This window comes from Streptomyces sp. AK08-02, assembly GCF_033795085.1.
In the GTDB taxonomy this organism is placed as follows: Bacteria; Actinomycetota; Actinomycetes; order Streptomycetales; family Streptomycetaceae; genus Streptomyces; species Streptomyces echiniscabiei.
This window is the reverse complement of sequence record NZ_JARAZV010000001.1, coordinates 287,387-518,072: the sequence shown is the minus strand read 5'-3', so window position 1 is coordinate 518,072 and position 230,686 is coordinate 287,387. Positions and strand designations below refer to the sequence as shown.

Annotated in this window: 193 protein-coding genes, 9 pseudogenes and 1 riboswitch (1 of these 203 only partly in view); of the genes and pseudogenes, 95 read left to right on the top strand and 107 right to left on the bottom strand. The window is 70.8% G+C overall.

What is annotated here, in order from left to right; translation table 11 throughout:
- Positions 1–246, bottom strand: the 5' portion of a protein-coding gene (locus tag PV734_RS02250; protein ID WP_319288617.1) for a hypothetical protein. It extends 1,260 nt beyond the left edge of the window; the window shows 246 of its 1,506 coding nt (coding positions 1–246); the start codon lies at positions 244–246; its stop codon lies off the left edge, out of view.
- 245 nt (positions 247–491) lie between these two features.
- On the opposite strand from PV734_RS02250, the gene PV734_RS02245 reads away from it, so the two are divergent.
- The gene (locus tag PV734_RS02245; protein WP_319091768.1) at positions 492–1,637 is read left to right on the top strand and encodes an aminoglycoside phosphotransferase family protein; all 1,146 of its coding nucleotides are present in this window, start codon (positions 492–494) and stop codon (positions 1,635–1,637) included.
- A 222-nt stretch (positions 1,638–1,859) separates the two neighbouring features.
- Complete coding sequence (locus tag PV734_RS02240) at positions 1,860–3,845, top strand: N-acetylmuramoyl-L-alanine amidase (RefSeq protein WP_319288616.1); 1,986 nt, start codon at positions 1,860–1,862, stop codon at positions 3,843–3,845.
- 74 nt (positions 3,846–3,919) lie between these two features.
- Here the strand turns inward: PV734_RS02240 and PV734_RS02235 are convergent, their stop codons facing one another.
- From PV734_RS02235 to PV734_RS02205, 7 genes are all read right to left on the bottom strand, one after another.
- The gene (locus PV734_RS02235; RefSeq protein ID WP_319091766.1) at positions 3,920–4,417 is read right to left on the bottom strand and encodes a hypothetical protein; all 498 of its coding nucleotides are present in this window, start codon (positions 4,415–4,417) and stop codon (positions 3,920–3,922) included.
- A 44-nt stretch (positions 4,418–4,461) separates the two neighbouring features.
- Entirely contained in the window at positions 4,462–5,106 is a 645-nt protein-coding gene (locus PV734_RS02230) for a CGNR zinc finger domain-containing protein (RefSeq protein WP_319091765.1), read from the bottom strand.
- Positions 5,107–5,208: 102 nt separating this feature from the next.
- Positions 5,209–5,451, bottom strand: a complete 243-nt coding sequence (locus PV734_RS02225; protein ID WP_319091764.1) for a DUF397 domain-containing protein — start codon at positions 5,449–5,451, stop codon at positions 5,209–5,211.
- Between the two features lie 84 nt (positions 5,452–5,535).
- Positions 5,536–6,702, bottom strand: a complete 1,167-nt coding sequence (locus tag PV734_RS02220; protein WP_319288615.1) for a thiolase domain-containing protein — start codon at positions 6,700–6,702, stop codon at positions 5,536–5,538.
- Entirely contained in the window at positions 6,692–7,750 is a 1,059-nt protein-coding gene (locus PV734_RS02215) for a thiolase domain-containing protein (RefSeq protein ID WP_319091762.1), read from the bottom strand. Before PV734_RS02215 ends, PV734_RS02220 begins: the two co-directional genes overlap by 11 nt.
- Entirely contained in the window at positions 7,747–8,718 is a 972-nt protein-coding gene (locus PV734_RS02210) for a Zn-ribbon domain-containing OB-fold protein (protein ID WP_319288614.1), read from the bottom strand. The genes PV734_RS02215 and PV734_RS02210 overlap by 4 nt, the downstream gene beginning before the upstream one ends.
- A 205-nt stretch (positions 8,719–8,923) precedes the next feature.
- Entirely contained in the window at positions 8,924–9,724 is an 801-nt protein-coding gene (locus tag PV734_RS02205; protein ID WP_319091760.1) for a crotonase/enoyl-CoA hydratase family protein, read from the bottom strand.
- A 191-nt stretch (positions 9,725–9,915) separates the two neighbouring features.
- Here PV734_RS02205 and PV734_RS02200 point away from each other — a divergent pair, with 191 nt between their 5' ends.
- From PV734_RS02200 to PV734_RS02190, 3 genes are all read left to right on the top strand, one after another.
- Positions 9,916–11,535 (top strand): acyl-CoA synthetase, encoded by a 1,620-nt coding sequence (locus tag PV734_RS02200; protein ID WP_319091759.1) that lies wholly within the window; start codon positions 9,916–9,918, stop codon positions 11,533–11,535.
- Positions 11,536–11,712: 177 nt separating this feature from the next.
- Entirely contained in the window at positions 11,713–13,731 is a 2,019-nt protein-coding gene (locus PV734_RS02195) for a sulfatase (protein ID WP_319091758.1), read from the top strand.
- Positions 13,732–13,935: 204 nt separating this feature from the next.
- Positions 13,936–14,505, top strand: a complete 570-nt coding sequence (locus tag PV734_RS02190) for a cysteine hydrolase family protein (RefSeq protein ID WP_319091757.1) — start codon at positions 13,936–13,938, stop codon at positions 14,503–14,505.
- 3 nt (positions 14,506–14,508) lie between these two features.
- Here the strand turns inward: PV734_RS02190 and PV734_RS02185 are convergent, their stop codons facing one another.
- Entirely contained in the window at positions 14,509–16,008 is a 1,500-nt protein-coding gene (locus tag PV734_RS02185) for an acyl-CoA synthetase (protein WP_319091756.1), read from the bottom strand.
- Positions 16,009–16,119: 111 nt separating this feature from the next.
- Here PV734_RS02185 and PV734_RS02180 point away from each other — a divergent pair, with 111 nt between their 5' ends.
- Positions 16,120–18,564 (top strand): penicillin acylase family protein, encoded by a 2,445-nt coding sequence (locus tag PV734_RS02180; protein WP_319288613.1) that lies wholly within the window; start codon positions 16,120–16,122, stop codon positions 18,562–18,564.
- A gap of 95 nt (positions 18,565–18,659) precedes the next feature.
- Here PV734_RS02180 and PV734_RS02175 read toward each other — a convergent pair whose 3' ends face one another.
- On the bottom strand, positions 18,660–20,246 hold the full coding sequence (locus tag PV734_RS02175) for an acyl-CoA synthetase (RefSeq protein WP_319288612.1): 1,587 nt from the start codon (positions 20,244–20,246) through the stop codon (positions 18,660–18,662).
- Entirely contained in the window at positions 20,243–21,370 is a 1,128-nt protein-coding gene (locus PV734_RS02170; protein WP_319091753.1) for a nitronate monooxygenase family protein, read from the bottom strand. Before PV734_RS02170 ends, PV734_RS02175 begins: the two co-directional genes overlap by 4 nt.
- Positions 21,371–21,553: 183 nt before the next feature.
- Between PV734_RS02170 and PV734_RS02165 the strand changes: the two genes are divergently transcribed.
- Positions 21,554–23,332, top strand: coding sequence for a serine hydrolase (locus PV734_RS02165; RefSeq protein ID WP_319288611.1), 1,779 nt, complete (start codon positions 21,554–21,556; stop codon positions 23,330–23,332).
- Between the two features lie 48 nt (positions 23,333–23,380).
- Here PV734_RS02165 and PV734_RS02160 read toward each other — a convergent pair whose 3' ends face one another.
- The 4 genes from PV734_RS02160 to PV734_RS02145 all read right to left on the bottom strand — a co-directional run bounded on the left by PV734_RS02160 (position 23,381) and on the right by PV734_RS02145 (position 29,263).
- Positions 23,381–24,994 (bottom strand): phytoene desaturase family protein, encoded by a 1,614-nt coding sequence (locus PV734_RS02160; protein WP_415924138.1) that lies wholly within the window; start codon positions 24,992–24,994, stop codon positions 23,381–23,383.
- Positions 24,995–25,157: 163 nt separating this feature from the next.
- Positions 25,158–27,392 (bottom strand): serine/threonine-protein kinase, encoded by a 2,235-nt coding sequence (locus PV734_RS02155; RefSeq protein WP_319091751.1) that lies wholly within the window; start codon positions 27,390–27,392, stop codon positions 25,158–25,160.
- A 57-nt stretch (positions 27,393–27,449) separates the two neighbouring features.
- Positions 27,450–28,307 carry an oxygenase MpaB family protein gene (locus PV734_RS02150; protein ID WP_319091750.1) on the bottom strand — a complete coding sequence of 286 codons (858 nt, stop codon included), beginning with the start codon at positions 28,305–28,307 and terminating at the stop codon, positions 27,450–27,452.
- A gap of 224 nt (positions 28,308–28,531) precedes the next feature.
- A complete protein-coding gene (locus PV734_RS02145; protein WP_319091749.1) occupies positions 28,532–29,263 on the bottom strand; it encodes a spermidine synthase in 732 nt (243 codons plus the stop codon).
- A 380-nt stretch (positions 29,264–29,643) separates the two neighbouring features.
- Here PV734_RS02145 and PV734_RS02140 point away from each other — a divergent pair, with 380 nt between their 5' ends.
- Positions 29,644–30,057 (top strand): pyridoxamine 5'-phosphate oxidase family protein, encoded by a 414-nt coding sequence (locus PV734_RS02140; RefSeq protein WP_319091748.1) that lies wholly within the window; start codon positions 29,644–29,646, stop codon positions 30,055–30,057.
- Between the two features lie 154 nt (positions 30,058–30,211).
- Here the strand turns inward: PV734_RS02140 and PV734_RS02135 are convergent, their stop codons facing one another.
- From PV734_RS02135 to PV734_RS02115, 5 genes are all read right to left on the bottom strand, one after another.
- Positions 30,212–30,700 (bottom strand): hypothetical protein, encoded by a 489-nt coding sequence (locus PV734_RS02135; protein WP_319288610.1) that lies wholly within the window; start codon positions 30,698–30,700, stop codon positions 30,212–30,214.
- 40 nt (positions 30,701–30,740) lie between these two features.
- On the bottom strand, positions 30,741–30,941 hold the full coding sequence (locus PV734_RS02130; protein WP_319288609.1) for an SDR family NAD(P)-dependent oxidoreductase: 201 nt from the start codon (positions 30,939–30,941) through the stop codon (positions 30,741–30,743).
- A gap of 50 nt (positions 30,942–30,991) precedes the next feature.
- Positions 30,992–31,837 carry an SDR family oxidoreductase gene (locus tag PV734_RS02125; RefSeq protein WP_319288608.1) on the bottom strand — a complete coding sequence of 282 codons (846 nt, stop codon included), beginning with the start codon at positions 31,835–31,837 and terminating at the stop codon, positions 30,992–30,994.
- Between the two features lie 120 nt (positions 31,838–31,957).
- A complete protein-coding gene (locus PV734_RS02120) occupies positions 31,958–32,725 on the bottom strand; it encodes an SDR family NAD(P)-dependent oxidoreductase (RefSeq protein WP_319288607.1) in 768 nt (255 codons plus the stop codon).
- Positions 32,726–32,841: 116 nt separating this feature from the next.
- Entirely contained in the window at positions 32,842–33,411 is a 570-nt protein-coding gene (locus PV734_RS02115) for an ester cyclase (protein ID WP_319288606.1), read from the bottom strand.
- A 214-nt stretch (positions 33,412–33,625) separates the two neighbouring features.
- Between PV734_RS02115 and PV734_RS02110 the strand changes: the two genes are divergently transcribed.
- Positions 33,626–34,594 (top strand): helix-turn-helix transcriptional regulator, encoded by a 969-nt coding sequence (locus PV734_RS02110; RefSeq protein ID WP_319288605.1) that lies wholly within the window; start codon positions 33,626–33,628, stop codon positions 34,592–34,594.
- Between the two features lie 709 nt (positions 34,595–35,303).
- On the opposite strand, the gene PV734_RS02105 is transcribed toward PV734_RS02110, so the two are convergent.
- A complete protein-coding gene (locus PV734_RS02105; protein WP_319288604.1) occupies positions 35,304–36,233 on the bottom strand; it encodes a helix-turn-helix transcriptional regulator in 930 nt (309 codons plus the stop codon).
- 276 nt (positions 36,234–36,509) lie between these two features.
- Here PV734_RS02105 and PV734_RS02100 point away from each other — a divergent pair, with 276 nt between their 5' ends.
- The gene (locus PV734_RS02100) at positions 36,510–37,487 is read left to right on the top strand and encodes an aldo/keto reductase (protein WP_319288603.1); all 978 of its coding nucleotides are present in this window, start codon (positions 36,510–36,512) and stop codon (positions 37,485–37,487) included.
- A 109-nt stretch (positions 37,488–37,596) separates the two neighbouring features.
- Positions 37,597–38,436: an MFS transporter gene (locus tag PV734_RS02095; RefSeq protein ID WP_319288602.1), complete on the top strand. Its 840-nt coding sequence runs from the start codon at positions 37,597–37,599 to the stop codon at positions 38,434–38,436.
- A 270-nt stretch (positions 38,437–38,706) separates the two neighbouring features.
- On the opposite strand, the gene PV734_RS02090 is transcribed toward PV734_RS02095, so the two are convergent.
- The 6 genes from PV734_RS02090 to PV734_RS02065 all read right to left on the bottom strand — a co-directional run bounded on the left by PV734_RS02090 (position 38,707) and on the right by PV734_RS02065 (position 48,173).
- Entirely contained in the window at positions 38,707–41,901 is a 3,195-nt protein-coding gene (locus PV734_RS02090; RefSeq protein ID WP_319288601.1) for an RICIN domain-containing protein, read from the bottom strand.
- Between the two features lie 84 nt (positions 41,902–41,985).
- Complete coding sequence (locus tag PV734_RS02085) at positions 41,986–43,755, bottom strand: amylo-alpha-1,6-glucosidase (RefSeq protein WP_319288600.1); 1,770 nt, start codon at positions 43,753–43,755, stop codon at positions 41,986–41,988.
- A 99-nt stretch (positions 43,756–43,854) separates the two neighbouring features.
- Positions 43,855–44,700: a carbohydrate ABC transporter permease gene (locus tag PV734_RS02080; RefSeq protein ID WP_319288599.1), complete on the bottom strand. Its 846-nt coding sequence runs from the start codon at positions 44,698–44,700 to the stop codon at positions 43,855–43,857.
- A complete protein-coding gene (locus PV734_RS02075; protein ID WP_319091742.1) occupies positions 44,697–45,680 on the bottom strand; it encodes a sugar ABC transporter permease in 984 nt (327 codons plus the stop codon). The genes PV734_RS02080 and PV734_RS02075 overlap by 4 nt, the downstream gene beginning before the upstream one ends.
- A gap of 29 nt (positions 45,681–45,709) precedes the next feature.
- Complete coding sequence (locus PV734_RS02070; protein ID WP_319288598.1) at positions 45,710–46,954, bottom strand: extracellular solute-binding protein; 1,245 nt, start codon at positions 46,952–46,954, stop codon at positions 45,710–45,712.
- 163 nt (positions 46,955–47,117) lie between these two features.
- Complete coding sequence (locus PV734_RS02065; protein WP_319288597.1) at positions 47,118–48,173, bottom strand: LacI family DNA-binding transcriptional regulator; 1,056 nt, start codon at positions 48,171–48,173, stop codon at positions 47,118–47,120.
- Positions 48,174–49,250: 1,077 nt separating this feature from the next.
- Here PV734_RS02065 and PV734_RS02060 point away from each other — a divergent pair.
- Together PV734_RS02060 and PV734_RS02055 are read left to right on the top strand one after the other, a co-directional pair.
- A complete protein-coding gene (locus PV734_RS02060) occupies positions 49,251–49,790 on the top strand; it encodes a winged helix-turn-helix domain-containing protein (protein ID WP_319091739.1) in 540 nt (179 codons plus the stop codon).
- Positions 49,787–50,167, top strand: a pseudogene (locus tag PV734_RS02055) (DDE endonuclease); the annotation flags it as partial. The gene PV734_RS02060 and the pseudogene PV734_RS02055, both read left to right, overlap by 4 nt.
- On the opposite strand, the pseudogene PV734_RS45760 reads toward PV734_RS02055, so the two are convergent.
- A pseudogene (locus PV734_RS45760) lies at positions 50,110–50,277 on the bottom strand (MFS transporter); the annotation flags it as partial. The pseudogenes PV734_RS02055 and PV734_RS45760 sit on opposite strands and share 58 nt — an antisense overlap.
- 87 nt (positions 50,278–50,364) lie before the next feature.
- Positions 50,365–51,027, bottom strand: coding sequence for a helix-turn-helix domain-containing protein (locus PV734_RS02045; RefSeq protein WP_319288596.1), 663 nt, complete (start codon positions 51,025–51,027; stop codon positions 50,365–50,367).
- A 396-nt stretch (positions 51,028–51,423) separates the two neighbouring features.
- Here PV734_RS02045 and PV734_RS02040 point away from each other — a divergent pair, with 396 nt between their 5' ends.
- Complete coding sequence (locus PV734_RS02040; RefSeq protein WP_319288595.1) at positions 51,424–52,278, top strand: alpha/beta fold hydrolase; 855 nt, start codon at positions 51,424–51,426, stop codon at positions 52,276–52,278.
- Between the two features lie 464 nt (positions 52,279–52,742).
- On the top strand, positions 52,743–53,699 hold the full coding sequence (locus PV734_RS02035; protein ID WP_319288594.1) for an alpha/beta hydrolase: 957 nt from the start codon (positions 52,743–52,745) through the stop codon (positions 53,697–53,699).
- A gap of 168 nt (positions 53,700–53,867) precedes the next feature.
- Here PV734_RS02035 and PV734_RS02030 read toward each other — a convergent pair whose 3' ends face one another.
- Positions 53,868–54,092, bottom strand: coding sequence for a hypothetical protein (locus PV734_RS02030; protein WP_319091735.1), 225 nt, complete (start codon positions 54,090–54,092; stop codon positions 53,868–53,870).
- Between the two features lie 35 nt (positions 54,093–54,127).
- On the opposite strand from PV734_RS02030, the gene PV734_RS02025 reads away from it, so the two are divergent.
- Entirely contained in the window at positions 54,128–54,550 is a 423-nt protein-coding gene (locus PV734_RS02025; RefSeq protein WP_319288593.1) for a hypothetical protein, read from the top strand.
- Positions 54,551–54,555: 5 nt separating this feature from the next.
- Here PV734_RS02025 and PV734_RS02020 read toward each other — a convergent pair whose 3' ends face one another.
- The gene (locus tag PV734_RS02020) at positions 54,556–55,758 is read right to left on the bottom strand and encodes an IS110 family transposase (protein ID WP_319288592.1); all 1,203 of its coding nucleotides are present in this window, start codon (positions 55,756–55,758) and stop codon (positions 54,556–54,558) included.
- A 212-nt stretch (positions 55,759–55,970) separates the two neighbouring features.
- Here PV734_RS02020 and PV734_RS02015 point away from each other — a divergent pair, with 212 nt between their 5' ends.
- Positions 55,971–57,188, top strand: a complete 1,218-nt coding sequence (locus PV734_RS02015; protein ID WP_319288591.1) for an amidohydrolase family protein — start codon at positions 55,971–55,973, stop codon at positions 57,186–57,188.
- 856 nt (positions 57,189–58,044) lie between these two features.
- On the opposite strand, the gene PV734_RS02010 is transcribed toward PV734_RS02015, so the two are convergent.
- Positions 58,045–60,591, bottom strand: a complete 2,547-nt coding sequence (locus tag PV734_RS02010) for an alpha-L-rhamnosidase (protein WP_319288590.1) — start codon at positions 60,589–60,591, stop codon at positions 58,045–58,047.
- Between the two features lie 378 nt (positions 60,592–60,969).
- On the opposite strand from PV734_RS02010, the gene PV734_RS02005 reads away from it, so the two are divergent.
- The 9 genes and pseudogenes from PV734_RS02005 to PV734_RS01965 all read left to right on the top strand — a co-directional run.
- Positions 60,970–61,257: a putative quinol monooxygenase gene (locus tag PV734_RS02005; protein WP_266587514.1), complete on the top strand. Its 288-nt coding sequence runs from the start codon at positions 60,970–60,972 to the stop codon at positions 61,255–61,257.
- 33 nt (positions 61,258–61,290) lie between these two features.
- Positions 61,291–62,529, top strand: coding sequence for an NAD(P)/FAD-dependent oxidoreductase (locus PV734_RS02000; RefSeq protein ID WP_319288589.1), 1,239 nt, complete (start codon positions 61,291–61,293; stop codon positions 62,527–62,529).
- A pseudogene (locus PV734_RS01995) lies at positions 62,529–63,432 on the top strand (cyclase family protein). The gene PV734_RS02000 and the pseudogene PV734_RS01995 overlap by 1 nt, the downstream one beginning before the upstream one ends.
- A 31-nt stretch (positions 63,433–63,463) precedes the next feature.
- A complete protein-coding gene (locus PV734_RS01990; protein WP_319288588.1) occupies positions 63,464–64,402 on the top strand; it encodes a VOC family protein in 939 nt (312 codons plus the stop codon).
- Positions 64,403–64,409: 7 nt separating this feature from the next.
- The gene (locus tag PV734_RS01985) at positions 64,410–65,378 is read left to right on the top strand and encodes a fumarylacetoacetate hydrolase family protein (protein ID WP_319288587.1); all 969 of its coding nucleotides are present in this window, start codon (positions 64,410–64,412) and stop codon (positions 65,376–65,378) included.
- On the top strand, positions 65,375–66,136 hold the full coding sequence (locus PV734_RS01980; protein ID WP_319288586.1) for an SDR family NAD(P)-dependent oxidoreductase: 762 nt from the start codon (positions 65,375–65,377) through the stop codon (positions 66,134–66,136). Before PV734_RS01985 ends, PV734_RS01980 begins: the two co-directional genes overlap by 4 nt.
- Positions 66,133–66,912 (top strand): SDR family NAD(P)-dependent oxidoreductase, encoded by a 780-nt coding sequence (locus PV734_RS01975; RefSeq protein ID WP_319091726.1) that lies wholly within the window; start codon positions 66,133–66,135, stop codon positions 66,910–66,912. The genes PV734_RS01980 and PV734_RS01975 overlap by 4 nt, the downstream gene beginning before the upstream one ends.
- 22 nt (positions 66,913–66,934) lie before the next feature.
- Positions 66,935–67,243, top strand: coding sequence for a hypothetical protein (locus PV734_RS01970; RefSeq protein ID WP_319091725.1), 309 nt, complete (start codon positions 66,935–66,937; stop codon positions 67,241–67,243).
- Between the two features lie 610 nt (positions 67,244–67,853).
- A pseudogene (locus PV734_RS01965) lies at positions 67,854–68,166 on the top strand (IS5/IS1182 family transposase); the annotation flags it as partial.
- A 159-nt stretch (positions 68,167–68,325) separates the two neighbouring features.
- Here the strand turns inward: PV734_RS01965 and PV734_RS01960 are convergent.
- The 3 genes from PV734_RS01960 to PV734_RS01950 form a co-directional block, all read right to left on the bottom strand.
- Positions 68,326–69,516: an acyl-CoA dehydrogenase family protein gene (locus PV734_RS01960; protein ID WP_319091724.1), complete on the bottom strand. Its 1,191-nt coding sequence runs from the start codon at positions 69,514–69,516 to the stop codon at positions 68,326–68,328.
- Positions 69,517–69,673: 157 nt separating this feature from the next.
- A complete protein-coding gene (locus tag PV734_RS01955; protein ID WP_319091723.1) occupies positions 69,674–70,453 on the bottom strand; it encodes a CbtA family protein in 780 nt (259 codons plus the stop codon).
- A gap of 25 nt (positions 70,454–70,478) precedes the next feature.
- On the bottom strand, positions 70,479–70,700 hold the full coding sequence (locus tag PV734_RS01950; RefSeq protein ID WP_319091722.1) for a CbtB domain-containing protein: 222 nt from the start codon (positions 70,698–70,700) through the stop codon (positions 70,479–70,481).
- Between the two features lie 39 nt (positions 70,701–70,739).
- A riboswitch (cobalamin riboswitch) is annotated at positions 70,740–70,896 on the bottom strand.
- Positions 70,897–70,999: 103 nt separating this feature from the next.
- On the opposite strand from PV734_RS01950, the gene PV734_RS01945 reads away from it, so the two are divergent.
- On the top strand, positions 71,000–71,584 hold the full coding sequence (locus tag PV734_RS01945) for a histidine phosphatase family protein (protein WP_319288585.1): 585 nt from the start codon (positions 71,000–71,002) through the stop codon (positions 71,582–71,584).
- Between the two features lie 122 nt (positions 71,585–71,706).
- Here PV734_RS01945 and PV734_RS01940 read toward each other — a convergent pair whose 3' ends face one another.
- The 7 genes from PV734_RS01940 to PV734_RS01910 form a co-directional block, all read right to left on the bottom strand.
- Entirely contained in the window at positions 71,707–72,117 is a 411-nt protein-coding gene (locus tag PV734_RS01940; protein WP_319091720.1) for a ferredoxin, read from the bottom strand.
- A 42-nt stretch (positions 72,118–72,159) separates the two neighbouring features.
- Entirely contained in the window at positions 72,160–73,260 is a 1,101-nt protein-coding gene (gene paaE, locus PV734_RS01935; RefSeq protein ID WP_319091719.1) for a 1,2-phenylacetyl-CoA epoxidase subunit PaaE, read from the bottom strand.
- Positions 73,260–73,778: a 1,2-phenylacetyl-CoA epoxidase subunit PaaD gene (gene paaD / locus PV734_RS01930; RefSeq protein ID WP_319091718.1), complete on the bottom strand. Its 519-nt coding sequence runs from the start codon at positions 73,776–73,778 to the stop codon at positions 73,260–73,262. The genes paaE and paaD overlap by 1 nt, the downstream gene beginning before the upstream one ends.
- Positions 73,772–74,662: a 1,2-phenylacetyl-CoA epoxidase subunit PaaC gene (paaC, locus tag PV734_RS01925; RefSeq protein ID WP_319288584.1), complete on the bottom strand. Its 891-nt coding sequence runs from the start codon at positions 74,660–74,662 to the stop codon at positions 73,772–73,774. The genes paaD and paaC overlap by 7 nt, the downstream gene beginning before the upstream one ends.
- Before the next feature lie 20 nt (positions 74,663–74,682).
- On the bottom strand, positions 74,683–75,000 hold the full coding sequence (gene paaB, locus PV734_RS01920; protein ID WP_319091716.1) for a 1,2-phenylacetyl-CoA epoxidase subunit PaaB: 318 nt from the start codon (positions 74,998–75,000) through the stop codon (positions 74,683–74,685).
- Complete coding sequence (gene paaA, locus PV734_RS01915) at positions 74,997–75,995, bottom strand: 1,2-phenylacetyl-CoA epoxidase subunit PaaA (protein ID WP_319091715.1); 999 nt, start codon at positions 75,993–75,995, stop codon at positions 74,997–74,999. The genes paaB and paaA overlap by 4 nt, the downstream gene beginning before the upstream one ends.
- A 319-nt stretch (positions 75,996–76,314) precedes the next feature.
- Positions 76,315–78,027: an IlvD/Edd family dehydratase gene (locus PV734_RS01910; protein WP_319091714.1), complete on the bottom strand. Its 1,713-nt coding sequence runs from the start codon at positions 78,025–78,027 to the stop codon at positions 76,315–76,317.
- 49 nt (positions 78,028–78,076) lie between these two features.
- On the opposite strand from PV734_RS01910, the gene PV734_RS01905 reads away from it, so the two are divergent.
- The 3 genes from PV734_RS01905 to PV734_RS01895 all read left to right on the top strand — a co-directional run bounded on the left by PV734_RS01905 (position 78,077) and on the right by PV734_RS01895 (position 80,868).
- Positions 78,077–78,907 carry an IclR family transcriptional regulator gene (locus tag PV734_RS01905; RefSeq protein WP_319091713.1) on the top strand — a complete coding sequence of 277 codons (831 nt, stop codon included), beginning with the start codon at positions 78,077–78,079 and terminating at the stop codon, positions 78,905–78,907.
- A gap of 69 nt (positions 78,908–78,976) precedes the next feature.
- On the top strand, positions 78,977–79,837 hold the full coding sequence (locus PV734_RS01900; RefSeq protein WP_319288583.1) for a fumarylacetoacetate hydrolase family protein: 861 nt from the start codon (positions 78,977–78,979) through the stop codon (positions 79,835–79,837).
- On the top strand, positions 79,834–80,868 hold the full coding sequence (locus PV734_RS01895; protein ID WP_319288582.1) for a zinc-dependent alcohol dehydrogenase: 1,035 nt from the start codon (positions 79,834–79,836) through the stop codon (positions 80,866–80,868). Before PV734_RS01900 ends, PV734_RS01895 begins: the two co-directional genes overlap by 4 nt.
- Positions 80,869–80,874: 6 nt before the next feature.
- On the opposite strand, the pseudogene PV734_RS01890 reads toward PV734_RS01895, so the two are convergent.
- From PV734_RS01890 to PV734_RS01880, 3 genes and pseudogenes are all read right to left on the bottom strand, one after another.
- Positions 80,875–81,843 (bottom strand): annotated as a pseudogene (locus tag PV734_RS01890) (dihydrolipoamide acetyltransferase family protein); the annotation flags it as partial.
- Positions 81,844–81,978: 135 nt separating this feature from the next.
- Positions 81,979–82,941, bottom strand: a pseudogene (locus PV734_RS01885) (alpha-ketoacid dehydrogenase subunit beta); the annotation flags it as partial.
- Between the two features lies 1 nt (position 82,942).
- A complete protein-coding gene (locus PV734_RS01880) occupies positions 82,943–84,088 on the bottom strand; it encodes a thiamine pyrophosphate-dependent dehydrogenase E1 component subunit alpha (protein ID WP_415924146.1) in 1,146 nt (381 codons plus the stop codon).
- Between the two features lie 280 nt (positions 84,089–84,368).
- Here PV734_RS01880 and PV734_RS01875 point away from each other — a divergent pair, with 280 nt between their 5' ends.
- The 8 genes from PV734_RS01875 to PV734_RS01840 all read left to right on the top strand — a co-directional run bounded on the left by PV734_RS01875 (position 84,369) and on the right by PV734_RS01840 (position 108,344).
- Positions 84,369–85,691, top strand: coding sequence for a cysteate synthase (locus tag PV734_RS01875; protein WP_319288581.1), 1,323 nt, complete (start codon positions 84,369–84,371; stop codon positions 85,689–85,691).
- Between the two features lie 109 nt (positions 85,692–85,800).
- Positions 85,801–93,450: a non-ribosomal peptide synthetase gene (locus tag PV734_RS01870; RefSeq protein ID WP_319288580.1), complete on the top strand. Its 7,650-nt coding sequence runs from the start codon at positions 85,801–85,803 to the stop codon at positions 93,448–93,450.
- Between the two features lie 6 nt (positions 93,451–93,456).
- Positions 93,457–99,753: a non-ribosomal peptide synthetase gene (locus PV734_RS01865; protein WP_319288579.1), complete on the top strand. Its 6,297-nt coding sequence runs from the start codon at positions 93,457–93,459 to the stop codon at positions 99,751–99,753.
- 51 nt (positions 99,754–99,804) lie between these two features.
- Positions 99,805–103,767: an amino acid adenylation domain-containing protein gene (locus PV734_RS01860; protein ID WP_319091707.1), complete on the top strand. Its 3,963-nt coding sequence runs from the start codon at positions 99,805–99,807 to the stop codon at positions 103,765–103,767.
- Positions 103,764–103,976 (top strand): MbtH family protein, encoded by a 213-nt coding sequence (locus PV734_RS01855; RefSeq protein WP_319288578.1) that lies wholly within the window; start codon positions 103,764–103,766, stop codon positions 103,974–103,976. The genes PV734_RS01860 and PV734_RS01855 overlap by 4 nt, the downstream gene beginning before the upstream one ends.
- A gap of 69 nt (positions 103,977–104,045) precedes the next feature.
- The gene (locus PV734_RS01850; protein WP_319091705.1) at positions 104,046–104,753 is read left to right on the top strand and encodes a thioesterase II family protein; all 708 of its coding nucleotides are present in this window, start codon (positions 104,046–104,048) and stop codon (positions 104,751–104,753) included.
- Between the two features lie 35 nt (positions 104,754–104,788).
- Positions 104,789–105,613, top strand: a complete 825-nt coding sequence (locus tag PV734_RS01845) for an SDR family oxidoreductase (RefSeq protein ID WP_319288577.1) — start codon at positions 104,789–104,791, stop codon at positions 105,611–105,613.
- Positions 105,614–105,656: 43 nt separating this feature from the next.
- Complete coding sequence (locus PV734_RS01840) at positions 105,657–108,344, top strand: amino acid adenylation domain-containing protein (RefSeq protein ID WP_415924137.1); 2,688 nt, start codon at positions 105,657–105,659, stop codon at positions 108,342–108,344.
- On the opposite strand, the gene PV734_RS45755 is transcribed toward PV734_RS01840, so the two are convergent.
- The gene (locus tag PV734_RS45755; RefSeq protein ID WP_415924136.1) at positions 108,337–108,864 is read right to left on the bottom strand and encodes a LacI family DNA-binding transcriptional regulator; all 528 of its coding nucleotides are present in this window, start codon (positions 108,862–108,864) and stop codon (positions 108,337–108,339) included. The genes PV734_RS01840 and PV734_RS45755 overlap by 8 nt on opposite strands.
- A 329-nt stretch (positions 108,865–109,193) precedes the next feature.
- On the opposite strand from PV734_RS45755, the gene PV734_RS01830 reads away from it, so the two are divergent.
- Positions 109,194–110,231: a LacI family DNA-binding transcriptional regulator gene (locus PV734_RS01830; RefSeq protein WP_319091702.1), complete on the top strand. Its 1,038-nt coding sequence runs from the start codon at positions 109,194–109,196 to the stop codon at positions 110,229–110,231.
- Between the two features lie 54 nt (positions 110,232–110,285).
- Here PV734_RS01830 and PV734_RS01825 read toward each other — a convergent pair whose 3' ends face one another.
- From PV734_RS01825 to PV734_RS01795, 7 genes are all read right to left on the bottom strand, one after another.
- Complete coding sequence (locus tag PV734_RS01825; protein ID WP_319092020.1) at positions 110,286–111,398, bottom strand: HAMP domain-containing sensor histidine kinase; 1,113 nt, start codon at positions 111,396–111,398, stop codon at positions 110,286–110,288.
- Positions 111,399–111,400: 2 nt separating this feature from the next.
- Positions 111,401–112,090: a response regulator transcription factor gene (locus PV734_RS01820; RefSeq protein ID WP_319091701.1), complete on the bottom strand. Its 690-nt coding sequence runs from the start codon at positions 112,088–112,090 to the stop codon at positions 111,401–111,403.
- Positions 112,091–112,269: 179 nt separating this feature from the next.
- Positions 112,270–113,664, bottom strand: a complete 1,395-nt coding sequence (locus PV734_RS01815) for a hypothetical protein (RefSeq protein WP_319288576.1) — start codon at positions 113,662–113,664, stop codon at positions 112,270–112,272.
- The gene (locus PV734_RS01810; protein ID WP_319288575.1) at positions 113,661–114,488 is read right to left on the bottom strand and encodes a class I SAM-dependent methyltransferase; all 828 of its coding nucleotides are present in this window, start codon (positions 114,486–114,488) and stop codon (positions 113,661–113,663) included. The genes PV734_RS01815 and PV734_RS01810 overlap by 4 nt, the downstream gene beginning before the upstream one ends.
- Entirely contained in the window at positions 114,485–115,102 is a 618-nt protein-coding gene (locus tag PV734_RS01805) for a DUF2064 domain-containing protein (RefSeq protein WP_319091698.1), read from the bottom strand. The genes PV734_RS01810 and PV734_RS01805 overlap by 4 nt, the downstream gene beginning before the upstream one ends.
- Positions 115,103–115,110: 8 nt before the next feature.
- Positions 115,111–115,896 (bottom strand): glycosyltransferase family 2 protein, encoded by a 786-nt coding sequence (locus PV734_RS01800; RefSeq protein ID WP_319288767.1) that lies wholly within the window; start codon positions 115,894–115,896, stop codon positions 115,111–115,113.
- A gap of 127 nt (positions 115,897–116,023) precedes the next feature.
- Positions 116,024–117,019, bottom strand: coding sequence for an NAD-dependent epimerase/dehydratase family protein (locus PV734_RS01795; RefSeq protein WP_319288574.1), 996 nt, complete (start codon positions 117,017–117,019; stop codon positions 116,024–116,026).
- 412 nt (positions 117,020–117,431) lie between these two features.
- Between PV734_RS01795 and dhaK the strand changes: the two genes are divergently transcribed.
- The 3 genes from dhaK (at position 117,432) to PV734_RS01780 (ending at position 119,556) form a co-directional block, all read left to right on the top strand.
- Entirely contained in the window at positions 117,432–118,424 is a 993-nt protein-coding gene (gene dhaK, locus PV734_RS01790) for a dihydroxyacetone kinase subunit DhaK (protein ID WP_319288573.1), read from the top strand.
- 102 nt (positions 118,425–118,526) lie between these two features.
- A complete protein-coding gene (dhaL, locus tag PV734_RS01785; RefSeq protein ID WP_319091694.1) occupies positions 118,527–119,126 on the top strand; it encodes a dihydroxyacetone kinase subunit DhaL in 600 nt (199 codons plus the stop codon).
- Positions 119,119–119,556: a PTS fructose transporter subunit IIA gene (locus PV734_RS01780; protein ID WP_319091693.1), complete on the top strand. Its 438-nt coding sequence runs from the start codon at positions 119,119–119,121 to the stop codon at positions 119,554–119,556. The genes dhaL and PV734_RS01780 overlap by 8 nt, the downstream gene beginning before the upstream one ends.
- A gap of 108 nt (positions 119,557–119,664) precedes the next feature.
- Here the strand turns inward: PV734_RS01780 and PV734_RS01775 are convergent, their stop codons facing one another.
- The gene (locus PV734_RS01775; protein WP_319091692.1) at positions 119,665–120,426 is read right to left on the bottom strand and encodes a glycoside hydrolase family 75 protein; all 762 of its coding nucleotides are present in this window, start codon (positions 120,424–120,426) and stop codon (positions 119,665–119,667) included.
- 258 nt (positions 120,427–120,684) lie between these two features.
- Between PV734_RS01775 and PV734_RS01770 the strand changes: the two genes are divergently transcribed.
- Both PV734_RS01770 and PV734_RS01765 read left to right on the top strand, forming a co-directional pair.
- Positions 120,685–121,665 carry a fibronectin type III domain-containing protein gene (locus tag PV734_RS01770; protein ID WP_319288572.1) on the top strand — a complete coding sequence of 327 codons (981 nt, stop codon included), beginning with the start codon at positions 120,685–120,687 and terminating at the stop codon, positions 121,663–121,665.
- Between the two features lie 205 nt (positions 121,666–121,870).
- Positions 121,871–122,404, top strand: a complete 534-nt coding sequence (locus tag PV734_RS01765) for a hypothetical protein (protein WP_319091690.1) — start codon at positions 121,871–121,873, stop codon at positions 122,402–122,404.
- Positions 122,405–122,493: 89 nt separating this feature from the next.
- Here the strand turns inward: PV734_RS01765 and PV734_RS01760 are convergent, their stop codons facing one another.
- From PV734_RS01760 to PV734_RS01750, 3 genes are all read right to left on the bottom strand, one after another.
- On the bottom strand, positions 122,494–123,315 hold the full coding sequence (locus PV734_RS01760; RefSeq protein WP_319091689.1) for a putative protein N(5)-glutamine methyltransferase: 822 nt from the start codon (positions 123,313–123,315) through the stop codon (positions 122,494–122,496).
- A 209-nt stretch (positions 123,316–123,524) separates the two neighbouring features.
- Positions 123,525–124,244: a GNAT family N-acetyltransferase gene (locus PV734_RS01755; RefSeq protein ID WP_319091688.1), complete on the bottom strand. Its 720-nt coding sequence runs from the start codon at positions 124,242–124,244 to the stop codon at positions 123,525–123,527.
- Entirely contained in the window at positions 124,241–125,164 is a 924-nt protein-coding gene (locus PV734_RS01750; protein ID WP_319091687.1) for an NADP-dependent oxidoreductase, read from the bottom strand. The genes PV734_RS01755 and PV734_RS01750 overlap by 4 nt, the downstream gene beginning before the upstream one ends.
- Before the next feature lie 238 nt (positions 125,165–125,402).
- On the opposite strand from PV734_RS01750, the gene PV734_RS01745 reads away from it, so the two are divergent.
- The 3 genes from PV734_RS01745 (at position 125,403) to PV734_RS01735 (ending at position 127,498) form a co-directional block, all read left to right on the top strand.
- Positions 125,403–126,008, top strand: coding sequence for a sulfite oxidase-like oxidoreductase (locus PV734_RS01745; protein WP_319091686.1), 606 nt, complete (start codon positions 125,403–125,405; stop codon positions 126,006–126,008).
- A complete protein-coding gene (locus tag PV734_RS01740; protein WP_319091685.1) occupies positions 126,001–126,786 on the top strand; it encodes a ferredoxin reductase in 786 nt (261 codons plus the stop codon). Before PV734_RS01745 ends, PV734_RS01740 begins: the two co-directional genes overlap by 8 nt.
- 115 nt (positions 126,787–126,901) lie before the next feature.
- Positions 126,902–127,498 carry a hypothetical protein gene (locus tag PV734_RS01735; protein ID WP_319091684.1) on the top strand — a complete coding sequence of 199 codons (597 nt, stop codon included), beginning with the start codon at positions 126,902–126,904 and terminating at the stop codon, positions 127,496–127,498.
- Between the two features lie 16 nt (positions 127,499–127,514).
- Here PV734_RS01735 and PV734_RS01730 read toward each other — a convergent pair whose 3' ends face one another.
- Positions 127,515–128,873, bottom strand: a complete 1,359-nt coding sequence (locus PV734_RS01730; protein ID WP_319288571.1) for an 8-oxoguanine deaminase — start codon at positions 128,871–128,873, stop codon at positions 127,515–127,517.
- Between the two features lie 134 nt (positions 128,874–129,007).
- Here PV734_RS01730 and PV734_RS01725 point away from each other — a divergent pair, with 134 nt between their 5' ends.
- From PV734_RS01725 to PV734_RS01715, 3 genes are all read left to right on the top strand, one after another.
- Complete coding sequence (locus tag PV734_RS01725; RefSeq protein ID WP_319091682.1) at positions 129,008–129,976, top strand: acetylxylan esterase; 969 nt, start codon at positions 129,008–129,010, stop codon at positions 129,974–129,976.
- A 121-nt stretch (positions 129,977–130,097) separates the two neighbouring features.
- Positions 130,098–131,264 carry a serine hydrolase domain-containing protein gene (locus PV734_RS01720; protein WP_319288570.1) on the top strand — a complete coding sequence of 389 codons (1,167 nt, stop codon included), beginning with the start codon at positions 130,098–130,100 and terminating at the stop codon, positions 131,262–131,264.
- A 168-nt stretch (positions 131,265–131,432) separates the two neighbouring features.
- Complete coding sequence (locus PV734_RS01715; protein ID WP_319288569.1) at positions 131,433–132,254, top strand: alpha/beta hydrolase; 822 nt, start codon at positions 131,433–131,435, stop codon at positions 132,252–132,254.
- Here the strand turns inward: PV734_RS01715 and PV734_RS01710 are convergent.
- Positions 132,241–133,026 (bottom strand): class I SAM-dependent methyltransferase, encoded by a 786-nt coding sequence (locus tag PV734_RS01710; RefSeq protein ID WP_319288766.1) that lies wholly within the window; start codon positions 133,024–133,026, stop codon positions 132,241–132,243. The genes PV734_RS01715 and PV734_RS01710 overlap by 14 nt on opposite strands.
- 756 nt (positions 133,027–133,782) lie before the next feature.
- Positions 133,783–133,954: pseudogene (locus PV734_RS01705) on the bottom strand (GNAT family N-acetyltransferase); the annotation flags it as partial.
- Positions 133,955–134,126: 172 nt separating this feature from the next.
- Between PV734_RS01705 and PV734_RS01700 the strand changes: the two are divergent.
- The 3 genes from PV734_RS01700 to PV734_RS01690 all read left to right on the top strand — a co-directional run bounded on the left by PV734_RS01700 (position 134,127) and on the right by PV734_RS01690 (position 137,910).
- Positions 134,127–134,729 carry a helix-turn-helix domain-containing protein gene (locus tag PV734_RS01700; protein WP_319288568.1) on the top strand — a complete coding sequence of 201 codons (603 nt, stop codon included), beginning with the start codon at positions 134,127–134,129 and terminating at the stop codon, positions 134,727–134,729.
- Complete coding sequence (locus PV734_RS01695; RefSeq protein ID WP_319288567.1) at positions 134,726–135,997, top strand: MFS transporter; 1,272 nt, start codon at positions 134,726–134,728, stop codon at positions 135,995–135,997. Before PV734_RS01700 ends, PV734_RS01695 begins: the two co-directional genes overlap by 4 nt.
- A gap of 287 nt (positions 135,998–136,284) precedes the next feature.
- Positions 136,285–137,910: an ISL3 family transposase gene (locus PV734_RS01690; RefSeq protein WP_319288566.1), complete on the top strand. Its 1,626-nt coding sequence runs from the start codon at positions 136,285–136,287 to the stop codon at positions 137,908–137,910.
- A 173-nt stretch (positions 137,911–138,083) separates the two neighbouring features.
- On the opposite strand, the gene PV734_RS01685 is transcribed toward PV734_RS01690, so the two are convergent.
- Both PV734_RS01685 and PV734_RS01680 read right to left on the bottom strand, forming a co-directional pair.
- Positions 138,084–138,644, bottom strand: coding sequence for a PIN domain-containing protein (locus PV734_RS01685; RefSeq protein WP_319288565.1), 561 nt, complete (start codon positions 138,642–138,644; stop codon positions 138,084–138,086).
- A 69-nt stretch (positions 138,645–138,713) separates the two neighbouring features.
- Positions 138,714–139,184, bottom strand: coding sequence for a helix-turn-helix domain-containing protein (locus tag PV734_RS01680; protein WP_319288564.1), 471 nt, complete (start codon positions 139,182–139,184; stop codon positions 138,714–138,716).
- Positions 139,185–139,536: 352 nt separating this feature from the next.
- Here PV734_RS01680 and PV734_RS01675 point away from each other — a divergent pair, with 352 nt between their 5' ends.
- A complete protein-coding gene (locus tag PV734_RS01675) occupies positions 139,537–140,076 on the top strand; it encodes a GNAT family N-acetyltransferase (RefSeq protein WP_319288563.1) in 540 nt (179 codons plus the stop codon).
- 110 nt (positions 140,077–140,186) lie between these two features.
- Here PV734_RS01675 and PV734_RS01670 read toward each other — a convergent pair whose 3' ends face one another.
- The 4 genes from PV734_RS01670 to PV734_RS01655 are packed head-to-tail and all read right to left on the bottom strand — an operon-like array spanning position 140,187 to position 145,280.
- Positions 140,187–140,603, bottom strand: a complete 417-nt coding sequence (locus PV734_RS01670; RefSeq protein WP_319288562.1) for a hypothetical protein — start codon at positions 140,601–140,603, stop codon at positions 140,187–140,189.
- Positions 140,600–142,741 carry an integrase gene (locus tag PV734_RS01665; protein WP_319288561.1) on the bottom strand — a complete coding sequence of 714 codons (2,142 nt, stop codon included), beginning with the start codon at positions 142,739–142,741 and terminating at the stop codon, positions 140,600–140,602. Before PV734_RS01665 ends, PV734_RS01670 begins: the two co-directional genes overlap by 4 nt.
- Positions 142,738–144,474, bottom strand: a complete 1,737-nt coding sequence (locus PV734_RS01660; protein ID WP_319288560.1) for a hypothetical protein — start codon at positions 144,472–144,474, stop codon at positions 142,738–142,740. Before PV734_RS01660 ends, PV734_RS01665 begins: the two co-directional genes overlap by 4 nt.
- Positions 144,471–145,280, bottom strand: a complete 810-nt coding sequence (locus PV734_RS01655; protein WP_319288559.1) for a hypothetical protein — start codon at positions 145,278–145,280, stop codon at positions 144,471–144,473. The genes PV734_RS01660 and PV734_RS01655 overlap by 4 nt, the downstream gene beginning before the upstream one ends.
- A gap of 49 nt (positions 145,281–145,329) precedes the next feature.
- Here PV734_RS01655 and PV734_RS01650 point away from each other — a divergent pair, with 49 nt between their 5' ends.
- The 5 genes and pseudogenes from PV734_RS01650 to PV734_RS01630 form a co-directional block, all read left to right on the top strand.
- Positions 145,330–145,695 carry a hypothetical protein gene (locus tag PV734_RS01650; protein ID WP_319288558.1) on the top strand — a complete coding sequence of 122 codons (366 nt, stop codon included), beginning with the start codon at positions 145,330–145,332 and terminating at the stop codon, positions 145,693–145,695.
- Positions 145,696–146,137: 442 nt separating this feature from the next.
- Entirely contained in the window at positions 146,138–146,539 is a 402-nt protein-coding gene (locus PV734_RS01645) for a nuclear transport factor 2 family protein (RefSeq protein WP_319091678.1), read from the top strand.
- Between the two features lie 151 nt (positions 146,540–146,690).
- Complete coding sequence (locus PV734_RS01640; RefSeq protein WP_319091677.1) at positions 146,691–147,518, top strand: class I SAM-dependent methyltransferase; 828 nt, start codon at positions 146,691–146,693, stop codon at positions 147,516–147,518.
- Between the two features lie 309 nt (positions 147,519–147,827).
- On the top strand, positions 147,828–148,973 hold the full coding sequence (rho, locus tag PV734_RS01635; protein WP_319091676.1) for a transcription termination factor Rho: 1,146 nt from the start codon (positions 147,828–147,830) through the stop codon (positions 148,971–148,973).
- A gap of 115 nt (positions 148,974–149,088) precedes the next feature.
- Positions 149,089–150,060: pseudogene (locus PV734_RS01630) on the top strand (D-alanyl-D-alanine carboxypeptidase family protein); the annotation flags it as partial.
- Positions 150,061–150,095: 35 nt separating this feature from the next.
- On the opposite strand, the gene PV734_RS01625 reads toward PV734_RS01630, so the two are convergent.
- The 14 genes from PV734_RS01625 to PV734_RS01560 form a co-directional block, all read right to left on the bottom strand.
- Positions 150,096–151,493 (bottom strand): glycosyltransferase 87 family protein, encoded by a 1,398-nt coding sequence (locus PV734_RS01625; protein WP_319092019.1) that lies wholly within the window; start codon positions 151,491–151,493, stop codon positions 150,096–150,098.
- Between the two features lie 5 nt (positions 151,494–151,498).
- On the bottom strand, positions 151,499–152,905 hold the full coding sequence (gene mptB / locus PV734_RS01620) for a polyprenol phosphomannose-dependent alpha 1,6 mannosyltransferase MptB (RefSeq protein ID WP_319288557.1): 1,407 nt from the start codon (positions 152,903–152,905) through the stop codon (positions 151,499–151,501).
- A 173-nt stretch (positions 152,906–153,078) separates the two neighbouring features.
- Entirely contained in the window at positions 153,079–154,032 is a 954-nt protein-coding gene (locus PV734_RS01615; RefSeq protein WP_319288556.1) for a glutaminase, read from the bottom strand.
- A gap of 50 nt (positions 154,033–154,082) precedes the next feature.
- Entirely contained in the window at positions 154,083–155,492 is a 1,410-nt protein-coding gene (gene aspA, locus PV734_RS01610; RefSeq protein ID WP_319091673.1) for an aspartate ammonia-lyase, read from the bottom strand.
- A 164-nt stretch (positions 155,493–155,656) separates the two neighbouring features.
- Positions 155,657–156,664: an asparaginase gene (locus PV734_RS01605; protein ID WP_319092018.1), complete on the bottom strand. Its 1,008-nt coding sequence runs from the start codon at positions 156,662–156,664 to the stop codon at positions 155,657–155,659.
- Positions 156,665–156,714: 50 nt separating this feature from the next.
- Positions 156,715–158,214 (bottom strand): amino acid permease, encoded by a 1,500-nt coding sequence (locus PV734_RS01600; protein WP_319288555.1) that lies wholly within the window; start codon positions 158,212–158,214, stop codon positions 156,715–156,717.
- On the bottom strand, positions 158,211–158,900 hold the full coding sequence (locus PV734_RS01595; RefSeq protein WP_319092017.1) for a FadR/GntR family transcriptional regulator: 690 nt from the start codon (positions 158,898–158,900) through the stop codon (positions 158,211–158,213). The genes PV734_RS01600 and PV734_RS01595 overlap by 4 nt, the downstream gene beginning before the upstream one ends.
- Before the next feature lie 131 nt (positions 158,901–159,031).
- On the bottom strand, positions 159,032–159,865 hold the full coding sequence (locus PV734_RS01590; protein WP_319091671.1) for an undecaprenyl-diphosphate phosphatase: 834 nt from the start codon (positions 159,863–159,865) through the stop codon (positions 159,032–159,034).
- A gap of 81 nt (positions 159,866–159,946) precedes the next feature.
- Positions 159,947–160,303 (bottom strand): fluoride efflux transporter CrcB, encoded by a 357-nt coding sequence (gene crcB, locus PV734_RS01585; RefSeq protein WP_319091670.1) that lies wholly within the window; start codon positions 160,301–160,303, stop codon positions 159,947–159,949.
- Entirely contained in the window at positions 160,300–160,683 is a 384-nt protein-coding gene (locus PV734_RS01580; RefSeq protein WP_319091669.1) for a DUF190 domain-containing protein, read from the bottom strand. The genes crcB (PV734_RS01585) and PV734_RS01580 overlap by 4 nt, the downstream gene beginning before the upstream one ends.
- The gene (crcB, locus tag PV734_RS01575; RefSeq protein WP_319091668.1) at positions 160,680–161,138 is read right to left on the bottom strand and encodes a fluoride efflux transporter CrcB; all 459 of its coding nucleotides are present in this window, start codon (positions 161,136–161,138) and stop codon (positions 160,680–160,682) included. Before crcB (PV734_RS01575) ends, PV734_RS01580 begins: the two co-directional genes overlap by 4 nt.
- Positions 161,139–161,543: 405 nt before the next feature.
- Positions 161,544–161,831, bottom strand: coding sequence for a helix-turn-helix domain-containing protein (locus PV734_RS01570; RefSeq protein WP_319091667.1), 288 nt, complete (start codon positions 161,829–161,831; stop codon positions 161,544–161,546).
- A 198-nt stretch (positions 161,832–162,029) separates the two neighbouring features.
- Positions 162,030–163,613: a glycosyl hydrolase 53 family protein gene (locus tag PV734_RS01565; protein ID WP_319091666.1), complete on the bottom strand. Its 1,584-nt coding sequence runs from the start codon at positions 163,611–163,613 to the stop codon at positions 162,030–162,032.
- Positions 163,614–163,741: 128 nt separating this feature from the next.
- Positions 163,742–165,763 carry a beta-galactosidase gene (locus PV734_RS01560; protein WP_319288554.1) on the bottom strand — a complete coding sequence of 674 codons (2,022 nt, stop codon included), beginning with the start codon at positions 165,761–165,763 and terminating at the stop codon, positions 163,742–163,744.
- A gap of 200 nt (positions 165,764–165,963) precedes the next feature.
- On the opposite strand from PV734_RS01560, the gene PV734_RS01555 reads away from it, so the two are divergent.
- The 5 genes from PV734_RS01555 (at position 165,964) to PV734_RS01535 (ending at position 170,671) form a co-directional block, all read left to right on the top strand.
- Complete coding sequence (locus PV734_RS01555; protein WP_319288553.1) at positions 165,964–167,280, top strand: ABC transporter substrate-binding protein; 1,317 nt, start codon at positions 165,964–165,966, stop codon at positions 167,278–167,280.
- Positions 167,277–168,251 carry a sugar ABC transporter permease gene (locus PV734_RS01550; RefSeq protein ID WP_319091662.1) on the top strand — a complete coding sequence of 325 codons (975 nt, stop codon included), beginning with the start codon at positions 167,277–167,279 and terminating at the stop codon, positions 168,249–168,251. Before PV734_RS01555 ends, PV734_RS01550 begins: the two co-directional genes overlap by 4 nt.
- Positions 168,248–169,153, top strand: a complete 906-nt coding sequence (locus PV734_RS01545; protein ID WP_319288552.1) for a carbohydrate ABC transporter permease — start codon at positions 168,248–168,250, stop codon at positions 169,151–169,153. The genes PV734_RS01550 and PV734_RS01545 overlap by 4 nt, the downstream gene beginning before the upstream one ends.
- Complete coding sequence (locus tag PV734_RS01540; RefSeq protein WP_319091659.1) at positions 169,150–170,181, top strand: LacI family DNA-binding transcriptional regulator; 1,032 nt, start codon at positions 169,150–169,152, stop codon at positions 170,179–170,181. Before PV734_RS01545 ends, PV734_RS01540 begins: the two co-directional genes overlap by 4 nt.
- A gap of 82 nt (positions 170,182–170,263) precedes the next feature.
- On the top strand, positions 170,264–170,671 hold the full coding sequence (locus PV734_RS01535) for a MarR family transcriptional regulator (RefSeq protein ID WP_319288551.1): 408 nt from the start codon (positions 170,264–170,266) through the stop codon (positions 170,669–170,671).
- Positions 170,672–170,766: 95 nt separating this feature from the next.
- On the opposite strand, the gene PV734_RS01530 is transcribed toward PV734_RS01535, so the two are convergent.
- Positions 170,767–171,615, bottom strand: coding sequence for a LysR family transcriptional regulator (locus PV734_RS01530; RefSeq protein ID WP_319091657.1), 849 nt, complete (start codon positions 171,613–171,615; stop codon positions 170,767–170,769).
- A gap of 366 nt (positions 171,616–171,981) precedes the next feature.
- Here PV734_RS01530 and PV734_RS01525 point away from each other — a divergent pair, with 366 nt between their 5' ends.
- The 9 genes from PV734_RS01525 to PV734_RS01485 are packed head-to-tail and all read left to right on the top strand — an operon-like array spanning position 171,982 to position 180,881.
- Entirely contained in the window at positions 171,982–172,707 is a 726-nt protein-coding gene (locus tag PV734_RS01525) for a lysophospholipase (protein WP_319288550.1), read from the top strand.
- A complete protein-coding gene (locus PV734_RS01520; protein ID WP_319091655.1) occupies positions 172,704–173,555 on the top strand; it encodes a sulfurtransferase in 852 nt (283 codons plus the stop codon). Before PV734_RS01525 ends, PV734_RS01520 begins: the two co-directional genes overlap by 4 nt.
- Positions 173,556–173,600: 45 nt before the next feature.
- A complete protein-coding gene (locus PV734_RS01515; protein WP_319091654.1) occupies positions 173,601–174,479 on the top strand; it encodes an ABC transporter permease in 879 nt (292 codons plus the stop codon).
- A 5-nt stretch (positions 174,480–174,484) separates the two neighbouring features.
- Positions 174,485–175,204 carry an ABC transporter ATP-binding protein gene (locus tag PV734_RS01510; RefSeq protein WP_319091653.1) on the top strand — a complete coding sequence of 240 codons (720 nt, stop codon included), beginning with the start codon at positions 174,485–174,487 and terminating at the stop codon, positions 175,202–175,204.
- A complete protein-coding gene (locus PV734_RS01505) occupies positions 175,201–176,172 on the top strand; it encodes an ABC transporter substrate-binding protein (protein ID WP_319091651.1) in 972 nt (323 codons plus the stop codon). The genes PV734_RS01510 and PV734_RS01505 overlap by 4 nt, the downstream gene beginning before the upstream one ends.
- Before the next feature lie 23 nt (positions 176,173–176,195).
- Complete coding sequence (locus tag PV734_RS01500) at positions 176,196–177,302, top strand: LLM class flavin-dependent oxidoreductase (RefSeq protein WP_319091650.1); 1,107 nt, start codon at positions 176,196–176,198, stop codon at positions 177,300–177,302.
- Positions 177,303–177,358: 56 nt separating this feature from the next.
- The gene (locus PV734_RS01495) at positions 177,359–178,375 is read left to right on the top strand and encodes an ABC transporter substrate-binding protein (RefSeq protein ID WP_319091649.1); all 1,017 of its coding nucleotides are present in this window, start codon (positions 177,359–177,361) and stop codon (positions 178,373–178,375) included.
- Complete coding sequence (locus tag PV734_RS01490; RefSeq protein ID WP_319288549.1) at positions 178,372–179,508, top strand: acyl-CoA dehydrogenase family protein; 1,137 nt, start codon at positions 178,372–178,374, stop codon at positions 179,506–179,508. The genes PV734_RS01495 and PV734_RS01490 overlap by 4 nt, the downstream gene beginning before the upstream one ends.
- Entirely contained in the window at positions 179,505–180,881 is a 1,377-nt protein-coding gene (locus PV734_RS01485; RefSeq protein WP_319091647.1) for an FAD-binding oxidoreductase, read from the top strand. The genes PV734_RS01490 and PV734_RS01485 overlap by 4 nt, the downstream gene beginning before the upstream one ends.
- A gap of 30 nt (positions 180,882–180,911) precedes the next feature.
- Here PV734_RS01485 and PV734_RS01480 read toward each other — a convergent pair whose 3' ends face one another.
- Positions 180,912–181,322, bottom strand: a complete 411-nt coding sequence (locus PV734_RS01480) for an SseB family protein (protein WP_319091646.1) — start codon at positions 181,320–181,322, stop codon at positions 180,912–180,914.
- Positions 181,323–181,676: 354 nt separating this feature from the next.
- Here PV734_RS01480 and PV734_RS01475 point away from each other — a divergent pair, with 354 nt between their 5' ends.
- Positions 181,677–182,942, top strand: coding sequence for an alpha-L-fucosidase (locus tag PV734_RS01475; RefSeq protein WP_319288548.1), 1,266 nt, complete (start codon positions 181,677–181,679; stop codon positions 182,940–182,942).
- Positions 182,943–183,045: 103 nt separating this feature from the next.
- Here PV734_RS01475 and PV734_RS01470 read toward each other — a convergent pair whose 3' ends face one another.
- Both PV734_RS01470 and lnt read right to left on the bottom strand, forming a co-directional pair.
- A complete protein-coding gene (locus tag PV734_RS01470; RefSeq protein WP_319288547.1) occupies positions 183,046–183,540 on the bottom strand; it encodes an NUDIX domain-containing protein in 495 nt (164 codons plus the stop codon).
- 66 nt (positions 183,541–183,606) lie between these two features.
- Positions 183,607–185,226, bottom strand: coding sequence for an apolipoprotein N-acyltransferase (gene lnt / locus PV734_RS01465; RefSeq protein WP_319288546.1), 1,620 nt, complete (start codon positions 185,224–185,226; stop codon positions 183,607–183,609).
- A gap of 219 nt (positions 185,227–185,445) precedes the next feature.
- Between lnt and PV734_RS01460 the strand changes: the two genes are divergently transcribed.
- Entirely contained in the window at positions 185,446–186,510 is a 1,065-nt protein-coding gene (locus PV734_RS01460; protein ID WP_319288545.1) for an O-antigen ligase family protein, read from the top strand.
- Between the two features lie 24 nt (positions 186,511–186,534).
- Here the strand turns inward: PV734_RS01460 and PV734_RS01455 are convergent, their stop codons facing one another.
- Positions 186,535–187,074 (bottom strand): hypothetical protein, encoded by a 540-nt coding sequence (locus PV734_RS01455; protein WP_319091641.1) that lies wholly within the window; start codon positions 187,072–187,074, stop codon positions 186,535–186,537.
- 84 nt (positions 187,075–187,158) lie between these two features.
- Positions 187,159–187,944 (bottom strand): glutamate racemase, encoded by a 786-nt coding sequence (locus PV734_RS01450; RefSeq protein ID WP_319091640.1) that lies wholly within the window; start codon positions 187,942–187,944, stop codon positions 187,159–187,161.
- Positions 187,945–188,002: 58 nt separating this feature from the next.
- Between PV734_RS01450 and PV734_RS01445 the strand changes: the two genes are divergently transcribed.
- On the top strand, positions 188,003–189,181 hold the full coding sequence (locus tag PV734_RS01445) for a glycosyltransferase (protein ID WP_319288544.1): 1,179 nt from the start codon (positions 188,003–188,005) through the stop codon (positions 189,179–189,181).
- Between the two features lie 10 nt (positions 189,182–189,191).
- Here PV734_RS01445 and PV734_RS01440 read toward each other — a convergent pair whose 3' ends face one another.
- Positions 189,192–190,475: a TerD family protein gene (locus tag PV734_RS01440; RefSeq protein WP_319288765.1), complete on the bottom strand. Its 1,284-nt coding sequence runs from the start codon at positions 190,473–190,475 to the stop codon at positions 189,192–189,194.
- A 273-nt stretch (positions 190,476–190,748) separates the two neighbouring features.
- Here PV734_RS01440 and PV734_RS01435 point away from each other — a divergent pair, with 273 nt between their 5' ends.
- The 4 genes from PV734_RS01435 (at position 190,749) to PV734_RS01420 (ending at position 195,400) form a co-directional block, all read left to right on the top strand.
- On the top strand, positions 190,749–191,180 hold the full coding sequence (locus PV734_RS01435) for a DUF6643 family protein (protein ID WP_319091638.1): 432 nt from the start codon (positions 190,749–190,751) through the stop codon (positions 191,178–191,180).
- A gap of 43 nt (positions 191,181–191,223) precedes the next feature.
- Complete coding sequence (locus PV734_RS01430; RefSeq protein WP_319091637.1) at positions 191,224–192,048, top strand: MOSC domain-containing protein; 825 nt, start codon at positions 191,224–191,226, stop codon at positions 192,046–192,048.
- Between the two features lie 190 nt (positions 192,049–192,238).
- Complete coding sequence (locus PV734_RS01425; RefSeq protein ID WP_319091636.1) at positions 192,239–192,844, top strand: hypothetical protein; 606 nt, start codon at positions 192,239–192,241, stop codon at positions 192,842–192,844.
- 117 nt (positions 192,845–192,961) lie between these two features.
- Positions 192,962–195,400 carry a right-handed parallel beta-helix repeat-containing protein gene (locus tag PV734_RS01420; protein WP_319091635.1) on the top strand — a complete coding sequence of 813 codons (2,439 nt, stop codon included), beginning with the start codon at positions 192,962–192,964 and terminating at the stop codon, positions 195,398–195,400.
- Here PV734_RS01420 and PV734_RS01415 read toward each other — a convergent pair.
- A complete protein-coding gene (locus PV734_RS01415; RefSeq protein ID WP_319288543.1) occupies positions 195,397–197,790 on the bottom strand; it encodes a hypothetical protein in 2,394 nt (797 codons plus the stop codon). The two genes, PV734_RS01420 and PV734_RS01415, sit on opposite strands and share 4 nt — an antisense overlap.
- 379 nt (positions 197,791–198,169) lie before the next feature.
- On the opposite strand from PV734_RS01415, the gene PV734_RS01410 reads away from it, so the two are divergent.
- On the top strand, positions 198,170–198,985 hold the full coding sequence (locus tag PV734_RS01410; RefSeq protein ID WP_319091633.1) for a DeoR/GlpR family DNA-binding transcription regulator: 816 nt from the start codon (positions 198,170–198,172) through the stop codon (positions 198,983–198,985).
- A gap of 75 nt (positions 198,986–199,060) precedes the next feature.
- Here PV734_RS01410 and PV734_RS01405 read toward each other — a convergent pair whose 3' ends face one another.
- On the bottom strand, positions 199,061–200,194 hold the full coding sequence (locus PV734_RS01405; protein WP_415924135.1) for a PLP-dependent cysteine synthase family protein: 1,134 nt from the start codon (positions 200,192–200,194) through the stop codon (positions 199,061–199,063).
- A gap of 334 nt (positions 200,195–200,528) precedes the next feature.
- On the opposite strand from PV734_RS01405, the gene PV734_RS01400 reads away from it, so the two are divergent.
- Entirely contained in the window at positions 200,529–200,852 is a 324-nt protein-coding gene (locus PV734_RS01400) for a hypothetical protein (protein WP_006381496.1), read from the top strand.
- 239 nt (positions 200,853–201,091) lie between these two features.
- Positions 201,092–201,667, top strand: coding sequence for an ATP-binding protein (locus tag PV734_RS01395; RefSeq protein ID WP_319091632.1), 576 nt, complete (start codon positions 201,092–201,094; stop codon positions 201,665–201,667).
- A gap of 51 nt (positions 201,668–201,718) precedes the next feature.
- Here the strand turns inward: PV734_RS01395 and PV734_RS01390 are convergent, their stop codons facing one another.
- The 5 genes from PV734_RS01390 to PV734_RS01370 all read right to left on the bottom strand — a co-directional run bounded on the left by PV734_RS01390 (position 201,719) and on the right by PV734_RS01370 (position 207,512).
- Positions 201,719–204,301: an ABC transporter permease gene (locus tag PV734_RS01390; protein WP_415924134.1), complete on the bottom strand. Its 2,583-nt coding sequence runs from the start codon at positions 204,299–204,301 to the stop codon at positions 201,719–201,721.
- Entirely contained in the window at positions 204,298–205,047 is a 750-nt protein-coding gene (locus PV734_RS01385; protein ID WP_319288542.1) for an ABC transporter ATP-binding protein, read from the bottom strand. The genes PV734_RS01390 and PV734_RS01385 overlap by 4 nt, the downstream gene beginning before the upstream one ends.
- On the bottom strand, positions 205,044–205,361 hold the full coding sequence (locus tag PV734_RS01380) for an SHOCT domain-containing protein (protein ID WP_319288541.1): 318 nt from the start codon (positions 205,359–205,361) through the stop codon (positions 205,044–205,046). The genes PV734_RS01385 and PV734_RS01380 overlap by 4 nt, the downstream gene beginning before the upstream one ends.
- A 216-nt stretch (positions 205,362–205,577) precedes the next feature.
- Entirely contained in the window at positions 205,578–206,822 is a 1,245-nt protein-coding gene (locus tag PV734_RS01375) for an ROK family protein (protein ID WP_319091629.1), read from the bottom strand.
- Between the two features lie 48 nt (positions 206,823–206,870).
- Positions 206,871–207,512 carry an alpha-ketoglutarate-dependent dioxygenase AlkB gene (locus tag PV734_RS01370; protein WP_319288540.1) on the bottom strand — a complete coding sequence of 214 codons (642 nt, stop codon included), beginning with the start codon at positions 207,510–207,512 and terminating at the stop codon, positions 206,871–206,873.
- A gap of 76 nt (positions 207,513–207,588) precedes the next feature.
- Here PV734_RS01370 and PV734_RS01365 point away from each other — a divergent pair, with 76 nt between their 5' ends.
- Positions 207,589–208,737, top strand: coding sequence for a methyltransferase (locus PV734_RS01365; protein WP_319288539.1), 1,149 nt, complete (start codon positions 207,589–207,591; stop codon positions 208,735–208,737).
- A gap of 108 nt (positions 208,738–208,845) precedes the next feature.
- On the opposite strand, the gene PV734_RS01360 is transcribed toward PV734_RS01365, so the two are convergent.
- The 4 genes from PV734_RS01360 to PV734_RS01345 form a co-directional block, all read right to left on the bottom strand.
- A complete protein-coding gene (locus tag PV734_RS01360; RefSeq protein WP_319091626.1) occupies positions 208,846–209,634 on the bottom strand; it encodes an AraC family transcriptional regulator in 789 nt (262 codons plus the stop codon).
- A gap of 16 nt (positions 209,635–209,650) precedes the next feature.
- Positions 209,651–210,511 carry a class II fructose-bisphosphate aldolase gene (locus PV734_RS01355; RefSeq protein ID WP_319091625.1) on the bottom strand — a complete coding sequence of 287 codons (861 nt, stop codon included), beginning with the start codon at positions 210,509–210,511 and terminating at the stop codon, positions 209,651–209,653.
- Positions 210,512–210,628: 117 nt separating this feature from the next.
- On the bottom strand, positions 210,629–211,522 hold the full coding sequence (locus PV734_RS01350; RefSeq protein WP_319091624.1) for an SIS domain-containing protein: 894 nt from the start codon (positions 211,520–211,522) through the stop codon (positions 210,629–210,631).
- Positions 211,523–211,689: 167 nt separating this feature from the next.
- Positions 211,690–212,145: an RpiB/LacA/LacB family sugar-phosphate isomerase gene (locus PV734_RS01345; protein ID WP_319091623.1), complete on the bottom strand. Its 456-nt coding sequence runs from the start codon at positions 212,143–212,145 to the stop codon at positions 211,690–211,692.
- Between the two features lie 216 nt (positions 212,146–212,361).
- On the opposite strand from PV734_RS01345, the gene PV734_RS01340 reads away from it, so the two are divergent.
- Both PV734_RS01340 and PV734_RS01335 read left to right on the top strand, forming a co-directional pair.
- Positions 212,362–212,871: an ATP-binding cassette domain-containing protein gene (locus PV734_RS01340; RefSeq protein WP_319091622.1), complete on the top strand. Its 510-nt coding sequence runs from the start codon at positions 212,362–212,364 to the stop codon at positions 212,869–212,871.
- Between the two features lie 37 nt (positions 212,872–212,908).
- Positions 212,909–213,787, top strand: a pseudogene (locus PV734_RS01335) (ABC transporter substrate-binding protein); the annotation flags it as partial.
- Positions 213,788–213,972: 185 nt separating this feature from the next.
- On the opposite strand, the gene PV734_RS01330 reads toward PV734_RS01335, so the two are convergent.
- The 3 genes from PV734_RS01330 to PV734_RS01320 all read right to left on the bottom strand — a co-directional run bounded on the left by PV734_RS01330 (position 213,973) and on the right by PV734_RS01320 (position 216,698).
- Positions 213,973–214,173 carry a YbdD/YjiX family protein gene (locus PV734_RS01330; protein WP_319288538.1) on the bottom strand — a complete coding sequence of 67 codons (201 nt, stop codon included), beginning with the start codon at positions 214,171–214,173 and terminating at the stop codon, positions 213,973–213,975.
- On the bottom strand, positions 214,170–216,359 hold the full coding sequence (locus PV734_RS01325) for a carbon starvation CstA family protein (protein ID WP_319288537.1): 2,190 nt from the start codon (positions 216,357–216,359) through the stop codon (positions 214,170–214,172). Before PV734_RS01325 ends, PV734_RS01330 begins: the two co-directional genes overlap by 4 nt.
- 105 nt (positions 216,360–216,464) lie before the next feature.
- Positions 216,465–216,698 (bottom strand): DUF3311 domain-containing protein, encoded by a 234-nt coding sequence (locus tag PV734_RS01320; RefSeq protein ID WP_319288536.1) that lies wholly within the window; start codon positions 216,696–216,698, stop codon positions 216,465–216,467.
- 169 nt (positions 216,699–216,867) lie between these two features.
- Between PV734_RS01320 and PV734_RS01315 the strand changes: the two genes are divergently transcribed.
- The 7 genes from PV734_RS01315 to PV734_RS01285 all read left to right on the top strand — a co-directional run bounded on the left by PV734_RS01315 (position 216,868) and on the right by PV734_RS01285 (position 223,139).
- Positions 216,868–218,430, top strand: a complete 1,563-nt coding sequence (locus tag PV734_RS01315) for a sodium:solute symporter family transporter (RefSeq protein WP_319288535.1) — start codon at positions 216,868–216,870, stop codon at positions 218,428–218,430.
- Positions 218,427–219,065 carry a sigma-70 family RNA polymerase sigma factor gene (locus tag PV734_RS01310; protein WP_319091617.1) on the top strand — a complete coding sequence of 213 codons (639 nt, stop codon included), beginning with the start codon at positions 218,427–218,429 and terminating at the stop codon, positions 219,063–219,065. Before PV734_RS01315 ends, PV734_RS01310 begins: the two co-directional genes overlap by 4 nt.
- On the top strand, positions 219,062–219,388 hold the full coding sequence (locus tag PV734_RS01305; protein ID WP_319091616.1) for a hypothetical protein: 327 nt from the start codon (positions 219,062–219,064) through the stop codon (positions 219,386–219,388). Before PV734_RS01310 ends, PV734_RS01305 begins: the two co-directional genes overlap by 4 nt.
- Before the next feature lie 121 nt (positions 219,389–219,509).
- On the top strand, positions 219,510–220,349 hold the full coding sequence (locus tag PV734_RS01300) for an alpha/beta hydrolase (RefSeq protein WP_319091615.1): 840 nt from the start codon (positions 219,510–219,512) through the stop codon (positions 220,347–220,349).
- Positions 220,350–220,414: 65 nt separating this feature from the next.
- Positions 220,415–221,164: a maleylpyruvate isomerase family mycothiol-dependent enzyme gene (locus PV734_RS01295; RefSeq protein ID WP_319091614.1), complete on the top strand. Its 750-nt coding sequence runs from the start codon at positions 220,415–220,417 to the stop codon at positions 221,162–221,164.
- Between the two features lie 91 nt (positions 221,165–221,255).
- Positions 221,256–222,743, top strand: coding sequence for an MFS transporter (locus PV734_RS01290; RefSeq protein ID WP_319091613.1), 1,488 nt, complete (start codon positions 221,256–221,258; stop codon positions 222,741–222,743).
- Between the two features lie 72 nt (positions 222,744–222,815).
- Positions 222,816–223,139, top strand: a complete 324-nt coding sequence (locus tag PV734_RS01285; RefSeq protein ID WP_319288534.1) for a DUF6332 family protein — start codon at positions 222,816–222,818, stop codon at positions 223,137–223,139.
- On the opposite strand, the gene PV734_RS01280 is transcribed toward PV734_RS01285, so the two are convergent.
- The 3 genes from PV734_RS01280 to PV734_RS01270 form a co-directional block, all read right to left on the bottom strand.
- Positions 223,100–223,765, bottom strand: coding sequence for a response regulator transcription factor (locus tag PV734_RS01280; protein ID WP_319288533.1), 666 nt, complete (start codon positions 223,763–223,765; stop codon positions 223,100–223,102). The genes PV734_RS01285 and PV734_RS01280 overlap by 40 nt on opposite strands.
- Complete coding sequence (locus PV734_RS01275; RefSeq protein ID WP_319288532.1) at positions 223,762–224,997, bottom strand: sensor histidine kinase; 1,236 nt, start codon at positions 224,995–224,997, stop codon at positions 223,762–223,764. Before PV734_RS01275 ends, PV734_RS01280 begins: the two co-directional genes overlap by 4 nt.
- Positions 224,998–225,128: 131 nt before the next feature.
- Positions 225,129–225,836: a TetR/AcrR family transcriptional regulator gene (locus PV734_RS01270; protein WP_319091610.1), complete on the bottom strand. Its 708-nt coding sequence runs from the start codon at positions 225,834–225,836 to the stop codon at positions 225,129–225,131.
- A 175-nt stretch (positions 225,837–226,011) separates the two neighbouring features.
- Between PV734_RS01270 and PV734_RS01265 the strand changes: the two genes are divergently transcribed.
- A complete protein-coding gene (locus tag PV734_RS01265; protein WP_319288531.1) occupies positions 226,012–226,467 on the top strand; it encodes a nitroreductase family deazaflavin-dependent oxidoreductase in 456 nt (151 codons plus the stop codon).
- 39 nt (positions 226,468–226,506) lie between these two features.
- Here PV734_RS01265 and PV734_RS01260 read toward each other — a convergent pair whose 3' ends face one another.
- On the bottom strand, positions 226,507–227,715 hold the full coding sequence (locus PV734_RS01260; RefSeq protein ID WP_319092012.1) for a geranylgeranyl reductase family protein: 1,209 nt from the start codon (positions 227,713–227,715) through the stop codon (positions 226,507–226,509).
- A gap of 135 nt (positions 227,716–227,850) precedes the next feature.
- On the opposite strand from PV734_RS01260, the gene PV734_RS01255 reads away from it, so the two are divergent.
- Complete coding sequence (locus tag PV734_RS01255; RefSeq protein ID WP_319091608.1) at positions 227,851–229,206, top strand: dipeptidase; 1,356 nt, start codon at positions 227,851–227,853, stop codon at positions 229,204–229,206.
- Between the two features lie 28 nt (positions 229,207–229,234).
- Here PV734_RS01255 and PV734_RS01250 read toward each other — a convergent pair whose 3' ends face one another.
- Positions 229,235–230,293 carry an NUDIX hydrolase gene (locus PV734_RS01250; RefSeq protein ID WP_319091607.1) on the bottom strand — a complete coding sequence of 353 codons (1,059 nt, stop codon included), beginning with the start codon at positions 230,291–230,293 and terminating at the stop codon, positions 229,235–229,237.
- A 142-nt stretch (positions 230,294–230,435) separates the two neighbouring features.
- Positions 230,436–230,639: a hypothetical protein gene (locus PV734_RS01245; RefSeq protein WP_006381451.1), complete on the bottom strand. Its 204-nt coding sequence runs from the start codon at positions 230,637–230,639 to the stop codon at positions 230,436–230,438.
- Between the last annotated feature and the right edge of the window lie 47 nt (positions 230,640–230,686).

The following is a 230,686-nucleotide window of genomic DNA, read 5'->3' as shown; positions in this document are numbered from 1 at the left end:
ACCTAAGTCCTCTATGGTCACGACACGGCCGAGACGCTCGGTGAACAGGGCAGCCAGTACGCGCGGCACCGGATCGCGCGGGATCTCTCCCGTGTCGATCCACCGCCGCACCCGCGAGGTGTCGGTCGCCAGCTGGGGGTGGCCCATGGCCGCCGCCTGCCGGTTGACCAGCCGCGCGAGTTCGCCCTTGGACCAGCCGGCCAGGCCGAACAGGTCCGTCAGACGAGTGTTGGGTTGTCCGCTCACGTCAAGCCCCCAGGTTCTCGGCTGAGTTGACAGTAACCGTCTGTCAGTTGCTGAGCGACTATTCGCCAGGGTTCGCCAGGGTTCGCCAGATGGTGTGCCACTGGCCAACGGGTGTCAGGTAGGAATGCGCCACCCCGACCCGGTCGCCATCCCTTTACAGCAGGTGCACTCCCCAGGGTGTACCAGGGAGACCGGGCCGGGTAGCGCATGACCGTCGCAGGCACACGAAGGGATCTGTTTCTCCCATGTACGCAGCATCGTCCTCCGTGTCCGCCCCTCCGCGGCTGCTGCACCCCCGCCCGGGTGGCAGCGGCCCCTACCTCGACCCCGCGCGTCAGACGGCCCCGGCCCTGGGCGCCGGCGCCGGCCGGACACGCCGACTGCCGGGGATCGGCACCCAGCCGCTCAGCGGCAGACTCGACCTGTCCGGGCCCCAGGGCGCCCAACTGCGCACGGCCATCGCCTCGGTGCACCGGATCTGCCCGGAGTTCGCACCCGTGCAGGTGCTGCGCCGCAGCGGACGCTCCGTACTCCTGGTCGGGACGACAGGGCGCAGCACGGCCGTCGCGAAGTGTTTACTGGATCAGTCCCCGGCCTGGGCCGAACGCATCCGGCACGAAATAGCGGCGTACCGCTCGTTCGTCCGGCACCGCCCGCCGGTGCGGGTGCCCCGGCTGATCGCGGCGGACCCGGACAACTGCACCCTGGTCATCGAGCGGATGCCGGGCCGGGTCGCGGCCCTGCAGAGGCATCCGGCCGAGGCACCGCCGCGTGCGGACATCAGGGCGGCACTCAGCGCCATCTGCCGGCTGAACGCCTGGCGTCCGCCGGCCGGCACGTTCGACGCCCCGCTCGACTACGCGGCACGTATCTCCCGGTACCACGAGCTGGGGCTGCTCACCGACCGGGACATGGGCGATCTCCAGAAGCTGGTGCACGGCATCGCGCACTCGGCGGGCCGCCAGGGAATGGGCCAGTTCTGCCACGGCGACGCACTCCTGTCCAACATCCTCCTCTCACCGGCCGGTCCAGTGCTGGTGGACTGGGAGCACGCGGGCTGGTATCTGCCGGGGTACGACCTGGCGACGCTGTGGGCGGTCCTGGGTGACGCGCCGGTCGCCCGGCGGCAGATCAGCCAGCTCGCGCAGTCGGCGGGACCGGCGGCACGGGACGCCTTCCTGGTGAACCTGATGCTGGTACTGACGCGCGAGATCCGTACGTACGAGCTGGCCGTGCAGCGTTCGATGCACGAGACGACCCCGGCGGCACCGGGACCGGCCCACCAGGGTGCTGCGCCGTCCGGCGAGGAACAGCGGCTGCTGCTGAGGCGGCTGCACGACGACTGCCAGCTGGCCCGACGGGCCGTGCGCGCGGCGGTCGGGACTCGCTGACGGGGGACGTGGGCCCGCGATGCGCCTGGACAGCGGCGCGTCGCGGGCCTTCGCCATGCCCGCACACGGGTCGCCACGAAAGTTCCCCCACCCCTCTTGACATGGGAAGTCTCCGATCTGTGGGCATGATTGACGAACCGTCGGGTGTTCGAGCCACTAAGGTGCTTACCGGCCCCGCACGTCCGCCGCTCCCCCCACATCCGCCCGACCCGGAGGCCGCAAATGCGAGGACACGCCACCGAACCAACCCTCCCCACCGATCCCGGGCTCAGACGCCCCCGCCTGCGCAGAGCCGCCGGAGCAGTCGCCTCGGCGGCTCTTCTGCTGCCGTTGCTGGGCGCGGCCCCGGCCGACAGCGACGACTCCGCCACCCGGATGCAGCGCGACTTCACCGCGGCGGCGGACCGCTACCACGTGCCGCGTGGCCTTCTGCTCGCCGTCTCCTACCTCCAGTCCCGGTGGGACACGCACGCCGGGGCGCCCAGTGTCACCGGCGGCTACGGCCCGATGCACCTCACGGACGCCCGCACCGCCCTCGCCGGCGCCCCGCACCACAGCGAGGGCGCGGAGGACGCGCGCGGCGACAGCGCCCGGCCGGCCCTGCACCCGACCACCGAGGTACCGGCGCCGACCGAACTGCCGCCCCGTCTCCGGACGTTGACGAAGGCGGCCGAGCTCACCGGCCTGCCCGCGGAGCGGCTCCGTACCGATCCCGCCGCCAACCTGGCCGGCGGCGCCGCGCTGCTGGCCGCCGCCCAGCGGGACCTGGCCGAGCCGCTGAGCGCCGACCCGGCGGACTGGTACGGAGCGGTGGCCCGCTTCTCCGGCGCCGACGACACCGCGACAGCGGCGGCGTACGCCGACGACGTGTACGACGTACTGCGCACCGGCGAGCGGCGCACGACCGACGAGGGCCAGCGGGTCGCCCTCGCCGCTCGTCCCGAACTGGCCCCGGACACAGCCCAGTTGCGGCGGACCGGGCTACGGAAGGGGTCCGCGGCGGGCACCGAGTGCCCGTCGACGGTGTCCTGCGAGTGGATCCCGGCGCCGTACGAGCAGTTCGGCGAAGGCGACTACGGCAACCACGACCTGGGCGACCGGCCGGCCTCCCAGAGCATCCGGTACATCGTCGTCCATGACACCGAGGGCGCCTGGGACGGCGTACTGAACATGGTCCAGGACCCGACATACGTGTCCTGGAACTACACACTGCGCTCGACGGACGGGCACATCGCGCAGCACGTGAAGGCGAAGGACGTGGCCTGGCACGCGGGCAACTGGTACATCAACGCCAAGTCGATCGGGCTGGAGCACGAGGGGTTCCTGGCGAATCCGGACGCCTGGTACACCGAGTCGATGTACCGGGCGTCGGCGCGGCTGGTGACCTATCTGGCGGCCAAGTACGGCATCCCGCTGGACCGGCAGCACATCCTCGGCCACGACACCGTGCCCGGTCCGACCACCTCGACCGTCTCGGGTATGCACACCGACCCGGGCCCGTACTGGGACTGGCGGCACTACTTCACGCTGCTGGGCCGCCCCTTCGAGCGCACGGCACATCTGCGGGGCGACAGCGCGGTGGTGACGATCCGGCCGGACTACGCGTCGAACCGGCCCACGTACACGGGCTGTGCCACGTCGGGTCAGGCGTGCGCGGCCCACGGGTCGAGCGAGGTGCGGCTGTACTCGCGCCCGGACACGTCTTCGGCGCTCGTCAAGGACATCGGGACCAATCCGCCGGACGGCACCTCGACGACCGACGTCAACGACGTCGGGGCGCGTGCCTCCACCGGCCAGCAGTACGCGGTCGCGGAGCGCAAGGGTGACTGGACGGCGATCTGGTACCTGGGCCAGAAGGCATGGTTCCAGAATCCCGCCGCGAATCCGACGGCGGTGAGTGCCGTCGGCGCTCTCGTGACGCCGAAGGACGGCCTGTCGGAGATCCCGGTCTACGGGAGGGCGTACCCGGAGGCTTCGGCGTATCCGGCGGGCGTGCCTGTCCAGGCGGTCTCGCCGCTGTCGTACAAGCTGCCCGCGGGCCAGAAGTACGTGGCCGGGGAGAAGGTGCCGGGCGAGTACGACTACGCCGTCACCTTCGACACCGCCTCGCACCGGGTCGTGGTCGGCAAGGACCAGTACTACGAGATCCAGTTCGGCCACCGGGTGGCGTTCGTCCGGGCGGCGGACGTACGGCTCACACTCTCCTGAGCCACCGACGACAGAGGTGAGGGCCGGTGTCCGCCGTGCGACGGAAACCGGCCCTCACCTCTGCGCGCTTCGCTTCAGGCCGTCTGGAAGAGCTCCGCGGGCAGGGGCTTCAGCAGGGCGTACAGGTCGTCGGTGATGGGTCGGTCCCACGCCGCGATGGTCACCAGGACGTTGTCGCTGCGGTCGAACTGCACGCAGGCGATCCGGCCCTCGGACAGCTTGAGGCGGCGCACGATCAGGAGGTTGTCGCCCTGCATCACCGGGACGTCCTCGGTGCCGACGACGGTGACCTCCTCCTCGTTCTCCAGGGCCAGCAGCAGCTGGGCCACCTCGAACGGGACCTCGTCCTCGGCGACGTCACGGGCCGGGGAGCCCTCCGGCAGGTTGCCGATGACCATCGCGGGGCCTCGGCCGCCGAACAGGTCGTAGCGCAGGAACACGCCCTGGCAGCTGCCGTCGGGGGCGGGCAGCAGGCCCGCGCCGAGGTTGCCGGGCCAGTCGCCCGGATCCATGGCGAGCACATCGAATTCGGGGCCGGCGGGAGTGGCACTGCGGCGGCGGAGGAACGACATACAGCCATGGTACGTGTCCCGCAGAACCTCATGTCCCACGGGCGCTATCCCTGGGTGCCGTACTGCTGACCGGTCTGCTTGTGCCGCTGGTGATGACGGGCGACGCGGGCCCGGTTGCCGCAGGAGGGTCTGCACCATTCCTGGCGTGGATGCTCCTTGAGGAAGTAGCGCACGCAGCGCGGCGCGTGGCAGGCCCGCAGCCGTTTCCGGTCCGCGCCGGCGAGAAAGGCGACGGCCGCCTGCGCGAGCACGGCCACGATCTCCGCCTCACCGCGCACGCCCTGGTGGCGTACGACGGGTTCGGCGTCGTCGGCCCAGTCGAGCACGGGGACCGTGGGGGTGCGGGCGGCTGCCGCGTTGAGCAGTCTCAGCGCCTCGGCCGGGGGCAGCAGCCGTGCCGCGTCCGCCGGGCTCGGTTGCCCGGGGCGTACCGCGCGGGCGAAGAGGGTCCGCACGGCGGCACGCAGTTCTCGTACGGCGCTCAGCGCGGTCTCGTCGGCGACGAAGCCGTCGGCTTCGGGCAGGCGGTCGCGGTGGGCGCGCACCCAGGTGGTGAGGCCGGCGGTGTCGGTGAGGTCGTCCGCGATGCCGCCGTCACCGTCGTGGCGGACAGTGAGGACGAGGTCGAGGGCGAGCCGCGCGTCGTTGCCGGTGTCGCCGCTGATGTCGCTCGTGTTCAGGTCCCGCATGCCGCTAATGCTAATCCCCGAGGCATCCATTAGCACCGCAGGGGCGGCCCCGTCGTGCGCGGGCCGCCCCCTGCCACGGCATTGCTCGAGGTCAGTGCGGTCTCAGGTCAGGTCGAACTCCCCTTCCCGTGCCCCCAACACGAACGCGCCCCATTCCGCGGGCGTGAAAATCAGGGAAGGGCTGTGCGGGCGGCCACTGTTGCGCATCGCGATGAACCCCTCGACAAAGGCGATCTGGACATCCCCTCGTCCACCGCTGCCCGACTGCCAGTCGGCGTTGCTGAGGTCCAGCTCCGGCTTGTCCCAGCCCGCGAGCGGGTGCTCCTGGATCGTGCTCTCGGCCACGTCCGTGCTCCTCCCGGTTACCGTCGTCCGCGGCCAGCCTAGCCATCGGCTCCTGCCGCCGACAGGCCACGTGAGCGGGACGCTTCAGGAGGTGGGCGGTTCGCTGCCGACGAGCCACATGGAAAAGAACTGGGAGCCGCCTCCGTAGGCGTGCCCGAGGACCCTGCGGGCGCCGTCCACCTGGTGTTCTCCGGCCAGCCCACGCACCTGAAGGGCTGCCTCCGCGAAGCGGATCATGCCCGAGGCGCCGATCGGATTGGTCGACAGGACGCCGCCCGACATGTTGACCGGCAGGTCCCCGTCGAGCTCGGTGACCCCGGCCTCGGTGAGCTTCCAGCCCTCGCCCTCGGCGGCGAAGCCGAGGTTCTCCAGCCACATGGGTTCGTACCAGGAGAACGGTACGTACATCTCGACGGCGTCGATGTCCCGGCGCGGGTCGGCGATCCCGGCCTGCCGGTACACGTCGGCCGCGCAGTCCCGGCCCGCTTTCGGGGACACGGCGTCCTTGCCCGCGAAGAGGGTGGGTTCGCTGCGCATCGCGCCACCGTGCAGCCAGGCGGGCCGACGCGGTGAACGGGCGGCTCCGGCGCGGTCGGTGAGGATCATCGCGACGGCGCCGTCCGAGGAGGGGCAGGTCTCGGAGTAGCGGATCGGGTCCCACAGCATGGGCGAGGCCTGGACCTTCTCCAGGGTGATGTCGTGCTCGTGCAGATGTGCGTACGGGTTCTTCAGCGCGTTGCGCCGGTCCTTGTACGCGACCAGCGAGCCGACGGTGTCGGGGGCGCCGCTGCGTCGCATGTACGCGCGGACGTGCGGGGCGAAGAAGCCGCCGGCACCGGCCAGCAGCGGCTGCTGGAACGGGATCGGCAGGGACAGCCCCCACATGGCGTTCGACTCGGACTGTTTCTCGTAGGCCAGGGTGAGGACGGTGGCGTGGACCCGGGAGCGGACGAGGTTCGTGGCGACGAGGGCCGTGGACCCGCCCACCGAGCCGGCCGTGTGCACGCGCAGCATCGGTTTGCCGACCGCGCCGAGCGCGTCGGCGAGATACAGCTCGGGCATCATGACGCCCTCGAAGAAGTCGGGCGCCTTGCCGATGACCACGGCGTCGATGTCGGCCCACGTCAACTCGGCGTCAGCGAGAGCCCGCCCCGCCGCCTCCCGCACCAACCCGGCCATGGAAACGTCCTGGCGGGCGGCGACATGCCTGGTCTGGCCGATCCCGACGACCGCCACTGGCTCACTGGACATGACGGGGCTCCCCTTCGAGTACGGCGACCAGGTTCTGCTGGAGACAGGGCCCGGAGGTGGCGTGGGCGAGGGCCCGGTCGGACTCGCCCCGGTGGATACGAGCGGCGGCCTCGCCGATGCGGACGAGACCGGCGGCCATGATCGGGTTGGCGGCGAGGGCGCCGCCGGAGGGGTTCACGCGGACGTCGTCGCCGAGGCGGAGCGCTTTCCTCAGCACCACCTCCTGGGAGGTGAAGGGCGCGTGCAACTCGGCGGTGTCCACGGGGCGTTCGAAGGCGCCGGCCCGCTCCGCGGCGAGCCGTGCCGACGGTGAGTCGGTCAGCTCGCGGACGCCGAGCGAGTGGGCCTCGATGCGGTGGTCGATGCCCCTGATCCAGGCGGGCCGCTCGCACAGTTCCCGGGCGCGGTCACCGGCCGCGAGGATCACGGCGGCGGCCCCGTCACCGATCGGCGGACAGTCGCCGGTACGCAACGGGTGCACGACGTACTCCCCGTGCGGCACCGAACCCCGCAGCTGGGCATGGGAGTTGCCCTCCGCGTCCGCCCGGCTCCGGGCGGCGACGGCGGCGAGCGCGGGCTCGTCGGTGAAGCCCTCGTCGATGAGCGCCCGCGCCTGGAGCGCGGCGAGCGCGACCGAGTCCGGCCACAGGGGGGCCACGTAGTACGGGTCGAGCTGCCGGGTCAGCACATCCCGCACCGAGCCCGGCGAGGACTTGCCGTACGAGTACACGAGTGCCGTGTCGACGTCGCCGGTGAGCAGCTTGGTCCAGGCCTCGTACAGCGCCCATGCCCCGTCCATCTCCACGTGCGACTCGGAGATCGGCGGCCAGGCGCCCACCCCGTCGAGGGCCAGGGTGAAGGAGAAGGCGCGGCCGGCGAGGTAGTCGGAGGAGCCTGAGCAGGTGAAGCCGATGTCGCTGGTCTTCAGCCCGGTCGCGTCGAGCACCTCGTGCAGCACGGGCATGAGCATCTCGACTTCGGAGAGTTCGTCACTGGTGCGCCGGTGATCGGTCTGCGCGAAGGCGACGACGGCGATCTCGCGTGTCACAGCGACTCCTTGTAGGTCTCGTAGTCCGCGTCGGGTTCGCCGGTGGGCCGGTAGTGGTCGGGATAGCGGCCCCCTTCCGTCCACACCGGTTCGACGCGCAGCCCCATCCGGACCTGGTCGTAGGGGATGCCGCCGATCCGGCCGTGCAGGGCGAGGTCGGCGCCGTCGAGGGCGATGTGCGCGTAGACGTAGGGCACTTCGATGTCGAGGTTGCGGGCCTTGATGTTGACGATGCAGTACGTGGTGACCGTGCCGCCGGGTCCCACCTCGACCTGCTCGGCGGTGCCGACACCGCAGGTGGGACACGCCCCCCGGGGCGGGACGTACACCTTCCGGCAGGAGGGGCAGCGTTCGCCGACGATCCGCTGCCCGGCGAGGGCGTTGATGTAGGCGGTCTGGGCGCGGCCGGGCGAGTAGGTGTAGTCGAGGCGGGCCTGGGCGACGATGCCGGTGACCATGTCGTCGAACTGCCCGTCGTGGTCGCCCGGTTGGGCTTCGGCGTCGTTGTCGCGGTCGCTGTCGCTGTCGCTGTCGGACGGCTCGAAGCAGGCGATGTCCGTGATCGCGCCCGAGCGCCGCTCCGCCCAGCGGACGCGGACACGCATTCCGGTGTGGACGGCGTCGGGGCCGGGCGCGTCGAGGGCGTGCAGCAGGGCCGTGTCGGCGCCGTCGAGCCGGACCAGGACCCAGGCGAAGGGCGTGTCCAGGGGCTGGTCCCGGCGCGGATCGGGGTTCCAGGCCCAGGTGGTGACGGTGCCCGTGGGGGCGACCTGCACGAGGTCGCGTATCTCGTCGGCGGTCACCGGGTCGTACTCGACGGGCGGGACGAGGACGCGGCCGTCCGTTGTGCGTACGCCGAGGACGACCTGTTCGCGCAGGCCGGTCAGGAAGGCGCTCTGGACGGGGCCCAGCGAGCGGGTGAAGGGGAACTCGACGATCAGGGGCGCTTTGAGGACTTCGGTGGTCATCCCGGGGTGCTCCTTCGCGGGTCAGGGCCTGTCCGGCGGATCAGGCCGCAGGAAATCAACTGTGCGCAATCGACGCCGGTGAGCGGGGCGAATGGGGGTCCCCCCGGTCGAGCGCAGCCGAGACTGGGGGAGTCGGCAACCGACGACAACGCCGCAGACGGGCGTGCCAAGCCCCGCGTCTGCGGCATGATCCGCCGGACAGGCCCTAGGCCCGCCGGTAGACGGGTGGGCGCTTCTCGGCGAAGGCACGGGTGCCTTCCTTGGCGTCGGCGGTGTCGAAGATCGGCCAGCCGCGTTTCAGCTCGGCGGCGAGGCCCTCGGTCTCGGTCAGCTCGGCGGTCTCGTAGACGGAGGCCTTGACGGCCTCCACGGCGAGCGGGCCGCAGGCGTTGATGCGCTCGGCGATCTCCAGGGCCTTGTCCAGGGCGGTTCCGTCGGGGACGACGTGTCCGATCAGGCCGATGCCGGCGGCCTCCTGGGCGCTGTAAGGGCGTGCGGTGAGCAGCATCTCCAGGGCGTGGGTGCGCGGGATCTGCCGTTGGAGGCGGACCGTGGAGCCGCCGATCGGGAAGAGACCCCGCTTGACCTCGAAGAGTCCGAAGGTCGCCGACTCGCCCGCGACCCGGATGTCGGTGCCCTGGATGATCTCGGTTCCGCCGGCGACGCAGTAGCCCTCGATCGCGGCGATCACCGGTTTGCGGGGGCGGTGGTGGCGCAGCATCGCCTTCCAGTGCAGATCCGGGTCGGCCTTGAGCCGGTGGCGGTACTGCTCCCCCTCCAGACCGCTTCCGGCCAGGGCCTTCAGGTCCATTCCGGCGCAGAAGGCACCTCCCGCGCCGGTGAGCACGATCGAGCGGACGGCGTCGTCCTCGTCCGCCTCGACCCAGCCGTCGTACAGCCCGACGAGCATCGGCAGCGAGAGCGCGTTCCTGGCTTCCGGCCGGTTGAGCGTGAGGACCATCGTGGCGTTCTCGCGCCGCACGGTGAGGTGTTCGGTCCCACCCATCGCCCATCTCCCCTCTGAAAACGAGAACAGGTGAAAGAACGAGAACAGGTTGCAGGAGCGGAGGAAGCACTTCAAGGGTTTTCTGACAGGTAGTCAGATTTCTTCGTGCGGCCCCTTCACAGTTGCCGCGCCCTTTGCTCTGATGACGGCGAGCCGACAACCGCCAGGGATGCCCGGGGTCAGGAGGAGCGGTGGAGTACAACCTTGCCGACCTGTTCGAGTCGGTCGTGGACGTGGTGCCGGACCGTGCGGCGCTCGTGTATCTCGACCATCCCGGTACCGGCGCGGAACGCCGCCTGAGCTACGCGGAGTTGGACGCCGCGGCCAACCGGGTCGCCCATCATCTGATCGACAGCGGGATTCGCCCCGGCGAGCATCTGGGCCTGCATCTCTACAACGGGGTCGAGTACCTCCAGACCGTGCTGGGGTGCCTGAAGGCGCGGATCGTGCCGGTCAACGTCAACTACCGCTATGTCGAAGAGGAGTTGGTGTACCTCTACCGGGACGCCGACCTCGCCGCCCTGGTGTTCGACGCCGAGTTCACCGAGCGGGTGGCGGCGGCACGACCCCGGGCCACTTCGTTGCGGCACCTGATCCGGGTGGGCGAACCGGCGCCGGGGGCAACCGAGTTGGAGGCAGTTCCCTTCGCCGAGGCCGAGGCCGCCGGGTCCTCGGGACGGGGCTTCGCGGCCCGCTCGGGCGACGACCAGTTCATCATCTACACCGGTGGCACCACCGGCATGCCCAAGGGCGTGATGTGGCGTCAGGAGGACCTGTTCTTCGCCGGGCTGGGAGGTGGCGCCCCCACCGGCGAGCCGGTCAAGTCCCCGCGGGAACTCGCCGAGCGGGTCGCGGCCGGGGGCGAGGGAATCACCTTCTTCCCCACTCCCCCGCTGATGCACGGCACCTCGACCCTCACCGCGTTCATCGGCTTCAACTTCGGCCAACGCGTGGTGATCCACCGCAAGTTCACGGCCGAGGACGTGCTGCGCACGATAGAGAGGGAGAAGGTCACCAGCGTGTCCCTGGTGGGCGACGCGATGCTGCGCCCTCTGATCGACGCCCTGAACGGGCCCATGAAGGGCACGGACTGTTCAGCCCTGTTCAGCGTCTCGTCCTCCGGCGCGATCATGTCGGAGACGGTACGCGCCGAGTTCCAGGCGCTGGTGCCGAACGTCATGCTGCTCAACAACTTCGGGTCGTCGGAGTCCGGCTTCAACGGAACGGCGACCGAGGACTCCGGCCCCGAGCGCGGCTTCCGCATCCGCGTCAACCTCCGGACCCAGGTGGTGGATCCGGCCACCCACGAGCCGGTGCCCGCGGGCGAGGTGGGCCGGATCGCCCAGTGCGGCCACGTACCGCTCGGTTACTTCAACGACCCCCGCAAGACCGCGGAGACGTTCTTCGAGCGGGACGGCGAGCGATGGGTGCTGCTCGGCGACATGGCGACGGTCGACGAGGAGGGCGTCGTCACCGTCCTGGGCCGGGGCTCGCAGTGCATCAACACCGGGGGCGAGAAGGTGTATCCGGAGGAGGTCGAGCAGGCGCTCAAGTCCCATCCGGACGTGTACGACGCACTGGTGGCCGGCGTGCCGGACGCGAGGTGGGGCAACCATGTGGCCGCGGTGGTGCAGTTGCGGGAGGGAGCGGCGCGGCCGAGCCTGGCGGACGTACAGCAGCACTGCCGTACCCACCTGGCGGGCTACAAGGTCCCCCGGCAGCTGGTGATCACCGAGACGATACGGCGGTCACCCAGCGGCAAGGCGGACTACCGCTGGGCCAAGGAGATGGCGGTGGGGGCGGACCGGTAGGCGGGAGGCCCACGACTCGCCGGTGGGCCGAACGGGGACGACGGGCGTACTCTGTGCGCGCGGTTGACCCGGGTGTTTGAACGGAGGGTGACGCAGGGCCGTACGCGAGGTCGGCGGCCCTGCCCTGCGAGCCCGGTCCGCCGTGCCATCAGCGAATTCGCACGGAAGGACCCACGGGTGTCGCACCACACGCCCCCTCGTCAACTGCCCGAGACGGACGCGGACGCGCCGGACGGGACCACAGCCGAGGAGGCCTCGCGCGCTCCCGCGGTGAACGACACCGACCCCGGCGCCTCGACGGACACGGAACCGACGGGCAGGGAAACGACCGGGTCGACCACAGCCGCGGAGGCGGACGAGACGGACGCGCGCCCCGAACCGGAGGAGAAGTCGGCCGACGGCGCGGAGGACGGGAAGGCGCCCGACGAGACCCTCACCTCCCGCCCGGTTTCCGCCACCGACGAATCCCCCGACGCCGCCGCCTCCGACCCCTCGTCCACCGACGAACCCGGCCCGAGCAGCGCCGCCTCCTCGTCCGCCCGCCCCGGCTGGTTCGGCTGGCGCAGTCGTTTCCCCCGCGCCGCACGCGCCGTACGGGTGGGCACGAGCGTCCTGGCCGGTGTGTTCGTGCTCGCCGTGCTGCTCATACCCAACCGCCTCGACCGGATGAGCGCCGGTTCGTTCCTCCGTCTGCCTGTCGAGGCGATCTTCCTCGCGGCCGTCCTGCTCGTACTGCCGTCGAAGGCACGGCGGATCACGGCCGTCGTCCTGGGCGCGTTCCTGGGGTTGTCCACCGTCCTGAAGTGTCTCGACATGGGCTTCTACCAGACCCTGGCCCGGCCGTTCGATCTGGTCTTCGACTGGGTGCTGCTGAACGACGCGGCGGACTTCCTGAAGGACTCGCTCGGCCGCTCGGGTGAGGTGCTCGCGGTGATCGGCGTGATCGTCCTGCTGATAGCGGTTCTCGCGGTGAGCGCGCTCGCGGTGGTGCGGCTGGCGGACGTGATGGCCCGGCACCGTCCCGCGGCCGTGCGCGGCACGCTGGTCCTCGGCACCGCGTGGGTCGTCTGCTTCACCATGGGCGTGCAGACAGGTGGCGTGACGATCGCGACCAAGGGCTACTCCCAGTACCTCTCCAACAAGGTGCAGTACGTCCGCGAGGGCCTCGGGGACGCCGAGGTCTTCGACAAGCAGCTCAGGGTCGACGCCTTCGCCGACACGCCGTCCGACCAGCTGCTGACCGGACTGCGTGGCAAGGACGTGCTGTTCACGTTCGTCGAGAGCTACGGCCGGGTGGCGATCGACGATCCGTCGATGGCACCGGAGATGGACGCGACGCTCAAGCAGGGCGACGCCAGGCTCAAGTCGGCCGGGTTCGCGGCGCGCAGCGGCTGGCTCACGTCACCCGTGACGGGCGCCGGCAGCTGGCTCGCCCACACGACGTTCCTCTCGGGTCTGTGGATCAAGAACCAGCAGCGGTACCGGACCGTGACCACCAGCGACCGCGCCACGCTCACCAGCTACTTCCAGAAGACCGGCGCCTGGCGCACGGTCGGTATCGTCCCGGGCGTCCGGAAGTCCTGGCCCGAGGGCAAGTACTTCGGCCTCGACCACATCTACGACTCCACGCACCTGGGTTACCAGGGCCCGTACTTCAGCTGGACACCGGTGCCGGACCAGTTCAGCCTGGAGGCCTTCCAGAAGCTGGAGCACGGCAAGAAGGATCGCGACCCGATCATGGCGGAGATCATCCTGGCCTCCAGCCACAACCCCTGGTCTCCCATCGCCCACACCATCGACTGGAACGACCTCGGGGACGGTTCGATCTTCAACAAGATCAAGAAGGAGGGCACGAACCCCACGGAGGTCTGGAAGAGCGCGAAGAGCGTGCGGACCGAGTACCGCAAGGCCGTCCAGTACTCCGTGGACAGCCTGACCCAGTGGGTCCAGCGCTACGGCGACGACAACACCGTCCTCGTCTTCCTCGGCGACCACCAGCCCGTCCCTCTGGTCACGGCGGGCAGCACCAGCAGGGACGTGCCGGTCACGATCGTCGCCCGCGACCCGAAGGTGCTGGACCGCGTCGCCGACTGGGGCTGGACGGAGGGGCTCAAGCCCGCTGCCAACGCCCCGGAGTGGAGCATGGACAAGTTCCGGGACCGCTTCATGACGGCGTACGGGCCGGGGAAGAAGTAGCGCCGTCCGCGCCGAGGCCCGCCCCGGTGCCACGCCCGAGGTCCGGGACACGGCTGCCCTGGCCATCGCGACCGCGGTGAAGGCCGGCAGGAGGGCCGACCGGCGAACTCTCGGCGGAACCGCCGGTTCAGGGGCGATTGTCAGTGGTCGGTTCTAGTGTGGTCGGCGAGATCGGATTCGCGCCGAGGAGACGAAGAGGTTCCCATGACGACCCTGACCGACCGCCCGAACAGCGCGCTGCTCATCATCGACGTGCAGAACCAGGTGGTGGACGGCGCCCACAACCGCGAGGAGGTGCTCGCGAACATCAACACCCTCGTCGACAGGGCTCGCGCGCAGGGCGCGCCCGTGGTGTGGGTGCAGCACTCCAGCGACGAGCTGAAGGCGGGCAGCGAGAACTGGGAGTACGTTCCGGAACTGGTCCGCCGCGACACCGAGCCCCTCGTCCACAAGAAGTACGGCGACTCGTTCGAGGCCACCGAGCTGGAGGACGTTCTCGCCGAGCACGCGGTCGGGCGGCTGGTCGTCACGGGCGCCCAGACCGACGCGTGTGTCCGCTCCACCCTGCACGGCGGCATGGTGCGCGGGTACGACGTGACGCTCGTCGGCGACGCCCACACCACGCAGGACCTCACGAAGTACGGCGCTCCGAAGCCGGCCGAGGTGATCGCCCACACCAACCTCTACTGGCAGTACCAGACCGCCCCCGGCCGCACTGCCGGGACCGTCAGCACCGCGGAGGCGACGTTCACCGCCGCGGGTGACGAGGGCTGACGGTCAGGAACCGGCGAACCGGTCCCTCAGTTCCCGCTTCAGGATCTTCCCGCTCGCGTTGCGCGGCAGCTCGTCCACGAACACGACCCGCTTCGGTGCCTTGAAGTGGGCGAGCCGCTCGCGGGCGTGGGTGATGAGTTCGGCCTCCGTCACCTCGCCCCGGGGGACGACGACCGCCGTGACCGCCTCGATCCAGCGCTCGTCGGACAGGCCGACGACTGCCACCTCGGCGACCGCCTCATGGGTGTACAGGGCGTCCTCGACCTGGCGTGAGGCGATCAGTACGCCACCGGAGTTGATGACGTCCTTCACCCGGTCGACGACGGTGTAGTAGCCGTCGGCGTCCCGGACGACCAGGTCACCGGAGCGGAACCAGCCGTCCCGGAAGGCGGCGGCCGTCTCCTCGGGCTTGTCCCAGTAGCCGTCGCACAACTGCGGGGACCGGTACACGACTTCACCGGCCGTGCCGTCGGGCACGTCCTCGCCGTTCTCGTCGACCACCCGCGCGTCCACGAACAGTACGGGGCGTCCGCAGGAGTCCGGTCTGCCCTTGTGCTCGAAGGGCCCGAGCACCATGGAGAGGGGGCCGATCTCGCTCTGCCCGAAGCAGTTGTAGAAGGCGAGTTTCGGAAGTCGCTCGCGCAGTCGCTCCAGCACGGGCACCGGCATGATCGACGCCCCGTAGTACGCCTTGCGCAGTCCGCTCAGGTCACGGGTGGCGAAGTCGGGGCGGCCGGCGAGGCCGATCCACACGGTCGGCGGCGCGAACAGGCTGTCCGCGCGGCCGGACTCGACGAGGTCGAGGATCACGTCGCCGTCCGGTGCGTCGACAATGATGTTCGGGGCGCCCACCGCGAGATACGGCAGCAGGAACACATGCATCTGCGCCGAGTGGTAGAGAGGCAGCGAGTGCACGGGCCGGTCACCGGGGCTCAGGTCCAGGGCGGCGATCGCGCTGAGGTACTCGTGCACCAGGGAGCGGTGGGTCATCATCGCGCCCTTGGGCAGCGCGGTGGTCCCGGACGTGTACAGCAGCTGCACCAGGTCCTCGGTGCGTGTCTCGGCGCCGTCGTGGGGCGCGGTGTCTGCCAGCCGTGCCAGCAGGGAGTCGTCGGCGTCGCGCAGCGGCAGGGTCCGTACGCCGTCCGGGAGCCGGTCGGCCAGGTCCGGGTCGGTCAGGACCAGGGTGCTGCCGGACTGCTCGACGATGTAGGTGAGGTCGTCGCCGGTCAGGTTCTGATTGACCGGGACGTGCACGAACCCGGCACGGGCGCAGGCGAGGAAGGCGATCAGATAGGCGTCCGAGTTGTGGCCGTAGGCGCCGACCCGGTCGCCGGGCGCCAGTCCCTCGGCCAACAGCACGCCCGCCGCGCGGGAGACGGCCTCGTCGAGTTCCCCGTACGTCCAGGCACGCTCGCGGTACTCGACCGCCAGCCGCGCCGGAACCCGCTGGGCGCTGCGCCGCAGCACCCCGTCAACCGTGCTCCCGTATTGCTGCGTCATAGCTCATGATCCTCGTTCCGTCACCGAACGAGGTCAAGCACCGACGGGGTCAGGGAACATACCCGTTGGTACGCTCAACCGCCCCTTCCCTCAACGACGTTGGGAGGCACGATGCGCACCCGTCTCAGACGGCTGGTCGTCACGGCCGCCGCATTACTCACCGCCACGACAGCACTGCCCGCCGCCACGGCGCAGAGCGGGCCGTCACAGGCACCACAGCTGTCACAGCGACATCCCTCCGGCGGCGGGCTCTCCGCCGTGATCCGCTACACCGAGTACGGCATCCCGCACATCGTCGCGAAGGACTACGCGAACCTCGGCTTCGGCAGTGGCTGGGCGCAGGCCGCCGACCAGGTGTGTGTGCTCGCGGACGGTTTCGTGACACTGCGCGGCGACCGCTCGCGCTGGTTCGGACCTGACGCAACGACCGACTTCTCGCTCTCCGACGCCTCCGACAACCTCTCCAGCGACCTGTACTTCCGGGGCGTGCGGGATGCCGGGACGGTCGAGCGGCTCCTCGCCCGACCCGCGCCGCAGGGGCCGAGCCGGGCCGTCAAGGACCTGATGAACGGCTGGGCCGCCGGCTACAACGCCTGGTTGAAGCAGAACCGGGTCAAGGACCCGGCGTGTGCGGGCGCCGCCTGGGTCAGGCCGGTGACCGGGGTCGACGTGGCCACCCGGGCGTACGCCCTCGCGGTGCTCGGCGGACAGGGCGGCCTCGCGGACGCGATCACCGCGGCTCAGCCGCCGCCCGCGTCGCCCTCCGCGTCCTCCACCACGGCCGCCGCCGACTCCTCCCTGCCGACCGCTTCCGCCGCCGCCAAGGGTGCGCGCGAGCTGTTCGACATCTCGGACATGGGTTCCAACGCCGTGGCGTTCAACGGCAGCACGACGGCCAACGGCCGTGGCCTGCTGCTCGGCAACCCGCACTACCCGTGGCAGGGCGGGCGCCGGTTCTGGCAGTCCCAGCAGACGATCCCCGGTGAACTGAACGTCGCGGGCGGGTCGTTGCTCGGCTCGCCCACGATCTCCATCGGGTACAACGCGAACGTGGCGTGGAGCCATACCGTGTCCACCGGTGTGCCGCTCAGCCTGCACCAGTTGAAGCTGGACCCCGCCGACCCGACGACGTATCTGGTCGACGGCAAGCCGGAGCGGATGACACGCCGGTCGGTGACCGTCCCGGTGAGGGACGGCGCGCCGGTGACCCGCACCCAGTGGTGGACCCGCTACGGCCCCGTCGTCCTCTCCCCCGGCGGCGAGCTCCCGCTGCCCTGGACCACGACGACGGCCTTCGCGCTGAACGATCCGAACTCGGCGAACCTGCGTTTCTACGACACCTCGCTCGGCTTCAGCAAGGCGCGCGGCACGGACGACATCCTCGACTCCCTCGACCGGCACCAGGGCATCCCCTGGGTGAACACCGTCGCCGCCGACCGTGCGGGCCACTCCCTGTTCGCCCAGTCGCAGGTGCTCCCCAGGATCACCGACGAGTTGGCCGCCGCCTGTTCGACGCCGCTCGGCAAGGTCCTCTATCCGGCGGCGGGCGTCGCGGTCCTTGACGGCTCCCGCACCGACTGCGCCGTCGGCGACGACCCGGACGCCGTGGCGCCCGGCATCTTCGGTCCCTCACGGATGCCGACGCTGAGGAACACGCCGTACGTCGAGAACTCCAACGACAGCGCGTGGCTGACCAACCTGGACCAGCCGATCACCGGCTACGAGCGGATCTTCGGCTCGGTGCGCGCGACCGCCTCACCGCGTACCCGTGGTGCCGTCGCCGATGTGGCGGCGATGGCGGCAAAGGGCAGGCTGACGGTCGCGGATCTCCAGCGGCAGCAGTTCGCGAACCGTTCGACGTCCGGCGCGCTGGCCGCCGGCGACGCGGCCCGCGCCTGCGCGGCACTTCCGGGCGGTACGGCAACCGGCAGCGCCGGTACGGCGGTTGACGTCAGTCAGGCGTGCGGTGTGCTGACGTCCTGGGACCGCACCATGAACAGCGACAGCCGTGGCGCCCTGCTCTTCGACCGGTTCTGGCGCAAGCTGCTGGGCGCCGTGCCGTCCGCGCAGCGCTGGAAGGTGCCGTTCTCGGCGGCGGACCCGGTAGGTACCCCCAACACGCTCAACACGGACGCGCCCGGCTTCACCAAGGCCCTCGCGGACGCGGTGACGGAGCTGCGCGCGGCGGGCATCCCGCTCGACGCGCGGCTCGGGGACCACCAGTACGTCGTACGGAAGGGTCAGCGGCTGCCTGTCGGCGGCGGGACCGAGTCCCTGGGCGTCTGGAACAAGATCGAGCCGGTGTGGGACACGGCGAACGGTGGCTACCGCGACAACGCCTTCGGTTCCAGCCACATCCAGGCCGTGGGATGGGACGGCAGCCGCTGCCCGGTGGCCCGCACCCTGCTGACGTACTCCCAGTCGTCGAACCCGAACTCGCCGCACTTCGCGGACCAGACGCGGCTGTTCTCGGCCGAGAAGTGGGTCAGCGCGAGGTTCTGCGAGAAGGACATCCTGTCGTCGCCCGCGCTGCGGGTGATCCGGGTGCGCGGCTGATGAGCTGATGGACTGACGGGCTGACTTACGTACGCCCTCACCGTGTGGTCCCGTCCCCTGTGGGGCGGGACCACACTGTCGTTCGCACCCTCCGCTCACACAGACCGTGTACGACCCTCCCAGTACGGGTCGCGCAACCGCCGCTTGTACAGCTTGCCGTTGGGGTCGCGCGGCATGCTCTCGATGAAGTCGACGGTCTTGGGCCGCTTGTACCCGGCGAGTTGGCGCGCGCAGTGGCCGAGGATCTCGTTGGCGAGGTCGGGTCCTGGCACATGTCCCGGAGCCGCTTCCACGACCGCCTTGACCTCCTCGCCCCAGTCGTCGTGCGGGATGCCGAAGGCGGCGGCGTCGGCGACGGCGGGGTGGGCCAGGAGGGCACCCTCGATCTCGGCGGGGTAGATGTTGACCCCGCCCGAGATGATCATGTCGATCTTGCGGTCCCGGAGGAAGAGGTAGCCGTCCTCGTCCAGGACGCCCAGGTCACCGACGGTGAAGAAGTCACCGATGCGGTTCTTGCGCGTCTTGCTCTCGTCCTTGTGGTAGGCGAAGCCCCCGGTGCTCATCTTCATGTAGACGGTGCCGAGTTCGCCGGGCGGCAGCCTGTTGCCGTCGTCGTCGAAGATCGCGAGTTCACTGATCGGCCAGGCCTTGCCGACCGTGCCGGGCTTCTTCAGCCAGTCCTCTGCGGTCGCGAACGCCCCGCCGCCCTCGCTGGCCGCGTAGTACTCCTCCACACAGTCGCCCCACCAGTCGATCATGGCCCGTTTCACATGGTCGGGGCAGGGCGCGGCGCCATGGATGGCGTGCCGCATGGACGACACGTCGTACGCCCCCCGCACCCGCTCGGGCAGCGCCAGCAGCCGGTGGAACTGGGTGGGAACCATGTGGGTGTGCGTGCAGCTGTGGGCGTCGATGACGCGGAGCATCTCCTCCGGCGTCCACTTGTCCATCAGCACCAGACGGTGACCGATGTGCAGGGACGCGCCCGCGAACTGGAGTACGGCCGTGTGGTAGAGCGGCGAGCAGACGAGGTGCACGTTGCCGCCGAACGGCCTGATGCCGAAGATGCCGAGGAACCCGCCGAGGTACGCCTCCTCGGGCGGCTTGCCCTGCAGCGGGCGCCGGATGCCGCGCGGGCGGCCCGTGGTGCCCGAGGTGTAGTTCATGACCCAGCCGAGGGTGCGCTCGTCGGGCGGCGACTCGGGCTGTCCGTCGAAGAGCTGGGCGTACGGCCGGAATCCGTCGACCTCGCCGACCGCGTACCGCTGCTCCGCCGGGAGCTGCGCCTCGTCTGCGGCGGCGCGTGCCGCGTCGGCGAACCGCTCGTGCGCGATCAGCACCTTGGCACCCGAGTCGGAGACGATCCAGGCGATCTCGGGCCCGACGAGATGGTGGTTGACGGGGACGAGATAGAAACCGGCCTGGGAAGCGGCCAGATACGCCACGAGGAACTCGACACCGTTCGGCAGGACCACGGCGAAGGCGTCACCTCGTCCGAGTCCGGCGGCGCGCAGCCCGTGGACCAGCTGGTTGGTGGCGTTGTGCAGCCGGCCGGCGGTCCACTGCTCACCGTCGGGCGCGATGAGGACCGTGCGCTCCGGATCGGCCGCGGCCTGCGCCCAGAAACCGTTGAGGGACTCGCTCGCTGTCCCGTTCGCCGTCCCGTTCGCTGTCCCGCTCACGACTGGTCGCCCCCTTCGTCGGTGTTCCGTCCCGCGATCCGGTTGACTCGGTTCACAGCCTGCTCGAAGCCGCTGGTCAGGTCGTCGAAGACGGCCTGGACGCTCCGTTCACTGTTCATCCGGCCGACGATCTGGCCGACCGGCGTACCGAGGAGCGGGTCGACCTCGTACTTCTGGATGCGCGAGACGGCCTCGGCGACGAGGAGACCCTGCAGGGGCATGGGGAGGGTGCCGGGTCCGTCGGAGGAGTCCCAGGCGTCGGTCCATTCGGTGCGGAGCTGACGTGCGGGCTTGCCGGTCAGGGCGCGGGAGCGGACGGTGTCGCCCGAGCCGGCCGCGAGCAGTTTCCGGGTGAGCGCGGTCGAGTGCATGTCGGCCTCGGTGACGGTCAGCCACATGGAGCCCAGCCAGACCCCCTGGGCGCCGAGGGCCAGCGCGGCGGCCACCTGCCGTCCGCTGCCGATACCGCCGGCGGCGAGCACCGGCAACGGGCCGACCGCGTCGACGACTTCGGGGGTCAGCACCATGGAGGCGATCTCGCCGGTGTGGCCGCCCGCCTCGTAGCCCTGTGCGACGACGATGTCGATGCCGCCCTCGGCGTGCTTGCGCGCGTGCCGTGCGCTGCCCGCGAGGGCCGCGACCAGGACACCCTGGTCGTGCGCACGGGCCACGACATCGGCGGGCGGCGAGCCCAGGGCGTTGGCCAGCAGTTTGATCGGGTAGTCGAAGGCCACATCCAGCTGGTTGCGGGCGACCTGCTCCATCCACCCGGTGATGCGCCACCCGGACGCCTCGCCCTCGGCCAGTTCGGGCACGCCGTACTTGGCCAGGGTGTCCCGGACGAACTGGCGGTGCCCCTCGGGGATCATCGCCTCGACCTCGGCCTCGGTCACCCCCTCGACCTTCCGGGCGGGCATGACGACATCCAGCCCGTAGGGCCGGCCCTCCACATGCGCCTCGATCCAGTCCAGGTCGCGCTTGAGGTCGTCCGGCGCCGTGTAGCGGACCGCGCCGAGCACCCCGAAGCCGCCGGCCCGGCTGATGGCCGCGGCGACGGCGGGGAACGGCGTGAAGCCGAAGACGGCGTGCTCGATTCCCAGTTTCTTGCTCAGCTCCGTCTGCATGGCCGCAGGATGCCGCAGTCCTCCGGACGAGGGAAGACCTTTTCTGATACACCGTCAGATTCTTGGCCACGGAGAGCCGTACGGCTGACACGCGGTTGACACACACCTCGGGTGACACAAAGGTTTCACCCCACAGGGCGGTCCCGGAAAATACCTTCAGGCAGTGTGGTGGGAGGCTCCTCGATGACGGACGACGCGGCACGCGACGGACTGACGCGACGTCAGCTGGGAAGACGCACACTGGCGTTGAGTGGCGCCCTGACCTTCGCCTCCTTTCCCGCGGGCCCGGCCGAGGCCACGCCCAGGACGACGGGCCGTCATCCGGTCCTGCGTCACGGCTCGCCCGAACGGGCGGGTCTCCTCCCCCGGCATCTGGACCAACTGGTGGCGGACGCCGAGGCGTTCCTCGCACCCTCTCCCAAACACCCCTGGTACGCGGGCGCGGTCCTGCTCGCCGGGCGTGGCTCCACTGTGGCGCTGCACCAGCCGATCGGTATGGCGGTGCGCTATGCGGCGTACGACGAGAAGACGGACACCGGGGTCGAGTTCCCCACCGCCGAGCAGATCCCGATGGCCGAGGACACGGTGTTCGACCTCGCGTCGGTGTCCAAGCTGTTCACCTCGATCCTGGCCGTGCAGCAACTGGAGCGGGGCGCTCTGGAACTGGAGGGGAAGGTCGCCGCGTATCTGCCGGAGTTCGCCCGGGCCGGCAAGCAGGATGTGACGATCCGTCAACTGCTCACCCACACCTCGGGATTCCGCGCCTGGATCCCGCTCTACAACGCACCGACCCACGCCCAGAAGCTCGAACTCATCTGGAACCAGGCGCCCCTGAACCCACCCGGCACCACCTACCTCTACTCGGACCTCAATCTGATCTCGCTCCAGCTGGTCCTGGAGAGGATCACCGGTCTTCCGCTGGACACCCAGCTCCGCGACGAGATCACCGCTCCGCTCGGCATGCACCGCACGCGCTACAACCCGCCCGCCTCCTGGAAACCGGCGATCGCCGCCACCGAGGACGCGCGAGCACCCTGGTCCGGACTCGACCGGGGCCTGGTGTGGGGAGAGGTGCACGACGAGAACGCGTTCGGTCTCGGCGGAGTGGCGGGCCACGCCGGTGTCTTCTCGTCGGCCTGGGACCTCGCCGTGCTCGGCCGTACGCTGCTCAACGGCGGCGCCTACGGCCGGGCGCGCATCCTGTCGCCCGCCTCGGTCGAGCTGATGTTCACCGACTTCAACGCCGCTTTTCCCGGGGACGAGCACGGGCTCGGCTTCGAGCTCTACCAGCACTGGTACATGGGCGCGATGGCCACGCCCCGCACCGCCGGGCACACCGGCTTCACCGGCACCTCGATCGTCCTCGACCCGACGACCGACTCCTTTCTCGTCGTCCTCGGCAACTCCGTCCATCCCGTGCGTGGTTGGCGCTCCGGCTCGGCGCCTCGCGTCGCCGCCGCGAACAACCTGGCCCGCGCGGTGCCGGTCCGTCCACGCCAGGGACGTACGGCCTGGTTCTCCGGCATGACGACCGCGACCACCGCGACGCTCACCCTCCCGCCCCTCGCCAGCACTGGCGGCTCACGGCTGCGCTGCGCCCTGTGGTGGGACACCGAGCCGCAGGCGGACGCGCTGTTCCTGGAGTCCTCGGCCGACGGCGGCACGACCTGGCAGCCGGTCCCGTTCACGACCGTCGGCGCCGGAGGCACCCCGCAGGAGCATCCGGCGGGTTCGGTCACCGGCTGGTCGGGGCGCGTCTGGCACCGTCTCTCGGCGGCCCTTCCCGTCTCCCCGGCCCTCGTCCTGCGCTGGCGGTACACGACCGACAGGCTGTACGTGGGCCGTGGAGCGTACGTCGACGGCCTGGCCGTACGCGGCGACGACGGGACCGTCTTCGACGAGACGCGCCCGGCGGACGCGGCGCGTGTCGAGGCGGTGGGCTGGACGGCGTCCGTGAACTGACCCGGACACAACTGCCAGACCCCCTCCAGGACCTGCCGGAACCCGAACTCAGCCCTCGTCCGCCTCCAGCACGGCCATGGCGGCGTTGTGCCCCGGTACCCCGCTCACCCCGCCACCGCGCACCGCGCCCGCCCCGCACAGCAGGACGTTCGGCCGCCGGGTCTCCACGCCCCAGCGCCCGCTGTCGTCCTGGGCGTACGGCCAGCTCAGGTCCCGGTGGAAGATGTTGCCGCCGGGCAGACGCAGGTCGCGTTCCAGGTCGAGGGGCGTCTTCGCCTCGATGCAGGGGCGCCCGTCGCCGTCGGTGGCCAGGCAGTCCGCGAGAGGTTCGGCGAGGTGGGCGTCGAGCTGGGCGAGGGTGGACTTCAGCAGCTCGTCCCGGACGGCGTCGTTGTCGCGTGCGAACAGCCGTGCGGGCGTGTGCAGGCCGAAGAGAGTCAGCGTCTGGTAGCCCTGCTCGACGAGGTCCGGTCCGAGGATCGTCGGGTCGGTGAGCGAGTGGCAGTAGATCTCGGACGGCGGCGCGGCGGGCAGTCCACCGGCCGCCGCCTGGGCATGGGCGGCGGCCAACTGCTCGTACCCCTCGGCGATGTGGAAGGTCCCGGCGAACGCCTCGCGCGGGTCGACGGATGCGTCCTTGAGCCTCGGCAGTCGCCTGAGCAGCATGTTCACCTTGAGCTGGGCGCCTTCGGCGGGGTGCGGCGCCATGTCACCCGTCAGCGCGGCCAGCTCCTGCGGCGAGGCGTTCACCAGGACGTGCCGGGCGCCGACCGTGCCCTCCCCGTCGGCCGTCCGGTAGGTCACCTCGGCGGCGCGGCCGTCGGTGTCCACCCGTACGGCCTCGTGGCCGGTGGCGAGCACGGCGCCGGCGTCGCGGGCGGCGCCGGCCAGGGCGTCGGTCAGGGCGCCCATGCCGCCCACGGGCACGTCCCAGGCGCCGGTGCCGCCGCCGATGACGTGGTAGAGGAAGCAGCGGTTCTGCCGCAGGGAGGGATCGTGGGCGTCGGCGAAGGTGCCGATCAGCGCGTCGGTGAGGACGACACCCCGTACGAGGTCGTCCGTGAAGTTGGCCTCGACGGCGGCGCCGATCGGCTCCTCGAAGAGGGTGCGCCAGGCCTCCTCGTCGTCGATGCGGCGGCGGAGTTCGTCGCGGGTGGGCAGGGGCTCGGTGAGGGTGGGGAACACCTTTTCGGCGACGCGGCCGGTCATGGCGTAGAAACGCCGCCAGGACTCGTACTCGCGTTCCCCTCCGGTGAGCCGAGCGAAGGCCTCTCGGGTACGGCGCTCACCGCCGCCGACGAGCAGTCCGGTGGGCCGCCCGTCCCGCTCCACGGGGGTGTACGAGGAGACCGTGCGCCCGCGTACCCGGAAGTCCAGCCCGAGATCGCGCACGATCTTCCGGGGCAGCAGGCTGACCAGGTAGGAGTAGCGCGACAGCCGGGCGTCGACACCGGCGAACGGGCGGGTCGACACGGCGGCGCCGCCGGTGGCGGCCAACCGTTCCAGGACCAGCACGGACTTCCCCGCGCGGGCCAGGTACGCGGCGGCGACGAGGCCGTTGTGGCCACCGCCGACGATCACCACGTCGTATCGGTCGTGACGGCCGGGCCGCACAGGTCGGTCGGATCGGCCGGATCGGTCGGGGCGCTCGGGTGCGGGCATGGTTCTTCGTAACACGTGATGATCCACCCCGGCCAGAGGTGCAGGGCCGAGGGGTTGCGAAGTCCACCGACGGTTCGGCAGCGCCCATGAGGGGCGCGGGGAACCGCGCGACCAGCCACGACGGCGCCGCAGCGAACCGGCCACACCGCGAGGCACGTCCGGCTCAGTGGCCGGAGGCCCGCTGCTGCCGCAGCACCGCCACCTTTCGGTACAGCTCGACGGCCTCGGCACCCCGGCCGAGCTGCTCCAGGCAGTGGGCCTCGTCGTTGCGGCTGGCGAGGGTGTCGGGGTGGTCGGCGCCCAGAATCTGCTCGCGTGAGGTGGCGACTCGACGGTACTCGGCCAGGGCGTCGGGCCAGCGGCCGAGCCAGCCCAGGCCGACGGCCACCTCCCGGCGGCTGACCAGGGTGTCCGGGTGGTCGGCGCCCAGAACGCGCTCGCGGATCGCGCACACGTCACGGGACTCGGCGAGGGCCTCCTCCCAGCGGTCGAGCCGGCCGAGGTTGACGCCGAGACCGTGCCGGGCGCGCAGGGTCTCGGGGTGCGCGGGGCCTCCCACCCGGGTGCGGTCGTCGATCAGGTCCCGGTACAGCTTGAGCGCCTCCACACTGCGGCCGAGCCGCCCGAGGCTGATGCCGACCTCGTAGCGGGCGGCGAGCGTGTCGGGGTGATCGGGGCCGAGCGCCTCGGCGCGCGCCCCCGCGACCTCCTGGTACATCTGCAGGGCCTCGGGCCAGCGCCCCAACTGACCGAGCGCGTAGGCGACTTCGTACTGCGTGACCAGTGTGTCGGGATGGGCGGCACCGAGCACCCGGGCACGGGCGGCCGCCACCTCGCAGGCCATGCGGTACGAGTCCTCCAGACGGCCCAGCCGACTCAGGTTGAAGGCGAGGTTGTGGCGGCAGCGCAGGGTGTCCGGATGGTCGGGGCCCATCGTGCGCCCACGGGCGGCCAGAACGGCCGCGTAGGTCTGGTGTGCCTCGAAGTGACGGCCCAACTGCCCCAGGACATACGCCATTTCCTGCCGGGCTGCCAGCGTGTCCGGGTGGTCGGCGCCAAGGACGCGCTCCCGTTCCCGGGCCACGTGGGTGTACTCGCGCAGCGCGTCGGCGGCGCGGCCGGTGCGGCTCAGGGTGAAGCCGACCTCGTAGCGGCTGGCCAGGGTCTCGGGGTGGGCGGGGCCGAGGACGTGCTCCCGTTCGACGGCGACCGCCCGGTGCACCTCGCCCGCCTCCGCCCAGCGGCCGAGGCGTCCCAGGCTCAGGCCCGCGTTGTGCCGGCCGGCCAGCGCGTGGAGCGTCTGGGGCTCGGGAGCGGGCGGCAGCTGCGGCGGAAGCACCTCGGGGCGGCCGGTGACCGGGCGGGCGATCCAGTCACCGGTGAGGCCGGCCGACGGGTCCGGCGGAGGGGCACTCGTCCCGGCGCCGGTCGCCTTGTGGCCGCCTGTCATGCCCCGGGTCCACGACGGCAGCCGGGGTTGGCGGGCGGCGGGCTCGGGCGGCCGTACCTGGGGCTGGGGGGAGACGACGGTCGGCACGTACAGCGGGGTGGCCCGGCCCGCGCTGATCCGGCGGGCCAGCTCCCGTGCGTCACCAGGACGTTCGTCGGGGTGTTTGGCGAGGAGGTCAAGGATGACCCGCTCCAGGAACTCGGGCACCTCGGAGCGGTGGCTGCGCGGCGGCTCGGGCGGGGTGTCGCGGTGCCCTATGAGCACCGCCCAGGCGTCGTCGAGGTCGAACGGCGGTACCCCGGTGGCCAGTTCGTACAGCACGCAACCGAAGGAGTACAGGTCGCTGCGCTGGTCGACCTCTCCGCCGCTGATCTGTTCCGGCGACATGTAGTGCGGGGTGCCCATCGCGATTCCGGTGCCGGTGAGCCGGGAGGTGAAGCCGATGTCGTGACCGAGGCGAGCTATTCCGAAGTCACAGATCTTCACCGTACCGTCGGTCAACCGCATGATGTTCGCGGGCTTCAAGTCACGGTGGACGATGCCCTGTTGATGGGTGTAGGCGAGAGCGGCGGCGACCTGGTCCGCGATGTCGACGACGTCAGGGACGGGCAGCGGATGATGCTTGTTGTCCTCCAGGAGCTGACTCAGATTGCGCCCGTCCAGCAACTCCATGACGAGATGGAGCACGCCGTCGGACTCCCCGAAGTCGTGCACCACGGTCACTCCGCGATGCTGCAACGCGGCGGCCACCCGCGCCTCGCGCCGAAACCGTTCCCGCAGGACACGGGTGAAGGACTGGTCGTGGTGCGGCCCGAGCGGCTTCAGGCACTTCACGGCGACCTGCCGCCCGAGCGACTCGTCACGCGCACGCCACACTTCCCCCATACCGCCGCGCCCGATCAGATCGATCAGCCGGTACCGGCCCTGGATCAGTCTGGTGTCCGCCATGTCCCGCTGCCGCCCCCGGTTCCGTTCGCCCTCCTCTGGCCCGTCCAGTATGGCGAGCTATCGTCCGAGTCTGTACGGCGCGGGCCGCGAGCCGGGGCCGAGCCGTGACATGGCCCGCGGAATGTCTTTGTTCGGGAGTTGCCAGTAGACACGTGCGGGAACGCGGCGCAACAGGGTACCGGTGGCACGCAACTGCCGGGTGACGGTGGCCGGTTCGGCTGCGGCGCGGCCGTACAGCTCGTGGGCGTACGGCGGCAGAGAGGCGTACGCCAGCCGCGCCACGCGCCGCCACATCACCTCACGCGCCGGGACGAGCAGCGGATGTGTCGGTGGACGGAGCAGAAAGTCGTCCACCTCCCGTGCCTCGGCTCCAGCGGCCAGTTCGGGCCGGACCTTCTCGAAGTACGCACGCATCTGGGCCTGGTTCGCCGGTACGGCGTCGGGGTCGAGGCCCACCAGACGGGCGCTGACCTGGTGTTCGCGGATGTACCGGTCGGCGTGGGTGTCGGTGATCGGGTAACCGGAGCGGCGCAGGACATGCAGGTAGGAGTCGATCTCGGCGCAGTGCACCCACAGCAGCAGTTCGGGTTCGTCGACGCCGTACCGCTCCCCCGTCCCCGGGTCGACGGCGGACAGCATGCTGTGGATCTTCCGGACCCGGGCGCCCGCCTTCTCGGCCGCGTCCTCGGTTCCGTAGGTCGTCGTGCTGACGAAGCTCGCGATGCGCATCAGCCTGCTCCAGGCTTCCGCCCGGAAGTTCGAGTTCTGCATGACCCCACGTACCGCACGCGGATGCAGGGCCTGGAAATAGAGCGCGCGGACTCCGGCGACCCACATCATGGGGTCGCTGTGCAACTGCCAGGTCACGGACCTGGGACCGAACAGTCCCGGGTCACCCGCGTGTGCGACTTCCACCTGACGCCTCCCTGGTCGGGCTGCCTGACAGGGCGCGGCTGCCACCACGACGCCACCCCCGGCCCTCTTCGCAGCACCCCTGGGTCATTCCCCGAGGAAGGGCCGCGATGCCACCCCGAGCCGACTTCGGCCGCTCGCATTCCTGCGCTGACGGTCTTCCGGGCATGTACGAGTCCGTTGTTGGCCCAGGCAGGCGCCGGGTCGGCTTTCAGACGGGCCGGGCGTCACGCCTTCGGGTTCAGCGGCTTCCTCGCCACGTAGACGGTGTTGGTCGCCGTCTGTCCCTGCAGTGGGTTGTCGAACTCGACGACGTGGGCCTCTGCTTCATCGAAGACCTGCGCGAGCGCCGAGTTGAACCGTTCGTCCGGCGCGTCGTTGGACCACAGGGCGAAGACCCCGCCGGGGTGGAGGCGTTCGGCGAGCGTGCGCAGTCCCGCGGGCTCGTACAGCACCGCGTGGCGGGGGTGCAGCACATGACGGGGTGAGTGGTCGACGTCCAGGAGGACGGCGTGGAAGCGACGGCCCGGCGTTCGGGGATCCAGACCCTGCGGGTCGAGGGCCATCGCGAAGAAGTCGCCATGGACCAGCCGACAGCGGGAGTCCGACGCCAACGAGGCGCCCAGCGGCACCAACCCGCGCTCGTGCCACCCGATCACCTCGGCCAGCGCGTCGACCACGATCAGCGACCGCACTCGCGGGTCGTCCAGCGCCGCCTGAGCGGTGTACCCGAGACCGAGTCCGCCCACCGCGACGTCCAGTTCGGCGCCCTCCAGTTTCGCCAGGCCCAGTTGGGTGAGCGCGATCTCGCCGGCCGTGAAGAGGCTGGACATCAGGAACTCGTCGCCGAGCTTCACCTCGTACACGTCGTCACCCGACGCCGGGTCCCGACGACGCCGCAGGCTGATGTCACCCATCGGCGTCGGACGCCAGTCGATCTCCTCGAAACGCAGGCTCATCCGTTCACCTTTCTGGTCACCGGTGCCGGTGGGTCGCACGGCCGGGCATCCCGGCTCGCGGTGACGATCGTCGTGCCTCGGCGAACGAGGCACGCCGTAGCCTATGCCCGCCGAGCGCGACGGCGTCCGCTGGACCACCGGCACGGCGTTCGTGGGTGGCATCGGGCCGGCCCCGGCCGGACCGCCGCGCCCACCTGCGGCCTCCGCACCGAACGGGCCGCCGGCCGACCAGCCTCAGGTTCGGGTCTCGTGGACGCCGCCTGCTGACGACAGCCTGCCTGCTTCGCCCAGTACCATCCGCTACTTGTCCCGGGCCGCACGCTCACGGACGAGAACACCGGCATCCAGGCAGCGTTCACCCTGCTCCACGAAGGACAACCATGACAGTCGACGCACGTCCGCCCGAGGCGGAAGACGACCTTTTCTGGCAGGAACGCCGGATCTGCTTCCTCGTCACCCACCGCCCGGACGGCACCCCCCACCTCGTACCGGTGGGCGTCACCTTCGACCCCCAGGCAGGGGTCGCCCGCGTCATCAGCAGCTCCGGAAGCAAGAAGGTCCGCAACATCCGGGCGGCCGGACCCGGCGCGAAAGTCGCGGTCAGTCAGGTCGAGGGGCGCCGTTGGTGCACCTTCGAAGGCACCGCGCTGATCAAGGACGACCTCGAGTCCGTCGCCGAGGCCGAACGGCGCTACGCCGAGCGCTACCGGCCACCCCGCCCCAACCCCGAGCGTGTGGTCATCGAGATCACCGTGACCCGCGTGATGGGCACGGTTCGGCCGCCTGGTTGGTGACGCGGCCGCGGCCTCCTCCTGGTCGCCCAGCTCACCGAGGGAAAATCCATCTGGTCGGAGCAGACCCTCCCCGTGAGCTCGTAGAGGCGCGCACTGACAATGAGCGAGCCCCGGCGGCTGCTCGGCCACACGCGAAAGAGCACCGGACCGCGGCTCATACGGGTTGTGCCGCTGATGCCCGTACTGAGCCGTTGACGAGCGGCGAACCAGGTGACAAGTGCCCCTCGGGGGCGCCGTGAGCGCGTCCTCTCGCGGTTGCGCTGCTCAGCCGCAGCAGCTCGGTCCTCTCGACGGGGAGGCACGTGGCCGACTCCCGCAGGTAGTCGCCGTCCCAGAAACGCAGGACCGCGAGCCGGCCGTTGTCGCGGATCGGCGGCGTGATCCGCTCGTGCAGCATGGCGCTGTCCGCGACGGCGTCGACTCCGCCGGGCACGGCGTCCAGCACGCGCTGTGCGATGTCGTCGCCGCGAGCGACGAAGGTGTCGGCGCCACGGGAGCGCGGCCAATCCTCGTCCTGCTCGGAGGCCACCGCGACGACGCGCAGGCCCTCCGCGGCGGCAAGCTCGACGGCGTGCAACACCTCCGGGCCGCCATAGGTTCGGACGCCGATCGCCTGCATGGATGAGGGCTGCTGTGCGCGCATGAACAGGGTGTTCCTTGCGTTGTCGGTGCCGACGGCCGGCTCAGACCCGCCCGCGGAGGGCCGCGGCGTGAGGAACGCCGGTGAGTTCCTCGGCCGCGCTCTTCACGGCCTCCTTGCCGACGTCCGTCAGCACAACGGCGGCTCCGGCCTCGACGAAGGCGCGGGTCGCCGTGAGTCCCGTTCCGGACGCCGCACCCGCAACGAGCGCCACCTTGTTCTCGAAGTCGCAGGTCGGGTTCATGGTGTGCGTCGCTCCGATCATCGGCCGGTCGAAGACCAGGTCCGGACGGGTCAGGCGCTGGTGTCGTCGTAGCCCAGGTCGCCGCCCAGCTCGCGGGAGCCTTCGGCCTGGGCGAGGAGTTCCTGGGCCTTGGCCGTGACGCCTTGGATGGCGTCGGCTCCGGCGACGAAGCGCTGCAGGGGCTTGTCCTGGCCGGCGATGGTGAGCAGGGCGCGGGCGAGTTTGGCGGGGTCGCCGCTCTGCTGGCCGTTCATGCTCTTCCAGGCCGTGATGGTGGCGGTGGTGCGTTCGGCGTAGTCGTCGATGGTCGGCTCGGGCCAGGTGGTGGAGGCGTCCACGAGGAGTTCGGTGCGGAAGAAGCCGGGTTCCACGACCGTGGTGTGGATGCCGTACGGCTCGACGTCGTAGCGCAGGGACTCCATCCAGCCCTCCACCGCGAACTTGGAGGCGGCGTAGGCGACGCAGAACTCCTGGCCGATGATGCCGGCGGACGAGGAGAGGGTGATGACGTGCCCGGCGCGCTGGTCGCGCAGGACGGGCAGGACGGCGCGGGTGACGTTCATCGGGCCGAAGAGGTTGGTCTCGAACTGCTGGCGCATCTGCGCGGGCGTGATCTCCTCGAAGTAGCCGGCGAAGAAATTGCCGGCGTTGTTGATCAGGACGTCGATGCCGTGGAAGCGGTCGACGGCGGCCTGCACGGCGGCCTCGGCGTCCTCGATGCTGGTGACGTCGAGCTTGGTGACCAGCAGGTTGGGCTGGGGTCCGCCGAGGGTCTTCTCCACCTCTTCGGGGCGGCGGCCGGTGGCGACGACCTGATGGCCGGCGGCGAGGGCCTCACGGACGATGTCCGTGCCCAGACCACGTCCGGCACCGGTGACGAGAATGACCTTGCTCATGAGGTGTTTCCTTCTTTGAGGCGCCTAGTCCGGCGCGCTGTGGGGTGTGGTGATGACGTGCGGCTGCGGCTGCGGCGTCGCCGGAGGCCCGGAGGGTCGGACGGTCGGCGGCGGCCGGGGTCAGGCCTGGTCGGTGGGCATGATCCACAGTTCGCCGACGGAGGCGTGGCGGGGGCGGGTGACCATGTAGGCGACACCGTCGGCGATGTCGTCGGGGGCGAGAACCTCGGTCTGTTCGTTGAAGGCGCCGATCGCGTCGCGGACCTCGGGCTTGTGGTCGTTGTGCGAGCCCAACTCGGTGTCCACGCCACCGGGTTCGAGGACGCCGACGCGGACGTGCCGCTGGGTTACCTCCTGGCGCAGGGACTCGGTGAAGCCGTTCACGCCGAACTTGGTGAGGTTGTAGACGCCGTAGCCGTTCCAGGCGACGCGGCCCGCGATGGAGCTGATGTTGACGATGTCGGCGACCTTGCGCGGCCCGTCCTCGGCGGCCTTGAGCAGGTGCGGGAGAGCGGCGCGGGTGGTGTAGAGCAGTCCCTGGAGGTTGACGGCGATCATGCGGTCCCACTCGTCGACCTCCGCACCGACTACGGGACCCAGGAGCATCAGGCCGGCGTTGTTGACGAGGGTGTCCAGGCGTCCGAAGTGCTCGACGGTCCGCTGTACGGCGGCCTCGGCCTGGGCGCGGTCGGTGATGTCCGCCGCCACGACCAGGGCGGTGCCGCCCTCCTTCTCGATCTCAGCGGCCAGGTCGGTCAGACGGTCCTTGCGGCGGGCCACGAGGGCGACAAAGGCGCCCTCCTCGGCGAGCCGGCGGGCGGTGGCAGCGCCGATACCGCTGCTCGCGCCGGTGACGAGCGCGACGGTGCCGGTGAGTTTCGGTGCCATGGGAGGAGTCCTGTTCCTTGGATTCTTCGGTTCTCTGGATGCCTTGGTTCTCTGGAATGTGCTGCGCAGGGGCGGGTGCAGCGGAGTCGGGTGACGTACAGAACTCCGCTCCGCTGCTACGCGGCGGGGATCGCGCCCATCTGCGTGAGGATGCCGAGCATGTCGAGCTGGGCGCGCTCCTCGACGATCTTGCTGTGGGACAGGCGGTAGAACGCGAAGCTCTCCGCGTGGATCTTCTTGCCCGTGCCCTCGACTCCGGCGAAGGGTCCCTCGTGCGTGCCGGTCATGGTGTAACGGATGGCCACGGTGTCGCCTTCGGCCCGCATGTCCTCCACCGTCCACTTGAGGTCGGGGAAGGCCCTCATGTTGGCGGCGACGATGCCGAGGTAGGTGTCCCGGCCCTGCTGTGTCGTTCCGCCGAAGTGCATGACGATGTTCGGGCTGATGAACTTCCTCGCCAGCGCGGGATCGCCGGTGAGCAGGAACTCGCTGGTGAAGCGCTGCATGACGCGCTTGTTCACCTGCGCGGTTCCGTGGTCCCACGAGACGGACTCCGCCGTGACGCGAGGCGACGAGCCGAAGCCGGCGTCGCCGCCGGCCGCGTCCGCGGCGCCCGATCCGAAGGCCGCGAGGCCGAGCGCCCCCAGCGCGGTGACGACGACGGCCGGCTTGGTGTATCGACGCATGACTCATCCTTCTGATTCCAGGGATCGCAGCGCCGACGGCGCCGCGGAAGGGCTGGTTACGACTGCCGAAGCGCCGCCGTATCCGGGCCGTTCACACCGCCGTGGACGGTGCACCACCAACAGAACCGTCTGTCACAGGAGTGTGGGAGTCCCTGATGAGGGGGTCACCGACAGGGACCCCCAGCCTGAGAAAAGCGCTCGTAGAGTGGAGCACATGACAGGCAGAACCGACCCCTATGACACCAATCGCGATATGCGTGATGATTTCCGTGCAGAGATCCGGGAATTTCTGGGCACGCGACGGGCACGGGTCACCCCTGAGCAGGCCGGACTGCCCTCGTACGGGGGCGACCGTCGGCGGGTCAACGGGCTGCGCCGGGAGGAGGTCGCCCTGCTCGCGGGCATCTCCAGCGAGTACTACACCCGGCTGGAGCGCGGCAACGCCACCGGCGTCTCCGAGAGCGTCATCGACGGCATCGCGCAGGCGCTGCGACTCGACGAGGCCGAACGCATCCACCTGCTCGACCTCCTGCGCGGCGCCGGCACGACCCGTCCCCCGCGCCGCAAGCCCGCCCAGCAGCGCGTCCGGCCCGCCGTGCAGCGCGTCCTGGACTCGATGGCCGGAACGCCCGCGCTCGTCCTCAATGGACGCCTGGACATCCTGGCCGCCAACGCCCTCGGACGCGCGCTGTTCTCCCCGGTCTACGCCGACCCGGCACGGCCACCGAACAACGCCCGGTTCGTCTTCCTCGACCCGCACGCACCCGAGTTCTTCCGTGACTGGGACCAGGTCGCCAACGACGTCGTCGCCATGCTGCGCGCCGAGGCCGGCCGTGACCCCTATGACCGGCGCCTGACGGACCTGATCGGGGAACTGTCCACCCGCAGCGAGGAGTTCCGTCGCCGCTGGGCCGCCCACAACGTCCGCATCCACACCACCGGCCAGAAGCGCCTCCACCACCCGGTCGTCGGCGACCTCGACCTGCCCTTCGAGACCTTCCCTCTCGGGGGCGACGCCAGCCAGAGCCTCCTCACCTACACCGCCGAGCCCGCGTCACGTTCGCAGGACGCCCTCAACCTGCTGGCCAGCTGGGCCGCAACCAACGACGACATCGACGAGTCCGAGCCGGTCAACAACTCCGAGCAGGCCGAGTCGGCCGGGTCTGCCGAGACCTCCGACTGACCGACAAGCCCCGCGTCTCGATCCTCGGGAGTCGTCAACATCTGCGGCCCAGCGACACGATCCGCCACCGAGGCATCGGCTGTCGCGGAGGCCCTGACCACGGCTGCGCCATGGCCTTCACTGCACAGGCGTCATGTCCCTGGCCGCACCGGTCGATATCGCGGCGTCAAGTCAGCCCCCGGCGAACCCGAGAAACCAACTCTCTGCCGGGGAGCCGCGCTGCCGTCGAGTGCGCGATGTAACCCATGTGGGATTCCTGACGCTCGGTAGAAGAACGGTCATCGACATCACAACGGGTACGGCCAGGAGATCTCTCGGGCATGGCAGCACCGTCCGGCGGTCGGAACCGTCCGTCCGACGGCGGTGCAACACGTACCCGTCGGCCCTCCGGCAGAAGAAGGCGTGGACACCGGCCCGGCGCCCGGGTCGCGGAGATCACCGGCATGCCCGACCCGACTTCCTGACCGAAGGACGTGCGGCTGATCGTCCCAGGGGTGGCGATCACGCCGGGCTGTTGGAGTTGATCCGAGCATTCCGCTCGCCCCAGGAGGCGCTGGCGGCCTGGACGCTCAGCCGGTTGCCGCACGTGGCCAGCGGATAGGCACTCCGTCCCGCGACCTGCGGGTCGGTGAAGGGCAGGTCCAGCAGATCGTGTCAAGTCAGATCCTGCGATGCGCGGCGGATCTCCGATTCCGCCCGTCGGCCGCAGTCAGGGCGAAGATGTCGGTGCCTCACCCGGAGCGGTTGCCGAAAGGCTGCCGCTGCGGGGCGAAGCCTTCGCGGAGTGCTCTTGCCCGGTCATGTCGAGAAGGACGATCGCGTCGTGCTCGGGAGTGCCGGGTTCGGCGTAGTACGTGACCAGGCGCTGGCCGGGGGTGCCCTCCAGTTGCATGGACTGGTAGCCCAGGGTGAGGGTGCCGACCTCCGGGTGGTGGTAGGTCTTGTGGCCGTAAGCGCGTCCTCGGACGTCGTAGCGTTCCCAGAGGTGGGCGAACTCCGGGCTCTTGAGGAGGAGTTCGCCGACGAGCCGGACGAGGTCGGGGGCATCGGGGTCGGTGCCGGCCACGGCGCGCAGGCGGGCCACGCAGCCGCGCAGTGAGTTCTTCCAGTCGTCGAACACCTCGCGGGCCGCGGGGTGGAGGAATGAGTAGCGCGCGGTGTTGCGTTGCCTGGCCGGCCAGTCCTCGATGCCGGGGAGGAGCCGCAGCCCGGCCGGATTGTGGGCGAGCAGGTCGAAAGTGCGGCTGACCACGTAGGCGGGGTTCGGCCGCAGGCTCTCCAGCAGCAGTTTCACGCCGGGACGTACAGTGCGGCTGGGAGCCGCCGGTGGCTCCGATGCGGTGCGTGCGGCGAGGGCGGCCAGGCTGCGCAGGTGCTCGTGCTCCTCTTCCTCCAGCAGGAGGGCGCGGGCCAGGGCGTCGACGACCGAGGGACTGGGACGGTTCTCCTTGCCGCGTTCCAGCCGCACGTAGTAGTCGACACTGATCCCGGCCAGGGTGGCCAGCTCCTCACGGCGCAGCCCGGGCGTGCGACGCCGACCGGTGCCGGCGATCAGACCGGCCTCGGCAGGGGTCACCTGAGCCCGGCGGGCGCGCAGGAAGCGCCCCAGTTCGGTGCCATGTTCCTGCTGACTCGTCATGACGTCAGTGTCGCACTGCTGTGACCTGCGAGGCAGTCGCGTGGGGGGACCTGCCACACCCCCGAACCGCGCTCCCTGGCTCAACAGGGACTCCCTTGTGGCGGCCGATGCGGGCAGGGTCGATGTTGTTCAGAGACAGGATCGACACGCACCGCAGCGTCTCGGGGAGCACGACAACCGCTGCTCCTTCTCGTACGAGTTTCCCCGTACGAGCGGCATCCAGCGGGTGGTGCGGATGCGTCCGCAGGCAATCGAGAGACATACGGAGCAGTAGCCATGAAGCACATCAAGCTGGGGAGCCTGGACGTTTCCCGCATCGGTCTGGGCACGATGGGCATGAACGCCTTCTACACCGGACACAGCCAGGACGACGCCGAGTCGATCCGCACCATCCACCGGGCGTTCGATCTGGGCGTCACCCTCATCGACACCGCCGAGGTCTACGGGCCGTTCACCAACGAGGAACTCGTGGGCCGGGCCGTCAAGGGCCGTCGTGACAAGGTCGTCGTGGCGACGAAGTTCGGTTTCCTCTCGCACTCGGGCCGCGCCGCCGGCTCCCTGGACAGCAGCCCCGCAAGCATCCGCACCGCCGTCGAGGGATCCCTGAAGCGGCTCGACACCGACTACATCGACCTCTGCTACCAGCACCGGGTCGACCCGGACACGGCCATCGAGGACACCGTCGGAGCGCTGGCGGAACTGGTCTCGGAGGGCAAGATCCGTCACATCGGCCTGTCCGAGGCCGGGGTCGGGACGATCCGCCGTGCTCACGCCGTCCACCCGGTCACCGCCGTGCAGTCGGAGTACTCCCTGTGGACCCGCGACCCGGAGACGGAGGTGCTGACGGTGCTGCGCGAGCTGGGCATCGGCTTCGTTCCGTATTCCCCGCTGGGCCACGGATTCCTCACCGGTCAGATCCGCTCGACGGACGACCTCGCCGACGACGACTGGCGCAAGACCAACCCGCGTTTCATGGGCGAGAACTTCCAGCGCAACCTGCGCGTCGCCGACGAGGTCAAGGCCGTCGCCGACGAGGTCGGAGCCACCCCGGCGCAGGTGGCTCTGGCCTGGCTGCTGGCCCAGGGCGACGACATCGCCCCGATCCCCGGCACCAAGCGCGTCGAACGCGTCGAGGAGAACACCGCCGCCAACAGCATCGAACTGAGCGCCGACCAGATCGCCAAGCTCGACAACCTCACCCCGGCCGCCGGCGACAGCCACAACGAGGCGGGCAAGCGGCTCCTGGAGCGCTGACCCGGCTTGCCCTGTGGCCCGCGCCGCCCCGTCCGCACCGTGCGGACGGGGGACGCACCCGTATTCCGGCGCAGACCCGCCGTGCGCCGAGGGCTACAACACCCTGTGGATGCGGCACCCGGTAGTGGGTGGCCCCGAAGCAGTGCTTCCCCGTACAGATCGGCCTGCTGCGCGGCGCGCGCGACCCACGGGCTGGTCGCCGGTCGAAGAGCTCTTCCGTCCTTTCGTTCCCAGGAGTCCTACTCGTGTCCACATCCTTCGCGTCTTCCGAGAGCTCTGCCAGCACTGGCTGTTGTCGCAGGCACGCGGGAAGCACCCGATGGTCCCCCTGGAACTGCACCATGCCCGGACGATGGCCGTTTCGGTGGGAGTGGGCTTCGCCGTCAACGTCGGCTTCTACGGCATGGTCTTCCTGCTCAGCCTCTACCTCCAGCAGACGCGGAACCTGTCCGCTCTGGAGACCGGCATGGCCTTCCTGCCGATGACCGCGCTGACGGCCGTTCTCAGCCCAGCGGCCGCCTGGCTCACCCAGCGGTTCGGCCCGCGGATGCCGATCATCGGCGGGCAGCTCATGATGTCCGTGGGGCTGGCGCTGCTCTGCCTGCCTGCGGCGTCGGCGCCCAGCTGGTTGCTGGTCCTGCTGATGATTCCGGTCGGCACCGGCGGCGTGATCGCCGTACCGGCGCTGACCGCGCTGCTCATGGACCACGTCCCCGCCGAACGTGCCGGCACGGCCAGCGGTGTGTTCAACGCTTCCCACCAGGTCGGCGGCGCCCTGGCGGTGGCCGTCTTCGGTGCCCTGGTCGCGGACCGGGCGGCCTTCCTTCCCGGTCTGCGCACCAGCCTGCTGATCGCGGCACTTCTGGCGCTCGCTACCGCCGCCACCGGCCTGCTGCTGAAGCACAGCCCGGCACACTCATCCAGGTCAGGCAAGGAGTCACGCTCATGACGACATGGATCAGCGATGAGCTCGACAGCATCGAGCACGCGGAGTTTTGAACTGGTGCTCTGCTCCCCGCCAACCTGTTCGCGAGGAAGCCGCAGAAGGCATGCACGCATTCCGCGAATGCCACCCGCCACGCTGGGCACTCTCCCGCTGAGCCGATCGCGGCCGTCCCTCGATGCCCCGCGGCTTACGAGGCATCGGGTACGTGTCGGGCCCGACCTGACCTGTGGGGCCCGCCGGAGCCAGCCGGAAGACCCCACTGGACGCCGGGCGTCAGCTCTTGCCGAGCAGGCGCCAGATCTGGTTCTTCTTGGTGGTCAGGGTGCTGCCGGTGTCGCATGTCCATTGGTGGACGAGGGCGCCGGGTGCGGTGGAGATGGTGCTGACGTCGACGCACTTGCCGCTGTTGACGGCGACCAGTTGGTAGTCGTGACTGTTGCCGAGTGCGGTGACGGGCCTGAGGGTGAACCGCTGGTTGGCGGCGCCGAGGCAGGTCCACTGCTGGACGGCGGCCCCGTTGACGGTGGAGAGAGCGGAGATGTCGAGGCACTTGCCGCTGGAGTGGTTGACGACGGTGTAGGTGTCCGTGGCGCCGCTGACGGGGTGGAAGTCGAAGACCTGTTCCTGGCCGCTTCCGCAGGTGTTCTGCTGGTACTGGGTGCCGTCGGTGGTGGACTGGGCGGGGTCTTCGAGGCAGAGCGAGCTGTGCTGGGCGACGGCTGTCGAGGAGAAGCCGGTCGAGGCGCCGATGTGGAGGCTCTGCGGCGCGAAGGAGACCTGGTCGAGGTGGGGCGCGGCGCTGGAGCGCATGGGCTGTCCGATGTCGGTGCCGCCGCCGGAGTAGACCAGTCCGATGGTCGTGCCGTCGTAGTCGTACAGCTGTGAGGCTGTGAACTTGACGGCGTTGGCGCCCTTGGTGAGGGTGACGGGCACGGTGTAGTCGTTGAACTGGTTCCAGTGCAGGGTGCTGGCGAAGTTGACGCGCTTGGCGCTGCCGCCGTTGACGCTGACGTCGGCGTGCAGGGCGTACAGGTCGGGGTTGTAGTGGTTGGAGGGCAGTTCGTCGCCGTTGGCGTAGCGCATCGTCATGGCGTACGTGCCGGCCTCGGGCGCGTTGACGTTGAGGGTGAGGGAGTTGGCGGTTCCGTTGCCGATACCGGTGACGACTCCGCCGTTGGCCTGGCTGTAGGTGGTGTCGGCGGCAGCGGTGCCGGTGAGGGTGCCGTTCTCCGCCTGGTAGGTGACGACGTTGCTGGTGGTGACGGCGTCGGTGGCGCTGAACGGGGTGACGGCCAGGTCGTCCAGGGCGAGGGTGCCGCTGGTGCCGGTCACCTTGACCTTGTTGATGCCGGCGCTCAGGTAGACCCGGTTGGCGGAGGTGGACCAGGCGCCGGTCGTCGCGCCGGAAACGGTCTGGTCGTCGGCGGCCGTGCCGTTGACGGTGAGGGCGGCCTGGCCGGTGTTGCGATAACGGGCCGTCAGGTCCGCGTATCCGTCCCTCGCGGAGTAGACCCAGAACGTCGCGGAGTTGCCGGAGGTGAGGTTCACCGCACCCGCGCCGGACTGGCCCTGGGAGGTGTACGTGGCGGTGGCGCTGTCGGAGAGGTTGGCCTGCTCGGCCTCGTAGAGGGTGGTGCCCTGGACGGCGGCGTCCTGGTACTGGAGGTCGATCTTGTCGATGATGGCGTCGCCGGCGGTCGCCGCGCCGTTGTCGCCGGTGGTGGCCAGGGTGATGGTGTGGCTGCCTGAGGTGAGGTGCACGGTGGTGTCGCTGTGGCCCCACACCACCCACTGGAAGCCCACCGGTATGTCGACCCTCTTGGACGCGCCGCCGTCGACGCGCATGTACACGTTGGTCGGGCCCTTGACGTCGGGATCCTTGGCGTAGCTGTTGCCGAACACCGACAGGTTGTAGTCGCCGGTGGTGGGGACGGTGACGGGGAAGGAGATCACCGTGGTGGAGCCGGTGCGCAGGCCGCCGACGTCCTTGGTGCCGGAGGTGGCGAACTTGTCGAGTCTGCTGGGGGTGCCCTCAGTGTTGATGTTGTATCCGCTGCCGCTGAGGGTGGCGTTCTCGGCCTCGTAGGAGGCCGACCAGGTGCTGTCGGAGGCGGTGCTGCTGCCGGTGCCGCCCGGGGAGACGATCACCTCGTACGCGGACATCGCGTCGAGGGTGATGGGCAGGGTGATCGAGCCGTCCGAGCCGACGGCGACGTCGGCATCGGAGAGCCGGGTCGGAGTGGCAGCCGCGCCGATGTAGCCGCTGTAGCGGTCCTGGAGCACGCTCACGTGCACGGTGCTGCCGAAGACTACGGGGTCGATGTTCTTGATGACCGTGCTGGAGGCGCCGCTGGTGCCGCCTCCGGCGAGGATGACGCGGGCCTGCTTCTTGGCCGTGTCCAGGCTCGCGAGGCCCTGGAGGGTGTACGCGTCGTTGTTGGCGGCGCCGGTGACCTTGACGGTGTTGCCGGTCATGGAGGTGTACCAGTTGTACAGCCACCACTGGGCGTTGGGGGTGTTCTGGGCGGCGGCGGAGTCGCCGAGGTTGCCGCTGATGTTCCAGTACGGCAGGTTGCCGTCGATCTTCTCGTCCTCGATGGCCGCGATCCACTGCACCATCTGGCCGGGGTCGGTGAGGTGGTAGCGGAAGGCGTACTCGTTGAGGTTGATCGGCAGATGCGAGCCGATCCCCACCGAGGTCTCGGCCGCACGGTAGTTGTCGACGGTGCTGCGCACGTCCGCCGGGCTGCCCAGGGTGTGCCAGGTCGCGATGCCGGGCAGGCAGTTGTTCGCCTTGCAGTAGGTGAGGAAGCCCTTGAGGGCGGACTCCGTGTAGCTGGAGACGTTGGGGTTCGCGATTCGTGCCGTGGGCCAGAGGCCCTTGATGAAGTTGTAGGTCTGGAGCCACTCGGCGTTGAAGGCGGCCAGCGGCCCTGCCTGGGTGCGCATGCCCTGATACCACATGCCGTCGGGCTCGTTGTAGGGGACGAGGACGATCCGGTCCTTGTAGGGGCTGGCCAGTATCTGTTGGATCTGGGTCTTCATCGCGGCCTGGTAGGCGGCGTAGTTGGTCCGTTCGTAGCTGAACGTGCGGTACACGTCCGTCATGTAGATCATGATGTCTTTGCCGCCGCTGTCCACGAAGGGCTTGGCGATCTCCAGGGCGTCCGAGCCGGGGTGCTGCTGTCCGTCCTGGGCCTTGGTGTTGGTGGTCTGGAGGCCCATGCCCTCGATGAGGTTGTTGGTCGGGACGTCCGGCCCGTACAGGCCGTAGAGCGCTCCGGAGGCGCCGTAGTGGAGGGCTCCGGTGGTGGTGCCCAGGTCGACGGTGAGGGTGGGGGTGGCGGCGGAGGCCGGCGTCGCCGTCGCGGTGGTGACGCCGGCTATGACGGTCAGTGGAATCAGTGTGCTGGTGATGCCGTGGAGCAGGCGTCTCGTGGTCGAGCGCCTTTGCCCGATTCTTGGCATGTGCTTACGTCCCTTCAGGGGTACGGCTGTTGTTGCTGCGCCGGCCCCCGTGCCGGACGTGTGGGTGGGTTGTCGCTTCGCTGGTCAGGCGACGGTGGTGGCAGTGGCTCCGGTCCCGGCAGCCGCGCGGCGCTGGTGGGCGTCGCGGGCGAGGAGGAGGTAGCTGCTGGCGGTCCACGTGTAGGCGCGGTCGCGCAGTCCCTCGCCGGTCAGGGCGTCGAAGTTCTCGGCGAAGCCGTAGGTCTCGCACAGGGTTCGGAAGCGGGTGCTGATCTCGTCCGCGAGGCGTTCGTGCCCGGCCCGGCGCAGGCCGTCCTCGATGAGGACGGTGGCGGGGGCCCAGATCGGGCCGCGCCAGTAGCCGTCGGAGAGGTAGTGCGGCGAGGTGGGAAGTTCGGTGGCCAGGCCGTGCGTGGTCAGGTGGGCCTCGACGCGGTCGGCCAGCACGCCGCTGACGTCCTCCGGCAGGTGCTCGCCCAGCGCGATGGGCATCAGGTCGAGCAGGCTGGAGCTGGTCCAGGTGTCGTCGCTTTCCACACCGCGGGTGACGAACCGTTCGCCGGTCCAGAGCTGGTCGAGCATCGCGGCCTGGGTCGCGTCAGCCGTACGCGTCCAGGTGTGGGCGTCGTCGGGCCGGTCCAGTTCGGCGGCCAGGTCGGCCAGTTCACGCAGTTGGAGGATGAGGAAGGCGGCCAGATCTGCGGTGACGGCCACGCGTTCGGGGTCGAAGGTGGTGGCGTTGTCCCAGCCGCTGTCGTTGCCGTGCTGGTAGTGGGGCAGGGCCGCGCCGGGTGCGCGTCGCGCGGTGAGCCAGAAGTCCGTCCAGCGGGTCAGTCTGTCGTACGCCTCGGTCAGCTGCGCGGGGGTGAGTGGCTCGGGAAGCCGACGGCGCAGGTGGCCGAAGGTCCAGCCGTGGATGGGTGGTTTGACGAAGTTGTGGAGGACCTCGGAGTGGGTGACGGAGTCGGGCAGCGCGCCGCTGTCGTCCTGGTGGTCGAAGGGGAGGGAGAACTGGTCCCAGGCGAGGCCGGGGCAACCGGGTGCCAGGGCAAGGGCGTTGAAGCAGTGGTCCCAGCTCCACACCTTGTCCATCCAGTGCTTGGACATCAGCACGGCGGGCCGGGTGATCAGACCTGCCGGGCGCACGGTCGCCGACCACACCACATAGGCGGCGAGTTCGGCGGCCGGGGTGTCGGCCGAGCGCCATGGGGCGACCGTGTCGACGAACCCCGCGAACGACTGCCGCGCGGCCTCCATGACCTCGCCGAACGCCGCCGCCGAGCGGAAGGGCGCTCGCGCGCTGTCGAGTTCCTCGACAGCGACCTCCCACGAGCCGTCGGCCCCGCCGGTGACCGTCAGACCACGCTCCCCGGCGCCCAGGGACTGGGAGCCGGTCACGTCGGCGAGCGTGCCGGACAGCACGGTGACCCGGTAGCGGCGGCCGGTCTCGTAGGAGGTGAACACGTGCGCGCCGTCCACCGGATCGCGGTAGAAGTAGGTGCCGCTGAACGGGGTGAGGGCGTGAGCCGCCGCGCTGATGCCGAACCCGAGACCGGTGCCGTGTACACGTACGGTGTCCGACGACTCGTAGGCGAGGTCGATACGCCCGTCCGCACCGGTCCAGCTGAGCAGGCCCGGTGTTGCCTCGACGCGGGTCTCTGCCCGCTCCCCCGTCGCCGCGTCGAGGGGGACGAGGCGCAGGACGGCGTGCATGCCGTTCTGGTGCGAGACGAGGTGAAGGTCCTCGGCGCGCGTCTTCTCCGCCAGCACGGGAGAGATGCCGAACCAGGAGCCGTGCGTGCTGAAGGGTATGTCGTGGACGGAGAAGGCCGGGCCGGACGGAACGGCGGTCATGAAGGCGGCACTCATTTCTTGAGCAGGGGGGATCGGCGGTCGGCCGGGCGGGGCGACGGCCCGTGGACGGCGCGGCTGTGTGCGGGCGCTTGTCCGGGGTCAGTCCTTGACGGCGCCGGCGGTCACGCCTGCGGCGACGTAGCGCTGGGCGAGGACGAGGATCACCGTGGCGGGCAGTGAGGCCACGACGGCGGTCGCCATGATGGCGTTCCACTGCTGGTTGTTGTTGCCGATGTAGTGGTAGATGCCGAGGGTGATCGGCTCGTGGGCGCCGCCGTTGGCGAGGGTGCTGGCGAAGATGAAGTCGGACCAGGACCACAGGAACGCGAACAGGGACACCGTGACGATCGAGTTGCGGCTCATCGGCAGGACGATCGACCAGAACGTCCGCAGGGCCCTCGCTCCGTCCATCTGCGCGGCCTGGATCAGCTCGCCGGGGATGCCGGACATGAACGCGGTGAAGATCAGCACCGCGAAGGGCACGGCCAGGGTGGAGTCGGCGACGATCAGGCCGGGGACGGACTGGAGCAGGCCGAGGCTGAGGTAGATGGCGTAGAAGCCCATCGCCATGATGATGCCGGGGACCATCTGGGCGACCAGAAGGAGGAAGCTGAGCGCGCCCCCGCCGCGTGGGCGGAGTTTCGCCAGCGCGTAGCCGGCGGGCGCGGCCAGTGCCACGGTCAGTACGACGGTGCCCAGGCCGATGACCAGGCTCGTGCCGAGGTAGGGCAACTGCTGGTCGAACACCGCGCGGTAGCCCTCCAGCGTGCCGTGGACGGGGAACAGGTCCGGCGGGGACTTGCGCATGTCCTGGTCACGGGTGAAGGACACGTTCACCATCCAGTACACCGGGAAGAGCATGACCGCGGTGAGGAGGGCTCCGACGGTCGTCCTGACCCACGTGCGGTCGCGGCGCTTGAGGGTGTCAACGGCGGTTGCGGTCATGACAGCGCCTGCTTTCGCTGGACCTTCAGGTAGACCAGGCCGAAGACCAGTGCGGCGACGACGAGCAGGTTACCGACGGCCGCTCCGGGGCCGAAGGCCGGCAGCAGGTTGCCGAAGCCGAGCTGGTAGGACCAGGTGGCGAAGGTGGTTGAGGAGTCGGCCGGGCCGCCCTTGGTCATGATCCAGATGATGTCGAAGACCTTGAGCGTGTAGACCAGCCCCAGCAGCAGAGTGATCGCGGACACTGGGCGCAGCAGCGGGAAGGTGATGCTCCAGAAGCGCCGCCAGGGGCCCGCCCCGTCGAGGGCGGCGGCCTCGTAGAGGCTGGTGGGGATGGACTGCAGGCCGCTGTAGAGGACGACCAGGTTGAAGGGGACGCCGATCCAGACGTTCGCGATGATCACCGAGGCGAGCGCCCAGGACGGCGAGGTCAGCCAGTTCACCGGGCCGATGCCGACGGCGTGCAGGATGGCGTTGACGATGCCGGAGTCGCTGTTGAGCATCCACGACCAGGTCGACGCCGACACGATCAGCGGCAGCAGCCACGGTACGAGGAACAGGGCGCGCAGGGTGGCAGACAGCCGGAAGTGCTGGTTGAAGAAGACCGCGAGGGCCAGGCCGATCGCGTACTGGAAGACCAGGCACACGGCCGTGAACACCACGGTGTGCAGCAGCGCCGGAGCGAACGTCGGGTCGTCGAAGACGGTCCGGTAGTTCGCCAGGCCCGTGAACGGCGCGTCACCCTGGACGAAGGAACGGACCGTGTAGTTGCGCAGACTCAGATCGAGGTTGCGGTACAGGGGATAGGCATAGAAGAGGACGAGATAGAGGGTGACCGGGGCGAGGAACGCCCAGGCGGCCCACTGCGAGGAGGCGGGACGCCGTCGCGTGGTGGCGCGGGCCGGGGGCGGGGCGGCGGTCGCCGCCCCGTTCCGGCCGCGGGCCGGCAGCGCATCCGGTACTTGTCTCGTGCGGTTCATCAACGGGCCTCTGGCATCGGCGACTTGGGCTACTTGACGGCGGACTGGGCGGCCGTGAGCGCGTCCCTCGGCGACGCCGATCCGCTGAGTGCGGACTGGACCGCCTTCCACAACTGCTCGGAGATCTTGGGGTACTTGGTGCCCAGGTCGTCACTGGTACGGCCCTTGGCCGCCTTGACCGCGTCGACCCACGGCTTCAGCTCGGCGTTCGCCGCGACCTGCTTGTCCTGCACCTCGGTGGTGGGGGCCACGTAGGACAGGGTCGTGTCGGTGGCGAGGAGGTTGTCGGTGCTGGTCAGGCAGGTCACGAGCTTCTGCGAGGTGGCGTAGCGGCCGGTCTCGCCCTGGACCGGGACAGTGACGAACTCGCCGCCCGTCGGGGCCGCCGCGTTGCCTCCGGTGGAGGCGGGGACGGGGATCACGCCGTACTCGAAGCCGGCCTTCTGCGCGTTGGCGAGCTGCCAGGTGCCGTTCTCGGCGAAGGCGTAGTCCCCGCTGGCGAACTCCTGCCAGCTGGTCGTCTGGGTGTTGTTGATGACCGAGTTGGGGGCGTAGCCCTTGTCCAGCCAGTTCTTCCACAGCGACAGCGCGGAGACCGCCTGGGAAGAGGCGACGTCGGTGAGCTGCGCGCCCGAGCCCCAGAACCAGGGCAGGAACTGGAAGCTGCCCTCCTCCGTGCCGATCGCCGAGAAGGTGATGCCCTTCTTCCCTGCCTTCTCGACCTTCGCCAGCGCCGCCGTCAGCGACGCCCAGTCCTTCACCGACGCGATGTCCACGCCGGCGTCCTTCAGCACCGCCTTGTTGTAGTAGAGGGCGAGGGTGTTGGCGCCGACCGGCGTGCCGTACGTCTTCCCGCCCGACCGACCGGCCCCGAGCAGGTTGGCGTCGACGGCCGAGGTGTCGATCTTGTTGTCGTCGGTCGTGGTCAGCAACCCAGCCTCGGCCAGAGTGGAGACGACCGGGTTGTCGACGATGAGGACGTCCGCGGAGTTGTCCTGCTGCGCCGCCAGCAGCGCCTTGTTCGTCAGGTCGCTGGTGTCGAACGCGGTCCGCTTGATCTTCACTCCGGCCTCGGTTCCGCAGCCGTCCAGGAGCTTCGCCCAGGCGGAGCTCTTGTCGAACTGCGGGTACGGGTCCCAGATCGTGTAGGTCCCGCCGTCCGCGGCCTTCGTGGAGGTGTTGCCCGAGCCGGAGGAACAGGACGTGGCGCCGACGGTGACGGCGACGACGGTCACAACTGCGGCGGTGAGACGCCGTCTGGCAGATCGGTTCATTGCGGATTCCTCATGGTTTTTGGCACAGGCGTGCCCTGGGATCGGCACAGGTGTGCCGTAGATGGGGTGATCGAGGCCTGTCGGCCTCGCCGCCCCGGGAGGGTGGCTCGCGTAGTCGGCCGGTACGGGGTGCGGAGGTGAAGGGGAGTGTGCGGGGTGATGGTCAGGGGTGCGTCTGGGCGCCGAGATCCGGAGCCGGGTCGGCCGGCCTGGCGCCGACGGGCCCGGTGCTGGCGCGCAACGAGATCGGCGGCGCGAGCAGATGATGCCGGGCCGGTGTGTCGGGGTGGTCGAGACGCTCGACAAGCAGCTCGACGGCGAGACGGCCCATCTGTTCCGCCGGTACGTCGGCGGCGGTGAGCTGCGGGGTCACCGTCTCCGCCCACCTGCTGGCCACCACGCCGGTGACGGAGAAGTCACGTGGCACATGGAGACCGGCCTCGGCCAGCCCCCGGTACAGCCCGCCCAGCGCCGCCTCGTTCAGCGTGACCAGGGCAGTGGTGGCGGGATCGTCGTGCAGGATCCGCTCCAGACAGGACAGCCCGGAGGCGGCGTCGTCCCCGCAGCAGTACGTCCGGACGGTCAGCCCACGTTCCGCCGCGGCCTTGGTGAACCCGTCCAGCCCGCGCCGGGCCGACTCGTACCCGGCCCGCAGCAGTTGCTCGGGCCGGTTGACGAAGGCGACCCGGCGGTGGCCCAGGTCGGCGAGGTGGTGGACGCAGGCCGCCGCCAGCGCCGTGTGGTCCAGGCCCACCCACCAGGTGCCCTCCGGGTGGGCGGTGCGGCCGATGGCGACGGAGGGGAAGTCCACCGCGGTGAGATGGTCGAGCCGGTCGTCCTGCAGCCTGATCTCCATCAGGATCGCGCCGTCGACCCGCCGCTCCCCCAGCAGCCGCTGGAACGAACGGTCGCTGTCCACCCCGCTCGGGGAGAGCAGCACGTCGTAGTCGTACGCCGCCGCGGCCTCGGTGACGCTGCCGATGAAGTCCAGCTGCATGCCGGTGTAGTGGTTGCCCGCGGGCGGGAAGACCAGACCGATGGTGTTGGTCCGGCCGTTGGCCAGGGCTCGCGCACTCGCGTTGGGCTGGTAGCCCAGCTCGTCGATGACCCGCTGGATCCTCTGGCGGGTGTCCTCGGACACGGGCCGTTTCCCGCTCAGGGCATAGGACACGGTGCTCCGCGAGACACCGGCCCGCTGGGCGATCTCACCGATGTTCACGGAGACTCCTTGCCGAGACGGTTCGAACCGGTTCGATGATTCCAGGGAACGAAATCGGCCAGGTGCCGATCGTCGAACCGGTTCGCGTGAAGTGAAGGTAGGAGCAACTCGGACGAGTGTCAACGTCTCGCGTCGAATTTCCCGTAACGGCCTGGAAACCTAGCCACGCGGAGGCTTGGCGCCTGTTCGGCCTGGGTTCACACGCCCTCACCGGCAGGCCGGGCGCCACATCCGGCGGCACGGGACACCCGGACCCGCCAGGGACGCCGGGCCGCACACGGCCGAGGAGATCCGTGTCAGGGGTATTGCTGGCTGGTTTCCTCGATGCTAGCTTCCTCGAACCGGTTCGACGCATCATCGAGAGGTCATGACGAGTGTCGAAGCGCCGCTCACACGTCGCAGCGTCGCAGGGGCCCTCAACCCCCTGACGCATCCGCCGCCCGGGGCTCCCCCTCCGGGCGGCGGATGGCACCGAGTGACCGTCGTGCTCGTACGTGGCGGCGGCGCCTCGCCGACTCTGCGCTCCGGCCGCAACGGCGTGCGGTTCGCTTCCCGAAGGCCGGCCGATGCGTCCGCGACCCGGAACCTGAGCGCCGGCGAACCGGGAGCCTCCTGTCCCGCGGCCCATGTCGAGCCGGCTCACCCCCTGGCTGAACGTGACCGGACATTCGCCCTGACCGGCCTCGCCCCGAACGAAACGCATCCGATCCAGCGTCCGAGATGCCACGAATCCACGGAAACTTCAGTGAGACAACGACAAAGAACGACGGGAGCCGGCGTCATCATGGCCTCAGTCCGCGTCACCGTGCTCGCCGTCCCCTTAGCGAGCACGGCCCAGACAGCCGATACCAAGACACAGGACGGCCCACAGGGCCCGGGTGCGGACGCGGCGGAGATCCTTCCACAGTTCGTGGAATCCGGCGGCAGGCACGTCTACGTTGGTCGCCCGAGTCAGGACGACGGGCGGCTACGTCCGTGGTCACAAGGCTCAGGTGTGTGACCAGGATTCTTACTGAGCTTCAAAGCGTAGTGTCGGCAAGGGCTGACGGCTCATGATCCCTGCGGTATGCCGACTGCATGAGGTATGCGCAAGGGGGTGGGCTGACCGACGAGCGGCGGGCCTTCCGCGAGAAGTTGAGGATCGAGGCGGCCGAGCGGTTCACCCAGGGCGACGAGAACGCGGTCATCGCGCACGACCTGCGGGTCAGCGTCCGGTCGGTGCAGCGCTGGCGCAAGGCCTGGTCCCAGGACGGGCCGAGAGCCCTGGCCTCCAGAGGGCCGGCGTCGTTGCCGCTGCTCAGTGACGAGTTGTTCGCCATGCTGGAGCAGGAGCTGGCCAAGGGGCCGGTGGCGCACGGCTGGCCGGACCAGACCTGGACCCTGTCACGGATCAAGACCCTCATCGGGCGCCGGTTCCATAAGAGCTACAACGTGCAGGGTGTTGCCGCGCTACTCAAACGGCACGGCTGGAGCTGCCAGATGCCGGCCCGCCGGGCGGTGGAGCGCGACGAGGCGGCGGTGGCCGGCTGGGCGAAGGAGACCTGGCCGAGCGTGGAAGGACCGTGGCGGCGCTCGATGCCTGGCTCGTCTTCGAGGACGAGGCAGGCTTCTCGATGACGCCGCCGACCGCCCGCACCTGGGCCCGCCGCGGCCGCACTCCCGTCGTACGCGTGCGGGGCCGCTCACGCCGCCGCCTATCCGTCGCCGTCCTGGCCTGCTACAAAGCCGGCGAACGTTCGCGGCTGATCTACCGGCCCTGCCCGGACGCTCGACCTGACGGACGCAAGAGCTTCTCCTGGAAGGACTACCGTGACCTGATCCAGACCGACCACCAGCAGCTCGGCGGCCCGGTTGTGCTGGTGTGGGACAACTTGAACACCCACAGTGAGTCGCCGAGGGCGGCGATGACCGAGCCGGCCACCAGCACGACCAGGCTGACCAGAAGCATGCGGCGCTTGCCGACCATGTCTCCCGGTCGGCCCATCACGGGGGTGGCAACGGCGGCCGCGAGCAGTGTGGCGGTGATGACCCAGGAAGTGTTCGACGGCGAGGGCCCCAGGCGCTTCGGAAGGTCCGGGACGATCGGGATGACCAGGGACTGCATCAGCAAGAACACGATGCCGCGCACGCGCCGCTGCATCTCCGCGGTGACCCCGCGAACGTGCGCTCTGCATCGGTGACGGCGGCAGCTCTACGACCGCAGCAGGTAACGGCACGCCATGTCGCTCAGGGAAACGAGGAAAGCGTCGTCGTCGGCCTCGGCGTCGGCGATGGCCGGACCGTACGCCACGCGGACGACGAGTGTGGAGAAGACGGTGGTGTACGCGGCCCGCACGGCCGACTCCGGGTCATCGTGGTCCATGTGCTCGCCGACCTCGAGCAGGACGCCGGTGAAGAGCCGGCCGAGCTCTGTGCTGTAGGCAGCACCGCGCCGGTGGATCTCCGGGTGCGCTCCGGAGATGAGGATCACCGCTCGCAGCAACGCGGCATGCCGGCCGAAGATGTCGGCGACCGCGCACACCGCCCGTTCCACGAGCTGGTCCGGCGACAGGCCCCGCCAGTGCCCAGCATCGGCGAAGACCGAGTGGTCGGCCCGGACACGGGCCAGCCCATGCTCGTAGACGGCGAGGAACAGAGCCTCCTTACTGTCGGTCCGGGCATAGATCGCGCGCGGCGCCACCTGGGCACGGTCGCACACCGCCGCGATCGTGAATGCCTCGTACCCGCCCTCCTCCAGCAGTGCCACCCCGGCGTCGAGCACCCGCGCCCACGCCTCCCGGCTGCGCTTCTGCAACGGCGGCCTGATCGCGAGGGGCTCGACAGCGGCGTTGTCAGCCGATGTGGACGACGTCACCGATGGGTTCCCTCCGATGCGCGGCAACCGCCGCCGAACAGTTACTTGACAGAACCGTAGCAGGCGCTACTCTCTTGATTTAACCGTAGCGCCCACTACGCTTTGGTTATTTCTACTGTCGGAGGACCTTCATGCTGATCGCGTTCGGCAGTGTCCACGCCCTTCCCTGACCTAAGACCAGGCCGTCCACGCCCCCAACCGCGGCCTGCGGATCTCCACCCCCAACGAGGGCACCACACCGAGCACATCGGGCTAGATCCACCTCGCGCACGTCAGCACCTTGATCACCGACTGGATCGGACACCTTCGCCGTGGCGACGACGTGACCGCACTCGGCAGAGGGACGACAGCCAGATCCCTTGCCGCATCGCGCACCACTATCTTCCAAGGAATCTCATGTTCGCCAAAATCAACGGTGTTGATCTCTTCTTCGATGTCGTCGGATCGGGTCTCTCCGTAATGGAGAAGAGTCTCGAATCGAAGCCGGTGATGTTCGTGCACCACGGGGGCCCGGGAGGCGACCACAGCCAATTCCGACCATGGCTCGACGGCCTGCAGGACACGGCGCAGATCGTCTACTTCGACCACCGGGGCACAGGACGATCCGGCCGCGCGGACGTCAGCACCTACACGTTGGAGCAGATGGCCGACGACATCGAGGCACTGAGGCTCTACCTCGGGAGCGAGGCGCCTGTGCTGCTTGGCTCCTCATTCGGCGGCATGGTCGCTCTGCATTACGCCGTCCGCTATCCTGATTCGCTGTCAAAGCTGATCCTGGCCGACACGGCACCGAGCAACGAATATTACGCGCTCTCGATGAAACAAGTTGCCAAGGTGGCCAGCGCAGAGCAGATGGAGATGCTGACAGATCTATTCGCGGGGACCATCACCCCTGAGAAGTACGCCAGGTGGGCCGAAGTCGTCGGACCCCTCTACTACCGTACGGTCCCGCCCCTGACCGAAAGGGAAGCTGTGGACGCACGCGTAATAGCCGGACCCGAGGTGGCTGAACACGTCTTGAAGTACGAACTGCCTTCTTATGACGTCCGCCCACAGCTGGGCGCCATCCACATTCCAACCCTTGTTGTCACGGGTAGGCATGACTGGGTCACACCGCCATCGCAGTCGGAAGAAATCGTGAAGGGGATTCCCCACGCGAACTTGCACATCTTTGAGAACTCCGGTCACAACCCTTTGGTGGAAGAGACTCAGGAATTCCTCCAGACCATCTCTCGATTCATTCAGTCATGAGACAAGAGAATCAGATGAACACGGTTCCCTGATCACAAACACCGATCTCGTCGATAACCTTGAGGGCGTTCCCAAAGCCCGGCACCAGCGCTGTTGGACGCAGGCCGCGTCGCCTGGATCGGCCAGGGCAAGAACTCCCCCTCCATCGGCGAAAAACCCGCAATCGACGGCAATGTCGCTCGCTGATTCCCGGCCTCATCAACTCTCATGTCCACTTGGCGAATGATGGCCCCGTCGGCCTCTTCGAGCAGGTTGTTAACGCATGCACCGTCACCACCGTGCGTGACGACGGTGGTGCGAACGGAATCGCTACCGAGTTGGGCAAAGCGGAGGAGGCTGGTCCCTCGTCGAAGGTCCCCGAATCGTGGCAGCCGACCGGGTCGTCACCATGACGGGCGGTCCGGTCACTTCATGGGAGCACTCGCAGCCTCGAGAGCTCGCACCGAACGCAAAGGAGCAACGCTATGACTCGAGTTCCGTATGATTCCGAGCTTCAACCCACAGCCGAGCAGTTCATGGCCACCTACGGTCCGACCATGCCCGCGCACGTTGTCCCATTTGCGCGGTCCCTTTTCGAACAGCAGGTGCCAGGGCTGGACGAGCTCGTCGCCGGTCGCCAGGTCTCCGCACGCACCATCGAAGTCCCAGGTGATGAAACTGGTCCCGCATCCGCCATGACGATCTTTTCGCCGGAGTCGACCGCTGCTGGTTGCGGAGTGTTCCACATCCATGGCGGAGGGATGGTGATGGGGCATCGGCTAGGCGGCGCGGACGACCTCGTCACCTTGGCGGAGCAGTTGCAGGTGCCGGTTTTTACCATCGATTACCGGCTTGCACCGGAGGACCCATATCCAGCGGCCGCGAACGATGTACGACGTACCTGGCTCTGGGTGGTTGAACATGCAGCTGAGCTCGGCGTTGACCCAAGCAGCCTGATCCTCATGGGCGGCAGCGCCGGCGGAGGATTGGCGGCCGGACTGGCTCTGCGTCTACGGGACGAAAAATTGCAGACGCCTCTGGCGGTCTGCCTACTTTCACCCATGCTCGACGATCGGAACGACTCCGTTTCCAGTCACGACTACGATGGCACCTCGTTGTGGGACCGCGGCTCCAACCTGATGGCATGGGAAGCCCTCCTGGGTGCGGAGCGATCAACGGTTTCCGCGTACGCGGCACCAGCACGCGCCACAGATCTCTCCGGGCTGCCATCCACATATCTTGAAGTTGGTTCGTCCGAGGTATTCCGCGATGAGGTCACTGCATTCGCATCGCGACTGTGGGCTGCCGGCAACCTGGCCGAACTGCACGTGTGGGCCGGCGGTTTCCACGGGTTCGCCACCTTCGCACCACAAGCGCGGGTGAGCGTTGCATCCCTCACGACTCGTAACGATTGGCTGCGCAGGACGCTCCTGTCCCGATGAACCCCACTCACGCATCGGAACTTCTGAAGAGGCAGGAGAATCGGCAGGACTGCCACCCTGATCGCCATTTCGTCGTGCCGTCGTTCGACGACGGCTGGCGGATCGGCAGTTCGTCACCGCGCTGCCGATCGTCATGCTGCTGTGGTGGCGGTCGGTCGCTGTGTACTCCTACAGGCCTGAGGTCTTCCCGACCTGGATCCACGCCAGCGGCACCGGCCTGTCCAGCGCGCTCGGCCGGGTCGGCAGCATCCTCGCGCCGACGATCAACGGGCTGTCCTCGGCGAGCCTCGGGTTCGCCGGCGTCTTCGGCCTGAGACGGCCGTCCTGGCGGCGGACGTGCTCGTCTTCGGCCTGTCCACCGCAGGCCGGTCCCTGGAGGAACTGACCGAACACGGCGCGCCGAAGTCCGCCGCGAAGGAGATGAGGAAGTGAGTCTGTCCTCTGTGGAGGAACGTGTGCGCGACGCGATCGGCATGCGGATGTTCACGGTGCTCGCGTGGGTGCCGGAGCGCCGAGCGTTGCGGCGGGTGCACAGCCGCCACCCGGTGGGCGGGAAGAAAACCGTCGTGGTGGCCGTCGGCCGGCTCGAGGAGTGCATCGCCGCGCAGCAGCCCAACTTCGGGCCGGACCGCGCGGAGGTGCGGGAGATCTTCGCCGACCACGACCTGATCGAACTGCTCGGCTGCGGCTCGATCAGCAACGTCCCCGTACTCGCCGACGGCCGGACGCTCGGGGTGCTCAGCATCCCCGACACGGAAGGCACCTACGACGACGATGCGGCGGTGGCGGCCGAATCGCTCGCGCCGCCGGCCGTGTCCGCCCTGCTCAACCTGGAGAAGGAGTCTCAATGACGAAGTCAAGCCGCTTGCGTGACCGGTGGGGCGGGGGTGAAGAGCCGTCCGTCACGCAACAGGGCCCACAGCACGCTCGCTCGTCGACGGGCCAGAGCGATGACGGCCTGGACGTGTTTGCAGCCCTCGCCGCGTTTCTTGAGGTAGAAGTCCCGGTTCGGTCCCTCGCGCATCATGCTGGTCTGCGCGGACGTGTAGAACACCCGTCGCAGACGGCGGCTGTAGCGCTTGGGCCGGTGGAAGCTGCCCGTGCGGCGTCCGGAGTCACGCGGAACGGGCACCAGTCCGGCCGCGGAGGCAAGGTGGCCGGCATCGGTGTAGGCCGACAGGTCTCCAGCCTCGACGACGAACTCGGCTCCGAGTATCGGGCCCATGCCGGGCAGAGACTCGATGATCTGCGCCTGCGGGTGGCTGCGGAACGTCTCATGGATCTGCTTGTCGATCCGCTTGAGGCGATCGTCCAGGGCCAGGATCTGAGCTGCCAGGTCGGCGACGATCTGCGCGGCGACATCTTCGCCGGGCAGTGCGGTCGGCTGGGCCTGAGCAGCCTCCACGGCAGTCACAGCGACCGTGTCTGCGCCCCTAACGCTGCGGTTGGCCAGCCAAGCCGTCAGCCGGGCCCGCCCACGGCGGCGGATGGCTGCCGGGGTCTGGTAGCCGGTCAGCAGGACCAGGGCGCTTTTGTGATGCGAGTAGTCGAAGGCCCGCTCCAGAGCGGGGAAGACCCCGGTCAGCACGTCACGCAGCCGGTTGATCATCCGAACCCGGTCGGCCACCAGGTCCGATCGGTGGGCGGTCAGCAGAGCCAGATCGGCGGCCAGCTGGGCGGGCACGTCGATCGTGGCGAAGTCGCTGCGGTGACGGGAGGTCTCGGCGATGACGTAGGCGTCACGGGCGTCGGTCTTCGCCTCACCCCGGTAGGCGCCCGACATGCGGTTGACCGTGCGTCCGGGCACGTAGACGGCCCGCTGGCCGTGGGCTGCGAGCAAGGCCAGCAGCAGCGCGGAGGACGTCCCGGAGATGTCCACCGCCCAGCAGACCTCGTCCGCCAGGTCCAGGATTTCGCCAAGCGCGGCAAGGATCGCCGACTCGTCGTTGTCGATCTTCCTCGACCACAGCGTGGTACCGGTCTCGTCGACCACCGCCGCCCAGTGATGGCCCTTGCCGGCGTCCACGCCTGCCCAGACCTGGTGCCTTCGATCGCTCACTCGCCCCTCCTCAAGCCGAACAGCCTGCCGTCGGCCCAAGGAACACCCCGCTGTCATCTCCGTAATCAGCGACCGCACGAAGCGCGCACATCTCAATCAGCAGCCAGGGCGCCCCGGAGAGCCGGACGGCCACTCCTTCGGAGCCACAACTGGCAAGAACCGGTCAGCCACATCCGGCCCTCCCGGGCCGCCTAACAACTTACGGAGAACCGGTGACCGGATCCCTGGTGCCGCGCAATGCCCGCCTGCTCGACCCGCTGTCCGGGGAGTACACCGAAGGCGACCTGCGGTGTGATTCCGGCCGGATCGTGGAGGCGGGGCCCGGCCCCGCCGCGGCCGACGTGCGTTCGATCGACGTGCGGGGCGCGGTCGTGCTGCCGGGGCTGGTCGACGCGCACGTGCACGTCACGGCGTCGACCGCGGATCTGGGCTCGCTGCCGTCGTTGTCACCGTCCTATGTGGCCGCTCATGCCGCGCGCACGATGAGCCGGATGCTCAACCGCGGATTCACCACGGTCCGTGACGCGTCGGGTGCCGACTACGGCCTCGCCGACGCCCAGGCGGAGGGGCTGTTCCGCGGCCCGCGACTGCTGTTCTGCGGGCGCGCGCTGAGCCAGACCGGCGGGCACGGCGACAGCCGCACCCGCGGCACGCACGTGAAGGACGACCACCCGTGCTGCGCGGGCCTGGGCCGGGTGGCCGACGGCGTCGACGCGGTCCGCGCGGCCGCCCGTGACGAGCTGCGCAAGGGCGCACACCACATCAAGGTGATGGCGTCGGGCGGCATCGCGTCCCCGACCGACCGCATCGACTCGACGCAGTACTCGGCTGAGGAGCTGAGCGCGATCGTCGAGGAAGCGTCAGCGGCGAACCGCTATGTGGCGGCGCACGCGTACACCGCCCGAGCTGTCAACCGCGCTTTGGAACTGGGCGTCCGTTCGATCGAACACGGCAACCTGCTGGACGACCGGAGCGTTTCGCTGTTCCTCGCCCACGAGGCGTTCTTGGTGCCGACGCTGGTGACGTACTGGGCGCTGAAAGAGGAGGGCCGCGACCACGGGCTGCCGGAGTCGAGCTGGCGCAAGGTCGACGAGGTCCTGGGCGCAGGCATGGCGGCCCTGGAGCGTGCGACTCGTGGCGGCGTGAAGCTGGTGTACGGGACGGACCTGCTGGGCGGGATGCACCGCCACCAGAACCACGAGTTCCGCCTGCGCGGCGAGGTCCAGACCCCGCTGGAGGTGATCCGCTCGGCAACGTCGACGGCGGCGGAGTTGCTGAACCTGACGGGGGAGATCGGGACATTGGCCGTGGGCGCGCACGCGGACCTGCTGGTGGTGGACGGCGATCCGTTGGCCGACCTCGGGGTTCTGGCGGACCCGAAGCACTTCCGCCACATCATCCAGGGCGGTGCGGTGGTTTCCGGAACCTGACACCCAAGGCATCCCGGACGGGTGTGCAGCTGTCGGGTAATCCACGTGCGGGCCCATTGATGACCTTTTGGTGCTCACCCTGCAGAGAGGTGGCTTCCGGATACGTCAGGGGCGCCGCCGCTGTGCCGCGGTCCTTCTGTCGCACTCGCGCCTGCACGACGGCAGGCGGAAAGTCGAAGTGATGGGCCCGCATCTCGAATACCGTCGCTCCGGTGGTCACGCAGGACCTCAACCACATGTACGGCTCGGAACACCGGCAACCAGCCTGCCTTCTTCCTCACCCAGTTCTTTGTGTTGACTCCCGGCGGGAAGCAGTTCGACGAACGCGTCGGGAACACGAAGGCCTCCTACATCGAACGGACCTACAGCCAGCTGAAGGGTTCGATGTTGAGCTCCGAGAGCAACCTGGGAGAGGCGAGCTAGGAATGGAGGGTCTTCGAGGTTCCGAGCGGACTGCCCACGCGTCCGGGATGCTTACGGGATCGCGTATCCCGGCAGCACGGGCGTCATTCCGCCGATCCGGGCGAGTTGCCGCCGTGGGTGCGGGTGCCGTGCCGTTCCAGCGACAGCTGACCCTTGAGGGTGTCGAAGACCACCTCGATCCATGGGTGACAGGGCCGGATCGTTCAGCGGGGTGCCGTTGGCGTGCAGGCGGGCCGCCCCGCCGAGGTAGTAGCGGCTCAGCATCGGTGGGACGGTGGCGCAATGCCCCGCCGCGAGTACCCGGATGCGTATCGGCTCAGGCAATCGTGGCAGAACCTCGACGAGGCGTCCTCCGAAGCGGACGGGGAGGCTGTCGGCCGGCGACCTGCCCACCGGGACCAGACCGCCGCCCACGGTCCTGGCGGGACGGCTTTCAGCCCTGGCCTCTCTTCTCGGCGCGGGGCCAGACCACCGTGTGTGTACCGCTACTGAACTCCTGCGGGGGCTCGCCGCTGCCGGTGTGCACGCGCGCGGTGCTGCCTGGAGGAACTGTGACCTCCAGAGTCACCTGGCTCCCGTCTGCGACCCAGCTGCTGGAGGCGGCGCCGTAGGGCGTCTGCACCTCGGCGCGGGCGGAGGTCAGTCCGCCGCCCACCAGTGGACGGACGTCGAACACGCGGTAGCCCGGTTCAGTCGGCGACAGCCCGGCGACGTATTCGGTGAGGAAGCCGACCACCGCGCCGAGGGCGTAGTGGTTGTGGCTCTCTTTTGCCTCCCCCTTCGTGTTGTACCCGTTCCAGGTCTCCCAGACGGTGGTCGCCCCCTGTTCGACCTGGTACAGCCAGGACGGCGTGGTGGTCTGCAACAGCAGACGCCACGCAACGTCGGGACGGTTCGCGTCGACGAGGACCGGCAACAGCATCGGCGTGGAAAGGAAGCCGGTGGCCAGGTGGTCATCGGCTTCCTCGATGAGCGCGACCAGCCGGTCGACGGCCGCGGGCCGTTCTTCATGTTCCAGCAGGCCGAAGGCGAGGGCGCGGACGTAGTCGTCCTGGCGGTCGGTTCCGACACGGCCGTCGTTGTGCAGGAAGGCCGCCCGCCATGCGCTGCGCGTGTGGTCCGCGAGTTCCCGGTAGCGGGTGGCATCGGCGTCGCGGCCGAGGACAGTCGCGATGTCGGACAGAGTGCGCGCCGAGTGCTCGAAGTAGGCGGTGGCCGTCACCGGGCTGTGCCGCATGCTGTCGAGAATCGACGCGGCGAAGCCCTGCCCCGGACGCAGCCACTCGCCGAAGTGGAAGCCGGTGTCCAGCAGGAAGGGGTCGACGTCAGGGTTCGCGCTGCCGCGCAGGCGCCGGTTGATGCGCCGCTTCTCGCGAGCCCGGCGGGTCAGTTGATCGACCCATGCGGTCATGCTCGGGTACTGCCTCTCCAGGACGGACCGGTCGCCGTAGTAGCGGTACAGCGTCCAGGGCAGCAGTACGGCGGCGTCTCCCCAGCCGGCCGACTGCGCCACCATGCGCATCAGTTTGGCCATTCCTCCGGAGAAGGACGAGGCCTCAGCGGGAACGAAGACCGGCACTCTACCGTCGGGCAGCTGCTCTGCGGCCAGATTGCGCAGGTAGCGGCGCAAGTAGGCCTGGACGTCGACGAACGTGGTGGCCGTCGGGGCGAAGACCTGGATGTCCCCGGTCCAGCCGGAGCGTTCCCGGCTTGGACAGTCCGTTGCGGTGTCGGTGAAGTTCGACCGAAGTGACCAGGAGACGTTGCGACGAAGGCGGACGAGCCGCTGGTCGGAGCAGTCGAAGCCTCCGGTGCCCGGCAACGTCGAGGACAGAACGATGCCCTCGATGTCTTGGGCACTCAGGTCGCCGGGCAGGCCGTCGACCTCGACGTAGCGGAATCCGTGGATGGTGAACCAGGGGGACCACCAGGTTGCCTCGTCCCCGAGGATGACCTCGTCGCGCTGGTACCAGCGGTTCACGGGAAGTCCGTGGATGTAGTCGATGTCCAGCTCGCCGTCCTTGCGCAGGACCTCGCTGTGCGTCAGGCGGACGGTGCTCCCGGGTCCTGCGGGAAGACGGATCCGCACCACGCCGGCGAAGTTCTGCCCGAAGTCGACGAGCTGCTTACCCGAAGACGCCCGGCTGACGGTGCGAGGAGAGAGCCGCTCGATCTCGCAGACCGCGGGAACGTCCTCGGCGATCAGCGTGCGCCGGTCGTCGAGTACCTCGGCGGGCCCGAAGCGGGCTGGCGGTTCGTGTGAGGTCAGCCAGTCCTCATCGGGTACGCGCAGGTCGACCCGCTCCCCGAACATCGGGTCGGCAGCGCCGATGCGCCCGGTCCCGGCCTGCCAGGATCCGTCGCTGACGACCGTGACCGTGCTGCCGTCCGCCAGATCGAGCTCCACCTGGACGAGGCCCGCGGTCCGGTCGCCGTAGACGGCCTGCTTCGCGGTGAGCCCGTTGGCCCCGCGGAACCTGCCGTCCCCGACCGCCATCGACACAACGTTGCCGCCGGCACGGAAGGCTTCCGTCACGTCATAAGCCTGGTATTCCACGTACTGGTCGAGCGGAGTCCAGCGCGGAACCAGTGCCGGGCCCGTGAGGTCACGTCCGTTGACGAAGAAGCGGTACCAGCCCAGCGCGGAGACGTAGGCCCGGCCCCGAAGCACGGGTGCGGGAAGGTCGACCGTGGTACGCAGGTACAGCACGCGATAGTCGGTCTTCGCCGCGGGGGCGGGCCCACTCACCCAGCGTGCGGCCCAGCGCTCCGGGTCCAGTACGCCCGTCTCGAACGATGCGTACTCGCTCCAAGGGCCGGGTTCCTGCTCCGTCCCGGACCAGACGCGCACCCGCCATCCGTAGCGCCGGCACGACATCAGCGACGTGCCCTCGTACGTGACACCGAAGGGCTCCGTGCCGGTCACCCGCCCGCTGTCCCAAGCCGGCTCACCTGCGGCGGAACCGTCCCCAGTGGTCACCTGTACCTGGTACGCGGCTTGGTCCACGGCCCCGGCAGGCAGTCGCCACGCGAACTCCGGACTTCGACTGCCGATGCACAACGGACTGTCCAGCGTGTCGGTCCGCAGATCTACAGGGGCGCACAGCATGCAAGTCTCCTTCATCGCGCCGAGGAACGTCCTTGTCCCGGCCACGGGCGACACATCGGTAAACGAATCCAGTGACAGAGCGTCCTTGCTGTCGTCCGGGCATGGATCGCCCGCGTGCGACCTGGGCACGGTCGATACAGCCGCGATCGTGAAGGCATCGTCTTGACAGAACCGTAGCAGGCGCTACTCTTTCGATTCAACCGTAGTGTTCACTACCATTTAACCATCTTCCACCGTCGGAGGATCTTCGTGCTGATCGTGATCGGCAGTGCCCGTGCGCTTCCCGGACGCCGGGCTGACCTGGTGTCGGCCGCTCGTGCCGTCGCCACGCAGTCCCGTGCAGACGAGGGCTGCGAGTCCTACGGCTTCTACGCCGACCTCACCGACGACGAGACGATCCTGAGCGTCGAGATCTGGCGCGACCAGGCCGCCCTCGACGCGCACATGGAGCACCCGCACACGCAGGAGTTCCTCGCCGCAGCCGGCTCGCTGGTCGACGGCACGCCGACGATGCGTTTCCACACCGTCGCCGACTGACACTTTTCGTCACCCCTATCTCCAGGGAGCACCATGAGCGTCCCCGCAACGAAGCGAGGCCGAGTCGCCGTCATCGGCGCCGGACCGGCCGGCATGGCCACCGCCCTCTCGGTCCACCAGGCCGGCCACGACGTCGTCCTCCTGGAGCGCTACCCGCAGGCCCGGCCGGCCGGCAACATCCTCAACCTGTGGCCGCCGCCGATCAAAGCGCTCAGTCTGCTCGGCGTCGACATCACCGACCTGGGTGCCCCCTGCTATTCGGAGTTCCGCTCCGCGAAGGGCCGCACCCGGGCCCGCGTCAACCTGCCCGAGCACATCGTCGCCGACTACGGGGGTGGCTTCATCGGGCTGCTGCGCCCGGAGCTCTACCAACGGCTGCTCGCTGCGATGCCGCCCGGTGTCCTGCAGCTCAACCGCACGGTGGAGAGCTTCGACCAGGACGAGACCGGTGTCCGGCTGAAGATGGCCGACGGCGAGACCATCGAGGTCGACGTGCTCGTCGGCGCCGACGGCATCGACTCTCTGGTCCGCCGGACGCTGTGGGGCGACTCGCCCAAGCGGGAGCACAACCTGCACATCTTCGGCGGATTCACCTTCGACGAGGACGTCGTCGCGAACCCGGGGCTGTGCATCGTCTCCCACAACCGGACAGTGCAGGGCAGCTGGACCTCGATCCGGCACAAGGGCCGCCACGGGTTCCAGTGGTGGGTGCTGGGCGCACACGACGCCGCCACCACCTTCGACGGCGACCTGCACGCCACCGCGACGGCGATGGGCGCGGGGTTCCCCGCCCCGCTGCCGCAGCTGATCGCCGCGACCGAGCCGGGCAACGTGCAGCGCTGGGTGCTGCGCGACCGCAAGCCGCTCAAGCAGTGGTCCAAGGGCCGGGCGACCCTCGTCGGGGACGCCGCGCACCCGACATCCCCCTACGCCGCCTACGGCGCTGGGATGGCGACCGAGGACGGGTACTACCTGGGCCGCCGACTGGCCGGGCTCGACCTGAGCGACCACGCCGCCGTCCGGGCCGCGCTCGACGCCTTCGAGGCACCGCGCAAACCGCACACCTCGCGCCAAGTGCAGCAGGCCTACATCCTGGGCAAGGTCTTCCATCACGCCCCGGGTCCCCTCCAGGGGGTGCGGGACGCGATCCTGGACCGGACCCCCTTCCTGCAGAAGGTGGTCGGCGAGTCCTCTCCCGGCGAGATCCTGGCCCAGATCGCCGCGATCGACGAGGCGGAGAAGCGATTCGTTGCCGTGCGCGGTGGGGCGTGATGACGCCGGGCGGGCTCGACCGCACCGATCCCGAAGGTGCCGTCGCCGCGGCGGCGAAGCGCAACTCCAACTGGGGCCGCTGGGGCGCCGACGACGTCCTGGGCACACTGAACTTCCTCGACGAGGCCAAACGCCGCGAAGGTGCCGCCCTGGTGCGTCGCGGCGCGAGCTTCTCCCTCGCCCAGAGTTTCGACGGCGACGGTCCTCAGAAGGGCTGGCGGCGCCGGACCAACCCGGTGCACACCATGCTCGACACCGGGCTGGAGGCCGAACGCGGCACCCAGGGTTTTCCGCACGGCATCGGCGGGGCCGATGACGTGGTGTTCATGCCTCTGCAGGCCTCGACCCAGTGGGACGGTCTCGGGCACATCTTCGACCACGGCCGGGCTGATCGCCGGCCGGGGCGTGCTGCTCGATGTCGGCAGGGGCGCGGGTGACGCCGCGGGCGAGCTGCCCGACGGCTTCGCCATCACCATCGGGCACCTCGAGGCCGCCATCGCCGCGCACGGCGACTCGGCACGGGTCGGCCGCGGCGACCTCCTGCTGGTGCGCACGGGCCAGATCGCCCGGGCGCGGCTCGAGGGCTGGGGCGACTACGCGGGCGGCCCGTCGGCCGGGCTGTCGTTCAGCACCGCCGACTGGCTGCACGACACCGAGATCGCCGGCATCGCCACCGACACCTGGGGCTTCGAGGTGCGGCCCAACGAGTTCGACGAGGCCTTCCAGCCGCTGCACCAGGTGGCCATTCCGCACATCGGGCTGTTCCTCGGCGAGATGTGGGACCTCGAGGCCCTCGCCGCGGACTGCGCCGCCGACGGCGTGCACGACTTCTGGCTCACCGCGGCGCCGATCCCGGTGACCGGTGCCGTCGGCGCCCCGGTCGCTCCCGTCGCCGTCAAGTAGCCCGCAGCCCACGACGACAAGGAGGACGGCGATGACCGACCGTCTGATCACTCACCTGCGCCACCTGGACCTGGCGGTGCCCGACCACAAGACGCAGCTCGATTTCTACGTCAACGCCTGGGGCCTGAAGGCAGAGCACTCCGAGCCCGGGCTGACGTTCCTGGCCGCGGAGGGCTCCCCGGAGCAGTACGTGGTGCGGCTGCGCCAGGCGCCGGAGAAGCGCATCGACCTGATCGCGTTCGGCGCCGCGACCGCGGCCGACGTCGACACCCTGGCCGGACGCCTGGCCGCCGCCGGCGTCACCCTCGTCACGGAGCCGGGGGGACTGCAGACCCCCGGCGGCGGGTACGGGTTCCGGTTCTTCGACAACGAGGGCCGCACCGTCGAGGTCAGCTCCGACGTGGCCGTGCGGGTCCACCGCGCGGTCGAGGAGGGCGAGTCGATCCCCGTAAGGCTCTCCCACGTCGTGCTCAACTCCGCCGACCCCGAGGGCACCCGCGCCTTTTACGAGAAGCACCTCGCATTCGCCCTGACCGACACCCTGATGCACCCGCGCATGGGCAACATGATGTGGTTCATGCGGATCAACAGCTGGCACCACAGCATCGCGATCGCGCGTGGCCCACACTCCGCGCTGCACCATGCGTCGTTCGAGCTGCGCGGGCTCGACGAGTACATGCGCGGCACCGGGCGGCTGCTGCGTGCCGAGGTGGAGAAGGTCTGGGGGCCGGGGCGCCACCAGGCCGGCAACAACACCTTCAGCTACTTCCTCGATCCCAGCGGGAACACGATGGAGTACACGACCGAGCTGGAGAGGATCGACGAGGACACCTGGCATCCGCACATCTACGACTTCACCCAGCCCGAGGTCGCCGACCAGTGGGGCACGGCGAACGCGATGAACGAATTCGTCGCGGCGAAGTCGTTCAACGACCCGGACAAGGGCCTGTTCGTGGCCCCGCCGGTCTGAGCCGGCCATGCGGTTCGCCACCTATGAGTACGAGAGCACAGGTGCCTGCGGAGTGGTCGACGGTGCGCGTGTGCACCCCTTCCCCGCCGGCACGACGGTGCTCGACCTGGTCCGCGCCGGGCTGCCGGCCTCACTCGACGCCGGCGCGGCAGCCCTGGCCGGGCCTGCCGTGGCGCTGGACACCGTGCGGCTCCTGCCGCCGCTGGCCGCTCCGACGGTACGCGATTTCGTCACCTTCGAGGAGCACGTCGAGGGCGTCGTCGCCTCGGTCTCCGACGGCGGGGGCGTCGTCGCGGAGTGGTACGAGGCGCCGACGTTCTACTTCACCAACCCCTATTCGCTGATCGGTGCGCACGACGACGTGCCGACCCCTCCCGGGTCGCGGCTGTTCGACTTCGAGTGCGAGGTCGCCGTCGTCATCGGCCGCGACGGCGCCTCGCTGACCCCGGAGCAGGCCCGCGACCACATCTTCGGCTACACCGTGCTCAACGACTGGTCGGCCCGCGACCTGCAACGCCGCGAGATGAAGGTCAGCCTCGGACCGGCCAAGGGCAAGGACTCCGCCACCACCCTCGGACCGTGGCTCGTGACGGCCGACGAACTGGAGCCCTACCGCGACGCCGACGGCTTCCTCGCCCTCGACATGCGGGTCTCGGTGAACGACGTCGAGATCGGCCAGGACCTGCTGTCGAACATGGGCTGGCCGTTCGAGGAGCTGATCTCCTACGCCTCCCGAGGGACATGGGTGCGTGCCGGCGACGTCCTGGGTTCCGGCACCTGCGGCAACGGCGGCTGCCTGGCCGAGCTGTGGGGCCGCCGCGGGGAGCAGACCCCGCCGCCGCTGCGCCCCGGCGACGTCGTCGAGATGACCGTCGAGGGCATCGGCACCCTCCGCAACACCGTCGTCGAGGGCCCTGACCTGCCCCCCGTCCGGGCGGCGCGGCCTCGCTCACGCGCCAGGAAGCGCACCCCATGAGCATCCGCGTCGCCGGCAAGGTCGTCGTCGTCACCGGTGCCGGCCAGGGACAGGGGGCGGCCGAGGCGCGCCTGCTCGCCGCCGAGGGCGCGACGGTCGTGGCGCTCGATCTCGGCGACACGCCGGTCGAGGAACTTCCCGGCGTCGAGTACGGGCGCCTGGACGTCACCAACGCCGTGGGCTGGCGGAACCTCGCCGCCGACCTCGGCACGCGCTTCGGCCGGGTCGACGGGCTGGTCGCGAACGCCGGCGTCACCTGGCGCGCCCGCCTGGAAGAGCTGGCCCCGGCCGACCTGGCCCGGGTGTCGGAAGTCAACGTCACCGGCACCCTGCTGGGCATCCAGGCGCTCACTCCGCTGATGACCGGCGGCGGGTCGATCGTCGTGGTCGGGTCGGTGGCCGCCCTGACCGGGCACTTCCCGCTCGCCTACACCGCGAGCAAGTGGGCGCTGCGGGGCCTGGCCAAGGCCGCCTGCCTCGAGCTGGGCCCGCGCAACATCCGGGTCAACACCGTGCACCCGGGATACATCGACACCCCGATGACCGCGTCGGCTTCGCCGGCGTTCCTCGCCGCCAACGTGGCCGCGACCCCGCTGGGACGTCCCGGCACCGTCGACGAGGTCGCCCCGCTGGTCGCGTTCCTGCTCGGCGACGACGCCTCGTTCATCACCGGCGCCGAGATCCCCGTCGACGGTGGGATGACCGCGCACGGCGGCGTGAAGTCGATCAGCGACGCGGTGCGGGCGGCCCCGCGATGAACCGGGTCGCGGGCAAGGTCGCGCTGATCACCGGCACTGCCGGCGGTCAGGGCCGGGCCGCGGCGCTGCTGTTCGCCGCCGAGGGCGCGGTCGTCATCGGCACCGATCTCGATCCCGACGGCGCGGCCGCGACCGCGGACCTCGTCCAGGCGGCCGGCGGCCGGATGTCCAGCACCCACCCGCTGGACCTCGGCGACGAGGACGGTGTGCGCGCCTGGGTGGAGGACGCCGCCACCACGCATGGCGGTATCGACATCGTCTACAACAACGCCGGCGCCACCCGCTTCGCCCCGGTCGCCGAGACCAGCTACGCCGACTGGACCTTCACGGTACGCAACGAGCTCGACATCGTCTTCCTCGTCACCAAGCACGCGTGGCCGCACCTCGTCGCCCGGGGCGGAGGCGCGGTCCTGCTCGTCGGCTCGGCCGCCGGCATCTCCGGCTCGCTCACCAACACCCGCATCGCGCACACCGCCACCAAGGGCGGCGTGGTCGCGATGACCCGGCAGTTCGCGGCCGAGGGCGCAGCGCACGGGATCCGGGCCAACTGCATCAGCCTGGGAATGATCCGCACCCCCGCCACCGAGGCCGACCTGCTGGCCGCCGACCACCCGATGCGCGACATCGGCCGGCACATCCCGCTCGGCCGCGTCGGCACCCCTGAGGAGATCGCCCGCTGCGCGCTCTTCCTGGCCTCCGACGAGGCCTCCTACGTCACCGGCGCCGACCTCGCCGTCGACGGCGGCTGGTCCGCCGTCCTCCCCGGCGCCTGCTGAACCACCCACGAGAGGAACGATCGTGTTCGAGTACTTCCCGGGCAACTACGTCTGGAACCTCGGCGTCGTCGCCGCGCTGAACAGCGGCGGCCTGATCGACGAGGTCGACCGCGCCTGCCGCCCGATCCGCGACGCCGCCACCCGCGGCGAGGACGCCGGCACCGCCGAGTTCCTGCGGGCCTGGACCGCCCTGACCGACCAGCTCGTGGCGCAGGCGGAGGAGGCCGAGAAGTCCGGCCGTACCCGCACCGCCGGGCAGCTCTACGCCCGCGCCACGAACTACCTTTGTCAGGCCGAGCGCATGCTCTCACCACCCCATGTGCGCGCATAGCACTCCACCAGCCGGAGCACGTCCGCACGCCAGTCCCCTCCCGAACACACCAGCGTCACAGCACGCGGCGGCCTGACACTGCGCTGCACCAGCCGATAGCCCAACCCGGCGTTCGCCTCGGCCATCCCCGCCCCCTGTATCTCCTCGTGTGGCTGCGTCGCACCGCCGCAGATACCGCTACGCGACGGTGGCACGTCCAGACTCACGGTCACCAGAAATATGCAAATCTAACGCATCGTCAGTAATTCCGTGTCTCTGCAGCTGAGCCAGCGTGCGACAGTCCCTCCGACCGGGCGCGCAGGCCCACCGGTTCCGGTGGGCCGTCTCAAGGTGCGGGTCCGGGCGGCACTTTTCACGAAGCCAGCCCGTCTTCCCCAATCCCGCCTACCGAGGCTGGAAGCGTCCGCCTTCAAAGGTGGACGCGCTGTTGCCGGAGGAGTCGCTTCGGACCACTCGCCATGTAGGTCTCTGGCCTCGCTCTCGCCCACGGCCAGCGGGGCCAGTTTTGCCGTGCTCAGGTAGAACGGCGCCCGGATGGAGAGAAGGGAAGGGCTTCGGGGAACACTCCGTCGCGCTCGCGGAGTTCCACCCCCGCAGCCCGCCCGAGCGTCCGACCGACCGCAGGAAGAAACGGTCGAAGATTCGCCTCGCCGTCGACCGCGACGGCCTGCCGCTGTCGATCGGCATCTCCACCGCGAACCTCCACAACAGCCGAGCCCTCATTCCACTGGCCACGGCGTCCCGCCTGTCCGCTCCCGCCGTGGCCCTCAAGCCGACGGCCCGGCAAGCTGCATGGAGACAAGGGGTACGACTACCGGTACCCGCGACGCCAGCTGTCCTCCTGCGGCATTCGGCACCGCCTCGCCCGCAACGGCATCGAGTCATCCCGGTGGCTGGGCCAGCCCCGCTGGGTCGTGGACCGACAGCGGCATGAACCTCGGCGCCCCGTACCCCCGTGACCGATCAACAGCCGCCCGCGCGGCATGCATTGAAGTAATGCGCCGTCACCTCTGAGAAGGGGAGGTGATCTTGATGCCAACTATCCCTCTTTTGTGTCAACTAGAAATCCTCGTCACAAGGTCTCAGCGCCGCACCCTCGGCATCCCCAGCCCGATCCACGAGATGATCTCCCGCTGGATCTCGTTGTTGCCGCCTCCGAAGGTGAAGATCACCGCTGACCGGTAGCCGCGTTCCAGTTCGCCGTGGAGTATCTCGCCGGCCGAGCCCTCCTTCAGCGCGCCCGGGGCGGCGACGATCTCCAGGAGCCAGGCGTAGGCCTCGCGGCGGGCCTCGGAGCCGTAGACCTTGACCGCGGAGGCGTCCTGGGGGGTGAGGGTGCCTTCCTGGACGGCGTTCACCATCTGCCAGTTGAGGAGTTTCATCGCGTCGAGCTTGGTGTGGATCTGCGCCAGTCGGCGGCGGACCCACGGCAGGTCGACGACCCGGCGGCCGTCGGCGAGCTTGGTCTCCATCGCCCAGCGCTGGACCTCGTGCAGGGAGCGGATGGCCATCGTGCCGTGGGCGGCGAGGGTGACGCGCTCGTGATTGAGCTGGTTGGTGATCAGCCGCCAGCCCTGGTTCTCCTCGCCGACCCGGTGGGCGACGGGGACGCGGACGTTCTCGTAGTAGCTGGCGGTGGTGTCGTGCGAGGCGAGGGTACGGATGAGGGTGCAGGAGTAGCCGGGGTCGGTGGTCGGCACGAGGAGCATGGTGATGCCCTTGTGCGGCGGGGCGTCCGGGTCGGTGCGTACGGCCAGCCACACCCAGTCCGCCGTGTCACCGTTCGTCGTCCAGATCTTCTGGCCGTTGACCGTGTAGTGGCCGGTGGCCTCGTCGCCGTCCCGCACGGCCCGCGTCTTGAGTGCGGCCAGGTCGGTGCCCGCCTCCGGCTCGCTGTAGCCGATCGCGAAGTCGATCTCGCCGGCGAGGATCTTCGGGAGGAAGTACGTCTTCTGCTCGTCGCTGCCGTACCGCATGATCGTCGGGCCGACGGTGTTGAGCGCCATGAGCGGCAGCGGTACGCCCGCCTGGGCGGCCTCGTCGAAGAAGATGAACTGCTCCATCGGGCTCAGCCCGCGCCCCCCGTACTCCTGCGGCCAGCCGACGCCGAGCCAGCGGTCGGCGCCGAGCCGACGGATGGTCTCGCGGTAGAAGCGCTTCTGGGCGACGTGGTCGTTGAAGCGCGAGTAGGCGCGGTCCGGCACCAACTCGGCGAAGTAGGCGCGCAGTTCGGTGCGCAGCTGCTGCTGCTCGGGCGTGTATTCGAGATGCACGGCGCCTCCTGCTGGCTCCCCAATGCCGGACCTGTCGGCGCACACGGTAGAACGTGTTCCAGAAATTGGGAATGGCGGTGCGTGCACGGGTCCGCACAAGCCCGAGGGGGTCCCGGACGTCCGGGACCCCCTCGGGGCGGTCGGTGCGGCCGACCGCTCAGTGCGTGACGGGCGTCGCCTGCGGCTCGGTGCCACTCGCGCCGACGGCCGCCGCCGTCCTCGGAACGAGCAGTCGTTCCGCCATCAGTCCGAAGACCAGGCCGAAGGCGGTCCACATCGTCACCTGGATGCCGAGCGTGGCCACCCTGTAGCGCCACAGGAGGCTCGCGGAGAAGCCCTCCGGGACCTCGTTGGTGAACGACGGCAGGAACGCGTACGCGAGTCCCACGACCAGGACGAAGAAGGCGCTCGCGGCGAGGGAGGCGTTCCAGTTGCCCAGGCGCGGCGCGAGGCGCTTGCCGAGGATGACCGCGCCGACGGCCAGCAGCACGCTCAGGGCGACCATCAGGAAGAACAGCGCGGTGCGCTGGTTGAGGGTGCCGGGGTCGCCGACGGCGGGCGGGTTGGCCGGGTATTTGAGGAAGGGGACGACGTACACGGCGAGCAGGCCGGCCCCCGCGAGGAGCAGCGCGGTCGCGCGCGGCCCGAAGCGGCCGATCCGGCCGAGCGCGAAGCAGTAGGCGAGGGCCGCGATGCCGCCGAACGCGACGCCGTACACGAGGACACCGGTCCCCAGGCCCAGGGTGGACTGCAACGCACGCGAGACGAGGGCCTGTTCGGCGTGCCCGTGGTGGGCCTCGTGCATCTCCTCGAAGGCGATCGCGTCGTCGACGAGCGGCTCGGCGAAGAGGTACGCGACACCCCAGACGAGGACACCCGCGACCAGGCCCGCGAGCATGCCGCGGGCCAGGAGGTTTCTTACGGTGGTGGAGTTCATGAGCTTGCGCGTTTCCCTGTCCTCGTCAGTGGCAGGGGAAGCCGAGCAGGTGGCGGGCGTCGTGCACCCATTCGTGCACGCCCTCGCCGGAGACGACGGAGGTCGCGCCCTGTTCGGCGCCGACGAAGTAGAGCAGCACCAGCATCAGCACGCCGAAGAAGACCGCCCAGGGGGCGATCGCGCCGATCGGCAGTTTCTCGGGTACGGCGGTGGGTGCGGCGGTCGGCTGAATCGCGGACTGTGCCATGACAGACCTCCTGGGGGAACTCGCGTCCCGTATCGGTGGTGCGGAGGACGACAGTCACGGGTCTGACTTGCCCCCGGGCCGCACCAGGCGGGTGCGTACGGGGTTTACAGTGGCGCGACCGTGCCGGATTCCCACCGGCTTCCGTCGAACCGTCGTCAATATCGACGAGAAGGTACCGCGAAGCGGGGGTTCGGCCAAGGGCGCGTGGGACGGCGTACGGCGCGACGGTGCGCCGTACGGTGCCTCAAGTTCCGTACATGACAACGATATTGGGGCGGCATGAGCGCGGGAGCGACCGGATGACGAGCCGAGTGATGTTGATCTCACCGGCGATCAGCGCGGCCCTCCGGGAGGCCCGTTTCGACGACGGCTGTCCCCTGGACGAGTCGGGCCTGCGGCTCTCCCGGGCGGCGGCAGGGACGCTGCCGGCGGTGTCCACGGTCTGGGTCTCCCCCACCACGCGTTGCCTCGAGACGGCCCTGGCACTGGGCCTGGACGCCGGTTCGGTACCGGGGCCGGCCGCTCTGGACGCGGGCCGCTGGCGCGGCTCGACGCTCACCGAGGTGACGGAGAAGGAGCCGGAAGCGCTGGCCCAGTGGCTGACCGACCCCCAATCGGCCCCGCACGGCGGGGAGTCGGTCCGCGCGCTCTGCGACCGGATCGCCCACTGGCTGGACGAGACGGCGGCGCTGGTCACGGGGCGGGCCGTGGCGGTCGTCGAGCCCGAGGTCGTACGGGCGGCGACGGTACGAGCGCTGGGGGCGCCGGAGTCGGCGTTCTGGCGGATCGACGTTCCGCCGTTGACGGCAACGGAGTTGAGCGGCCGGGCGGGACGCTGGAACGTGCGCCTTGGCCATCGACTCGGGGCGCCGCACGACACGTAGGGGCGTTCGGTCGTGAACCTGGGGTTCACGGAGCGGGTCGGCACGGCTCACTCGCCGTCGGCCCACGGGCGAGGGGCCTGACGTGAACCGGCGGATTCATTCACGAAGCGGATCGGCGCGGCTCACCCCTCGTCGGCCCCTCGGCGCGGCGTGTCCAGCGTCCGGGCGAAGTCCGTGCACGCCTGTGCGCACTCGCGGCATACCTTCGCCGTGTCCGCGCCGCCGGGGTGGTCGTCGAAGACCTGGGCCGCTTCCAGGCAGACCGTGGCGCACCACTCCAGTTGGACCCGGAGGGCGGCCTCGTCCTGGCCCGCCTGTTCGGAGAGCAGGCGGCACGTCGCGTCGCACACCTCTGCGCACAGGATGCCCTTGCGGCGCGCGAGGGCCTCCTCGGGAGGCCCGTCCGGGTCCGCGAGACCGGCGCGCAGCGCACATGAGCGCGCGCACTCGGTGCACGCCTGGGCACAGACGAAGCGGTCCTCCAGGAACTGGAAGAGTTCCTGCTGCGTAGTTGCGGTGGTTGTAGGGGTCACGCCGGTCGAGTTGCCGTGGCGGGGCCGGTCAAACCCCTTGGTTCAGCTGTCGTAGTCGACCGTCAGGGTCTCCGACACCGGGAACGACTGACAGGTCAGGACGTAGCCCGCGTCGACCTCGGCGGGTTCGAGGGCGTAGTTGCGGCGCATGTCCACCTCTCCCGAGGTGACCAGCGCCCGGCAAGTGCCGCAGACGCCGCCCTTGCAGGCGAACGGCAGGTCCGGGCGGGTGCGCGCGGCGCCGTCCAGGACGGTCGCGTCCCGGGACAGCGCGGTGGTGGTGGAGCGGCCGTCGAGGGTGACCGTGACCCGGCTCACCGGGCCCTCCGCGACCGCGTCCGTGTGCTGGACCTGGCGGACCGGCTGGTCGTCGGCGTAGAAGAGTTCCTGGTGGACCCGGTCCGCGGGCACGCCCAGCTTCGCCAGCAACCGCTGGGCGTCGCGGACCATGCCGTGCGGTCCGCACAGCCACCAGTGGTCGGTGCCCGGGACGTCGACGAGGCCCGCGAGGAGCGCGGCGAGCCGTTCGGCGTCCAGCCGCCCCGACAGCAGCTCGGCCTCGCGCGGTTCACGTGAGAGTACGTGCCCCAGTTGGAAGCGCGTACGGTACAGGTCCTTCAGGTCCGCCAGCTCGTCGGCGAACATCACGGTGTCCGTACGCCGGTTGCCGTACAGGAGGGTGACCTGTGAGCGGTCGTCGGCGGCCAGGACCGACTCGGCGATCGACATCATCGGGGTGATGCCGGAGCCCGCGGCGATCAGGACATGGCTGCCGGACGCGGTGAGGTCGGGGGTGAAGGCACCGGTCGGCGTCATCACGTCGAGCATGTCACCGGGGCGTACCCCGTCGACCAGCCAGGACGAGAACAGGCCGCCGGGCACCACCCGTACGCCGATGCGGGGTCGTTCGCCGGCCGGGGCGCAGATCGAGTACGACCGGCGCTCCTCACGCCCCTCGAACTCCCGGCGCAGGGTGAGGGACTGTCCCGGGGTGAAGGCGTACTCGGCGGCCAGGTCCGGCGGCACCTCGAAGGCGACGGCGACGGCGTCCGCGCACAGTCGCCGTACGTCGGCGACCTTCAGGGCGTGGAAGACCGGGCGACGGCGTACCGGAACCGTGGTCGGGGCGGTGGGCGCGGCCATCAGATCTCCTTGACGTACTCGAACGGCTCGCGGCAGGCGTGGCAGCGCCACAGGGCCTTGCAGGAGGTGGCGGCGAAGCGGGAGGTCTCCTCGGTGTCCGCCGAGCCGCAGCGTGGGCAGGGCACCGTACGGCGGGTCGGCAGCAGCGAGAGGGCGACCGGGCCGCGCGGGGCCGCGCCGGGCGGGGCGATGCCGTGCTCGGTGAGCTTGCGGCGGCCCGCCGGGGTGATCCAGTCGCTGGTCCAGGGCGGATCGAGGACCGTACGGATCCGCACGCGAGCGTATCCCGCCGCCCGCAGCCGGGCGGAGACGGCGGCGCGCATCTCGGCCATCGCCGGGCAGCCCGAGTAGGTCGGGGTCAGGCTCGCGACCACCGTTCCGTCCCCGGTCAGCTCCACGTCTCGCAGGACGCCGAGGTCGGCCAGGGTCAGCATGGGCAGCTCGGGGTCCGGCACCCGCTCGGCGATGCGGCGGGCGCGCCGGACGTCCTCGATCCCGGTCGCGGTCCCGGTCACCATGTCGCCTCCGGGTGGGCGCGGGCCACGCTCTGCAACTCGGCGAGCAGCGGCGCGAGATGCTGGGTGTGCTGTCCGTCGCGGCCGGCGCCGTGCGCCGGTGCGACGTGCGGCATGGGCAGCCCGGCGGCCGCCGTGACCTGCCGCAGCACCTCCATCACTTCGTCCCGGACGTCGTACGCCGTGAACAACTCCTCGAGATGGGGCGCGACTTCGTCCAGGGCGGTGCGCGTCCGCCGGTGGGACTCGTCGGTGCCGTCGCCGAGCCGGACGGCCCACTCGGCCGCGTACTGGCGGTGGTACGTGAGCTCCTTGACCCCCTTCGCGGTGATCGCGGCGAGCACCGGATCGCGGTGGGAGGTGAGCCGTTCGAAGTGCGCGAGCCGCCAGCTGGACAGCACCAGCAGCCGCACGATCGAGAACGCGAAGTCCCCGATGGGCAGTTCGGCCAGCCGCACACTGCGGAAGTCGTCGGCGTCCCTGAGATAGGCGTACGCGTCCTCGTCGCGCCCGGTGCCGTCGACCTGGCCCGCGCGCGCGTACAGCAGACGGGCCTGGCCGAGCAGGTCGAGACCGATGTTGGCGAGCGCGACCTCCTCCTCCAGCTCGGGGGCGCGGGTGCACCACTCGGCCAGCCGCTGGGCCGACACCAGGGCGTCGTCGGCGAGTTCGACGCAGGTCACAGCCAGTTCGACGGCGTCGACGCCGTCGGGCACGGTGGTGTCGACGCCGTACAGGGGGTCCTCGAACCCGGTGCCGAAGGCCCAGCGGGCGTCGCTGCCGTCGTCGTGGCCCTCGGCGAGGGAGAGATAGACGTGCTCGTCGTCGTGGCCGTGATCGATGAGGTTGTCGCTGTGGTCGTCGCCGGCGCTGTGGTTGTCGCTCATGTCCGCTGCTCCTCTCCCGGTCAGATGTGGGGGACGTCGTCGGGGATGTCGTAGAAGGTCGGGTGGCGGTAGACCTTGTCCGCGCTGGGTGCGAAGAACGGGTCCTTCTCGTCGCGCGAGGAGGCGGCGATGTGCTCGGAGCGCACCACCCAGATGCTCACGCCTTCGTTGCGCCGCGTGTACAGGTCGCGCGCGTGGGTGAGTGCCATCCGGTCGTCGGCCGCGTGCAACGAGCCCACATGCACGTGGTTCAGGCCGCGCTTGCCGCGTACGAACACCTCGTACAGCGGCCACTCGTTCGAGGACGAACCCTCGTTACCGGCCAGGTCGTCACTCATGCCACTGCCTCCTTCGCGGCCCGCGCGCGCTGCTTGGCGGCGTGCGCGGTGGCCGCCTCGCGCACCCAGGCGCCCTCTTCATGTGCGGTCCGGCGGCGCGCCAGCCGTTCGGTGTTGCAGGGGCCGCCGCCCTTGATGACTCGCGTGAGCTCGTCCCAGTCGGGGGTGCCGAAGTCGTGGTGCCCGCGCTCCTCGTTCCAGCGCAGTTCCGGGTCGGGCAGGGTCACGCCGAGCTTGTCGGCCTGCGGGACGGTCATGTCGACGAAGCGTTGGCGCAGTTCGTCGTTGGTGTGCCGCTTGATCTTCCAGGCCATGGACTGGGCGGAGTTGGGCGACGCGTCGTCGGGCGGCCCGAACATCATCAGGGAGGGCCACCACCAGCGGTCGACGGCGTCCTGGACCATGGCGCGCTGCTCCTCCGTACCGCGCGTCATCGTCATCAGCAGCTCGTACCCCTGCCGTTGGTGGAAGGACTCCTCCTTGCAGATCCGCACCATCGCGCGCGCGTACGGCCCGTAGGAACTCCGGCACAGGGGCACCTGGTTGCAGATCGCCGCGCCGTCCACGAACCAGCCGATCACGCCGACGTCGGCGAAGCTCGGTGTCGGGTAGTTGAAGATCGACGAGTACTTCTGACGGCCCTCGATGAGCCGCTCGGTCAGGTCCGCGCGGTCGGCGCCGAGGGTCTCGGCGGCCGAGTACAGATACAGCCCGTGCCCCGCCTCGTCCTGGACCTTCGCGAAGAGGATCGCCTTGCGGCGCAGCGAGGGCGCACGCGTGATCCACTCGCCCTCCGGCTGCATGCCGATGATCTCGGAGTGCGCGTGCTGGGCGATCTGCCGGATCAGCGTCTTCCGGTAGCCCTCGGGCATCCAGTCGCGTGGCTCGATCCGGCGGTCGCGCGCGATCGTCGCCTCGAAGTGCTCGCCGAGCAGCCGTTCGCCGGTCTGCTCGGCGCCGCTCGTGTCCGAGGCGGCGGAGTGTGTCGTCGTCATCGAAACCCGCTCCCCAACCGACCATTCGTTCGGTGCCAGTGTGACGACTTTTCCCCGCCCGCACAAGGTTGTCAAGACCGTCAGCAGGTGGCGCGCCCGACCGTCGGCAGGTGGCGCGCCCGCCGCTGCTGCCGTACACCGCAACGGTGGAGATGCCGAGCCGGCCGGAGGCCCAGGAGGGCGACCGGTTCCGCCACCCCCCTCCGGGTCGACCGGGCTCATCTCGGCGGCAGCCCCGCGCGTAGCCGCGCCGGGTCTGCCCGTGCCCCCGGTGACTAGGGACGATCCGACCGACGCCCGGCCCTTCGCGAGAGGCGCGTCAGTGCGATTCGCGGCTCACCTCGGAGCCGCTGGAACCGATGAGGAAGTCCAGGTCGGCGCCCGTGTCGGCCTGCTGGACGTGGTCGACGTACAGGCGTTCCCAGCCGCGCCGGGGGTTGGCGAAGCCGGTGACCGTGGCCTCGTTGGGGGTCCTGCGGGCCAGTTCGTCGGCGGGTACGTCGACGTCGAGGCGCCGGGCCTCGACGTCCAGGACGATGACGTCACCGGTGCGGACGAGGGCGAGGGGGCCGCCGGCCGCCGCCTCCGGGGCCACATGGAGGACGACGGTGCCGTAGGCGGTGCCACTCATCCGCCCGTCGCAGACCCGGACCATGTCACGGACGCCCTGTTCCAGCAGCTTCTTCGGCAGCGGCATGTTGGACACCTCGGGCATGCCCGGGTAGCCCCTGGGCCCGCAGCCGCGCAGCACGAGCACGGAGTCGGCGTCCACGTCGAGGTCCGGGTCGTCGATACGGGCATGGAAGTCCTCGATGGAGTCGAAGACGACCGCGCGGCCCCGGTGGCGCAGCAGGTGCGGGGAGGCCGCCGCCGGTTTGACGAGCGCTCCGTCGGGGGCGAGGTTGCCGCGCAGGACCGCGATACCGCCCTCCGCGACCAGCGGTTTCTCGCGGGTGCGGATCACCTCCGGGTCCCAGATCGGCGCGTCGTCGAGATGGTTCACCAGCGGCTCGCCCGTGACGGTGAGGGCGTCCGGGTCGAGCAGGTCGCGCACCTCGCGCAGGACGGCGGACAGGCCTCCGGCACGGTGGAAGTCCTCCATGAGGAAGCGGCCGGCCGGCTGAAGGTCCACGAGGACCGGGACGCGCGAACCGATCCGGTCGAAGTCGTCGAGCGACAGGGGGATGCCCAGGCGTCCGGCGATGGCCAGCAGATGGACCACCGCGTTCGTCGAACCGCCGATCGCGGCCAGCGCCACGATCGCGTTGTGGAAGGACGCCCGGGTCAGGAAGGTGGCGGGGCGGCGGTCGGCGGCGACCATGTCCACCGCCAGCCTGCCGGTGCCGTGGGCCGCTTCCAGCAGTCGGCTGTCGGGCGCCGGAATACCGGCCACCCCGGGCACGATCGTGCCCAGCGCCTCGGCCACCAGGGCCATCGTCGAGGCGGTGCCCATGGTGTTGCAGTGGCCGCGGCTGCGGATCATCGCCGACTCGGAGCGGGTGAACTGCTCCTCGGAGAGCGTGCCGGCCCGTACCTCCTCCGACAGCCGCCAGACGTCGGTGCCGCAGCCCAGCGGTGTCCCCCGGAAGGTCCCGGTCAGCATCGGCCCTCCGGGTACGACGACCGCGGGCAGGTCCACCGAGGCGGCGGCCATGAGCAGCGACGGGATCGTCTTGTCGCAGCCGCCCAGCAGGACGACTCCGTCGATGGGATTGGCCCGCAGCATCTCCTCCGTGGCCATCGCCGCCATGTTCCGCCAGAGCATGGCGGTGGGCCGCACCTGTGTCTCGCCCAGGGACACCACCGGCAGGTCCAGGGGGATGCCCCCGGCCTCGTACACCCCGTTGCGGACCGCGGCCGCCACCTCGTTCAGATGCGCGTTGCAGGGGGTCAGGTCCGAGGCGGTGTTGGCGATGGCGATCTGCGGCCGGCCGGTGAAGGCGTCGTCCGGTGCGCCCCTGCGCATCCAGGCCCGGTGGATGTAGGCGTTGCGCCCCTGTCCCTCGTACCACTGTGCGCTGCGAAGCCTCACCGTCGACCCTTTCCAATAATTGGCATCGTGGTCTAATCTTCGGAACCTCATGGAGCATAGGCAGATGAACGAGGGCACGTCAGCCCCTGTGGGTGACGAAGTCGCCGGGGGCGACGGTGACGTCTCGCGTCTGGTGGGTTCCGACCGCGTGCTCGCCGTCCTCAAGGAACTGGCGCGGTATCCCGACGGTGTGGGCCTGGAGGAGCTGACCCGGGTGATCGGCAGCCCCAAGCCCACCGTGCACCGGGCCCTGGTGGCCCTGCGCCGGGCCGGACTCGCCGACCAGGGGGCCCGCGGTCGCTACGTTCTGGGCGACGAGTTCCTGCGGATGGCCTTCGCCCACCACGAGGACCGGCCCGAGCACGTCCGGGTACGTCCCGTACTGGAAGCGCTGGCCCACCGGTTCGGCGAGACGGCCCACTACGCGGTCCTCGACGGCCGGGAGGTCGTCTACCGCGCGAAGGTCGACCCGCCCACCGGCGGCGTACGGCTGACGTCGACGGTGGGCGGCCGCAATCCCGCCCACGCCACCGGCGTCGGAAAGACACTGCTCGCCCACCGGTTGGACACTGTGGCAGCGGTCGAGGCGTGGATCGGCGACTCGCCCCTGGAACACCGCACTGCCCGGACCCTGCGCACGGCCGCCGACCTCTACGACGATCTGCGGGTCACCCGCGACCGGGGGTACGCCGTGGACGACCAGGAGAACGAGGCGGGCGTCAACTGCCTCTCCCTGCCGGTGTACCTGACCTCGCCGACGGCTCCCTCCGGCGCCGTGAGCGTCAGCGCGCTCACCTACCGGACGCCGCTGCACACCCTGGTCGACGCGGTCGACGAGATCCGAGCCCTGCTCGGCCCCTTGGCGGAGCCGCGCCGCTGATGAACCGCATGCCGACCCTCAACCACCACCGCCCCCGCCGCCCCGCCGGTCGAACTGGAGACTGACCCCGTGTACCTCATGCGTATCGGTGCCGCAGGCGCCGAAAAGCCTGTCGCCCGCGTCGACGACGAGACCTATGTCGACCTCTCCGACCTCGTCCCGGACTTCGACGAGGCGTTCTTCGGATCGGGCGGCCTCGACCGTGTCCGCCCCGTCGTGGCCGAACGGACGGCCGCCGGACGGGTGTCCCGTTTCGCCGGGGAACGTGTCGGCGCCCCGATCGCCCGCCCGCACCAGCTGCTGTGCATCGGGCTCAACTACCGTGACCACGCGGCCGAGAGCGGCATGGCCGTGCCGGACGAGCCGATCCTGTTCACCAAGTCGCCCAACACCCTCGTCGGCCCGAACGACGAGGTTCGCATTCCGCGCGGGTCGACAAGGACGGACTGGGAAGTGGAGCTCGGGATCGTGATCGGCCGCCGCACCAGCTACCTCGACTCGGTCGAGGAGGCGCGGGACGCCATCGCCGGGTACGTCGTCGTCAACGACGTCAGCGAGCGCGCCTTCCAGCTGGAACGGGGCGGTCAGTGGGCGAAGGGCAAGTCCGCCGAGACGTTCAATCCGGCGGGCCCCTGGCTCGCCACCACCGACGAGATCGACGACGTCCTCGACCTCGGCATGTGGCTGGACGTGAACGGAGTGCGCCGGCAGACCGGCAGCACCAAGACGATGATCTTCGACCCGTACTTCATCGTGCACTACCTCAGCCAGTTCCTCGTCCTGGAACCCGGCGACCTGATCAACACCGGCACCCCGCCCGGCGTCGGCATGGGCTTCAATCCGCCCGTGTATCTCCGGCCCGGTGATGTGATGGAGCTCGGCATCACCGGCCTCGGCGGCCAGCGTCAGCACGTGCTCGGCCCACGGTGACCGCTCGGCGCCTCATCCGCGCGTTCGTCCTGACGGCGCCCGGAAAGTACGGGGTCCAGGAGGTCCCCGCCCCGGTGCCGGCCCCCGGCGAGGTCGTCGTCGACGTCGAGCGGGTCGGCGTGTGCGGCACCGACATGGAGTTCTTCACCGGCGCGATGGCCTACCTCCACCAGGGCCACTCCGCCTATCCGATGCGCCTCGGCCACGAGTGGGCGGGGCGGGTGGCGGCGGTCGGCGACGGAGTCGATCCCGGGTGGATCGACCGCCGGGTCATGGGTGACACCATGCTCGGCTGCGGCACCTGCCGCCGCTGCCGCCGGGGCAGTCAGCACGTGTGCGAGAAGCGTCAGGAGGTCGGAATCCGCGGGGAGCGGGCCGGCGCTCTGGCCGAGCAACTCGCGGTACCGGTCTCCTCGTTGCACGTCCTGCCGGATTCGGTCGACGCGGTACTGGGCGCGCTGGTGGAGCCCGGGGGCAACGCCCTGCGTGCCGCCCGGGCGGCCGAACTGCGGCCCGGTGACCGCGCGTTGGTCCTGGGCCCGGGGACGATCGGCCTCCTGGTCGCGATGTTCGCCCGTGCCGCCGGTGCGGAGGTCCATCTGATGGGCGCCACCGACAACTCGCTCGCCTTCGCCCGCGAGCTGGGCTTCGAGCACACCTGGAGACAGGACACCGTCCCTGATCTGCCGTACGACGCCGTCGTGGACGCCTCCAACGCTGTCCATCTCCCTGACCTGGCGCTTCAGTTGGTCGAACCGGCGGGCCATGTCGTCTACATAGGCCTGGCCGGCGAACCGAGCCGCGTCGACACTCGCACGCTCGTCCTGGGGGATGTCACCGCGGTCGGTGTCCTGTCGGCGTCCCCCGGTCTCGACGCCACCATCCGGGCGTACGCCGAGGGTTCGGTCGATCCGAGGCCTCTCGTGGCGGCGACAGTGGGCCTGGACCAGGTCGGAGCCGTCCTCGCGGGTGAGCGGCCGGTGGGCGCGGGTCCCGGGCCGAAGTTCCATGTCGACCCGCGCCTGGGGTGAGCCGGTTCAGAGTGAGTCGGCTCCAAGTGCGGTGATGTGGTCGATGACGTGGCGGAGGAAACCGGCCGCGGTGCCGCCGTCGCAGACGCGGTGGTCGAAGGTCAGCGACAGGTGGACGACCTCGCGCACCTCGACCCGGCCGTCCACCGCCCAGGGGCGTTCGACGATCCGTCCGACGCCGAGCATGGCCGTCTGGGGGTGGTTGAGGATCGGGGTGGCGCCGTCGACGCCGAGCACGCCGTAGTTGTTGAGGGTGAACGTACCGCCGGTCCGGTGCGCGGCGGTGAGTGCGCCGCGTCGGGCGAGGCCGGTGAGGCGGCGCAGTTCGGCGGCGAGGTCGGCCGGCGGCAACCGGTCGGCGTCCCTCACGACGGGGACGACCAGCCCATCGTCGGTCTGCGCTGCGAAGCCGAGGTGCACCTGCGACAACCGGACGATCTCCGAACGGGCTTCATCCACACGGGAGTTGAGCTGCGGAAAGGCGACGAGTCCACTGAGACAGGCCCCGGCGAGCAGCGGCAGCAGACCCGTGCCGAGCGCGTCATGGGCGGCGAGCAGGGCGGTGGCGTCGACGTCCGCCCAGATCGTGACGGCGGGCGTGTCACGGTGGCCGCGAACGAACTTCTCGGCGGCGGCGTCCAGCGGGATCCGCTGTCCGGGCCGCAGCGCGGCCGTGGCCGTACCACTCCCCCGGCTTCCTCTTCTCCCCCGGCTCCCCTGCTCCACGGTGGCGGCCGACGCACCGTCGCTCGTGGCCCGCCGTGCCCCGCCCGTGCCGTATCCGGTGAGTACCGCGCCCGAGTCGCCCTCGGGCGCCGCCACCGACAGCAGGGGTGCTCCGACCTTCACCATCTCGCCGGCCGGGCAGTGCAGGGCGGTCACGGTGCCGGCGAAGGGGCTCGGGAGGGTGATGACGGACTTGGCCGTCTCGACCTCGACGACGGTCTGATCGTGCGTGACGCTGTCGCCCACGGCGACCGTCCACTCCAGCACCTCGGCCTCCACCAGACCCTCCCCCAGGTCCGGCAGCAGGAAGGTCCGGCTGCCCGCCGTCGGCTCGACGGGCGCCTGCGGCATCGGCTGTCGTACGCCCCGGCCGCCGTCCGGCAGCAGACGGCGCAGTCCGGCCAACACCCGCCGCACACCCGGGAGATGGGCGCTTTCGAGCAACGGCGGCGGATAGGGGATGTCGAGGCCCGTGACCCGCAGCACCGGCGCGCACAGCGCGTCGAAGCAGCGCTCCTGCACCCGGGCCGCGATCTCGGCGCCGACGCCGGCGAAACCCTGCGCCTCGTGCACCACCAGGCATCGGCCGGTGCGCCGTACGGACGCGGTGAGCGCGTGGTCGTCGAGCGGGACCAGGGTGCGCAGGTCGAGCACCTCCACGTCGAGTCCCTCGGCCGCGGCCTGCGACGCCGCCGCCAGGGCCACGGCGACCGACGGACCGTAGGCGACGATTGTGGCGTCGGTGCCGGGTCGGCGCACGGCCGCCGTACCGAACGGCTCCCTGCGCAACGGAAGTTGTATGTCCTCCTTGGTCCAGTAGTGGCGCTTGGGTTCGAGGAACACCACCGGGTCCGGGTCCTCGATCGCCTCCCGCAGGAGGGAGTAGGCGTCGGCGACCGTGGCGGGCGTGACGACCTTCAGACCCGCCGTGTGCGTGTAGTACGCCTCGCTGGAGTCGCTGTGGTGCTCGACTCCGCCGATTCCGCCGCCGTACGGGATGCGGACGACCAGGGGCAGGGCCAGGGCGCCGCGGGTGCGGTTGCGGAACTTGGCCATGTGGGAGGCGATCTGTTCGAACGCCGGGTAGGCGAAGGCGTCGAACTGCATCTCCACCACCGGTCGGAAACCGGCCATCGCCATACCGACGGCGAGGCCGGCGATGCCCGCCTCCGCGACCGGCGTGTCGAAGCAACGGCGGTCGCCGAACGCGTCCGTGAGTCCGTCGGTGATCCGGAAGACGCCGCCGAGCCGGCCGACGTCCTCGCCGAAGACGACGACGCGTTCGTCCGCGTCGAGGGCGTCCCGCAGGGCGGTGTTGAGGGCTTGGGCCATCGCGGTGGCAGTCATCTCAGTTGTCCTCCAACTCGGCCCGCAGGTAGGCGTGTTGCTCGATCAGTTGCGGGGTCGGGGCACTGAACACGTGGGAGAACAACGAGAGGGGGTCGAGTGCGGGGTCCTCGGCGAGCCGGATGCGCACATCGGACGCGTACGCCTCGGCCTCCGCCGCGGTCGCCGCGATGTCGTCCTCGGTGAGCAGACCGTGCTCACGCAGCCAGTTCGCCAGCCGGTCGATCGGGTCCCGTCCGCGCCAGTGCTCCGTCTCCTCCGCCGGGCGGTAGCGGGAGGGGTCGTCGGCGCTGGTGTGCGGGGCCATCCGATAGGTGTGCGCCTCGACCAGCCACGGCCCGCCACCCGAGCGCGCGTCCTCAACCGCCTTGCCCAGTACGGCGAGTACCGCCGCGACGTCGTTGCCGTCCACCTGCTCGGAGCGGACCCCGTAGCCGACTCCCTTGTACGCCAGGCTCGGTGCGGCGCTCTGCGCGGAGAGCGGAACGGAGATGGCGTAACGGTTGTTCTGCACCAGGAAGACCACGGGGGCCCGCAGTACGCCCGCGATCCCCAGCGCCTCGTGGAAGTCCCCCTCGCTGGTGGCGCCGTCGCCGACGAGCGCGAGGGCGACCGTGTCCGTGCCCTTGAGCCGTTCGCCGTGGGCCAGCCCGGTGGCGTGTGCCGCGTGGGTGGCCAGCGGAGTGCACTGGGGTGCGGTGCGGTGACGTACGGGGTCGTAGCCGCAGTGGCCGTCGCCGCGCAGGAGGGTCAGCGTCTCGACGGGGTCGATGCCTCGGCTGACCAGCGCCACGCAGTCGCGGTAGGTGGGAAACAACCAGTCGGTCGGGCGCAGCGCGAGCGCCGCACCCACCTGACACGCCTCCTGGCCGAGGCTGGACGGGTGGACCGCGAGCCGGCCCTGGCGGGCGAGCGCGGTCGCCTGTTCGTCGAAGCGGCGCCCCACCACCATCTTCCGGTACGCGTCGAGCAACTGCCCGGACTCCGGCAGGTCATAGGCACGGAATCCGCCGGTCGAGTCGACCGGTTCGACCGGATCACCTTCCGGCTCTTTTCCGTTCCATGGGAAAAATCGAACCGGAACTTGAGAAGGGAGCCATTGCGAAGGCGAAAGCGAGGGAACGGACGAGGAATCTGCCCGCTCCACCACCGTTCCATGCGTCGGTTTGTTGCTCAATTCCCCGCCGTCCTCTTCATCAGGACGCCCATGCGCCCGGCTTCCTTATCAGACCTAACACGGCCTCAGCTCACCTTTCGAGAAGGGAAGATGAAGCGGAACTGAACAGTCCACAGGTGTGCGCCGACCGACTCCGGCGAACGGAACGTCAACCTACCGTTGGGGCAACGGTAATTCCCGGGTCGCCCGTCCTTTGCAGATCTCCGGATGCAATTGATCCGCGAAGCACGGCCCTGCGGAAGGCAATGGAATGTCCCCCGTACGCCCCCAAGTACGCCCGGGAAATCGTCACTACACACTGGTCTGTACCTCCTGCGGCACCCGCTACGAGGACGACGGCCTGATTCTCGACTGCCCCCGACCACACGATCCGGCGTTCCTGCGTACCGAGTACACCGCGCACAGCGGGCCTGAGCGCTCCGCCGGACTCCTCGGCACCGGGTTGTTCCGTCACGCCCCGCTGCTACCGGTGACGCGGACCTTTCCCGACGTTCCCGGCCCGGTCGTCCACCACGCGGACCGGCTCGGTCGCCGCATCGGCCTCGATCAGCTGTGGGTCGCCTTCAACGGGTACTGGCCGGAGCGCGGCGCGCAGCTGCCTACCTGCACGTTCAAGGACCTTGAGGCGTACACGGTGCTCGGCCGGCTGCCCGTCGACCCACCTGTCCTGGTGATCCCCTCGGCGGGCAACACCGCCGCCGCCTTCGCGTGGGCCGCGACCCGCCATCAGGTGCCCTGCCTGCTCGTGGTGCCCGAGCCCGCCATGGCCGGCATGCGGTTTCCCGGGCCGCTCGACCCCTGCGTACGCATCGTCGTCCTCGACGGGGGCGCCGCCTACAGCGATGCCATCGCCGCCGCCGACCTGCTGGCCCGGCTCCCCGGCCACCAGGCGGAGGGCGGCTGCCGCAACGTCGGGCGCCGCGACGGCCTGGGCACCGTGATGCTGGCGGCGGCCGAGGCGATCGGGCGTCTTCCGCAGACGTACGTACAGGCGGTCGGCAGCGGAACGGGGGCCATCGGCGCCCATGAGGCGGCGCGCCGGATCCGGTCGGGTGGCGAGCGGCTGCCACGTCTGCTCATGTGTCAGAACGCGCCGTTCACCCCGCTGTACGAGGCTTGGCGGTTCGGCGGCACAGCTCCAGCCGACCGGGAACACGAGCCGCTGGCCCGTGAACTGACCAACAGGCGACCGCCGTTCGCCGTCCACGGCGGAGTGCGCGACGTGCTCACCGAGAGCGGTGGCGACGTCCTGCGTGTCGACAACGTTGCCGCCGTCGCGGCGATGGACCTGTTCGCGGAGACCGAGGGCATCGACATCGAGCCGGGTGCGGGAGTCGCGCTGGCCGCCCTCGCCGACGCCGTGAGCGCCGGACGCGTCGACCGCGACGAGGTGGTCCTCCTCAACATCACGGGCGGCGGCCGGGCCCGGCAGGCCCGTGACCTCCGGCTGATCCCCGCCGAGCCCTGGCTGCGCGTCCCCTGGACAACCGGTGTCGACGGCCCGCGCCTGGCCGCCGAGCAGGTCGGTCGGCGTCTGTCGTACGCCTCCACGCCTGCGGGAGCGGCCAGTTGAGTCCTCACTGTCCACGCCCCTGGGTCCCTCTGGGCGGCGCCGGACGACCCGCCACCGCACCGACGACAGCACACCGACACTCCCCCCACACCCCCACCGGAGCCCGCCGATGACCGTTAGCCGTGGCCTGGAGCCGTCCGCCGCCCAGAGCTCGATGTGGTTCGGCCAACGACTCGACGGCGCCGGTGCCGCCTACAACGTGGGCGAGTACACCGAGATCCACGGGCGCGTCGAGCCCGAGCTGTTCCGGGCAGCCGTACGACTGGTGGTGGAGGCGACCGAGACTCTGCGGTCGCGGTTCGTGGCGGACGACGACGGCGTACGGCTGCTGCCGGACGCCGGTCACGGGTGGACGATGCCCGTCGTCGACACGGCGGGGGCCGAGGCCGCGCGGAACTGGATGGCGGACGACTTCGGCACGCCGTTCGACCTCGATCGGGGCCCGCTGTTCCGGTACGCGCTGCTGGGCCTCGCGGACGACCACTGGATCTGGTACCAGGCGTACCATCACATCGCAGTCGACGGCTTCAGTTGTTCCCTGATCGCCCGGCGGGTGGCCGACGCGTACACCGCGCTCGCCGCGGGCACCCCGCACACCCCGCCGGCCGCCCCCCTCGCCCCGCTGATCGCCGCAGACAGGGCCTACCGCGTCGAGGAGCGGTACGAACGCGATCGTGCTCACTGGGCGGGCGTCCTCGCCGACCTGCCCGAGCCGGTGAGCCTGTCCGCCCGCCCGCCCCGGGTCGGCGACCGCTTCCTGCGCCGCACCGGCCATCTCCCCGCTCCCGCCGGGGACTTGGTCCACTCGGCCGCGGGCAGCGCCGGGACCCGCTGGTCCCGCGTCGTGCTCGCTGCGACCGCCGCCTATCTGCACCGGCTCACCGGCTCCCATGACATCGTCCTCGGCCTCGCGGTCACCGCCCGCGAGAGCGAGACGGAACTCGCGACCCCGGGCATGGCGTCCAACGTGCTCCCGCTGCGGCTGTCCGTACGGCCGGACGCACCCGCCGTCGAGCTGGTTCGGCAGGCGGCCCGAGCCACTCGCGACCTGCTCGGCCACCAACGCCACCGGGGCGAAGAACTGCGCCGCGAGGTGAACCGGCCGCAGGACGGTCCCCGTTACTTCGGTCCGGTCGTCAACATCATGGCCTTCGGAGCGGAGTTGCGCTTCGCCGGGCACCCGACCACTCGGCACAACCTGTCCACGGGCCCGGTCGAGGATCTCGCGGTCAACGTCTACGACCGCGCCGACGGCCAGGGGATCCGGGTCGACCTCGACGCGAGTCCCGAGCACTACACGGATGCCGAACTCAGCGCCCACCACCGGCGTTTCCTCCACTTCCTGGAGCGGTTCGCGGCGGCGGCGGCCCTGCCCGGCACAGTGGTGGGACGGGTCGGGACGACGCTCCCCGGCGAGGATTCGCGGCTGGACGGTCCGCTTCCCGCGCCCGCCGTACACGGCAGCACTGTTTCCGCGCTCTTCGCGGCCCGCGTGGCCGCCGACCCCGACGGCATCGCCGTCGTCCACGGCGAGCAGGCGATCACGGGCCGCGAGCTCGACTCCCGCGCGAACCGGCTCGCCCACCGTCTGCTCGGGCTCGGTGTCCGGCCCGAGGACCGGGTCGCGGTCCTGATGCGCCGATCGGACGAGCTGATCGTGGCCTTGCTGGCCGTCCTCAAGGCGGGCGGCGCCTATGTCGGGCTCGATCCCAGGGCCCCGGCCGCCCGCACCCGGCGGATCCTCGCGGAGACCGGCGCGTCGGTCCTGCTGGCGGACGGCGCCGAGATCTCGTACGACGGCCTGCGCACCGTCGACCCCACCGATCCCTCGCTCGTCGGCGAACCGGACACCGACCCCGAAGTGCGGCCGCACCCGGACCAGTTGGCCTACGTCAGCTACACCTCGGGCTCCACCGGCAGACCCAAGGGCGTCGCCGTCACCCACCGGGACATCGCCGCGCTGGCCGCCGACTCGGCGTTCGGGGGCGACGCGCACACACGCGTTCTCGTCCATTCGCCGACCGCGTTCGACGCCTCCACATACGAGATGTGGGTGCCCCTGCTGGGCGGGGGCACCGCGGTGGTCGCCGGGGCGGACGAGGACATGGACGCCGCGGGGGTGGCTCGGCTGACGGCCCGGCACGGGCTGACGGCGTTGTGGCTGACCGCCGGGCTCTTCCGGCTCACCGCCGAGCAGGACCCGGGCTGCTTCGACGGCCTGCGCCAGGTGTGGGCCGGAGGCGAGGCCGTCCCCGCGTCCGCCGTTCGACGCGTCCTCGCGGCCTGCCCCGGTCTGACGGTCACCAACGGCTACGGCCCGACCGAGACGACCACGTTCGCCACCTGCCGCCCGTGCCCGGACGGCGCCGACGTGCCCGACGCGCTGCCCATCGGCCGCCCGCTCGACGGAATGCGCACCCAGGTGCTCGACGGCGCCCTGCGCCCCGTTCCCCGCGGCGTGGTGGGCGAGTTGTACCTGGCCGGGCCCGGCGTGGCGCGCGGCTACCTGGGCCGACCCGACGCCACCGCCGAGCGCTTCACCGCCGATCCGTACGGCCCGCCGGGTGCCCGTATGTACCGAACCGGGGACCGAGTCCGGCTGGACGGGAACGGCGAGCTGGAGTTCCACGGGCGGGCCGACGGCCAGGTCAAGCTGCGCGGCTTCCGCGTCGAACCCGGCGAGATCGAGACCGCCCTCTCCACCCATCCGCAGGTCGCCCAGGCCGTTGTACTCGTCCGCGAGGACCGCCCCGGCGACCGACGGCTGGTCGCCTACGCGGTGCCCGCGGAGGGTCCGGCACCCGACCCGGAGTCCCTGCGCGCCCACCTCGCCGAACAACTGCCCGACCAGCTGGTCCCCTCCGCCGTCGTACCGCTGGACCGGCTGCCCCTCACCGCCAACGGCAAGGTGGACCGGGCCGCACTGCCCGTTCCGCAGGTGGCCGACGGCAGCCACGGCACTCGGGCCCCGCGAACCCCACGGACGCCTCAGGAGGAGGCTCTCCGCGGTCTCTTCGCGGACGTCCTGGGTCTGCCCGAGGTCGGTGCGGACGACAGCTTCTTCGCGCTCGGCGGCCACTCGCTGCTCGCCCTGCGTCTGATCGGCCGGATCCGAGACGCACTGGGCGCCGACCTGACCCTGCGCGACCTGTTCGGGGCGCCCACTCCGGCGGCCCTCGCCGGTCGGCTCGACGGCTCGGTGGCCGTCGTGGGGCCCGTCTCCCGGCCTGTACCGGGAGCCTTCCCCGACGAGGCTCCGCTGTCCTCCGCCCAGCGGCGCCTGTGGTTCCTGGACCGACTGGAGGAGTCGGGCGCCGCGTACCACATCCCGCTCGCCGTACGGCTGACGGGCGCCGCCCTCGACCAGGACGCCCTGCGCCTGGCGCTGGCCGATCTGGTCGCCCGGCACGAGATCCTGCGCACCGTCTACCCGGACACCGACGGCACTCCGCGCCAGCGGCTGCTGGATCCCGAGGCCGCCCGGCCCCGACTGCACGTCGACCACGCCGCCGAAGCCGAACTGCCGATCCGGCTCGCCGAGTTGGCGAAGAGAGCCTTTCTGCTCGCCGAGGAGATCCCGCTCCGCGCCCATCTGCTCGTCCTCGGCCCCGAGGACCACGTCCTGCTGCTGGTGCTGCACCACATCGCCGCGGACGGCCGGTCCCTGGATCCCCTCACCCGCGATCTGGCCGCCGCATACCGGGCCCGCCGAGAGAATCGGGCTCCCGACACCACTCGACTACCGCTCCAGTACGCGGATTTCGCCGTCTGGCAGAGCCGGCAGCTCGGCGGCGGTCCGCGTGATCCGATGAATCCGCACCTCAGTTACTGGACCCAGGCGTTGGCCGGGCTCCCCGACGAACTCTCGCTGCCTGCCGACCGCCCCCGCCCGGCCCGTGCCACTCACCGGGGCGGCGACATCCCCGTACGGCTGGACGCGAGCCTCCACCGGCGGATGCGCTCGCTCGCCGCGGAGACCGGTACTACACCGTTCATGGTCGTCCAGGCCGCTCTGGCCGCCCTGTTGACCCGGCTCGGGGCAGGCACCGACATCCCGCTGGGCACCCCGGTCGCGGGTCGCGCCGACGAGACCCTGGACGAACTGGTCGGCTGTTTCCTCAACACCCTCGTGCTGCGCACCGACACCTCCGGCGCCCCCACCTTCCGGGAGCTGCTGGACCGGGTCAGGGACACGGACCTCGGTGCCTACGCCCACCAGGAGTTGCCGTTCGAGCAGCTGGTCGAGGCCCTCAACCCGCCCCGCTCACCTGCCCGGCACCCGCTGTTCCAGGTCATGCTCGCCTTCCGGCCCGGCGCCGAACCACACCTCGACCTGCCCGGCCTCACTGCCCGGGCCCTCTCCGTGGAGACTGGCGCCACCAAGATCGACCTCACCTTCAACCTCGGCGAACGGCACTCTGCCGACGGCTCGCCGGACGGCATCGAAGGCATCCTCCAGTACAGTGCCGACCTCTACGACCGGGCTACGGCCGAGGAACTGGCCGCCCGACTGGAACGACTGCTCCGGGCCGCCCTGGAGGATTCCGACCGGCCCGTCGGCGCGCTCGACATCCTCGGCCCGGACGAACGGCGGCGCCTGCTCGTCGAGTGCAACGACACCGCCCGGGAGGTTCCGGAGACGGCCTTCCACCGGATGTTCGAGGCGCGGGCGGCGCGGACACCGGACGCGGTGGCTGTGACGGACCCGCTCATCAGCCTGACCTACGGCCAACTCGACGCGCGTGCCGACCGGTTGGCGCGGGCGCTGACCTCGGTCGGTGCGGGCCCAGGCCGTGTCGTCGCCTTCTCGCTGCCCCGGTCCGTCGACCTCGCGGTGGCCGTGCTGGGCGTCCTCAAGACGGGCGCGGCCTATCTGCCGCTCGACCCGGAACACCCGGCCGAACGGACCGCCTACCTGCTGTCCGACGCGGGTCCGGTGTGCGTCGTCACCAGGGACCCCGTCGGCGTCGACTGTCCGGTCGTGAGTCCCGACGCGGACGCCCCCGGCATCCTCCTGAGCGACGCCCGCCCCGCCGACCCCGCCTACCTCATCTACACCTCCGGTACCACCGGACGCCCCAAGGGGGTGGTCGTCGAACACCGCAACCTCACCACCTACGTGGCCCGTTGTGTGTCGGCGTACCCGAGTCTGCGAGGCGCCTCGCTGCTGCACGCCACGATGTCCTTCGACGCCACCGTGACAAGCCTGCACGGGGCACTCGCCGCGGGCGGTCGGGTGCACATCGCCGCCGTCCACGAAGCGGGCGCGGACGCGTTGCCCGGCGACTACACGTTCCTCAAGGCCACGCCGAGCCATCTCGCGCTGCTGCCCGCCCTGCCGTACGACATCTCGCCCACCGAGGAGTTCATGCTCGGCGGCGAGGCCCTGGTCGGGGAGGCCCTGCGATCCTGGCGTCGGGACCATCCCGACGTACGGCTGATCAACCACTACGGCCCGACCGAGCTGACCGTCGGCTGCACCGACCACCGCATCGAACCGGGCGACGACCTGCCGTCCGGCCCGGTACCCATCGGGCGCCCCATGTGGAACACCCGTACCTACGTCCTGGACCCGTGGCTGAACCCCGTACCCGCCGGCGTCGAGGGTGAGCTGTACGTGGCGGGCGACCAGGTGGCCCGGGGCTACTGGAACCGGCCCGGTCTGACCGCCGAACGGTTCGTCGCCGACCTGTACGGGCCGCCGGGTGCCCGGATGTACCGCACCGGCGACCTGGCCGTGCGCCGGGCCGACGGCGTCCTGGAGCTGCGGGGGCGGGCCGACGGTCAGCTGAAGATCCGGGGCCTGCGGATCGAGCCCGGAGAGGTCGAGGGGGTGCTCACCGCCCACGACGCCGTCGACCAGGCCGCGGTGGTGGTCGGCGAGGACCGGACCGGCGTACGGCGGCTGGTCGGCTATCTCGTGGGACCGGACACCCTCACCGGGATCGACATGCGGGCGTACGCGGCGGAACGGCTGCCCGGCCATATGGTCCCCGAGGCGTTCGTGGTGCTCGACGCCCTGCCGATGACGCCCAACGGCAAGCTGGACCGGGCCGCGCTCCCCGCGCCGCCCGATGTGACGACCGCCCGAAGGACGCTCGCGCCGCGCACACCGCAGGAGGAGACCCTGCGCGGGCTGTTCGCCGAGACGCTCGGCCGGGATCCGCGGGAAGTGGGCGTGGACGACGGCTTCTTCGACCTCGGCGGCGACAGCATCACCTCCATCCATCTCGTCAGCCGCGCCCTCACGGCCGGGCTGCGGCTCACCCCGCGCGATGTCTTCGAGCAGCGGACGATCGCCGGACTCGCAGCGTTGGCAGCGGCACGTCCGGCCCCGGCACAGGAGGCCACCGCGGAGTCGGCGGTCGGCGAACTGCCGCTGACCCCGGCCATGCACCGACTTCGTGAACGCGGCGGCCCCGTCGGCTCGTTCAGCCAGTCGGCGCTGCTCGTCACGCCCGCCGACGCCGACGAGAAGCGTCTGACCGGCGCCCTCCAGGCAGTACTCGACCACCATGACGCGCTGCGGATGCGTGTGACGACGGACGGCGACTGGACCGCGTACATCCCGCCCGCCGGGAGCGTGGACGCGGCCGGACTGCTGGAGCGGGTCGCGGTTCCGGACGGTGACTTCGAGGCGGTGATCGAGCCGTTGACGTCTCAACTCTGTCCAAACAAGGGTGAGTTGGTGCGCGCGGTCTGGTACGACGCCGGACCCGACCGGCCCGGCCGACTGTTGCTGACGGTGCATCATCTGGCCGTGGACGGGGTGTCCTGGGGCATCCTCCGCGCCGATCTGGAAACAGTTTGGCGCGACGAGGAACTACCGCCGACCGGAACTCCGTTCAGGCAGTGGGCCCGGCTGCTGGAACGCGTGGCCGACACCCGGACCGTTGAACTGGCCGTCTGGCAGAACCTGTTGGACGCCCCCGACACACTGCTGGGCGCCCGGCGCCCCGACCCGGCGCGAGATGCCGTCGGCGCGATGTGCCACCACACCCGGATCCTCCCGGCCGAACAGGCCACCGATCTGCTCACCACGGTGCCCGCCGCCTTCCACGCCGGCCCTGACGACGTACTGCTCGCCGCCCTCGCCGTCGCCTTCGCGCGCCTTCGGCACCGTCCGGCGCTGCTGCTGGACGTCGAACGGCACGGGCGCGAGGAACTGGCCGAGGGGGTCGATCTGTCGCGGACGGTGGGCTGGTTCACCAGCGTCGTGCCGGTACGGCTCGACCTCACCGGCCTCGCCCTGGACGACTCCGCCGAAATCATCAGGAGCGTCAAGGAACAGCTGCGCGCCGTGCCCGATCACGGCATCGGCCACGGTCTGCTGCGCCACCTCAACCCGGCCACCGGGCCGCTTCTCGCCACGCTCCCGGTCCCGCAGGTCGGCTTCAACTACCTGGGTCGCACACCCGCCGCCGGCGCATCGCGGGCCGAATGGTCGCCGGCTCCCGAGGCGCTTCCCGGCCCGCTCGCGCTCGGCGCCGCCCACGCCCCCTCCCTGCCCGTCACCCACGGCCTGGAGATCACCGCGGTCGCCGCCGCCGAAGGACTGCGGGCCACCTGGTCCTGGGTCCCCGGCATCTGGTCGGCGGACGACGTGCACGCCCTGGCCGAGTTGTGGTGCGACGCCCTGACCGCCCTGACCCACGCCACCGCGGAGGGCGGACGGACCCCGTCCGACCTGCCGCTGGTGTCGCTGTCCCAAGCAGAGATCGCCGAACTCGAAGCCGAGTTCGGAAGCGAGTGGAGGTAACCCACGGTGAGCCGGTCCGGAATCTCCGACATCCTGCCCCTGTCCCCGTTGCAGGAGGGGTTGCTCTTCCACGCCCTGTACGACGACGACCGCAGCCCCGACGTCTACGCCGCCCAGCAGGTCCTGGAACTGACGGGCGACGTCGCCCCCGCCGCCATACGGGCCGCCGGGCAGGCCCTGCTGGACCGACACCCGAACCTGCGTGCCTGTTTCCGCCGCCGGGAGGCCGGACAGCCGTTTCAGATCGTGCCCACGGACGTCGAACTCCCTTGGTCCGAGGCCGACTTGTCGGCGCATGACGAGCCCGGCCGGGACACGGCGTGGGAGCGGCTGCTCGACGAGGAGCGCACCCGGCGATTCGACCTGTCTCAGCCGCCGCTCCTGCGCCATCTGCTCGTCCGGTGGGCCCCCGACCGCTACCGGCTGGTGATCACCAACCACCACATCCTGCTCGACGGCTGGTCCAAGCAGTTGCTGGTCCGTGAGTTCAGCGCACTGTACGCGGGCGAGCACCCGACCGCGCTCCCGACCGTACCGCCGTACCGCGACTACCTCGCCTGGCTGGCCCGGCAGGACCGCACCGCCGCCGAACGGGCCTGGCAGGGCGTCCTGTCCGGGGTGACCGGGCCCACCCTCCTGAGCCCCGCCGCCCCCGCCACGCCCGTCCTCCCCCGCGAACTCGTGGTGGAGCTGCCCGAGGAGCTCACCGCCCGCGCGGACACGACGGCACGCTCGCTGGGTGTCACCCTCAACACCCTTGTCCAGGGGGCCTGGGGCCTGTTGCTGGGCCGGTTGACCGGGCGTTGCGACGTGGTCTTCGGCCAGACAGTCACCGTCCGCCCGCCCGAACTGCCGAACGTGGCCTCGATGGTCGGCTTCTGCATCAACACTGTCCCCACCCGGGTCTGTTGGGACGAGGCGGACAGCATCGCCGAGCTCCTCACCGGCCTCCGGAGCCGACAGACGGAGCTGCTGCCTCACCAGTATCTCGGCCTCGCGGACATCCGGCGCGCCACCGGCACGGGTGACCTCTTCGACACCCTGCTGGCGTTCGAGAACTACCCCGCGTCCGCCGCCAAGGGCGCGTCCGAGGTCACCCGGCTCACGGCCCGTGACGCCACCCACTACCCGCTCACCCTCTCCGTCCTCCCCGGACGCCGGCTCGCCCTGCGCCTGTCGTACCGGCCCGACCTGTACGACGAGACGGGCGCCCGCGCCCTGTCGGACCGTTTCGCCCTGGTGCTGGGAGCCCTGGCGGCAGACCCGGCACGTCCCATCCGCGAGGTGGAGGCACTCCTGCCGGAGGAGCGCGAACGCCTCCTGGCCCGACCGGCCTCCGAGGCCGGACCGGCGGCCGCCACCCTTCCCGGGCTGTTCGCCGAACAGGCCGCCCGCACTCCCGACGCCACGGCCGTCGTGCACGAGGAGACCCGTCTCACCTACGCCGAACTGGACGCGCGGTCCAACCGCCTGGCACACCTGCTCGCCGAAAGGGGCGCCGGTCCTGAGCGGTTGGTCGCCCTGGCCCTGCCCCGCACCCCCGACCTCGTGGTGGCGGTACTGGCAGTACTGAAGACAGGTGCCGCCTATCTGCCGATGGACCCCGAGTACCCGGCGGAGCGGCTGGCGTTCATGCTGGCGGACGCCGACCCGGTGCTGCTGCTGGCTGCGGACGGCGCGGCGACGGAACCGCGGACGGGTGACGTACCCGTGGTCACGGTGGCCGAGTCGGTCAACTACCCGTCGTCCGCACCGAGGTTGCCGCCCCCGGACCCCGCCTGCGCGGCCTACGTCATCTACACGTCGGGCTCGACCGGCCGCCCCAAAGGTGTCCCGGTGCCGCACTCCAACGTCGTTCGGCTCTTCCGGTCCACCCGGCACTGGTTCGACTTCGGGCCGGACGACGTGTGGACGCTGTTCCACTCGTACGCCTTCGACTTCTCCGTGTGGGAACTGTGGGGCGCGTTGCTGCACGGCGGCACGCTGGTGGTCGTGCCGTTCACGGTCAGCCGTGAACCCGAGGAATTCCTGCGGCTGCTCGTCCAGGAACACGTCACCGTGCTGAACCAGACGCCGTCGGCCTTCGGCCAACTCCTGCGCGCCGACGCCGCCCTGCCAGAGCTGGGGCGTGAACTCGCCCTGCGTTACATCGTGTTCGGCGGTGAGGCACTCGACTTCGCCCGGGTCACCGAGTGGTACACCCGGCATCCCCAGGACGCACCCGTCCTGGTCAACATGTACGGCATCACCGAGACGACGGTGCATGTCACCGGCCTGCCGCTGACCAAGGGCGCGGAACGGGCCGCCCAGGGCTCGATCGGACACCCCGTCCCCGACCTGCGCGCGTACGTGCTGGACGCCGGGCTGCGGCTCGTACCGCCGGGTGTCACCGGTGAGTTGTACGTCGCCGGGGCGGGCCTGGCTCGCGGCTACCTGGGCCGGCCCGGGCTGACGGCGGGACGGTTCGTGGCCGATCCCTTCGGGAACCCCGGGGAGCGCATGTACCGCACAGGCGACCTGGCACGCCGTTCGGCGGACGGCGAACTGGAGTACATGGGCCGGGCCGACGACCAGGTCAAGATCCGCGGGTTCCGCATCGAACTCGGTGAGGTGGCGGCGGCGTTGGCCGACCGTCCCGAGGTCACCGAGGCCGTCGTCGTCGAACGGGACGGGCGGCTGGTCGGCTACGTCGTGGGCGGCGCCGCCCTGGACGCGGACACCCTGCGCCGCCACGCGGGACGCACACTCCCCGAGCACATGGTGCCCAGTGCTGTGGTGGTCCTGGACCGACTGCCGTTGACCGCGAACGGCAAACTGGACCGGGCCGCCCTGCCCGAGCCGGTGACGTCGTCCGGTGGGGGCCGTGCCCCGCGCACCCCGCAGGAGGAGATCCTGTGCGGTCTCTTCAGCGACGTCCTCGGCGTGGCCACGCACCGGGTGGGCACGGACGACGGGTTCTTCGACCTCGGCGGCGACTCCCTGCTCGCCATGCGGCTGACCGACCGGATCAGGGGCACGCTCGGCACCGCGCTGCCCGTCCGCGCGGTCTTCGAGGCACCGACTCCGGCCTCACTGGCCGAGCGCCTGAACGCCGAGGACACCGAACGACGCCCCGAACTCGCCCCGCGCGAAAGAGGCCACGACCCGATCCCGCTGTCGTACGCCCAGCAGCGCCTGTGGTTCATGAGCCGCCTCGACGCGGGCAACAGCACGTACACCGTCCCCTGGGCCCTGCGTCTCACGGGTCCACTCGACCTGTCGGCACTGCGGGCGGCCCTCGCCGACCTCGTGGCACGCCATGAACCGCTCCGTACGGTCTACCCCGACTTCCAGGGCTCCCCGTACCAGCGCGTCCTCGACCCTGAGGCGGGCCGACCGGATCTCGCCGTGCTGGCGACCGACGAGGCCGAACTCCCGGCACTGCTCACCGCCGCCGCCAGACATCGCTTCGATCTGTCGTCCGAACTCCCCCTGCGTGCCACCCTGTACACGCTCGACACCGACACACACGTCCTGCTGCTGCTCGCCCACCACATCGCTGTCGACGGCTGGTCCATGGCACCGTTGATGCGCGACCTGGAGACCGCCTACGCGGCGCGAAGCACCGAGCGCCTACCGGAGTTTCGGCAACTGCCGGTCCAGTATGCCGACTTCGCGCAGTGGCAGCGCGATCTGTTGGGCCTCGCAGCCGTGCCCGACAGCCTGATGAGCCGTCATATCGAATTCTGGCGGGCGGCCTTGGCGGGTGCTCCCGGTGAGTTGCCGCTTCCGGCCGACCGTCCGAGGCGCGCCGAACCCAGTGGCGACGGCGACCGGGCCGCCCTCACCATCGACGCGGAGCTGCACGCCGGGCTCGCCGAACTGGCCGCCTCCTCCAGGGTCACCCTCTTCATGGTGCTTCAGGCCGGGCTCGCCGCGCTGCTGACCCGGCTCGGTTCGGGCACCGACATCACCCTCGGCACCCCGGTCGCGGGACGCCCCGACGGAGGACTGGACGACCTGGTCGGCTTCTTCGTCAACAGTCTCACCCTGCGCACCGACACCTCGGGCAACCCCACCTTCCGCGAACTGCTGGACCGGGTACGGGAGTTCGACCTCGCCGCCTACGCCCACCAGGACGTGCCGTTCGACCTCCTCGTGGACGCCCTCAGCCCGGAACGCACCCTGGCCCGCCACCCCCTCTTCCAGGTAGTGATCGCCTTCACCGGTCACTCCGCGCACCCCGGCCTCTCACTGCCCGGACTGGACGTGACCCGCGAACCCGTGGAGACCGGCGCCGCCCGCTTCGACCTCTCCCTCTATCTGAGCGAGCGTCGCGACACCGACGGCAGCCCTGCGGGCATCGACGGCATCGCCGAGTACAGCACCGATCTGTTCGACCCGGCCACGGTCGAGCGGCTCACCCGGGTCCTGGTGCGCCTGCTGACCGCCGTCGCCGCCGACCCCGGCCTGCGCGTCGAGGACGTGGACCTCCTCGGGGACGACGTCCTCTTCCGGGCGCCCGTCGGCACGGCGCTGCCGGAGGCCGAGGCCACGACGACAGCGGTGACCGGTGGGCAGGAGCCCGCGACCCCTGCCGAGCGCGTCCTCGCCGCGCTCTTCCGGGAACTGCTCAGCCTCCCCGAAGTCCCGCTCGACGAGGACTTCTTCGCCCTCGGCGGCGACAGCATCTCCTCAATCCGGTTGGTGAGCCGGGCGGCCGAGGCCGGGGTCGTGATCAGCGCACGGGACGTCTTCAAGCACCAGACGGTGAAGGAGTTGGCGGCGGTGGCGCGCGGTCCGGTCGGCGGCGCGACCGCCGCTGACGACGGCCCGGCCCTCGGCCACATCCCCGGCGACGGAACAGGTTCGGTCCCGCTCACGCCCGTCATGCGGTGGCTGCTCGAACGCGGCGGCCCGATCGGCCGCTTCAGCCAGTCCGTCCTGCTGACGGTCCCGCCGGCGGCCGGCCTGACGCACCTGGCCGCTGCCTTGCAGTCCCTGTTCGACCACCACGACATGCTGCGAGCCCACCTCGACACCGACTCTGAGGCGAGTGCCGACCCGGTGCTCGACGTACGTGCCGTCGGCACCGTCCGCGCCGCCGAACTGCTCGACCGCCGGGACGTCTCCGCCGTGGACGACCTGCACACGGTCGTGGCCGAGGAATTCGACCGGGTCGTGGGTCTGCTCGATCCGGCAGCGGGCGCGATGGTGCGGGCCGTGTGGTTCGACGCCGGCCCGGACCGGCCGGGGCGACTGCTGCTGGTCGTCCATCATCTGGCCGTGGACGGTGTCTCCTGGCGCGTCCTCGTCCCCGACCTGGAGGCGTCCTGGACGGCTGTCGCGGCGGACCGGCGTCCCGAACTGCCCGCTGTCGGCACGTCGTTCCGTCGCTGGGCCATGGTGCTGGGTGAGCAGGCACGTACTCCGTCGAGGGCCGCCGAGGCCGAGTTGTGGCACGGTGTCGCGGACGCACCGCGCGCCCCGCTGGGCACGCGTCCGCTCGACCCCGACCGGGACACCGCCGCGACGACCCGCTCGCTGCGGCTGACCCTGCCGGCCAACACCACCGGCGCCCTCCTCACGACCGTCCCGGCCGCCTTCCGCTCCGGTGTCCAGGACGTCCTGCTGACCGGTCTCGCGCTGGCCGTCGCCGACCACCAGGGCACCCAGCACGTCGTCCTCGACGTCGAGGGCCACGGACGTGAGGAACTGGTTCCCGGGCTCGAACTGTCCCGCACCGTAGGCTGGTTCACCTCGCTCTACCCGGTCCACCTGGATCTGGCTGATGTGGACGTGGCCGACGCGCTGGCAGGCGGACCCGCCGCCGACCTGGCCACCCGCCGGGTCACCGGACAGCTGCGCGAACTGCCCGACCACGGCGCGGGTTACGGCCTCCTGCGCCACCTCAACCCGGACACGGCAGCCGAGTTGGCGAAGGCACCCGCTCCGTCCATCGGCTTCAACTACCTGGGCCGGTTCACGGCGCCCGCCACCACCGGTGCCGAGCCATGGGCCTTCGCCCCCGAGTCGTCGGCACTCGGCTCCGGCACCGACCCGGGCCTCGCCGCCGCCCACATCCTCGACGTCAACGCGGTCGTCCACGACACGGGCACCGGACCGCACCTGCTGGCCGACTGGTCGTGGCCCGACGGCGTACTGACCGAACCCGAGGTGCGGGCGCTGGCCGAGTCCTGGTTCACCGCCCTCACGGCACTCGTGTCGCGGACCGGCGACAGCGCCGGCGCCGGGTCCGGCATGGCGGTCGCGGGTCTGTCCCTCGACGAGCTCGACGAGTTGGCGGCGGGTCTCGACGACTGACCCCCGAAAGGCCCGAGAAGTTCGGAAGAGACAGCGAGACGAGAAGACGACATGACGCAGCAGCCCGCGCTGGCCGACGTACTCCCCCTGACCCCGCTCCAGGAGGGGCTGCTCTTCCACGCCCTGTACGAGCACGAACGGGACGCCCCAGACGTGTACGTCGTCCAGCTGGTCTTCGAACTCGAAGGCCCGGTGGACCCCGTACGCCTCCGCGCCGCCGGCCAGGCGCTGCTGGACCGCCACCCGAACCTGCGGGCCGCCTTCCGGCGACGCAGGGGCGGCCGGCCGGTGCAGGTCGTCCCGCACCGGGCGACGCTGCCGTGGGCGGAAGCCGACGTGTCCGGGCCGGACACCGACTGCGAGAAGGCGTGGAACGCCCTTCTGGACGACGACCGGCGGCGGGGCTTCGACCCGGCCACCCCACCCCTTCTCCGCTGCACCCTGGTCCGCACCGGAGCCGGCCGCCATCGGCTACTCATCACCCACCACCACATCCTGCTCGACGGCTGGTCGGTCTCCGTGCTCCTACGGGAACTGCTCGACCTGTACGCCGCCGACAACGACCCGGCGGTGCTCGCCCCCGCCCCGCCGTACCGCGCGTTCCTCCAGTGGCTGGAACGCCGCGACCGTGCCGCCGCCGAGATCGCCTGGCGGGAGGCGCTGGCCGACGTGACGGAGTCGACCCGGCTGGCCCCGGACACCCCGTCGAGCACCGCTTCGGAGGCCATGGTCCCGGTGCAGGCCCGCACCGAACTGTCGGCGGAGACCGGGGCGGCCCTCACGGCACGCGCCCGGAGCCTCGGCGTCACCGTCAACACCCTGGTCCAGTCCGCCTGGGCTCTCCTCCTGGGCCGGCTGACCGGCCGCGACGACGTCGTCTTCGGCACCACCGTCTCCGGCCGGCCGCCCGAGCTGCCCGGCGTCGAGTCCATGGTCGGCCTGTTCATCAACACCGTCCCGACCCGGGTCCGGCTGCGCCCGGCGGACTCCCTCGGCCGGCTGCTCCACGACGTCCGGGACACGTACGTCCACCTCCTCGACCACCACCATCTCGGGCTGGCCGACATCCAGCGGGCGGCCGGCGTTCCGGAGCTGTTCGACACCCTCCTCGTCTTCGAGAACTACCCGATGGAGCCCGAGGCGACCGGCGACGTCGATTCGGGCGGCGGCAGTCGGCTCCGGGTCACCGGATCGAGCGGGCGCGACGCGACCCACTACCCGGTGACCCTCGTCGCCGTCCCCGGAGACCGGCCCCGCTTCCGGCTGGCCTACCACCCCGGGCCGTTCGACGCCGGATGGGCCGACGCCACGCTCGCCCGGCTGGTGAGGGTCCTGGAGGCCATGGCCGCCGACCCGGACCTCCCGCAAGGGCGCCTCGGCATGCTGGCGCCCGGTGAACTCCCCCGGCCGGTCCGGCTCCCGCCCGCCGCGGCCCACACCCTGCCCGGTCTGTGGTCGGCCCAGGTCGCGGCCACCCCGGACGCCGACGCCGTACTCGACCGGGACACCCGGCTCACGTACCGCGAACTGGACGCCCGGGCCGAGCGGCTGGCCGACCGCCTCACCGCCCTCGGTGCGGGACCCGAGCAGGTCGTGGGCATCGCGCTCCCCCGCACCGCCGAACTGGTCGTCGCAGTCCTCGCGGTGCTCAAGTCAGGCGCCGCCTATCTCCCCCTCGACCCCGCCTACCCGGCCGACCGCCTCGCCTACATCGTCGACGACGCCCGTCCCGTCGTCGTCCTCACGACAACGGAGACGACCGGAGCGCTGCCCAAGGACACCCCGAGGCTCGACATCGGCAGTGCACTGATCACCACTCAGAAAGTATGTTCCAAGGCCGAGTTGCGGCCGGAGAACCTCGCCTACATCACCTACACCTCCGGTTCCACGGGCCGCCCCAAGGGTGTCCTGGCCACGCACCGCAACGCGGTCGAGTTCGTCGAGTGGACGCACCGCGAGTTCGGGCACGACCGGCTGGCCAAGGTGCTTTTCTCGACCTCTCTCAACTTCGACGTGTCGGTGTTCGAGATCTTCTCGCCCCTGCTGTGCGGCGGTCGCGTCGAGATCGTCGAGAACCTCCTCGCGCTCACCGACGGCACTCCTCGCGACGTCGGCCTGATCAGCGGTGTACCCACGGTCATGGCCGGTGTGCTCGCGGAACGACCCGCTGTCTCGCCGCACACGGTGGCCCTCGGTGGTGAACCGATTCCCGGGCGGCTCCGCGCCGCCGTCGAGGCCGCCTTTCCCGGGGTGCGGCTGGTCAACTTCTACGGCCCCACCGAGGCGACGATCTACGCCACCGCCTGGCAGTCGGACCCGCACCCGGGCGACGGCTCCGCACCGCCCATCGGACACCCCCTGGCCCGTAACCGGGTCCTGCTGCTCGATCACGCCCTGCACCCCGTTCCCGACGGAGCCGTCGGCGAGGTGTACATCGCGGGCGGCGGACCTGCCCGCGGCTACCTCGGCAGGGCCGCTCTCACCGCCGAACGGTTCGTCGCCGACCCGTTCGGCGAGCCGGGGGAACGCCTGTACCGGACGGGCGACCTCGCCGTACGTGGCCCGGACCGGCAGCTGCGTTTCCTGGGCAGGGCCGACCACCAGGTGAAGGTCCGGGGCTTCCGTATCGAACTGGGCGAGATCGAGGCCGTACTCGCCGCCCATCCGGCCGTCGCCGGTGCGGCAGCGGCGGTACGGGAGGACGGCCGCGGCGGAAAGCGACTCGTCGCGTACGTCGTCCCCGCCGAAGGACCGCCTCCGGGCGAGGAACCGGAAGGCGGGGCCGTGTCGACCGACGACCTGCGCGACCACCTCGCCGGCACACTCCCCACCCATATGGTCCCCTCGGCTTTCGTCGCGGTCGCGGCCCTCCCCCGTACCGCCAGCGGCAAGCTCGACCGCAGGGCACTGCCCGCCCCCGACGCGACGCCCCACGGCGCCAAGGCGGCTCCACGTACCGGCACGGAGGAGTCACTGCGCGAGATCTTCGCCGAGGTCCTCGGTCTCGACCCGGCCAGGGTCGGCGTCCACGACAGCTTCTTCGACCTCGGCGGCCACTCCCTGCTGGCGCCCCGTCTCACCTCACGCATCCGTGTCGAACTCGGCACCGACCTGCCCCTGCGCGTTCTCTTCGACACCCCGACCGTGGCGGCACTGGCCCGCCGGGCGGGAGACGGCGACCAGAACGTGGACACCGGCGCGGCTCCGCTGGGCCCGCTGCTCCCACTCCGTACCCGAGGCCGTCGCGAGCCTCTCTTCTGTCTGCCGCCGGCCTCCGGCCTGTCATGGGGGTTCGCCGGACTCGCCCGCCATATCGCCCCGGACCGCCCGCTGTACGGACTGCAGTCCCGTGGCCTGCTCCCGGGCCAGGAACCGGCCGGCACCCTCGCCGAGGTGGTCGCCGAGCACACCGCCCGCATTCGCGAACTCCAGCGGCACGGCCCGTACCACCTGCTCGGCTACTCCATGGGCGGTCTCGTCGCGTACGAGGTGGCGGTCGGTCTCCGGGCGGCCGGCGAACAGGTGGCACTGCTCGCGCTGCTCGACGCCTTTCCCGGGGCCTGGACCTCGCAGGGCCCCGCCCCGTCCGACCGTCCGGCACTGCTGCGCAGCCTCCTCGGCATCCTGGGCCGAGAGGCGCCCGTGAACGAGGACGAGTGCAAGGCCGACGAGCCGCTCACCGACGCGCGGTTCGCAGCGCTGGTCCGTCGGGTGGCCGACATGCCGGGCAGTCTCGACGACGCCGAACTGGCCGCCCTCGTCGACGTGACGGCCAACAACCGGCGCCTGCTCGGCGAGTTCGCCCCCACGTCGTACGACGGTGACCTGCTGTTCTTCACCGCCGCACAGGATCCGGACGCGGTCCCCGACCGCTACGGCGCCTGGCGGCCGTACATCTCGGGCCGCATCGACAACCACGATGTCCCCTGCACCCACGGGGAGTTGACCCGGCCCGCGGCCCTGGACCGCATCGGGCCGGTACTGGACAGCCACCTCAGGAGGAACCCGACATGAGCACCAACCCCTTCGACGACGACAGCATCGAGCACCTCGTGCTGGTGAACGACGAGCACCAGCACTCCCTGTGGCCCGCGTTCGCCGACGTCCCGGCCGGCTGGACCGTCGTCCACGGCCGGGCGAGCCGCCAGGCCTGCGTGGACTACGTCGGCGAGCACTGGACCGACATGCGCCCCAAGAGCCTCATCGAGGCCATGGGGCAGTGAGCACGCACGACACGAAGAACAGCGCGAGCAACGCCGCGAGGAACGACGAACACGGAGAGATCGACGACCATGCGTGACACGACCAAGCTGGTGTGCCTGCCGTACGCAGGAGCCGGCGCCTCGTTCTACCGGCCCTGGACCGCCCTGGCAGGCGCCGAGTTGGAAATCGTGGCGCTGCAACTCCCGGGCCGGGAAAGGCTGATCGACGAGGAGCCGTACCGAGACGTCCACCGGGCCGTCGACGGGCTCCTCGGCCAACTGCGGGAGCGCCTCGGCGACGAGGGCGGCCGGGTAGCCCTCTTCGGGCACAGCCTCGGCGCCGTGCTCGCGTACGAACTCGGCCACCGGCTGGCCGCCGAGCCCGGCGTCGAGCCGGTCCACCTGTTCGTCAGCGGGTCTCCTGCGCCCGGCCGGGGCCGTGCGGGGAGGGCCACCGGGCTGTCCGACGACGAATTCCTCGCCCGCGTCGGCGAGTTCGCGGGCTACCGCCACCCCGCCTTCGACGACCCGGAGATGCGCGAGCTGCTGCTCCCCGCTCTGCGCGCGGACGTGGAGATGCACGAGAACCACACCCCGTCGACCGAACTCCCCCTGGATCTGCCCCTCACGGTCGTCCGGGGCCGGGACGACGAGCTGGTCGGCCACGACGACGCCGTGTCCTGGAGCAAGACGACCGCCCGAGACTTCACGTATGTCGAGCTCCCCGGCGGCCACATGTACCTGACGGAGGCCGCGCCCGCCCTCGTCCATGTCATCGCGTCGAAGCTCGCCTCGTAGTTCGCCTCGAAGCCTGCTCCCTGAAGGAGTTCCTGATGCGTCTGCACGGAAAGTCGGTTCTCGTCACCGGTGCCGCCCGTGGGCTCGGCAGGGCCACCGCGGTCGCCTGTGCCGCCGAGGGCGCCGACCTCACGCTGCTCGACATCTGCGCCGACCTGTCCGGCGTGCCCTACCCGCTGGGCACGCCGAGCCAGTTGGAGCACACCGCCGACCTGTGCCGCGAGGTGGGCGCCGCCGTCCTCACCGCGGCGGCCGACATCCGCGACCTGCTCGCCGTACGGGAGGCCGTGGCGCGGGCCGAGGACCGGTTCGGCCGCATCGACGTCGCCGTCAACAACGCGGGCATCGCCGCGCCCTCCGGCAGACCGGTGCACGAGATCGACGAGGACGAGTGGTCCCTGATGATCGACGTGGACCTCTCCGGAGCCTGGCGGGTGATCCGCGAGGTCGGCAGGGCGATGAGCGCCCGGCGCGCCGGCAGCATCGTGAACGTCGCCTCCACGGCCGGACTCGTCGGCTACCGGCACTTCGCCGGCTACGTCGCCGCCAAACACGCCGTCGTCGGCCTCACCAAGGCCGCCGCCCTCGACTACGCGCCGACCAAGGTACGCGTGAACGCCGTCTGCCCGGGATCGGTGCGCGACGACGCGCAGGCCGAGGGCCGGATGCTCGCCGAGATCGCCAGGGCACTCGAAGTGCCGGTCCACGAGCACGAGAAGACCTTCGTCGAGGCGCAGCCCATGAACGCGCTGATCGAACCCGAGGACGTCGCCGCCGCGATCGTCTTCCTCGCCTCCGACGAGTCCCGACAGATCACCGGCACGGTCCTGACCGTGGACGGCGGCTTCAGCATCCGCTGACTCCGACTCCGACTCCCTCGAGCATCAAGGAGTAGTACGGCCCGTGAACGCCTCACCGCCCGATCCCACCCGCTGCCACGCGATCCGCGTCCGGTCCGCCCGCTTCCCGGAGTCCGTCGGCGATCGGGAACTGTGGATCGAGGACGTGCCCGTTCCGGCCACGGACCCCCTCGCCGAGCGCCGCCGGGCCATCGAACTCGCCCGTCCGGCAGATGACATACGCAGGGTCCTGCTCCGTTACGCCGACGGCGTGTCCGACCTGATTGTGGTGAGCCGACGCGGCGGCCACGACCGTACGCCCGTTGACCGGCCGCCGACCGCGTCCCCTCCCTCCTGGGGCCTGGGCGACGACGGTCCCGCCGCCGGCTTCTCCGTCGCCCTGACCCAGGAAGGGCAGGGCAGGGAGGAAGGACGGGAAGGTGACGAGGCGAGCTGGCTCACCGCGTTGGCCGTCACCCTGCGCCGCTACGACCCCGATGTCCCGCCGGTCATCGGCACGGATCACGGCGGCCTCACCGTCGAACAGGCCGCCACGCTCGGCGAGTCGAAGCCCTCCCCCGCGACGGGCCCCGCCCTCACGGGCCTGCTCTTCGCCACGCGGGACACGGGCGAGTGGGAGGGAGAAAGGGACACGGAAGGGCAAGGGGAAGGGGAAGCGACGGGCAGGGCCGAGGCCCAGTACGTGCCGTGCCTCGCGCCGCCCTTCGCGCTCACGGTCTCCGTCTTCCGGGACTCGGGCGGCCCGCGGCTGCGCTGCGACTATCTGGGCAGCCACTTCTCGGCGGAGATCGCCGCACAGTTCGTACGGCACCTCGTGCACGTACACGGGCAGGTCCTGAACCTTCCGCACACACCGCCGGACGATGTCGAACTGCTCGACGAGGCGGAGCGCCTCCGCATTGCGGCACTCGGCCGCCCGTCCCGCCCGCCGGCCACCGCGACAACCCCCGCGAGCGTGCCCGCCGGACTCGACAGGATCGTGGCGGCGTCGCCGGACCGCGTCGCGCTGACCGACGGCCCCAGCGTCCTGACATACCGCGAACTCGGCGCGCGGGCCGACCTGTTGGCAGCAGGGCTGCGGGCGCGCGGGGTGGTCGGCGGCGACCGGGTGGGCGTATGTCTGGAGCGTTCCGCCGAACTCGTCGTCGTTCTCCTCGCCGTGCTGAAGGCCGGCGCGACCTATGTCCCCCTGGACCCCGCCTACCCGGCGGACCGGCTCGCTTACACGGCACGGGACGCGGAGTTGGGCGTGGTGATCACCCGGCTCCCGGAGTTCCCGGCGGAGGCGGACCGTGTACGGGTGACGCCGGACGAACTGGCGGACGACCGGCCCCCGGAGCGGAACGCGGACCTTCCGTCCCCTTCGCCCGACGACGCCGCCTACGTCATCCACACGTCCGGCTCGACCGGCCGCCCCAAGGGCGTCGTCGTACCGCACCGCAACGTGGTCGCCCTGGTCGACGCGACCCGCGACGAGTACGGGTTCGGCGAGGCGGATGTGTGGACGTGGTTCCACTCCGCTTCCTTCGATTTCTCGGTGTGGGAGATCTGGGGCTGTCTGCTGACCGGCGGACGGCTGGTCGTGGTGCCGTACTCGGTCTCCCGCGAGCCGGACAGCTTCCGCGATCTCCTCGTCGCCGAGCAGGTCACCGTCCTCAGCCAGACCCCGTCGGCCTTCGCCCAGCTCCTGGACGTCGATCACGGCGACGTGGCGGTGCGGCTCGTCGTATTCGGCGGTGAGCCGCTGGACGCGCGCATGCTGTTGCCCTGGTTCGACCGGCATCCCGAGCGGCGCTGCCGGGTGGTGAACATGTTCGGCATCACGGAGACCACCGTCCACGTCACCGAGCAGACCCTCACCCGGAGACTGGCTCTGACCGGCACCCGTTCCGTCGGACCCGCCCTGCCCGGCTGGCACCTCTACGTGCTCGACCCGGCCGGACGGCTGCTGCCGCCGGGAGTGGCCGGTGAGGTCTGCGTCGGCGGTGCGGGGGTGGCGCTCGGCTACCTGGGCCAGGAGGAGTTGACGCGCCGACGATTCGTTCCGGATCCCTTCACCGACGGGGTGATGTACCGCAGCGGTGACCTCGGGCGGCTTCGCCCCGACGGACGGCTCGAACACCTCGGGCGGATCGACAGCCAGGTGAAGATCCGCGGCTTCCGCGTCGAGCTCGACGAGATCCGCTCCGTTCTGCTGGAGGATCCCGCCGTGCGCACGGCGGCCGTCCTGGTACGCCGTGCGGACCCGGCCGACGCCGCCACCGCCAGGATCGACGCGTACGTGGTCCTGTCGCCGGAGGCCGATCCGGGCGCGGTCAGAGAGCGGGCCGCCGGAATCCTGCCCGAGTACATGCTCCCGGCCACGGTCAGCGCGCTGGACGCACTCCCCCTGACCCCCAACGGCAAGCTGGACGCGGCACGGCTCCCCGCGCCGGCGGCCCACCGGGCACGGGAAGAGCCGAGCGCAGGCCCTGTCGTCTCCTCTCCCGACGACCTCACCGCAACCCTGACGGTCATCTGGAGCGAGGTCCTGGGCGTACCGGTCGGTCCGGACGACGACTTCTTCGAACTGGGCGGCAACTCCCTGTTCGCGGTCCGTATCGGCGCCGCCCTGCGCGCCCGGGGTCTGCCGGCCCCGCGCCTGCGGGAGTTGTACCGCCACCCGACGGTCCGGGCGACGGCCGCGAACCTCGTGGCGTCCGCCGGCCCGTTCCGCCGCTTGACTACCTGACGCTGATCTCCGCGACCTGGAGACGGTGCAGGGGGGTGGCACCCTCGGCCCGGGTCCGCAGCGTCGTACGGCGTCCAGCCGGGCTTGGTGGGTCGTACGCCGGCCGCGTAGGCGGACAGGGCGTACAGCGTGCCGCCGTTCCACGCGTGGTTGTCGGTGCCCTCTGCCTTGGTCCACAGCTCCCACAGTGTGCAGGAGGCGGGGTCGGTGACCTGGGCGGCGTAGCGGTTGCGCATCCGTTCCGCAGCGTCGCGTCCACACTATCCAGCAGGTCGGCGTAGAAGGCGTTGCGGATGCTCGCGAGCAGCACGCCGATCGTGTAGGCACGGCCCCGCATGCCGCGGGCGGCGGCGTACGGACGATAGTCGAGTTCGGCCATCGCGGCGCGCACCCGCTCACGCATCGCCGGGCTCACGCCATAGGCGTTGGTCAGCACCTTCGACACGGCGGAGGTCGACACTCCCGCGCTACGCGCGACGTCGGCGATGGTCGCCCTTTTCGAGCCGCCCGCTGATGGCATGGGATCCCCGCCTCCGCTGTCGTGCGCCACCCACTTCGGCGCCTCCGGAACGTTACTCGCAGATGGCTTGACGGCTCCGCCGGTTGACCTCGGTGTTCCGGGCGATCCCTTTGTGGCACGTTTCACGAAAGGCCCTCCACGACAGACTCGGCGCCGCCTGCTGAGCCGCAACAGCGCCAAGTGCGCGCGGACGTCTGGTTCGCCCGACACCGCCGCCGGCCTCAGGGGTCGTCACAGCGGTGGCCTCGCGCGGTCGTGACGAGGCGTCCGGCGAACGGGAGGTACGTCCGTAGACTCGGCGACAGCCGTTCCCAGGGAGAAGGAATCGGATGGAGCCACCAGTTCGACGCCGCCGCGTCACGATCGTCGATGTCGCACGCCACGCCCAGGTGTCCACCACCGCGGTGTCCAAAGTGCTGCGCAACGCCTACGGAGCCAGCCCCGAAATGCGCGTCAAGGTACGACGCGCCATGGACGAACTCGGCTACCGGCCCCACGCCGGCGCCAGAGGACTGCGCGGCCAGACCTACACCATCGGCGTCATGCTCCCCGACATCCGCAACCCCTTCTTCCCCGATGTCCTCGACGGCATCACCCACCGCCTGCGCGACACCGAATACCAGGTCCTCCTCGGCCCCGGCTGCAACGGCGAAAAAGAAGAAGCACGCGTCACCGAAGCCATGCTCGACCGCGGTATGGACGGCCTCCTCCTCATCGCCCCCGTCTCACCCCGCACCCACCTCGAACACATCGCCTCCCGCGTCCCCACCACCGTCGTCGGCCGCCACGGAACATCCCCCCTCTACGACACCGTCACCAACGACGACATCCACGGCGCCACCCTCACCGTCCACCACCTCACCACCCTCGGCCACCGCCGCATCGCCCACATCGAGCACCACGAAACCGACCCCACCCGCCTCGCCGAAATGCCCAACGCCCAACGCGCCGACGGCTACCGACAAGCCATGCACGCCCACGGACTCACCGAACACATCGACATCATCTCCACCACCTACACCCAACAAGGCGGCTACCAAGGCACCCGCGAACTCCTCACCCGCCCCCACACCCCCACCGCCATCTTCGCCGGCGCCGACATCGTCGCCATGGGCGTCCTCGAAGCACTCAACGAAGCCGGCCTCACCGCCCCCCACGACATCTCCGTCGCCGGCTACGACAACACCACCTACGCCGCCCTCGGCCCCATCTCCCTCACCAGCATCGACCAAGCAGGCCACCAGATCGGCGACAACGCCGCCCGCCTTCTCCTCGAACGCCTCACCAACCCCAACAAACCCACCGAACAGATCACCCTCACCCCCACCCTCGTCCCACGCCGCACCACAGGCCACCCACCGGCATAACCCGTCGCCCCGCACAGTGGGCCCGGACGCGTACGGAAGCTCGGCCGCGCCGGATCAGGCCTCGGCCAGGGGAAGGGTCACCTCGAAGCGGCAGCCGCCGGGTACGTTGCGCACGGCGGCCTGTCCACGGTGTGCCTCGACGATGCCCCGGACGATGGCGAGGCCGAGCCCGGCGCCGGCCGGAGGGGTACGGGCATGCGTGCCGCGCCAGCCGGTGTCGAAGACCCTGGGCAGATCGTCGTCCGGGATGCCCCCGCAGCCGTCGGTGACGGACACGACGACACCGTCCGGGGAACGCTCGGCGGCGACCGCGACCGTACCGTCCGAGGGTGTCCGGCGGATCGCGTTGACCAGCAGATTGCTCAGCACCCGGCTCATCTCCTTGCCGTCCACCTCGACCGGCACCGGCTCGATGCGATCGCCGATCAGCCACACGCCGTGCTCTCGGGCGAGGGCGTCCGCTCCGGCGAGGGCGTCGCCGACCAGGTCGTACATGGAGATGCGCGAAGGCGAGAGGGCGAGCGCCCCGGCGTGGATGCGGGAGAGTTCGAAGAGGTCCCCGACCATGTCGTTGAGACGTTCGACCTCGGTGCGCATCTGGCGGAGGTAGCGCTGGGGGTCGGCGGCGACGCCGTCCTCCAGGGCCTCGGACATGGCGCGCAGTCCCGCGAGTGGGGTGCGCAGGTCGTGCGAGATCCACGCGACCAGCTCACGCCTCGATGTCTCCAGCGCCCGCTCACGGTCGCGGGACGTGGCGAGCTTCGCACTGGTGCTGGCCAACTCCCGGCTCAGCGCGGCGAGTTCGGCGTTCGCCGAGCCATGGGGAGCCGCGAAGTGGCCGCCGTCGCCGAAGGAACGGGCAGCGGCGGTGAGTGCCCTGCTGCCGGCGACGACCCACCGGCCGAGCAGCAGGGCGGTGGCCAGGGAGACGACCGCCGCCATCGCGACGACCATGGTGACGACGGTCAGGTCGTGCGTGGACAGGAACATGGCCCTCGCCACGGACAGTGTGCCCGCGAGCATGGCCGTCACGGCCACGGCCGCGACCACGGCGAGGGACATGGTCAGCGAGCGTCGCCTGATCAGCCACAGCACGCCCGCCCCGAGCAGCCCGGCCGCGACAGCGCCGAGAAAGGCGAACAGGGCGATCAGCAGGAAGTCGCGCATGCTCACACCGCCTCCTCGAACGGGGTGGCGTCGAAGCGGTAGCCCACTCCCCACACCGTCTGGATCAGCTGCGGCCTGGCCGGGTCGTCCTCCACCTTGCCCCGCAGCCGACGTACATGGACGGTGACGGTGGACAGGTCACCGAAGTCCCAGCCCCACACCTCACGCATCAGTTCCTCTCGGCTGTAGGCACGCCCGTGGTTGCGCAGGAAAAAGGCGAGCAGGTCGAACTCGCGGAGCGTGAGGCCGAGTTCGACGCCGTTCTTGGTGGCGCGCCGGGCGGCCGGGTCGACGGTGATACCTGCCCCCTGTACCGGGTGCGCCGCTGTGGCGGGCCGGGACCGGCGCAGTACCGACTCGACCCGCAGCACCAGCTCACGAGGGCTGAAGGGCTTCGTGACGTAGTCGTCGGCACCCACTTCGAGGCCCAGGATCCGGTCGCCCTCGTCGCCGCGGGCGGTGAGCATGATGACCGGCACGGGCCCGCGGGCCCGGATACGGCGGCACACCTCCAGGCCGTCCATGCCGGGCAGCATCAGGTCGAGCACCACCAGGTCCGGCCGGTGGGCGGCGGCCCGCACGAGCGCCGACGGCCCGTCCCCGGCCCGGTCCACGTCGTACCCGGCACGGTCGAGATAGCCGGAGACGACCTCGGCGACCGTCGGATCGTCGTCCACGACGAGCACACGCATCGCGCCTCCACGTCCACGTGGGGCAAGCTCGGAACCTGCGGATTCGTGCGACTGCTGCATGCCTCCAGTTTCCCACCGGCCCCGCTTCCCGGCGGCGCGGCCGTCCTGACGTCCGCGTTTCGTAAGAACCTGGCTCCGCTGTCCGTGGGGCTCGATCGAGCGGGCATCACCGCCCGTTGTCACCACCCCGTCAGCAGCAGGTGGTTGAGGAGCAGGGCGAGGGTGGCCTGGGCGGCGAGCCAGACGCGGGGGCGGGTCAGGAACGCGCATGCCGGGAGCAGCCAGAGTGCGAACGGCAGCCAGATGCGCTCTGTCTCCGCCTTGCTCATGCCGGAGAGGTCGGCGGCGAGGAGGGCGAGCAGCGCGGCGAACACGAGCACGGCGAGCCGGGATCCGGGGGTGTCGACGCTCGCGCGCGGGAGCCCGCGGAGCACCTCGCGTACCGGCGCCGCGCCGGCTCTCCGCAGGCCCGCGACCGTCGCCGGTCCCACCAGCAGTACCGTGCACGCGAGGTTCGCCCACACCCAGTAGCCGTACGGACGGACCCCGCCGGCCCCCTCGAAATAGCGGGTGACGAGCAGGTGGTAGGCCTCCCACCAGTTGAAGCCGGCGAAAGTGAAGGCGGCCGGGACGACCACGAGTCCGGCGAGGACGTACGGGAGCGGGCGCAGCCGTCGGGAGCCGAGCAGTACGACGCAGGCGGCGATCACGGCGAACAGTGTCAGGCCGTACGAGAGATACGCGGTGAGGCCGAGGAGGAGCCCGGAGGCGAGGCCCGCCGACCGCGGTCGGTGCCCGGTCACCGCGAGGGCGAGGAAGGCGAGGGCCCAGGCGGCGACGGCCGCGAAGTAGCCGTCCGCGGAGGTGCCCATCCACACGGCTGCCGGGGCCAGGGCCAGGAAGGGGGCCGCCCGGCGCGCGAGTTCCTCGCCGCACAGGACGCGCACGGTGACGAGGACCGCCACGGCCGCCGACGCGCCGACGGTGATGCACCAGACGCCCGCCCAGGCCCCGCCGCCGAGCCCGATCCGGTCGAGGAGGACGAAGGTGAGGGTGGCCCCGGGGGGATGTCCGGCGACGTGCGCGGGCCAGGCCCCGGGTGAGTGGATCAGGATGTGGTGAGTGAAGTCCCTCAGTGCGGCGTGGATGTCCTGGAAGCGGTTGACGGGGCCGATGACCTGCAGGTACTCGTACTTGGTCGTCAGTCTCCGGGCGACGCCGCGCTGCCAGCCGTCGACCAGGGCGAGCGAGAACGTCCACGCCGTTGCGGTGCCGTAGACGGTGATCAGCAGGGCGCGCCAGGGCAGTCGGGCGCCGAGGAGCGGCCCGTACGCGACGACGGTGACGGCCACGATGAACGCGGCGGGGGTGCCGGGGCCGAGGTGCGGCTCCCAGTGGCCGTAGAGGGGCGGGAAGCTGACATGAAGGGTGCCGTATCGGTGCTCGACGGCGGTCCCGATCACAGCGGCCGTCGTGACGAGCAGGGCTGCGGTCAGGACCGTGTACAGGTCCCGGAGATGATCGCGGTTCACACCGGTCGGTGGGGCTGAGCCAGGGCGGAGAGCCGTTTTCATCTCTCTGCCACCATCCTGCCCGGCGACGGGTTCCGGTCCTGCCGACTGCTGATCACAGTGGTGGCCCCCCTTCGGCCGCTGCGGTCGCCTCGGCATCCGGGGTTGCGCAGGGCGACGAAGGAGCGGCCGCCGGTCGTCCACTGGCGCTCCGGGTGCCAGCCGGCCCGCGTCGCGAGCCGGAGGAGGGCCGGGGTGCCGAGGCGGGCCCAGGGGAAGGATGGCCCGGCGGACCCGTGAGCGCCGGCGGTGAGACGGACGACCTGGACGGTGACGCGTTCGCCGGTCTCGCTGTCGGGGGCGGTCTCGGTGATCAGGAGGCCGCCAGGGCCGAGGAGTTGGGACATCCGCCGCAGAAGGGCGTCCGGATCGCCACCGATGCCGATGTTGCCGTCGATGAGCAGGACGGTGTCCCAGCGTCCTTCGGCGGGGAGCGGTTCGAAGACGGAGCGGCGCAGAGCCTGACCGCCGAGCCGCACGGTGCGGGTGACGGCGGCTTCGCTGATGTCGACGCCGAGGGCGGGCAGGCCACGGGAGGCGAGTTCGGCGACAAGCCGTCCCGGCCCGCAACCGACATCGAGTACGGCCCCTTCACAGTGGTCCAGAACCCTCATGTCGGCCGCGTCGGCTCCGGCGCACCAGCGTTCCACTTCCAGCGGCAGCAGCCAGCCGTCGGACCGGCGCAGGAAAAGCGGGCCCCTGCCGGTGACCAGGGCCTCGGAGTACGGGTCGGCGGACCAGGGGCGCGGGGTGCCTGGCAGCGTGACAGGCGTGGGACAGTCCGCGCCGATCGTCCTGGGCGAGGTGATCTCGTGTGCGGTGCTCATCGGCCGGCGGTCACCCGGAACCGCCCCAGCTCGGCGGCGAACCGGCTGTGCGGGGCCGACGCGGCGACCGCCTCCGCGTCGCGCGCGGTGTCCACGTCCCGGAGGCACGGCAGGTCGCGCACCCGCAGGCCCGCCATGACGAGCCGCTCACGCTGTACGGCACCTGTCGTGGGTGTCGACATCGGCACGCCCCGCAGCAGTTCGGGGTCGGGGCGGGCGAGACCGAGTGCCCAGAAGCCGCCGTCCTCGGCCGGGCCGACGTACGCGTCGCAGTCGGCGAAGTCCACGGTGAGCAGTGCGGACGTCACCTGCGGGGTGTCCATGCCGATGAGCAGCGCGGGTCCGTCGCAACCGGCGAAGGCGTCGGCCAGGCGCTCGTCCAGACCTCCCGCGCACTGCGGGACGACGTCGAATCCGGGCGGCAACCAGGGGCCCGGAACGCCGTCGAACACCAGTACGCGGCGCCGGGCGGGGGTGGCCGCGACTGTCCGCAGGGTGTCCACGAGCGCGGCCTCGGCGAGCGCCGCCGCTTCCCGGGGTGTGAAGGGCGGAGTGAGCCGGGTCTTGACCCGGCCCGGCCGCGGCTCCTTGGCGATGACGAGGAGTGTGGTCATGGGGCGGTTCACTGGGCGATTCCTCCTGGGAGTACGGCGACCGGGGCGACGACGGCGTCTTCCCTGACCACCGGCGGTTCGGACAGGACCCGGCCCATGTCCCGTACCGCCTGCCAGGTCCCGCGCCAGGTGCCGGTGACCTTGGAGACCCCGGTGCGCGGCAGGTACGGCACGTCGTGCTCGACGACGCGCAAGCCGGAGTCGGCGGCCCGGACGACCATCTGCAGCGGGTAGCCGCTGCGCCGGTCCGTGAGATCGAGGTCGAGCAGCTGTTCGCGTCGGCCCGCCCGGAGCGGGCCGAGGTCGTGCAGGCGCAGCCCGGTGCGACGACGCGTCATCCGGGCCAGCGCGAGGTTGCCCACGCGGGCGTGCGCCGGCCAGACGCCTCGGCCCTGCGGGCGGCGTCGCCCGAGCACGAGATCGGCCTCCCCCTCGCGTACCTCGCGTACGAAGGGTTCGAGCAGGGACGGGTCGAGTGAGGCGTCGCAGTCGCAGAAGCACACGATGTCCGCGGTGGCCGCGGTCAGCCCCGCGTGGCAGGCGGCGCCGAACCCTCGGCGGGTTTCCCGCACGACGGTCGCGCCGAGGGCACGGGCCAACTCCGCCGATCCGTCCGTGGACCCGTTGTCCACCACCAGCGCGCGCCAGGTGGCCGGGATACGGGCGAGCACCCAGGGCAGGGCCTCGGCCTCGTTGAGACAGGGAAGGACGACGTCGACGGGCGCGACGGCCCCGGCGACCGGTACGGCCGCGGACGGCGAAGGGGCAGGGGCAGGGGACTCAGGAGGGGTCATCACGACTTTCGCCTTGGGAGGACACATTGGGGACGCGGACGTCGGGTCAGATCAGTCGGATCGGATCAGCCGGGTCGGACCGGCCAGACCGGTTCGGGTCGGGAGACGCGGCCGGGGAGGCCGAGATTCACTCCCCGCGCAACTTCGCTCTCGCGAACTCCCGCATTCCCTCCTCGAACCCGACCTCGGCCTTCCAGCCCAGCTCGGCTCGCAACCGGGACGAGTCCGCCGTGATGTGGCGGACGTCCCCCAGGCGGTACTCCCCGGTGACCACCGGCTCGGGCCCGCCGTACGCGGAGGCCAGGGCCCGCGCCATCTCCCCCACCGTGTGGGGCTCCCCGCTGCCGGTGTTGTACGCGACCAGCGCCCCGGCTCGGGCCTCCGCCTCCAGCGCCGCCACGTTGGCCGCCGCCACGTCACGCACATGGACGAAGTCACGCCGCTGCCCGCCGTCCTCGAAGACGCGCGGAGCCTCACCCCGGGCGAGCGCGGACCGGAAGAACGACGCGACACCGGCGTACGGGGTGTCGCGCGGCATGCCCGGCCCGTACACGTTGTGGTAGCGCAGCGAAACGGCGGAGCCGCCCGTCGACCGGGCCCACGCCGCCGCCAGATGCTCCTGGGCCAGCTTTGTCGTGGCGTACACGTTGCGGGGGTCGACCGGGGCGTCCTCCTCGACCAGCCCCGGGTTCAGCTGCTCCCCGCACCGCGGGCACCGGGGTTCGAACCGCCCCGCGTCCAGATCCGCCACGGTCCGTGGGCCGGGCCGTACCGCTCCGTGCCGCTCGCAGGCGTAGGCCCCCTCGCCGTACACGACCATCGACCCTGCCAGCACGAGGTGCCGTACCTCGGCGTCCGCCATGGCGGAGAGCAGCACGGCCGTGCCCAGGTCGTTGTGGGACACGTACTCCGACGCGTCCCCGAAGTCCTTCCCGAGGCCCACCATCGCGGCCTGATGACAGACGGCGTCGACGCCGGTCAGCAGGTCGGCGACCGCGTCGGGGTTCCGCACGTCCAGGCCGTCGCGCAGGTCGAACACGACCGCCTGGTGGCCCCGCGCGGTCAGGGCCTCCACGACATGACACCCGATGAACCCGGCTCCGCCGGTGATCAGTACTCGCATGGCCGAAACGCTACGAGCAGACACGTACCGCGCGGCAGCCCCACGCCCGTGCCGTCACAGGTCCGTAAGACCTCGGCGGTCCGCGACAGGCACCCTGGGGCCTGATCGCCACCGCTGGGAAACGATGACCAAACGATGACCAGGCGACTCGGATGCTTCCGTTCGCCTCCGCACACGTGACCCCTGCTCACTGAGCGTCGATACTTTCGGGAGAAGGCTTCCAGAACCGTTTGGCCACCCACCCGCCACACCTGACGGGCCGTCACCGAAGTCGGCATCGACTCGGCATCAGCACCGCCGGCGCCCGCTTCCGACCGTGACGAACCGCCGAGATCAACAATTGAACATCTTCAACCTGACCCGCAAAGAAACAGGCCATAGGCTCATCTATCAATCTCACCAGGAGGTACCCATGAAGATGCTCATCAACGTTCCGGAGACCGTGGTCACGGACGCGCTGCGGGGCATGGCGGCGGCCCACCCCGAGTTGGCCGTCGACGTGGAGAACCGGGTGATCGTACGGCGGGACGCGCCCGTCGCCGGGAAAGTGGCCCTCGTCTCCGGTGGTGGGTCCGGGCACGAGCCGCTGCACGGGGGGTTCGTGGGACCGGGGATGCTGTCGGCGGCCTGCCCGGGTGAGGTGTTCACCTCTCCGGTGCCCGATCAGATGGTGCGGGCCGCGGCTGCCGTGGACAGCGGGGCGGGCGTCCTGTTCGTGGTGAAGAACTACACCGGCGACGTCCTCAATTTCGACATGGCGGCCGAACTCGCCGAGGACGAGGGGATCCAGGTCGCGAAAGTCCTCGTCAACGACGATGTCGCCGTCACCGACAGTCTCTACACGGCCGGGCGGCGCGGTACGGGCGGCACCCTGTTCGTGGAGAAGATCGCCGGTGCGGCGGCGGACGAGGGACGTCCGTTGGAGCAGGTGCGCTCGGTCGCCCAGCAGGTCAACGACCGTTCCCGCAGCTTCGGCGTCGCCCTCGGCGCCTGCACCACCCCGGCCAAGGGCAGCCCCACCTTCGATCTGCCGCCGGGCGAGCTGGAGTTGGGGGTCGGCATCCACGGCGAACCGGGCCGGGAGCGGCGGCCGATGATGACCTCGGGGGAGATCGCCGACTTCTCGGTGGAGGCCGTGCTGGAGGATCTCGACCCGCGCAATCCGGTGCTCGTCCTGGTCAACGGGATGGGTGCGACTCCGCTGCTGGAGCTGTACGGGTTCAACGCCGAGGTGCAGCGGGTGCTGGCCGGGCGTGGGGTCGCCGTGGCCCGCACGCTCGTCGGCAACTACGTCACCTCGCTCGACATGGCCGGCGCCTCCGTGACGCTGTGCGAGATCGACGAGGAACTGCTGCGGCTGTGGGACGCGCCGGTGCGGACGGCGGGTCTGCGCTGGGGCATGTGAGGCCGGGTGAGAGCGCGTGAGCCCGGCCGGACACGTACAGCGGTCAGGGTCCGGCGCCCGGGTGTGACAGCGACCGACGTACCTACCACGCAAGGAGATCCTGTGCTCGACGCCGACTTCTTCCGCCGCTGGTTGACGGCGACGGCCGTGTCCGTCGGCCGCGAGGCGGAGCGGCTCACCGCCCTGGACTCGCCGATCGGCGACGCCGACCACGGCAGCAATCTGCGTCGCGGTTTCGACGCCGTGGCCGCCTCCGTGGAGGAGAAGGCGCCGGACACGCCCGGTGCCGTCCTCGTGCTCGCCGGAAGCCGCCTCATCTCCACGGTCGGCGGCGCTTCCGGTCCCCTGTACGGCACCTTGCTGCGCCGGACGGGCAAGGCGCTGGGAGCTGCGGCCGAGGTGAGCGAGGAGCAGTTCGCGGACGCGCTGCGCGCCGGGGTGGACGCGGTGATGGCGCTCGGCGGTGCGTCGCCCGGCGACAAGACGATGATCGACGCCCTGGTGCCCGCCGTGGACGCCCTGACCGACTCGTTCGCCGCGGCACGCACGGCCGCCGAGGAGGGCGCGCTCTCGACCGTGCCGCTGCAGGCCCGCAAGGGCAGGGCCAGTTACCTCGGCGAGCGCAGCATCGGTCACCAGGACCCGGGTGCCACCTCGGCGGCGCTGCTGGTCGCGGCTCTCGCGGAGACCGCCGGTGAGTGACGCGACCGGCCCGGGCGCCGACGGGGGCGAACTGTTGGTCGGGGTGGTGCTGGTGTCGCACAGCGCGGCGGTGGCCGCCTCGGTGGCGGACCTGGCCCGGGGTCTCGTCCACGGCGGCGCGACCGCGCCCGTCGCAGCCGCGGGCGGCACCGAGACCGGCGAACTCGGCACGAGCGCCGAACTGATCACCGCGGCGGCCCGTTCCGTGGACCGGGGTGCCGGGGTCGCCGTCCTGACGGACCTGGGCAGCGCGGTCCTCACCGTGAAGGCGCTTCTCGCGGAGGGCGACGAACTCCCGGACGGAACCCGCCTGGTGGACGCCCCGTTCGTCGAGGGAGCGGTGGCGGCGGTCGTCACGGCGTCGACGGGGGCAGACCTCGCGGCGGTGGAGGCGGCGGCCGGGGAGGCGTACGCGTACCGCAAGGTGTGAGGGAGCCCGCGGAGATCGCGAGGGCGAGGGAGCGGCGGCGAACGGTTCACCACCGGCCCGCCGCCGCCCCTCCGGCCTTCCCCCCGGGGTTCGGTCGGTTGAGTCGGTTCAGTCACCGGCCACGGTCGCGTCGCTCTCCACGCTGTCCGCACTGCCGTTGCTCTCAGTGCTGTCGGTGCTCTCCGCCTCCTGGCCCACGAACTGCCTCGCCAGCCGCTCCCCCGTCTCCACCGCCGCCGTGTGGTTCTCGATCGGCGACACCCTGGCGTTCTTGAAGACGATGTACGTGACGCCGGAGGCCGCTCCGCCGCGGTGCGGGTCGGGGTTGATGCCCAGGGCCGCCGCGGCGGCGTAGGACGCCTCGCCGATGATGTCCTGCGGGCCGGTGTCGCCGACGACCGTGTACTGCACGCGGTCCTTGTAGATGACGGCGGCGACCGAGCCGCCCCGGATGCCGTGGTCGCGGTAGTTCCAGATGCCGCTGGCCATCGGGACGACGATGAACGGCAGGCGTTCGGGGTCCAGATAACGGCCGTCGGACTGCTGGTAGGCGGTGGTCTCCGCGAAGGACGGGTCGGTGCGCCCGTTGCAGCGGGGTCCGGCCTGGCCGTCGCAGTCGATGTCCATGTCGGCCTTCCAGAAGACGACGTCGTCGGTGCCGCAGACGGGGATGTCCGCGGGGGCCCCGGCGTCGCTGCGGTAGTGGCCGGTGGAGACGGGCGCGCAGTCACGCACCTTGGCCAGCAGGTCGGAGGCCCGGACGCCGCCCTCGTACCGCACCGGCTCGTTCGGGTGGACGGCGGCGGGCAGTGTGGTCGGGGCGAGCAGGGCGGCGCCGGCCACGGCGAGCCTCAGCGTCTGGACACGCACGATAGGGGCCTCTCCTGGGGGATCTGACGGACACTCGGTCCAATCTGGTGCCGCTCCGATGACGCGTCCACCGTTAGGGGGCCGTACGGTGCACGCCCCGAACTCCGAACAGCAGCCGGGTACCTGAGTCCGTGTCGGTTCCGGCATCCGTGACCGGGTCGGGTACGGAGCGGTCGCACCCCTCTTGATGCGCACCTCGCACCGGGGCCATATTGGTCCGGACCAATACCGTGCGGGAAGGCGGAGGAGGGAGCGGCCGTGCGACGCGTCGTCCGGTACGTCATGTCCGTCAGCGGGGCGCTGCTGTTCACCGTGTCCTGTGCCTGGAGCGGGGACGGGAGCGGCACGGAGAGCCCGCCCCCATCCGCACCGGCCGGGGTGACGGCCGCCGCGGGCAGCGCGACCAGCGTGCACGTGATGTGGAACCGGTCGCCGGACGGGCCCGAGGTCGCCGCGTACGAGGTGTACCGCGGCGCGACGAAGGTGCGCGAGGTGCCCGGCACGGAGCGCATGGTGGACGTCGTCGGCCTGACCCCGTCCACCGCGTACGTCTTCACCGTGCGGGCGCGCGACAGCGACGGCCGCTCCGGACCGCGCAGCGAGGCCATCCGCGCGACGACCCCCGCCGCGTCCGTCGCGGACACCACGGCCCCGACCCGCCCCGGCCGCACACGGGGCCGGCCCGTCGGCAGCCGGTCGGTCCAGTTGTCCTGGGAGGCGTCCGCGGACGAGCGGGGTGTGGTCTCGTACGACGTCTACCAGGGCACGTCGAGAGTCCACACCGTGGCCGGGGACCGGACGACGGCAGTGGTCACCGGGCTGCGTCCGGGCACCCGGTACACCTTCGGCGTCCGCGCCCGGGACGCCTCCGACAACGTGTCACCCGCCGGTGCTCCCGTACGGGTCACCACCGCGCCCGGCACCGATGACGGCCGCGCCACCGCCCCCGCCGGCTTCCGTGCGGTGACCCGCCGTACGGACGGGGCGTACTACCTCGACCTGTCCTGGATACCGCCGCGTGCGGACGGCATGATCACGGAATACGAGATCCAGCTCGACGGACGTCCGGCCACCTCCCTCGTGTGGGGCGGGCCCGCTCCGCGCGGACGGGCGTCGTACGGCTTCTACGTGGGCCGGGACGCGGGGGTCGCGTACCGGGTGCGGATCAGGGCTCGGCTGCCGGACGGGACCTGGGGCGGGTTCTCGGCGGAGCGGACGGCGGTGACGGCGCCGCAGTAGTCCGACGACGCCGGGCTGGTTCCGGATCGCCCTGACAGCCCATCGGCGGTCCGCCGTACGAACGAATCCGTCACCTGCCCGGTGGCCGTCCGGGTGCGGGCCGGGGCGAGGGCACGTTGGCTGGCCCCGAAGCAGCACGGGCGATCCCCGACCTTCGGCGGCGCATGGGACGTACCGCCAACCGTGCCGCCGAAGGGCAGTCCACATGCGAACCGTTCCTCTCCTCCTCCGATCCGGTCCGACCATGGCCGCCGCCGTGCTCACGCTCGCCCTGACCGCCCAGACGGCTTCGGCGGCCGGGATCTCCGTGAGCACCAGCGGATCCACGGTCTCGGTGACCACCACCGCGTGCCCCACGAGCAGCGGCAGCGGCTACGGCAGCGCCTCGCTCCTCAACAGCGGCCAGCGGTCCTTCACCGAAGGGCGTGTGGTCACGCTCTCGGGGACGACCACCAGCCAGTCCGCCGTCTGGTCCGACGTCGGCGCCGGCACCTACACCGTCATCGTGCGCTGCTCGAACGGTGCCACGGCCGGTTCCCAGGCCGTCATCGTCAGCACCGCCTCGACGCCCACCATCTCCGCCACGGCCTCCCCCACCCGGGGCGTCATGGGCGGTCTCGGCGGCGCCGCGAAGGACTACGGCACCCTCACCTTCGCGGCGGGCGGCGCCCTGATCGCGTGCGGTGCGGCGGCGACGGCCTGGGCACTGCGCCGGCGTTCCAAGCCCTACCGGCTCTGACCGAGGCCACCCACGGCTGCCGGCCGTCCGTGCGAGCACGCTCGCAGGGACGGCCGGCCGTTTTCTCGCGCCAGCGCCCGAGGGCGTGTCTAGGGCCGGACCCCGACCACCACGTGCGCGTACAGCTCGTCGGACTCCGCCAGGCGCGTGACCAGGCCGCCTGCCTCGAACGCCGCGACCGCCGACGGTGCCTGGTGTTCGCTCGTCTCGACCAGGAGGCAGCCGCCCGGTGCCAGCCACTCGGATGCCCCGGCCGCGACCCGGCGCAGCACGTCGAGGCCGTCTCCGCCGCCGTCCAGGGCGACGAGGGGTTCGTGGTCGCGCGCTTCCGGCGGCAGCAGTCCGACCTCCTCGGTGGGGACGTAGGGCACGTTGGCGGCGAGGATGCCGACCCGGCCGCGCAGGTCGGCGGGCAGGGCGTCGAACAGGTCGCCCTCGTGGGCGTGGCCGCCGTACGCGGCGATATTTCGGTCGGCGCAGCGCACTGCCACGGGGTCGATGTCTGCGGCGTGCAGTTCGACTCCGGTCAGTACGGCGGCCAGGGCGGCGCCGACCGCGCCGGAGCCGCAGCACAGGTCCACGACGACGGACGCGTCCGGAGCCTGGGCGAGGGCTTCGGCGACCAGGAACTCGGTGCGTCTGCGGGGTACGAAGACGCCGGACTCGACGGCGATGCGCAGGCCGCCGAACTCGGCCCAGCCGAGGACGTGTTCGAGGGGTAGGCCCGACGCGCGGCGGGCGACCATGGCGGCCGTCTCCTCGGGGTCCCGGGCGGTGGCGAGTATCAGCTGTGCCTCGTCCTCGGCGAAGACACAGCCCGCCGCGCGCAGGGCGGCGACGACGGAGGCCGGGGAGGGGATGAGCGAGGAAGAACCGGAGGAACCGGAGAAGCTGGAAGAACTGGAGGGCATGGAGCCGAGAGCCTTTCGGAAGCCGAAGGGCGCTCTCATGGCCGCCTAGCGGAGGCGGCCCGAACTGCCTTGAGGTGAGAGCACCCGAGCTGACACAGCGGTAATGGGTCTCACCTCCCAGGTGATGTCCGGCCGGGGCGATCCACAGCCGTCGGCCACATTACCCGAACAGTTCGGCTCGGGCCCTCTCAACACTCAGGCCGCCCCGTTCACGGCACCGCCAACTCCCGCTCGTCACCAAGGCGTTCGGGCACGCGGGCAGCGATGAACGCGGTGGTGCGGCGCAGCCGGAAACCGAGGGACTCGTAGAGCCGGATGGCATTGGTGTTCCGTGCGGCAGTGTGCAGGAAGGGCGTCTCGCCGCGGTCCCGGATGCCGTGGCCGACGGCGCGGATCAGCCGGGTCGCCAGGCCCTGGCCGCGAACCGCGGGGTCGGTGCATACGGCGCTGATCTCGGTCCAGCCGGGCGGGTGCAGCCGCTCCCCCGCCATGGCGACAAGGGCACCGTCCCGGCGGATGCCCAGATACGTACCCATCTCGACGGTGCGGGGCAGGAAGGGGCCGGGCTGGGTCCGTTCGACGAGGTCGAGCATCTCGGGCACGTCCGCGGGGCCGAGGCGTACCGCCTCCGGATCCGGCGCGACGACGAGGCCGTTGTCCACCAACTGCACGCCCTCGACCTCGAACGTGATCTCCCAGCCCTCCGGGACCTGTCCCACGAAGCCTGCCAGTGGCACCTCGGCGCCGGGGCCCGCGAGCGCGGCGACGTCGGCCCAGTCGTCCGCGTCCGGGTCGTCGGGCAGCGCCAGCCAGGGCGATACGTCGACGGGGTAGCGCCGCACCCGGCCGCGCCTCTCGGCGAAGTGGGCGTGCGGGCCGGTCAGAGCCGCGAGGGCGGGGTTGTCGAGGACGTGTGGCGTACCGCTCATCGGGCGACCTCGATCACGATCTTGCCGCGCGCGTGCCCCTCCTCGACCGTGCGCAGCGCCTCCCCTGCCCGGTCGAGCGGGAACGTACCGGTCACATGCGGGTCCAGGTCGCCGCGTACGACGAGGTCCGCGACCGCTTCCAGGACGGCGGTGTCGCGTGCGCGAATGACCCGGGCCCCGCCCAGCCGCTCCACGACGTCCGCGGGGGCGCCCGCCGTGACCAGCTTCGTGCGGTCGGTCAGCAGGGTCGCGGCCTCGGCGAGCACCTCACCGCCGACCAGGTCGTACACGCCGTCGACGCCCTCCGGGGCCGTCGCCCGCACCCGGGCGGCGAAATCGGGGCCGGAGGGGACGTGCACCGCGCCCAGCGACTCGACGAAATCCTTCTTGCCGTCACTGGCGACCCCGACGACCCGCAGTCCCCGGGTCCGGGCGATCTGGAGGATCGCGGCGCCGACCCCGCCGCCCGCGCCGGTGACCACCAGGGTGGCGCCCTCCGGCAGGGCGAGCTGGTCGACACCGTCGTACGCGGTGGCAGCCGCGACGGGAAGAGCCGCCGCGTCCGTGAAGGACAGTCCGGCGGGCTTGGACGCGGTCACCGTGACGGGCAGCAGGGCGTACTCGGCGTAGCCTCCGGCGACCGGGTTGCCGAAGACCGCGTCGCCGACGGCGAAGCCGGTGACGCCCTCACCGACCTCCTCGACGACCCCGGCGACCTCGTTGCCGAAGACGGCGGGCAGGTCGCGCGCCGCGCCACCCGCTCGGGCGTAGCCGGTGCGCTGCTTCCAGTCGACGGGGTTCACGCCTGCCGCGCGCACCGCCACGAGCAGTTGTCCGGGGCCGGGGCGCGGCCGGTCCACGTCGACGAACGCCTCGGTCTCCGGACCGCCGAACCCTGTGAAGACGTACGCCTTGGGCATCTGCTCCCACTCTCCTTCGCTCACGCCTGACCGGCCGACAGACGGGTCACGATCACCGGAACCCGCACTGATGGGCAAGGTCCGTCGTGGGAGAGCTATTCCCGGCCGGGTGAAGTCCCCGGAAGAGTTCATACGCCCGCAACGATCACCACGGGCCCGGGGTGCGGGGCATGCGCGGCGACCCCGTACGGTGGTAGGCGTACCCACTGACCAGGCCTGACCGTGAGGCATCCACCCCATGAACGTCACCCGAGGCTTCACCGGACGCCCCCGCGTCCAGAACGCCGGACTCCCGCCCGGCCAGTACGACGCGGGCGACGACTGGCCCGTGCTGTCCGCCGAGGTCACCCCCGATCTGGCGCCGGCGGACTGGTCCTTCCGGATCGACGGCCTGGTGGCCGAGGAGCGTACCTGGGACTGGGCCGGGGCCCACGCGCTGCCCGGGTCGGCCTACGAGGGTGACATCCACTGTGTGACGAGCTGGTCGAAGTTCGGGGTGCGGTTCGGGGGCGTGTCCCTGGACGCGTTCCTCGACGCGGTGCGGCCCGACGCGTCCGCCACCCACGCCGTCGCGTACTCGCACACCGGGTACACCACGAACCTGCCGCTCGCCGACCTGACCGGCGGCCGGGCGTGGATCGCCTGGGAGTACGAGGGCCGGCCGCTGCCCGCCGAGCACGGCGGCCCGGCGCGGCTGCTGGTGCCGCACCTGTACTTCTGGAAGAGCGCCAAGTGGATCGCGGGTCTGCGCCTCCTCGACCACGACGAGCCGGGGTTCTGGGAGCAGAACGGCTATCACGCGCGCGGGAACCCGTGGGAGGAACAGAGGTACTCCGGTGACTAGGACCGCCTCCGAAACCACGCCGCCCGGCGCCTTCGTGCCTCCGACCCGGTTCGCGGTGCCGGGCCGCATCGCCGTCAGCAACCGCGCGGCGGCCCACTGGCAGACCGCCACCCTCACCGAGGTCCGGCGGGAGACACCCCACGCGTCGACCTTCCGGTTCGCGGTGCCCGGGTGGGCGGGTCATCTGCCCGGCCAGCACCTGATGCTGCGGCTGACCGCCGACGACGGTTACACGGCCCAGCGCCACTACTCGATCGCCTCACCCCCGGACGACGCCGGGCACATCGAACTGACCCTGGACCACGTCGAGGACGGAGAGGTCTCCGGCTGGTTCCACACCCTGGCCAAACCGGGTGACGAGGTGGAGGTGCGCGGTCCGCTCAGCGGGTTCTTCGCCTGGCCGGGCGACCGTCCGGCGTTGCTGCTCGGCGCCGGCTCCGGGGTCGTGCCGCTGATGTCGATGATCCGGCACCACCGGGCGCGGGGCCTGACCGTGCCGCTGCGGCTGCTGGTGTCCGCGCGCGGCCCCGAGGAACTGATCTACGCACGCGAGTACGGGGCCGAGACCACGCCCGTCTTCACGCGCCGGGCACCCGAGGGTGTGCCGGTCGGCAGGTTGGCGGCCTCCCAGGTGACGCGGCTGCTGGCCGACGGGCAGCCGCCGGGCGGGTGGGAGGCGTACGTGTGCGGGTCCAACGCGTTCGCCGAGCACGCCTCGCGGCTGCTGGTGGCGGCCGGCCAGCCCGTGGACCGGATCCGGATCGAACGCTTCGGCTGAGGAATCGGCACCGCGTGCGGTGGTGCGCCGGGCCCACGGGGGCGCGGGTGGGTCGTGCGCGCTGACCCTCGTACGCGGCTCCCGTTCGGTCGGTGCCGCGCGCGACGATGGTCGGATGGGGGTTTTCGGGCGAACGCCGTTGTTCGGTCGGCGCCGTCGGCCCAATCCGCTGCGCCGCCGCTCCGACGTGGTGGAGGCGTGGACGGGCCTCGCCGTCGCCGTGCTGCTGTTCGTCGGCGCGCCTCTGACCGGGGCGTTCGCGGCCCGGTGGGCGTACGACGAGGGGCGGGCGACGGCCACCGCGCAGCGCGCCGAGCGTCATCACGTCCGTGCGGTGGCCGTCGCCGGTAGCGGGACCGGGGCTCCCGCGGCGCAGGCCGGCAGACAGTACCTGTTCCCAGTGCGGGTGCTGTGGACGGAGCCCGGCGCGGGAGCGCGTACGGCGACGGCGCGGGTGCCGGCGGGTACGCGGCGCGGGGACTCCGTCGACCTGTGGCTCGACGCGCACGGGCGGGCCGTCGCCGCGCCGCCCGGTGCCCTCGCGGTCCGGCAGTACTCGGTGGCGGTGGGGATCTGGGCCGCGGGGGTGACCGCCGCGGCCGTCCTGTTCGCCCGAACCGCCTTACGCCGTGCGGCCGTTCAGCGCCGGCTCGGCGAGTGGGAGCGCGCGTGGGCGCGTACGGAGCCGGAGTGGACGGGTCGGCGGGCGTGACGGGCGGGGTAGGTCGTCACACCGTCCGCTGCATCCGGCGGGCGATCCGGCGGTGGTCGGTGAGCGCGTCCCGCAGGCCCGGCAGGACGGGTTCGCCCCGGTCGACCAGGACGCGACCGGCGACGACCGTCGTCCACGCGCGGGCCGGTCCGCAGCGCAGCCACGCCTCCACGGGGTCGCTGAGCGCACCCGCGAGGGCGACCTCGTGCAGGTCCCAGACCACGAGGTCGGCGCACGCGCCGGGCCGCAGCTGCCCGAGCTCGTCGTCGCGGCCCAGGCAGCGCGCCGAGCCCCGGGTGGCGATGTCGAGGGCGTCGCGCGCGGTCATCGCACCGGGGCCGCCCCGGTAGCGGCCGAGGAGGAGGGCGCCGCGTGTCTCCATCCAGAGCGAGGCATGGTCGGTCGAGGCGGAGCCGTCGCAGCCGATTCCGACGGGCAGACCCAGCTCACGCATCTCCTTCACACGGGCGGTGCCGCCGCCGATGAGCATGTTGGAGCTGGGGCAGTGCGCGACTCCGACGCCCGCGGCGGCCAGGCGGCGCAGCTCTGCGTCGTTCGGATAGATGCAGTGCGCGACCCAGGTGCGGTCGCTCATCCACCCGGCCTCCTCGAAGTACTCGACGGGCCGGCAGCCGTAGGTCTCCAGGCAGTACGTGTCCTCGTCGCGGTCCTCCGCGAGGTGGGTGTGCAGGCGTACGTCGTACCGCTCGGCGAGTTCGGCGGTGGCCGTCATCAGCTCCCTGGTCACCGAGAAGGGTGAGCAGGGTGCGAGGGCGACCCGGATCAGCGCGCCGGGGCGCGGGTCGTGGTGGGCCTTGATGAGCCGTTCGCTGTCGGCGAGGACCTCGTCCTCGGTCTGGGTGACGCTCCGGGGCGGCAGACCACCGTCCTGGACCGACCGGGTCATCGAACCGCGCGTGGCGTGGAAGCGGAAGCCGATGTCGCGGGCGGCTCGGATCTCGGCGTCGACGAGTCCGGGGCGTGGATGGACGTACAGATGGTCGGAGGAGGTGGTGCAGCCGCCCATGAGGAGTTCGGCCATGCCGACGTACGCGGAGACGTACGCCGCCTCCTCGTCGAGCGCGGCCCACAGCGGGTAGAGCGTGGTCAGCCAGTCGAAGAGGGTACCGCCCACGGCCGGCGCGTAGGAGCGCGTGAGGTTCTGGTAGATGTGGTGGTGCGTGTTGATCAGGCCCGGGGTGACGAGCCGCCCGGCCGCCGACACGGTGGTCCGGGCCTCGGGCTCGGTCCCGGCGGTGCCCACGGCGGTGACGCGCCCGGCGCCGACCGCCACCCACCCGCCGGGAATCTCGCGCGCGCCGTCCACGACGAGCAGTTCGGCGTCCCTGACCAGCAGTTCCACAGCAGTCGGCATGGGCGTCATCGTAGAGGCGCGGGCTCCTCGCGCGGCCCCTGTCCGGGCCTTGAGGCCTGGCGGGTCGTCGGCCCTCCCACGTACGGTGTGATCATCCGCAAGCGCTTGCCACGACCTCACGAAGGCGGTCCTACATGGCCCAGTTCGACCTCCCCCTCGACGAACTCCGCGAGTACCGCAGCGACTCCGTCGAGCCCGACGGTTTCGACGCGTTCTGGTCCAAGACCCTGCGGGAGGCCCGGGAGCACGACCTGGACGCCCGTTTCGAGCCGGTGGAGACGGGGCTGACCACAGTCGACGTGTACGACGTGACGTTCGCCGGATTCGGCGGCCACCCGGTGAAGGGCTGGCTGCGGGTGCCCGCCGGTGCCTCCGGGCCGCTGCCGGTGGTCGTGGAGTTCATCGGGTACGGCGGCGGGCGCGGCCTGCCGCACGAGAACCTGCTGTGGGCGTCGACCGGCCGCGCCCACTTCGCCATGGACACGCGCGGCCAGGGCAGTGCGTGGGGCGGCGGGGGCGGTACGGCGGACCCGGTGGGCAACGCGCCCTCGTACCCCGGCTTCATGACCCGTGGCATCGACGCTCCCGAGAACTACTACTACCGGCGGGTGTACACGGACGCGGTGCGCGCGGTGGAGGCGGCCCGCTCGCATCCCCTGGTCGACCCGGCGCGCACCGTGGCCCTCGGATCGAGTCAGGGCGGCGGGATCACGATCGCGGTCGGCGGGCTGGTCCCGGACCTGGTCGCGGTCGCCCCGGACGTGCCGTTCCTGTGCGACTTCCCGCGCGCGGCGACTCTGACGGACCGTCACCCCTACCGCGAGATCGGCAGCTATCTCAAGACCCACCGGGGTCGCACCGCCGACGCGCTCAGCACGCTCTCCTACTTCGACGGCGTGCACTTCGCGGCACGCGGCCGGGCACCGGCGCTCTTCTCGACAGCCCTGGAGGACCAGACCTGCCCGCCGTCGACGGTCTTCGCGGCCTTCAACGCCTGGGCGCACGACCAGAAGCAGATCGAGGTCTACGACTTCAACGACCACGAGGGCGGCGGCCCGTTCCAGGAGGCGACAAAGCTGAGCTGGCTGGGCTCGTACGCGTGACGGGCCCGTAGGCAGAACCGATCGTTTCCGACACCTTCCGCGCGATCCGACCAGTCGGTATGTTCGTCCGTGCCGGGTCACAGCGTCGTGGCCCGGTGTTCCGGCGGACCGCGGAGGGCCCATGTCCGAGCACGTGCCACACGTTCACGGCGACTGCGACGCACGCTTCTCGGCGGTGCGTACGGCGTTCGAGGAGAACTTCCGGGACCGTGGGGAGCTCGGCGCCGCGGTGAGCGTCACGGTCGACGGCGCGACGGTGGTCGACCTGTGGGGCGGCTGGGCCGACGCGGGGCGGACGCGCGCGTGGGAACGCGACACGCTCGTCAACGTGTGGTCGACGTCGAAGGGTCCGACGGCGCTGTGCGCGCACATCCTCGCCGACCAGGGTCTGCTCGACCTCGACGCCCCGGTGGCCCTGTACTGGCCGGAGTTCGCGGCGGCCGGCAAGGAGGGCGTGCTCGTACGGCATCTGCTGTCGCACCGCTCGGGCCTGTCCGGCCTGCGGGAGCCGCACTCACTCGCCGACCTCTACGACTGGGAACTGACGACCCGCCGGCTGGCGGCGACGGAGCCCTGGTGGGAGCCGGGGACACGGTCCGGATACCACGCGCTGACGTACGGTTTCCTGGTCGGCGAGGTGGTCCGCCGGGTGTCGGGTCTGCTGCCGGGCGCCTTCCTGGAGCGGGAGGTGACCGGGCCACTGGGCATCGACTTCACCATCGGACTGCCGGAGAAGGAGGCCGGTCGGGCCGCCGAACTGGTGCAGCCGCCGGCCGCCTCGGCCGGCGAGCAGGCCGCGATCTTCGCCCAGTTGACGCCCACGGCGATCGCCGCGCTGGCCAATCCCCTCGCGGGCCCCGTGGAGGCCAACAGCCCCGCGTGGCGGGCCGCCGAGATACCGGCCGCCAACGGCCACGGCACGGCGCGCGCGATCGCCGCGCTGTACGGCGTCTTCGCCGGCCAGGGCTCGTACGGCGGACGGCGCGTCCTCTCCCCCGAGGCGGCCGAGCGGGTGCGCGAGGGGCAGGGCAGCTGCCGGGACCTGGTGCTCGGCGCCGGATTCGGCCACGACACGGAGATCGCGCTCGGGCTGTGGCTGAGCGGCCCGGGCGGCTCGTACGGGCCCAACCCCAGGGCGTACGGCCATGACGGGTTCGGCGGTTCCTGCGGGCTGGCTGACCCGGACGGCGGAGTGTCGCTGGGCTATGTGATGAACCGTATGGGTCCCCATATCGCCGACGACCCGCGGAAGATGGCGCTGATCGACGCCCTGTACAGCGCACTCTGACGCAGGTAATGATCAAAAAAGCACTGTGAGCCTTACAGGTTGGGTGACAGCTGTAGTCAGATGACAGATTCGGTGAAGGTCGTGTGCGCATAGCTTCGAGGCATGACATCCGACGGCGCCCCAGGGCGAACGCCCGTCGGATGACGTCCCACATCTCGAAAGGCACACATGAGTACGTTCACCACCTCCGACGGCACCGAGATCTTCTTCAAGGACTGGGGCACGGGCCAGCCGGTGGTGTTCAGCCACGGCTGGCCGCTGAACGCGGACACGTGGGACGGTCAGTCCCGTCTGGTCGCCGAGCACGGCTTCCGGGCCATCGCGCACGACCGGCGCGGGCACGGCCGTTCCGCGCAGCCGTGGCAGGGCAACCACATGGATCAGTACGCGGACGACCTCGCCGAGCTGATCGAGTCGCTCGACCTCGACAACGTTATCCTCGTCGGTCACTCGACCGGCGGCGGCGAGGTGACCCGCTACATCGGCCGACACGGGACGGGGCGGGTCGCCAAGGTCGTGCTGCTGGGCGCGGTGCCCCCGCTGATGCTGAAGACCGACGCCAACCCCGAGGGCACGCCCCTCGATGCCTTCGACGGTATCCGGGCGGGTGTCGAGGGGGATCGTTCGCAGTTCTACTGGGACCTCAGCGAGGCCTTCTTCGGCTTCAACCGGCCGGACGCGACTCCGTCCGAGGGCATGCGCCGCGCGTTCTGGCTGTGGAGCATGCAGGTCGGCCTCAAGGCCGCCTACGACTGCGTCAAGCAGTTCTCGGAGTCCGACTTCACCGAGGACCTGGGACGCATCGACGTACCGACCCTCATCGCGCACGGCGGCGACGACCAGATCGTGCCGATCGCCGCTTCGGCGGAGAAGACGGCGCAGCTGGTCAAGGACTCGACGCTGAAGGTCTACCCGGGTGCTCCGCACGGCCTGGTGGGTGAGTTCGAGAAGGCGTTCAACGCCGACCTGCTGGCGTTCATCCAGAGCTGACCGAGTACCCGGCGGGTGTCCGCGTCGCCACCACCATCCGGCAGCGCGGACTGCCGTCGGGCCGTCGGCCGAACTCGGGCAGGGCGCGGGTCTCCACGTCGAAACCGACGCGCGTCAACTCCCGCCGAACGTCTGCGAGTCGGAAGGCCCGGTAGTACATGACGAACGGCGGCTTCCACACGGCGTTGCGTACCCTCATCACCGCGTCGAAGCCGAGCAGTGCCCAGTAGGCCGGTGTCCCCGGGCGGGCCGGGGCCACGACGGGGAACGCGAAGCGCCCGCCGGGCCTCAGCACCGAGTGGACCTGGGTGAACAGCCCGGGGAACTCCCCCGGCAGGAAGTGCCCGAACGCCCCGAAGCTGACGACCAGATCGAACGCCGGGGAGCCGGAAGGGGCTGAGGCGAAGGGCAGGGCTCGGGCGTCGCCGCGCACCAGGGCGACGCGTGGCCCGTCGGCCCGTTCGCCCGTCACCACCCGGCGTCGGGCCACCTCCAGCATGCCCGCGCTGATGTCGATCCCGGTGACGCTCCCCCGGCACACACGTTCCAGCACCTCCAGACCGGCGCCCGTACCGCAGCACAGGTCGAGACCGTCGCCGAAGGGCCCGAGGGGACCGAGCACCGACGCCACCGCGTCGAGGATCGGGTCGGAGGTACGGAACGGGGTGTGGTCGAACTTCGGTGCGAGCAGGTCGTAGCCGTGCTCGACTGACGACAGTGCCTGCACGGCGAGTTCACGGAGGGTGGGACCTTCGGGGCTGTTCCCTGTCAAGTCAGTGTGTTCAGGTTGAGCCCCCGCAGCCAGTGCTTCGCCCCGCCGCGATTGCACCCCGGATTCTCCGTCGACTCGGATCCGGGCCAGCACCTGGTCGGCCAACTCGTGAGGGGTCAGCTCGCCGTCCAAGAAGACCGTGTCATTGGGCAGGGTGTCGGCCGCGGCCATGCACTGCTCGATCTGGTCCTTGCACCAGCGCCGAACCCGTTCGTCCTGCTCGGGCTTGTCCGGCGTGAAGCTCCGGCCGTCGATCCGCTTCTCCAGGGCGTCTCGGGAGACCTTGAGGAAGAAGTGGTGAACGTCGATGCTCGCGTCCTTCAAGGCACCGAAGATCTCGTCGACGTAGCTGGAGTTGACCAAGGTCATGGGGACCAGGAGCGGGCGGCTGTACTCCTCGACCAGCCCCACCGCTAGTTCGGCAACCTGGCGCCGCCACAGGCGGAGATCCTGGAAGTTGCCGGTCGGCACTTCCAGGATCTCCCGCAGCACATAGCCCACCGCCTCCGGGTCGTAGACCAGTGCTTCGGGCCAGCGCGGCCGCAACTCGTCTACCAGCGTGTGCTTTCCGCTGCCGAACGCACCGTTCACCCAGACGATCAACGCAGTCCTCCCCGCCCTACTGCCTTGCCCAGCTTGGGCCTGGCATGTCGGATCAGCATGCCGCGCCGACTGTGTGGGGCCAGCCCCCTTGTCGGATCACGCTCGAAAGAACGCTGAGGAGGGCCGAATCCCAAGTTGTCGAGCGCAGCCGACCTACGTTGTCGAGCGCAGCCGGGCGAACTCGTCAGCGAGGAGGCCCAACATGACGAGATCGTGGTGCTGCCCAGCGAAAGAACACCTGATCGCGGAGGCCCTCCTCGACGAAACCGAGCCGACGTTGAAGTGCCAACGATGCCTCGTTGGGTGCGAAGACCCGCGCTCCACACGCCTACCGCAGCTCACCTGAACTGGTCACTCATCACCCTCACGACCAGGCGCCTGACCCGGAAGAAGCCCGCCTCCAGTTGGTCGAAGGAGCCGAGACCGACGGCCTGAGCCCGCCGGGAGGCGAGGGGCCGAGTCTTGTAAAGGTTTCTTTAGAAAGATATCTTTACATCATGACTCGGCGAGAGCTCACCGACCCGCGCGCACTGCGGGCGTACGCCCATCCGTTCCGTCTGACGCTCATCGGGCTGCTTCGCAGGGAAGGCGCGATGACGGCCACCAGGGCTGCCGAGCTGACGGGGGAATCGGTGGCCAGCTGCTCGTATCACCTGCGGATGCTGGCCAAGTACGGGCTCGCAGAGCAGACCGGGGAAGGCCAGGGCAGGGAGAAGCCCTGGCGGGCGACGGCGGCGTTCACCTCCTGGCCCGGCTATGCAGCGGACCCCGAGGTGCGGGAAGCCGCCACCGCGCTCAGTCTCGCGGTCGTCGAGAGGTACTTCACCGAGGCGACCCGCTGGCTGGAGAACCGGCACACCGAGCCCGCGGACTGGCAGGAGGCAGCGCCTCTCGGGGACGCCACGATCTTCGTCACCGCCGCCGAACTCAAGGAACTCGAGGAGAAGGTATGGGAGCTGCTCCAGCCGTATATCCGCCGGGCTGACGATCCGCAGCAGCGTCCCGCCGCAGCGCGCCGCGTGTCGTATGTGCACTTCGCGCACCCATCGCGGGAGTTCAGCGCGAAGGCGCAGGACGAGACAGAAGAGCCGCGCTCGTGAGCGGGACCGAGCGGTTACCCGCCCTGCTGCGTGAACGGTCCTTCCGCCGTTACTGGACCGGGCACACCGTCTCGCTCCTCGGGGACCAGATCACACAGATCGCCCTGCCCCTGCTCGCCGTTCTGGCCCTGGACGCGGGTGCCACGCAGATGGGGTGGCTCACCGCCGCCGGACTCCTGCCGAGCCTGCTGTTCTCGGTGCACGCCGGCGTCTGGGCGGACCGCAGCGGGCGACGGCGCCACATGATGATCACCACCGATCTCGGCCGGGCGCTCGCCCTGGTCTCGCTTCCGGTCGCCTGGGCCATGGGCTGGCTCGATCTCGGGCAGCTGTATGCGGTCGCTTTCATGGTCGGCACAATGAGTGTGCTGTTCGACGTGTGCAACGCCGCGCTGTTCATCTCCCTGGTACCCAGTGAACGCTACGTGGAGGGAAGCTCCCTGCTCAACGGCAGCCGAGCCATGTCCTTCATGGTCGGCACCAGCGCCGGAGGAGCGCTCGTGCAACTCCTGTCCGCCCCGATCGCGCTACTCGCCGACACCACCTCCTACCTGACATCGGCCTGGCAGCTGTCCCGGATCCATCCCACCGAGCCACCGGCCGCCGCTCGCGCCAAGGGCGACCTGATGGCCGGCTTTCGCTTCCTCATCCGATCCCGGGTTTTGCGCAGCTACTACGGCGCAGTGACCACCCTCAACCTGTTCAACTTCGCCTTCCAGGCCATCTTCGTCCTCTACGCCACCACCGAACTCGGGCTCAGTCCCGGCCTCCTGGGCGCCGTGCTCGGCAGCGGCGCCGTCGGCGCAGTGATCGGATCCCTGCTGACCGGCCGGATCGTGCGCCGGATCGGAATCGGGCGGGCCACACTCCTTGGCCTCTTCGCCTTCCCCGCACCGCTGGTGCTGGTCCCCCTGGCGCAGGGCTCCGTACTACTTGCGGCAACGTGCCTTTTTCTGGCGGAGTTCGGCTCCGGGTTCGGCGTGATGGTCCTGGATATCTCAGGTGGATCACTCACGGCCTCGCTGATACCCGACGCACTACGATCCCGCGTCGCAGGAGCCAGCCGCCTGTGCAACTACGGCATCCGACCCATCGGCGCACTGGCAGGCGGGTGGCTCGGCGCAACGATTGGCCTGCGCCCCACCCTATGGATCGCGACCCTGGGCGCCCTGCTCGGCCTGGCGTGGGTACTGCCCTCCCGGATACTCCTGCGTACCACCACGCCCAAGCCGTCTCACAGCGAAGCCCAGCCGCACAGGACGCCTTGACGCCGGACACCATGGCAACCGGTCCGCCTTGCCGTCCGTCAACTGGGGATCAAAAACACTCACTTACCAGTCCAAAACGATGCCATCCCCTATTCGATCACGCCGCAGCGCGCAAGATCCAGACTCGCGCGAACCCCTCTAGATGCCATTTGACCTGGCACTTTGAGGGTCCTAGACACTCATTACAGCCACTCTTATGAGGGTGGTGTCGGCGTACACGTCGAAGTGGCCCTGGCAGGAATTCCGTGACGCTGCGGTGTGCCACCATGCGCCGGTGACGCTCCGTCATGGGAAGCGGCATTGTCGGTGAGTGTGATGACCTTGTACGGATCGTGTCTCCGCACCTCGATGCGGTGCGGGTGGAACAGGTGTGGGTAGCGGGCGGCGTGGTCCGTATCGCGGCCTGCACCCGGGAGTCGTCGGTGGCGTGTCCGGACTGTGGTCGCGGTTCGGCGCGGACGCACAGCCGCTATTGCCGCACGTTGGCCGATGTCGCTGTGGGTGGCCGCCCGGTGGTGATCGGGTTGTCGGTGCGGCGGCTGTTCTGCGACGGCCCAGGCTGCGGTCGGCGGACGTTCGTTGAGCAGGTGGAGGGGCTGACGGTGCGTTATCAGCGCCGCAGCCCGCTGCTGCAGGACCTGGTGGAGATGGCCGGGGTGCTGCTCGCAGGCCGCGGCGGCGCTCGGCTCTTGCAGATTCTGAAGGTGCCGCTGTCGCGGACGAGCGTGCTGTTCCACTTGATGCGCTTGCCGCTTCCGGTGGCAGCGACTCCGCGGGTGTTGGGAGTGGACGACTTCGCGCTGTACGCAGACGTCTACGGCACCCTGCTGGTGGATGCCGACACCCGGCTGCCGATCGAGCTGTGGGCCGGGCGTGACGCCGAGCAGCTGGCCGCCTGGCTGCGGACGCATCCCGGCGTTGAGATCGTTTGCCGGGACGGCTCGTTGGTCTACCGGCAGGGCATCACCGACGGCGCTCCGGACGCGGTGCAGGTCAGCGACCGCTTCCATCTGTGGCAGGGCTTGTCAAAGCGAGTCGGGGACATCGCTGCCGCACACCGCGGCTGCCTGACCGCAGCCGTTCCCGATCCCGAAGCGACACCGCCGCCACCCAACCCAACGGCACCGTCCGAGCAGGCCGACACCCGTGCCCGCCGCCATGCGAAGAACCTCTTCGAGGCGGTGCACGCGGTGACCGACACCGGCATCTCGCTCCACGCCGCAGCCCACCAACTGGGCCTGAACCGGCGCACCGTGGCCAAATACGCGCGAGCCGCCACCTGGCAGGAATGCATTCGACGCACGCCCTCCCGCCGCCCCACCAGCCTCGATCCTTACCTGGAATACCTGCGGCAACGCTGGGAGGAGGGCGAACACACCGCGACAGTGCTGCACCAGGAGATCGCTGCCAAGGGCTATCGGGGCCACTACCAGCGGGTCAAGATGGCCATCGCACCGCTGCGCCGCGGCCTGCCGATCGATACGCCGCGCGAGCGACCACCCTCGCCTCGTCAGGTCGCCCGCTGGATCGCCACCGCACCATCCCGGCGTGGCCTGCACGCCGCCGAGGCGCTCAGGCGGCTGCTCGAACACTGCCCCGAGCTGGACCAAACCCACGGCCTGGTGCGTCAGTTCGCCGCCATGCTCGAGGCCCGCGACGCCGCCCCGCTGGCGAGCTGGCTCGAGCAACTCGCAACCTCCCAGCTCCCCGCCCTGGTCAGCCTGGCCAACGCCATCCGCGAGGATCGGCCCGCGGTCGTCCAGGGCATCACCACCCCGTTCAACTCCGGCGTCAACGAAGGCCGCATCACCGATCTGAAGCTCCAGAAACGGATCATGGCCGGCCGCGCGGGAGTTCCATTGCTCCGTCACCGAGTCATCCTCATGGCCCTGCTCCGACGCCGCTTCCCATGACGGAGCGTCACCGGCGGATGGTGGCACACCTCAGCGTCACGGAATTCCTGCCAGGGCCAGATACGGGTGTACGCCGACAGGTGGTTTGAACATGTCCGTTGTCCGCTAGAACGGCTCTCGGGCACCCGGAGTGGAAGGCATCGGTGTAGTGCTTCTCTTACTGTTCGATGCCTCTAGTCCAGCCCCCAGCGAGGCAGTGCCGTGCTGGCCTCAGCGGCGAAGTTCGGAACCTTTTTTCGTAGTTTCTCCAAAATCTCACGACTAGAGAGCTTGGGGAGGTTTCCGTATCCAGTCACTGCCGCTTGTTGCCCGATAGCTCGGAGGACAGCGGCGGGGTCGAGGTCGAGCTGGTCCAGCAGGAAGTCATCTGGGGAGTGAAGCGCCAACCCGTAGGGTTGGCGCGATTCCTCCGGGAAGTCCTTCAGGTTCTCGGTGACGATGCCGTCTGCGTTGCCGGCCACTGCTGCGGCCAGGACATGTCTGTCGCCTTGCGGGTTAGTCATGGCGCTTTCGAGCGACTGCCAACCCTCGACCATGGCGTCGCAGAACTGCTGCCGCAGCCGCTCAAAGCGCTTGGACGCTTTCTCCATGTCGATGTTCGGGCTGACCTTGGGCGTGTTCCGCACCACTTCAACCCAGATCTGAGTGGACCACAGAGGCCGGTAGACGCCTTCAGTGGCGACGGCCAGGAGGGTGTTCCGCAGGTAGCTGGGGATGAGCACGTTGGCGTCCAAAACAACCGCATATATCACATACCAAGACTATGCCGGTATTTCACCCATAGCATGCCAAGGAGAAGGACGTCAGTAGAGCCCTTCCTCCATCTCCTCTGCTGCGATCTCTCCAAGCGCGTGATGCTGTGCAGCAGCGCGCGCGGCCTTGTATTCCAGAACATCGCGCAGCTTGATTCTCCGATGCCGTCCCGGCTGCTCGTAAGGCATCCGCTTCTCGTCCAGCCACCGAACCAGGGTCATGCGGGAGACGCCAAGGATGCTCGCCGCCTGCTGCGTGGAGACCCATGCTTCTCGCGGATTCACCATCACTGGCAGACCACGGTTGATGGCCTCGACTACGAGCCTGAGGGCCTGGAAGACCTCCGAGGGCAGCTTGATGTCGTCACCTGACGGGGTCACGAGCAGAGGAACAGCGCCGCCGCCCGCTTGATCGGCCGCCCGCAGCGCCTGCTCAAGCTCCATCCAGTGCGCTTTCGCCTCAATCTGATCCGAGTCGGGGGGGTAGAGCACTTGGTCATTGATCTTGATTTGAGTACCCATGACCTTCTCCTGCGGCTAAGTCGCATCGCTTCCGTCTCTGCATCATCGCAGCCAAACGCTCAAAACGCACATGATTCTTTGGAGAGTTGCTTCACGGCCTGGCTGCGTGGAACTCGGTGACCCCAGAGAGGCCCTAACCTGCGATTCCAAGATCGACATGAGGCGTGACTGTAGTCGTGGACATGTTCACCACCGCATAACGGACGAGAACCCATCCTTAAACCCGCGGGAGAAGCCGTGCGGGTTGTGGCTCGTTGGAGGGGATGTGAGAGAAGAAGGACAGGTTCGGGCAGGTAGGTTGATCGTTCCGTGAGTCTTGATCGCTACTGATCCTGCTGATTAGCTGGCTGGCATGACTGACCTCGGACCTGTCGCCTGGCCACCTGCCCCGATCAGGACCGAGAGGCTCGTGCTCCGTGAGTCCGAGGCCCGGGACCGTGCGGCGTTCATCGAGTTGCACGCTTCGGCGGAGGTTCACACCTACCTCGGCGGCCCCCGGTCGCGTGACGAGCTTGAGCGCGAGGTGCCTGAGGTGCCTGGGCGGCGGCCCGGCACTTTCGTCGTCGATCTCGACGGGGCGATGATCGGACAGATCCAGCTCGTGAGGGAACCGGAACACCATCGTCCAGCTGCGGCCGGGAAGGTCGATCTCGGCTACCTGTTCCTGCCGCGGGCGTGGGGATTCGGTTACGCCGCCGAGGCGTGCGCGGCGGCACTCGACTGGTTCGACAGCGTCTTTCCCGGCGAGCCGGTGGTGCTCGCCACCCAGACCGCAAACGTCGCCTCGATGCGCCTCGTGGCAAAGCTGGGGTTCACCGAGGTAGAGCGGTTCCATGCCTGGGACACCGAACAGTGGCTCGGCATGCGGTCCCCGGTCACGCCGTCCGATTGAGCTCGTGCTGGGCGGTTTCTGTACTCACCGCGATCTAGCCGAGCGAGCGCGAGGCGGGAAACGTGATGATCCAGCAGGAGGCCGGTTCGGTTTCTTCCATATTGCGGCTTCTAGGGCTGAGGCGGTCGGAACGGCAGTACGTTGATGGGGATGGTGGAGCCGGGCAACGGTTCCTCCGTGCCCCTCCGGCTGACGAGGACGGCGCTGGCGAGGGTCAGGGTGGTGACCAACTGGCGGAGTTCTTCCAGCTCGGCTTCCTTGTTGGCGAGGGTCTGCTTGAGCTTAGTGACGGTCTCCCGGAGCCGTCTCTCCGTCTCCGGGACCTGCCGGGTCTCCGTGCGGACGCGTTCGTAGAACTCGTTCTTCAGGTCTGCGTGCCGCCTCATGATGGCCATGCGATGGACGCCGGCCTCGGCGGCCAGAGCGACGACGGTGAGACTGCCGTTGGAGGAGGTGGCTTGTCCGGTCAGGAGCCGGTCCATGGCTTCGCGGATGCAGGCGCGTTCGTCCTGGTGCTGCTGGTTCATGTGAGGGTCTCGCAGGGTTCGGCGGTGGCGTCGTGGGCGTCGGCGGTGGTCCGGAGGCGGTCGGCGTTAGCCCGCAGGCGCTTGCCAAGTGGGCCCGGAGTTGAGGCGGCCAGCTGGTCGATCTCCTCGGCCCGCTCCCGCAACTGACGGGCGTGGGTGTCGGTGCGAACTGTGTTTCCGCAGCCGGGCTGGCAGTCGTACTGCTTTGGGGCGGTCGCGCCGGGGTCGGGTGCGCAGAGCGCGTTGTCCCGTTTGAACGCGCAGATCAAAAAGGCGTCGGGGTTGTCGAAGAGCACGACGCCATCCCTTGCGAGGAAGGCGGCGGCCTTCTTCGCGAAAGTCCTGGGGACAATGCGGCCCTCGAAGCGTGGAGCGGTGGCTGCGGCGGCAAGAGCTCGGTGGGCTGCCGGTCCGGAGACCTTCTCGCCGGCAGCGACGCGTTCGCGTAGATGGGCGGCGGTGTCGGCTGCGGCGAGGGCGGTCTCGACATCGAGGACGGAGTGGATCCCGCTGCGGCTGCGGGAGCCGTAGCCGCTGGAGACACGGGCGTCCAGGACGGTTCGCATGTGCCCGTACTGGATCGCGAGCGCGATCAGTCCGCCTGGACGGCGTGCGATATGCCAAGCCAGAGTTCTTCTGAACCGGGACGCTCCGATCGCGCCGTGCGGATCCTCGGGGATGATCTGGCCGAGGAGACCTTGGGCCCGTGCCTCATTATTCGCGAACTGTACGAAGCTCTCGATCCGCCTCTGCAATCCGTGCTTCTTGATGGCTCCGTGGTAGCTGCGTTGGCTGGCGAAGTCGTGGTGAGCGGCACTGAGCAGAAGCTCGCCCTCAGGAACCATGCGTTCCAGGACGCGGACGGCGTGAACGACCGGGGTGATGGCGACCCAGGGAACTGCGCGTTCCTCGCCTGCGGAGATGTGGTTGCCGTCATCGTCGGTGACGTTCTTGAAGTGGTGGCTTCGGATCAAGTGCCTGCCCGCGGCGCCGTCGGCGGCAGGTTCGGGGTCAGGACAGCAGCCGGCCCGGAGACCCTGTACCTCCTGTCCACGCATCCCGGTCAAGTACAAACAGATGATCGTGGCTGCTGTGCCCAGGTGCCGCATCAGTTCCGGGGCCTCGCCGAAGTCCATGTGCTCGCGCCAGGGCTTCCCGTTGATCTGTCCGGTGACCGGCACCTGGAGAGGACAGGGTCCTGGGCGCTCGTTGGCCAAGGCCGTGAGTTGGTCCCGCTCAATGAGCCAGTCGACCTGGGCGAGACTCGCACCGCTGAGGGCGGCAACATAGGAGCGTGCCAGCCTTCTCTGGCCGTGCATGCCGACCGTGGGCAGCGGGGCGCCCGTCACGGTGCGGTGCGGCAGAAATTCCTCAAGAACCACCCGGCTTCGGAAACTGCCCACATTGGCCGCTGCCGTGGTGATCAGGCGACGTCTCTCGGCCCAGGCCGCCAGAATGTCTTCGGCGAAGTCGTCGACGAACCGGATCGCCCAGACCACCAGCGGGCCGAGGACCTGTGGGTCCAGTGGTTCCCTGCTGTTTTCTCCGCGCGCGGGGCCGTCGGCCGCGGGAAGGAAGTCATCGACGCCCCTGGCCTCCCACGGAGGCTGAGTAACTCCCGTGGGCTCGGCACTGAGTTGATCGAAGGCCCGCAGGTCCGACAAATGGAAGCTGATGCTCCTGGCGTACTCACGGGAGAGGTCACTGCAGCGGTCGGCCATGTAGGCCCTCCACACTTCCTCGGTGCAGGTGCCGAGGCTGATGAAATGGCGCTCGTGCACCCAGCGGGCGAGCCGCATCCACTCATTGCAGGCCTCCTGCATGCCGCCAGCGGACATCCGCGACCGGGAGTTGGCCCCTCGGTTCCGGAGGTATGTGGGCCGGAGCCTGCCGTTGATCATCACCCAGGCCACCCGCTTCAACTGGCCGAGCATCGGCACCGGACAGTTCTTCCAAAGGATCGTGTAGAGGCAGACACCGGGGTTGTCGATGAGCGGGCCCAGCGACCAGACGGGATCGCGGTAACGGGAGTTCGGATGGGTGTTGCCGGGTGTGACCCACTGGGGCGCCACCACAGGACTGTCCGGGCCGGGCACGGCCAGGACGTACGGATCGTTGGCGGCGGCGATCGTGGTCACGGGACGAGGGCTCTCTTCACTAGGAGCTGGACAACGGTGCGGTCGGTGTCGGTGACGCGGGCCAGGGCCGCGGTCCAGGCGGCCGGGCCGACCTTGCCGCGGAGGTCCTCCAGCCGCTGCAGATGAACACTCCAGCGGTCACGGAACGTGCGGTCGTCCAGGACAGATTTCAGGCTCAGGATCTGCTGGTGCAGGTGGGCGAGACGGGAATGGTGGCCGGGGTGGACGTGCGCGTTGGCGCAGGCCAGGCATAGCAGGAAGTCCGCTCCGCAGCCGCCGTCGGGGGCCGGCCAAGGGCTGGTCGTGTCGTCCTCGCAATCCACCGTCGCAGTCCGCTGATGCCCGGGGCCTGGGGTCTGCGTGATCGTGCCAGCGAAGACGGCGGCCCGGGCCTGTTCCAGGGCCTCTTGGGCGCCGGCCTCGAACACATCCCGGGACGCACGTTGGACGCTGCGGTCAGGCAGCACGTAAATGCTCTCGTGGGTGCCCTGCGTGTGCTGCAGGGGACGGCCCTCGCCGGTCACCGTTGACCGGCGGGTCAGCTGGAAGGGCGAACCGCCCAGTCCGTGGCTCTGGGCCCACAACTTGCCCATATCGTTGGTAACGCCGAAGGCCAGAGGACCCACCGGAGGGGGCCCGTCCAACCTCCAATGAATCACCTGAGCGATCCGGTAGACACGGGCGACCATCAGCAGATCGGTGCCGGGCGCCAGTTGGTCGGCCAGAGCACGTGCATGGGTGGTGGCCTCCAGCGCCTGGGTGATCAGCCGTCCGGAGGAGTCGGCCCCGGAGTCCGTGATGTTCTCGGTGGAGAACCACCGGCCGCTGCCCGCTCTGCGCTTCTCGATTTGGACCTGATAGGTCACCGAGGCCGTCTCTCCCGCTGACGGTGCTGTGGTTGGAACGGGGAGGCGGTCGTAGACGGACAGGTTCCATCCGAACCGGGCGGTCAATACAACTGCCAGTGCAGTCAGCTCCTTGCGGGTCAGGAACAGCCGGCCCCACGTCTTCTCCGCGCCGTTTCCGCCCAGCAGCCCATAATTCGTCACCCAGGGCTGCCCGTTCGGCGGGCGGGTGCGGGGGACATCGCCCGTGCGGGCAACGTGGTCGAGGATCTTCCCGATTCTCCACTCACGGCTGCCCTCGGGGAGGCCGCCATCCCGCCACTGGTCCAGCTGGCGCGTGTTCTCGCCGATCCGCAACCAGGCCGACCGGAACTGCCGCTGCGCGGCCAGCACCACACGGTCCCGCTCGGCTTCCTCGTAGAACCGCTTGCTCGGCGCCGGCGGGGGGATCCGGTGGGCGAGCTCCTCCGCCACCGGCCCGGTGGCCAGCCGAGGATCTCGCTGCAACAGCGTGCGGATCGTCCTCAACGTGCCCTTGCCCGCGTTGGTGCTGACGTGCTGGACACGCCAACGCCGCAACATGGCAACCGTCAGTCCGTCCAGGTCATCGGGTGGGCGGTCCATCTCGGAGAGGAATTTCACGAACAGCCGGATCCTTGCCCAGTTGTTCTGGGCCGTCAGGTGGCTGGTCCACTCTCGGGACTGGGCGGCGAACGCCGCTGCGAGTGAGCGTTGCATCGCCTCGGCCACCGGGAGCTCGGCGAAGTCGAATGTTGTCTTGTAGCCGGCCTTGTTGGTGACCGTCACGGTGAGGCCGTCCGGAGCCAGCGGGGGCTCGGACCGATGCCCGGCCGGTGGCAGGACGGCCCTGCGTCCCTGCCCGCTCATGACACCGTCCTGTTGAGGAGAGCGTCGATGTCCTGGATGCCCGCCGTCTCCCGGGCGAGCCGTGCGAAGACGCCGTCCAGATTCTCGATTTGCTCGTCCTGGTGGTCGGCGGTGTCGGACATGGCCAGGATCGACTCCAGCTGCAGGTGAGCGACGGGCGAGAGGTAGTGCCGTTTCGTCGTCTCCACGTCTGCATGTCCGAGGATGGTCTTCACGAGCCACCACGGGTCCCCGAACAGCAGGGCAAAGTCCCGCCTCTCCGCCTTCGACAGGCCGTAGCGGGATTCCAGCAGCTGGTTCAGCACGATCAGCAGGTAGAGCGCCGCCGAATGCCGGGCCGAGTGCGGGGTGGCGTACGGGCTTTTGCCCTGCACCTCCGCCAGCCGCAGATCCCGAGTGACCTTCCGCTCCTTGGCAGTGAGCAGGGCCTCCTCGCAGCGTTGGTTCGCGGCCCTGAACACCCCGTTCCAGCGTTCGGGGGGCATCGGCAGACCTTGCTCGGTCAGCCACAGATATGCGGGCTCCGGCCCCTGTGGCCCCTCCAGGAACAGCAACTGGCGTTCACGCCAGTTCAGCCAGCGCAGTTCCCTCCTGCCGGGGACGCCGTTCTGGTCGACCCACTCGACCTTCGGCTTCAGCCCGCTCGTCACACGGCTGACCAGTCGCATTCCCGGCAACCGCTCGTAGCGGCCGGCTGCTTGGGCCCGCTCGACGGCCCAGGCCCGCTCGGACTGGATGTACGCCTCGACCTGCCCGACCGCGTCCACCGAGGCGTAGAACACCCGGCTGTTCTTCGACCGCGTCACCGCTCCCGCCACCCGACCGTGACAATAACGCCCGTGCCGAAGGCGCTGAGTGGGCAACTCGAAGACCAGCAGTGATCCGCCCTCCTGCCGCCGCAGAGCCGAGGACAACAGCAACTGTACGAAGCTCGTGTTCCGCGTCTCCGTGCGCGAGTCCCACCCCGGCGTCGGCAACCCCGCGGGGGTGAGACCGCGCAAGCCGACGTCCGACCACAGACCCCAGGCCCGCGGCGTCAGCCACGACACCCGCGAGCTGACCGAGTCCGCAGCCCGGTCCCCTCGCCGCGACACATCCACCGGCATCGGACGCACCTGCCCCCACCGGAAGAGCTTCGTGAAGGCCGCCCCCTCCCGGTCCCACTTCGCTCCGCTGATCCGCTCCGGGTTCTCCGGCGCCACACATCGCCAGTGCCGATAGTCACGAAGATCCCGTTCAGTGGCCCTTCGCCACGGAACCCCGCGCGAGGACAAGAACTCGAGCAGCAACCGCGTATCCGTCGCGTAGTTGCGCTTCGACTCCCGTTCGAGCGTGCTGAATTCCCTCGATCGGACGTAGTGCAGCAGATCCGCGTCGACCGTCCCATCGGGTCTGATGAACACCGGATCGCCTGGCCGCAGCCCGATCCGTGCCACTGCCTCCGGCAGGTCCTGTACCCCCAGGACACCGTCAGCTGGCAGCGCTCTCCACCGTCCCGGATCCGGGACCCACACCACATGCCACGTGCCCACCAGCCGCCTCCCCTGACGCTTGAACACAAGCAATCATCAGGGAATCGGTGAACATCGGCTCAGCTTAGGGGGAGCGCACGGGCCGGCATCGTGGACGCCCACTCGGACGGCTCACACTTTAGGGTGAGCGCATGCGTGCATTTCGTGAGGCAGTGGAGGCCGGGGATCTCGACGCCGTCGAGAAGTTGTTGGCCGAGAACGTCGTGTTCACCAGTCCGGTCGCGTTCCGGCCCTACCCGGGAAAGGCGATCACCGCGGCCATCCTGCGGGGGGTGACCCGGGTTTTCGAGGGCTTCCGGTACGAGCGGGAGATCGGCGCGCCCGACAGCCGCGACCAGGCGCTGGTGTTCACAGCGCGGGTGGACGGGCGCGAGATCCAGGGCTGCGACTTCCTGCACCTCGACGAAGACGGTCTGATCGACGAGCTGACCGTCATGGTCCGCCCGCTTTCGGCCGCGCAGGCGCTGTCGGCGGCCATGGGTGCCCAATTCGAGCAGATCGCGCGGGAGGCACAGGCCGCCGGGTCCGCCTGACCGCCACCCGGGCCCCTCGGAAGTGGCGGGCCCACGGACGGTGTGATCGCCCCGGAGCAGGGCCGCCCGACCGTGGCCGTCCCGTCGCAGCCGTGGTCAGCCACGGCCGGTACGCGCACCTCGGCGGCGGGCGCGCTGGTTGGATGGCCCCATGACCACCGACGAGCAGGCGCGCATGATGCGGGCCAACGAGGCCAACTGGGACGCCCGTACCCCGGTCCATCTCGCCAGCCGTTTCTACGGCCTGAGCGAGAACCTCGACCCGTCGCGCTGGTTCGCCCCCTGGGAGTGGGCGGACCTGGGCGAACTGGCCGACCGTGATGTGCTCCATCTCCAGTGCCATCTCGGCACGGATACCCTCGCCTTCGCCGAACGCGGGGCGCGGGCCGTCGGCCTCGACTTCTCCGAGGCGTCCGTGACGGCCGCGCGCGGCATCGCGGCGCGGGCGGGCCTCGACGTGACGTACGTCCGGGCGAACGTCTACGACGCCGTGGAGGCCCTGGAGCAGCGGCAGTTCGACGTCGTCTACACGGGGAAGGGCGCCCTGTGCTATCTGCCCGACCTGGACCGCTGGGCGGCGGTGATCGCCCAACTCCTTCGCCCTGGCGGCCTGTTGTACATCGCGGAGTTCCATCCACTGCTCAACTCGCTGAGCCCGAAGCCCGCTTCGGACGACACCGGTGAACTCCTTCTGCGGCACGACTACTTGGGCGCGCGGGAAGCCGTGCACCGCGATGCGACGTTCACCTACACCGACGGGCCGGCCGTGACCGGGGCCACCGAGAGCTTCGAGTGGCCGCATGGAATGGACGAGGTCGTCAACGCGTTGATCGGAGCGGGACTGACCATCCGGCGGCTGCGCGAGAGCGACGAACTGCCCTGGCCGCGCTGGCCTCGTATGGAACGTACGACGTCGGGCTGGTGGCGGCTGCCCGAACCGCGTATCCCGCTCCTGTACGGACTGCTCGCGAGCCGTTGAGCCGCGGCTCACACCCGTTGTCGCGCATCCCGTGGTATGGTATCCGCAGCATTTGCGTACGCCCCTTCTCGGGCGCCGGTGCTGTTCCTCTTCAGTTCGCTGACCCGCCCGTCGGAATCCGACCGGCGCACCAGCTCTTCCCAGTACCACCTCACCAGCGGCGACGTGTTTCCGCCGTACCCGAGGTGTCGCTGTCTTCCGCCGCCCGCGGTGCGCCCGGCGCGCCCAGTTCTCGCGGCCCTCCCTCTGCTCTGTCTTCCGCGTGCCTCATGCGGCATGCGTCTCCGTCCGTGAAAGGACTCTCCGACCATGACCACCACACTCGAACACCCCCCGGTGGAACAACTGCCCCCGGCCCGGATCGCGACCGGTGTCCTCGACATCGACGGCAACGGGAAAGGATATCTGCGGGCCGCCGACAGCTGCCTGCCCGCACCCACCGACCTCCAGGTCTCCCCGGCGCTGATCCGCCGTCACGGCCTGCGCAAGGGCGACCTCGTCGTCGGCGCGCAAGGCACCCAGCGCACGCTGACCGAGGTCGGGCTGATCAACGGCCGTACGCCCGAAGAGCTGCGCGGTCGTCGCCACTTCCGCGACCTCACCCCGCTCCACCCCCGCGACCGGCTCCGCCTCGAACACCCTGCGGCCGGACTGACCGGGCGCGTCACCGACCTGATCGCCCCCGTCGGCAAGGGCCAGCGCGGACTGATCGTGGCTCCGCCCAAGACCGGCAAGACCGTGCTGCTCCAGCAGATCGCGGCGGCCGTCGCCGGCAACCACCCCGAGTGCCGCCTGATGGTGGTGCTGCTCGACGAACGGCCCGAGGAGGTGACCGACATGCGGCGCTCCGTGCGCGGCGAGGTGTACGCCTCGACCTTCGACAAGACGCCCAAGCAGCACATCGCGCTCGCCGAACTGGTCATCGAGCGCGCCAAGCGGCTCGTCGAGGCGGGCGAGGACGTCGTCATCCTCCTGGACTCCCTCACCCGGCTGTGCAGGGCCCACAACAACGCGGCGGCCTCCGGTGGCCGCACCCTCAGCGGCGGGGTCGACGCCGCCGCACTGACCGGGCCGAAGCGGCTGTTCGGCGCCGCGCGCCTGGCCGAGGAGGGCGGTTCGCTCACGATCCTCGCCACGGCCCTTGTGGACACCGGCTCACGCGCCGACGGCTTCTTCTTCGAGGAGCTGAAGGGTACCGGCAACATGGAGCTCCGGCTGAGCAGCGAGCTGGCCTCCAGGCGCGTCTACCCGGCCGTCGACATCAACCCGTCCGGAACCCGCCGCGAGGAACTCCTGCTGACCCCGGCCGAGCTGACGACCGTGCATGGACTTCGGCGGGCCCTGCAGACGCGGGACGGCCAGGCGAACCTGGAGACCCTCCTCGACCGGCTCCGCGACACGCCAGACAACGCGACCTTCCTGCGGCGGATCCAGCCGACGCTGCCCTCCGCCTGACCCCGCCCGGCCCGGCCGGTGCCTGTGAGCTCCCGTGTGTGGCATCCGGGTGTTCGGGCCCGCTCCTCGGCCACGGCACCACGGCATACGGCGCACGCATTCCTACGTTTGCGATATGACCATCGGATTCTCTGCTCGTAGTGGTGTGACTTCTTCGTCCTTGTCGTCCGCGGCGTCCTCGTCGGTCTCGTCGGTCTCGTCGGTCTCGTCGGTGGCATCCCGGATCGCCGCCTCCTGCTGTGCTCTGTGCGTGACGGGCGTGCTGACGCTCGCGCCCGTCCCGGCATCCGCCCGCACCGGTGCCGCCCCGGTCACGCCGACGCCGAAACCGACGACGGCGGCGGACGCACGGCTGCTGTACCGCTCCGGCACCCACGCCCGGCTCCGCTCCGGGGCACCCCGCCTGCCCCGGGACGTGTCCGCGTTGTCGTGGCTGGTGGCCGACGCCGGCACCGGTGAGGTCCTCGCCGCGCGCAACGCGCACCGCGATCTGCCACCGGCCAGCACGCTCAAGACGCTCTTCGCCCTCACCGTCCTGCCCACACTGCCCGCCGGCCTGCGGCACAAGGTCACCGAGGCCGACCTGGCGGGCATCGGTGCCGGCAGCAGTCTGGTCGGAGTCGCGGCCGGGCGTACGTACCGGGTCTCCGACCTGTGGCGGGGCGTGTTCCTCAACTCCGGGAACGACGCCGTGCACGTCCTGGCCGCGATGAGCGGCGGCTGGCGCGACACCGCCGTCCGGATGCAGGCCAAGGCCCGTGCCCTGGGCGCCCGCGACACCCATGTGCGCTCGCCCGACGGCTACGACACGCCGGGGCAGGTGTCCTCGGCGTACGACCTCGCGGTGTTCGGGCGGGCCGGGCTGCGAAACGCCGACTTCGCCGCGTACTGCGGCACGGCCTACGCGAAGTTCCCCGGCGGGGGCGGCTGGTCGTACGAGATCCAGAACACCAACCGGCTGCTGACCGGCGCCAACGGCGTCGAGCGCTACCGAGGGGTGATCGGCGTCAAGAACGGCTACACCAGCAAGGCCGGCAACACGCTGGTCGCCGCCGCACGCCGGGGCGGACGCACCCTGGTCGTCACCGTGATGAACCCTCAGGAGGGCGACGGATACGCCGTCTACGAGGAGGCCCGCTCGCTGCTCGACTGGGGCTTCGGGGCCGCCGGACGCGTCGATCCAGTCGGCTCGCTGGACGCCGCGCGGCCCGTGTCGCAGGCGGGCCCGCAGGCGCCGACGCAGGCATCGACGCAAGTGCGGGTGCCGGTGCCGACGGCCGCCACCGTCACGTCCGGCAGCGGGCCGGGCTGGCCGGAGACCTGGACGATCCTGGGAGCGGCCGTACTCGGCGCCGGCGTGGTGTCGCTCGTACTGCGCGTCGCGGGCCCCAAGCGGGTCTGACCGGCGGCGTCCACCGGCAGCCACAGCAGCAACCCGAGCGTGACCCAGACGTACGCGCTGGCGCCCACGAAGCCGTCGACGCCGGACGCGTCGTCGAACCACAGCCACACCACGCTCGTACACAGCACCGCGTACAGCGCGCCCGCCACGCGCGCGTGCCCGGTGCGCACCAGGACGGCGAACGACGGGAGCAACCAGACGAGATGGTGCACCCAGGTGATCGGGCTGACCAGACAGGCGGTCAGCCCGGTGAGCGCGAAAGCGCCCCACCAGTCCCCCGCGACGACGGCCCGCCGCGCCCGCCGGGCCCAGACGGCCAGGACGGCCACGACCACCACCAGCCACACGGCACGACTGGGTTCGCCCGGTGCGGCCAGCCGTGCCAGCACGCCCTGGAGGGACTGGTTCGACACATACGCCAGTTGCCCGATGCGCCGGGTGTCCCACAGCGCCTCGCTCCAGTAGTAGCGCGAGGCGTCCGGCGCGATCCACACCGCGAGTGCGGTGGCCGCGCCGGCGACGGCCGTCGCGACCCCGGCGGCCCGCCGTCGTCCGGCGAGCAGCAGCAGGCCGATGAAGAGGGCGGGCGTCAGCTTGACGGCGGCGGCGAGCCCGATCCCGATGCCCGCACAGCGGGCCCGCCCGGTCGTCAGCAGCCAGGCGTCGGTGAGGACGAGGGCCAGCAGTACGAGGTTCACCTGGCCGAAGCTGAACGTGTCCCGTACGGGCTCGAACAGCGCCAGCGCGCAGCCGGTCAGGGCCCAGCCGTACCAGCCGTACCGGCGCAGCACGGGCCCGGCGGTCATCCACACCACCGCGCCGAGGGCCGCCAGGTTCAGCAGCAGTGCGGCGGTGATCGCGGCGCGCAGCCCGAGGAGCGCCATCGGCAGCATGCTGACGGCCGCGAACGGCGGATAGGTGAAGCCGTACGCCGTGCCGGGCACCCGGTAGTCGTAGATCCGGCCGCCGTGGTGGACCCAGGTGTCGACGGTTCCGTAGTAGACGCGCAGGTCGAACCAGCCGCGCAGCAGCGGCACGGTCGCCGTGAACACGGTCACGGCGACCGCGAGGGCGAGCACCAGGAGCAGCCGTTCCCGGTCGGTGCGGGGCAGTCTCACAGGGCTCATCCGGTGCTCTCCCGCAGGGGTGCGTGGGCCGCCTGGTGGGCCTGCCAGAGGACGACGAGGGCCAGCGCGCCGCCGCACACGGCAAGGACCAGTTCCCCGGTGCCGGCGGGCGCGCCGCTCGGCAGGGCCAGGAGCGCGACGACTCCGGTGACGGCGGCGAGGCGGTGGCGCACCGCCGGACTGGTGCTGGGCGCGGCGGCGGCGATGAGGAACAGGGCCCACAGGGCGTACCAGGGCCGGATCGCCGGGCCGAGAACGACCACGACGGCGAGGCTGAGGCCGAGTGCGTAGAGCGGGCCGATGCGGGGGCTGCGCAGCCAGATGTAGGCGATGGCAAGGACAGTGACCGTTATCCCGAGGAGGTGCCAGGCCGGGACGGCGAGCGGTGCCAGATCGCTGCCGACCTCCGTGAGCCCGGCGGCCGTGGCGCGGCCGAGGAGGCTGGTGAGGGCCCAGTTCTGGGGCGACACCGGGGTTTTCAGGGCGCCTATCCAGCCGTAGCCGGTGCCTGCCAGCGCGGTGACGGCGACGGTGGTCGCGGCTGCCGCGCCCGCCGTGGTCAGTACCGCCCGGGCCGGGCTGCGGCCCGCGCGGATCTGGAGCGCCACGACAGCGGCGAGGCCGAGGACCGCGGGTGCCTTGACGAGGGCGGCGAGCGTCACGAGTACGGCGCCCAGGATCGGCCACCGGCCCAGCGCCGCCACCAGGCCGACGCCGAGCAGCCCGAGCATGATCGCGTCGTTGTGGGCGCCGGCCACCAGGTGCAGCAGGACCAGCGGGTTGAGGGCTCCCAGCCAGAGGGCGGCGGCCGGGTCGGCGCCGCTGTGCCGGGCGAGGCGGGGCAGGGCCGCCGCCATCAGCGCCACGCCGAGCAGCGCGACCAGGCGCATGCCGAACAGGCCGGCGGGGATCTCGCCCCGGGTCAGGCCGGAGAGGCCGGACGCGACGGCGAGGAACAGCGGGCCGTAGGGGGCGCCGGTCTGCTGCCACACGGGGGCGACCTCGGCGGCGAGCGGACCGCCGAGCAGCGCGGGGCCGTGCGTGTACACGTCCATGTGTGCGTCGACCATGGCGCCCTGGGCGAGGTAGCTGTAGACGTCGCGGCTGAAGAGGGGCGGGGCGAGGAGGAGTGGGGCCGCCCAGACGGCGAGGACGAGCATCAGGGAACGTACGGTCGGCGGGTCCGTGCCGCGGACCAGTCTGCCGAGCAGGGTCCAGGCGGCTATCAGCAGGACGACGCCGAAGTAGACGCCGACCAGGCCGAGTGCGGCGCGGCCGGTGGTGGGAGCGATGAGTTCCCGTACGGGGAGGGCTCCGGCGGTCTCGCCTCCCAGCGCGAGACATGCGGTGCCGATCAGGCCCATGGCCTGGCAGCGGGCGAGAGTTGTCGGGGGAGCCTTCACCTGTGCAGCGTGACAAGGGTGGGTGGACGGGGGGCTACGGGGTGCCTTCCGGGCGGGGGCCTGTGTGTTACCGGTGGGTGGGTCGTTGGGGGTTGTTCGTCGGGTGCGGGCCTGTGGGGGCTTGTCGCGCAGTTCCCCGCGCCCCTGAAAAACGACAGCCCGCCGTTTCTCCGTCAGAAGACCGACACTCCCGTCAGTGTCGTGAAGCGGTCCAGGGCCGCCACCCCCGCGACCGAGTTGCCCCTCTCGTCCAGTCCGGGGCTCCATACGCACAGTGTGCAGCGGCCGGGGACGACGGCGATGATGCCGCCGCCGACTCCGCTCTTGCCGGGGAGGCCCACTCGGTAGGCGAAGTCGCCCGCCGCGTCGTAGGTGCCGCAGGTCAGCATGATGGCGTTGATCTGTTTGGCCTGGCTGAGGGTCAGGAGACGGGTGCCGTCGGCTCGGACGCCGTGCCGGGCCAGGAAGCCGGTGGCGAGGGCGAGGTCGGCGCAGGACGCCTCGATGGAACACTGGCGGAAGTACTGGTCCAGCAGGTCCGGGACCGGGTTGTCGATGTTGCCGTACGACGCCATGAAATGGGCGAGGGCGGCATTGCGGTGGCCGCGTCCGGCCTCGGAGGCGGCCACCTCCTTGTCGAAGGTGAGGCCGGGGTTGCCGGACTCCGCGCGCAGGAAGTCGAGGAGCGTTCCGGCCGCGTCGCCGGTACGGGTGTGCAGGCGGTCGGTGACGACGAGGGCGCCCGCGTTGATGAACGGGTTGCGCGGGATGCCGTTCTCGTACTCCAGCTGGATCAGGGAGTTGAAGGGATTGCCGGAGGGTTCGCGGCCGACGTGCTCCCAGAGTTCGTCGCCCTCGCGGGCCAGGTCGAGGGCGAGCGTGAACACCTTGGTGACGGACTGCGCGGAGAACGGCTGCCGCCAGTCCCCCACCCCGTAGACCGTGCCGTCGAGTTCGGCTACGGCCATGCCGAAGCTGCGCGGGTCGCGGGCGGCGAGCGCCGGGATGTAGTCGGCGGGGCGTCCTCGGCCGGGGGTGCGTCCGATCTCCTCGGCGATGCGTTCCAGGACTGGTTGGAAGGTCGGGGGCGAGGGTGAGGGCGACGGAGCTGCTGCCATGATCGCCATTCTCCTTCCGGGCCGGTGCCGGCGCGCGTTCGTGTGTGCCGGCAGTGGTCCTACCGTGCCGTGCCGTTGCCCGCCACGATCTCGGGGCGGAGCAGGTCCGCGAGTCGTTCGGCGGGCAACAAGCCCTTCTCCAGGACGAGTTCGGCGACTCCCCGGCCGCTGACGAGGGCCTCCTTGGCGATGTCCGTGGCTGCCGTGTACCCGATGTAGGGGTTGAGGGCGGTGACCAGGCCGATGGAGTTCTCCACGCTCGCACGCAGCGCCTCGGTGTTGGCGGTGATGCCGTCCACGCAGCGTTCGGCGAGGGTGAGGCAGGCGGCGCGCAGGTGGGTGACGGACTCCGAGAGGGAGTGCAGGATGATCGGCTCGAAGGCGTTGAGCTGGAGCTGTCCGGCCTCGGCGGCCATGGTGATGGTGACGTCGTTGCCGATCACCTCGAAGGCGACCTGGTTGACGACCTCCGGGATCACCGGGTTGACCTTGCCGGGCATGATCGACGAACCGGCCTGTACCGGCGGCAGGTTGATCTCGCCGAGCCCGGCACGCGGCCCGGAGGACAGCAGGCGCAGATCGTTGCAGCTCTTGGAGAGCTTGACGGCGACCCGCTTGAGCACACCGGACATCTGGACGAACGCCCCGCAGTCCTGGGTGGCTTCGACCAGGTTGGCGGCCGTGACGAGCGGCAGACCGGTGATCGCGGAGAGGTGGCGGCGGGCCGACTCGGCATATCCGGCAGGGGCGTTGAGGCCCGTGCCGATGGCGGTGGCGCCGAGGTTGATCTCGTGGATCAGCAGGACGGCCTCCGCGAGACGGCTGCGGTCCTCCTCGATCATCACGGCGTACGCCGAGAACTCCTGCCCGAGCGTCATCGGCACCGCGTCCTGGAGCTGGGTACGCCCCATCTTCAGTACATCGTGGAACTCGACCGCCTTGCGGGCGAAGGAGTCCTGGAGCACGGCCATCGCCTTGAGCAGTTCCCGCACGGCGAAGACGGTCGCGACCTTGACGGCGGTCGGGTAGACGTCGTTGGTGGACTGGCCGAGGTTGACGTCCTCGTTGGGGTGCAGGTACTCGTACTGGCCCTTGGTGTGGCCCAGCAGCTCCAACGCACGGTTCGCGACGACCTCGTTGGCGTTCATGTTGGTCGAGGTACCCGCCCCGCCCTGGATGACGTCCACCACGAACTGGTCGTGCAGCCGACCACCGCGGATCTCCCGGCACGCCTCGACTATCGCGGCGGCCTTCTTCGGGTCGAGGAGGCCGAGTTCCTCGTTGGCGAGGGCGGCGGCCTCCTTGACGGCGGCGAGGGCGTCGATGAGATGCGGGTAGGCGGAGATGGCCATGCCGGTGATGGGGAAGTTCTCCGTGGCGCGGAGGGTGTGGACACCCCAGTACGCCTCGGCGGGAACGTCACGGTCGCCGAGCAGGTCGTGTTCGCTGCGGGTGGCTTTGGCGGTCATGACTGGGTCGGCCTGCTTTCTCTTCTTGAGGGGGCCGGCATTTCAGCCCGTCCGGCGATTGAGGACGAGGCCGTTCAGGCCGAAGGGGGGTCTGGGGGCGCAGCCCCCAGGAACGGGATGGGACGGGTAGGGGCGGCGGGGGCGAAGAAATCCGCGCGGACCCGCTACCGACGTGGCACCGGATCGAGCGCGCGGACAGGCCTGACCCGTCCGACCTCGCGCCCACCGCCGAGCAGCGCCTCCCCCTCGAACCCGACGAGCGCCGCCGGATCGACACCGGCCCGCACCAGCGCCGCCGCCGTCACCGGAACCCGCGCCCGGTTCGCCCCGTCGGCGATCTTCACCGCGACGGCCCTGCCGTCCGGGAGGGCGGCGACCTGGACGCCCTCGAAGCCGTCCTTGCTGAGCAGTCCGGGTACCGCCCGCATCAGCGCGGCCACGTCCCGGCCGGAACCGGAGGCCATCTCGGCGTGTTCGCGCATCGCGTCAGCGACCAGCGCCTCCGGGGTGTCCGGGGCGGCGGTCGTGATCCGGGCGACGGCGCGGGCCAGGCCGTGCAGGGAGATGGAGAAGAGGGGTGCGCCGCAGCCGTCGACGGTCACCCGGGCGACGCGCTGCCCGGTGAGATCCTCGACGATCTCGTGGATCGCCTGCTGGAGGGGGTGGCCGGGGTCGAGGTAGCTGTCGAGGGGCCAGCCGTTGAGCTTGCAGGTGTAGAGCATGGCGGCGTGCTTGCCGGAGCAGTTCTGGGCGAGGCGGGAGGGCAGGCGGCCCTCGCGTATCCAGACGTCGCGGACGACCGGGTCGAACGGCAGGTCCGGCACGTTTCGCAGGTCGCCCTCGGCGAGCCCGCCCAGCTCCAGGATGCGGCGGGAGCCGGCCAGGTGGCGTTCCTCGCCGGAGTGGCTGGCGGCGGCCAGGGAGAGCAGTTCGCCGTCGAGGGGCAGGCCGGCCCTGAGCATGGCCACCGCCTGGACGGGCTTCAGGGCGGAGCGCGGATAGAAGGCCGCCTCGATGTCGCCCATCTGCAGCTCCACCTGGCCGTCGGCGCCGAGCACGACGACGGAACCGTAGTGGATGCCCTCGACGACCCCGCCGCGCACGAGGTGCGCGACGGGCGAGTGAAGGGGTTCACGGATCGTGGGAGCGTCCGCGAGTGAACTGCTGTACATGGCTGACCGCACTGCTTCCTGCATTACTTCATCCTGCATCACTGCGTGGTTCACGCGTCGGCTCCGGCCGACCCGTCGGACGGGGTGGACTCACCGGTCACGTGCGCTTCGGCGGCCTTGCGGGCCACCTGGGCGCGGACGCCGTACCAGCCCGCGACCAGGACCCCGGCGATCAGCGGGAGACACAGCACGGTGGTGCGGCCGGCGCCGCCGTCGGCGTACATCAGGACGAGGACGGAGGCGAGGAAGGCCAGCGTCACGAGTTCGGTCCACGGGGAGCCGGGGAGCCGGTAGCTCGGCCGGGTCAGCTCGCCGTTCTCGGTCTTCCGCCAGAACACCAGGTGGCAGATCATGATCATGCCCCAGGTGGCGAGGATGCCGATCGCGGCGAAGTTCAGCACGATCTCGAACGCGTCGGCGGGGACGACGAAGTTCAGGCCGACGCCGAGTACGCAGAAACCGCTGGTGAGCAGGATGCCGCCGTACGGCACCTGGGTGCGGCTCATGTGGCCGGTGAACTTCGGCGCGGAGCCGGACATCGCCATCGAGCGCAGGATGCGGCCGGTGGAGTACAGACCCGAGTTGAGGGACGACATGGCCGCGGTGAGGACGACCAGGTTCATCACACCGCTGGCCGCCGGGATGCCGAGGTTGGAGAGGACGGTCACGAAGGGGCTCTCGCCCGACGTGTACTTGTTCCACGGCAGCAGCATCGAGAGGAGGAGGACCGAGCCGACGTAGAAGAGGCCGACCCGCCACATGATCGAGTTGATCGCCTTCGGCATGATCTTCTCGGGGTTCTCGGTCTCGCCCGCCGCGACACCGACGAGTTCGACGGAGGCGTAGGCGAAGACGACACCCTGGATGATCAGCAGCATGGGCAGCAGGCCGTTGGGGAAGACGCCGCCGTTGTCGGTGATCAGGGACGGGCCGGGGGTGGTGCCGTCGACCTCGTGCTGGGTGACCAGCAGGAAGATGCCGATCAGCATGAAGACGACGAGGGCGCTGACCTTGATGATGGCGAACCAGAACTCCAGTTCGCCGAAGAACCGCACCGAGATCAGGTTCACGGTGAGGACGACCGCGAGGGCGATCAGTGCGATCACCCACTGCGGGATGTCGGAGAACATGCCCCAGTAGTGGGTGTAGAGAGCCACCGCGGTGATGTCGGCGATACCGGTGGTGGCCCAGTTGAGGAAGTACATCCAACCCGCGACGTACGCGCCCTTCTCGCCCAGGAACTCCCGGGCGTACGACACGAACGCCCCGGACGAGGGCCGGTACAGGACGAGTTCGCCCAGTGCCCGGACTACGAGGAAGGCGAAGACGCCGCAGACCGCGTAGGCGATGAAGAGCGACGGGCCGGCGTCGGCCAGCCGGCCGCCGGCACCGAGGAACAGGCCGGTGCCGATGGCACCGCCGATGGCGATCATGTTGACGTGCCGGGCCTTCAGCGACTTGCTGTAGCCCGCGTCACCGGCGTCGACGTGTACGGCCTTCTTCCGCGCCGTACCGTTCGCCGTCTCGTCGTGGAGGGATTGCTCGCTCACGCCTCGGTTCCGCCTTCCGGGGATGGTTCTGCGGGGGTGTCCGTGTGCGCGGCGCGCACGATGTCTGTGAGGCTCGTCGAGACCCGGTCGAGGTGGTGGGACATGGCCGCCACCGCGTCGTCCTCGCTGCGGTCGATCAGCGCCTCGACGATCGCCCGGTGCTCACGGTTGGACTGCTCGCGCCGGCCGCCCAGCTCGTTCAGGAACGCCGACTGACGTGCCAGCGCGTCCCGGATCTCCTCGATCACCCGGCGGAACACCGGGTTCTGGGCGGCCTGGGCGACGGCCAGGTGGAAGAGGGTGTCCATGGCGACCCACGCGGTGGTGTCGGTCTCGTGCTCCATGCGTTCCAGCAGGTGCGCGAGGTGGTCGAGGTCCTCGGGTGTCCGCCGCAGGGCCGCGTAACCGGCTACCGGGATCTCGACGTGCCGTCGCACTTCGAGGAGGTCGCTGGCCGCGTAGTCGCCGAAGGTGGGGTCCTCGACCGTACTGGACACCACGAAGGTGCCCTTGCCGGTCCGGGAGACGGTCAGGCCCATGGTCTGCAGGGCCCGCAGAGCCTCCCTCAGGACGGGCCGGCTCACCTCCAGGCGGCGGCACAGTTCGGCCTCGGAGGGGAGCTTGTCCCCCACGGCGTAGTCTCCGCGCTCGATGGCGCTGCGCAGATGACCGAGGACCGCTTCCATCGCGCTGACGCGCCGCGGCACCGAGCCACCTGTCTGGCTGTCTGACAGGTTCACGGAGGTGATCCTGCGGGTGACGGGAGGGGGCTGTCAAGGGTGGGAGTCCGGGGGCCGGTCTCCCACCCCGCACGGGTTCAGTTCAGTACACCCGCCCCCAGCAGCCCGAAGAGCGCCAGGCCCACGACGATCCGGTAGATCACGAAGGCGTTGAAGGAGTGCTTGGCGACGAACTTCAGCAGCCAGGCGATGGAGCCGTAGGCGACCACGAAGGACACCACCGTGCCGACGGCGAGCGGCGCGGCCCCCACGCCCGCACCCAGGGCGTCCTTGAGCTCGTACAGCCCGGCGCCGGTCAGCGCGGGGATGCCGAGGAAGAAGGAGAGGCGGGTGGCGGCGACCCGGTCGAGGTCGAGGATCAGGGCCGTCGACATGGTGGCGCCGGAGCGGGAGAAGCCGGGGAAGAGAAGCGCGAGGATCTGTGAACTGCCCACCAGCATCGCGTCCTTGAAGGTGGTGTCGTCCTCGCCGCGCTTGTGCCGTCCCATCTGGTCCGCGGCCCACATCACGCCACTGCCGACGATCAGCGAGGCGGCGACCACCCACAGCGAGGCCAGCGGGCCCTCGATCAGCGGCTTGGCGGCGAGGCCCACGACGACGATCGGGATCGTGGCGTAGATGACCCACCAGGCGAACTTGTAGTCGTGGCTGTGCCGCTCGTCGCGGTTCCGCAGGCCCCTCCCCCAGGCGGAGACGATCCGGACGATGTCCTTGAAGAAGTACACGAGTACGGCGGCGATGGCACCGACCTGGATGACCGCCGAGAACCCGACCACCGCGTCGTCGTCGACGGGGATGTTCATCAGCCCCTCGGTGATCTTCAGATGGCCGGTGGAGGAGACCGGCAGGAACTCGGTCACCCCCTCGACGGCTCCCAGGATGACGGCCTGACCGACGGAGATGGCGCTCATGGAATCCAGTTCTGCTGGGGAGGGACGGGCAGCGGCGGGACCAGTCCTACTACACCCCGACAAGTCCCGGACGCCCCGCGTCTACAGCGCGCCGCCCACCCACACGCCCGCGAAAGCCGCGCCCAGACCGGCCGACACGCTCACCATGATGTTGGCTACGGCGAGGAGACCGGCGCCGTCCTCGGTCAGCCGCAGTGTCTCGTAGGAGAAGGTCGAGTAGGTGGTCAGCGCCCCGCACAGGCCCGTGCCCAGGAGCAACTGGAGGTTCGGGCCCGGGGCGGCGCCGGTGAGCAGGCCGAGGATCAGACAGCCGGTGACGTTGACGGCCAAGGTGCCCCAGGGGAAGACCGTGTCGTGGCGGGACTGCACCACCCTGTCGGTGAGATAACGGAGCGGCGCGCCGACCATTCCGCCCGCTGCCACGAGCAGCCAGTTCACAACGACTTCTTACCCTTCTCGTCCGCTTCGCCTGGTTTGCCTTCGGTCCGGCCCGCATACCGGATGACCTCGCAGTCGTCGAGGACGACCAGTCCCTCGGTGACGACTTCGTCGAGCTGGGGCAGGAAGGACCGTACGTTCTCCTCGGTGTCGACGATGACGACCGCGACCGGCAGATCCTCGCCGAGGGAGAGCAGGCGCGAGGTGTGGATGAGGGAAGACGTGCCGAAACCCTCGATGCCGCGGAAGACGCTCGCACCCGCGAGGCCGGCCGTCCGGGCGCGGTGGACGATCTCCGAGTAGAGCGGCCTGTGGTGCCAGGTGTCGTGCTCGCCGATGAGCACGGTCAGGCGCAGTGCACTGCCGGTCGGTCCGGTCATCGTCGCCTCCGCTTCAGGACCCGGCGGGTCGCGGTCGCCGCGAGTGTCACGGCGGTGAGGGCCGCGAGCAGGGTCGCGGCGAGGTACGCGAGCCCGGTGCCGGGGCGGCCGTGGTCGACCAGTTTCTGGATGTCGACGGCGTACGTCGAGAAGGTGGTGAAGCCACCGAGCACTCCGGTGCCGAAGAAGGGGCGCACAAGGCGGTGGACGGGCCGGGTCTCCGTGACGACGACCATGAGGACGCCGATCACGGCACAGCCGACGACGTTGATCCAGAAGGTGGTCCAGGGGAAACCGCCGGTCTGGGCTGGCCAGGCGAGCGACGCCGCGTAGCGGGCATTGGCGCCGATCGCGCCGCCGATCGCGACCACCGCTACGACCGGCGTCTGACCGCGGAGGACGGAGGGGCGCGGTGGGGAGGCGACGGTCCCGGTCCGGAGGTCGGGGGTTGTCATGGTCTTACGTCTCCTACTCGCCGGCGCCCGGCCGTGCGGGCGCACTCGTGTGAGCAAGTAGGGACCGTTGGCGGCGATCCTGCCGCGGTTCGGGTACGGCGGGCCCCACCGCCGCGCCGCGAGGGTTGATCGCGGCCGGTCACCAGGGTAGCGCCGGGGTACGGGGGGCTGCATCCGGATCGGGATCGGTCGGCACACGGGGGCACGTCCGGCGTGTCCAGGGGCCGCCTGCGAGCCAGTGGGGACTGTGGGGGCCTGTCACACGGTTTCCCGCCCCTGTCGGGGTGGTGAACCGCACCCCGGATTCATCGACACCGCGTGCTCGGCCCAGCCCCGTCACCAACCGCCACGATCGGCTCGCGGCATGCCGCCGCACCCGCCCGGCCGTCGACGGGCAGCTCCCGCCTACCAGCCCTTCTCGAACATTCGCGCGACCTCCGCGATACGGACCTCGTCGGGGCGGTAGAACGTGCGCCAGCGGATCCTCTTCGTCCGGACCATGCCGATGCCCGCGAGCAGACCCAGGTGGGTGTGGGCGACAGAGCGGCGGACGCCGAGTTTCGCTGCGACGGCGGCGACCGTGACACCGTCCTCGACGGGATCACCGTGCCGTTGGGGCGGGAAGTGCGCGGCCGGGTCCTTCAGCCACTCCAGGATCTCCAGGCGTTGCCCGCCTCCCGGTCTCTTCAGCATCGCGCCTCCTCGTCCCGGTCACCGAGTGCCGTGCCTCCCAATGTCCCGCAGTCGGGGCCACCGCGTCCGGGGCTTCGTAGCTCTTGGCCGAGGTAGGACTCTTTCCGCCGCGTACATGCGTTCGAGCAAGTCCTTGCAGCCCAACAAGCAGGGGCCCGGCCGCCCCCCTCAGGCGGCCGAACCCCTGTCACTCGTGGCTCAGCGGTGGCTGAACCACGTCATCGCGGGAAGCGCCTTGTCGTCGTAGCCGAACAGCGCCTGGTTCTCCCAGCCGTTGCCCGAGGACGGGTCCGTGGGGTCCCAGCCGTTGCCGGTGACCGCGGTCCAGGTCGCCTCCCAGTAGAAGACGCCGAGACCGCGGCCGTTCGGAACGGCCTCCACGATGTTCAGGATGTCCCGGAACCAGGCCGACTGCCCGGCCGTGGACGCCGCGTACCCGGAGACGAGCTCACCAGTCGTGTCGATGATGTTCTCGTGCGAGTCCTCGCTGTCGAGCCGGAAGGGGTAGGCCGTCTCGGCGACGAACACCGGCTTGCCGTAGCGCGAGGCGGCGTCGTCCAGGGTGGTCTGGAAGTCCGACAGCGAACCGTGCCAGTAGCCGTAGTAGGAAAGGCCGATGGCGTCGAACTTCACACCGTTGGACACCGCGTTGTCGAACCACCAACGGGTGCCCGCCAGGTCGCCGCCCTTGGCCAGGTGCAGCGCCACGGTCGTACCGGAGTTGACCGCCTTCACCGCGTTGTAGCCGGAGTTGAGCAGACCGGCGAGCTGGGACCAGTTGTCGGTCGAGCCCTCGGACCACAGCATGCCGCCGTTGATCTCGTTGCCCACCTGGACCATGTCGGCGGTGGTGCCCTGGGACTTGAGGGCGTTCAGGACGTCGTAGGTGTGGTTGTAGACGTCGGTCTTCAACTGGCTGTACGAGTGTCCGGCCCACGCGGACGGCTTGCTCTGGGCGCCCGGGTCGGCCCAGGTGTCCGAGTAGTGGAAATCGACCAGCAGCTTCATGCCCTGCGCCTTGATGCGCTTGGCGAGGGCGAGGACGCGCGCCTTGTTGTTGTAGCCGTCGGCCGGGTTGACCCAGACCTTGACCCGCGCGTAGTTCATGCCGGAGTTCCTGAGGACGGTGAGCGCGTCCGAGGTCGCGCCGGCGCCGGTCTTGTAAGTACCGCCCAGGGCCTCGCTCTTGGGGAGGGAGGAGATGTCGGCGCCCTTGACGGACAGCCCGCCCGTGCCGGAGGCGAAGGTCAGGTCGTCGACGTTGATCCAGTTGCCCGCGTTGGCATCGGAGTTGACGCTGATCGTGCACTGGTTGTTGGTCACCGCGATCGGCACGACGATCCGGATCCACCCACTGGCGGAGACGGGCAGGTCGGTGCGCTGCTCGGCGCTGCCGCAGTTCTTCAGCGCTATGTAGGCCGACTTCTGGCCGCCGCCCGAGCGTACCCACGCGGTGAGCTTGTAGTTGCCGTTGGTCAGCCCGGACAGGTACTGGTAGGTCTCCACCTTGTAGGCGGAGGCGGAGTAGTGGGACAGGCGGTAACTGCCGCCGTGGCCGCCGGACTCCACGTACGAGGCGCCCGTGTCGCCGTACTCCGACCAGCCGTTGGGTACCGCCGCACCCGAACCATCGGCCTCGAAGCCGCCGTTGGTGAGGGTGCTTGCCGCCTGCGCGGAGGTGGCGGGGAGCGCGGTGAGGGCGAGGCCTGCGGCGAGCGGGAGCAGCAGGGCCCTGAGTGCGCGCCCGGTCATGGGCCTGGGTGTGCGTCTGGGATGGAACATCGTCGTCCGTCGTCCCTTCGACGTGATGGATTTGGGGGTGTCCCTCCCGAGGGGAAGGAGGGGCCCCTCCGCCCGCGGCTCTCGTGGCACACACGGGCGGAGGGGAACTTGCGGCTCGGCCGTCGGGTTCAGCCGTCGAGTCGTACGACCCGGACGGCTCCGGCGGGCAGCGCGAGGCGGCCGGCGGCCCGTTCGCCCGTCAGCAGTTCGGTGCCGGGTGCCTCCAGGGGCACCTTGGCGTCCGACCCGGTGTGGTTGACGGCGAACAGGTAGGTGCCCGACTCGCCTGTGCGGCGGACGAGTTCGACGTCGTGCGGGAGGTCGGCGCGGGGTGCGATGCCGGCGTCCTCGGTGGCCCACCCGAGCAGGGCGTCCAGCCCGTGCGCGTCGAGGCGGGTCGACACGTACCAGGCGGTGCCCTCGCCGAGGCGGTGGCGGGTGACGGCCGGGTGGTCGGCGGTCAGACCGTCGGCGTACGTCCACACGGTCTCGGCGCCGCGCGGGACGACGAACTCGGTCCACACGTCGCCGGTCAGCTCGGAGCCGTCGGGGCCGGTGATGCGTACGGCGTCGCCCTGGAGCAGCGGCGAGAACTCCTCGACGGTCAGGCCCAGTACGTCACGGAGGGCGCCCGGGTAGGGGCCCGTGTGCACGGCGTCGTGCTCGTCGACGATGCCGGAGAAGTAGGAGACGACGAGGGTGCCGCCGTTCTCGACGTACTCCCTGAGGTTGTTCCCGGCGGCCTCCGTCATCAGGTACAGCGCGGGAACGACGACAAGGGGATAGGCCGACAAGTCTGCTTCCGGGTGGGCGAAGTCGACCGTGAGGTGGCGGTCGTACAGGGCCTCGTAGAATGCGTCGGCTCGCTCGCGCGGGTCGTGGTCCTCGCTGGGGCGCCACTGGAGGTTCTGCGCCCACCAGGAGTGCCAGTCCCACAGGACGGCGACGTCGGCGACCGTGCGGGTGGAGCGGATGGAGGCCAACGAGTCGAGGGACGCGCCGAGTTCGACGACCTCGCGCCACACGCGGGTCTCCGTGCCGCCGTGCGGGAGCATCGCCGAGTGGAACTTCTCGGCGCCGCGCCGGGACTGGCGCCACTGGAAGAACATCGCGCCCTCGGAGCCCCGGGCCACATGGGCGAGGGAGTTGCGGGCCATCTGGCCCGGTGCCTTCGCGGGGTTGCGGGGCTGCCAGTTGACGCCGGAGGTGGAGTGCTCCAGCAGGATCCAGGGGGCGCCGCCGCCGACGGAGCGGGTGAGGTCGGCGGCCATGGCGAGGTTGACGTGGGTGCGGCGGCCGTCGGTGATCAGGTAGTGGTCGTTGGTGACGATGTCGACCTCGCGGCCCCAGGCCCAGTAGTCGACGGAGTCGCACTGGCTGAGCGCGGTCATGAAGTTCGTGGTGACCGGGATGCCGGGCGCCAGGCGGTGCAGGATGTCCCGCTCCATCACGAAGTTCTCGCGCATGGTGGCGTCGGCGAAGCGCTTGTAGTCCAGCGCCTGGCCCGGGTTGCCGACCGTGGGCGCCGCGCGCGGCGGGTTGATCTCCTCGAAGGTGGCGTAGCGCTGGCCCCAGAAGGCCGTCCCCCATGCCTCGTTGACGCCGTCGACCGTCTCGTACGTCGTCCGCAGCCAGCTCCGGAAGTGGGCCGCGCAGGAGTCGCAGTAGCAGGCCGAGACGGGCACGCCGTACTCGTTGTGTACGTGCCACATGGCGAGCGCGGGGTGGGCGCCGTAGCTCTCGGCGAGCCGCGTGGTGATGTTCGCGGCGGCGGCGCGGTAGTAGGCGTTGCTGTGGCAGATCGCGGCACGGGAGCCGAACTCGTAGCGCACGCCCTCGGGCGTCACCGGCAGCGCGTCCGGGTGCTCACGGTAGAACCAGGCCGGCGGGGCCACGGTGGGGGTGCCCAGGTCGGCGCGGATGCCGTTCTCGTGCAGCAGGTCGAGCAAGCGGCTCAGCCAGCCGAAGTCGTACACCCCGGGGGCGGTCTCCAGCAGGGCCCACGAGAAAATTCCGACGCTGACCATGGTGACACCGGCCTCGCGCATCAGCCGGACGTCTTCCTGCCAGACGCTTTCCGGCCACTGCTCGGGGTTGTAGTCCCCGCCGAAGGCAAGCCTGGTGAGGCCCGTGGGGGTGGTCTCCGGCATGGAATGTCTCCCGATCGGTCAGTCGCTCTGGAACACTTCTTGGGAACGTGCACACACAGTGGTGAGCGGCGCGTGGCCTAGATAACCGCATGGCTACAACCATTGACAAGTGTCCAGTGTGTTTCTCTACTGTGAACGCTCACAGAAGCATGACGGGTCTTCGCAGCAGGCGAGGACCCCAAGGTCAGGGGAGAAGTTCCATGCCGAACACGAAGCAGTGGCGCCTCGTGGCAACCGCGGTCGCCGTCACGCTCGGCGCCACCACACTCGCCGCCTGCGGGTCCGACGACGACAGCGACGCCCAGTCGGGCCCGGTGTCGCTGACGTACTGGACCTGGACGCCCGGCATGGACAAGGTCGTCGACCTGTGGAACAAGGGGCCCGGCAAGGAGCAGCAGATCACCGTCACGGTGAAGAAGCAGGCGTCCGGCGACACCCTGGTCACCAAGATCCTCACCGCGCACAAGGCCAAGAAGGCACCGGACCTGGTGCAGGCCGAGTACCAGGCGCTGCCGACGCTGGTCAGCAACGACGCCCTCGCGGACATCTCGGGCGATGTCGGCGACGCGAAGAAGGACTTCGCCGACGGTGTCTGGCAGCAGACGACGCTCGGCACGGACGCGGTGTACGCGGTGCCGCAGGACATCGGGCCGATGATGTTCTACTACCGCGAGGACCTCTTCAAGCAGTACGGACTGAAGGTCCCGACCACCTGGGCCGAGTTCGCCCAGACCGCCAGGGACCTCAAGAAGAAGGCACCGGACAAGGACCTCACCACCTTCTCCGCCAACGACTCCGGTCTCTTCGCGGGCCTCGCCCAGCAGGCCGGCGCCAAGTGGTGGACGACCTCCGGCGAGAAGTGGAAGGTCGGTATCGACGACGCGGCGACCGAGAAGGTCGCCAGGTTCTGGGGCGACCTCGTCAAGGAGGACGCCATCGACAACCAGCCGATGTACACCCCGGCCTGGAACAAGGCGCTCGACACCGGCAAGCAGATCGCGTGGGTCAGCGCGGTGTGGGCGCCGGGCACGCTGACCACGGCCGCGCCGGACACCAAGGGCAAGTGGGCCATGGCCCCGCTCCCCCAGTGGTCGGCGAGCGAGGACGTGACGGGCAGCTGGGGCGGCTCATCGACGGCCGTCACCACGGACTCCTCCCACAAGTCGGCCGCCGCGAAGTTCGCCGCCTGGCTGAACACCGACCGTGCCGCGCTGGCCGCGCTCGCCAAGGAAGGCGGGATCTACCCGGCCGCCACGGGCGCCCAGCTCAGCGGCGCGTTCCTCAAGTCGCCCGACTTCTTCTCCAACCAGGCGGACTTCTACACCAAGGCCGCCGAGATCGCGAAGACCACGGCGCCCTCCGCGTGGGGCCCCAACGTGAACGTGGCGTACACCTCGTTCAAGGACGCGTTCGCCTCGGCCGCGAAGAACAGGTCCGACTTCGGTGCCGCCCTGAAGACGATGCAGGACGACACGGTCGCCGACCTCAAGAAGCAGGGCTTCGGAGTCGCGGAGTGACCAGCGCACGCCGGCGGTCGTACGGGGTCAGGTCGGCCCCGTACGCCCACCCGTCTCCCACCACCACCCTCAAACGAGCGCGATGCGCCCCCTATATTTTCCTTCTCCCCGCGGTGACCCTGTTCGCCCTGTTCTTCGCCCTGCCCATCGGCTACGCGCTCTGGCTGAGCCTGCACAAGGTGAAGGTGTCCGGCCTGGGCCTCGGTGCCGGGGCGCGCAAGGAGGTCTGGGCGGGCATCGGCAACTACACCGACGCCCTCACCGACAGCGAGCTGCTCAGCGGCGCGCTGCGCGTGGTCGGCTATGGCGCGATCGTGGTCCCGGTGATGCTGGGGCTCGCCCTCGTCTTCGCACTGATGCTCGACGCGGACAAGGTACGGCTCACCCCCTTCACCCGGCTCGCGATCTTCCTGCCGTACGCCGTTCCGGGCGTCGTCGCCGCGCTGCTCTGGGGCTTCCTGTACCTGCCCGACGTCTCTCCGTTCTACTTCGTCCTCGACAGGCTGGGGCTGCCGCAGCCGGACCTGCTGGACGGCGGTCCGCTCTATCTCGCCCTCTCCAACATCGCGGTGTGGGGCGGCACCGGCTTCAACATGATCGTCATCTACACCTCGCTGCGTTCCATCCCCGCCGAGGTGTACGAGGCGGCGAAGCTGGACGGCGCCACCCCGCTGCAGATCGCCCTCAGGATCAAGATCCCGATGGTGGCGCCCTCGCTGGTGCTGACCTTCTTCTTCTCGATCATCGCGACGCTCCAGGTGTTCAGCGAGCCGACCACCCTCAAGCCCCTCACCAACTCCGTGTCCACGACGTGGAGTCCGCTGATGAAGGTGTACCAGGACGCCTTCGGCAAGGGTGACATCTACTCGGCGGCGGCCGAGGCGACGATCATCGCGATCGTCACACTCGTCCTCTCGTTCGGCTTCCTGCGGGCCGCGAACTCCCGTAACAAGCAGGAGGCAGCACGATGAGTTCTCTTGCCGTGGGCAAGCCGGAAACGGCGACGGGCGCCAGGCCCGGCACCGCCCAACGTCCGCCGCTGCGCGGCCGGATCGCCCTGATCCCGACGATCACCCTGCTCCTGGGCGCCCTGTACTGCCTGCTGCCGGTCGCGTGGGTGGTGATCGCGGCGACGAAGTCGGGCAGTGAACTGTTCTCCACGTTCACGTTCCTGCCCGGCAGCGGCTTCACGGACAACGTCAAGGAGCTGAGCGCCTACCGCGACGGCGTCTACTGGAAGTGGATGGGCAACTCAGCCCTCTACGCCGGCCTCGGCTCCCTCCTCTCGACGGCCGTCTCGGCGATCAGCGGCTACGCTCTGGCGGTCTACCGTTTCCGCGGCCGGGAGACGGTGTTCAGCGTCCTGATGGCGGGCGTGCTGATGCCACCGGTGATCCTCGCGATCCCCCAGTACCTGCTGCTGGCGAAGGCCGACATCACGGACTCCTACGCGTCCGTTCTGCTGCCGCTGATCCTCTCCCCCTACGGCATCTACCTCGCGCGGATCTACGCCGCGGCGGCGGTACCGGCCGACGTGGTCGAGGCCGGGCGGATGGACGGCGCGGGCGAGTGGCGCATCTTCACCAGGGTCGCGCTCCCGATGATGATCCCGGGCCTGGTGACGGTGTTCCTGTTCCAGTTCGTGGCGGTGTGGAACAACTTCCTGCTCCCCTACATCATGCTCAGCGACGACGAGAAGTTCCCGATCACGCTGGGTCTGTTCACGCTTCTCGAACAGGGAGCGGCCACCCCCGCGCTCTACACGCTGGTGATCACGGGCGCCTTCCTGGCGGTGCTCCCGCTGATCGCCCTGTTCCTGGTCATCCAGCGGTTCTGGAGCCTCGACCTGCTTTCCGGAGCCGTAAAGTCATGACCATGAGCAATACCGGGGGCCGGCGCAAACCGCCGACGATCCACGACGTGGCCCGCGAGGCGGGAGTGTCCCGAGGCACCGTCTCTCGTGTACTCAACGGCGGGCACTACGTCAGCCCGAGTGCCGAGGAGGCGGTGAACGCCGCGATCCGCAAGACGGGCTACGTGGTGAACCGCCACGCCCGATCGCTCATCACCGGCCGTTCCGACTCGATCGGCTTTCTGCTGACGGAACCTCAGGAACGCTTCTTCGAGGACCCCAACTTCAATGTCCTGCTGCGGGGTTGCACCCAGGCACTGGCGGCGCACGACATCCCGCTGCTGCTGATGCTGGCGGGGACGGAGGACGAGCGGCGCCGCCTCACGCGGTACATCACCGCGGGTCACGTCGACGGGGTGCTGCTGGTCTCCAGCCACTCCGGTGACCCGGTCGCGCAGGAGCTGTGCGAGGCCGGCGTACCGCTGGTCGCGTGCGGCAAGCCGATCGGGCTCGGCTCCAAGGTGAGCTACGTGGCGGCCGACGACCGCGACGGCGCCCGGGACATGGTCCGCCATCTCCTGTCGTTGGGCCGCCGCCGCATCGGTGTGGTCACCGGCCCGCTCGACACCCCGGGCGGTGTGGAACGCCTCGCCGGCTATCGCGAGGTACTGACCGAGGAGGGCATCGAGTACGACGAGCGCCTCGTCGTCTCCGGCGACTACAGCCGGGCCAGCGGCGAGGCGGGTGCGGAACGTCTGCTGGCGCAGGCCCCGGACCTGGACGCCGTGTTCGTCGCGTCCGACCTGATGGCACAGGGCGTCCTCACGGCACTGGAGCGTGCGGGGCGCAGCGTCCCAGGGGACGTGTCGGTGGGCGGCTTCGACGACTCCTCGGCCGCCCTCGCCGCCCGCCCCCAGTTGACGACCATCCGGCAGCCCTACGACCGGATCAGCGCCGAGATGGTACGGGTGCTGCTCGCCCAGATCGGCGGCGAGGATCCGGCGGCGGTGATCCTGCCCACCGAGCTGATCAAGCGGGGCTCTGCCTGAGTTCCGCCCGGGTTCTGCTCGCGTCGGCGATCACACCGCCCGGGCCACTCCGGTTTTTATGCATACGCATTAACATGGGGGCATGGCAGCGAACAACGCCGGTACGGGTCTGGCGGACCAGTGGCGGGACATCCTGGCGGCGCACGCGCGGACGATGTGCGAGATCGACCGCGTGCTGCATCCGCATGGCCTGGGCGCGAGTGACTTCGAGGTGCTCGACGTCCTCGTCGCGGAGGAGGCGGCCGCGGGTGACGCCCCGGACCCGGGTGAGAAGTGCCGGGTGCAGGACATCGCCGGGCGGGTCCATCTCAGCCAGAGTGCGCTGTCGCGGCTCATCGGGCGGCTGGAGAAGGACGGGCTGGTCGAGCGCAGCATGTGCGTGGAGGACCGGCGGGGGGTGCGGGTGGCTTTGACGGTGCGTGGTCGTGAGCTGCACGAGGAGGTCTTGCCGTTGCAACGTGCCGCGTTGGCGCGGACGTTGGGGAGTTGAGCGGACAGGTCGTTGGTTTACCGCGGGCCGGTGGGGGCTTGTCGCGCCCCGCGGCGGAGCCGCATATTGACACAGCCCCGCGCCCCTATCGGGGCTCAGGTCAGTAGTTGTCTTACCGCCGCGAAAGCTGCCTCTACCGTGGCCGGGTCGGCGCCTGGGCGGGCCAGGGCGCTCATCGGGATCGGGGGGACCGGGGGCAGGCCCTCGTAGGGGGCGAGGCCGTCCGGGGCGGGGCCGACCGTGGCCAGGAGGGCTACGCCCCGGCCGGTGCGGGCCAGGTCGAGGACGCCCGCGAGATAGCCCGCGTCGCCCACCACCGACGCCGGGACGCCCTGCTCGGCGAGGGTTGCGATGGCCCGGCGGCGGATTGCGCAGGGGTCCTCGATCGCGATCAGCGGAACGGGGGCAGGGGCGGCCGGCGGTGCCCAGCCGGGCGGGGCGTGCCAGGTCAGCGGCAGACCACCGACCGGTGTGCCCTCGGTGGCGGCGGCCTCGGTGACGTACACCGCGACATCCACGCTGCCCCGCTCCACCGCCTCCACGAGCCGCGCCGACCGGTCGATGCGGAACCGCACCCGGCAGCCCGGACGCACCGCCTCGACGGCCGCGGTCAGCAGGGGCAGGAACTGGTCGGCGGCGTGCTCGGTGGAGCCGAGGGTGATCGTGTCGGCGTCGACGTCGAGCAGGGTGCGTACGGCCTCGTCGTGGACGGCGAGGACACGGCGGGCCTGTTCCAGCAGCAGCCGACCCTCCGGAGTGAAGCGCATGCCCCGGCCCTCACGCTCGACGACCGGCTTGCCCAGCGTCTTCTCCAGCCGGCGGACGTGCTGGCTGACCGCGGACTGGCTCAGGGCGAGCGCCTGGGCCGCGCGATGGAAGCCGCCGTGGTCGGCGATCGCGGTCAGGCTGCGCAGCGCCACGATGTCGAGGACAGGTTGGGGCACACGGCGACCGTAGCCCGTACGGCTCATCGATCGCCATTCCTGATCGATCACGAATACTGATCGATTTCGATGCGGAATCGTCGTTGGACGTCACGCGCCGGTGCCGGTCATGATGAGCGCATGGCGTATCCGACCGCATCTGCTGCTCTTCTCACGCAGCGCCGAGTCATCGACTTCGGCGTGGCGTGCAGCGCGCGCTGTCGTTGATCCCACGCCGCCTCCCGGCGTTTCCGTAGGCCTGAACTGACCGGTTCCGCGCTGCCCGCGTACCGATAGACCCTTCTCCCCTCCCTCCTTCGCCTTCCCCTCTTCTCTGACGCTCTCCGCATGCCCATTTCCCTGCCCTGAAACGGGAGTTGTCCCCTCATGCCCTCTTCCCCCGCTGTCCCCGCCAGCCTCGCTTCGTGGGACGAACCCGAAGGTCCTGCCGCCCGCGGCACGCTGATCGTGCTGCCCGGCCGGGGCGAACACGGCGGTGTGTACGAGCGGTTCGGCCGCCGCCTCTCCTTCGACGCCTACCGGGTACGGGCGTTGGGTGATCCGTCCGCCGACCCGTCCGTGCTCGACGAGGCGGCCAAGCTTCTCGCCGACGAGTCACTGCCGGGCCCGAAGATCCTGGTCGGCTCGGACACGGGTGCCCGGTACGCCGTTCAGCTCGCCGCCGAGCATCCGGCGGGCGTCGACGCGCTGATCCTCGTCGGCCTGCCCATCGGCCCCTGGGAGTCCGGTGGCTGGGACGACGAGTTGGCGGCACGTACCGCCTGCCCGACCCACCAGGGCCGGCTCGCCGACGACCCCGCCTTCCGGCGCGGCGCCATCGATACGGCCGTCGATCTGCCGGAGTTGCGGCTCGACCGGGTCGAAGTACCCGTACTCGCCCTGTACGGCAAGGACGACTCCATCAGCCCGCTCGACCAGGTACTGAGCGTCTACGCGGGGCACCCGAACATCCGGACGGTGGCCTTCGCCGGCGGTCGGCACGACGTGCTCAACGACGCGCTGCACCGCACCGCAGCCGCCACTGTGGTCCTCTTCCTCGAACGCCTGCGTCTCTCCCCCGAGCTGCCCGTGATCGCGGAGGGCGTCGCATGAGCGCCTCACGCGTGACGACGACCGTCGCGGAGTTGCGCGACGCCCTCGCCTCCGGCCACCCGCCGCTGGTCCTCGACGTCCGCTGGGCCCTCGGTGACCCGTACGGCTGCGACCACTACGCCGACGCGCACATCCCGGGCGCGGTGTACGTCGACCTGGACACCGAGCTGGCCGCGCCGGCCAACCCTGAGGGCGGTCGGCATCCGCTCCCGGACCTCGCCGAGTTGCAGACGGCGGCCCGCGGTTGGGGGCTCCGCCAGGGTCAACCGGTCGTTGTCTACGACGACTTGGGCAACACCGCCGCCGCACGGGCCTGGTGGCTCCTCCGGTACGCCGGAGTGGCCGACGTGACCCTGCTGGACGGGGCGTTGGGTGCCTGGCGGGCGGCGGAACTGCCGCAGGAGACCGGCGTTCCCGTCGATCCGGAACCCGGCGACGTCGTCCTGGCCTCCGGCGGGCTGCCGCTCACCGATGCCGACGGTGCCGCCGAACTCTCCCGCGACGGACTGCTGTTGGACGCCCGCGCGGCCGAACGGTACCGGGGGGAGGTGGAGCCGGTCGACCCACGTGCGGGACACATCCCGGGCGCGGTCTCCGCACCCACCGGGGAGAACCTCGCCACCGACGGCACCTTCCTGTCGCCCGAACTGCTCCGCAAGCGGTTCGAGGACCGGGGTGCCGGTGACGCGTCGCGCATCGGCGTCTACTGCGGTTCCGGCGTCACCGCCACCCACCAGATCGCCGCACTCACCATCGCCGGGTTCGACGCGACCCTCTTCGCCGGTTCCTGGTCCGCCTGGTCCGCCGATCCCACCCGGCCGGCCGCGACCGGCCCCGAGCCGTCCTGACACCGAGTACAGCCCGGAGCCCCGCGAGAGGAACCGAACCCCGCCATGACCACCAAACCGCTCGACGCGGCGCCCCTGGCGCCGCCGCCCCCCGACACTCCCCCGGACCTGGCCCCCAGGATCACCATCCGCGGCGCCGCCCGCACCACCCGACGCTTCCACGTTCCCCGTTCGGTACGCCGGACCGTCGGACCCGTGAGCCTAGTACTCCTCTGGTTCCTGACCTCGGCCACCGGTGTGCTGCCCGAGTCGGTGCTCGCCTCTCCCGTGGACGTCCTGAAACAGGCCGTCGACCTGACGAAGAACGGTGAACTGCCCAGCGCCATCGCCGCGTCGGGCCGCCGGGCCGCCGTCGGCTTCCTCATCGGGGCGACAGTCGCACTCGTTCTCTCCCTGCTCGCCGGGCTGTTCCGCCTCGGCGAGGACGTCATCGACTCCTCGATGGGCATGTTCCGGGCGATCCCCTGGGTGGGTCTGATCCCGCTGTTCATCGTCTGGTTCGGCATCGAGGAGACCCCGAAGATCGCCCTGGTCGCCCTCGGGGTCACCTACCCGCTCTACTTCAACATCTACGGCGGGATCAGGTCCACCGACGCCCAACTCGTCGAAGCCGCACGGATGATGGGTCTCGGCCGGCTCGGGCTGATCACGTACGTCATCCTGCCGAGCGCACTGCCCGGGGCACTCGTGGGGCTCCGGTACGCGCTCTCCACCGCCTGGCTGGCCCTCGTCTTCGCCGAGCAGATCAACGCGGACGCGGGGCTCGGCTATCTGATGAGCAACGCCCAGCAGTACTTCCGTACCGACATCATCGTCCTCTGCCTCGCCGTGTACGCGCTGCTCGGCCTCGCCTGCGACTTCGCCGTACGGGTCCTGTCCCGCCGCCTGCTGACCTGGCGGGCCAACTTCGAGGGCGAGGCGTGATCGTCATGGCCAACAGCGTGGAAATACGGGGGCTTTCGCGGGCCTTCGACGGCAACACCGTTCTGCACGAGCTCGATCTCGACATCCGGGAGGGCGAGTTCGTGGCCCTGCTCGGGCACAGCGGCTGCGGCAAGTCGACGCTGCTGCGCATCCTCGCCGGGCTCGACGACGAGATCGGCGGCGAGGTGACCGTGCCCGCGCGGCGCAGCGCGGCCTTCCAGTCGCCGCGGCTGCTGCCCTGGCTGAAGGTGTGGCGCAACGTCGTCCTCGGGCTGCCCGGGCGGCCCGACCGGGCGCTCGCCGCGAAGGCGCTGGCCGAGGTCGGGATCGCGGACCGCGCGACCGTCTGGCCCAAGACACTGTCCGGCGGCCAGGCCCAGCGGGTCTCGCTGGCCCGCGCCCTGGTCCGCGAGCCCGAACTCCTGCTTCTCGACGAGCCGTTCGGCGCGCTCGACGCGCTGACCCGGGGCAGGGTGCAGCAGTTGGTCGCCGAGCTGTGGCAGCGGCACGGCTGCGCGATCCTCCTGGTCACCCATGACGTGGAGGAGGCACTGCTGCTCGCCGACCGGGTGCTGGTGATGGACGAGGGCCGTATCGCCCACGACCTCACCGTCGACCTGCCCCGCTCCCGCGATCTCACCTCGCCCGAGTTCGTCACCCTCCGCGCACGCCTCCTCGGCTGGCTCGGCGTCACCTCGCACACCCTCGAAGGGACCCCCTCGTGATACGCAGACTCGCCACCGCCGCGCTGAGCGTCACCGCCCTGCTGGCGCTGACCGCCTGCGGCGCGGACTCCTCGGTGGACGCCGCGGGGAGCGGCTCCAAAGTGACCCTCACCATCGGCGACCAGGCCAAGACCCTCCAGACCATCGTCGCCGCCTCCGGGGCCCTCAAGGGCGCCAAGTACGACGTGAAGTGGGCCGAGTTCGAGGGCGCGGCCCCGCTCTACCAGGCCGTGCAGGCGGGAGCCGCCGACACCGGCTTCTCCGCCGACCTGCCGGCGCTCCAGGCCCTCAGCGGCGGCGTGAAGATCAAGAACGTCGCTGCCCTGAAGAACGACGGCACGCATGTCGGTCTCGTGGTCCGCAAGGACTCCGGCATCGACAGCGTCAAGGATCTCAAGGGCCGGAAGGTCGTGGTGTCCTCCGCCAAGGGCAGCATCTCGGAGTACCTGCTGGCCAACGTCCTCAAGCAGAACGGCCTGGACTACAAGGACGTCAAGGTGCAGTACCTGCTGCCCACCGACGCGCAGGCCGCATTCTCCTCCGGCAGGATCAAGGTCTGGGCGATCTTCGGCGTCTACCAGGCCGTTGCCCTGGAGCAGGGCGGCAAGCTGCTGGTCGACGGCGCGGACGGCCGGGTCAGTGGCTACGGCTTCGTCAACGCCTCCGACAAGGCCCTCGCCGACTCCTCGAAGAAGGCCGCGCTGTCCGACTTCCTGAAGCGCCTGGGTACGGCCCTGAAGTGGACCAGCACGAACAAGGACGCCTACGCGAAGGCCATCCAGGAGCGCAACGGCGCCGACGCCTCGGTGGCGAAGACGCTGGCCTCGGCGGCGTACGGCCAGGTCCTGCCGATCACCGACGACGTGAACAGAACCGTCCAGGACGTGGCCGACCTCATGAACAGCATCGGTGTCCTGGACCCGAGTGTCGACGTGGCGAAGTCGGCGGACACGTCCCTTCTCAAGTAACCGTCACGACAAGGAAGTTCTCCATGCCTGTCGAGTTCATCAGCGCCGTCCACACCGACACCGGATCCAACGGCCCGGCCTCCAGCAGCCGCACCGGCGGCTTCGACCCCGACTTCGTCCGCAAGTACGCCCGCACCCTGGACGACGGCGGCTTCGACCACACCCTGGTCGCCTACCACTCGGCGTCCCCGGACGCCCTCCAGCTCGCCCAGTTCGTCGCCACCCACACCGAGCGGATCCGCCCGATCCTGGCCCACCGGCCGGGCGTGATCTTCCCGACCCACGCGGCCCGCGCACTCGCCACCCTGGACCAGATCAGCAACGGCCGACTGTCGCTGCACATCATCTCCGGGGGCAGCGACGAGGAGCAGCGCCGTGAGGGCGACTACCTCGACAAGCGCGAGCGGTACGAGCGTTCGGACGAATACATCCAGATCCTGCGCAAGGTGTGGCAGGCCGAGGGGCCGGTCTCGCACGAGGGCAGGTACTTCCGCTTCGAGGGCTACTACTCCGACGTGAAACCCGTGCACGGGCTGGTGCCGATCTCCGTCGGCGGGTCGTCCGAGGACGCCTACCGGGTCGGCGGGCAGCAGGGCGACATCTTCGGACTGTGGGGCGAGCCGCTCAAGGAGACGGCCGAGCAGATCGCCGCCGTCAACGCGGTCGCCGCAGCCGCCGGGCGCCCCGACCCCCGTATCTGGGTGTCGTTCCGCCCGATCATCGCGCCCACCGACGAACTGGCGTGGGAGAAGGCCCACCGCACGCTCGGTGTCCTCAAGGACCAGTCGTCCAACACCGAGATGCTGCGCCACTACCGGACCGACGGCCGCCCCGCGAACGTCGGTTCGCAGCGGCTGCTGGACATCGCCGAACGGGGCGAGGTCCACGACCGGTGCCTGTGGACGGCCCCGGCCGTCGCCACCAACGCGGCCGGCGCCTCTACCGCCCTGGTCGGTTCACCCGAGACCGTCGCCAGGGCGCTCCTCGACTACGTCGACATCGGCTGCGACCTGCTGTCGATCCGCGGCTACGACCCGCTCAACGACGCCATCGACTACGCCCGTTACGTACTTCCGCTGGTCCGCCAGGAGCTCGCCCACCGTGCGGCGACCACCGCCCGGGCCGCCTGATTCCGTCAACTCCCCTTCCATCACGCTCCGTTTGCGAACACCCCAATGGAGACTCCGTGTTCCGTCGCTCACGCCCACTGCGCGCGTCCGCCGCCGTCCTGCTGCTCGCCCTCACCGCGGCCTGCGGAAGCCAGGCCCGGGCCGAATCGCCGTCCGACCAGTCCGCTGTCACCCTGAACGTCGGCGCGACCGGCTGGAAGGTCGAGGAGGCGGTCCTGAAGTTCGCGCACCTCGACGACACCCCCTACAAGGTCAAGTGGAACGTCTTCCAGGGCGGTGACCTCCAGCTACAGGCGATCCGCGCCGGCGCCCTCGACCTGGCCTCCTCCAGCGAGATCCCGCCCGTCTTCGCCGCCGCCGACGGCAAGCCGAACTTCAAGGTCGTCGCCGTACAGCGGGCCGCCACGCTCAACCAGGAGGTCGTCGTCCCCAAGGGGTCGAAGGTGACCGACATCGCCGGTCTTGAGGGCAAGAAGGTCGGCTACGTCCAGAACACCACCGCCCACTACTTCCTCTACCAGCTGCTGAAGCAGGCGGGCCTGAAATGGTCCGACGTCGACGCCAAGCCTCTCCTGCCCAACGACGGCCTCGCCGCGCTGAACGGCGGCGGCATCGACGCCTTCGCCTCCTACGGCACGTCGATCATCACCGCCCACCAGCAGGGCGCCTCCACGGTCGGCTCGGGCAAGGACATCCTGTCGGGCAACTTCCTCTGGACAGCCCGTGACAGCGTCCTGAAGAACCCCGCCCAGCAGGCGGCGACGGCCGATCTCATCGCCCGGATCACCCAGGCGTACGCGTACGTCAGGGACGGCCACGAGGCCGAGTTCGCGAAGATCGTGTCGGCCGGCACCCACCAGCCGCTCGCCCAGGCGGAGAAGGACCTGGTCGACCAGCAGACCCAGCGTCCGACGCAGGCCCGCACGGTGGGCAACGACACCATCGCCTCGCAGCAGAAGGTGGCCGACGTCTTCGCCGAACTCGGCGCGCTCAAGGAGCCCTTGGACGTCAGGTCGTTCTGGTCGACCGAGCTCAACACCGAACTCGCCGCCGACCTGAAGAAGACGCTGTGACCGCCCGCATCGCCGAACTGGCCGCCGGCTACGACCGCTCGGGCACGTTCCCCGCCGACTCCCTCAAGGTCGCCCACGAGGCCGGCCTGCTCACCGCCACCATCGGCGAGCGGTACGGCGGCCGGGGCGCCGGGGTCGAGGAGACCGCGCGCATCCTGCACACCCTCGGCCAAGGCGACCCCTCCGTCGCCCTGATCGCCGCGATGACCCTCACCACCCACGGCCGGCAGTCCGTACAGCCGCACTGGCCCGAGGAGTTGTACGCCCAGATCGTCAAGGAGTCCTTCGTACGCCCCGTACTCATCAACCACGCCCGTGTGGAACCCGAGTTGGGCTCCCCCGCCCGGGGCGGGCTGCCCGCCACCCGGGCCCGGCGCACCGGGGACGGCTGGTCGGTCAGCGGGACGAAGCGGTTCGTCACCGGCGCCGAGGGCCTCGACTGGTTCCTGGTGTGGGCCACAACCGACGAGCCGGAGCCACGTGTGGGCACCTTCCTGGTGCCCGGGGACTCCCCCGGTATCGAAGTCACCGGCCACTGGGACCAGTTGGGGCTGCGGGCGAGCGGCAGCCACGACGTGACGTTCCGGGACGTGGAAGTGCCGTACGAGCATGTCATCGGGCTCGCACCGTACGGCCCGTCCGCCGAGCAGGACAACCGGGCGGGCGCCTCCCTCCATCTGCCGCTGGCCGCCCTGTACTTGGGGGTCGCACGGGCCGCGCAGGCGTACTTCCACACGTTCGCGCGGAATCGGGTGCCCGCCAACCTCGGGCATCCGGTGGCCCGCACGGAACGCTTCCGGCGGACAGCCGGGGAGATCGAGGTACTGCTCACGGGCGCCGAGCAGCTGATCTTCGGCGGTGCCGCGCGGGTCGACGCCGCCGACACCTCGTACACCCCCGAACAGGCTTTGGGCGCAAGGGTGTTGGCAGACCGGCACGGTGTACGGGCCGTCGGGCTGGCGGTGCGGCTGCTCGGCAATCCGGGGCTGGCCCGGGGCAACCCCCTGGAACGGCACTTCCGTGACATCCAGTGCGCGCCGGTGCATGCGCCGCAGGAGGACATCTCCGTGCTCGCGATCGGTACGAAGGCCCTGGCGGCGAAGGTGTCGGCCGCGGAGGGCGAGGCCCGGTGACCGCCCCGACGACGACCGCGTCCGCGCAGTTCCTCGGCCTCCTCGCCCGCGACCTGCCGCCCGACCGACTGGCCACCGACCCGGTGACGCGGGCCGCGCACGCCACCGACCGCTCCGGCACCCGGGCGTACGGCGGGCCGCTCGCGGTGGTGCACGCGCGCCGTACCGAGGACGTGACCGTCACCCTTCGGCACGCGCACGCCCTGCGCGTGCCGGTGGTGCCGCGCGGCGCGGGCACCGGGCTGTCGGGCGGGGCGTCGGCGGGTGAGGGCACGCTCGTGCTCGACCTGTCCGGCATGGACCGCGTCCTGGAGCTGTCCGTCGACGACCAGCTCGCCGTCGTCGAACCCGGCGTCGTCACGGCCGAGTTGGACCGGGCGGCAGGCGCGCACGGGCTGCGGTACGCGCCCGATCCGGCGAGTGCGGCCCTGTCGACGATCGGGGGGAACATCGCCACCAACGCGGGCGGGCTGCGCTGCGCCAAGTACGGCGTGACGAGGGACAGCGTGCTCGGTCTGGAGGCGGTGCTCGCGGACGGCACGGTGGTGCGCACGGGCCGCCGTACCGTCAAGGGCGTCACCGGCTACGACCTGACGGCGCTGCTCACCGGCTCGGAGGGCACCCTCGCGGTGATCACCTCGGCGACACTGCGACTGCGCCCGCTGCCGGTGTCCACTGCCACCCTCGCCGCGTACTTCCCGTCCTTCGAGGCAGCCGCCGAGGCCTCGTACGCGATCGGCAGGGCCGGGGTCGTACCGGCACTCGCGGAGCTGGTCGACGGACCGGTGCTGCACGCCGTCGATCCGGCGCTGCGGGAGCGGGGCGCGGCGTTGCTGCTGGTGCAGTGCGACGGCGCGGGTGCCGGGGCGGAGGCGGCCGCGGTCGCCGAGGTGCTGGCCGGGGCGGGGGCGACGTCGGTGGAGCGGACCGAGGACCCGGCCGAGGCCGAGGCGCTGCTGGCCGTCCGCCGGGGCGCCCTGCCCGCCCTGGAACGGCTGGGCCGCCCCCTGATCGAGGACATCGCGGTTCCCCGCTCACGGCTCGCGGAGGCGGCCCGGGAGATCCGGGCCGTCTCACGGCGCCACGATGTCCCCGTGTTCACCATCGCCCACGCGGCGGACGGGAACCTGCACCCGATCATCGTGGTCGACCCGGCCCTGGACGGGCTGCCGGACGCCGCCTGGGAAGCGGCGGGCGAGATCTTCGCCCTGGCGCTGCGGCTCGGCGGGACGCTGACCGGCGAGCACGGAGTGGGGGTGCTGAAGCGGCAGTGGGTCGCCGACGAACTGGGGCCCGCCTCCCATGCGTTGCAGCGGCGCATCAAGGACGCGTTCGATCCGCGGGGCATCCTCAACCCGGGCAAGTCCCTTTAGCCCGACCGGGAATGACGGGATTGACCGGCGTCAGTACTCGAACGGCCTGGCCAGCAGGGTGCGTACGCCCTCGGAGGTGACCGTCATCCCGTGCGGGGAGGCCGCGTCGATGGTGAGCGAGAGGTCGCCGGTGGGCCACTGGTCGGCGAGGGCGCCCAGCGGGATCAGACGGTAGCGGGAGACGGCCGGCAGCAGCTCGGCCAGTTCGGGCTCCGAGGTGAACACGGGCACGGCCTCCCGCCCGTCAGGCTCCTCCAGGACGGGCAGCGCCACGGTCGAGGGGTTGCGGGCGTCCACATCGCTGACGTCGTCCGGTACGGGCACCAGCACGTCACTCATGGCGAGGACGTCCAGCGCGGCCGGGTCCTGGGTGTTGTCGGCCAGGGCGTCGAGCGCCCGTCGGGCCGGTGTGGCGGTGTCCTGGTTGGCGGATGTCTCCATGGTGGGTCCCCTGGTAGCGGCGGTCGTACGGGCCACCCGGGGCACAGTCGGCCCCCGGGCGCAGTGGCGGTCGCCTACCCGAGGTGACCGCGGGCATGCGCAACCCGGACAGGACGCATCGGGGACGCGCCGCGTCCGGGCACAGAACGGGTCCCGGGGACGGATCCGGTCTCCGGACATGCGGGTCCCCTGAGGTTCCTGGGGCCACTGCTACCGGTGCGGTGCGGCGGTGCCGGACCATCCCTGGAGCCGTTAGGGACGCGCGTGCGGGTGGCGTCGCCGATGGTGAGAACGGACCAGTAGTGGTGACCGGCGCCCACGCGCGCGCCGGGAGCCCGTGCCTAGCGTGGGCCCATGCCGATGCAACCCTGGTTCTCCGATGCCAAGCTGGGCATCTTCATCCACTACGGCGTCTACGCCGTGGACGGCTGGGCCGAGTCGTGGTCCTTCTACACGGGTGAGGTCACGCACGAGGAGTACATGAAACAGCTCGACCGTTTCACCGCCTCGCGCTACGACCCGAAGGCCTGGGCAGAGTTGTTCGCCCGCGTCGGCGCCCAGTACGCCGTCCTCACCACGAAGCACCACGACGGCGTGGCCCTGTGGAACACCGACCACCACAACCTGGACGTGGTCCGGGACACGCCGGCCGGCCGGGACCTGGTCACCGGCTTCGTCGACGCCCTGCGCGAGCAGAACCTGAAGGTCGGCCTCTACTACTCGCACTCCGACTGGAACCACCCCGACTACGCGAGCGAACGCCACCCCGGTCCGTACATCGTCGAGCCCAACGACTACTCCCACGCCCGCCCCGGCGAGGAGGACCCGGAGGCCTGGGCACGCTATCTCGCCTACCGCGACGGCCAGGTGGGTGAGCTGGTGGAGCGCTTCCGCCCCGACGTCCTCTGGTTCGACGGCGAGTGGGAGCGCACCGAGGAACAGTGGCGGATGCGGGAGCTGTCCGAGCTGATCCTCACCGGCAACCCCGACACCATCCTCAACGCCCGCATGCTCGGTTACGGCGACTACGCCACCCCCGAGCAGGGCGTTCCGCTGATCGCCCCGGACGGCCCGTGGGAGCTGTGCCTGACGATCAACGACTCCTGGAGCTACCGGGCCAAGGACCGCGACTTCAAGTCGGTGCGCCAGCTGGTGCGTTACTTCACGGAGACGATCGGCATGGGCGGCAACCTGCTGCTCGGGGTCGGCCCCATGGAGGACGGCACGATTCCCGAGGAGCAGGTCGAGCGTCTGGAGGGGCTCGGCGCCTGGGTGACGAAGCACGCCGACGCGGTGTACGGCACGGTCGCGGGGCTGCCGTCCGGGCACCACTACGGTCCGAGCACGCTCTCGGCCGACCGACGCACCCTGTACCTGGTCTGCTTCGACGCGCCCCGCGAGGCCGTGTCGATCCGGGGCCTGCGCAACGCGGTACGGCGTGTCACGGTCGTCGGCACGGGCACCGAGCTGGGCCACCATGTCACCGGGGGCCTGGACAAGGTGCCCGGCGTGACATGGATCGACGCGCCGGGGGCCGCCGACCTGGACGAGTACGCGACCGTCCTGGCCGTGGAACTCGATGGTGAGCTGGACCTCTACCGGGGCACGGGACGCGACTGACCGGCGGACGCGTCCCGGGCCGCCGCTGGACCGTGACGCGGGACGGCCCGCCGGATTGTCCGGCGGGCCGATGCTCACCGCGCTGCCACTGCCACTGCCCGGGTCATTCGGAACCGGCGAAACCGGCGGTGTCGAACCAGGTGGGCGCCTCGGTGTCGGACATCGCCTGCTTGATCCGGAACAGCGCGAACTCGTTCAGTTCCGGCAGCGCGTCCACCGTGAACCAGGCGACTTCCAGGGACTCGTCGTCATTGACCCGCGCCTCGCCGCCGACGGCCCGGCAGCGGAAGGTGATGTCCATGTACTGGCAGACATCCCCGTTCTCGTACGTCACCGGGTCCAGGGCCTGGACCAGCACGACCCGCTCGGGTACGCACCGGACGGCGGTCTCCTCGTAGACCTCACGCACCGCGCAGGCCGCCGGCTGCTCACCCGGGTCCGGGATGCCGCCGATCACCGACCACTTGCGGGTGTCGGAGCGCCGGCCCAGCAGCACTCGTCCCTCGTCGTCGAAGACGAGGGCGGTGACACCGGGGAGCCAGAGCAACTGGTGGCCGGCCGAGGCACGGAGAGCACTGATGAAGTCAGGAGTAGCCATGCCCCGACCCTAACCGGGCGGCCCGGCCACTCCTGTTGATCACAGGGGCGTGCGACCGGCGTACGACTACACGCCACCGGCGCGCCGCCCGCGCACTGCCGCGCCGATCGCCCAGCCGAGACCGCCGGCGGCGACCAGGACGAGGAGCATCTCGGGCAGAATGCCGAGCTTGGTGGCGGGCGTCTCCGAGGAGCGCAGCGGCACCTTCTGGACCAGGAAGTCGGCCACGAACATGCCGGTCCGCTGGGTGATCCTCCCGTCCGGCATGATGATCGCGCTCACCCCGCTGGTCACCGGGACCGTGACGGTCCGGCTGTGCTCGACGGCGCGGATCCGGGACATCGCGAGCTGCTGGTAGGTCATCTCGCTGCGGTCGAAGGTGGCGTTGTTGCTCGGCACGGAGATGATCTGGGCGCCGTGGGTGACGGTGTCGCGCACCGCCCAGTCGAAGGCGGCCTCGTAGCAGGTGGCCAGGCCGACCCTGGCACCGTCCATGGTGAACACACCCGGCTTGCTGCCCCGGCTGAAGTCCTGATGGACCATGGTGGTCCAGTTCTTGTTGATGTGCGCCAGCATCGAGCGCAGCGGGAGGTACTCGCCGAAGGGCTGCACCTGCCGCTTGTCGTACGTGTCTGTCGGGCCCTTGGCCGGATCCCACAGGATCTGCTCGTTGTAGAGCTTGCCGTCCCGCTCGACGACACCGCCGACCGAGATGGGCGCGCCGATCGTCCTGGCGGCGTTCTCGATGACCGCGGCGGCGTCGGGATTGGCGAACGGGTCGACGTCGGAGGAGTTCTCCGGCCACAGCACGAAGTCGGGCCGCGCCACCTTGCCCGCCTTGACCTCGGCGGCCAGCCGCAGGGTCTCCCGTGCGTGGTAGTCGAGCACGGCACGCCGCTGGGCGTTGAAGTCGAGGCCCGCGCGGGGCACGTTGCCCTGGATGAGGGCGACTGTCGCGGTGCCGTTCTCGGCCTTGTCGCTCACCAGGGTCCGCGCGGTCAGGGCGCCCACCACGGGGACGGCCACACTCAGCGCGGCGACGACCGCGGCGGCGCGCGGTACGGACGCCACGGCACCGGTACGGCGCCGCTCGATCACCTGGCGTACGACCTCGCACAGTCCGAACCCGCACAGGACGACCCCGAAGCCGAGCACGGGGGTGCCGCCCAGCGCGGCGAGCGGCAGGAAGACGCCGTCCGCCTGGCCGAAGGCGATCTTGCCCCAGGGGAAGCCGCGGAACGGCACGCGTGCGCGTGCGGCCTCGCCCGCGATCCACACGGCCGCCGCCCACAGCGGCCACCCGGGCAGCTTGGACACGGCCGCGATGCCCGCGCCGACCAGCGCGACGAAGACGGCCTCGACGACGACCAGCGCCAGCCAGGGGCCCGAGCCGACCTCCACCCCGGTCCACACCAGCAGCGGAAGCAGGAAACCCAGGCCGAACAGATAGCCGAGGCCGAGCCCCGCCTTCCAGGACCGGCCGCGCAGCACCCAGGCGAAGAGCCCGAACGCGGGCAGCGCGAGCCACCAAAGGGTGCGGGGCGGGAAGCTGACGTACAGCAGCACGCCGGCGAGCGCGGCGGTGGCGGCCGGCCAGAGGCGCAGCAGCCGGGCGCGGCGCGAAGCGGGCGCGAGCTGCGGTTCGAGCTGGTCCGGCTCGGCTGTGGAAGGAGCGGTGGCGGTCACTCCGGGAGTGTACGGCGCCTGCCCGGGCCGCCGACAGCACGGTCCGGCGGTGGCGGTGGCCCCTCTCCGGCCCGCCTGCCGCATCGTTTCTGCGCAACTCGTCCACAAATGACGCACCAGCCGTTACGGTGTGCCCGAGCCCCTGACGTGCGCGCCCGCGACGGCCGTGCGGTCGGGGCCCGTCACAGGTCGGGGGGCGACGGGTTGGGGTCCACGGGGATGTCGTCGGCGGCGGACACGTCGGCGGACGGTGAGAGACGCAACGTCTCCGACGCGGCCGGCGTCGTCGTACTGGGCGCGTGTGCCACCTGGTCGCTGATCTCGGCGGCCTCCCACGACGGCCGCCCCGAGGGCATGCTCCTGGCTGTGCTGGCGGTCGCCGCCGGTTACTCGGCGGGACGGATCTGCGGCGCACTGCTGCCGGTCGCCGCCCCGTGTACGGCGGCGCTGGCCGGGTTCGGGCTCGCGGTGGCCGCGCCGCACACCCTGCCTGGGCCGCGGACCGCCGCTCCGCCCGGACACCTCGGTGCGGTGGCCGCGCTTCTGGTACTGACCACCGGCGCCGTCTGCTGCGCCGCCTGGGCGGCCCGCCCGCCCCTGCTGCGACTGGCGCTGCGCGTTCTGGCCGCCGGGATCACGGTGGCGTCGGCGGTGCTCGGCCCGGTCGCCGGATTCGTCCTCTGTGCCGCCGTCCTGCTCTGCTCGCTCGCCGCGGACCACATGCCGCGCCGGGGGGTGGGGCTCGCGGGGCTGGCACTGACGGCGGCCCTGGTGAACGGAACGGTCTGGGCCGCCGCCGAGGGCGTGCTTCCGGGCGGGCTGTCCGACTCACTGGAGGGACAACTGGGCGAGCATAGGCTCCAGCTGTGGCGAGAAGCCCTGACGCTGGCGCACCGTGATCCGGCGCTCGGTGTGGGGCCGGGCAGGTTCGCGGAATTCGGCGAGACGGCTCCCCTGTCGGTGCCGGCCGAGGCCCGACCGCACTCCGCGCCCCTTCAGCAGGCGGCCGAGCAGGGTGTGGTCGGTGCGGCCCTGCTGGCGGCGGTCTTCTGCTGGGTGCTGTACACCCTGTGGCGCACCCCTCGCCCGGCCTCCGTCGCGCTGACCGCGGGCGCGGCCCTGACAGCTCTGGCCGCCCTCGCCACGGTCGGCAATGTGCTGAGCTTCACCACGGTGACCGTGGGGGCGGGCCTCCTGGCGGGTCTGGCGACGGCCCGGCCACTCGTCCACGCGACCCCGGATCCGGCGTCGGCAGGCGCGCGGGAGCAGCGGGAACACCGGTGACCCGGGGCGGGAGCGAGCCGACGGTCAGTGCGCGGTTCCCGCCGCGCCCCGCAGCCGGTCCTTGATGACGCGTACGGCCGCCTCCGCGTTGTCCACCGTGATCGTGAACGTATGTCCGTCCCCGAGTCGCAGCACCACGCCCTCACCCCGGCGTACGACGACCGCGGTGCCCTGCTGGGGCCGCCAGCGGTAACCCCAGCCGCCCCACTGTCGCGGGGTGACCCTCGCCACGAACTCGGCACCGACGATCTGTGACAGCGGAATGCGGCGGCGCGGCAGGCCGATGTGACCGCAGCGCACTTCGAGTGCGTCCTTGTCGACCTTGACGGCGACGTGCACGAACGCGAGGGTGCCGAAGAGGACGAGCAGTCCGGCGGCGATGCAGCCCACGACGGACATGGCGAGCGGTGCGACACCGGACGTCCACGCCGAGTCGACGGCCAGCTCGATACCGAGTGCCATGACGGCGCAGCCGCCGAGCGCCAGCAGCCATTGGGCTCGGTTGGTCGCCCGGCCGGTCCAGATCTCGGTCGGCACGGTCTCTTCGCGGGGGAGGTCCCTCATGCCTTTGAGACTACTCAGATTCCGCTCCGCGGGCACCGGCTCGCGGAGGGTCACTACTCCGCCCTGCCGCCGCGCGGAAGCCGGTCAGCGGACGGGGGCAGCCGCCTGCAGGAGCCGGCCTTCCTCGTAGACCAGCGCGGCTGCGGGCAGCGGACCCGCGGTGCCGTTCAGCAGTGCGGTGAGGGTGCCGTCCGCCGCCGCCTCCGGGGCGGGATGCGTGCCGAGCCTGCGCAGCGTCTGGGCGGCCACCGCGCCGGCCGAGCCGTGCAGGACGAGCGGAGGGAGGCCGGGCTGCTGGACCGCCTCCCTGATGCGCTCGGCGACGAGTTCGTAATGGGTGCAGCCCAGGACGACGGTCGTTACCTCTTCGGGGGTGAGGGCCGCCGCGGCGGAGATGGCGGCATCGATCGCTGCCTCGTCCGCGTGTTCGACGGCTTCGGCCAGTCCCCAGCAGGGCACCTCGGTGACCGCCACGCCCTCGGCGAAGTCCCGGATGAGGCCCCGCTGGTAGGGGCTGCCGGTGGTGGCGGGGGTGGCCCAGATCGCGAAGGGCCCGCCTCCCGCGGCGGCGGGCTTGATCGCCGGAACGGTTCCGATGACCGGCAGCTCCGGTTCGAAGCGGGCACGCAGGGCGGTCAGGGCGTGCACCGTCGCGGTGTTGCAGCCGACGATCAGGGCGTCGGGCCGCTGGGCGGCGGCGGCCTCGGCGACGGCCAGGGCACGCCCGGTGAGGTCCTGCGTGGTGCGCGGGCCCCAGGGCATGCCCGCGGGGTCCAGGGAGAGCACGAGATCCGCGTCGGGCCGCAGCCGCCGTACCGCCGCGGCTGCCGGCAGAAGTCCGATTCCGGAGTCCATCAGCGCGATCTTCACCCGGTCACTATAAACGGCGTGCCCTTACGGGCCTTCGGGGTGGGGCAGACTGCGGCGGGTGAGCGCCGTTGTGTGGACTGCCGTCGGATCACTGGTCTCCTGGCTGTGGCTGCTGCTGTGCCAGGGCTTCTTCTGGCGTACGGACGTCAGGTTGCCGTCGTACGACCGGGAGCCGGAGTCCTGGCCGGTCGTCTGCGTCGTCGTCCCGGCTCGCGACGAGGCCGGGGTACTGCCCGTGAGTCTGCCGTCGCTGCTCGCCCAGGACTATCCGGGCCGGGCCGAGGTCTTCCTGGTCGACGACGGCAGTTCGGACGGCACCGGGGAGCTGGCCCGGGACCTGTCGCGCCGGCACGGCGGGCTGCCGCTGACCGTGGACTCGCCCGGTGAACCGCCCGCGGGCTGGACGGGCAAGCTGTGGGCGGTGCGCCACGGCATCGGCCTGGCACGCGCGCGTGAACCCGAGTTCCTGCTGCTCACGGACGCGGACATCGCCCACGCGCCGGACAGTCTGCGGGAACTGGTGGCGGCGGCGCGGGGCGGCGGCTTCGACGCCGTGTCGCTGATGGCCAGACTGCGGGTGGAGAGCGCCTGGGAGCGGCTCGTCGTACCGGCCTTCGTGTACTTCTTCGCGCAGCTCTATCCGTTCCGCCGGATCGGCCGGAAGGGGTCCCGGACGGCGGCCGCCGCGGGCGGGTGCGTGCTGCTGCGTACGGAGGCCGCCGAGCGGGCCCGGATCCCGGACGCCATCCGGCACGCCGTCATCGACGACGTGGCACTCGCACAGGCCGTCAAGGGCGGCGGGGGCCACATCTGGCTGGGGCTCGCCGAGCGGGTGGACAGCGTGCGGCCCTACCCGCGCCTGCACGACCTGTGGCGGATGGTCTCGCGCAGCGCGTACACGCAGTTGCGCCACAGCCCGCCGCTCCTGCTCGGCACGGTGCTCGGCCTCGCGCTGGTGTATCTGGTGCCGCCGTTCGCCCTGTTCGCCGGGCTCGCCACCGGGACGACACCCGCGGCGGTGTGCGGCGGCCTCGCATGGCTGGTGATGGCGGGGACGTACACCCCGATGCTGCGCTACTACCGGCTGCCGCTGTGGCTCGCTCCCCTGCTGCCTTTCACCGCCTTCCTGTACCTCCTCATGACGGTCGACTCGGCGGTGCGGCACTACCGGGGACGCGGCGCCGCCTGGAAGGGCCGGACGTACGCCCGGCCGGAGACCGCCGCCGAGGAGAGCTGAGCCGTGTGCGTCACTTACGGCCGGGGGTCCAGTTCATGCCCCAGCCGTAGACGTGGTCGACGGTCCGCTGCGGGCTCACGCCACGCTCGGGCACGAGATAGCGGGCCTCGCGCTGGACGATCAGGTCGCCGCCGTTGTTGGTGATCAGGGCGAGCGCGCACACCGTGGAGGGCACCGTGCACTCGTCGAGCGAGAAGTCGACCGCCGCTCCGCTCGCCGGGGTCAGGGTGACCGTGGCGTGCAGGTCGGCGAAGGAACGCGCGCCCGCGTAGATGGTCACGAAGATGAGGATGCGCCGGAAGTCCTGCTTGTGGTCCAGGTTGACGGTGAGGTTCTCGCCGCTGGACATGGCGCCGGTGCGGTCGTCGCCGTCGAGGTGGATGTACGGCGGCTGGTGCAGCGCCCCGAAGGCGTTGCCGAGGGCCTGTACGACGCCCTTTCTGCCGTCGGAGAGCTCGAAGAGGGCACACAGGTCGAGGTCGAGGTCGGAGTGCTGGGCGACCGCGCGGCCGAGTTTGCTGCCCCACCCGGAGAACTGCTTGTGGACCTGCCAGTTGAGGTTGACGCGCAGGGCGCCCGAGGTGCCGCCCTGCTTGGTGAGCGAGACGGACGGGGCCTCCTTGGTCAGTGTCACCTTGGTCAGGCGTACCGGCGCGGCGGGAGGCGGAGGCATGGACACGGGCGGCGCGGGCGGCGGCGGAGGCACGGTGACCGGAGGTGCGACGGGCGCAGCCATGGAGGCGGGGGCCGTTGGGGCGGGCGCCGTCGCGGGTGAGGGCTCGTCCACGGTGATGCCGAAGTCCGTGGCCAGGCCTGCCAGTCCACTGCTGTAGCCCTGTCCGACCGCGCGGAACTTCCAGGCGCCCTGCCTGCGGTAGAACTCACCGAGCACGAACGCGGTTTCGACACTGGCGCCCGCGTTGTCGAAGCGGGCCACCACGGTGCCCTGCGCCGCGTCACGGACCTCGATGTACAGATCGGGCACCTGCCCGAACGTTCCTCCGTCTGCGGAGGCGGCAAGGACCACGGTCTCGACGGCCGGCTCCACGCGCGCCAGGTCGACGAGAAGGGTGTCCGTCACCCGGCCGCCGTCGTCCCGCTTGCCCTCGTGCCGGACCGCGCCGGAGGAGTGCACGGGCTGGTTGTAGAAGACGAAGTCGCCGTCGGAACGGACCTTTCCGGCCATCAGCAGCAGCGCGGAGGCGTCCGCGTCGGGCACACCCGCACCTGACCGCCAGCCCAGTTCGACGCGGAGTGCCACCGATGGCACCGGTGCGTTGGATCCCTTGGACATCGACATGTCTGCCCCCATCTCTGCCAGCCTCGCGGACAACCTATTCTCCCGGGCCTGTGAACTCCCGTTGAACTCCTGTGCCGAACGAGGGAAGAACGCGGGGCGACCCGTCGGTAACCCGCCCGGAACCTGGCCTTTACCCGATCACACCACGATCTGGCGCCCCTTTTGCCGAGTTCGCTCGCATTGGGGGTCCCACATCACCGCCGACACGGAAAACAACCCTCTTATCGGTCTCCCCAACCACCTCATCGTGGGTTTAACTTATGTGCCATGACCTCCCCCCGCTCCACCTACGGCGGCGGCTACTACTCCGCCTTCCCGGACACCCCGATCTACGACTCGCTCGTCGCCGAGCGGGGGGCCCCGCAGATCGCTCCGATCCGGGTCCCAGCCGCCTACGACACGGGCAGCAACAACCTGCCCGCGCTACCGTCCTCGCTTCCCGCGCTGCCGGCCGGCCCGTCCCAGCAGGCCAACGCCTACGGCTACCCGCAGGCGCAGCAACCCGCACCGCTGCAGCAGGCGCCGGCGGCGTACATCCCGCAGCAGGCACCACCGCGCGGTTACCCCGCCGGGCAGCCGATGCAGCAGCAGCGTCCCGCGGCGGCCACCGGGTACGAGGCGATGCGCCCCGCGGCCCCTCGGCCCGCCGCGACTCCGTACCAGGACCCGTACAACAACCAGCAGTACCGCGGGTACTGAATCTCGCCCCCGGAGCGTCCGTGCCTGCTGGCACGATGGCGGCATGGGGAATGCGGAGCTGCACTCGATTCACATCCATCCGGTCAAGGCGTTCCGGGGCCAGTCACCCCGGCAGGCCGTGGTGGAGCCCTGGGGGCTGGCCGGAGACCGGCGCTGGGTTCTGATCGACGCCGGGGGAAAGGTCGTCACACAACGCGAGCAGCCGCGTCTGGCGCAGGCCTCGGCCGAGCTGCTGCCCGACGGCGGCATTCGTCTGTCGGCACCCGGTCGCACACCCCTGACCGTGCCTGTCCCGGAGGTGGCGGGCACGACGACGGTGAACATCTTCGGTACCAAGGTGCAGGCGGTGCTCGCGGGCGACGACGCGCATGCCTGGTGCGGCGGGTATCTGGGCGAGGACGTACGTCTTCTGCACATGGACGACCCGGCCACCCGCCGCGCGGTCGACCCGGAGTTCGCGTTGCCCGGTGAGACCGTCAGCTTCGCCGACGGCTATCCGCTGCTCGTGACCACGCTCGCATCGCTCGACGCCCTCAACGCCCTGATCGCGCAAGGGGATCGCGCCCACGAGGGCCCCCTGCCCATGAACCGCTTCCGGCCCAATGTGGTCGTGTCGGGGACGGCCGCCTGGGCCGAGGACCACTGGTCCCGGATCGCCGTGGGCGAGGTCTCCTTCCGGGTCGCCAAGAAGTGCGGACGGTGCGTGGTGACCACCACCGACCAGGACACCTCCGAACGCGGGCGGGAACCCCTGCGCACGCTCGGGCGCCACCGCCGCTTCGGCAACCAGCTGATCTTCGGACAGAACCTGATCCCCGAGAATCCCGGCACCATCCGCGTCGGCGATCCGTTCACGGTCATCGAATAGGCGGGCGTGCTCTCGCGATTGATCCCGGAGGCGGGAACACCGGCACGGGGCTGAGCCGTTGGCCTTTGTGAGAAGTTCATGAGACCGCCGGGACGAGAGCCGGTGAGCAGTGATTTCGCTCTCTCTTTGACTCGCGTCCTGCGTGAACCGCTCGGACCGGGTTATCACGGAGCGGGAAGGGGGTGCGGCTGTGCGGGCTATCGGCGGGCTCTGGCGCTGGCGGCACAATCCGCTGCGCCGCGCGACCGACCTGGCGGAGGCCTGGGTGGCGCTCGCGGCCCTGCTGCTGATCCTGCTGGCGGCGCCCCTCATCGGCGTCCTCGTCGGCGGCGCCGCCCAGGGCGCGCTGCAACAGGCCGTACGGGACCAGCGCGAGGCGCGCCATCTCGTGACGGCCACCGTGGTCAAGAGGCTGGCCCGCTCCCCGCTGGAGCCCGACCCCGAGTCGGTCGCCCCCCGGGAGGCGAGAAGCCGCGTGGAGGCCGACTGGAGGGGACCCGACGGCACGGAACAGCACGGCAAGGTCATGGCGAGCCTCAAGTCCCCGCATCCCGGGGACCACTTCACGCTGTGGACGGACGAACAGGGGCGAATAGCCGCCCAGCCGCTGGACACCGCCACCGCGACGACCCACGCGGTCCTCGCCGGATTCGGCGCGGCCGTCCTGTCGGCCGGATTCGTCGAGGGCGTCCGGCGGTTGATCCTCTGGCGCATGGTCCGCCGCCGGTACGCCCGTTGGGACCAGGCCTGGGACCGGGCCGGACCCGACTGGGGCCGGACCGGGACCGGTAGTTGACCGCCTTTCGGCTCTGGTCAACCCACCGTGCCCGCGCACGCTACGGTGGACCGGCCGACATCGTTCGGCACCTTCCGCGACATACCGCGTTCCACGAGGTGGGGGCACAGCAGCGCCATGGCACAGGGCACGGTCCAGGTGACGCACACCGGCACTTCGAGGTGGCGGCGCCGCACGGGTGAGTACGCGTCGCTCGCCGCCGCTCTGGAGGCCGCGGCGGACGGCGACGTCCTCACCGTCGCGCCCGGCACCTACCGGGAGAACCTCGTCGTCGAGCGGGCGGTGACGCTGCGCGGGCCGGAGGGTTCCCCCGGCTCGGTGCGCATCGCGCCCGTCGACGGCGTACCGCTCACCGTGCGTGCCTCGGCGGTGGTCCAGGACCTGCATGTGGAGGGCCAGGACCCGACCTCGGCAGCCGTGCTCGTCGAGGAGGGCACACCTGAGCTGATGGACCTGCGGATCGTCACCCGGTCCGCCGCGGGCATCGAGGTGCGCGGTGGCGCGCGCCCGACCGTACGGCGCTGCACGGTCGACAACCCGGCGGGCGCCGGCATCGCCGTACTGGACGACGCGGGCGGGGTGTTCGAGGAGTGCGAGGTCGTCGCGGCCGGCCAGGCGGGCGTGACCGTGCGCGACGGCGGCCATCCGCGTCTGGAGCGGTGCCGTGTGCACCACGCCTCGGGGGTCGGTCTGTCGGTCTCGGGCGAGAACTCGGCGCTGGAAGCGGTCGGTTGTGAGATCTACGAGGTCAAGGGCAGCGGCGTCCACATCACCGGCCGGGCCACCGCCCACCTGACCGACTGCGGTGTGCACCGTACGTCCGCGGACGGCGTGACGCTCGACTCCGACGCCGTGCTGACGCTCGCCGACTGCCGTATCCACGACATCCCGGAGAACGCGGTCGACCTGCGGTCCCGCTCGGTTCTCACCCTGACCCGCACGACGGTGCGCCAGTTCGGGCGCAACGGGCTGTCGGTGTGGGATCCGGGCACCCGCGTGGACGCCAACCAGTGCGAGATCTTCGACAGTACCGGCGACTACCCGGCGGTGTGGATCAGCGACGGCGCCACGGCCGTTCTCGAGTCCTGCCGGGTGCACGACGTGCCGGACGCACTGTTCGTGCTCGACCGGGGCTCGCGCGCGGACGTCGTCGACAGCGATCTCTCGCAGGTGCGCAACACGGCCGTGTCGGTCAGTGACGGCGCGACCGCTCAGCTCGACGACTGCCGGATCCGGGACGCGGCGACGGGCGCCTGGTTCCGCGACCACGGCAGTGGCGGCACCCTCAACGGCTGCACCGTGGTCGGCACCCAGACGGGCGTGATCGTCACCAAGGGCGCCGACCCCACCATCGAGCGGTGCACGGTCGACTCCCCCGCCGAGGCGGGCTTCTATGTGTCGGCGGGCGGCCGGGGCAGCTTCCTGCACTGCCGGGTGACGGGCAGCGAGGGCTACGGCTTCCATGTCATAGACGGTTGCCGTACGACGCTGACGAAGTGCCGTACGGAACGCTGCGCGCGCGGTGGTTACGAGTTCGCCGACGGCGGCTCCGGCGCGGCCAGCGGCGGCGGGCCGGTCGTCGAGGACTGCACCAGCGACGAGAGCGCGGCCCTGCGCGCACCTCTGGTGCCGGAGACGGCCGTGCTGACCGCGGTCCAGTCGCCGGGGGTGCTGGGCGAGATCCCGGGCCGGCGCATCGCGGAGCCGGAGCCGGCGGTCGGCGACCCGGGGCCGGCGGAGGCCACGCGGTCCCCGAAGGACGTCCTCGGTGAACTCGACGCGCTGGTGGGCCTGGAGAGCGTCAAGCGCGAGGTGCGGGCCCTCACCGACATGATCGAGGTCGGCCGGCGTCGGCAGCAGGCGGGCCTCAAGGCGGCCTCCGCCCGGCGCCATCTGGTCTTCACGGGCTCCCCCGGTACCGGCAAGACGACGGTAGCCCGCCTCTACGGCGAGATCCTGGCCGCGCTCGGCGTCCTGGAGAAGGGCCATCTCGTCGAGGTGTCCCGGGTGGACCTGGTCGGCGAGCACATCGGTTCCACGGCGATCCGCACCCAGGAGGCCTTCGACCGGGCGCGGGGCGGTGTGCTGTTCATCGACGAGGCCTACGCGCTGTCCCCGGAGGACTCCGGCCGTGACTTCGGCAAGGAGGCCATCGACACGCTGGTGAAGCTGATGGAGGACCACCGGGAGGCCGTGGTGGTGATCGTCGCGGGCTACACGGCCGAGATGGAGCGCTTCCTGTCGATCAACCCCGGGGTCGCCTCCCGTTTCTCGCGGACCATCACGTTCGGTGACTACGGCCCCGAGGAACTGCTGCGGATCGTGGAGCAGCAGTCGGAGGAGCACGAGTACCGGCTCGGCCCGGGCGCCTCCGAGTCCCTGCTGAAGTACTTCGAGGAGATCCCCAAGGGTGCGACGTTCGGCAACGGCCGCACGGCGCGGCAGACGTTCGAGGCGATGGTCGAGCGGCACGCGGGCCGCGTCGCCCAGCACTCCGAGCCGAGCACGGACGACCTGACCCTGCTCTATCCCGAGGACCTGCCCGACCTGCCTTAGCTGCCTGCGCTGCCCTGAACTTCGGCCTCGGGCCGCGGCCCGGGCAGCGCCTCGGGTGGCGTCAGCCGCGCCAGCAGTTCCTCGCGCTCGTCGGCGAAGGCCGGGTCGGCCTGGTAGTCGGAGTGGCCGAGGATCGGTGAGGGCAGCGGATGCTCCTTGTCGCGGCCGAAGGCGAGCGGGTCCCTGAGCGGTGCGCGGTCCACCTCGGGGCCGCAGTCCCCGGGCAGGTGTACGGGGCCCCCGATCGGGTCGGTCAGCCGGTACAGGTTGCGCCAGCAGGCCACGTCGTGGTGCAGCGAGGTGAGCGCGGCGGGGCCGAAATGGGCCGGGAACCAGCGCCCGTACAGGCGCTCCAGCGGTGAACCGTACGTCAGCAGCGCCACGCGCCGCCGTACGGACGGCTTCAGCTGCCAGGCGGCGGCCGCCGCGAGGACGCTGCCCTGGGAGTGCCCGGAGAGGACCAGACGTCCACCGGTGGCCTCGGTCCAGGTGGCCATCCGCCAGGTGAGGTCGGGCACGGCGCGCTCGGCGTAGCAGGGCGGTGCGAAGGGGTGGGAGGCGCGCGGCCAGAAGGTGCCGACGTCCCAGAGGATGCCGATGGTGCGCCGCGCCGCCGGGTCCTTGTAGGCGCGCCGCCCCCAGGTGACGAACAGCAGGAAGCCGACTCCGATCAGCCAGGATCCGAGGGCCTGGGCGGTCTCGGCGGCGCCCTGGACGACCCCGTACGCGCCGTGGGAGGCGTCTCCCGGCGTGTCGTCCGTGATCCGGGCTCCGGTCAGCGCGGTGGCGCCCAGGAGCAGCGTGACCCCGGAGGTGATCCCGACGATGCGGGGCCCCCGGTCGGTGAGGGCGGCCATCGCTCGCATGCTCGCGATCCGGCGGGTGTGCGCGGCGTCCCTGGGCTCCCCGGAGCCGTCGTCGTAGTCCTGCTCGACGGCGTCCAGCTCGGCGCGGCGCAGTTGCAGGGTGCGCCGGGCCAGCCAGCCGATCAGACCCAGGACCACCAGGAGTACGGCGGGGATCACCGACGCCTGCCAGGTCAGCAGCACGGGCGGCCCTTCGATGGTGGCGCCGGTGCCGTCCAGCCAGTCGGCGACGCGCTGGGACACACCGCCGGACATCACGCCGCCCAGCGCGCACGCGAGGGTCGCGACGGCCGGTCCGCCGAGACCGCGCAGGGCGGCTCGCGGGTCGGGGTGGGCGCGGTACAAGAGGCGGGCGACGACGGCCAGGGCGACGACGATGATCCCCTGGAGCAGTGCGAGGGTGCCGAAGGTCGCGTCGCCCGGGAGCCGTCCCGCCGACCGCCACCCGGGACGCGACCAGCCCGCGTACACGGCCGTCAGGAGCAGCAGGGCGAGCGCGCCGCCCGGCAGGAGGCGGACGAGCCGGGCGTCGAGTTCCTGGTCGAGGCGTCTCTCGCTGCGTCCCCGGCGGCACACCACCCACACCACGGCGACGGCCCCGACGGCCAGCGACACGTACAGCAGCCCGGCCAGGGTCGCCAGGATCGCCGGACCGCCGGGTTCGCGGTCGTGGCGGGCGGCGGCCGAACCGAGGGCGGCGGCGACCGTGAGCAGGCCCGCCGCGGTGTGCGCGGCGCGCAGTCGGGCCACCAGCCGCCGTCCGTACCAGAACCCGGGCCGCCCCAGCGCCGTACGGATGTTCTCGTCGGCGGGCTCCGGGTCGTGGGTCATCGGCCGCTGGGACTCGTACGCCCTCCATGTCCGACGGGACAGGAACCACAGCAGGCCGGTGAGCGCGGCGGGCACCACCGCGGCCAGGGCCAGGCGGCGGCCCGGCATGCTCCACCAGCCGCCGCCCGACTCGGTCGGGGAGAGGAAACCGAGCCAGGAGTGCGCCTCGGCGCACGAGCGCGTGCCCGCGCACTGCCAGGCGGTGAGGTCCAGGGCGACCTCGCAGGCGGCGGCGACCAGCAGGACGGTGAGGGTCAGGCCGGCGAGGCGCACCAGGAGGCCGTAGAAACGGACCTTGCGTGGCCGGTCGCGGGCGGTGGGGCGCATCCAGTGGGCGAGGTTGATCACCATGAACGGCAGCAGCAACAGCCACAGGGCACGGGTGCCGTTGCCAGAGGTGAGGTTGCACCAGACGTACGCCTCGCGCACCGGTGCGCCGTGCGGGTCGGCGGGCCGGTCCTCCGCCCCGACGTCGTCCACGCGCCGGAAGACGGCCGCCGTGTCGTCGCCGGTGATGCGGACGGTCCGCGGATCGTTGAGCATCTTCTCGGGCGTGGCACCGCCCACGCCGTGGACCAGTAATTCCAGGGCGATGCCGGTGGTCGTCCGCGCCCCGGCCGTTTTCGTTCTTTCGGGCGGCTCGGCCGCGCTGTCCGCTCCGGGCGCCGCGGCCCGTTCCTGTGCCTGCTCCACTGTTCGCACTTCCCCCGTTGCTCGTGCTTCCCCCGTGTCCCGCCGGCGGCCCTCGTCCTGTGAACGACGATGCCGGGCGGGACTGGAGGATCTCCGCCAGGTGGGCTCCGTACACCTCTCGTCACGGAATCTCCCCGATCCGTGTGACGAGCGAGGAGCCGGTGTTGCCAGAGTGACATGTCCGCGTCGTGACGGGCAGTGGCGCGGCGAGTACCGGCCCATGCGAGTATGGGACGTCCGCCGGGCCGCTAGCAGGAGGAATGTCCTTGTCGGAGCGGGTTCGCAGCAGGTGCGCAGCGGGTGTGCGGGACGTGTCGGAGTTGGTGGGGGCGAGTGGACCGGCAGGCCCGGAGGAACCCCGGAAGGACGTGGAGCGGCCGTGAATGACAACCAGAATCTCCTCGCGGAGCAGCGCCGCGCCCTGATCCTCGACGAGGTACGGCGTCGTGGGGGCGTTCGCGTCAACGAACTGACCCGCAAACTCGGCGTGTCGGACATGACGGTCCGCCGTGACCTCGACGCGCTGGCCCGCCAGGGCGTCCTGGAGAAGGTGCACGGCGGCGCGGTGCCGGTCGTCGAGGCGAGTACCCACGAACCGGGGTTCGAGGCCAAGTCGGGCCTGGAGCTGACGGCCAAGGAGGACATCGCCCGGGCCGCGGCGGAACTGGTCGCGCCGGGCTCGGCGATCGCCCTGTCGGGCGGTACGACGACGTACGCGCTGGCGCATCATCTGCTGGACGTGCCGGATCTGACCGTGGTGACCAACTCGGTGCGGGTGGCCGACGTCTTCCACACCGCGCAGCGCGTGTCGGGGCAGCGGCAGGGGGCGGCGACGGTCGTACTGACCGGCGGGGTACGGACTCCGTCCGATTCACTGGTGGGGCCGGTGGCCGACCAGGCGATCGCGTCACTCCACTTCGACATGCTGTTCCTGGGTGTGCACGGGATATCGGTCGAGGCCGGACTGTCCACACCGAACCTCGCGGAGGCGGAGACGAACCGGCGGCTGGTGCAGTCGGCTCGGCGCGTCGTCGTGGTCGCCGACCACACCAAGTGGGGGACGGTGGGGCTCAGTTCGTTCGCGGCGTTGGAGCAGGTGGACACGTTGGTGACGGACGCCGGGCTGGTGCCTGAGGCTCGGGGCGAGGTTTCGGAGCATTTGCGGCGGCTGGTTGTCGCCGGTGAGGGCGCCTGAGGGGGTGCCGCGGTAGGTGCGTTCGCGGGTGCGGCGCCGCTGTGGCTTGTCGCGCAGTTCCCCGCGCCCTTTGGGTCAGTTGAGCCACAGGCCTGTTTTCAGGAATCCCTCGATTTTTGCGCCGTAGGGCTCGATGTTCAGGGACTGCTCCTCCAGCCAGGCATCCGAGTAGTACTTGTCCAGGTAACGGTCTCCGTGGTCGCACAGGAGGGTTACGACGCTGCCCTGCTCGTCCTGCGCGACCATCTCCGCCACGATCTTGAGGGCGCTCCACAGCCCCGTGCCGGTGGAGGCTCCCGCCTTGCGGCCGATCGTCTGTTCCAGGGCTCTTACGGCGGCGATGCTGGCCGCGTCCGGGACCTTCATCATGCGGTCCACCGCGCCGGGGACGAAGCTGGGCTCCATACGGGGGCGGCCGATGCCCTCGATGCGGGAACCGCAGTCGCACGTGACGTCCGGATCGCCGGTGGTCCAGCCCTCGAAGAAGCAGGAGTTCTCCGGGTCGGCGACACAGATACGGGTGTCGCGCTGCGTGTAGTGGACGTAGCGGGCGAGCGTCGCCGAGGTGCCGCCGGTGCCGGCCGTGGCGACGATCCACGCGGGTTCCGGGAAACGTTCCAGTTCCAGTTGGCGGAAGATGGATTCGGCGATGTTGTTGTTTCCGCGCCAGTCCGTGGCCCGTTCCGCGTAGGTGAACTGGTCCATGTAGTGGCCGCCCGTCTCCGCCGCGAGGGCTGCCGAGGCCTCGTACATCTTGCGGGAGTCGTCCACGAAGTGGCACTGGCCGCCGTGGAACTCGATGAGGCGGCACTTCTCGGCGCTGGTCGTGCGGGGCATCACCGCGATGAAGGGCACACCGATCAGCTTCGCGAAGTACGCCTCGGAGACGGCGGTGGAGCCGCTGGACGCCTCGATCACCGGGCGGCCGGGGCGGATCCAGCCATTGCACAGCCCGTAGAGGAAGAGGGAACGGGCAAGGCGGTGCTTGAGGCTTCCGGTGGGGTGGGTGGACTCGTCCTTCAGGTACAGGTCGATACCCCACTTCTCGGGCAGCGGGAAGCGCAGCAGGTGGGTGTCGGCGGAGCGGTTGGCGTCGGCCTGGACCTTGCGGACGGCTTCTTTGAGCCAGTCCCGGTAGTCGGCGTCGCTGCGGTCCACGTCGAGCGTGTCCAGGGTTCCGGCGGTCCCGGTGGGGTCGGGGATGCTCACGTCAGGCTCCTTGTGATGCGCGCGCCGACAGCTCGTCGGGCAGCCGGACACCTCGATCATAGACACCTTGAACACGCTCCTCACCTGCATAAACACCCCTTTGGGCAACCCAAAGGCAGACCTGGGGCGAGGGTGGGAAAGGGCGGGACGGAAGGCGGCGACGCCCGGGGCGCATCCCGGTGAGTGCTCCCGCCGGTCGGCGCGGAGCCGTCGTACGCACTGGTGCTCCTCGCCGGGGGCGGGCAGACTGCACGGCACGGGGGCGCACACTGGATCACGTTCCACACGGGACGACCACGCATCTCGGCACAGGCCGACTAGGGGGCGGAGCATCATGGCGGAGCCGGAGTTCACGGCCACGGGCGTGCGGATCGGGAAGAGGTTGCGCTCCCTCACCCGGGCCGGACAGGTCCGGATCAGCGGGGGCAGGCTGGAGTTGCTCACCAGTTACGGCAGCGAGATCGACAGCGCTCCCGTGCAGGCGGTGCGCGCGTCGAAGCCCTGGTTCGCGGCCGACGACCGGGCGCTGGCCGACCTCAACGGCAAGCGGTACCTGCTGACGCTGGGGGAACACGACCCCGCACCGGGGCGGCCCGGACCGCCTGCGGCGCGCCGCTTCATCGAGGCCGTCCGCAAGGCGGCCGGGCGCGGACACTAGGACGTCAGGGGCCGTGGGGCCCCGCCTCGCGCGGGCACCGAGTATGCCCGGAGCCATGCCGCGAGTTGCGGGTTTCCGCACCCTGAGTCACGCTTGTCACACATCACTCTGGGTTTACCGGCGATAACGCTGCGAACCAGCCCTCCCGCCATGGACAGCAGGCGGCCATCACACACAGCCACTCTGCTCGATCCGCTCTCGTGTCTTCTTCCGGACCTCAATTCGGGGAGTCGCAAGCCGTGATCAGTCACCCAAGCAGGCACTGCACGGTAGAGCTCCAAGCCCTGCCGTCGCGGATCGGTCAGGTCCGCAGAATCGTCTCTGCACATTTGCGCTACTGGCATCTGGACCCCTTGATAGACCGGGCCTCACTCGGTGTCACCGAACTGCTGACCAACGTCCACCGGCACGCCCAGCCCGACAAGCTGTGCACCGTGGAGATCGAGGTCCTGCTCGACCGGCTCACCGTCTCGGTCCACGATCACGACCCGCGCATTCCCGAGCTGCGGGACGCGGATCCCACCGCCACCTGCGGACGCGGCCTCGCGATGGTCGCCGCGGTCAGCGAAAGCTGGGGCGTGCGGCCGGACGGCGAGTCCGGAAAGGTCGTGTGGTTCACCCTGCCGGCGGTCGCACCGGTGGTGGTGGCTCCGGAGACCCGGCCCGCGACCGCGGCGCCCGCGCATCTGTCGTTCGAGGAGCAGCCGTGCGACGGGCCCGGGTTCGACGAGCCGCCGTACGACAAAGCACACAAGCCGGGGGCACTTCGGCGCAGGCCGGAACACGCTCCCGCCCGGTCGGCCGTTGTCGGCTGACCGGGCGGTGACCACCGACCTACCTCCCCCTCGCTCCGCCGTGCCGCTACGTCACTCGGTGGCGACGGCCCGCAGTACGTCCAGCCGTGCCGCCCGCCTGGCCGGACGCAGGCCCGCGAGTGCGCCGGCCGCGACGCCCACCAGGGCCACGACCGTGAGCTGTGCGGACGGCAGCGTGAAGGCGAAGACACTGTCGCTCGCGCCGTCCAAGGCCTTCACCAGCACCCAGCCGAGGAAGGCACCGAGGGCGAGCCCGCCCACCGTGCCGAAGGCGGCGACGAGGATCGACTCCCAGCGGACCATGGCGCGCAGTTGTGCCCGGGTCTGGCCGACCGCCCTCAACAGGCCGAGTTCACGGGTGCGTTCGTGGATCGCGAGGGTCAGCGTGTTTGCGATGCCGAGCAGTGCGATGAGCACCGCGAGGGCGAGCAGCGCGTAGACGAGGGTGAGCATCATGTCGATGCCTCCGGCCGATGACCGGGCGAACTCGTCGCGAGTCTGCACCTCGGGGTCGCCGAAGTGGGCCGCGACCCGCTCGACGGCGGCCCTGCCCGCGTCCGTGCCCACACCGTCCCTGAAGGAGACGGCGATCAACGTGTCGGAGTCCTGGGCGCGGTGTGGGGCCCAGGCGGCACGGGTGATGACGTAGTCGCCGACGAGCTCCGACCGGCCGTAGACAGCACGGACGGTGAAGGTCTCCTTCCGGCCGTCGGTGAAGGCGAGTCGGGTGGTGTCGCCGGTCCGCAGATCCTGGCGGTCGGCTTCCGCCCGGGTGACGGCGATGCCGTCGGTGCCGAGGCCGGTCAGCGAGCCGCGGATCTCACCCAGGTCGAAGACCTTGCTGAGCGTGACGGGGTCGGTGACGGTCAACGCCCTTCCCTGGCCGTCGACTTCGGCGACTCCTCGGCCGAGTCCGACCGCGTTCGCCACCTCGGGCCGCTGGGCGATCGCGGGTGCGAGGGCCGGGCTGAGGCCGCTGCCGCCCGCTCCGAACGAGGGGGTGCTCACGGCCACGTCGCCCGCGAAGGACCGTGACACGGTCTGGTCCATGGTGGCCTTCAGCGAGGCGCCGAACACGGTGAACAGGGAAACGACGGCCACGCCGATCATCAGGGCGCTCGCGGTCGCGGCGGTCCGCCTCGGGCTGCGCAGGGCGTTGCGCCGGGCGAGGCCGCCGGGGACTCCGCGCAGCCTGCCGAGGAGGCCGCCGAGGACCCGTACGACTGTCGTGGACGCGACCGGGCCCAGGACCACGAACGACGCGAGGGCCAGTACGGCGCCAAGTCCCGCCAGCCACAAGGACGGTGAGACGAGGACGCCGGTCAGTGTCAGCGCGAGCGCGAGGGCCCCGAGACCCGCGCCGACGACCGCCCGGAGGGGCGAGGCGCCCGACCGGTCCACGGCCGTCTCCCGAAGCGCGGCCAGGGGTGCGGTGCGGCCGGCGCGTACGGCGGGCAGCAGGGCGGAGCCCAGGCAGACCACGATGCCGACCGCGAGCGGCAGCAGCATGGACGGCCCGCTGATCACCAAGTCGCTTTCGGGGAAAGGGAATCCGATGGCCGGGAACAGCGCCTGGAGGCCCGCGGCGATGGCGATGCCACCGGCGAGGCCCACCATCGACGCCGTCACGGCGACCACTGTCGCCTCGACGAGCGTGGCCGTGGTGACCTGGCGGCGGGAAGCGCCCAGCGCGCGCAACAGGGCGTTCTCGCGAGTGCGTTGGGCGACGACGATCGCGAAGGTGTTGTGGATGGAGAAGGTCGCGACCAGGATCGCCACGCCCGAGAAGACGAGGAGGAAGAGGGTGAAGACGGTCAGGAACCGGCTGGAGATCATCTCGGTGTTCTCCTCGGCCGACTCCTGGCCGGTGATGGCCTCAACCCCCTTGGGCAGCACCGGAGTCAGTCGCTCGACCAGCTCCTGCTGGCCTACCCCGGGGCCCGCCCGTACCTGGATGCTCGCCGCCGCACCGGGCTTCGCGGTCAGGTACTTCTCGGCGTCCGCCTGCGTCATCCCGGTGAACGTCACCTGCGCCATGCCGTCCTCGCCCGCGAAGGTCGCGAGTCCGACGATCGTCACCCTCACCGGGTCGGGTGTACGCAGGATCGTCGTGTCGCCGATCCGCAGGTCGCCCTTCTCGGCCGTACCCCGGTTGACGACGACCTCGCCGGACCTCGCCGGGGCGCGTCCTTCGGCGAGTCGGTACGGGTTCAGCTTCGGGTCGGCGATCCAGTTGCCGGCGACGGTGGGCGGGCCCTGGCCGCCGATCGGTGCGCCGTCGGCGGCGATGAGCTGGCCCGCGCCCTGGATGTCGGCGGCGGCGGCAGCGACGCCCGGAACCCGTACGACCGTGTCGACCAGGTCGGTGGGGACCGGTCGGCGTACGCCCTGGCTCTCACCGGGGGTCGTGATGGCGTCGGCGCTGCGGACGACGGCGTCGGTGCCGCTCGTCGCGTCGCCGAACATGGTGTCGAAGCCGGCGCGCAGGGTGTCTCCCATGACCAGGGTGCCGGCCAGGAAGGCCACGCCGAGGAACACAGCCAGGAACGTACCGGCGAAGCGGCGCCTGTGGGCGCGCAGCGAGGAGAGGCTGATACGGACGGTGGGGCGCAGCGCGCGTGCGGAGGCGTTCATGAGGGCACCTCGAAGGCTTTCAACCGGTCCAGGACCTTCTCGGCGGTCGGGGACTCCATCCGGTCCACCAGACGGCCGTCGGCCAGGAAGAGGACCTGGTCGGCGTGGGCGGCGGCAACCGGGTCGTGGGTGACCATGACGACCGTGCGGTCCATGTGCCGCACCGCCCTTCCGAGCAGGCCGAGAACCTCCTCGCCGGAGCGTGAGTCCAGGTTCCCGGTCGGTTCGTCGGCGAAGACGACGTCGGGCCGTCCGGCGAACGCCCGTGCCACAGCGACGCGTTGCTGTTGGCCGCCGGAGAGTTGCGAGGGGCGGTGGTGGAGCCGGTCGCGCAGGCCGACCACGTCGACGAGGGTGTCGATCCACTCCTGGTCACCGGCTCGGCCCGCAAGGTCGGTCGGCAGCGTGATGTTCTCGGCGACGGTCAGCGTCGGCACCAGGTTGAACGCCTGGAAGACGAAGCCGATCCGGTCGCGGCGCAGCAGGGTGAGATGCCGGTCGTCGAGCGCGCCGAGCTCGGTGTCACCGATGCACGCGCTTCCCGAGGTGAGGGTGTCCAGGCCGGCCGCACAGTGCATCAGGGTGGACTTTCCGGAGCCCGAGGGCCCCATGATCGCGGTGAACCGTCCGGCCGGAAAGCCGACGCTCACCCCGTCGAGGGCCCGTACGGCGGTGTCGGCATCGCCGTACACCTTCACCGCGTCGACGACACCGGCCGCCGTACGGGTCGTCGTGGCGGCGGTCATACCGCACCGCCCTTGCCGGGGCGCCGGCCCGCGGCACCGAACTGCTCGTCCAGGACGGAGAGCCGCCGCCAGTACTCGTCCTCGTCGATCTCGCCGGAGGCGAAGCGCCGGCCCAGTACGGCGAGCGGCGCGTCGCCGGAGAGACGGTCCTGCGTGTCGTCACGGCCGCCCACGGGGCGCCACGGGCCACGGCGACCGCGCCAGGCCGTGCGACGCAGGACGGTGACGACGCCGATCACGACGACCGCCCAGATCAGTGGGAAGAACAGGATCCACGGGCCGGGGCCGCCGTTCCAGTTCGCGAGGGTCTGCATGTCGAGTCATCTCCCGGGTCGGGGTTTTCGTTGATGACTCGAGGTTCGCGCCGGGAGGGGGTCCGGGTCGTCGTACGGCCGACGGCAGTACGTGTACCTCCCCGGGAGTACGCGGGCCCTTTTCTCCCGCTTTCCGCGCGGCGCGGCGCCGTCCGCGGTCGGCCGGCGACCGCACGTGGCGGCGCTGTGCGGCCGCGCGGGACGGGACGGTCCTTCCTAGCGCTGGGCCAGCGCCCCCAGCGGGTCGTCCAGTACCGGTTGCCACGCCAGCTCGGCCGCTCCCACCAGGCTGTTGTGGTCCAGTGTGCAGGCCAGGATGGGCACGCCGCCGCTGCGGCCCCACAGACTGCGGTCGGCGACCACCGCGCGCAGACGGTCCGCGTCGGCGTCCAGGAGGGTGCGGTGCAGGCCGCCGAGGATGATGCGGTCCGGGTTGAGGATGTTCACCAGGCCCGCCAGGCCCAGGCCCAGGCGGTCGATCAGTGTCTCGGCGGCCGTGCGGACCGTCGGGTCCGTGTACTGGTCGCGGATCAGGTCGTTGGCCTGCTGGAGCAGGGACACCTCGGGTCCGGGGTCGCGGCCCGCCGCGGTGAGGAAGGCGAGCGGGTCGGCCTCGACGTCCAGGCAGCCCCGGCTGCCGCAGTGGCAGGGGCGCCCCTCGGGGTTGACGGTGAGGTGGCCGACTTCGAGTGCGAGGCCCGAACTGCCCGTGTGCAGGCGCCCGTCGAGGACCAGCGCCCCGCCGACACCCCGGTGCCCGGTGGCCACGCACAGCAGGTCGCGGGCGCCGCGTCCGGCGCCGTGCCGGTGTTCGGCGAGCGCGGCGAGATTGACGTCGTTGCCCGCGAAGGCCGGGCCGGCGATGCCCGCCTCCCGTACCCGCTCGGCGAAGATCTCCCGTACCGCCGAACCGGCCGGCCAGGCGAGGTGCAGCGGGTTCAGCGCCAGGCCCTCGGGTTCGGCGACGGCGGACGGCACGGCGAGACCGGCGCCCACACACCGTCTGCCGGTGTCGCGCAGCAGCTCGGCGCCCGCCTCCACGACCGAGCCGAGCACCTTCGCCGGGTCGGCGTCGACGGTCTCGCAGCCGGGCGCGGTGGCGACGATCCGCCCGCCGAGCCCGACCAGCGCGGCCCGGAACCCGTCGGCGTGCACCTGCGCGGCCAGTACGACCGGCCCGTCCTCGGCGACGTCGAGCCGGTGCGAGGGGCGACCCTGCGAACCGGCCGCCGCCCCCGGCCGGGCGTCCACCCTGATCAGCCCGAGCGCCTCCAGCTCGGATGCCACCGCACCGGCCGTCGCCCGGGTGACCCCCAGCTCGGCGGTGAGCACGGCCCGGGTGGGCGCCCTGCCGGTGTGCACGAGCTCCAAGGCGGGCCCGAGTGCGCCGCGCCCCCGGTCCAACCGCGTCCTTGAGATGGTCCCCTCCCCCGCCGTCCGGGGGTCAGCCTTGCCGCTCATGAGGGCGAGTCTCCCATGATCCCTACGGCAGGTGACCGTGCCCCCGGCTCAGAAACCGCTGACTCGAAGGGTGACGTTCAGCCGACCGGTCAGCCCCAACTCCGGCGGCGCCGTGCCCTCGTACACCCGTGGCACCCCGTGGTGGGCGAGCCGGGACGCGCCGCCGAACACGAACAGGTCCCCGCTCCTCAACTCGACGTCCGTGTACGGCCGGGTCCGCGTCCGCGTGTTCCCGAAGCGGAAGAGACAGGTGTCACCGAGGCTGAGTGACACCACGGGCGCGTCAGACTTCTCGTCGCTGTCACGGTGCATGCCCATGCGGGCGTCGGCGCCGTAGAAGTTGATCAGCGCGATGTCGTGGTCGACGTCACTGTCGAACCCCGCCACAACCGCTGCCTCCCTCCCCAGCTCGCCCAGCCACTCCGGGAACGGTTTCACGGGCGAGCCGTCGCCGTCGACGACCGTGCTCGCGTAGCCGTACGGGTACCAGTGGTGGCCGAGGCACACCTGGCGGGCGGTCATCGTGCCGCCGCCGGGTGTCCGGACGGTGCGCAGGCCGGCGGGCGGGCGTGCCCAGTCGCGGCAGGCTTCCAGCAGCTCGCGCTGACGCCCCGCGTCCAGCCAGTCCGGCACGTGTACCGCGCCCGGCGCGATCTCCGTGCGGGCCCTGGGGAACAGCTCGGCATCCATGGTGTCCATCCTGCCCGAGGAGGGCCGACGGGGGCCGACGGGGCGTGAGCTGCGGCTCGGCTAGCCTGGGGCCACGATGAACGACCGTATGGCGACTCCCTGGTCCGAGCTGGCACTGACCCGCTTCCCCGCCGACCCGCGTGAGCGGCTGCGCGCCTGGGACGCCTCCGACGAGTACCTCCTCGGGCACCTCGCGGAGTCCGGGACCGAGCTGTCCGGCACGGTCGTGATCGTCGGCGACCGCTGGGGTGCGCTCACCACGGCGCTCGCCCCGCACCGGCCGACGCAGATCACCGACTCGTTCCTGGCCCAGGAGGCGACCCGGGCGAATCTGCGGCGGGCGGGCGCGGACGAGGATTCGGTGCGGCTGCTCACGACCCAGGACCCGCCGCCCGAGCGCGTGGACGTACTGCTCGTGCGGGTACCGAAGAGCCTCGCGCTCCTTGAGGACCAGTTGATGCGGCTGGCGCCGGCCCTGCACGAGGGCACGGTCGTCGTCGGCACCGGCATGGTCAAGGAGATCCACACCTCGACGCTGAAGCTGTTCGAGCGGACCATCGGACCGACCCGGACCTCCCTCGCGGAGAAGAAGGCCCGCCTCATCCACTCCACCGTCGCTCCGTCCACGGACCGGGGTGCCAGCCCCTGGCCGTACCGCTACGAGCTGCCCGACGGCATCGGCCCGGCGTCGGGACATCCTGTGGTCAATCACGCGGGCGTCTTCTGCGCCGAGCGTCTCGACATCGGTACCCGGTTCTTCCTCCGGCATCTGCCGGAGCCGTCGGGCAGCGCCCGGGTGGTGGACCTGGGCTGCGGAAACGGTGTCGTCGGCACGGCGGTGGCGCTGGCCGCCGCGGAGGCCGAGCTGCTGTTCGTCGACGAGTCGTTCCAGGCGGTGGCCTCGGCGGAGGCGACGTACCGGGCCAACGGCCTGCCGGACGGGCGTGCCGAGTTCCGGGTCGGCGACGGACTGGCCGGGATCGAGGACGGGAGTGTCGACGTCGTGCTCACCAATCCGCCGTTCCACACCCACCAGGCGACGACGGACGCCACGGCCTGGCGGATGTTCACGGGCGCGCGGCGGGCGTTGCGGCCGGGCGGTGAGCTGTATGTGATCGGCAACCGTCATCTCGGCTATCACCTCAAGCTCCGGAAGCTGTTCGGCAACAGCCAACTCGTCGCGAGCGACGCCAAGTTCGTCGTCCTGAAGGCCGTGAAGCAGTGATGTAGCGGATGTAGCGGATGTAGCGGAGTAGTTAGGCGGGGGTGTCGTGGCGTAGTGGGGCGGCAGTGCCGTTGGTTGAGGTTGCGGTTGCGGTGAATTCAGACCACTTCACTGCGTGGCAGTGGTCACCTCTCCGCGCAACGCGCGGGGTGACGCGCCGAGTTCGCGTCGGCAGGCCTTGTTGAACGCCTGCAGGTCCGGGATGCCCACCGACGCGGCCACGGCGGGGATGGACAGCGTCGAGGCGCGCAGCAGGTGGCGGGCGCGGTCGAGTCTGCGGCGGCGGATGTAGCCGACCACCGTGTCGCCGGTCGCGGCCCTGAACAGCCTGGTCAGGTGATTGTGCGAGACTCCCGCCGCCTGGGCGACGGCGGGCACGGTGAGCGGGGCGGCCAGCCGTCCCTCGATGTACGCGATGGCGGCGCCGACCGCCGGGTGCGGTCCCGGGCCCGGACGTTCGGTGTCCGGGGTGAGGTGCGCGATGCGCCACAGCGCGGTCCAGATCTCGGCTCTCGTGTGCTCGGGCGCCCGTGGCACGGCGGCGATCGCCGCAAGCAACAGGCCGGTGAGGGTGGGGAGTTCCGGGCCGGCGTCCTGCACGACGGGCACGGTGCGTGACGGACCGACGGGCGGGACGCGCAGATGTGCGTAGAGGTGTTCGGAGCGGCCCTGGTAGCGGAAGCGGACCGTACTGCCGGGCGGTACGAGGCTGACGCGGCCGGGGCGGATCACGTGCACTGTTCCGTCGACGGTGAGCTCGGCCTCGTACTGGTAGAGGTGCAGTTGCCACAGTTCCGGCAGCCGGAAGACGTCGGTGCGGCTCGCGACGCCGTGCACACCGACGCCCGCGTTCGCCACGTGGGGAGGTTCGCCGAGGTGCAGCTCCGTTTCGCGCATGGTGAGAAACTACCAGTCACGGTGACGGTCGGCTCAGCACGTCGATGATCCGGGTCACCTCCCGCGCCATCGCCTCACGTCCCACGCTCAGATACGTGCGCGAGTCGACCGCCTCGGGGTGGGCGGCGAGGAACTCCCTGATGGCGCCGGTCATGGCGATGTTCAGGGCCGTGCCGATGTTGACCTTGGTGATCCCTGCCGCGACAGCGGCCATGAGCTGGCCGTCCGGCACACCGGACGAGCCGTGCAGGACGAGCGGGACGTCCAGAGCTGCGGACAACCGCTTCAGTAGGTCCTGGTCGAGGGCTGCCGTCCGGGTGGTCATGGCGTGCGAGCTGCCGACGGCCACCGCCAGGGCGTCCACTCCGGACTCGGCGACGAAGGCCCGCGCCTCGGCGGGGTCGGTCCGGGCCCCGGGTTCGTGCGCGTCCAGCGGTGGCCGACCGTCCTTGCCGCCCACCTGACCCAACTCTGCCTCGATCCAGATCCCTTGGTTATGTGCCCAGTCGGCGGCAGCCCGGGTCGCGGCGAGGTTCTCCGCGTAGGGGAGCCGTGCCGCGTCGTACATCACCGAACTGAATCCGGCTCCGGTCGCCTGGCGCAGCAAGCCGTCGCTCTGCACATGATCGAGGTGCAACGCGACCGGTACGGCGGCGCGTTCGGCGGCCGACACGGCGGCACGGGCCAGCGGGAGGAGCCGCCCGTAGCGGAACCTGACCGCGTTCTCACTGACTTGGAGGACGACGGGTGAACCCGCTTTCTCGGCACCGGCGATGACGGCCTCGACGTGCTCCAGGGTGATGATGTTGAACGCGGCGACCGCCGTTCGCGCGGCGGCGGCCCGGGTGATGAGCTCCCCGGTGGTGACGATCGGCACGGCCAATTCCCCTTCGGTCGACTTCGATCGGATTTCGATCGGACTTCGGTCGGACTTCGGTCGGACTTCGGTCGGGCTTGGGTCAACGAGTGCGCGGTGGGCGGCTGCCGAGAGGTGTCACGGGGTGAGGATCACCGAGCGGGTGAGGTGGCGCGGGCGGTCCGGGTCGAGGCCCCGCGCCGCCGCCACCGCGACCGCGAGGCGCTGGGCACGCACGAGTTCGGCGAGCGGATCGAGAGCGCCGGGTACCCACAACGCCCCTGTGGCCCGCACCTGTTCGGCCAGGCCTTCCGGTGCCTCCCCGAACATCCAGGTCGCCGTGGACCGGGTGGTGACGCTGATGGGACCGTGCCGGTACTCCATCGCGGGGTACGCCTCGGTCCAGGACAGGGACGCCTCGCGCATCTTCAGTCCGGCCTCGTTGGCGAGCCCCACCGTCCACCCTCGGCCGAGGAAGGTGAACTGTGTGCACTCGACGAGTCCTTCGGGCAGCGGAGTCGCCAGCGCCGTGCGGCAGTCGTCGACCACGGCCTCGTCGTGGAGTCCGAGGTGGGCGCGGAGAAGCGTGAGAGCGGTGGTGGCGAACCGCGTCTGCACGACGGACTGTTCGTCCGCGTAGCCGAGAACGACGAGGTCATCTGCGACTTCCCGCACGGGAGTTCGGGGATCGGCGGTGATGGCGGTCGTCCGCGTGCCCATGGACGCGGCGCTCTGCACACGCCGGAGCAGTTCGAGAACCTCGGTGGTGGTGCCGGACCTGGTGAGGGCGACGACTTGGTCGTATCGGCGGCCGTAGGGGAACTCGGAGGCGGCGAAGGCGTCCGTCTCGCCCTGGCCCGCCTCTTCTCGCAGGGCCGCGACGGCCTGCGCCATGAAGTAGGAGGTGCCGCAGCCGACGACCGCGACCCGCTCCCCCGCCACCGGCAGCACGCCGACATGCTCGGCCGCCTCAGCGGCGGCGCGGGTCCAGCACTCGGGCTGGCTTCTCAGCTCGTCCTCTACATGGGTCATATCGTGCGCCCTTCCCCGAGAGAACCTATGGACTGCTCGTTCCTGCAAGATACAGTCGATTTTCGAGCAGAATCAAGCACCACGTGAGCGAAGGAGGGAGTTCGGCGCAGGGCAGCGAACTACGAGAAGGGGGCACCCGAGGGCTACTCCCCTTCAAGCGACTTGATTCACAGGGGGTTTCGGCCGTTGTCGAGGCGCTCGACCCGGGCCACGTTCGCCCGGTCGTCGGTGTCCGTGCTCGCCTCGGCGGCGAACCAGGCGTCGAGGATCTCCTTGAGCAGCGGTTCCGAGGTGAGGCGCAGGCTGAGCGCGAGCACGTTGGCGTCGTTCCAGCGGCGGGCGCCGTCCGCCGTGTAGGCGTCCGTGCACAGGGCGGCGCGGACACCGGGCACCTTGTTCGCGGCGATCGACGCGCCCGTGCCGGTCCAGCAGCACACGACGGCCTGGTCGGCGGTACCTGCGGCGACCTCGCGGGCCGCCGCCTCCGAACAGACGGCCCACTGCGGGTCGTCGCCGGGGCTCAGGGCTCCGTGGGTCACCACCTCGTGGCCGAGGTCGCGCAAGTGCTTGAGGAGGGCGCGGGCCACGGGTTCGTCCATGTCCGAGGAAACGGAGATCCGCATGGCCTGAGACTACCCAGCCGGGGAAAAGACCCACGTCACATCGCGGGGCGACCCTGCGCGGCGGACAGTCTCAGCTCTCCGGGGAACAGCGGCCCTCCCATCGCGTGTGGCGGCCGACCTCCAGTCAGCCCTCGCCCGACACCGAGTCCTGTGGGGCGTGGCGTCGGCCGGCGGCGGACGCGAAGGCGTCGACCAGGTCCGCCTGCTCGAAGCAGGATGCCGCCGCGCAGCACCCTGCGCGAGAACTTCGAAGTGGCGGCGTACGCGGCGGGAATCACCGGCGCACCCCTGCGCGAGCGGCTGGAGGAGACGGTCGGGTGGCTGCCGCCGCGACTGCGCGACCGGATGCACGTCTCCGCCGCCGGACTGTCCGGCGGCGAGCAGCAGATGCTCGCCATCGCCCGCGCGCTCATAGTCCGGCCCGACGTCCTGATCGTCGACGAGCCGGCGCTCGGGCTCGCACCGGCGCTGGTCGACGAGGTCTACGACCGACTGGTGCGACTGGCCCACGACGGCCTGACCGTCGTACTGCTCGAACAACTCCTCAGCCGCGCCATGTCCGTCTGCCACGAGGTGGCCGTGCTGCACGAGGGCTCCGTCGCGGCCCACGGGCGGCCGGGCGACCCCGGGTTCGCGGCCCTGGCGGAAGCGGCGTACTTCCGCGGCGGACTGGAAACAGCCGTCCCTACCGCGGCGGACGACGCCCGGACCTCCCCAGTTGTGTGAAATCCCGTTGTGAACGAGGTGGAACGTGTTCCGGACAATGAGTAGATTCCGTCGCGCCGCAGGAACCGCAGCCGTCCTGGCCGTGGTGGCGCTGACCGCCGATGCGTGCGCCGACCAGGACTCCGCGGGAGCCGGCGGAGGCAACCCGTCGGAGATCCACATAGGGGCGTGGCTCCCCCTCACCGGTGCCACCGCCTCGTACGGCGTGCCCGAGAAGGCGGGCGCCGACGCGTACTTCAAGATGGTCAACGCCCAGGGCGGTGTGAACGGACGCAAGATCCGGTGGACCGTCAAGGACAACGCGGCCGACCCGCAGCAGACCGTGCAGATCGCACGTGAACTCGTCGGCCAGGACAAGGTCGTGGCCATCGTCAACGCGAACGGCACCTCCCAGGCCGAGGCCGCCTTCCCGTTCGTCCTCACCCGGTCCAAGGTCCCGGTCCTCAACGAGGTGGGTGGCAGCGCGTCCTGGTACGACCCGCCCCGCGCGGGCCTGTTCGGTACGCAGACCCTCTACGAGGACCAGGCCGCCGCGGTCGCCGCGTGGGCGGTGCAGGACGGCGCGAAGAAGATCCTCGTCGTGCACAGTGACCCCGCCGCGTTCGTGAACGCGGCCGAGCAGGTCGAGCCCGTCGCGAAGAAGGTGGACCCCTCGGTCGAGGTCGACCGGCTGGCCGTCAAGTACCAGACCACCGACTACACACCGGTGATCAGCAAGGTCAAGGCCGCGAAGACCCAGGCGGTGATCCTGATCCTCACCTCCCCCGAGGCGGCGGCCTTCATGAAGGAGGCCAAGCTCCAGGGGCTCTCCCTGCCCACCTACGCCTACGCGCCGGTGGCGGCCGAGTCGACGATCGCCCTGGCCAAGGACGCCGCCGAAGGCGTCAAGGCGGTCCAGCTGGTCAAGGCACCCTCGGACCCGGATCCCGCGGTGAAGGAGTTCCGCACGGCCATGGCGAAGTACGAGCCCGGTCAGGACGCAGAGGGTCGAGGTGAAGAACGGCGTCTGGACGTCCGTCGGCGACTTCTACACACCGCCGACCCGCGACTGAACCCCGCCTGCCCCCTGGCTTCGACGAGCCGGGGGGCAGGTGTCGGATTTCAGCAGCAGCGACTCTGGGGGTGGGTCTCCCGGTGCAGGGTGCGCAGTACCTCGTACTCGCGCCGGGTCGGCACGGGGGCCTGGGGGTGGCGGCCGAGGTGACGCTCGCAGTAGCGGTCGTACTCGGCCTCTCCGGTCAGCTCGCGCAGATACCAGCGCAGGTGCCGGAACACGTCCCGGGCCCGGCGCCGGGCACTCATGAGCGAGCTCCCACCAGCGGCTCGGAGGGGGCGTCCTTCCGCAGGTCGATACGGGATGCGACGTATGGCGTCTCGGTCGTCGGGAGCGGGACGGGCGAGCGGACGGCCCGTACGCACACGACGGCCGCGTTGGCGATGACCACCGCGACCAGCAGCAGGAACAGGGCGATCAGGACGCCGTCGACCGTGGAGTTGGTGACCACGGTGTGCATGTCGTCGAGGGTCTTGGCGGGCGCCAGTACCTGACCGGTGTCGATGCCGTCCGCGTACTTGGCGCGCTGGGCGAAGAAGCCGACCCGGGGGTCGTCGGAGAAGATCTTCTGCCAGCCGGCGGTGAAGGTGATCGCGACCACCCAGGCGAGCGGGACGCCGGTGACCCAGGCCCAGCGCATCCGACCGGACTTGATCAGTACCGTCGTGCAGACGGTGAGGGCGACGGCGGCCAGCAGCTGGTTGGCGATGCCGAACAGCGGGAAGAGCTGGTTGATTCCGCCGAGCGGGTCGGTGGCGCCGGTGTAGAGGAAGTAGCCCCAGGCGGCCACGACGAGTCCGCTGCACAGCCAGATGCCGGGCTTCCAGTTGACCCGGCCGATGGGCTTCCAGACGTTGCCGAGCATGTCCTGGAGCATGAAGCGTCCGACCCGGGTGCCGGCGTCGACGGTCGTCAGGATGAACAGCGCCTCGAACATGATCGCGAAGTGGTACCAGAAGGCCTTCAGGGCCGCCCCGCCGAAGATCCCGGAGAAGATCTCCGACATGCCGACCGCGAGGGTCGGCGCCCCGCCGGAACGGGCGATCAGGGTCTGTTCCTCGACGGCCTTCGCCGCCTGTGTCAACTGGTCCGGGGTGATGGTGAAGCCGAGGCCCGCCACCGCGTGGGAGGCGGACTCGGCGGTGGTGCCGAGCAGGCCGGCCGGGGCGTTCATCGCGTAGTAGAGGCCGGGTTCGAGAGTGGCCGCGGCGATCAGCGCCATGATCGCGACGAACGACTCCATCAGCATGGCGCCGTAGCCGATCAGCCGGACCTGGGACTCCTTCTGGATCAGCTTCGGAGTGGTTCCGGAGGCGACCAGTGCGTGGAAGCCCGACAGGGCGCCGCAGGCGATGGTGATGAAGAGGAACGGGAAGAGCGATCCGGCGAAGACCGGTCCCGTGCCCGAGGAAGCGAAGTCGCTCACCGCGTCCGCCCGCATGACCGGCGCGGCCACGACGACGCCGACCGCCAGCAGCGCGATGGTCCCGATCTTCATGAAGGTGGAGAGGTAGTCGCGCGGCGCGAGGAGCATCCACACGGGGAGGACGGAAGCGACGAAGCCGTATCCCACCAGGCAGAAGACCAGTGTGGTCGGGCTGAGGGTGAAGGTGTCGGCGAGCGAGGAGTTCTGGACCCAGCTGCCGCCGACGATCGCGAGCAGCAGCAGGGCGACCCCGATGAGACTGGTCTCGACGACCCGGCCGGGCCGGATGACATGCATCCAGAAGCCCATGAACAGGGCGATGGGGATGGTCATGGCGACGGAGAAGGTGCCCCACGGGGAGTGGGCGAGAGCGTTGACCACGACGAGGGCCAGCACACCCAGCAGGATGATCATGATGGCGAAGACCGCGATCAGGGCTGCCGCGCCGCCTGCCCTGCCGATCTCGTCCCGGGCCATCTGCCCGAGCGACTTACCGTCCCGCCGCATGGACAGGAACAGCACCACCATGTCCTGCACCGCCCCGGCGAAGATCACGCCGGCGACGATCCACAGGGTGCCGGGCAGGTATCCCATCTGGGCCGCGAGTACGGGCCCCACCAGTGGCCCGGCACCGGCGATCGCGGCGAAGTGGTGGCCGAGGAGCACCCGGCGGTCGGTCGGCTGGAAGTCGACGCCGTCATCGAGGCGTTCGGCGGGGGTGGCCCGGCTGTCGTCCGGTTTCAGGACGCGGCGGACGACGAACCGGGAGTAGAAGCGGTAGGCGATGGCGTACGAGCCGAGGGCGGCCATCACCAGCCAGACCGCGGAGATCTCCTCGCCCCGGGCCAGCGCGAGGACGCCCCAGCCCACCGCGCCGACCAGGGCGACGGCGGCCCAGAGCAGGATCGAGCGCGGTGTCGGCCGGGAGGGACGGGAGTGGTCCGAGGGGGTGGACGGCGGGCCTTCCGGCGGCGGGAGAGCGGATTCGGGCATGGCTGATGCGGGCATGGCGGCTCCTCACCTTGACGGTGGTGGATGATGCCGAGCGCGCATCGGGTGCGTGCGGCTCGGCGGTGATGACGTCGGAGGTGACGTCGCTGGTGGCCGACCGGGTCAGGGGTCGCGGTTTTCTTCCCTGGTCAGCGCATAGGCGGCGAGCAGGCAGAGACAGCTGCCCGGTACCCAGGCGAGCTGGTACCAGTAGAAGAACGGTGTCCCGGCGAGATCCGGGTGCGCACCGGCGTACCAGGGGACCCACAGCAGCCCTGCCGCGGGCGCGAGGAGCAGCACTGCGACGGCGATGTGCCGTAGCCGTCGCGGTGACCGTGGGTGTCCGGTCCGGGCCATGACCTGCGCTCCTCTCCCGCTCGCTGAGGGTCTGTGCAAGAGTTGCCCACCCGCCGGAAACGGTTGACACCGAAACTGCAGAAGATTTCCCGTCGGTTCCCTGTCCTCCGAACCGGCCGCCCGCGCAACTCTCCGGCGAGGGGTTCAGGCACACCAAGGACGGTGACCCATGGCGGACAGCGCCATGACCACGACGTTCCTCGCCGTGATCGGCGGGGCGTCGCTGCTCGCCGTGACCGCGCGCCGTCTGCGCCCCAGCGACCGGCTCCCCTCGCTGGAGGGCTGGGCGCTGGCCGACCGGAGCCTCGGCCCGGTGTGGACCTGGCTGCTGCTGGGCGGCACGATCTTCACCGCGTACACCTTCACCGCCGTGCCCGGACTGGCGTACGGCAACGGGGCGCCCGCGTTCTTCGCGGTGCCGTACACGGTGATCGTCTGCCCGCTCGCGTTCGTCCTGCTGACCCGACTGTGGGCGGTGGCCCGGCGGCACGGCTACGTCACCGCCGCCGACTTCGTGCGCGGGCGGTACGGTTCGCCGCCGCTGGCGCTGGTGGTCGCCCTGACCGGAATCCTCGCGACGATGCCCTATCTGGCGCTTCAACTCCTCGGCATACGTGCCGTGTTGACTGCCGGGGGCCTCTATCCTCGGGGCGCTGCCGGGGACCTGGTGATGGTGGCGCTGTTCGCAGGGCTCGCGGTGGCGACGTACCGGCACGGGCTGCGCGCGCCGGCCGTCATCTCGGCGCTCAAGGCGGTGGCCGTGTTCGTCTCGCTGGGCGTCGTCTGCTGGCTGGTCCTCGACCGGTTCGGCGGGCCCGGGCCGGTCTTCGACGGGGCGGCGCGCCGCCTCGGCGGAACGGACGCCGCCCACTCACCACTGCTCCTCTCCCCCGCCCAGCAGCCGGCCTACGCCACGCTCGCCCTGGGCTCGGCGCTGGCGCTGCTGATGTACCCGCACGTACTCACCGCCGGTTTCGCGGCCGACGGCACCCGGACCGTCCGCAAGGTCGCCGTGGCGCTTCCCGCATGGACAGGGCTACTGGCGCTCTTCGGCTTCCTCGGCATCGCGGCCCTGGCGGCGGGGGTACGGGCACCGAAGGGCGGGGCCGAGGCGGCCGTGCCGATGCTGGTCGACCGGTTGATGCCGGGGCCGCTGGCGGGCCTGGTGTTCGGTGCGATCACCGTGGGCGCGCTGGTCCCGGCCGCCGTGATGTCGATCGCCGCCGCCACCAGCTTCGTACGCAACGTGTACGTCGAGTACGTGCATCCGACGGCCACGCCCAAGCGGCAGGTACGCATCGCCAAGGCCGTGTCGCTGACCGCGAAGGTGGGCGCCGTCGCGTTCGTGTTCGGGCTGCGCGATCAGGACGCCGTCAATCTCCAACTCCTCGGCGGTGTCTGGATCCTGCAGATCTTCCCGGCCGTCGCCATCGGCCTGTTCACCGGCCGGCTGCATCCGCGCGCGCTGCTCGCCGGGTGGGCCACCGGCATGGCGGCCGGAACGGTCATGGTGGTGCGCGAGGGCTTCTCGTCCATCGTGCCGTTCGGTCCCGCCGACCGGCCTCTGCAGATCTACGCAGGGCTCGCCGCGCTGCTGCTCAACCTGGCCGTCGCCGTGCTCGGCACCGCGGCCCTGACCCGGCTCGGCGTCCCGCGCGGCGCCGACGCGACCGACCTGCCGTCCCGCCTGACCGTCAGGCGACGCCCCGAGACGGGAGCGAACAACCCGTGAGACGCAGACAGCACACACACCTGCCGGTGATGCCACCGGCGGTCGCGGCCCTGGCCGAACCGGCCGTCACCGCGCCGCCCCTTCCGCGTCCCGCGGTCCGGGGCGAGGTGCTCGCCCCCGTGGCGGGCGATCCTGCGGAGGCCGAACGGGAGGCCGCGCTGGCCGGTCTGTTCGAGCTGCACTACGCCTCGATGCTGAGACTGGCCGTCCTGCTCGGCGCCGACGACCCGGAGAACGTGGTGGCCGAGGCCTACTACCAGCTCTACCGGAAGTGGCGGCGGCTGCGGGAGACCGGGGCGGCGGAGGCGTATCTGCGCTCCACCGTGTGCAATCTGACCCGGATGCGCATACGGCACCTCCAGGTCGCCCGCAGGCATGTGGAGAACCCGCCCCTGCCGGACGACGCCGTCGCCTCCGCCGAGAGCACCGCTCTGCTCCACGACGACCAGCGCGTACTGGTCGGCGCTCTGCAGCAGTTGCCCGCCCGGCAGCGCGAGGCACTCGTCCTGCGCCACTGGCTGGGCCTCAAGGAGAGCGAGATCGCCGCCGCGATGGGCATCTCCGGCGGATCGGTCAAGACGCACACCGCACGCGGCATCGCCGCTCTGACCCTGGCGATGGAGACACGGCGATGAACGACACCAGCCCGGACCGGGCCGACCGGGACCACACGGAACAGGACCGCACGGAACGGGAGTTGCGCGCCGCCCTGGAGACACTGGCCGGTGCGGTGAGCGCCGCCCCCTCCCCCGACGCCTACCGCACGGCACGCGGCGACTGGTTGCGACGGGAGAGACGCCGCCGACTCGTCCTCGCCGTGCTGGTCACCGTCGTCTTCACCCTCGCCACACTGATCGGCCTGTGGGTGCTCAACCACGCCCCGTCCGACCCCGGCGTCATCTTCTCGGGCACCCGGGGCGCGGCCCTTCCCGGCGCCGCTACGGGCGTCTCGCCCTGACCTTGGCCGCCCGAGAGGTCTCCTCCGTCCACGGACGCCGTCCATGGGTCGACCGCTCGGCGGTCCCGGGCAGCGCGAAATCCGGTTGCCCGGCCGGACCGGCGCTGCGACAGTCGTGGCCATGTCTGTCTTCTCCGCGTACGACGGAACCAAGCTGGCCTGTCGGGAACTCGGGGAGGGGCCGCCGCTGGTCTGTCTTCCCGGCGGCCCGATGCGGAGCTCCGACTACCTCGGGGACCTCGGAGGTCTGTCCGCGCACCGGCGCCTGATCATGCTCGATCTGCGGGGCACCGGCCGGTCCGCGGTGCCGGAGGACCCGGCGTCATACCGTTGCGACCGTCTCGTGGAGGACGTCGAGGCCCTGCGTGACCACCTCGGCCTCGACCGGCTCGACCTGCTCGGCCACTCCGCCGGTACGAACCTGGCCGTCCTGTACGCAGCCCGCTACCCCGAGCGCGTCGGCAGCCTCGCGCTGATCACCCCGAGCGTCCTGGCCGTCGGCGTCACCGTCAGCGGAGAAGTCCGGATCCGGACCGCACAGGCGCGCCGGGACGAGCCGTGGTTCCCGGAGGCGTTCGCGGCCCTGGAGGCCCTCGTCGCAGGCCGGCCCGACGCCGACACCTCTCTGGCCATCGCCCCCTTCTGGTACGGCCGTTGGGACGAGACCGCGCGTGCCCACCGGGCGGCCGAGGACGAGCAGCGCCACGACGAGGCCGCGGCCGTCTTCGCCGCCGAGGGCGCCTTCGACCCGGCGGCCACCCGGACGGCGCTCATCTCTCTCGCCTCGCCGGTCCTCGTCCTGGCCGGTGAGGTCGACCTCAATTCCCCGCCGCCCGCGATGGCCGAGCTCTCGGGGCTGTTCCCGCACTCCGAGCTCGTCGTCCAGCCCGGCGCCGGGCACTTCCCGTGGCTCGACGACGCGGACCGGTTCGTGGCGACCGCCCAGGCGTTCCTGCGGTGAGCGACCACCGCCCGGACTCCGCCAAGACCTCTCGACTCCCGACTCTGCCAACTGGAGACAGCCTGATGGAAATCGTGCGCTTCGTGGAAATCCTGGACGCGCAGGGCCAGTTGATGGCCGACGCCGCCGAGCGGGCGGGCACCGACGCCAAGGTGCCGACCTGCCCGGGCTGGCAGGTGCGCGACCTCCTGCTCCACACGGGCGGGGTGCACCGCTGGGCCGCCGCCTACGTCGCCGAGCGGAACATGTCGCCCCATCGCCCCGGCAGCCCGCCCGACCTCGACGGCGTCGCGCTGCTCACCTGGTTCCGGGAGGGTCACCGCACCCTTGTCGACACCCTTGCCTCGGCCCCGCCCGACGTCGAGTGCTGGAGCTTCATGGCGGCCCCCTCGCCCCTGGCTTTCTGGGCCCGGCGGCAGGCTCATGAGACCGCCGTCCACCGGGTGGACGCCGAGTCCGCCGTGGGCGCCGCGCGCACGCCGCTCGCACCGGAGTTCGCGGTGGACGGCATCGACGAACTGCTGCTCGGCTTCCACGCCCGCGCCAAGAGCCAGGTCCGCACGGACGGGCCCCGGGTACTGCGGGTGCGGGCGACGGACAGGGACGACGCGGTGTGGACCGTACGTCTGTCCTCGGAGCCGCCGGCGGCCGAACGAAGCACGGATCAGGCGGTGTCGGCGGAGCAGGAGGCCGACTGCGAGGTGACCGGTCCGGCCGCCGCTCTCTACCTGGCGCTGTGGAACCGGCAGCCGTTCACCGGCGTGACCGGCGATCCCGCGCTCGCCACCCTGTGGCAGGAGAGGTCCGCCGTCTGACGCCGGCCCGCGTCTCCGCACCGCCGGTCATTTTGTTGCATCTACATTAACTGCACTTGCATTCAATGCATGTGCATGTACTGTCTTCGTCATGACCTCTCCGCTCACCACCCCAGCGGCCGACGGACGCTGGACTCCCCGCCTTTGGGGCACCCTGCTGGTGCTCTGCGCCGCGATGTTCCTGGACGCACTGGACGTGTCGATGGTCGGTGTCGCGCTGCCGTCCATCGGCTCCGAACTCGACCTCTCCACCTCGACCCTGCAATGGATCGTCAGCGGTTACATCCTGGGATACGGCGGACTCCTGCTCCTCGGCGGGAGGACCGCCGACCTGCTCGGCCGCCGCCAGGTGTTCCTCGTGGCGCTCGGCGTCTTCGCCCTCGCCTCCCTGCTCGGCGGACTCGTCGACTCGGGGCCCCTGCTGATCGCCAGCCGCTTCATCAAGGGACTCAGCGCCGCCTTCACCGCGCCGGCGGGCCTGTCCATCATCACCACGACCTTCGCGGAGGGCCCGCTGCGCAACCGGGCCCTGTCCATCTACACCACCTGCGCGGCCACCGGCTTCTCGATGGGCCTGGTTCTCTCCGGCCTGCTCACCGAGGCCAGTTGGCGCCTGACCATGCTGCTGCCGGCCCCGGTCGCCGTGCTCGCCCTGGTCGCGGGCCTGAAGCTGCTGCCGCGCAGCGAACGCGAGAAGGACCACAACGGCTACGACGTCCCCGGCGCGATTCTCGGCACCGCCTCGATGCTGCTGCTGGTCTTCACCGTCGTACAGGCCCCCCAGGTCGGCTGGGCATCTGCCAGGACCCTGCTGTCCTTCCTCGCCGTGGCCGTGCTCCTGAGCATCTTCGTCCGCGTCGAGCAACGCTCCGCCGGCCCGCTGATCCGGCTGGGAGTGCTGCGCTCCGGGCCCCAGATCCGCGCACAGCTCGGCGCGTTGACGCTCTTCGGCTCGTACGTCGGATTCCAGTTCCTGGTGACCATCTACATGCAGTCGCTTCTCGGCTGGTCGGCGCTGCACACTGCGCTCGCCTTCCTGCCCGCGGGTGCGATCGTCGCGCTGTCGGCGACGAAAATGGGCGCGATCGTCGACCGGTTCGGCACCCAGCGGCTGATCGTGGCGGGCTTCGCGCTGATGATCACCGGGTACGCCCTGTTCCTCCGGGTCAGTCTCGACCCGGACTACGCCACCCTGATCCTGCCGTCGATGGTACTGATCGGTGGTGCCTTCGCACTGGTCTTCCCCTCGCTCAACATCCAGGCCACGAACGGCGTCGACGACCACGAACAGGGCATGGTCTCCGGCCTGTTGAACACCTCGGTCCAGGTGGGCGGGGCGATCTTCCTGGCCGTCGTGACGGCGGTGGTCACCGCGGGCACCCCCGCGAACCCCTCGCCGCAGGACGTCCTCGACGCCTACCGGCCCGGTCTGATCGTGGTGACGGGCATCGCGCTCGTCGGCCTGCTCGCCACGCTCCCCGGCCTGCGCACACGGCGTCCGGGCCGGTCCGTCGTGGTCGCGAAGTCCCCTCAGCAGCAGGAGGAGACGACTCCCGAACCGGTGGCGGCCCGCGACTGACCGGGCCCCTCCAGCGTCCGAGCCCGGCCGGGGTGACTTGCCCGGCCGGGCACCGGCTGTTTGACTCGGCGAATGGACAACTACGGGGGACACCTGGGGCAGGGCCGCGCGAGGGGCTCCCAGGCACGGCGGGACGCGGTCACCGTGGAGATCGGATACGCCCTGAGCAGCGCCGTGTTCCTGGCGGCCGTCGTCTTCGGGGTGGTGGCCGGTCCCGCGTGGGCCTTCGACCTGTCCGACGCCGCGCAGCGCGTACTCGTCGCCTCGGGCGCCACGCTGGGCGCCGTCCTGTTCACCGCGCGCGTGGTGAGCGTACTGAACCGCTTCGCCCGCGAGAACGGCGCCGCCGACCGGCCTCAGCCGAGCCAGCCCGGCCGCACCAACCCCGACTCGTAGGCCAGCACCACCAGTTGGGCCCTGTCGCGGACGCCCAATTTCACCATCGTGCGGCTCACATGGGTCTTCGCGGTGAGCGGGCTGACGACCAGTCGACGGGCGATCTCCTCGTTGGACAGGCCCATTCCGACCAGGGCCATCACCTCCCGTTCCCGTTCGGTGAGCCGGGTGAGGGCGTCGGCGGCGGCCGGTTCCTTCGAACGGGCGGCGAACTCACCGATCAGACGCCGGGTGACTCCGGGCGAGAGCAGCGCGTCACCGGCGACCACCGCCCGTACGGCACGCAGCAGTTCGTCCGGCTCGGTGTCCTTCACCAGAAAGCCGGAGGCGCCGCCGCGGATCGCCTCGAAGACGTACTCGTCGAGTTCGAAGGTGGTCAGCATGACCACCCTGACGTCGTTCAGCGCGGTGTCACCGGTGATCCGGCGGGTCGCCGCGAGCCCGTCCAGCACAGGCATACGGATGTCCATCAGGACGACATCGGGGCGCAGTTCGCGTACGGCACGCAGCGCTTCCTCCCCGTCGGCCGCCTCCCCCGCCACCTCGATGTCGGGCTGCGCGTCGAGCAGCGCCCTGAACCCCGCGCGGACCAGCGACTGGTCGTCGGCGAGCAGTACGCGGATCACCGGTCCTCCCTGGCCTTCAGCGGCAGCAGCGCCAGCACCCGGAAACCGCCGTCCGCGCTCGGCCCCGCCTCGATCGTGCCACCGAGGGCGACGGCCCGCTCCCGCATGCCGGCCAGCCCGTTCCCGCTGCCACCCGCGTCGGCGCCGGTCGCGGGCCCGTCGTCGTCGACGCGGAGGCGCAGGGTGCCGTCCGCTTCGTCCGCCTCGACCCGCACGCGCGCGTGCCGCGAACCGGAGTGCCGTACGACGTTGGTGAGGGCCTCCTGGACGATCCGGAAGGCGGCGAGATCGGCACCCGGCGGCAGCTTCGGGGCCGCGCCCCGCACCTCGACGGTCAGTCCGGCCGCCGCCGCCTGCTCCACCAGCTCGGGCAGCCGGCTCAGCCCGGGCGCCGGAGCGCGCGGCGCGTCCCCCGGCGTACGCAGCGTGTCCAGCACCTGGCGCACCTCGCCGAGCGCCTCCTTGCTGGCCCCCTTGATGGCGGTGAGCGCGCTACGGGCCTGCTCGGGGTCGGAGTCGAGCAGCGCGAGACCGACCCCGGCCTGCACGTTGATGACCGAAATGCTGTGCGCGAGCACGTCGTGCAGTTCGCGCGCGATCCGCAGCCGCTCCTCGTCGGCGCGCCGGCGCACTGCCTGGGCGCGCTCGGCGCGTTCCCGGTCCCACTGCTCCCGCCGCACCCTGACCAGCTCGGCGACCGCCACGATGGCCACCACCCAGGCGGCGACAACCAGCTCCTGCCCCCAGGGGGCGGCTTCGTCACCGGACGGCGGCAGCCACTGGTACAGCCAGTGCGCGATCAGCACGTGCCCGGCCCAGAGCATCCCGACGGCCGCCCACGCGGCCCCGCGGTGCCCGGCGACGACAGCGCTGAAGCAGCCCAGGGCAACGGTCAGGAAGACCGGCCCGTACGGATATCCGGCGCCCAGATACACCATGGCGGCAGCGGCGGAGCCGAAGACGACGAGCACCGGATACCGCTGCCGCCACAGCAGCAGCGCCGAACCGGCGACGAGCAGGAGACAGGCGAAAAGGTCCAGGTGGGCGCGGTCCCCCTCCTGTCGTCCGGCGGCGAACTTCGAGCCGACGAGCACGAAGGCGGTCAGCAGGACGACGGAACGCCAGGGCCACCGGCCGGCACCCCGGTCCGCCCCTGCCGGGCCCTCCCCGACCCGGTACCCCCACCACCGGGGCGGGCCTCCCCCGCGTCCGCGTGCGCGCTGCTCGTCCATGTCCGCCACGCTAGACGCCGCCGCCCCGCGACGGCGTCCGCCGGGCGAGGTGATCACCGGTACTCCCCGGGGAGTACGAGGCCGGGGGCGCCCTTTCCGCCGCGCCCGCCCAACTCCTTCCGCCTCTCTCCCTATGCCTTCTCCCCCTCGGGGAACACCAGCCCCACCCCATGCCCGATCCGGCTGACGGCGTACCGGTAGAACCTCTCCCGGTCCTCCACCACCCGGTTGAACTGGCCGAACAGCTCGAACCCGACCAGCCCGTACACCTGCGCCCAGGCCGCGACGAGCGCCAGCGCCGCCTCCGGTGGCAGGTCGGGGGCGATGTCCGCAGCCAACCGCTCGGCCTCGGGGCGCAGTTCGGCGGGGATCGGGGTGAGCGCCACGCCTCGGCCCCGGTGTGCGTCACGCACGATGGCCATCAGCAGCAGGCCGACGCGCGAGGCGGCCGGCACGGTGGTGGGGGGCGCCTTGTACCCGGGGACCGGGGAGCCGTAGATCAGCGCGTACTCGTGGGGACTGCCCAGCGCCCAGCCGCGCACCGCTTCGCACACCGCGACCCAGCGCAGCAGCGGGCCGGTGTCCGCGGCGGCGGCGTGGGCGGCCTCGGCAGCCTCGCCCATGGAGTCGTAGGCGTCGATGATGAGGGCGGTCAGCAGGTCGTCGCGGCTGGGGAAGTAGCGGTAGAGCGCGGAGGAGACCATACCGAGTTCACGGGCTACGGCCCGTAGCGAGAGTTTGGCGGCGCCTTCGGCCGCGAGCTGTCTGCGCGCCTCGTCCTTGATCGCCGAGGTGACCTCGATCCGGGCACGGGCGCGGGCTCCTTTTGCGGTGCTCATGGGTGCGAGTGTTCCACGTTTCTGGAGCAGTGCACACAAACGAGAGCAACGAACTAAAAAGAGAGCAGTGCTCTTGCTTTGGATCGCCGATCTCCGGCAGACTGCTCTCAAGCGAGAGCAGTGCTCTCGCAACCAGGATTCGCACGCTCCCTGACCAGAAACCCAGGAGGACACCATGCCGTCGTCGTCAGCCCACTACATGAAGCCCAAGGCGTTCGACCGGGCCATGAACGGATTCATCGGCTGGCTCGCACGCCACGGCATGAGCCTCATGGGCACCGCCGAACTCTCCGTGCTCGGCCGCAAGAGCGGAGAGTGGCGCCGGGTCCCCGTCAACCCGCTGCCGTACGAGGGCGGCCCCTACCTCGTCTCGGCGCGCGGCCACTCCGAGTGGGTGCGGAACATGCGCGCCGCAGGCGGCGGACGCCTCAAGGTCGGCCGCCGGGTACAGGAGTTCACCGCGGTCGAGCTGCCGGACGCGGAGAAGCCGGTCGTGCTGCGCACCTACCTCAAGAAGTGGGGCTGGGAAGTGGGGCGCTTCTTCGGCGACGTCGACGTCGACTCGACCGACGAGCAGCTGCTCGCCGCCGCTCCCAAGCACCCCGTCTTCCGGATCACCATCACCTCTTGAACGCCCCTGGGCACCTGGACGAGACCCGGGCGAGGCGCCTCAGGGCTTGTCGAGCACGGTCAGGGCGCGCCCGGCCATCGGATGGGTGCGCACCAGCTCGCCCAGTGAGGTGGAGCCCCGGGTGATGTCCCGGAAGGCGTTCCACGCGGGGCGGAAACCGGTCAGGGCGGCGTGGAAGAGGCCGGGGCGCCGCTCGAACGCCTTCAGCATGCTCCGGCCCACGGCCATCTCGACACCAAGACCCGCCTTGATCGCGAACGCGTAGTTCAGCGCCTGCCGACGCGTGTCCACGGCGTCGTTGGCCTCCGCGATGCGTACCGCCCACTCCCCCGCGAGCCGTCCTGAGCGCAGCGCGAACGAGATGCCCTCGCGGGTCCACGGCTCCAGCAGGCCCGCCGCGTCCCCGCAGACCAGCACCCGGCCGCGGGACAACGGAGAGTCGTCGGCGCGGCACCGCGTCAGGTGGCCGGAGGAGATGCTCGGTTCGAAGCCGGCCAGCCCCAGCCGGGCGATGAAGTCCTCCAGATAGCGCTTGGTGGCGGCGCCCTCACCGCGTGCGGAGATCACGCCCACCGTCAGGGTGTCACCCTTGGGGAACACCCAGCCGTAGCTGCCGGGCATCGGACCCCAGTCGATGAGCACCCGCCCCTGCCAGTCCTCGGCGACGGTCCGCGGCACCGGGATCTCCGCCTCCAGGCCGAGATCCACCTGGTCGAGTTTCACCCCGACGTGTGCTCCTATGCGGCTCGCACTGCCGTCCGCGCCCACAACCGCGCGGGCCAGCACCGTCTCGCCGCCCTGCAGGACGACGGCGACCGTCCGCCGGTCCGGCACCGCGGAGCCGTGCTGCTCGACCCGCGACACCGCGACACCCGTACGCAGCTCGGCACCCGCCTTCTGGGCGTGCTCGACGAGCTGCTGGTCGAACTCGGGCCGGTTGATCAGCCCGAACAGCATCTGCTTGGAGCGACGCGTGCGGGTGAAGCGGCCGTTGTTCGAGAAGGTGACCGCGTGCACCCGGTCCCGGAAGGGCAGTTCGAAGCCGGGCGGCAAGGAGTCGCGCGAGGGGCCGATGATCCCGCCGCCGCACGTCTTGTAGCGCGGCAGTTCCGCTTTCTCCAGCAACAGCACACTGCGGCCCGCGACCGCCGCCGCGTACGCGGCCGAGGCCCCCGCGGGTCCCGCGCCCACCACAACGACGTCCCACACCTGCGCCTCGTCGTCCGCCGAAGAGTTCTCGCTGCTCACGATGGTCTGCTGCTCCTGGTCATCCGCCTGCCGCACCTGTTCCTCCGCATCCTACGGCGGGCATCGCCACAGTCCGCTGTGGGAGGATCACAGGACTTCTCTGGCTACAACGTCGCACCCACAAGGAGCGTGCCCATGTCCTCGAATCCGGTCGCCGAGACCGTCGCCTCCCTCATGCCGAGGGCACGGGCGGAGCTCACCGAACTGGTGGCGTTCAAGTCGGTGGCGGACTTCGAGCAATTCCCGAGGAGCGAGAGCGAGGCCGCCGCGAACTGGGTCGCAGACGCGCTGCGGGCCGACGGGTTCCAGGACGTGGCCCTGCTCGACACCCCGGACGGCACGCAGTCGGTGTACGGCTTCCTGCCCGGCCCCGAGGGCGCGAAGACCGTCCTGCTCTACGCCCACTACGACGTGCAGCCGCCGCTCGACGAGGCAGGCTGGGTGACCCCGCCCTTCGAGCTGACCGAGCGCGACGGCCGCTGGTACGGACGCGGTGCCGCCGACTGCAAGGGCGGCCTCATCATGCACCTGCTCGCGCTGCGCGCCCTCAGGGCGAACGGCGGCGTCCCGGTCAACGTCAAGGTGATCGCCGAGGGTTCGGAGGAGATGGGCACGGGCGGTCTGGAGCGGTACGCCGAGGAACACCCGGAGCTGCTCGGCGCCGACACGATCGTCATCGGCGACTCGGGCAACTTCCGGGTCGGGCTGCCGACTGTCACCTCGACCCTGCGCGGCATGACCATGCTCCGGATCAGGATCGACACCCTTGAGGGCAACCTCCACTCGGGCCAGTTCGGCGGGGCCGCGCCCGACGCGCTGGGCGCGCTGATCCGCGTACTCGACTCGCTTCGGGCCGAGGACGGTTCGACGACGGTCGACGGACTCACGGACGAGGTGTCGTGGGACGGGCTCCAGTACGACGAGAAGCAGTTCCGCACGGACGCCAAGGTGCTCGACGGAGTGGAGCTGATCGGCTCCGGCCCGGTCGCCGACCGGATCTGGGCCCGCCCGGCGGTCACGGTCCTCGGCATCGACTGCCCTCCGGTGATCGGGGCCACCCCGTCCGTGCAGGCGAGCGCCCGCGCGCTGGTCAGCCTGCGGGTGCCGCCGGGCGTGGACGCGGCGGCGGCGACCGAGCTCCTCAAGGCGCATCTGACGGCGCACACGCCGTGGGGCGCGCGGGTGGCCATGGAGCAGATCGGCCAGGGCCAGCCGTTCCGCGCCGACACCTCCAGCCCGGCGTACAAGGCGATGGCCGAGGCAATGGCGGTCGCGTACCCGGGCCAGGAGATGCAGTACGCGGGCCAGGGCGGCTCGATCCCCCTGTGCAACACGCTCGCGTCGCTCTACCCGCGGGCCGAGATCCTGCTGATCGGCCTGAGCGAGCCGGAGGCCCAGATCCACGCGGTGAACGAGAGCGTGTCCCCGGAGGAGCTGGAACGCCTGTCGGTGACAGAGGCCCTGTTCCTCCGGAACTACGCCGCGTCCTGAGCCGCCCCGGCGGCCCGCCACCGGCCCCCTATTCCGCCTCGGGCTCTCCCACCGCCACCCCCGCCTCCAGATAGAGCGCGGCGCCGCGCTCGCGCGCCCGGAGCGCCCCGCGCAGGCGCTCGTATCGGACGGGCGGGAGCAGGTCGGCGGCCTCCTCCTCGGTGACGAAGCGCCAGTCGCGCAGTTCGGGGCCGGGCAGCAGCACCCGCGCGGCCCGGGCGCTGTCGAGCCGTCCGCCGTCGAAGAGGAGGCGCAGTCCGCCGTAGCCGGGCGGCTCGGGCGGTTCCCAGTCGATGACGAGGAGCCGGGGTACGTCGGTGAGGTGGATGCCCGTCTCCTCGGCGACCTCGCGGATGCCCGCGCGCGCGGGAGCCTCACCCCGCTCGACGACGCCGCCGGGAAACTCCCATCCCGCCTTGTAGGTGGGGTCGACGAGCAGGACCCGATCCTCGTCGTCGAACAGCAGGACCCCGGAGGCCACCGTTTCGCCGGTGGGTTCCGGGGTCTGCACGATGTCGCACGTGGGCGCGGTCCCGGTGCCGACGGCCTCGGCGATTCGTACGGCCGTCTCGTACGGGGTGAGGGCGCTGGTGTCGACCGGGTGGGCGTCGGCGGTGAGCCAGGAAGCGAGCGCCGTCCGGTAGGACTCGATCTGGTCGTACGACCATTGCCGTACGCGTATCTCTCCGTCCGGGAGGTCCGGTGGGATCTCCCGGGTGGCTATTCGCTCGCGCAGTATCGTTTCCGCCGGGGCTAGAAGGACATGCCGGACCGCGATCCGGCGGGCGGCGAGGCCACCGAAGATCTCGTCGCGGTACTCCTGGCGGAGGAGCGTCATGGGGACCACGAGGGTGCCGCCGAGCTCGGCGAGCATGGCGGCCGCGGTGTCCACGACGAGCCGCCGCCAGATCGGCAGGTCCTGGAAGTCACCGACCTCCGCGAGTCGCTTGGGCGGCAGCAGACGCGCGAGTGCCCCGCCGATGACCTCGGGGTCGAAGAGCGTGCTGTTCGGGATCAGTTCGTTCAGTTCCCGTGCGGTGGTGGTCTTTCCCGCACCGAACGCGCCGTTGACCCAGACGACGATCACATTTCCCCCTCTTCTGTTGGACCCCTGAGGCTTGCCCGCTCCACCCTGCCACGGAAACCAGATTCGGATGAGGGCGCATACACGGCGGCGCCGATGCCCCGTCACACGGGCCACCGGCGCCACTTGGACCACTTCCGGCTCGTCAGCCGTTGGCGCTGTCGCCTCCCAGCGCGTTCTCGTCCACGGCCATGCTGTCGCTCGCGACGGTGTGGTCGAGGGCGCTGAGCGTGTCGTCCACGTTCAGATCACCGAGGGCGTCGGCCCCGAGGCCGTGGGAGGGGGTGATCGCCGCGACGACGAACCCGGTGGCGAGGGAGGCGATGGCGAGCATGCTGCGCTTCTTCATGCCCGGCTCAACTGCCGAACCGGGGTGGGGGTCACGGGATTCGCGCA

Coding starts and splice junctions, on each gene's coding strand:
- PV734_RS01820 (WP_319091701.1), bottom strand. CDS start 112,090: ATGCGTGTGCTCGTCGTGGACGACGATCCGACGGTCGCCGAGGTCGTC.
- PV734_RS02190 (WP_319091757.1), top strand. CDS start 13,936: ATGACGACCCTGACCGACCGCCCGAACAGCGCGCTGCTCATCATCGAC.
- PV734_RS01265 (WP_319288531.1), top strand. CDS start 226,012: ATGCCGTCGTCGTCAGCCCACTACATGAAGCCCAAGGCGTTCGACCGG.
- PV734_RS01350 (WP_319091624.1), bottom strand. CDS start 211,522: ATGACCCATGTAGAGGACGAGCTGAGAAGCCAGCCCGAGTGCTGGACC.
- PV734_RS02085 (WP_319288600.1), bottom strand. CDS start 43,755: ATGACCGCCGTTCCGTCCGGCCCGGCCTTCTCCGTCCACGACATACCC.
- paaA (WP_319091715.1), bottom strand. CDS start 75,995: ATGACGACGACACACTCCGCCGCCTCGGACACGAGCGGCGCCGAGCAG.
- PV734_RS02165 (WP_319288611.1), top strand. CDS start 21,554: ATGACGGACGACGCGGCACGCGACGGACTGACGCGACGTCAGCTGGGA.
- PV734_RS02210 (WP_319288614.1), bottom strand. CDS start 8,718: ATGACCACCGAAGTCCTCAAAGCGCCCCTGATCGTCGAGTTCCCCTTC.
- PV734_RS01370 (WP_319288540.1), bottom strand. CDS start 207,512: ATGGATGCCGAGCTGTTCCCCAGGGCCCGCACGGAGATCGCGCCGGGC.
- PV734_RS01765 (WP_319091690.1), top strand. CDS start 121,871: ATGCGAACCGTTCCTCTCCTCCTCCGATCCGGTCCGACCATGGCCGCC.
- PV734_RS01955 (WP_319091723.1), bottom strand. CDS start 70,453: ATGAACTCCACCACCGTAAGAAACCTCCTGGCCCGCGGCATGCTCGCG.
- PV734_RS01330 (WP_319288538.1), bottom strand. CDS start 214,173: ATGAGTGCCCGGCGCCGGGCCCGGGACGTGTTCCGGCACCTGCGCTGG.
- PV734_RS01290 (WP_319091613.1), top strand. CDS start 221,256: ATGACCTCTCCGCTCACCACCCCAGCGGCCGACGGACGCTGGACTCCC.
- PV734_RS01420 (WP_319091635.1), top strand. CDS start 192,962: ATGGCACAGGGCACGGTCCAGGTGACGCACACCGGCACTTCGAGGTGG.
- PV734_RS01475 (WP_319288548.1), top strand. CDS start 181,677: ATGCCGATGCAACCCTGGTTCTCCGATGCCAAGCTGGGCATCTTCATC.
- PV734_RS01990 (WP_319288588.1), top strand. CDS start 63,464: ATGACCGACCGTCTGATCACTCACCTGCGCCACCTGGACCTGGCGGTG.
- crcB (WP_319091668.1), bottom strand. CDS start 161,138: ATGACAACCCCCGACCTCCGGACCGGGACCGTCGCCTCCCCACCGCGC.
- PV734_RS01690 (WP_319288566.1), top strand. CDS start 136,285: ATGGGAAGCGGCATTGTCGGTGAGTGTGATGACCTTGTACGGATCGTG.
- PV734_RS02100 (WP_319288603.1), top strand. CDS start 36,510: ATGAAGCACATCAAGCTGGGGAGCCTGGACGTTTCCCGCATCGGTCTG.
- PV734_RS01300 (WP_319091615.1), top strand. CDS start 219,510: ATGTCTGTCTTCTCCGCGTACGACGGAACCAAGCTGGCCTGTCGGGAA.
- PV734_RS01525 (WP_319288550.1), top strand. CDS start 171,982: ATGCCCTCTTCCCCCGCTGTCCCCGCCAGCCTCGCTTCGTGGGACGAA.
- PV734_RS01950 (WP_319091722.1), bottom strand. CDS start 70,700: ATGGCACAGTCCGCGATTCAGCCGACCGCCGCACCCACCGCCGTACCC.
- PV734_RS01595 (WP_319092017.1), bottom strand. CDS start 158,900: ATGGAAGCGGTCCTCGGTCATCTGCGCAGCGCCATCGAGCGCGGAGAC.
- PV734_RS01480 (WP_319091646.1), bottom strand. CDS start 181,322: ATGGAGACATCCGCCAACCAGGACACCGCCACACCGGCCCGACGGGCG.
- PV734_RS02075 (WP_319091742.1), bottom strand. CDS start 45,680: ATGAACCGCACGAGACAAGTACCGGATGCGCTGCCGGCCCGCGGCCGG.
- PV734_RS02245 (WP_319091768.1), top strand. CDS start 492: ATGTACGCAGCATCGTCCTCCGTGTCCGCCCCTCCGCGGCTGCTGCAC.
- PV734_RS01270 (WP_319091610.1), bottom strand. CDS start 225,836: ATGAGCACCGCAAAAGGAGCCCGCGCCCGTGCCCGGATCGAGGTCACC.
- PV734_RS02135 (WP_319288610.1), bottom strand. CDS start 30,700: ATGCGCGCACAGCAGCCCTCATCCATGCAGGCGATCGGCGTCCGAACC.
- PV734_RS01555 (WP_319288553.1), top strand. CDS start 165,964: ATGCCGAACACGAAGCAGTGGCGCCTCGTGGCAACCGCGGTCGCCGTC.
- PV734_RS01825 (WP_319092020.1), bottom strand. CDS start 111,398: ATGCGCGACTTCCTGCTGATCGCCCTGTTCGCCTTTCTCGGCGCTGTC.
- PV734_RS01245 (WP_006381451.1), bottom strand. CDS start 230,639: ATGAAGAAGCGCAGCATGCTCGCCATCGCCTCCCTCGCCACCGGGTTC.
- PV734_RS01275 (WP_319288532.1), bottom strand. CDS start 224,997: ATGGACGAGCAGCGCGCACGCGGACGCGGGGGAGGCCCGCCCCGGTGG.
- dhaK (WP_319288573.1), top strand. CDS start 117,432: ATGAAGATGCTCATCAACGTTCCGGAGACCGTGGTCACGGACGCGCTG.
- PV734_RS01830 (WP_319091702.1), top strand. CDS start 109,194: ATGGAGCCACCAGTTCGACGCCGCCGCGTCACGATCGTCGATGTCGCA.
- PV734_RS01720 (WP_319288570.1), top strand. CDS start 130,098: ATGTCCGAGCACGTGCCACACGTTCACGGCGACTGCGACGCACGCTTC.
- PV734_RS01725 (WP_319091682.1), top strand. CDS start 129,008: ATGGCCCAGTTCGACCTCCCCCTCGACGAACTCCGCGAGTACCGCAGC.
- PV734_RS01750 (WP_319091687.1), bottom strand. CDS start 125,164: ATGCCCAAGGCGTACGTCTTCACAGGGTTCGGCGGTCCGGAGACCGAG.
- PV734_RS01745 (WP_319091686.1), top strand. CDS start 125,403: ATGAACGTCACCCGAGGCTTCACCGGACGCCCCCGCGTCCAGAACGCC.
- PV734_RS02235 (WP_319091766.1), bottom strand. CDS start 4,417: ATGTCGTTCCTCCGCCGCCGCAGTGCCACTCCCGCCGGCCCCGAATTC.
- PV734_RS01845 (WP_319288577.1), top strand. CDS start 104,789: ATGCGTCTGCACGGAAAGTCGGTTCTCGTCACCGGTGCCGCCCGTGGG.
- PV734_RS01430 (WP_319091637.1), top strand. CDS start 191,224: ATGGGGAATGCGGAGCTGCACTCGATTCACATCCATCCGGTCAAGGCG.
- PV734_RS01815 (WP_319288576.1), bottom strand. CDS start 113,664: ATGAAAACGGCTCTCCGCCCTGGCTCAGCCCCACCGACCGGTGTGAAC.
- PV734_RS01315 (WP_319288535.1), top strand. CDS start 216,868: ATGGCGGACAGCGCCATGACCACGACGTTCCTCGCCGTGATCGGCGGG.
- PV734_RS01535 (WP_319288551.1), top strand. CDS start 170,264: ATGGCAGCGAACAACGCCGGTACGGGTCTGGCGGACCAGTGGCGGGAC.
- PV734_RS01435 (WP_319091638.1), top strand. CDS start 190,749: ATGACCTCCCCCCGCTCCACCTACGGCGGCGGCTACTACTCCGCCTTC.
- PV734_RS02070 (WP_319288598.1), bottom strand. CDS start 46,954: ATGAACCGATCTGCCAGACGGCGTCTCACCGCCGCAGTTGTGACCGTC.
- paaC (WP_319288584.1), bottom strand. CDS start 74,662: ATGAGCGACAACCACAGCGCCGGCGACGACCACAGCGACAACCTCATC.
- PV734_RS01735 (WP_319091684.1), top strand. CDS start 126,902: ATGGGGGTTTTCGGGCGAACGCCGTTGTTCGGTCGGCGCCGTCGGCCC.
- PV734_RS01860 (WP_319091707.1), top strand. CDS start 99,805: ATGACGCAGCAGCCCGCGCTGGCCGACGTACTCCCCCTGACCCCGCTC.
- PV734_RS01870 (WP_319288580.1), top strand. CDS start 85,801: ATGACCGTTAGCCGTGGCCTGGAGCCGTCCGCCGCCCAGAGCTCGATG.
- PV734_RS01855 (WP_319288578.1), top strand. CDS start 103,764: ATGAGCACCAACCCCTTCGACGACGACAGCATCGAGCACCTCGTGCTG.
- PV734_RS01680 (WP_319288564.1), bottom strand. CDS start 139,184: ATGGGTACTCAAATCAAGATCAATGACCAAGTGCTCTACCCCCCCGAC.
- PV734_RS02105 (WP_319288604.1), bottom strand. CDS start 36,233: ATGACGAGTCAGCAGGAACATGGCACCGAACTGGGGCGCTTCCTGCGC.
- PV734_RS01730 (WP_319288571.1), bottom strand. CDS start 128,873: ATGCCGACTGCTGTGGAACTGCTGGTCAGGGACGCCGAACTGCTCGTC.
- PV734_RS01340 (WP_319091622.1), top strand. CDS start 212,362: ATGCCGCCGCGCAGCACCCTGCGCGAGAACTTCGAAGTGGCGGCGTAC.
- PV734_RS01565 (WP_319091666.1), bottom strand. CDS start 163,613: ATGTTCCATCCCAGACGCACACCCAGGCCCATGACCGGGCGCGCACTC.
- PV734_RS01470 (WP_319288547.1), bottom strand. CDS start 183,540: ATGGCTACTCCTGACTTCATCAGTGCTCTCCGTGCCTCGGCCGGCCAC.
- PV734_RS01850 (WP_319091705.1), top strand. CDS start 104,046: ATGCGTGACACGACCAAGCTGGTGTGCCTGCCGTACGCAGGAGCCGGC.
- PV734_RS02060 (WP_319091739.1), top strand. CDS start 49,251: ATGAGGTATGCGCAAGGGGGTGGGCTGACCGACGAGCGGCGGGCCTTC.
- PV734_RS02145 (WP_319091749.1), bottom strand. CDS start 29,263: ATGAGCCTGCGTTTCGAGGAGATCGACTGGCGTCCGACGCCGATGGGT.
- PV734_RS01755 (WP_319091688.1), bottom strand. CDS start 124,244: ATGAGCGGTACGCCACACGTCCTCGACAACCCCGCCCTCGCGGCTCTG.
- PV734_RS01375 (WP_319091629.1), bottom strand. CDS start 206,822: ATGAGCGGCAAGGCTGACCCCCGGACGGCGGGGGAGGGGACCATCTCA.
- PV734_RS02120 (WP_319288607.1), bottom strand. CDS start 32,725: ATGGCACCGAAACTCACCGGCACCGTCGCGCTCGTCACCGGCGCGAGC.
- PV734_RS02205 (WP_319091760.1), bottom strand. CDS start 9,724: ATGGGTGGGACCGAACACCTCACCGTGCGGCGCGAGAACGCCACGATG.
- PV734_RS01380 (WP_319288541.1), bottom strand. CDS start 205,361: ATGCAGACCCTCGCGAACTGGAACGGCGGCCCCGGCCCGTGGATCCTG.
- PV734_RS01365 (WP_319288539.1), top strand. CDS start 207,589: ATGAACGACCGTATGGCGACTCCCTGGTCCGAGCTGGCACTGACCCGC.
- PV734_RS01605 (WP_319092018.1), bottom strand. CDS start 156,664: ATGTACAGCAGTTCACTCGCGGACGCTCCCACGATCCGTGAACCCCTT.
- PV734_RS01875 (WP_319288581.1), top strand. CDS start 84,369: ATGTCCCCCGTACGCCCCCAAGTACGCCCGGGAAATCGTCACTACACA.
- PV734_RS01545 (WP_319288552.1), top strand. CDS start 168,248: ATGAGTTCTCTTGCCGTGGGCAAGCCGGAAACGGCGACGGGCGCCAGG.
- PV734_RS01295 (WP_319091614.1), top strand. CDS start 220,415: ATGGAAATCGTGCGCTTCGTGGAAATCCTGGACGCGCAGGGCCAGTTG.
- PV734_RS01800 (WP_319288767.1), bottom strand. CDS start 115,896: ATGACCCCTCCTGAGTCCCCTGCCCCTGCCCCTTCGCCGTCCGCGGCC.
- PV734_RS01715 (WP_319288569.1), top strand. CDS start 131,433: ATGAGTACGTTCACCACCTCCGACGGCACCGAGATCTTCTTCAAGGAC.
- PV734_RS02115 (WP_319288606.1), bottom strand. CDS start 33,411: ATGCGTCGATACACCAAGCCGGCCGTCGTCGTCACCGCGCTGGGGGCG.
- PV734_RS01510 (WP_319091653.1), top strand. CDS start 174,485: ATGGCCAACAGCGTGGAAATACGGGGGCTTTCGCGGGCCTTCGACGGC.
- PV734_RS02155 (WP_319091751.1), bottom strand. CDS start 27,392: ATGGCGGACACCAGACTGATCCAGGGCCGGTACCGGCTGATCGATCTG.
- PV734_RS01455 (WP_319091641.1), bottom strand. CDS start 187,074: ATGAGGGACCTCCCCCGCGAAGAGACCGTGCCGACCGAGATCTGGACC.
- PV734_RS01460 (WP_319288545.1), top strand. CDS start 185,446: ATGTCGTCGGCGGCGGACACGTCGGCGGACGGTGAGAGACGCAACGTC.
- PV734_RS02125 (WP_319288608.1), bottom strand. CDS start 31,837: ATGAGCAAGGTCATTCTCGTCACCGGTGCCGGACGTGGTCTGGGCACG.
- PV734_RS01810 (WP_319288575.1), bottom strand. CDS start 114,488: ATGAGCACCGCACACGAGATCACCTCGCCCAGGACGATCGGCGCGGAC.
- PV734_RS01320 (WP_319288536.1), bottom strand. CDS start 216,698: ATGGCCCGGACCGGACACCCACGGTCACCGCGACGGCTACGGCACATC.
- PV734_RS01440 (WP_319288765.1), bottom strand. CDS start 190,475: ATGTCCAAGGGATCCAACGCACCGGTGCCATCGGTGGCACTCCGCGTC.
- PV734_RS01385 (WP_319288542.1), bottom strand. CDS start 205,047: ATGACCGCCGCCACGACGACCCGTACGGCGGCCGGTGTCGTCGACGCG.
- PV734_RS01645 (WP_319091678.1), top strand. CDS start 146,138: ATGCGTGCATTTCGTGAGGCAGTGGAGGCCGGGGATCTCGACGCCGTC.
- PV734_RS01590 (WP_319091671.1), bottom strand. CDS start 159,865: ATGAGCGCCATCTCCGTCGGTCAGGCCGTCATCCTGGGAGCCGTCGAG.
- paaB (WP_319091716.1), bottom strand. CDS start 75,000: ATGAGTGACGACCTGGCCGGTAACGAGGGTTCGTCCTCGAACGAGTGG.
- PV734_RS01560 (WP_319288554.1), bottom strand. CDS start 165,763: ATGCCGGAGACCACCCCCACGGGCCTCACCAGGCTTGCCTTCGGCGGG.
- PV734_RS02140 (WP_319091748.1), top strand. CDS start 29,644: ATGACAGTCGACGCACGTCCGCCCGAGGCGGAAGACGACCTTTTCTGG.
- PV734_RS45755 (WP_415924136.1), bottom strand. CDS start 108,864: ATGCCATCAGCGGGCGGCTCGAAAAGGGCGACCATCGCCGACGTCGCG.
- PV734_RS01345 (WP_319091623.1), bottom strand. CDS start 212,145: ATGCGGATCTCCGTTTCCTCGGACATGGACGAACCCGTGGCCCGCGCC.
- PV734_RS02040 (WP_319288595.1), top strand. CDS start 51,424: ATGTTCGCCAAAATCAACGGTGTTGATCTCTTCTTCGATGTCGTCGGA.
- PV734_RS02185 (WP_319091756.1), bottom strand. CDS start 16,008: ATGACGCAGCAATACGGGAGCACGGTTGACGGGGTGCTGCGGCGCAGC.
- PV734_RS02080 (WP_319288599.1), bottom strand. CDS start 44,700: ATGACCGCAACCGCCGTTGACACCCTCAAGCGCCGCGACCGCACGTGG.
- PV734_RS01515 (WP_319091654.1), top strand. CDS start 173,601: ATGACCACCAAACCGCTCGACGCGGCGCCCCTGGCGCCGCCGCCCCCC.
- PV734_RS01390 (WP_415924134.1), bottom strand. CDS start 204,301: ATGAACGCCTCCGCACGCGCGCTGCGCCCCACCGTCCGTATCAGCCTC.
- PV734_RS02130 (WP_319288609.1), bottom strand. CDS start 30,941: ATGAACCCGACCTGCGACTTCGAGAACAAGGTGGCGCTCGTTGCGGGT.
- PV734_RS02000 (WP_319288589.1), top strand. CDS start 61,291: ATGAGCGTCCCCGCAACGAAGCGAGGCCGAGTCGCCGTCATCGGCGCC.
- PV734_RS02160 (WP_415924138.1), bottom strand. CDS start 24,994: ATGCCCGCACCCGAGCGCCCCGACCGATCCGGCCGATCCGACCGACCT.
- PV734_RS01255 (WP_319091608.1), top strand. CDS start 227,851: ATGTCCTCGAATCCGGTCGCCGAGACCGTCGCCTCCCTCATGCCGAGG.
- PV734_RS01285 (WP_319288534.1), top strand. CDS start 222,816: ATGGACAACTACGGGGGACACCTGGGGCAGGGCCGCGCGAGGGGCTCC.
- PV734_RS01670 (WP_319288562.1), bottom strand. CDS start 140,603: ATGAACCAGCAGCACCAGGACGAACGCGCCTGCATCCGCGAAGCCATG.
- PV734_RS01795 (WP_319288574.1), bottom strand. CDS start 117,019: ATGCGAGTACTGATCACCGGCGGAGCCGGGTTCATCGGGTGTCATGTC.
- PV734_RS02110 (WP_319288605.1), top strand. CDS start 33,626: ATGACAGGCAGAACCGACCCCTATGACACCAATCGCGATATGCGTGAT.
- PV734_RS01980 (WP_319288586.1), top strand. CDS start 65,375: ATGAGCATCCGCGTCGCCGGCAAGGTCGTCGTCGTCACCGGTGCCGGC.
- PV734_RS01400 (WP_006381496.1), top strand. CDS start 200,529: ATGGCGGAGCCGGAGTTCACGGCCACGGGCGTGCGGATCGGGAAGAGG.
- PV734_RS01520 (WP_319091655.1), top strand. CDS start 172,704: ATGAGCGCCTCACGCGTGACGACGACCGTCGCGGAGTTGCGCGACGCC.
- PV734_RS02095 (WP_319288602.1), top strand. CDS start 37,597: ATGCGGCACCCGGTAGTGGGTGGCCCCGAAGCAGTGCTTCCCCGTACA.
- PV734_RS01975 (WP_319091726.1), top strand. CDS start 66,133: ATGAACCGGGTCGCGGGCAAGGTCGCGCTGATCACCGGCACTGCCGGC.
- PV734_RS01500 (WP_319091650.1), top strand. CDS start 176,196: ATGCCTGTCGAGTTCATCAGCGCCGTCCACACCGACACCGGATCCAAC.
- PV734_RS02170 (WP_319091753.1), bottom strand. CDS start 21,370: ATGCAGACGGAGCTGAGCAAGAAACTGGGAATCGAGCACGCCGTCTTC.
- PV734_RS01985 (WP_319288587.1), top strand. CDS start 64,410: ATGCGGTTCGCCACCTATGAGTACGAGAGCACAGGTGCCTGCGGAGTG.
- PV734_RS01580 (WP_319091669.1), bottom strand. CDS start 160,683: ATGACCGGACCGACCGGCAGTGCACTGCGCCTGACCGTGCTCATCGGC.
- PV734_RS01660 (WP_319288560.1), bottom strand. CDS start 144,474: ATGAGCGGGCAGGGACGCAGGGCCGTCCTGCCACCGGCCGGGCATCGG.
- paaD (WP_319091718.1), bottom strand. CDS start 73,778: ATGGTGACCGGGACCGCGACCGGGATCGAGGACGTCCGGCGCGCCCGC.
- PV734_RS02230 (WP_319091765.1), bottom strand. CDS start 5,106: ATGCGGGACCTGAACACGAGCGACATCAGCGGCGACACCGGCAACGAC.
- PV734_RS01905 (WP_319091713.1), top strand. CDS start 78,077: ATGGAGCATAGGCAGATGAACGAGGGCACGTCAGCCCCTGTGGGTGAC.
- PV734_RS01760 (WP_319091689.1), bottom strand. CDS start 123,315: ATGCCCTCCAGTTCTTCCAGCTTCTCCGGTTCCTCCGGTTCTTCCTCG.
- PV734_RS01305 (WP_319091616.1), top strand. CDS start 219,062: ATGAACGACACCAGCCCGGACCGGGCCGACCGGGACCACACGGAACAG.
- PV734_RS01360 (WP_319091626.1), bottom strand. CDS start 209,634: ATGCGCGAAACGGAGCTGCACCTCGGCGAACCTCCCCACGTGGCGAAC.
- PV734_RS01805 (WP_319091698.1), bottom strand. CDS start 115,102: ATGACCACACTCCTCGTCATCGCCAAGGAGCCGCGGCCGGGCCGGGTC.
- paaE (WP_319091719.1), bottom strand. CDS start 73,260: ATGGCCGCGCCCACCGCCCCGACCACGGTTCCGGTACGCCGTCGCCCG.
- PV734_RS01945 (WP_319288585.1), top strand. CDS start 71,000: ATGACGAGCCGAGTGATGTTGATCTCACCGGCGATCAGCGCGGCCCTC.
- PV734_RS01675 (WP_319288563.1), top strand. CDS start 139,537: ATGACTGACCTCGGACCTGTCGCCTGGCCACCTGCCCCGATCAGGACC.
- aspA (WP_319091673.1), bottom strand. CDS start 155,492: ATGACCGCCAAAGCCACCCGCAGCGAACACGACCTGCTCGGCGACCGT.
- PV734_RS01640 (WP_319091677.1), top strand. CDS start 146,691: ATGACCACCGACGAGCAGGCGCGCATGATGCGGGCCAACGAGGCCAAC.
- PV734_RS02220 (WP_319288615.1), bottom strand. CDS start 6,702: ATGTCCAGTGAGCCAGTGGCGGTCGTCGGGATCGGCCAGACCAGGCAT.
- PV734_RS01325 (WP_319288537.1), bottom strand. CDS start 216,359: ATGCCCGCATCAGCCATGCCCGAATCCGCTCTCCCGCCGCCGGAAGGC.
- PV734_RS02240 (WP_319288616.1), top strand. CDS start 1,860: ATGCGAGGACACGCCACCGAACCAACCCTCCCCACCGATCCCGGGCTC.
- PV734_RS01700 (WP_319288568.1), top strand. CDS start 134,127: ATGACTCGGCGAGAGCTCACCGACCCGCGCGCACTGCGGGCGTACGCC.
- PV734_RS02035 (WP_319288594.1), top strand. CDS start 52,743: ATGACTCGAGTTCCGTATGATTCCGAGCTTCAACCCACAGCCGAGCAG.
- PV734_RS02090 (WP_319288601.1), bottom strand. CDS start 41,901: ATGCCAAGAATCGGGCAAAGGCGCTCGACCACGAGACGCCTGCTCCAC.
- PV734_RS01540 (WP_319091659.1), top strand. CDS start 169,150: ATGACCATGAGCAATACCGGGGGCCGGCGCAAACCGCCGACGATCCAC.
- PV734_RS01615 (WP_319288556.1), bottom strand. CDS start 154,032: ATGGCGATCATGGCAGCAGCTCCGTCGCCCTCACCCTCGCCCCCGACC.
- PV734_RS02180 (WP_319288613.1), top strand. CDS start 16,120: ATGCGCACCCGTCTCAGACGGCTGGTCGTCACGGCCGCCGCATTACTC.
- rho (WP_319091676.1), top strand. CDS start 147,828: ATGACCACCACACTCGAACACCCCCCGGTGGAACAACTGCCCCCGGCC.
- PV734_RS01570 (WP_319091667.1), bottom strand. CDS start 161,831: ATGCTGAAGAGACCGGGAGGCGGGCAACGCCTGGAGATCCTGGAGTGG.